This is a genomic window from Chitinophaga sp. YR573 (genome assembly GCF_900110995.1).
Classification (GTDB): domain Bacteria; phylum Bacteroidota; class Bacteroidia; order Chitinophagales; family Chitinophagaceae; genus Chitinophaga.
In genome coordinates this window covers 1409971-1640656 of sequence record NZ_FOJF01000001.1, presented here as the reverse complement: position 1 = coordinate 1640656, position 230686 = coordinate 1409971, and the positions used below count along the sequence as shown (strand labels likewise).

The window sequence follows — 230686 nt, the reverse complement described above, 5'->3', positions numbered from 1 at the left end:
AGAAGCACGTTTCCTGCGCGGACATTATTATTTCGAACTGAAAAAGATGTTCGGTAAAGTGCCCTGGGTAGATGAAACAATGATTGTTGATTACAAACAACCCAACAATGTTGACATCTGGCCAAAGATTGAAGCGGAGTTCCAGTTTGCATCAGACAGTTTACCTGCAACACAATCACAGGTAGGCCGTGCGAACAAATGGGCAGCGATGTGTTACCTGGCTAAAACATATGTATTCGAAGCGAAGTATGCAGAAGCTAAAGTGTTGTTTGATCAGATTACCGTATCTGGTGTGACTTCTAATGGTCTCCCATATGCATTAACGCCTCGTTTTGAAGACAACTTTGATTCTGATACAAAGAATAAATCTGAATCTGTATTTGCTATCCAGATGGTAGCGAATGACGGAACAGGATCTATCTCGAATGCTAATCAGGGAGAGATGCTGAACTTCCCTTATAATAGTCCGTTTGGCTGTTGCGGTTTTTATCAGCCTACACAGGAGCTGGTAAATTCTTACCGTACTACTGCTGCTGGTTTACCTTACCTGGATGATTATAATAGTCATGCAGTGAAGAATGATATGGGTATATTATCTACAGATGCATTTACTCCTGATACTGATCCGGTAGACCCACGTCTCGACTGGACAGTTGGTCGTCGTGGTATTCCTTATCTCGACTGGGGTAATCATCCTGGTCGTGCGTGGGTACGTGATCAGGCTTATGCAGGACCTTATGCACCTAAGAAAAATGTGTACTGGCAGTATAACCAGGATAAGTACAAAGATGCAAACTCCTGGGCACCGGGATCTGCTATCAATATTAATCTGATCCGTTATGCGGATGTACTGTTACTGGCTGCGGAAGCAGAAGCAGGAGCTGCGTCGGGTAGCTTGGACAAAGCAGAAGCTTATGTAAACCAGGTGAGGGTACGTGCAGGTAATGCTCAGACAAAGGTGTACAAATATATCAATGATGCTACTCCGATGGGAGGTTTCTCTTCCACACCAGCAGCTAACTACATAGTGAATCCTTATCCTGCAGGCGATTTTGTTGCACAGGGCAAAGATTACGCGCTGAAGGCGATCCGTTTTGAGCGTAAGCTGGAACTGGCAATGGAAGGACAACGTTACTTCGATATTGTACGCTGGGGTACTGCCAACGCTGCGTTGACAACTTATTTCAGTTATGAATCTCAAATAACTACAGACCTGGCAGGGGCTAAGTTTGTTGCAAACCGCAATGAGCATTATCCTATTCCGCAAAGGCAAATAGATCTTAGCTACAAAAACGGAGCAAAGACCCTTGAGCAAAATGCCGGGTACTAAAGATTTGGTTGAGTGATGAATACCGGATGACGGATTGCGAACGATTTCGTTTGTAATTCGTCATTCCTCGTTATATTTATAGCATGCCTGATTTATATATCATAGCGGGATGCAATGGGGCCGGTAAAACAACTGCCAGTTATACGGTATTACCGGAGATGCTCAATTGTCAGGAGTTTGTGAATGCCGATGGTATTGCTGCGGGGTTGTCTCCTTTTAATCCTGAAAGTGTAGCATTGGAAGCCGGAAGGTTGATGTTGCAAAGGATTGATCATTTGATGGGAGAAGGGGTGGACTTTGCATTTGAAACAACTTTATCGACCAGGAGTTATGTGTCATTTATTAAGAAAGCAAAGGAACATGGGTATAAGATAACGTTACTTTATTTTTGGCTGGATTCTCCAAAACTTGCAGAAGAACGGGTAGCTCAAAGAGTTAAAAGGGGCGGACATAATATTCCTGCTGATATAATCAAACGAAGATATTACAGGGGTATCCACAACCTGATAAATTTATATATTCCTGTTTGCGATAGCTGGTACGTAGTCGATAACAGGAATGCTGTAGAGGTAATTGCCAGGAAAAAGGAGAACCTTGAAAAAATGATAATAAATAACGATATTTGGGTAACGATTTTAAGTCAAAGTGAGTATGATGGAAGATAAAAAAGTATATACCGACGAACGATTTGAAAAGATCTTACAGGGCATAAAAAAGGCCAGGAAGAAGCTGGTGGAAACCAGTGCTGCTAATAATGAAGATCTTGTCATAAGTGATAAAGAAGGTAACGTGAAAAAGATACCTGCGAAAGATTTGTTGCAGGGCCTTGAATAGGATGATATCGTTAAGTTTGTTTCCCCAATAACCTAAGATTCCACTAAAGCATTTCTAACTGCTATATTTTGAAATCACTACTCTTTTTTTCTCTGATTTTCCTCATCGCCTGTAATCCCCGTGAGCCTCACGAAAAGGGAAAAGAACTTGCCACTAAATACTGCGGTAGCTGCCATTTACCGGTGTCTCCGGCATTGCTGGATAAAGATACCTGGACAAAGCACGTACTGCCTGCAATGGCCCCCAAAGTGGGCATTGGAGTATGGCATGGTGACCAGTATTATCCTGCTGCTCAAAAAGGGGCCGTGAATTTTGAAGAATGGACAGAGATAGTAGCATATTATAAAGATTTAGCTCCTGATAAATTATCATCTGTAAATAAACCTTTACAGGAAGATAGCAGCACATTTAGTATAAAATTACCCGTGTGGCTGGAATATAAATCAACAACCGCCACTACTACCATGGTTTCTATTCACGATGGGAAAATTTATTCTTCCAGAGATGAAGCCGCTGCTATGTGGACATGGGATCAACAATTGAACCCTACCCTGGGTATGAAACTGGAATCTGCGGCAGTGGATATGAACTGGATAGCCAATGATACTGTGTTGCTTACCTGTATTGGTAATCTGAGGGCAGTAGATGCTCCCAAAGGAACATTATGGAAATTTGCTCCGGGGGCAAAGGAGAATGAACAGGTACAGACAATAGGATTAGGATTGCCCCGTCCGGTGCAAAGCCTGGCTACTGATTTCAATAAGGATGGGAAGATGGATTACCTGGTCTGCGGATTTGGCCATAACTATGGTGGGTTATATATTTTGCAACAAAAAGCAGACGGGGAGTATGATAAACGCTCCGTGTGGGAAGTCCCGGGTGCTATCCATGCTGTGACAGGGGATTTTAATAACGATGGCTGGCCGGATATCATGGCCCTGTTCGCCTATGCAGATGAAGGCATCTGGCTATTTTTGAATGACCACAAAGGCGGCTTCCAGTCGAAGAATTTACTACGTTTCCCACCGGTGTATGGCTCTACCAGTTTCCAGGTAGTAGACTGGAATAAAGATGGGAAACCGGATATTTTGTATACCGCCGGTGATAACGCAGATTATTCCATGACACTCAAACCTTATCACGGCGTATATATCTACTTAAATGAGGGGGATTTCAAATACAAGCAAAAATATTTCTACCCCATAAACGGCTGCACAAAAGCCATTGCAGCAGATTTTGACAATGACGGGGATTTGGACATTGCCACCATCGCATTCTTCGCAGATTTACAACATCAGCCGGCAGAGAAATTCATCTGGTTTGAGCAAACAAAAGATTTACAATTCACCCCAAAAGCAATTAAAAACCTGGCAAAAGAAGGACGATGGATCTGTATGGATGCAGGAGATTTTGATGGGGACGGATCTCCGGATATTGTACTGGGGAATTACTCCCGGGGGTTCATCATACAGGATAATTTTAAGTCCGACTGGAATATCAGTCAGCCCATTATTTTATTGAAAAATAATACTATTTTTAAACATAGTATTGTTCGCTAATAGGATTTAACGTAAGGGATCACAGTTGTAACAAATAAATTCCTATCTTGCAGTAGAACAACAGGCAAAATCTATGCTGCTAACCGGCGCGTAACCCATTTAGCTATTGTTTTTCCTGAGTAATTAATGAATTCCAAAGCGATATACCTGTAAAGGATATGTTGTTTTATTATAATACTCCTGATTGAACTAATCAGGTTTTAGAATGGCGGAAGGAGAGGCACATTGTGCCTCTCTTTTATTGTACACACCTTCTGTAACAGTTTAGTATTTGTTTAAACCATATTCTGCTAACTTTAGCCCGGAAATAATCAGTAGTGAGATGGACGCTTTATACCACGATGAAAAGAATAAGATAAGCACATTACTATATTCTATCATACAACACAATAGTAATCAACAGGTACAGGAATGGCTGCAACAGCAAAAAAGTAAACTGGAAGAAACAAATGCTACCCAGCGCTTCTATGGCACATTTACCGCTATACCGCGGTTTACCGGAAAAAATATCATTCCTGATACGACAATACCGGAATTTTTCATACATGGTTATACGTTAGACAGGCTCGCACGTATGTGGTGGCTGTTGCAACTTCCCACAGAAAGTAAAGACCAGTATGTACAAACTATAGAAGGCCTCTTTGGGGCCGCAGACATGAATGAGCAGATAGCCCTGTACGGCGCATTGCCATTACTGGCCTGGCCGGAAGAGTGGAGACTGCGTACAGCAGAAGGTATCCGCTCCAATATTGGCCCGGTACTGGAAGCTATCATGTTGCATAATCCTTACCCGGCGGCGTATCTGGAAGAGCCTGCCTGGAACCAGCTGGTGATGAAAGCGATCTTTACAGATAAACCGGTACACCTCATCACAGGACTGGATAAACGCGCAAACAGGAAATTAGCAGATACACTACGGGATTACGCACACGAACGCTGGGCAGCAGGCCGTACTGTAAATCCCCTGTTATGGCGTTTAATAGGCCCGTTCATAGATGAGGTCTCTTTTCCGGATATAGTAAGAGTCTGGCATTCAGAGAATAGCGTAGAAAGAGATGCGGCCACACTGGCCTGTGCTTCCAGTACATATGCTCCTGCACTTGAATTAGTAAAGGAAGAAATATCAACATTAAGCTGGGATTCCGTTGCTGCCCGTATAGCATAAACGTGTATCACACCTTCAATGTATATAATAGAATCGTAAAATTGAATTGACATGTGTTGTAGTCATGAGTTAACAGAAAAAAATTTACAGCCACTTACCGTTAATCCAGCTTTCCTGGAAAGAATTAAAGGTATGCGGTTCTTCGATCCGCATATACATATGACATCGCGTACTACCGACGACTACCAGGCTATGGCTGACGCAGGTATTGCGGCTATTATAGAACCTTCATTCTGGCTGGGACAGCCACGTACAGGTATAGATACCTTCAGGGATTACTTCAACAGTCTGATAGGCTGGGAACGGTTCCGCGCTTCACAATTCGGTATCAAACATTATACTACGATAGGTCTCAATTCAAAAGAAGCCAATAACGAAAAACTGGCGGAAGCAGTGATGGAAATACTGCCGCTCTTCATCTATAAAGAGGGCGTAGTTGGTATCGGTGAAATAGGCTTCGATGATCAGACACCCGCTGAAGAAAAATATTACCGTGCACAGCTGGAACTGGCTAAGGAAGCAGGTTTGCCCGTACAGATCCATACACCACACCGCGATAAAAAGAAAGGTACCCAGCGAAGTATGGACATTGCCATGGAACATGGGCTGGACCCTCGTATGGTGATCGTAGACCATAACAATGAAGAAACCGTACAGGAAGTATTAGACCGTGGTTTCTGGGCCGCATTTACCATTTATCCATTTACCAAAATGGGTAACGAAAGAATGGTAGAAGTAGTAAAGCAATATGGAAGCGAGCGGATTATGATCAATTCTGCTGCCGACTGGGGCATCAGTGATCCCCTGGCGGTGCCTAAAACGGCTGCTCTCATGCACGAAAGTGGTATTGACTTGAATGACATTCATTTGGTAACTTTCCGCAATGCTATATCTGCCTTCGCACAAAGTGGTCAGATCAATGAGTCAGATTTTGAAGCGGTAAAAGAAATAGATCAAAGTCTGAAGTTTAACGGAAGTACCGTGCTGAGAGGTGGTCAGCAACCAAGACGGGATAATCTGTCTAATATTATCAAATAACAGCAATTACGACTTACAACCTATGCACATTGCCGATGATTCCAATGGGATTGGTATCACTGTGCATTACCCGTAGGTCGTAAATGTAGAAAACCCGTATGCCCGGTGAATTATATAATTAGCAAATTGTTAGGATACTTACGTTTAATGCGACCCGCCAATATACTGACTGCAATAGCAGACATACTGGCAGGGATTGCAATTTCCGGTTTCCTGGGATTGGCGGTCGCAAATTACCTTGATCACCTGTTGCCTGTAATATGCCTTTGCCTGGCTACTATGGGGCTTTATGGTGGTGGAGTAGTATTGAATGATGTAATGGATGCAAAGCTGGATAAAATAGAACGTCCCGAACGCCCTATCCCCAGCGGGCTCATTTCCGGCACACAGGCAATTGTACTGGGTAGCTACCTGTTACTGGTAGGGATCCTGGCCGCTTTTACCGTAGGCCGCCTCACCGGTTTCCTGGCGCTTGGCATCACAGCTTCCGCCCTTTTCTATAATAAATGGGGTAAACATCAGTCCTGGGGACCTGTAAACATGGGTTTATGCCGGGGGCTGAACCTGTTAATGGGGATCAGTATTGTTGTACCTGCATTGATCAGTTACTGGTGGATGGGATTGATCCCGGTGCTTTACATCGCCGCTGTTACAACTATCAGCAGGGGTGAGGTGCATGGGGGGAATACACGTACCCTGCGCTTTACAGCAGTCTGTTATGCCATCGTTTACTGTACCATGCTGGTGCTGGCAATTATAAACGGCCATATCTGGGAAGCAATCCCTTTTATCATATTATTCGCATTTATGATCAATTATCCGCTGTTTACCGCTATGAAGGACCCGTCAGGGCCTAATATCGGGAAAGCCGTGAAAGGGGGGATTATCGCCCTGATTGTGATGAATGCCGCCTGGGTAGCCGCTTTTTCTTCCCTGCCACATGCAATGCTGGTACTGATATTGCTGCCCTTTTCTATATTGCTGTCTAAAGCTTTTGCCATTACGTAATCAGGTACGCAATAAGCAGGAAGCCCACGTTGTAGCAATAATTTTGTATTTTACAGGATACAGGTCCAGTTTTTCCAGGTCATATGAATCAACCATCATGCAACAAATTCAACAATCTTTTAGTGTAAATTACTCCTACGGAGTGTTTTTTACCCAACATCTTTTTGCACTTACTAACCCATATCTGAGAGATTTTTTAACCAGTCAGGCTGCTCCCGGTTATACTAAAAAACTACTGGTAATAGCAGATGAAGGTGTAATCAGCAAACATCCTGGTCTTCAGGAACAGATAGGAACATATTGCGCTATTATCAGCGGCTATCAGCTGGCTGCCCCGGTGGTGATTATCCCCGGCGGAGAATCCGTTAAAAACGACGAAGACCTTTTTTATAAACTGGTAGATACCATCGATCAATATGGTATCGACAGACATTCCTTTGTACTTGCTATTGGCGGTGGTGCCGTACTGGATTTGGTAGGATATGCAGCAGCGGTATCCCACAGAGGGGTACGTCATATCCGTATACCCACTACCGTATTGTCGCAAAACGATTCCGGAGTAGGAGTGAAGAATGGTATCAACTACAAAGGAAAGAAGAACTTCCTGGGTACGTTTGCACCACCCGCTGCAGTATTCAACGATTCCCATTTCCTTACTACACTGGATATAGAAGACTGGCGTTCCGGTATTGCAGAAGCGGTGAAAGTAGCGCTCATTAAAGACGCTTCTTTCTTCGAATGGCTGGAAATGAATGCCCAGCCACTGGCAGAAGGCAATCTGCCTGCTATGGAAACGCTGGTATACCGCTGTGCAGAACTGCATATGCAACATATCGGCGGCGCCGGAGATCCGTTTGAAAGCGGCTCTTCCCGTCCTTTAGACTTTGGCCACTGGAGTGCGCACAAGCTGGAACAGCTTACCAATTTCACCCTGCGTCATGGAGAAGCGGTATCTATAGGGATGGCTGTAGACAGCGTTTACGCCTCTTTGTTAGGCATGCTGGATACTACTGCCGCCGCGCGTATTATTCGCCTGTTAGAGTTATTGCAACTGCCTGTATACCATCCCCTGCTGGAAATGCAGGACGGTATGCCTTCTGCTGTTATCAAAGGCTTACAGGAATTCCGGGAACACCTGGGAGGCCGTCTCACTATCTGTCTGCTTAAAGCTATCGGACAGGGAGCAGAAGTACATGAAATGGATGTGGCCCTGCTGAATCAGGCCGTTGAAAACATAAAAAGCAGATATGCAAATAGCTAACAGCCATCTGACCTATTGCACCAACATACATCCCGGAGAAAACTGGGCCGCACATTTTGAACAGCTGCAACAGTTTATCCCTGCGATAAAAGCCAGGGTATCGCCGGAAAAACCTTTTGGCATAGGGCTGCGCTTATCTAATACTGCCAGCCTGGAATTAAGCAAGGAACCCACGTTGAATGCCTTCAAGGCATGGCTGAAAGAGCATGATTGCTACGTATTCACCATGAACGGATTTCCTTACGGAGGTTTCCATCATACAGTAGTAAAAGACGAGGTACATACTCCCGACTGGACCACTCCTGAAAGAGTTGCATATACGATGCGGCTGTTCCGTATCCTGGCAGCTTTGTTGCCGGATGGCGTGGAAGGTGGTATCTCTACTTCCCCTCTTTCATATAAGTTATGGCATGTGCGCTGTGAAACGGAACGAGATGCCATCATGGAAAATGCTACACTGAACATGTTACAGGTAGTGCAGCAACTGGTAGGTATTCACCGTAGTGGCGGGCCTTTCATGCACCTGGATGTAGAGCCGGAACCAGATGGGATGCTGGAGAATTCAGCAGAATATATCCGTTGGTTCTTCGACTACTTACTGCCTGCTGCTATTCCCATGCTGGTAGATAAATTCGGTTTTACGGAAGAAGAAGCCGCGGAAAAAGTAAAAGCACATATCCAGCTATGTTATGATGTTTGTCATTTTGCCTTAGTATATGAATCTCCGGCAGCAGTGCTGGACACCATGCGCCAGTATGGTCTTCGTATAGGTAAGCTGCAGATCAGCGCAGCGCTCAAAGCGATACTGCCGGAAGGCAATATAGAACGTGAGGCTATTGTTGATGCCTTCCGTACATTTAATGAACCTACTTATTTACACCAGGTAATTGCCCGTACAGCTACCGGTTATCTGCATTATCCTGATCTGCCGCAGGCAATTTCAGATGCAGATAATGTTGCTGTGAAAGAATGGCGTTCCCATTTTCATGTTCCGGTATTTATCGACCAGTACGGCCTCTTATCTTCTACACAAACAGACATCAGAGAAGTACTGCAGTTGCAGGTAAAACAACCTTTTACACCGCACCTGGAAATCGAAACATACACCTGGGATGTATTACCCGCTGATCTTAAATTACCGATGGACCAGTCAGTTTCCCGGGAGATGGAATGGGTATTACAACAGTTGGAATTTTGAAGAGGGAATTATAGCTTTGATCACAGTTTTTCTAACAGCATCACTACATGAAAAAAACAGTTGTTATTGATGTGGTAGGACTTTCCTCCTCCCTCATAGGAATGCATACTCCTTTTTTACAGCAGTATGTTAAGCGGAATCATCTTACTACTGTTAAACCAATGGTACCCGCTGTAACCACCGCTGTACAAAGTACTTATATCACGGGGCAATGGCCTGCAGAACATGGTATTGTAGGTAATGGCTGGTACGATCGTGCCGACTGTGAAATAAAGTTCTGGAAGCAGTCTGATAAACTGGTAGAAAGCGCTAAAATATGGGAAAAGGCCCGCAAACTGGATCCTTCTTTTACCTGTTCTAAAATGTTCTGGTGGTACAATATGTATTCCTCTGCGGACTTCTCTGTAACACCACGTCCTCAATATTTATCAGATGGGCGTAAAATGCCGGACTGCTATTCGCATCCTGTTTCTTTGCGTGATCATCTGCAGAAAGAACTGGGTACGTTCCCGTTATTCCAGTTCTGGGGCCCGGGCGCCAGTATCCGCTCTACACAGTGGATTGCGGATGCGTCTATGCTTACCGATGATTTGTATGATCCTACTTTAACATTGATATATCTTCCTCATCTGGATTATTGTTTACAAAAATTCGGACAGGATTTTACGAAGATCAGTAAAGAATTGCATGAGATTGATGGGGTGTGTAAACAACTGGTAGAGTTCTATGAGAAGAAAGATTGTGAAGTGATTTTATTGTCTGAATATGGTATTACTAATGTGAATCGTCCTGTTCACTTAAACCGTATTTTCCGTGAACATGGATTGATTGCCGTGCGTGAGGAGAGGGGGTTGGAAATTCTTGATCCTGGCGCTTCCAAAGCATTTGCAGTAGCAGATCATCAGATAGCACATGTGTATGTGAATGACCCCGCGAGTTATAAAAAGGTGCGTACTATTGTTGAGAATACGCCTGGTGTGCAGTTGGTGCTTGACCGTGAAGGCAAGCGTAAGCATAATATGCATCATTCCCGTAGTGGTGAATTAATTCTTGTAGCGGATGCGGATAGCTGGTTCACTTATTACTACTGGATGGACGATGCGAAAGCGCCTGATTTTGCCCGTCTTGTAGAGATTCATCGTAAACCTGGTTATGATCCTGTTGAGATGTTTATGAACCCGGCAGATCCGCTGATTAAGATGAAAGCGGGCTTTAAGCTGTTAAAGAAGAAGTTGGGCTTCCGTTACCTGATGAACGTTATTCCACTGGATGCTACGCTTATTAAGGGCTCTCACGGGCGTTTGGAAGAGAACCCTGCTTATCAGCCGCTGATGATTACGAATAAGCCGCAGGCAGGTACAGAGATCCAGGCAACGGATGTGTATCATGTGATATGGGATGCATTAACAAAATAGCGTTATAATCTCTAACTAAAACCTCTAAACGCTGTCCGAACCCATAACAATTATCAATAGTATATCTTCTTATTTTAAAACATTCAAAACATAGATTTACTAGGCTTAGTAGGCTATAGGAGCCTCTTACGCCCGCCTGTACAATCTATAACCACAGGTTATCTTCCATAACTTTAAGTGATCCCCTCATTTTTGTCTACCCACTGCTAACACAGTACTTTTGAACTGTCCTCTGAGAGGGATACCTGTAATTTCAACGTTTTGCCGGCAAATCCTGATAATGCCTGCAATAAAACCAACCACCTGAGTATCGCTATTACACCAAGCGTACTTACTCTATTATGATCGGATTACTAGAAAATACGAATTACCTTGCCATTCTTTTTATCGGCCTTATAGTAGGATATTTATCCGGACTTCTGGGGAAAGGTGGAAGCGCCGTAAGTACGCCAGCCTTGCAGATATTTGCCGGAGTAAATCCATTCTTTGCACTGGCATCTCCACTGCCGGCAGCCATCACCAGTACTATTTCTGCAACAACCGTATACAGCAAAGAAAAGTTATTCAACAAGCGCGTTATTATTATGGGCGCATTGTTTGGCATACCCGCCACTGTGGCCGGGGCTTATTTCAGTAAATACCTGCCGGGGAAGACATTAATGATCCTCACCGCAGTATTCATTGTTTCTATTGGAGGAACATTGCTGATATCCTTCCTTAAAAAAGACCACAAGGAAAATGAAGTTGTTTGTAAAACAGAATTTAACAACGGCTTACTGATAGGTGCTGCATTAGGTATCGGCTTATTATCCGGGTTGTTAGCAAACGCAGGGGGCGTATTATTCAGCTCTTTCTTCATTAAGAGGCTCGGTATGCCAATCAAACAGGCGCTGGCCTGTTCTATCGTATTATCTGCCTTATTATCGGTACCAGGCGCGCTCACACACTGGTATCTGGGCCATATAGACTGGAATATAGCATTACTGCTATCGCTTACAGCTATCCCATCTTCTTACCTGGGAGCTAAGACAGCCATCAAAATGAAATCACCTTTATTGGAGAAGATTTTTGCCTGTACGTTGGTAGTGTTTGGGATCTATGATATTATCTACACAATCTGGGGGTAATCAATAGGATGCCTAACGCTGCCAGGCGTTCTGAGTTACAGTTTTACAATTAACAGGAGATGTGTGGTCACACCCGTTCTTTTAAGATCTGTGCCTGTTCTTCCGGAGGCAGTGTACTTACTACCAGGTCGTAGGCATGCTGTAATAATGACTGCAATTCAATCACTGGTAATGTTTCCAGTTGTTTTATCTGGATCCAGTGATAACGTGCAAGATAAGGTGCCGGAACAATCCCTGGCTGTGAAATAAGACGGTGGAAATCTTCCAGACGGCATTTGATAGACACCTGGTGTGGAGGTGTTTTAGACACCATGCAGAATAATTTTTCTCCTACAAAGAAGCGGAGATCATCATCCCACTTTTCCTGCATTGAAACAGCAGGAAATGCAAGGCAGTAATTAAGGGTCATGTCAAACATAATACTGGCAGCTTTTGATGTTAAAAAATTACGTGCATAGTGGAATGTATAAAAGCATCGTTATATGGCTAAGATTTTTGATATGGCGACTTAACCCTAGAGTTCCCTGAAATATTTAGTTCCACTATAAATTTAAGTATCTTTTATCAAAAAGCATGCGTATTTAATTGTTAAATACCGTTAATAGTAGAGGCCAGTGGAAGAGCTGACAAAAGTCACTTTTCCACTGGCCTCCTAAATCGGTTTATCATTTAAATCTCCTCGCCATTTTCTCTTCTAGTACACTTAATGGCACACATCCGTCACTCAGTAACTCATCATGGAAATCTTTGATGTTGAATTTACTCCCCAGTTGTTGAGCGTATTTATTCCGCAATTCGCGGATTTTCATTTCCCCTATTTTATAGGAAAGCGCCTGTGCGGGTATTGCCATATAACGCTCGATCTCAGCGGTAGCTTCCTGCTCGCTTGTCGGCTCATTATCCAGCATGTATTTAATAGCCTGTTCACGGGTCCATCCTTTGCTGTGCAGACCAACATCCACTACCAGGCGGATCGCCCTGTGAATTTCATCGCCCAGGCGACCAACGTACATGTAAGGATTGGTGTATAAGCCCAGTTCCTTGCCTAGGCTCTCACAGTACAACGCATACCCTTCACCATAGGCGCCTATCCAGTTAAACCGGCGGAATTTAGGCAGGGAATCGTTTTCCTGTTGTATAGAGATCTGGAAGTGATGACCGGGAATGGCCTCGTGTAAGAATAAACACTCCATACCGGTATAACCAAACTCTTTTGGGTTGAGGATGGGTACATAGAAAACACCCGGACGGGTGCCGTCTGCACTACCCTGCATATATTCAGCGCTGGCTGAAGCAGCGCGGAAGGCTTCTGTTTGTCTTACCTCAAAGCCTGTCTTGGGCAGATGCCCATACATCTGCTCTACCTTAGGCATTATCTTGTCCTTTATAGCCCTGAAGGAGTCCAGGACCTGACCAGGTGTGCTAAAGATCTTGAACTGTTTATCGGTACGCAGGAAGTTGAAGAAAGCGGGCAGGTCGCCTTTAAAACCGGTACTGGTTTTCACGGTTTCCATTTCTCCCCTGATACGGGCTACTTCTTTTTCGCCAATAGCAAAGATTTCATCCGGGGTAAGAGAGGTGGTTGTCCAGGATCTGATCAGGTAAGCATACCATTCCTTACCGTTAGGCAGGCTATCAAGTCCGCTACTGGTACGTGCTTTGGCAAGGTATTCAGTTTGCAGGAACTGTTTCAGTTTAGCGTAAGAAGGCAATACGTATTGCTCTATGGTCGCTGTGTATTCGTCCTTCAGTTGCACACGGGCATTGCTGTCCAGGTCAGTTGGTAATGTTTTCAGCGGTGAGTAGAACACATTGCCGGTATCTTTTTTAGACAAGTCCGCCATTTGCGGGATCATCTTTACCACCAGTGTCTTTGGCAATACATAACCTGTAGCCATGCCTTTGCGCATATTTACGATGGCGGTGTCTGTCCATTCGGCGAAGGTTTTCATACGATGTATGAACTTTTCATAATCATCTTTGTTCTTAAACGGCTGTGCACCTGTACCAGACCCCAGCTGAGGCAAAGTGAGCGTCATACCCCAGAACTGCTGAAAGGGCATCAGGTTATCCGGAAAGCGGAGGCCTTCTTTACCAACAGACACTTCCCGCAACAGCATCAGGTAGCTGATAAGGTCGTTCGGCGCTAAGGATGCGGTATCAATCCCTTGTAAAGATTGCTGGTAGCGGGTATAGAAACTATCCAGCCGCTGCCGGAAATGTTCACTGATGTCGATCTGCATAAGGCCATCGTATTGATGTTCCCCGTTCACTGTGGCATCCAGCGGAAACAGGAGCATCTTTTCATCATAGTAATGCTGAACGATGTGATGCAGTGAATCTGTACCATTCCCGCTTTGTTTGGCCATGTTGGTACAGGCAGCAAACGAAAGGGTAAACGCCAGTAAGAGAAGGCGGTTTTTAGTTACACTCATGATAATGGATTGATAAATTAAGGTCGTATTAACAGAACTACGACTTGCTAAAAATAAAAAAACACTCCGAAGAATCGGAATGTTTTATATAGAACAGTGAACAATGAAAACTCTTTAGGGGGGCAATAGCCCGGTGATGCTGTAAAAGGCCCGATTCTCACATAAACGTTGACACTCACCCTGTTTTGTCAGGGGGACTCCCTTTACCGGCTCTAAGTTAATTTATTATATAAAGTTAAATTGTTAACCTATCTTAAATTTTTGATCTTAATGCTACGGAATGATACAGTATTACCATGGTCTTGCAGTAAAATGTGTCCTTCTGGCCAAAGCCCGAAGTTATTCCAATTTTTGTATTTACTGATCTCTACCAGATCTTTAAATTCTTTTGAGCCTCTTTCGTACTCTACCATTTTGAATCCATTGAGCCAATGTTCCACATGATTATTAGGATATACAACAATCCGGCCCTTATTCCATTCTCCTATCTTCTTGATAGCCACCTTGTTATCTTTTCTGGCTATCAGGTCATACAAAGATGACAGGGTCCTGTCCCCATCTCTGCCCAGCTTGGCATCCGGATGACGTTCATCGTCCAGTACCTGGTATTCCAGTCCTATTGCAGACTTCCCTTTCGTATCATAATCCTCTTTTACAATATACTTCACCCCGCTGTTAGCGCCTTCTGTGAGTTTAAAGTCGAACTCCAGTTCAAAGGCACCATACTGTTTATCAGTAACGATATCGCCGCCGGAACCTTCCTCATTGCCATCAGACTGGTGGATAGTGAGTTCTCCGTTTTCGATAGCCCAGCCTTTGTTCGGGAACTTATCGGAGTTTACGCGTCTCCATCCGGTGGTCGTTTTACCGTCCCATAACAGCTGGAAGCCGTTCTTGCTTTCCTGGGGAGATACATTATTCGGAATATCGTTCACCACATAGATTTTATCATATGGAGAATATTGACTGGCAGATGGATTTTCTATGATCCTGATATTACGCCAGTGAATAGACTTCCCTTTATCTTCCGGTTTGTAGATCTGATGCACCTGCAGGGCGATAAAACCTTTCGGGGTCATATCATCTATCAGATGGGCACAGGCTACGCCATTTACCCAGGTACGGATTTCAGAGCCTCTGCACTCGATCCGGTACTTGTTCCAGTCTGCTTTTTTGAAAGCAGTCTTAGCCGCAGGGTTCAGTTCCAGCGGATACAACCAGCCACGGCGGGCCTCGTCATATACACCTCCACTCCAGGCACGGTCGCTGGGATCTACTTCCATCTGGTACCCGTGTACCCGGCCATTATTATAATCCGGTGTGCTTTCACTGCGGAACTGTATGCCATAGTTCATTTCAGCATCCAGTTTCAGCTCCAGTTCCAGGATAAAATCTCCATAATCCTTTGTTGTAGCGAGGAAAGAGTTAGGACTTTCAGGTACGGAGGTTCCTACTATTTCATTGTTCTTCGCTTCATAGAGGGCTTTTCCGTTTACTTCCTTCCAGCCATCTAAGTTTTTTCCATTAAAAAGGGGTTGCCATTTCTGTGCCATTGTAAGGCTGCAAATGAGCATGGACCCGCATGCTAATAACGTGTTTTTCATAACAATAGAACTAAGTTACTTTCTAAAAATAAAAAATGGTATCAATTTATTCAAACGATTGCATATATATATGATGAACGGTATTATTTCTTTTTTCTAATTTATGCAATCGTTTGCAATTTATGACGAATCTACTTAACTTGTATCGTTTCCTACCCTGAATATTGTGATAAAACCTTGGGATGTAGCTTTAAAATCAAAGGGGTAGGAGTATTTCCGTTACGAAAAAAAATTTCACGAATGAAAAACACGTTATTAAGGGCGGGTGCCATGCTTCTATGCCTGCTTGTGTCCGGTACACTCATCCGGGCTCAATCATCAATGACAATTAAGGGGAAAGTCACAGCTACTGATGGTACACCGGTTATCGGAGCCAGTATTGCGGTAAAAGGACAAAAAACAGGGACTGCCTCGGATACCTGGGGTAATTACAAACTGGACGCGGACCGTAACAGCGTACTGATTGTTTCTTTTATTGGTTTTCTATCACAGGAAGTGCCTGTCAATGGCCGGGGTGAAATCAATATTCAACTATCCGCAGACCAGAAAAAACTGGATGAAGTAGTGGTAGTCGGATATGGACAACAAAAGAAAAAGGATGTCACCGGCGCCATTTCCTCTATCAGCAGCAAATCCATTATGGAAGTGCCTGTTACCAATGCACAACAGGCCCTGCAGGGAAGAACTCCCGGTATAGAGGTCATCAACAACAGTAACAAACCTGGTGATGAGCCCCGGGTGAGAGTAAGGGGTACACGTTCCTTATCTGCGGGTAATGATCCGCTGTATGTAGTGGACGGGATACCTTTTGCCGGTAACCTCAATGATATTAATCCTCAGGATATTGCTTCCATGGATATCCTTAAAGATGCGTCGGCTACCGCTATCTATGGTTCCCGTGGTGCAAATGGTGTGGTGCTGGTTTCTACCCGTAAAGGTAAAAACGGCAAACCTGTAGTTACCTACAATGGTGTCTATGGTTCTGTACATAACCTGGGCCGTACCGATATGATGGACAGTCAGCAGTACATCGGAATGAAACGCGAAGCTTATCGCACCTCCGGTATATATGACGACAGCAACCCAACTGCTTCCGATGCCAAGATCTTCAACACTACAGAACTGGCGAATATCAAAAAAGGAGTGAACACCGACTGGCAGAGTTTATTGATCAGTCCGGGCTGGCAAACCCGCCATTCACTGGGCGTAAGCGGTGGTACTGAAAAAACAAAGTATGCCATCAGTGGTGGTTATTTTAAAGACCAGGGTGTTTTAAAATTACAGAGCTATGAAAGATATAACCTGCATGTAGCTGTAGACCAGCAGATAGGCAGCCGCATTCATGTAGGTGCTTCTACACTTGCTACCTACAGCATGCGGAAAGGAGCTACCTACAACGGGATGGATGCTGGTTTGAAGATGTTGCCTATCGGCACACCTTACGACTCTACAGGTAAACTGATCACCTATCCTACCGGCGATAATCAGCAGCCAAACCCATTGCTGGATTATGTTCCCGGTAATCGTGTGGAAAATCTCAGTCACCTGAGATTGTTTAATAGTCTGTATGGTGAAGTGACCATCGCTGAAGGTTTGAAATACCGTTTAAACCTTGGTGGAGATATCATGACCAACAACAACGGGCTTTTCCAGGGTAAGAATAATACGAACTTACTGATAGGTGGTGGTGATGCTACCGCCCAGAAATCTAACCAGTTCATATGGGCTTATACGGTAGAGAATGTAGCGACTTACAGCAAAGTATTCAATAAAAAACATTCCCTCAATATAACCGGGTTGTACAGCGTACAACGCCAGCGTGAAGATACCTCCAGCGCTTCTGTAAGAGGTATTCCTGTAGAGTGGCAGCAGTATTATAACCTGGGCCAGGCGGCAAATGTGACTGCCATCGGCAGCCAGTTAGGTACCTGGACCATCCTCTCTTACATGGGGCGTCTGAACTATGGATATGACGATCGTTATCTCATCACTTTAACATTAAGGTCGGATGGTTCTTCCCGTTTTGCACCGGGACATAAATGGGGGTATTTCCCTTCTGTAGCGTTGGGCTGGAACATCACCAACGAACAGTTTATGAAGAACGTGAAATTTGTAGATAACCTGAAGCTGCGTGGTAGTTATGGCAGAATCGGTAACACCGGTATCCCTCCATATGCTACACAGGGATTGCTGGGCCGTGCGCCTTATTCCTTTGGCAATAAAGGTTCTATGGGCTTCAATCCTATCTTGATACGTAACCCTAATCTCACCTGGGAAACAACTGCCTCTACCAATATCGGGATAGATTTCAGTGTGTTGAAAGGAAGACTTACAGGTACTGTAGATGTTTATAAACAAAAGACAACGGACCTGCTGTTACAACGCTTCCTGCCGTACAGTAACGGGTTCGACTATGTACTGGAAAACACCGGTGTTACACAGAATAAAGGTATTGAGATTGGCCTCTCCGCTGTGATCGTTGAAGCGAAAGACTTTAGCTGGACGATGGATGTGAACGCGTTTAAGAATAGTGAAAAGATCCTGGCGTTGGGTGAAGGAAAAAAACAAGATGTGGGTAATGGCTGGTTTGTTGGTTCGCCTACTTATGTATACTATGATTACAAAAAGGTAGGTATCTGGCAAACAGAAGCCGAAGCACAGGTATATAAACAACATATGGGAGAGATCAGGCTGGCAGATTTAAACAACGATAAAAAGCTCGATGATAAAGACAGAAGTATCCTGGGTACTCCTCAACCCAATTGGTCTGGTGGTATGACACAGCGTTTTACTTATAAAAATATTGATCTGTCTGTAGTAGCATTTGCGCGTTTCGGAGGTATGATCAAGAGTGATTTCTATTCTACTTTTAATACGCTGCAGGGACGTTATAATAATCTGGACATACATTACTTTACGCCTTCGAATCCAACCAACGATTTCCCTCGTCCTAATTCTAACCAGGAACGCCCTAACAACTATAATACGTTGAGTTATTTTGATGGTTCTTATTTCAAGATCCGCAATATTACTTTAGGCTATTCAATGCCTAAGCGTATCATGGACCGCTGGAAGATGGATGCATTGCGTTTTTCTGTAGATGTAAAGCAACCGCTGATACTGGCACCTTATCGCCAGAAATATAAAGGTATTGATCCGGAAGATGTGAATACGATAGCGGTGGATGCTCCTGCTACATGGATGCTGCAGTTTGGTATCAATGCTACTTTTTAACCATTAAAAAAAAGACGATGAAAAATATATTTTGGAGCCTGCTATTTTGCTTATGTGTGGGTAGCGGTTGTAATAAAATGCTGGACGAAAAGGTGGTATCTTCTGTAACAGATGATTTCTATAATACGCCTGCTGGTTTCCAGAGCGCTGTGACTGGCGGTTATGCTGGTCTGCGTAGTTTTTACAGTACAGAGCGTGGTATGACGGTATCTGTATTTGGTACGGATACTTATACGAATGGTTCTGATGGTGATTTCAAATTCGCGAACCAGTATACGTCACAGTTAGATGCGCGTTATATACATCTCAGAGATATCTGGAATAATTTTTATCAGTCGATCAATACCTGCAATGCAGTGTCTGACAGGGCTGATCTTGTTCCTGGTTTAGATAGTACCGTGAAACATATTGGTATTGCACAGGCTCGTTTTTGCCGTGCGAATTATTACTTCCTGTTAGTACAGATGTTTGGTAAAGTACCATTGCAGCTGAAGGAAAACAAACAGATCGTTACAGAGTCTCATCGTGATCCTGTGGATGCTGTTTATAATGCGGTGATTGCAGACCTTCGTTATGCTGCGCAGAACTTACCGGTTACACAGTCTGACTGGGGGCGTGCTACTAAACCTGCAGCAGAGCATTTGCTGGCCCGTGTATTCCTTACCAGGGCTTCTTCTGAAGTAGCGGTTACCGGGGATTATGATAGTGCGGCTGTTTATTCTACGCGTGTTATTTCTCAGTATGGTTTTCAGTTATTGCCTGATGTTGGGCAGGTGTGGGCACAGGGAAAAGAGAATAACTTTGAAACGATATGGGCGGTGCAATATACTACTGATGCGCTGTACAACTCCGGTGATAATAATGCCTGCCGGTTTTTCCTGATGCAGTATGATGTGTTGGCGGGTATGAAGCGTGACCTGGCTAATGGTACGCCCTGGAAGCGTTTCCGTCCTACTAAATTTCTGCTGGATACGCTTTATAGTGACAGGGTGAATGATGTGCGTTATGAGAAGTTCTTTACTTCTGTATGGTATGCGAATAATCCTACTGCTAATCTGAAAACAGGAGATACTTCTGTATATATGCCTGGTTACGATGTGCCGGATGCGCTTATCGCCAGTAAGAAGTATATGCTGGTGCCTCCGCGTAATTACACAGAGAAACTCTATCCTTCTTTAAACAAGTTCGCAGATGCGCTGCGTCCGGATAACCAGGCTTCGGGTGTAAGACCTTTTATTGCTTACCGTCTTGCAGAAGACTATCTGATAGCAGCAGAGGCTTACCTGATGACCAACGACAAGACTACTGCTATTGGTTACATGAATACCTTACGTATGCGTGCAGCAAGAACCGGTTCTACAGCTTCAGAAACGACTTCTTACCGCGATGCGATGAAGATTTCCGAAGCCCAGCTCAATATCGACTTTATCCTCGACGAGCGTGGACGTGAACTGGTTGGCGAACAACAGCAATGGTTCGACCTGGTACGTACTCACAAGCTCCTGGAGCGTGTGCGCTTACATAATCCACAGGGTGGTCCCAACATAGAGGCTAAGCATGTATTACGCCCTATTCCACAAGATCAGATCGACAGAACAAGTAACGAGTTCTTACAGAACGACGGTTATTAATTAATAGATTATCCTTATCCCTCATTTACTCCATCAGAAAATCAAATAAAAGAGCCTGTATCCCCGGATACAGGCTCTTTTATTTACAAACCCACTCCTAAAATCTGTAACTTTAATACTCACTCCAAAAACATATTACCCCATGGCACAGAAGAAAATTCTCTTTCTCACAGGCGATTACGCGGAAGATTATGAAACAATGGTCCCATTTCAGATGCTGCAGATGGTAGGACATGTTGTACATGCTGTTTGTCCGGAAAAAGTAGCAGGTGATAAAATAATCACGGCCATTCACGATTTTGAAGGCGATCAGACATATAGCGAAAAGCGGGGGCATTATTTTGTTTTAAATGCCTCTTTTGCGGATGTACATGCAACTTCTTATGATGCACTGATGATTGCAGGAGGGAGAGCCCCGGAGTACCTGCGTTTAAATGCAAAGGTGATTGAGATTGTGAAGCACTTTGCAACTGCCAATAAACCAATTGCAGCTGTTTGTCATGGTATACAGATCCTGACCGCCGCAGACGTAGTAAGAGGGAAAAAACTGACAGCTTATCCTGCTGTAGGACCGGAAGTAACCATTGCCGGAGGGCATTTTGAAGCAGTGAATGTGTATGAAGCAGTTACAGATGGTAACCTGGTAACAGCACCCGCCTGGCCAGCCCATCCTCAATGGATAGCTGCTTTCCTGAAAGTACTGGGAACAAAGATCGAACTATAGCGCTTTTTTGCTATTTTTGGTATAATAATCAGCTTCCTATGAAAAAGACTTATTTATTATCCATCTGCCTGCTTTTTGTGGTGACTGTTACCAATGCTCAGTTGGTAAAAGTTGAAAAGGACGGGAAATTCGGCTTTAGTAATGCTGCGGGGAAGGTGGTAATTCCTGCTAAGTATGACTCTGTGGGTAGTTTCCAGAACGGATATGCGGTGGTACGGCTGAAGCATAAGTTTGGGTATGCTTTTGAGAATGGGCATGTGTCTGCTGTGAAATATGATACTGTATGGGTTAAAGACCCGTTGTATCCCGGAATAGGGCTGAAAGGGAAGAAAGGAGCGATGGATACCAGTGGAAGAGAGTTTGTTCCCCCTCTATATGATGAAGTGGTAAGGGTCAAAGAAGGGTTTGCCACTGTGCAGCTTAATGATAAATATGGAGTAGTTAACCAGAAAGGGAAGGCTGTACTGAAGCCGATTTATGATGTGGTAGGGATTGTGTCTAACGGAAGTACCATTGTATATATGGATGGCAAATGTGGCCGGGCAGATTTGAATAAGGGGACTGTAGTGATGACGGTTTATGAGAAAATAGGGGTCTTTAAGGATGGCTTGGCCTGGGTTCGTCTCAATAAGAAATTTGGTTATATTAATACAAAAGGAGACCTGGTAATACCTGTTACTTATGATAATGCCCGCGACTTTAACGACGGGCTGGCCCCTGTAAGTACAGGGAAAAAATATGGGTTCATTGATAAAATGAACCATTTAGTCATTCCCCTGAAGTACGATAATGCCTTTATCTTCTCAGAAGGCCGTGCCCTGATACAGCTCAATAGCAGAGTAGGTTATGTAGATAAAGAGGGTAATGAATCCTGGACGGAATCTGTTCCGGGAACAATACAGACACTCCGGACTGAAGAGAATAAGTGAGTATTGGTTCTTACTTAAAAAGAAATTCTTTACCTTTGCAGCCAAATTCAAAAGGCCCTGGTGGCTTTATTGTCGTATAAAATAAAGTAATACATAAAACATTATGTCCGGTCAGCTTAAAGAAGTTCGCAACCGTATAAAGTCTACTCAGTCCAATCTGCAGATCACTAAAGCTATGAAAATGGTAAGTGCTGCAAAGCTGCGTCGTGCCCAGGATGCTATCCAGCTCATGCGTCCTTACGCCGTGAAACTGCAGGAAATGTTACAGAATATCGTTTCTAACAGCGAAGGTAGTATTGAACTTGCACTGGCTGCCCAACGCCCGGTAGAGAAGGTACTGATCATCGCGATCACTTCCGACAGGGGATTATGCGGTGCTTACAATTCCAATGTAATTAAGCTGGCAAAACAGGTGATCCGCGAGAAATACGCAGAACAGTTTGCTAAAGGACAGGTAGAGATACTGCCTATCGGTAAAAAAGGCTGGGAACATTTTAGCAAGAGCGGTTACAAACAAAACGAAGCTTACTGGAATCTGTTCAGTCGCCTTGATTTTGAAAATGTTAAGGAAGCTGCAGCAGTAGCCATGGAAGGTTTCACCAAAGGTGACTACGATGCAGTTGAAATCATATACAGCGAGTTCAAAAATGCTGCTACCCAGCGTTTTGTATCTGAACAGTTCCTTCCTATCGCCAAAGTGGAAACACCGGCAGGACAGAAAGAAACCCGTGCAGATTTCATCTTTGAACCTGAGAAGCAAACACTCATCGCTGAATTAATGCCAAAGATCCTGAACACTCAGTTATATAAGGCGATGCTGGATGCAAGTGCTTCCGAACATGGTGCGCGTATGACTGCAATGGATAAGGCAACTGAGAATGCGAACGAATTGTTACGCAATTACAAGATCAGTTACAACCGTGCACGTCAGGCAGCAATTACTACAGAACTCACTGAGATTGTGAGTGGTGCAGCTGCTTTGAATGGTTGATCCAAGTAAGTTATACACATCAAATTAACATCAAAATATTTTGATTTCTTTCTAAGAGTCAAAGGCTGTATTTTCGGCCTTTGACTTTTTTCTTTAAAGGATGCAGGCCGGATATTTCCTGCAAATTGAAAACCGGACAATGGAGATCTCACAGATAATACCGCATGTTGAATCGTTGATATTTGCAGCAGACAGACCACTGCCTACGCTGGAAATTACTGACTTACTAAATAATGCAATGGCCTTCCTGGAAGACAGGGCTACTTTAGACCAGGTGGAAACTGCACTGGAAGCTGTAAGGGAGAAATATTCTTCTGAGTTTTACGCTTTTGAAGTAAGAGAGAGTGGGGGGGGATATCAGTTCCTGACCAAAAAGGATTATTACCAGACAGTGGCTCAGCTGAACGGAGAGAAGTTCCTGAAACGTCTTTCTACTGCTGCGCTGGAAACCCTGGCGATTATTGCTTATAAACAACCTATCTCCAAAGGGGAAATAGAACATATCCGTGGTGTGGCTACTGATTATTCTATCCAGAAGTTGCTGGAGAAGGAGTTGATCGTTATTACCGGTCGTAGCGAACAGTTACCCGGGAAACCTTTGATATATGGTACTTCCAAAGCGTTTATGGATTACTTTGGATTGAATTCTCCTAAGGACCTTCCTAAGCTGAAAGAAGTGTTTGAAGAGGATGTGGCTCCTACATTGATGCTTGATCTTGATGCGAATGGTAATACCATTGATGAACCGTTGAATATGATTGTTTCTGAGACGGGAGAATTGGTAGAACAGATAGAGTTACCGGATGGAGAACAGTTATCTGCTGTGATAGCTGGTGTTGTAAGTGATGAGACTTTGGAGAGACTGGATATTGATGTACCCGGGGGGATTGAACATGTAAGTGTTGAGGATGAAGATGTTGATGATGAACCTGTTGCGGAGGAAGATGCTATTTCTGACGATGTTATAGAAGCTCCTGAAGCGATTGTTGATATTGAGGAAGAGCTAGTTGAAGAGGATATAGTTGAGGAGGAGATAGTTGCTGAAGAAATACCAGAAGTTGTTGTTGCAAGTGTTGATGCTGAAGATGAGGAAAGCGACGAAGAGGAAGAAGATGATGAAGAAAGTGATGATGAGGACGAGGACGAAGAAGACGACGACAGTGAAGAAGAGGATGATAGTGATGAAGAAGATGACGATGAAGAAGAAGGAGATGAGGATGATGAGGACAGTGATGAAGATGATACAGAGGACGATGATAGTGAAGAGGACGAAGAGGACGACGAAAAAGAAAAATAACTTAAAACTCCTGACGATTAACCGTCAGGAGTTTTTTTATGACTATAAGTTTTTAATCACTGAAACAAACAGCTCACTCAGTTTTTTATCAGCAGTACCTGCTACTGCAATGATCTCTTCCAAAGAGACAGCTTTCAGGTTATCAGGATCACATTCATCAGTAATCACTGATATAGCCGCACAGGGCAACTGTAACTGATTCGCTACTATCACTTCAGGTACAGTACTCATCCCCACCATATCAGCCCCGATAAGCCTTAAGAAGCGATATTCAGCTCTTGTCTCCAGATTAGGTCCCATTACAGATACGTATACACCTGTGTGTAAGGTTAAGCCTTTCTCTGCAGCTGAAGTTTGTAACAGGTTGCCAAGGTGCTTATCATAAGGCTGGCTCATATCCGGGAAACGGGTGCCAAAAAAAGATGAATTAAGCCCGCGCAGCGGGTTCTCCGGCTGCAGGTTGATATGATCATCCAGCAATACCATATCGCCTTTTTTAAAGGCCGGATTCATACCTCCGGCAGCATTGCTTAACAACAGTTGCTGAATACCTAATGCTTTCATTACACGTACCGGGAAAGTGATCTCCTGCATGGTATAGCCTTCATAATAATGAAACCTACCCTGCATAGCAATAACTGGCGTATCTCCAATTTTGCCATAGATCAGCTGGCCTTTATGAGATTCCACAGTACTCAGCGGAAAATGAGGGATCTCATTATAAGGAATACTCTTTTCTATTTGTATGTGATGGGTCAGCTGACCTAAACCTGTTCCCAGTACAATACCCACCCTGGCCTGATGGTAGTTGAATCCCCGTAAGTAATTGACAGCAGTGTTAATCTGTGCTTCCAGTTTATGCATCTTTATTTAAGTTGTATAATGTTTATCTCTGATCATTGAAACTACTTATATAGACATTTGAGATTTTTAGGTAGTGACTAAGTTTGATTACATAATCTTCGCGCAGATGTTATTGCTTATAAATACACCTTATCTGACGTGAATATTAGGTGAAGTTAAATTGAAAAACAAATCCTGCACCCATATTCCAAAGCTAAATCAGAGAACTAAACAGTCAGATGCAGTGTATTTATAAGCAATAACATCTGGGAATCACATTCAAACTGAGTCACTATTGATCTTTATTTAACCAAAGCTAAATCAGAGAACTAAACAGTCAGATGCAGTGTATTTATAAGCAATAACATCTGGGAATCACATTCAAACTAAGTCACTATTTAAGTTGTTTAATCTTAATATTTCTCCAGCGTACTTTAATGCCTCCACCAGCATGGATCTGCAAAGCGATCTGTCCTGTTTTCTCTCCAATCTTCGCATCTTTCAGTGTAATCATTTCATGACCATTCAGCCAGGTGGTTACATCATCTCCCTCTACTCTCACTTTCATCGTATTCCATTCTCCCATTTTCAAATACTGTTCTTTCTCTGCCGCAGGCTGGATCAGCCATCCACGTCCGTAAGATTCATAGATACCACCGGTATGTTGTCCGGGAGGAGCTACTTCCGCCTGCCATCCGGCAATTTTAGTACCTTCTATGGAAGAGTGGAAGAATACACCGCTGTTACCATTGGCTTCCTGTTTGAATTCTACGGTAAGCTCGAAGTTCTTGTATTCTTTGTCGGTACCAAGGTATCCGTATTCTTTATCAGGACCGCTTTCACATACGAGTGTACCATTCTCAGCATACCATTTCTCGGTACCATAAATTTTCCATCCGGCCAGGTCTTTACCATTAAATAAAGACTGGGCAAAGGTAGTAGAAGCAAACAGGGCTATAAATGAAATTAAAATGAGTTTCTTCATAATCTGGAGTTTTTTAGACTCAAAAAGTATAAAAAAAAGGCGTCCTATTCAAATAAGACGCCTTTTTAACTATCATGATGCTTTTACCTTGCCACGTTCACCGCACGTTTTTCACGTATAACGGTTACTTTAATCTGACCAGGGTATTGCATTTCTGTCTGAATTTTAGTGGCAATCTCGAAAGAGAGGCGATCTGCATCAGCATCGGTCACCTTATCACTTTCTACGATCACACGCAGCTCACGACCCGCCTGGATAGCATATGCTTTCTCCACACCATCATGTGCAAGTGCCAGGTTTTCAAGGTCTTTGATACGCTGTAAGTAGCTCTGCATGATTTCACGACGGGCACCGGGACGCGCACCACTGATGGCATCACAGGCTTGTATAATCGGAGAGATCACATATTGCATTTCCATTTCATCGTGGTGAGCACCGATGGCATTTACCACCGCAGCATGTTCACCATATTTCTCAGCCAGTTTGGCACCTAACAGTGCATGGCTCAGTTCTGTTTCTTCGTCCGGTACTTTACCGATGTCATGCAGCAGACCTGCACGTTTTGCTAATTTAGGGTTGAGGCCCAGTTCAGCAGCCATCACACCGCAAAGGTTCGCAGTTTCTTTAGAGTGCATTAAGAGGTTCTGACCATAAGAAGAGCGGAAACGCATCTTACCTACCAGGCGAACCAGTTCTTTATGAAGGCCATGGATACCCAGTTCAATCACAGTACGCTCACCGATGTCCATTACCTGTTCTTCCAGTTGCTTCTTCGTTTTTTCTACAACTTCTTCGATACGTGCAGGGTGGATACGGCCATCCTGTACCAGACGCTGCAGGGATAAACGTGCAATTTCACGACGTAATGGATCGAAAGAGGAGAGTACAATTGCTTCAGGGGTATCGTCAACAATCAGGTCAACACCGGTAGCCGCTTCAATAGCGCGGATGTTACGACCTTCACGACCAATGATCTGGCCTTTGATTTCATCGCTTTCCAGGTTAAATACAGTGATGGCATTTTCGATGGTATGTTCTGCCGCTGTACGCTGGATAGACTGTATAATGATCTTTTTGGCTTCTTTGTTTGCTTTCAGCTTCGCATCTTCGATAATCTCCTGGATATGAGACATTGCCTGGTTACGGGCTTCATCTTTCAGGCTTTCAATTAACTGGTTACGAGCTTCGTCTGCAGTGAGGGCCGCTACTTTTTCAAGGCGGCGGATATGTTCTTCCTGGTGTTTTTCCAGTTCTGTACGCTTCACAGCTACTAATTCCATCTGGCGGGTCAGATTCTCCTTAATCGCCTCATTCTCCTGCATTTGTTTCTGCAGGCTCTCTGTCTTCAGTGTTACGCCCTGCTCTTTCTGTTTGATCCTGTTTTCTGCATCGGCCAGCTTCTGGTTGCGCTGCATGGTCTCTTTCTCGTGTTCACTCTTCAGATGAAGAAATTTCTCTTTTGCTTCGAGTAACCTGTCTTTCTTCAGGTTTTCGGCGGTCATCTGTCCTTCTGCTATTATTTTCTGGGCTTGTAATTCTGCATCCGTTATCTTTTGCTGTGTGCTTTTGGCAAAAATCACCTTACCTAACAAAATGCCTATGATCAAAGCCGCCACTGCGGCTATTGTCGTTATTAAAGTAGAATCCATACAAAAAATTTAAACTTGATTTATGTTGCATTCCTGGCCACATTCCCGTTCCGTGGAAAAGGTAGAGGGTTAGAACTTGATTCGCGAAAATACAAAAAGATGTGCGAAATGATGAGATAATGCGCTGAGAAGCAGATTATTTCAGGTGTTCGTCCAGCAATGTTTCCAGGTGTTGTAATTTTTCCTGAAGGAAGGGCGCCATTCCGGCCTGCTCCTTTCCTCCGCTGGTAACAGGATGAGTGGCGTACATAATGAGGGCCATCGCGATATAATCCTGGAGGTCTTTACCCGCATAAGCGGTTTTGAACTCCACGATCTTCTCGTTGACTTCCTTCATGGTGCGACGCACCGCTTCCTCTTCCTCCGGTTTAATCTTAATACGGTAGGACCGGTCGGCCACTATAATATTAATAGGGATGAGATTTTCCATCATGTTGTTCTTGGTTGTAGGCGGCTTTACTAGCTGTTCAGTAAGGCGATGCAGCGGTCAATTTCCCGGATATAGTCATTGATCCTTGTCCGCATCTCCTTCTTAAACTCATCATCATCTTCTTTATTTGATGGAGCCCCCTGTGTATTCCCTGCAATCTTGGTCATTTGCAGTTTATTAGACAGGTGGGCAATGGCATCGTTCTGCGCACTCAGTTCTTCTTCATTTAATCGGATCTGCTCTCTCAGCAATACATTTTCTCCCTGCACCTGTTGTAATTTCCTTACCAGCAATTGCAGTTTATCCTCAATGCGTTGTATGTATTGCTCTAAAGCCATAATAATTATTTCCTTATTTCAGCATTTAGCTGTCCTTCAAATGCTTTTACCAGCTTTTCCATCACGCTATCGATCTCCTTATCCGTAAGGGTCTTTTGTGCGTCCTGGAATGTAAAGCTCACTGCATATGATTTTTTATCTGCGCCAAGCTTCTCACTTTCAAAAACATCAAACAGGTTCAGTTGTTGCAAAAGTGGCGATTTTACCGTTTTAGCGGCAGCCTCTACTGCTACGAACTGTATTTTCCTGTCGAGAATCAGTGCCAGGTCGCGACGTACGGCCGGGAACTTTGGTATTTCTTTGTAGAAGTTATTGCTTTTTTGCAGCAATCCCAACACATTCGTCCAGTTGAAGTCAGCAAACCACACTGGTTGTTTGATATCGAACTGTTTAAGTTTACCGGAAGAGATGGAACCAAGGGTCACAACTGTCTTATTACGGACGGTTATCTGCCACAGGCCATTAGTTTCAGGTTCTTTCCATTGCAGGCCGGTGATACCGAGCAACTGCAACAGGTTCTGTACATATCCTTTCAGGAAGTAGAAGTCGACCGGTTGTGCTTTATGCAGCCAGCTTTCCACAGTTTTCTGTCCGGTTAAATACAGGCATAAGTGAGGCGTTTCCTCATACACGTTCTTCTCGTAAGAAGCATATGTATTGCCGAATTCGAAGAATAACAGGTTGTCGTTCCGCCTGTTAAGGTTATGGGCCACGCTTTCCAGGCCGGTTTCCAGCATGGAAGGGCGCATGACGTCCAGGTCGGCACTGAGGCTGTTAATCATTTTCACCGTATTGGCCAGTACTTCAGGGGAGAAGTACTTACTGTTGGTGATAGAGTTGGTGAATATTTCGTTGAAACCGTTAGCAGCAAGATAGTTAGCTGCTTTTTCACGGACTTTCTCTTTGTCTGGTCTTGCGGCGGCAGCTGGTGTGATCGTTACCTGTGAAGGGATTTCAATATTATCCAGGCCGTCTATACGCATGATTTCTTCCACGATATCAGGAGCTATACTGATATCCGGTTTGCTGTAAGGCACTGCTACTCTGAACTTTTCAGGTGTTTTGAGCAGGAAGGTGAAGCCCAGGCTGGTTAAGATACGTTCTACCTTATCCGCAGGATAGTATTTACCACTCAGCTTTTTGATGTAAGCCCAGGTGGTTTCTACTTCTGCCTGTGCCTTTGGATGAGGATATACGTCTGTGATAGCAGAAGCAGCCTCACCGCCTGCCAGTTCGCAGATCAGTGCCGCTGCACGTTCCAGTACGTATACAGTACCGGACACGTCCACACCTTTTTCGAAGCGGGCAGCTGCGTCGGTACGCAGGCCATGCCTGAAAGAGGTAGGGCGGATACTGGCCGGACTGAAACAGGCGCTTTCCAGGAAGATGTTCTTAGTAGTATCGGTTACGCCGGAGTGAAGGCCACCGAATACACCTGCAAGGGCCATTGGTTCTCCATCGCCGTTACAGATAACAAGATCTGCTGCATCCAGTTTCCTTTCCTTTTCATCCAGTGTTACAAAAGGAGTGTTCTGCGGAAGGTTCTTTACAATGATCTTCCTGCCTTTGATAGCATTGGCATCAAAAGCATGCAGGGGCTGCCCTGTTTCATGCAGGATGAAATTGGTAATGTCTACTATATTGTTGATAGGTCTTACACCTATAGCTAACAGTTTGTTTTTCAGCCAGTCGGGAGAAGGTTTGATCGTTACCCCTGAAATGGTAATACCTGCATAACGAACACAGGCATCTGTATTTTCTATGGTCACGGTGATCGGGAAGGCTTCTTTTGCCTGGGGCAAAGGAGTGATAGCTGGTACTAAAGCCTTGTATTGCAGTGTGTTATCTGCGTTATTCAGGTAAGCACATACGTCTTTCACCACACCGAGGTGGCTCATGGCATCCATGCGGTTAGGCGTTAAGCCTATTTCGAAGATCCAGTCCTGAACAGGGTGAAAGATTTCCCTGGCGGGTGTACCTGGTATTAAAGAAGGATCCAATACTAATATGCCGGCATGACTTCCGCCCAAACCGATCTCATCTTCGGCGCAAATCATACCATGGCTCTCTTCGCCACGGATTTTGGCCTTTTTCATGGTGAGGGGTTCACCGCTGGCGGGGTAGATAGTGACGCCGATAGGGGCAACTACTACTTTCTGTCCTACGGCTACATTGGGGGCTCCACACACGATATTGAGGGGCTCTCCGTTGCCGGTATTGACCGTTGTCAGCTTCAGTTTGTCTGCATTGGGATGTTGTGCGGTGGTCAGCACTTCCCCTATGATAAGCCCTTCCAGGCTACCTTTAACGGATTCAAATTGTTCCAGGCTTTCCACTTCCAGACCTATACGCGTCAGGATAACAGATAGTTCCTCCGGTGATGGTTTTACCGGCAAATAGTCACACAGCCAATTGTACGAAATAGTCATTTGTAAGTTTATAAGTGGCGTAAAGTTAATAAATAAGGACAAAGGGTAAAAAGGAGATTGCATAATGCACAAAAAGAGCACATCCGTCTTCGCCAAATGTTATGTGGAAAATCTTTTTACACAAAGTTTGTGAATATGCTGACCTTTGTCTGGGGATTGGAAATCGATTTAGTGAATAAGTATCCTCCAGTCAGTGGATAACTGACATTTTGCGGGTGGATAACATGTGAAAGTGGTCTTATAAACTATATCAGGAATCAATCTTTAATAAGTGGGAAATTGCGGTTACCTTAGTTTTTCGGCCCTAAAAAGTTTACAATTTGGCAAGGACATCACAATGAAACTGGTACAATAAAATTGTAGAAACTAAGGAATAGCCCATATTATTTCACAACTTTTTTAATAGGCATTAATTATATAAATGGATCTGAATCTAAAGAAAGACCGCAATGTGCGCCGCAAGCCGTCCGTTGACATTTCATCTATGATGTACGGCAAGATACCGCCGCAGGCTAAAGAAATGGAAGAAGCGGTACTGGGTGCAATCATGCTTGAGAAAGGCGCATTCGATTCTGTTATTGAAATATTGAAAGGGGAGTGCTTTTACGTAGAGGCACACCAGAAGATTTATTCGGCAATGACCAAGCTGGCCGGTAAATCTATGCCTATAGATATTCTTACTGTAGTAGAGGAACTCAAATCACTGGGTGAACTTGAAATGGTGGGAGGACCTTATTATATAACGAGACTCACCAATATGGTGGTGTCTTCTGCCAATATCGCGGCACATGCCCGTATTATCCTTCAGAAATTCATCCAGCGTGAGCTGATCCGTATCTCCGGCGAAATCCTCAGTGAATCTTATGAGGATACTGCGGATGTATTCGACCTGCTGGATTCCGCAGAAAGCAAACTTTTTGAAGTAACCAATAATCACCTTCGTAAGAACTACGATAGTATCGATAAGATCCTGGTAAATACCATGAAGAGGATCGAGGACCTTCGTAACAGGGGAGATGATATTACCGGGGTCCCTTCCGGTTTCCCTTCACTGGACAAGGTAACTTATGGCTGGCAATCAACGGATTTGATCATCCTGGCTGCACGTCCTGCGGTGGGTAAGACGGCGTTCGCGCTGAACCTCGCCAGGAATGCTGCTTTGCATCCCCGTTTCCCTAAAGGTGCTGCATTGTTCTCCTTAGAAATGTCATCCGGACAGATCGTTCAACGTATCCTGTCCGCGGAATCTGAGATAAAGCTGGAAAAGATATCCCGTGGTAAGCTGGAAGAGTATGAGATGAAGAAGCTGATGACCCATGGTATCGAACGTCTGGCAAAGGCGCCTATCTTTATAGATGATACACCGGCACTGAATATCTTTGAGTTACGTGCAAAGGCAAGAAGGCTGGTACATAATCATGGTGTAGGGTTGATCATCATCGATTACCTGCAGCTGATGAGTGGTTCTTCTGATGGTAAGGGTAGTAACCGTGAGCAGGAAATCAGTAAGATCTCCAGGGATCTGAAAGGGATGGCGAAGGAATTGGGAGTACCCATTATCGCGCTGTCTCAGTTGAGTCGTGACGTGGAAAAACGTAAAGACGGTAACAAGATGCCACAGTTGAGTGACCTTCGTGAATCCGGTGCTATTGAGCAGGATGCGGACATGGTATTGTTCCTGTACCGTCCTGAGTATTATGAGATCAATACAAATGAGATGGGAGAATCCAATAAAGGTGAGACCCACGTGCGTATAGCGAAACACCGTAATGGTCAGCTGGATACTATCAAGCTACGTGCGGTACTGGAGTTCCAGCGTTTTGAAGACGATGGTAGCCTGGAGAACCCGGCCAGCACCAGCGGTAACTCTTATGCAGGATTCCCAAGTCCTGGTGATGGAGGTAATAATGAAGCTAAGTTCTTTATCCAGAAAGGTTCCAAGATGAACGATATGGAGTTTGAAGAAGACGCTCCTTTTTAAATAATATTTTTAAAAGGTAACAGGGTGTCTCGCTTATAACGGGACACCCTTTATATTTTATGTGGAAGAAGTATCAACAGTTTTACAGAGATAATTTCCGTTTAGCTTATCCCGTAGTGATATCCCAGCTGGGACATACGATGGTTGCCCTCTCAGATACCATTATCATTGGCCATACCGGCGGCGTTCCGCTGGCTGCTGTAGCATTGGGCAGTAGCTTGTTTTCTGTATTTATGGTAATGGGGATTGGTATGTCTTACGGACTTACACCGCTGATTGCACAGGAACATGGACGTGGTAATATTGAAGCCTGCGGCTCTCTGCTGCGGCATAGTCTGTTTATCAATTTAATTTTAGGACTGATATTATCTACTGTTATTATTATCGGTAGTAATTATCTGCACTTACTACATCAGGAACCGGATGTACAGGAACAGGCGCGTCCTTTCCTGCAATTCCTGGGGGCTTCGTTTTTTCCGTTGATGGTGTTCCTTAGCTTTAAGCAGTTTGCTGAAGGGCTGGGATTTACACGTCAGGCAATGAATATCAGTATTATAGGCAATGTGATCAATATCGTGATAGGGATTACGCTGGTATATGGATTTCATTTAGGTGTCGTTGGGGTAGGGATCGCAACGTTTGCCGACAGGCTTTTGATGGGAGTAGCCATGGCCTGGTATGTATTAAAGGGCAACCGTTTTAAAAAGTATATTCATCAGTTTGGACATTGGCATTTATCTGGTGCCGCTATTAAGAAGATCTTAGGGATTGGTGCGCCGGTGGCCTTGCAATATATTTTTGAGATCAGTGCTTTTAGTGGTGCTATTGTTATGGCAGGATGGATAGGGGCGAGAGAACAGGCTGCACACCAGATAGCTATCAACCTGGCTTCCATTACATATATGATGGCCAGTGGGATTTCTGCGGCTGCTGGTATTAAGAGCGGGAACTATTTCGGGGCCAGGCAGTTCAGGGAGCTGCGTATGTCTGCCATTGCCAGTTATCATATGGTATTGATCATGATGAGTACCACTGCGCTGATATTTATGGTATTCTGCCGGCTGCTGCCTTTGATCTATATCAGCGATGTGGCTGTAGTGGAACTGGCGGCGCACCTGATTATCATTGCTGCATTCTTCCAGTTATTTGATGGTACACAGGTATTGGGGCTGGGGATTCTTCGTGGTTTGGGTGATGTGAAGATGCCTACTATTATTACTTTCCTGGCTTACTGGGTACTTGGGTTGCCTGTCGGGTATTTCCTGGGCATCTATTTAAACTTTGGTGTACAGGGGATCTGGTGGGGATTGTTATTAGGGTTGTTGACTGCTTCTATCCTGTTGTTTTTCAGATTCCAGCATAAGACCAGGAAGGCTATTCTTGAAAATGATAATTTTGCAGCAATTTAAAGATATGTTTTACGCAAAAGATATTTCTCCGCAGGCAGATAGTTATACAATGGATGAACCTACTTCCAAGTATTGTATCATGGTGTTACGGCATACTGCCGGGGATGAAGTGTTGCTGACAGATGGCCGTGGGGGGCGTTATACGGCTGTGATTACAGACGATAACAGGAAGAAATGTGTGCTGAAGATTACCTTATATACGTTGATGCCGCCGGTTGCCAGTCCTGTGAGGATAGCGATTTCTTTTACCAAGAATACTTCCCGGATAGAGTGGTTCCTTGAAAAGGCAACGGAGATAGGGGTGCAAATGGTGTTGCCGTTGGTGAGTCAGCGTACGGAGAAGGAAAAATTCAGAGCAGACCGTTTTGAGAATATATTGGTATCAGCTATGCTGCAATCGCAGCAGTATTATTTACCGGAGCTGGCAGCGCCGGTTTCTTTTGATAAGCTGATACAGCAACCGGGGGCGGATCAGTTGTTTATCGCGCATTGTTTACCCGAAGAGAAGGCGCATTTGTGGCAGGCCATGCAGGCAGGGAAAGATAGTCTGATGCTGATAGGGCCAGAAGGCGATTTTACGCCGGAGGAGATAAAGGCAGCACTGGGGCTTGGTTTCAAGCCTGTGTCCCTGGGTAATACCCGGCTGCGTACGGAAACAGCCGGGGTAGTAGCCTGTACTATGATGAATGCGGTGAATGTTATTTAAGTCCTGTGCAGATTTTCTTTACGATAGTAGGACCTTCATATACAAATCCTGTGTATACCTGTACCAGGGAGGCTCCTGCATCTAACTTCTCCTGTGCATCAGCAGCAGTAAAAATCCCTCCTACAGCAATGATAGGGATGTTCCCGTTAGTATGCTGATGGATGTATTTAATCACTTGTGTTGCCCTTTCCTTTACAGGCAGTCCGCTTAATCCACCGGCACCGATAGCGGTTACTTCGTTCTCAGGTGTTTGTAATCCTTCCCGGCTGATAGTCGTATTGGTAGCAACGATACCTGCCAGTTTAGTTTCCTGTATAATTTCTATGATATCATCCAGCTGGCTGTCCGTTAAATCAGGAGCAATCTTCAGCAGGATAGGTTTAGGCTTGGTTTTAAGGGAGTTTAATGTTTGCAGATGATGCAGCAATTGTTTCAGCGGTTCTTTTTCCTGTAATGCGCGGAGATTGGGCGTATTGGGAGAGCTGACATTTACTACGAAATAATCTACCACATCAAATAAGGCATGGAAACATTTCTCATAATCGCTGATGGCTTCCTCATTAGGTGTAATCTTGTTCTTGCCGATGTTACCACCTATGATGATATCTGAGCGACGTTTCTGCAGGCGTTTAGCTGCGGCTACGGCTCCACCGTTATTAAAGCCCATACGGTTGATGAGCGCCTTATCTGCCGGAAGACGGAATAAGCGGGGCTGATCGTTACCTGGTTGAGCCACAGGTGTTACAGTACCTATTTCCACAAAGCCGAATCCCAGACTGGCCAGTTCATCTGTATATTTAGCGTCTTTATCGAAACCCGCTGCCAGTCCTACCGGATTTTTGAATGTAAGTCCCCAGAGTGTTTTTTCCAGGTCTTTACGTGCAGGCATACAATATGTGTGTACCAGTTTTCGTCCCATAGGCAGGCTGTGCAGAACTTGCAGGCCTTTCATTACCTGGTAATGAATATTTTCCGGCGGGAAACGGAATAATAAGTTTCTGAGAAGGTTGTACATGCGGGCACAAATATAATATTTGTAATCGCATTGATCTTTACGCCGGAGTATTATTTTTGTAACTGTTACCATGCTCGACCGCCACACATTAGAAGCCATCTTTAAAGAACATCATGCCCATTGCCTGGCTTTTGCCCTGCATTATACCGGTGATGCACATAACGCCGAAGAGGTAATTCAGCAGGTATTCCTGCGGTTATGGGAGAAACGTGCGACCATTGAGATTACAGGGGGGACCAAATCCTATCTTTTTGCTGCTATCCGTAATACGGCCATTAGTAACTGGCGGAAGGAGACGGTACGTCTGGAAAAGGAGAATGTTGCCGGGACTTTCCGTTTTGCGGATTTGTCCGTCCAATCTCCTGTGTGGGAGCTGGAACGGTTATATCAGCAGGCATTAGACCTACTGCCGGAACGTTGCCGGGAAGTGTTTGTGTTAAGCCGGCAACAGCAGCTGAAGTATTCCGAAATAGCTGAAGTGATGAATATCTCTGTGAAAACGGTGGAGAACCAGATGGGGAAGGCGTTAAAGATCCTGCATAAGGAGTTAAGGGAGTATTTGAATAGTGTGCTGCTGTTTTAAAAGGGTAGGCAAAGTACGCGGTTAATGTAAATTTTTATCCCCGTAGGGGAATCTTCCTTCCACCCGCGTCAGATATATATCGTTTAAACCACACTGACTTGACTATGCTCTATTCTGAAGAAGCATTATATACCCTGCTGTGCAAATATGTGCTTTCCGAAGCGGATGCGGAAGAGCGCCTGTGGGTGGAAGAATGGCTACAGACGGACTCTCGGCATCCACAACTCCTGGCGGCCCTGGAAAAGGTACTGAGGCAGATCCCGTACAAGGAAGATGCAGTAGCTGCAGAAATCGCCTGGCAGCGGTTGAGTGCTAAAATGGAAGGAAACAGCTGGATGGAAGAAACTAACCCGATAGAAGAGCGCCTCCAGATAGAGCCAAAGCGCAATACCTGGTGGATGGCCGCCGCCATATTCGTGCTGGCAGCAGGAGCCGGCTTATGGTGGATAGCTGGAAGGAGTAACAGGTCAGAGACGTTTACCGGGCCGGTAATGGCACAACTGAAGGATGGCTCTACCATAGAACTGGATAGCCTGGCGCAGTTAGAGGTATTACCTGGTTTTGGCAACAGGCAGCGCCTGGTAAAATTAACGGGTAAAGCAGTATTTGATGTAACGCCGGACGCTGTTCATCCGTTTATTGTGAAACTGGGAGAGCGGGAAGTAAAAGTGCTGGGAACAAAATTTACTATAGACTGTACAGATAAGGGGTTTTTACGTGTGCATGTGAACAGCGGCAGGGTGATGGTGAAGGATAACAGGGATAGCGTGGTATTATCCACAGGAATGTTGCTGGAGCATCAGGCAGGGCAATCTGCTAAAGTAGCAGGACATGTGATGAATGCGGAAAAGAAAGAGCTGGTGTTTGCTGACACGCCACTGAGTGAAGTATTACAAACGATCGCTGTAGTATATAATAAAGAAGTAACTGTGGATAGTGTGTTACTGGGTTTACCGGTTACAGCTACTTTTACCGGGGAACCGGTAGAAAATGTACTGTCGGCCATTACATTTATGACCAATACAACAATTATACAGCATGCCTCAGGTATTGAGTTGAAGAAGCATGAAGAATAAACAGTCGTCTATGATGGGAAAAGTACTGCTGTGGATGCTGCTGATAGGCATTCCTGGGCAGGTGTTTGCGTGGGACTGGCACACAAAGGTAACTGTCGCCATACATGAACAGCCTTTACAGGTTGTATGTGAATTGCTTGAACAGCAGTATGGAATTCATTTTTCATATAGCAGGGATATTGTAAACCTGTCGCGCAAAGTAACCGTGACAGCACAGGACAAGCCGCTCAGGGATTTGCTGGATGAGATCTTCTCTCCTTTTGATATTTACTTTGCACGCATAGGCGGGCAGATCGTATTAACCGTGAAAAAAGACCCGCAACGTACAGTCAGCGGATATGTAGAGGATGTACGTACCGGTGAGCGGTTAATAGGGGCTACGGTTTACTCGCCTGTACAGCGGGTAGGAACGACCACTAATCAATATGGATTTTTCAGTCTTACATTGCCGAAGGATACCTGTAGCTTACAGATAACATACATAGGGTATGGTTCTTTCCGGTTACCGGTAACAGGTTTAAATAAGAAGCAGGTCATTGTCTCTTTACAACCCCTGAATAGTTTACAGGAAGTAGTTATTACAGAAACGCAACTGGACAGGCAACCCGGGCAAATGCAGATGAGCAGGATTAATGTGCCGGTGTCTGATATAAAGTCTATGCCCCGTTTATTGGGAGAAGCAGATGTGATGCGCACGATTGCTGCACTGCCCGGAGTATCCGGTGGTATTGAAGGTGGCGGGGCATTGAATGTAAGAGGTGGCAGCCCTGATCAGAATCTTATCCTGCTGGATGGAACACCTGTCTTTAATACTTCTCATCTTCTTGGTATTTTTTCTGTGTTTAATCCTGATATCGTAAAGAGTGCAGATTTTTATAAGGGCGCTTTTCCTGCACGTTATGGTGGACGATTGTCCTCTGTAGTAGATATCTCAACTAAGGACGGAGATATGCAGCATGTACACGGAGAAGCGGCAATAGGGCTGATTGCAGCCAAAGCAATGGTAGAAGGGCCTATCAAAAAAGATAAAACATCTTTTGTTGTCTCTGCCCGCCGTTCGTATACAGATCTCCTGTTGAATAATTCCTATGTTAAAGATGATGATGATGACCAGAGAAAAAATGATGTCAACATTTATTTTTATGATGCGAATGTGAAGCTCAATCATATTTTCTCCGCTAGAGACCGGATTTATATTAGTGTATATAAGGGAGAGGATAAGTTTTCTATGAAAAGAAATGATAATGCAGATAATACCCTTACGCATTTCGACTGGGGCAATACAACTGGTACGTTGCGCTGGAATCATATCTTTAATCCACGTTTGTTTGCCAATGCTACGGTGAATTATTCCCAGTATACTTTTTCTACTTCTTATACTTATGATTATGCTGCTGATAATAGTAGTGATGCTATTCATCTTTATGGGAAATATTATTCAAGGATAAAGGATGCTGTTGTTAAGCTGGACTTTGAATACAGACCGAATCCTGCGCATACGGTGAAATTTGGATTGGGGAGGATCGCACATACTTTTAATCCCGGAGAATCTATTTTAGAAAATTATTCAGGTACACAAACGCCTTTGGATACTTCTTATAATGATGAAGCAACAAGGGGAAAAGAAATGCTGTTGTATGCAGAAGATGAATGGAATATTACTTCTTCGCTACAGGTAAATGCAGGATTACATGTTTCTGGTTTTGTAGTAGATAAAATGTGGTATAATTCTGTGCAGCCAAGACTGGGTATCCGTTACCAGCTGCCACGTCGCTGGACAGTGAAGATGTCCTATACGCATATGAACCAGTACCTGCACCTGTTAACGAACAGCGTTACCAGTTTGCCAACGGATTTATGGGTGCCATCTACCAGCAAGGTGAAGCCCATGTTTTCTAAACAGACAGCTGTTGGTATCTGCAAAACAAGCAGTAATAATATGTTTTCATATTCTGTAGAAGCGTATTACAAGACGATGGATAATGTGATAGAATATAAAGACAATACTTCCCTGTTTAATACATCAGGGAAGAAATGGGATGAGCAGGTAGCGGTAGGGACAGGCCGTAGTTATGGTGGAGAAGTATTGCTGGAAAAGAAAAAAGGAAAGCTGAAAGGATGGATAGGATATACACTGGCATGGTCTGACAGGCAATTTGCCAATGTGAATGACGGACAGGCATTTCCTTATAAATATGATCGCAGGCATGATGTGGAAGTAGTGATTACAAGACAACTGGGTAAACGCTGGGAAGTATCTGCCAGTTGGGAATATACATCAGGGTTACCACTGACTTTACCTACTGCCAGTTATGAAGGGGTGAATGGTTCGTCTCCCTGGGATGCATCTCCCTATGCGCCGATCCTGGACCATATGGGTAAGCGGAATGAGTTCCGCGGCAGGGATCAGCACCGGCTGGACCTGAGTGCTACTTATACAAAGAAGAAAAAGTTATGGGTGAGGAGCTGGACATTCAGTTTATATAATGCCTATAATCAACCGAATCCTTTTTATTATACTGTTGTAACGGACAGGGTTAAACAGGAACGTTATCTCGCAGAGGTGAGTATCCTTCCTATTTTACCAAGTGTTACTTACGCGATAAAATTTTAAAGTTATGCGTTTCGTGTATTCCATCTTGTTAGTATTGATTTTTACTGCATGCCAAAAAGAATCTAAAATTTATATTCCTTATGATGGAGATAAGATTGTATTGAACAGTCTGATTCAACCGGATAGTCTTATTTATATACGGGTAACACAGAGTAAGGAAGTACGGGAGTATGGTAACCTGCAATTTCCTGAACTGAGCAATGCTACAATAACACTGTATGAAAATGGGATAGCGTTACCTACGCCTCAGCGGCAGGTCATTAATGGTTATGGTTATTATGTATCGGCAGGTGTAGCGCAGGAAGGAAAACAGTATAGTATTGGGGTGGAATACAAGGGGCTGGCTTCCGTAAGTGCGGCAGACAGTACACCGGCGCGTCCGGTAATTAAAGATGCACGTGCACAGCGGAGTATCAGCCGGCTGCGTTTTATCTTGAGTGATAATCCGGCTGAAACAAATTATTACAGCATCCGCTTTTTTAATGCAGACAGTGTGAACGGAGCGCTGGTCATTAACAGGACTGATACCCTGAGATGCCGTCTGGACCCTGGGTTTGAAAATAACTTTGTCGATATAATAGGCAATAATTACTATAGTGAGATTATCGTTTCTGATGAGCGGATTAATGGAAAGGAGACTTCATTTGTAATGCAGACACAAAAGCAATTAACAACCTCACATATTGTTTTAGAGGTGAGGGGCTTGACTGAAGGTGCATATAAATATCTCCTGGCCACATATACCCAACGGCAAGATGAAGGTAATCCCGATGTAACTTTTGATCCTGTTAATATCTACTCTAATGTGCAGAATGGCTATGGCATTGTAGCTGGTGTAAATGCAAGAGTGCTGTCGTTTAAGGTGGAATGACAAGCCTACTCTTCTACATAATATTTCGCTATAATTTCATTCAGTTTACATGACAATTTCACACACTCCGCAATAATAGTTGTGTCCAGTTCCGTATATCCCGCCGATTCCAGATGATAGATCTGAGGATAGATAGAAGATATCAGTCTTTTTGTAGCAGTGATCAACCCATCCTGCAGGTTGACCAATCTTTGTTGTTCGCACATCGCATCCTGGTAATAAGGCGATAGCGGGTTCAGTAATTCATCCCAGTCCATGGGCAGTGTTTTTTCAGATGATCAGGTAAAGCATTTATGAATTAACAACCATTGAGAGAGTTTGGTTTAACCTCTGCCTATATTTATATTTCCTTTTGCGTAAAGATTGTCATGAAATTTTCCCGAATTGATAAATAGATTACATTTCTATGACGTAGCTTTGCATTACTCAACTACTCCGCCACACCTGTCAGTCCTTCGTAAGGTATGATCCGCATGCCTTTACGAGATTGCTGATCCATTTATTTACGACAAGTAATAACACCGGAATGTCATAAAGTTCCGTAAGGGAATGCTATTGTGCCAATGCAGCACTTTATGGCCTTTTAGTGTCTGAAATACATTTATCAAGATACTTGCCGGAGCATGGCGGAGTAAAAATGCTTCCGGTGAGCCGATGGCTGGCCCTAACCCCGGGTAAGGTCAGCCATTAATTTTCTCATCTATCAACACTATATTAATAATGAACCGTTATCTGATTATATTATTTTCTTTGCTGTCTTTGAATGTACATGCACAGAAACGTATCGTATCCCTCAATGGGGCTGTAACAGAAATTGTTTGTGCGCTTGGATTTGAAAAAACACTGGTAGGTGTGGATGTTACCAGTACTTATCCCGCTTCCATGCAGCAGGTACCTAAAGTAGGGCATAACCGTAATATCTCTGCTGAGCCGGTACTGGCCTTGCATCCGGACCTTATTCTGGCAACAGATAATTTCATTCAGCCAACTGTCATTGATCAGTTTAAAAATGTAGGTGTAAAGACCGTCCTGTTAAAACAGGAATTTTCTGTAGAAGGCACAAAAAAACTAATTACTGAGATTGCTGCTGCTTTGCAGGTCCCTGCCAAAGGTGTTGCCTTGTGCAAACAACTGGATAAGGAACAGAAAGAGCTGCATATTGCTACTTTGGATAAAAAGGTATTATTTATATACGCCCGAGGAGCCGGTACTATGATGGTGGCGGGTAAAGAAACCCCACTGGATAAAATCATAGGGCTGGCAGGCGCAAAGAATGCGGCTACCGGGTTTAATGATTTTAAGCCGTTGACGCCGGAAGCGCTGGTAACAGCTAATCCTGATGTGATCCTGATGTTTGATGACGGACTGAAAAGTATGGGTGGAGTAGATGGGCTGCTGAAAGTACAGGGCATCCCACAAACGAATGCCGGTAAACAGAAAAAGGTAATAGTGATGGATGGACAGTTGCTGACGGGCTTTGGTCCGAGAGTAATACAGGCTGTAAAGGAATTATCTGAAAAACTGAAGGTAGCAGCGTGATTAAAAGTCTGAGCATTTCCTTTTTAACGATACTACTCATATTAGTAATCCTGATAGCTACGGGTACAGGTGCTATGCATATGTCGCCCTTACAGGTACTGGCCATATTACTGGAACGTACGGGAATTCATCTGCCGGTGGCATATGAAGAGAATATGTCGGGGGTATTATGGATGATACGTTTGCCAAGGGTAATACTGGGCGTATTAATAGGCGCAGGACTGGGAGTAGCAGGAGCCGCTTTTCAGGGGCTTTTTCGTAATCCCCTTGCCGATCCGGGCCTGATAGGTATCAGCTCTGGTGCATCTATGGCTGCGGTGGTCATGATCATTATACAAAATGCTTTGCCCATCTTTCATAGTGTGCCTGCTTTGAATTTCTATGCGTTAAATCTGGCTGCATTCGGAGGCGCTGTTATTACTACACTGTTTATTTTCCGTGTGGCACGTACCGGCGGGCAGGCGGTTGTATCTACGATGCTGCTGGCAGGAATTGCTGTAAGAGCGTTGTGTGAGTCTGTAACAGGACTGATGACATATCTGGCAAATAATGAACAGCTGCGTAGTATTACTTTCTGGTCGCTGGGAAGTCTTGGTGGTGCCAGCTGGCAAACTGTGCTGGGTGTGTTGCCTTTCATCGTTATACCACTGATATTATTACCACGACTGGCACCTGCATTAAACTTATTATCACTGGGAGAAAGGGAAGCGATGCATAGCGGAGTGAAGGTACCGCGTCTTAAAACACAACTGATCGTACTGGCAACGATGGCTGTAGCAGCGGGTGTGGCAGTGGCCGGGATCATTGGGTTTATCGGTTTGATAGTACCGCATATTGTGCGGCAGTTCACCGGACCGGATTACCGGATACTGGTACCAGGCGCTGCATTAGCAGGGGCGGTGTTATTGAGTGTTGCAGATTTATTGTGTCGTACTATTGTAGCGCCGGCAGAATTACCGGTAGGGATTATTACTGCTATCATTGGAGCACCTTTTTTTATATGGCTGATTATTAAAGAGAAGAAAACAATCATTGCATAATGCTGCGTGTAAAGGATATATCACTCATGTTGGGTAAAGCCGGCATCCTGAACAAGGTTTCACTGGAAGCCGGGGCAGGAGAGCTTTGTGTGATCATGGGGGCGAATGGTGCTGGTAAGTCTTCCCTGTTGAAAGTAATAGCGGGAGAGTATGAGCATTACCGCGGGAGTGTAAACATAGCAGGTAATGAATTGAGAAATATGCCGATAGCTGAACAGGCAAGGAAGCGTGCTGTACTTTCCCAGCAGTTCAATTTAAATCAGCCTTTCCCGGTAATAGATGTAGTGAGCATGGGGCGTTTTGTTTATGGCTCACATTTATCTGTACTGGATAAAGAAATTATCACCTGCGCATTAAAGACGATGCAGGTATACAACTTAAAAGACCGTACTTACCCTACTTTATCAGGAGGGCAGAAGCAACGCGTACAAATGGCGCGGGTGCTGGCACAACTGCTGGAAGAGCCGGACATATACGCTGTAAACTACGCAGGGAAAAAGATGTTATTACTGGATGAACCGGTGACAGGAATGGACATCCTTCATCAGCAGTTAGCCCTGCAACTGGCTACTACGCTGGCTGCACAGGGGGTACTGGTAATAGCCGTATTACATGATTTTCAACTGGCAGCTGCATATGCCCAGCGTCTTTTTTTACTGAAAGACGGGAGCTTGTACGCGACTGGTAGTGTAGAAGAAGTTTTTACACCACAACACATAAAACATTGTTTTGGTGTGGATGTTGCAGTTCTGCAACACCCGCACTGTAACTATCCGCTGGTAGTTTCCGCCGCTGCCGCCGGGTTATTTCAATCACCAGCCGTTATGGCAATAAACGAATTGTAAACATGAACGCAACTGCAACGCCAACATTAAAAGAACAATGGATCGCTTTCCGGGAACAAAACCCTAAAACAAGGATACGTGATGCGGCGACTCAGCTAAAGGCGAGTGAAGGAGAACTGGTGGCTGCCTGTACAGGTGCTGCTGTGCAGCATCTGAGAAATGAATTTCCTGCTTTTATACAGCGTATGAAAGAACTGGGAAAAGTGATGGTACTTACACGCAATGAAAATTGTGTGATAGAACGCAAAGGGATCTTTGAAATAATCAATACTGAAAATAAACATGTAGGTACTGTATTGGGTAAAGATATTGACCTGCGTATGTTTTTCTCCCGCTGGAAGTTTGGCTTTGCGGTGAATGATGATGAAGCTACAGGATTTAAAAAATCATGGCAGATATTTGATGCACAGGGGAATGCTGTGATCAAAATATACCCTACAGATCTTACGGATGTTACTGCATGGGATTTACTGGGGAAAGATTTTGCTGCTGCGGAACAACCGGGTAATATTACTGTTAGCCCTGCTGCTGCACCTGCTGTATATACACAGGATGTGGATGCAACTGCTTTCCTGCAGGACTGGTCATCATTACAGGATACACACGACTTCTTCCCTATGCTGATGAAGTATAAAGTATCCCGTGTACACGCGTTGGAAATTGCTGCGGGTAAGTTTGCCCGTCGTGTAGCCAATGATTGTGTGAAAGCAATTCTGGAAGATGCTGCTGCAAGCGGATTAGAGATTATGGTGTTTGTAGGTAATCCCGGCAATATTGAAATTCATACCGGGCCGGTAAATAAGATCCTGGAAATCCCTTCCTGGATTAATGTGATGGACCCTGATTTCAATCTGCATTTAAAAACAGATGCTATCGCACAATGCTGGGTAGTAGAAAAACCTTCTGTGGATGGAGTCGTTACTTCTGTAGAAGTGTTTGATGCAGCAGGAGAAATGATCGTACAGTTTTTTGGAAAGCGTAAACCAGGATCTCCTGAACTGGAAGACTGGCGCACGTTGACAAAGAAATTATAACAAAACCTAATAGGCTCCGTTAGGAGCCTCGTGTTTGTAGTGTACAAATTAAACAACAAAGCACAGACTCCGTTAGGAGTCCCCTAATATTCGCTTTTAGGGGACTCCTCACGGAGTCTATTGTAGAGGATAAAAACGTTTGCTACAAACACGGGGCTCCTAACGGAGCCTATTATGTAGATAAAAATTAAAGGCCCGTTTCCTCAAACGGGCCTTCGTCTACCTTAACCTTAACATGAACTATTAAAGCGACTTTAATTATTTAGTATATACTCTTACCCAGTCGATATAAGTAGTACCTACCTGTATCTTGGAAGTATCGAGGTTCTCGAAGTTATCTCCACCTACAGCAGCGTTCAGCGCTATGCGTTGCAGTTTACCGAACATGCTTTTGATGAATCCACCACCGCCGGTAGCATCGCCGGTGTATTTAGTGTTTACTATTTTACCATCCAGTAAGAACTGCAGGGTATCTTTCTGCCAGATAGATTCGTATACGTGATAGCAGGTAGTCAAATCAACAGTAGAGGTAATAACTGCACCATCTTTAGCAGTGATTTCTTCCGGTTCTCCGGATGTAGCACCATACCAGTAATCGGTAGTGTATACTTTAGGGTATTGGCCCTGTGATTCGAGGATATCTATTTCACCATTGGTAGGCCAGTCATCACCATATGTCCAGAAAGCAGGCCACATACCGTAACCAGCTGCCAGTTTGATACGTGCAGAGAAGCGTACTTTAGGGGTAGTTGTATTTGCAGAGAAATAGGTGTTGCTTTCAAGTCTGCCGGAAGTGTATTTAAACGTCTTCTGAGTAGAATTGTCAGGATCTGTAGCTCCTCTTACGGTTTCTTTTTTAGCAGTCAGTACCAGTTTACCATCTACGATAGTAACGTTGGCCGGTTTGTAGAGTTGTAACTCGTTATTATAGGCACCGCTATTCCATACCTGCCATTTGCTGAGGTCTGATGTAGCGAATTCTTCTCCGAATACTTTTTTATAACCCTGGGCCAGGATGGGAGCATCGGTCTGGTCGTAGTCGCAGATCCCTGTGGCTGATACATTTACTACGGCTTCTGTGAGCGGGGTGGGTTTTTGATCTATTTTATTGTTGTCTTTAGTACAGCTGGTTAAGCTTACTAAAGCGGTTACTGAACAGGTAAGTATGCTTGCGGCAATCGTTTTTCTCATAAAAATTGGTTTTTAGGTTATTGCAGGCTTCCTGTTAAAATGGCCATTTTTTCATATGCCTACCATAAAGACATCTGAAAAAGGTTAAACATTGATGCCTGGGAAAGATTTTTTTAATAATTTTTCTATTGCCCTACAGATAGTACATTTGGTAGGTCTGTTAGCCTTTCACGTTATTTTTTATCAATTATAAAACCCAAACACCATGAAATCCCTCATTCAATTAACCATGCTGATGCTGCTATTACAATTGCGCAGTGTCGGCCAACTCAATGTTTACGGCCCGGTAGCCGACAATTTACAGACCAGTACCTATAACACATTTGGCGTTCCAACATCTAATTACTGGTGGTGCGCTCATGGCATCGATGTATTATTAGACGGATACCTGCGTACCCGGCAGGATATCTATAAAACCCGTATGAAGAATCTATTGCTTGGCACTAAAAGTTTTAACGGAAACACGTATATCAATTATTTTTATGATGATATGGAGTGGATGGGGATTGCCACTATACGTTCCTATCAGGCTACCGGTGATGCAGATTATCTGGCTGTAGCGAATCAGCTATGGGCAGATATTCAGACCGGGTATTCGAACGGAGCGCTTGACTGGAACAAGGGTTGCCCGAATTGTAAGAATACCTGCGCCAATACGCCTGCTGTTATTATGGGGGTACGCATGTACAAAATGACCGGAGTCGCAGCCGATCTGCAAAGGTGTAAAGATATTTACGCTTTTGTAAAGGCTCATCTGGTAGATCCAACTACCGGTGCAGTATGGGATAACTACAATCCCGCCACCGGCGCTCTCGGTGCAGCTGTATTTTCCTATAACGTAGGCACTTATATAGGCGCTGGTCTGGAATTATACGAAGTAACCGGTGATGTTACCTACCTGAATGACGCGGTGAAAAGCGCAGAGTATGTAATGACATCCAGGATCACCAACGGGATGTTCTTCCTGGGTGCCACCGGTATGGGTGACGGCGGATTATTCAACGGGATCTTTGTCCGTTATTTTGCCCTGCTGGCAAGACAAGGGAATATTCCTGCGGATACAAAAGCGCGATATAATGAAGCCATCCGGTTTAATGCAGAGAAGCTGAGAACAAGTGGTATCAGCAGTTCATACCTGGTAGGGCCTAACTGGACAGTTCCTCCCACTACAACAGATTATGCCACACAATTGAGTGGTGTGATGTTAATGGAAACAGCAGCTACACTGGACCAGGCCTTCTTCTATAAAGATATCAACTATGGTGGCTCAGCATGGAGCCTGCCAGCTGGTAGTTATAATACTGCAGCGCTGGTAGCAAAAGGCATTAAGGATAATGATATCACTTCTTATACTATTCCTGCGGGTTACCAGGTTACTTTCTACAAGAATGATAACTTCACAGGTGGCAGTATGGTTGTAACCAGTAACAGCGCCTGGATAGGTGGTGCCTGGAATGACAGTATCTCTTCGCTGATCATTGCCCCTGTTGGAGCAACAGGTACACTGATACAGGCAGAGAATTACAGCAGTATGTCCGGCATTATTACGGAAACTACCACAGATACTGATGGAGGCCAGAATGTGGGCGCTATTGATACGGGTGACTGGATGGCATACAACAGCATTTATTTCCCAACTACGGGCACTTATAAGGTGGAATACCGTGTCTCCAGCTTAAGTGGTGGAGGCAGGTTGTCTCTCGACTTAAATGCAGGCACTACTATTCTCGGATACCTGGATATTCCTTCTACAGGTAACTGGCAGTCCTTTACCACGATCTCTCATAATGTAACTGTTACAGCAGGTACTTATAATCTGGGAGTATATGCGCAAAGCGGTGGCTGGAATATCAACTGGATAAGGATTACACCGGTTGCCAGTGCGGCAAGGGTAGCAGTAGCTCCTGCAAAAACTACGACTGCACTTACATTATATCCAAATCCTGTACATGATGTGTTAAGGATCAAAGCTCCTTTTGATCTGGCAGATGCTAAAATACAGATCGTGGATATGTCAGGTAAAGTAGTGATGCTTACCCGCAGCAATGCAGGTAGTATAGATGTATCACATCTGCCTTCCGGTGTGTATAATCTGGTGATTATACATAATGGACAACAGTTTGTGAAACGTTTTGTTAAATAGCTAAGCTGATCAATAATAAAGGGGGATCATTTCTGTAAGAGATGATTCCCCTTTTTATTTTTCCCAGATAGAAAAATCGTTTTCCTGATTCGCTCATTGCGGAATATTTATTCCCGGTACATTTGATATAGAGACATGCATTGTTTGCTGTCCCCAAAAAAATATTCACTATCCATGAAACCTGTCACCAAAAACCGTCAGTAGTATTGCTGACGGCTTGCGTAGAAGGTTATCAAAAAACAAATTTTATGTGTGCGATAAGAACATTGTGTATTAAAAATGAAGCGCATATCAGTCATTGTACTCATTGTCAAACGATGTATATATGGCATAACAATCTGATGCTGAATTTTACACCGGAAGATTTTGAAGAGTTCAGATATATCCTGAACAGACAGGAATTTCACGACTGCTGCCTGTTATTCCCGGATGGAGAGGAACGTGTTATCGTACATGCTCCCTGCAGAGATATCAGCTTTACCTTTACCCGCGGGCAATTGGAGGACCTTAAAGCCGCGATGGACGAATCTTTCCTGATGAAGGAAGTCTATGAGCTGATTAAATAACTTTTCCCTTTTGCGTAAATCATTTTCCTGATCAGATAAAGCCAATTGCTGATAACATGCTTTCTTTGCATGTACAATTTACTCCGCTAAAACCTGTGTTGTGTAGCAGCTGTTAACTCCGAAACAGTTAGCATAATACAGAAATATCATTATTGCCACAGGCTATGCCAGCCTTTGCTGCCATGCTTTTACAAGCGTAGCGGTGATGTATGCGCATGCATTATACCTACTTATGAAGCTACAAGCTATTGTGCTATTCTTTGCTGTTGCACTTTACAGCCGTGCAGATGCGCAGAAGATGGATTCTGTGTTGTTAAATGATGTTGTGGTAACAGGACAATACAAACCACAGTCGTTAAAAAATTCTGTTTACCAGGTGAGGACTATCACCCGTGAATATATTCAGCAGCGGGGTGCTACCAGCATTCTTGGAGTGCTGGACTATGAGCTGGGTGTACGTTTTGCCAATGACGCCACTTTGGGAGAAACCGATGTGGAGTTAATGGGAATGTCCGGAGCCAGTGTAAAGGTGCTGCTGGACGGTGTGCCGCTGGTAGACAGAGGAAGTACACGTCAGAGTCTTACGCAGATAGATGTAAATACAATAGAGCGTATTGAAATAGTAGAAGGTCCTATGTCTGTTGTATATGGAACAGATGCATTGGCCGGAGTGATAAATATTATTACTAAGAAAAATAACAATAATACGCTTTCTGTATACGCAAGGGTACAGGAAGAATCAGTAGGTAAAGAATATGCTGCGTTTAAAGGAAAAGGACAACACAATGAGAGTGTTGGTCTTAACTGGGGACATAAGGGATTCTTTGCCGGCGCCGGTGTTTCCCGTAATGATTTCGGGGGATGGGCGGATACGCTTACCGGTCGTAAAAAAGCCTGGAAGCCGAAGGATCAGCTTATGACGTACGGGACTTTTGGATATGGCAATCAGCACTTTAAAATATGGTACAGGCTTGATTATCTGAATGAGGATCTGATCAGTAAAGGTGATGTGAATTATGGTAACGGGAAGGCAACGGATCAGCATTATTTTACTGAAAGATATACGCATCAGGCACAGGCGGTATGGGAGCTGAATAAAGATCTGAGTGTAAACGGAACAGCTTCTTATCAACAATATCAGCGTCGTACACGTACTACTATAAAATCTTTTGATACAGGCGCGGAAGTATTATCTACAGATGCAGGAACACAGGATGTTTCTACTTTTAATACATTGTTCTTTCGCGGAACGGCACAGTATACGCTCACACCGGTGTTATCATTTCAACCTGGTATTGAATTTAAAAGAGATGCTTCTACAGGAGAACGTATAGAAGGCACACCGGTTATCAATGATTATTCTGTATTTCTCTCTTCAGAAATAAAACCAACTGAAGGTATTAATATTCGTCCGGGTGTAAGGTTAAATAAGAACTCGCTGTATGATGCTCCACCGGTAATACCTTCTATCAATACAAAGTTTTCTTTGTCTAAAAATGTAGATCTCCGTTTGTCTTATGCGCGTGGTTTCAGGGCGCCTGCATTACGTGAATTATACTTTCATTTCTTTGATGCCAGTCATTCCATTAAAGGGAATCCTGATTTAAAAGCAGAGTACTCCAATAGCTTTACAGGTTCTGTTTCATGGCAGGTTATGCAGAAAAGTAATATACGCATAGGTGTGACGGGTACCGGCTTCTATAATCAGTTTAATAACCGCATTGATATTGCTTATCCGACTAATTCGGATACGGCTACTTATGTGAACATCAGCAAGTTTAAAACAACTGGCGGTACGTTAAGTGGTACGTTGAACTGGAAGAAAATACAGGCTGGACTGGGGTTCTCTTATATAGGCAGGTATAATGCTTTTGCAGAAGATAAGAGTGTTTCATCTCCTGAGTTTGTATGGACACCGGAAGTGAATAGTAATATCACTTATAAGTTTACACGGATTGGCGCTACGTTAAATCTGTCTTATAAATATAATGGTGTAAGACCTGCATATGAACAGGTAACCAATACAGATGGCTCTACTTCTATCCATCTGGCCAATACTTCTGCATTTCATAATGCAGAGCTGACGGCGACTAAAAAGATAACAAAATACATAACGGTTAATGCAGGTGCACGTAACCTGCTTAATACGACGAATGTAAAGAATACCACATTGAATAGTGGCCAGGCTCATAGTGAAGGTAGTTTGTTACCAATGTTTTATGGCCGCTCTTATTTTCTTGGATTGAGTTTTAACTGGAATAAATAATATAAAATGAAATTAAGCAGACTTTTCCTTGTACTTTCTATCGCGGGTATATTTAGTGCGTGTTCTAACAATGATGATGATACTACTGTAGTGATCCCACCTTCTGATGGATCTCAGCTGACGTTGCAGGGCGGCGGTGGCACCGGCGCACCTAATACGGCATATGCAGATATGAGTACAGATAAACAAACCGATGTTGTGCGCACCAGCTGGTCATTAGGTTTTTACAGTGGCTCTGATTACCGTGTTATCCTGAATGGATTTACTTCTATGAGTGCCGTTGCTACAACTAAAACAGATATTACGCAGGTAGGCAGTGCCGATGCAGTGGGTGTTAGTCTGGCTATTGGTCAGGGTGCAGGTACGTTATCTATGATAGATGATGTATTCGGAGATATCACTAAAACGGTGATAGCCGCAGTATCTGCGACTGATGCAGATAATAAAGTTTATCTGATAAAACCAGAAACTGCCAGCGCTACAGATTCAAGTACCTGGTATAAGATTCGTGTTACACGTAGCAGCAACGGGTATACTTTACAATATGCTAAACTGACAGAGACTACCATCAAAACAGCTACAATTGCAAAGGCTTCTGAGTATAACTTTGTTTTCTTCTCTATGGAAAGCGGAGCCAATGTATCAGTAGAACCTAAAAAAGCGGAGTGGGATTTTGCATGGTCTTATGCAGCGTATTATACTGCCACCTTCCCTTATTTCTTCTCAGACTTTGTAGTGATCAATAACTTGGCCGGCGTACAGGCAGCAAGAGTAGATTCTGCGACTGTGAGCTATAGTAATTTTGCAGCATCAGATTTGTCTGCATTAACTTTTGCATCTACCCGTGATGCCATTGGTAGTAAATGGAGAGTTACCAGCGGTACAACTGTAGGGATATTATACAACTATTTCTTTGTGGTAAAAGATCCGGCAGGTAATTACTATAAACTGAAGTTTATTAGTATGGGATTAAATGATGGTGGCAGCAGAGGTTATCCTGTAGTGGAATATAAATTGGTGAAAGCAGCGAGCTGATAATGTAATTATCCTAAGTCGCTAAAAAGCTCCGTTAGGAGCTCCGTGTTTGTAGCAAACATTAATATCCTCTTTAATGACTCCGTAGGAGTCCCCTAAATTACAAATATCAGGGGACTCCTACGGAGTCTGTGTTTTGTTGTTTAACGTGTTTGCTACAAACACGGGGCTCCTAAAGGAGCCTATTATGTTTTGCTACAAATTTCGTTTAGTTCCGTTAGCCTTTTAGTTGCTTCTAATTTACTAATACAAGAATAAATAGTACTCCTATTTTTTCCTTATTGCGTAAATTGTTTTCCCGTTTCGTCATGAGGCTGTCAGCCCGTTGTTATAATTTTACAAAACTACTCCGCCCCATACTGGTAATAACCCATTACCGGATCATCATGCAATAGAACCTATAAACCAAAATGCGAATTAGCAGGTACACGTTTATTATTTTATGTTTCAGTTCCCATATTGTACTGGCCCAATCGGATAGCAGTCATCATTTGCATGGGGTAGAGGTAAGGGCAGTACGCCTGGAAACACTCACAAGCAAAGCCGCTATGCCTGTTACTGTCATCAGCCGGAAAACGCTGGACATGATGGGGAGCCGTCGCCTGGATGAAGTAATGCGTGAGCAAACGGGAATTGCAATTGTGAATGATGTGGCTGCAGGTTCCCGCGCTATCGGTATGCAGATGCAGGGCTTTAGTTCCGATTATATATTGATACTGATTGACGGGCAACCAATGATAGGGCGTAACGCCGGTAACTTCGATCTGTCGAGGATCACTGTATCGGATATAGAACGTATTGAGATTGTGAAAGGCGCTTCTTCCAGCCTGTTTGGGAGTGAGGCTTTGGGTGGAGTGGTGAATATTATTACGCGTCAGCATGTAACGAATGCACAGGGGCAGGCCATTGTGAGATATGGCTCTCAGAATACGCAGGATGTTACGCTGGAAGGTGAAACACCTTTTGCACAAGGGAAAGCATCCGCTTCGCTTTCGGGTAACTTTTATCATACGGATGGGTATAATGTTAATTCATACCTGAGTAAAGGAGCTACGGCACCGCCATATGATAGTTATAGCTTACAGGGGCGTATGCGTTATCGCTTCAGTGATAAAAATATGCTGAACCTTTCGGGGAGATGGGCACTACGTAACTCTGTGAATGAATCTGTATATAGTTCCGGGCAGGTGCAGAACAGTACCCGCGATGTATTACATGAAAGTGATGTGAATGCTGCTGCGGTACTGCAAACATCTTTTAAAAAAGGATGGAGGCTGAATAGTCAGTATTACCTGACACGCTATAGTTCGGGGCAGGATGTGAATACCGGCAAACAGGTGTCTCTCAAAGAAAATGACTTTACACAATATTTCCATCGCCTGGAAGAGCAGGTGATGTTCCTGTTTTCTAACCAGCTTTCTTTTATAGGCGGAGCTGGGGCTAATCTGGAAGTAATGGATGATACGGAGTTTCGCAGCGGAAGTAACATGCGCAGTGAGTATGCCTATTTACAGGGCGACTGGAAACCTGATACTCATTTCAGCACCCGTGCAGGATTAAGATATGATCATCATGATTTTTACGGGGGAAGGATAAACCCCAGTATAGGCATCAGTTATAGTCCACTCCCTCAACTTACTTTTAAAGCGGCTGCAGGTACCGGTTATAAAACACCTGATTTCAAAAAGCGTTATCAGGTGTTTACTAATCCGCAGGCCGGATACACTGTACTGGGAGTAGAAGAAGTATCCGGTAAACTGGCGGAGATGCAGGCCGCAGGATTGATCAGTGAAATAAGACCTGTTGCAAAAGATATCAATGCTAATCTGCAACCAGAGACTTCTCTTTCTTATAATGTGGGTGTTTCTTATCAACCGGTAAAAACAATAAGATTGGATGTGAATGGTTTTTATAATAACCTGCGCAACTTTATCAATACGGTGCAAATAGCCACACGTACTAATTTTCAACCGGTATATTCTTATGTAAATCTTGACAGGTCTTATACTGCAGGACTGGAAGCTGGTGTAGCTGTAAGCCCGTTGCCCGGGCTGGATATCTCCATAGGTTACCAGTTGCTGTATGCAAAGGACAGGGGTATTATGGATTCAATTAAGAATGGTCAGTACCCTTATAATAAAATACGTAACAGTAATACAGGAGAAACACGTGCAGCTGTTGTTAGTGATTATATAGGACTGGAAAACAGGTCGCGGCATATGGGGAACCTGCGCATCTTTTACGAATATACACCATGGGGTATCAGTGCCACTTTCAGGGCTAATTATCGTGGCCGTTCCGGTTATGATGATGCCAATAATAACCGGTTTTTAGATAAGTATGATACGTTCATTGATGGCAACTGTTTACTGTATGCATCTCTGGAAAAGAAATTATGTAATAAACATTTATCTGTACAACTCACTGCCGATAACCTGATGGACTATACGGATATGCTGATGCCCGGACAACCGGGGCGCATTCTGATGGCCGGAATAAAATGGCGGTTCTTTAAAAAATAACTATGTATATCCGAATGATGGCCCTTATACTGTTGTTGTCTTCCTGTAAAAAGGAAGATAACAATATAGCCAAAACAAATTACGAAGATGGCATTAGCACGGTGATCAAAGACCTGGCAGGAGATACGGAAGCATCTGTAGCAGATGGCGTGGAAGGGAAGGAGAGACGTCCTTTTAAAACGTTTTATTTTAAGCTGGGCACTAAGTTGCAATCATGGGACAGCTCTGCTGCCAACAGGAAAAGTAATAGTTGGGACCTTGCTTTTACGGAAGTCTACAATGCGCTGGTATACGTGAATAACGGCAGTGTGGCCGGCCCTGGTTTTGGAGGTCCTGGTAAAGGAACGATCATCGCTATAGATTCTCCTTATTCGGCTGTAACGGTGGCTCCTGATACAGAGAGTAACCTGAACTTTGTAGGATGGGATGGTTATCCTCAGGCTTATAATACAGGCTGGTATTTTTATTCGCTTAGTACCCATCTGGCTATACCTATCAGGAACCGGACTTTTGTTTTACGTACAGCAGAAGGTAAATATGCCAAGCTTGAGCTGATCAATGTATATCAGGGAAACCCTCCTGCTGTAACTGATCTTTACTGGCCGGCGCCTTATTTCACATTCAGGTATTTTGTACAGGAAGATGGTAGTAGAAATCTGAAGACACCTTAAGTAGATTATATGAAAAAGATCAGCATTTTATGCGTGGCCCTGGCCATGCTGGCCGCCGCATGCTCAAAAAGTTCCGATGCGGAACCGGAAAAGGTAACACCTGTAGATACCACTACGATTAATACAGGTGTATTTATGCTATATAACGTTGCCGCAGATACGGCCGCTAATTCTTCTAATGCAGCCAAAGCATTTTATTACAGCCTGGAAGATCAGAAAGTGATTCCTGCGTCGCAGGCACAGACATCCAACTGGGACCTTGCCTTTACCGGCACTTATAACAGCAGTATTTATGCGAATAACGGGAAGGCGCAGTATTCACCTGGATATGGAGGCCCCGGTAAAGGAGGGATTTATATGGAGATGAACAGTGGTATAGATGCTACTTATTACAATGGAGAAGGAAAACCCTTTACCATGATCCCATCACGTAAGTTATTTGATTCCGCCTTTTCCCTGGTGAAAACAGTGAATGAAGAGCTGTTTAAAACGAATGAATCAATTGGACTGGATCACTTCAGTGGTAGTGGAGATGGCTGGGCTTTCTATGATTTTTATGGTCAGCAGTTCCCTGATCAGCCTTATGATTCTGTTACACATGTGTGTTACAATATGCCACGTACACTGGTAGTAAGAACAGCGAAAGGGAATTATGCAAAGGTGATCATCTATAGTATTTATAAAGATGCTCCTGTAATCCCTACCCGTTCTTATAAACCGGGCTTTATTACATTTAAATATGCCATACAAAAAGACGGCACCAAAAATCTGGATATAAAATGAAGATCAAATTAGTAGTGTTACTGCTAATGGCAGTTGCCTGTACAAAAACAGAAACCATCAATCCACCTGCTCTTGCTACCAATCGTGTATTGGAATATAAGGTAACGAATGTATCGGGAGATCCTATCTATGGAGTGATTAATGATGCTGATAAAACCATTACTGCATATGTACCTTATTACTATTATCTCACTTCATTACAGGCAGAAATTAAAGTGTCTGATGGCGCGAGTGTTACTCCTGGTAGTAATTCACTGATTACAGGATTGGATAGCTTATTCTTTGCAGAGAACGTGCAATACAAAGTGACGGCTAAAGATGGTAGTGTGGCATCTTATAAGCTGATAGTGGAAACGCAGCAGCCTGCATTGTCTGTTAATGAAATAACAGAAGACAGCTGGACGACCAGCAGCGTGTCTGATACTTATCCATATGACAGGCCAATGACGTATACGATCAGTGGAAAGAATTTTATTGTCAATAGTAGTTTAACAGTAAAACCGCAGGTAGTATTTATTGGAACAGACGGAAAAGAATATAAACCGGTAGGCACTACGGATTTTAATACCAGCAACGGTGTTGATGGTTCTTTCTCTGTTTATATGCCTTATGCTGCAACAATTCCCGAAGGTACTTATAAGGTAAAAGTGGTGAATTACAGCAGAGCGTTTCTGTTAGAAAAGACCATTCAGATATTATACCCTGTTAACTAAATTCAACCAGAAAAATGCGATTCAATTATACAATAATAGTAGCGTTCATCCTATTCATCAGCGCCTGTAAAAAGGAGAAGGTCAATGCTCCTTACCCTTATAATGAGATGACATCTTTTACAGTAAACGATCATTTGGAAGGGGCGATTAATAACGGGAAAATTATTCTTTACTGGCCTTCATCCGAAGTGTTACCAGATTCTGTTTCACCTGTTATCAGCGTATCCGAAAATGCAACGGTATCACCTGCATCCGGGCAGAAGATTGCGCTGAAAGACAGTGTTACCTATACTGTTACCTCAGAGAGCGGGAGTGTAGTAAAGTATGTATTACATCTTAACATTAACCAGGCAGATATATTGTTGAATGAGAATGCGGATGTGTTGTCATCTCTTGGTGGCACACTTGATTTAGGTAATCTGTACAATGTGATTACAGATACTGCAAAGACCAGTATCTACCTGGTATCTAAAACAGGTATAACAACACGTTTGTCTATAAACGGATTGGGATATGGTGGTTATGCCAACTGGTTACAGGCGGGTATTCCTGAAGAAGGAGTAGATACTGGCTGGTACAAAATAAAGATCAACAGCGGGATACGCAGTATTACCAGCAGCCGGTATTTCGTGTATGTTGCCCCTGGTGTACCGGAATTAATTTTAACGGCTGCATTTACATTGAAACGTGGGGATACGCATACATTCCCCGGGAAGTTTCTGCCTGAGCTTACATTTATAAGGGCACGTTATGCACCGGAGTTCACGTATTATAATCTGGAAATAGTAAGCCGTACTGCCAGTGGCGTAACTGTTCGTATACCGGATACTTATCCGTTAGGCGTGTATAGTAAATTGCAGATTTCCTATGTGGGTACGGATGGATATGACAGCTATACAGATATCCCGCAAAGTTTCACCGTTACAGAATAGACGTTAACCTAAATATGAACGGGTAGCCTGATGTTATTATAAAAGACCGGACAGTTGCATTGTCCGGTCCTGTAAATGATTACAGAAGGACACCTAAAAATCCTAACATTTTAAAAACAGAAAAATGAAAAATTTAAATGCCACCCCTGCAACTGCAGGTAAAAGTACAAAAACCAACCGTATAATTCTGGGTATGGCAGCAGGTGTGCTGGCTGTATTGGCTGTTGCCTGTCAGAAAGAGAATAATGCAGGTTTGCGTCCGGGTAATGAAGTAGCAGTTGTTATCAGCAATCCCGGAGATTCTGCAGCTTTTACTTATGCCAATACCTTTGGAAAGTTGTTCAGAAGTTCAACCAACGAGATTTATACTGTTAAGAATTTCCTGCAGGGGACTGTTAATAATACCGGCAATCCTCCGCACATTGCGAATTCAAAGTATTACTACAGTCTGAGGTCCAATGATGGTACTGATTCTGTGAATGCAGACCTGGTTTTTAGTGGTACAGCGAATGCAGATGTGAGCGTGTATACAGCTTATACACTTTCATTTGCCCGTACCTCTTTTGATTCTATCGCTACAGGATTAGTATCTCCTACCTGGACAAGCATCGCTACTAAAAAGATTGGATTAAACAGTATTGATACTGTTAACTATACTGTGGTAGCAGGATGGTATAATTATAACATTGTAAGGCATGAAGCATTGCCGGTAATTGAACATGGTAAGTTTCTGACGGTAAGGGCAACTACAGCAGGTGGTCGTACCTTTATCATAGAATTGCAGGACCTGTACAGCAACCGTACACCGAATGCTTACAAAACTCCCAGCAACTATCCATATTTACACTTCCGGTACAAAGAAATTTAGTTAATAGCTATCAGCTACCTGAGATTATTATACGGTTAACCACATCAGAAGCCCCGGTATTTACCGGGGTTTTTGTATATTCATATATTCTTAATTTTGTCTATAAAATATTTCCGGTGAAAACTTATGCCTCCCTCATACTGATTGTGCTTCTTGCCTTATCCTGCAAAAAGGATAATAAGCCGGCTACACCTGTATCTCCAGCTGAAGGTACCCGCGAACAACTGACCCTTGATTCCCTTTACCTGTATGCTAAAGAAGTTTACCTCTGGTATGATGCGTTACCGGATTATACTACTTTCAATCCCCGCCAGTATGCAACAGGTGGTGATGTGTTAAGTAACTATAAAAAGGAATTATTCCTGATCACTCAATATAAAATTAACCCTACTACGGGTAGTCCTTATGAGTATTCCGGTTATCCGGGTGTTCCAAAATATTCCTTTATGGAAGAAGGGAATGCTACTGCAGGAGGAAGAAAAGCGACAGTCTCCCTGGCTGATAAAGGTAATGACTTTGGTATTGCACTTACTGCAGCGGCGGATACTGATATCCGTGTCCGCTATGTAAACCCGGCATCTCCGGCAGATCAGGCGGGGCTGGTAAGAGGTGACCGTATACTGAGTATAAACGGCACTACTATTTCTTCCGGTTCATCTTCTTTTGTCAATGCAGCACTTGAAGGATCAACTGTTACGCTGAGTGTGAAGAAGAACAGTGGTAGTACCAGTACTATCACGCTGACGCAAAATGCATATACTACTAATCCGGTGTTTAAACAGGCAGTACTGACCGCCGGTACACAGAAAGTAGGGTATGTAGCGGTAAGCCGGTTTTCTACTCCTACCAGTTTTAATACTGCCCTCACACAGGTGTTTGCGTCGTTTGCAACTGCTGGTGTAACTGCACTGGTAATAGACCTCCGGTACAACGGAGGGGGATATACCTCGGCAGCAGAAGAGCTGGTGAACCTGGTGGCTCCATCTTCACTGAACGGGAAAACGATGTACATAGAATATTTCAATACCTTATTACAGAACGGACAGGCGCCTATCCTGCAACAGCAGATATACCTGGATGCAAATGGTAATACGCAGATGTACAATGGACATATTGCGACCTACGCAGATGTAGATTATTCTGTAGCTAATAATACTTATAAGTTTGCCAAACAGGGTAGTTTACAGACCGTAAAACAGGTGGTATTTATTGTAACAGGTAATACGGCCTCAGCCAGTGAACTGACCATCAACAGCCTGAAACCTTATTTACCGGTGAAACTGGTAGGGCAACAGACCTATGGAAAACCGGTAGGTTTCTTTGGGATTAAGATAGATGAATACACGGTGTATATGTCTAGTTTTTCTATGCAGAATGCCAGTGGAGAAGGGGATTATTTTCATGGTATGACACCGGATTATGTGGCTGCTGATGATGTGACACATGATTTCGGAGATCCTGCAGAAACCAGCCTGGCTTCCGCACTGTCTTATATCAGTGGAAATCCGGGAGGTCGTACTGGCAGCGTCGTAACACCACTGGTACACATGGGACCGTCGTCTTTCAATGGAACGATAGAGAACAGGGTGAAATTCCGTTGATAATTCCCGTTTGCGCAATGATTTTTCCCGATCCGATCTGCTTTTTGGAGTCACAGGGGGTACTTTTGCGTAGCTTCCTTTAGCAAATGCTTGTTACCCCTGATTTTTGACTTCAACAATATAATTCTTAAAAGTGCAAGTCCTTCAAAGTAGTCCCGGGATATAAATCCCGGGACTGCGAAGGCACAATTCCACCGTTATGCAACTTTATTTAAGTAATTTTAGCCGTTAAATTTAGAAATTGGATGATCAGAAAGGTGCAACCTACCCGGAAATGTATACTTGTGGCTGATGATGATGCTGATGACAGAGAGCTGATCAAGGTTGCATTTGAAGAAAGCGGTGCTGAAGCAGAATTGCATTTTGTCGAGAACGGAGAAGAGCTGATGCATTATCTGAACAGGCACGGCAAATATGCGGATGAAGAAAAATACCCCTTTCCCAGTATTATCCTGCTGGATCTTAATATGCCCCGCAAAGATGGCCGTGAGGCATTACGTGAAATCAAAGAGCATATTAATTTTAAAAGGTTGCCCATTATTATCCTTACTACATCTACTGAGGCAAAGGATATCTCCAAATGTTACGAACTGGGTGTGAACAGTTATTCTATTAAACCCGCTAATTTCTCAGATTTAGTCGCATTCACCCACATGCTGCATGCCTACTGGTTCACAGTGGTGCAACTGCCGTAGAGATTATTCCACACGATCAGGACATTTATTCGCCGTAATTTTAATCATCAGTCTGAAAAATTATAATTAAGATGATGATCAAGTATTTAAGGGAGCGTACGGAGACCCTGCACCAGGAACTGGAGCAGATCCTTATTCCCAAAATAAAGCAAACCAATACCCCAGCTGCATATATTAGTCTTCTACAATTGTTTTACGGATACTACTACCCGTTAGAACAGCATATTGCTGCACACCTGGATACCAGTTTCCCCGGAGGCTTTGAACAGCGGCGTAAGGCACCCCTGTTGTTGCAGGATATGGGCGTTATAAACGGATCTCCTGTAGAGCCACCTCCTTTATGTACGGATATTCCTGAAATAACAGATGCCGGGCAGGCCCTGGGGGCTTTATATGTGTTGGAAGTATCTACCCCGGGCGGACAGGAGATCAGCCAGATCCTTACACATAATGTTCCCGATGTTTCCAAAGCACTCACTTTCTTTGAAAGTTACGGGACTAACACACAGGTCATGTGGGACAGTTTCGCACATTATCTGGACGGGTACAATGGTACAGATGTTCAAAAAGCAAGACTGATACAGTCTGCCGCTGATACCTTCCTGACATTCAAATCATGGGCATCAGATGTTAAATAAGGAATGAGTACAGATACTCATATTTTGGTATGAAAATGGTTTAGGTTAAGAAACCATTAATGAAGAAAGTGAATTACATAGTAGCTATTGGGGCCTCGGCCGGGGGATTGGAAGCGATTCATGAATTTTTTGATAATATGCCGGAATACGGCAATCTCTCTTTCGTGATCATACAGCACCTATCCCCTGATTATAAAAGCCTGTTGGTGGAGCTTGTATCCAAGCATACGAATATGAAGGTAAGGGAAGTGGAGAAAGACATGCTGATAGAGAATGATTGCGTATATGTAATTCCCAATAATAAAGAAATCATTGTAGATCAGGGCCGCCTGCAGTTGCAGCAAAAGCCTGTAGAGAAAGCGCCTAATACTGCCATAGATACCTTCTTATTTTCTTTGGCTAAAGATAAAGGCCGTTATGCTATCTGTATTATCCTGTCCGGTACAGGTACGGATGGTACCCGTGGTGCAGGGGCTATTAAGAAAGCCGGTGGGATGGTAATGGTACAGGACCCCGAATCGGCCAAGTTTGATGGCATGCCCAGAAGCGCCATCAATTCAGAAAATATAGATTATGTATTGGCGCCGGAGTTCATGCCCGGGGAAATCTATAACTACATCCAGGATATGCCTGCACAGGTATTTAATGGAAAGATAGATGAAGCATTGTTACCTCAGGTATTCCAGCTGGTAAAAGAAAACAGCGGTCAGGATTTCAATCATTATAAATCTCCTACTATCACCAGGCGCATTGCAAAGCGCATGGCTCAGCTCAATATAAAAAGCCTGGAAGATTACCTGCAATTATTGCAGGAAAATCAGGAAGAGAATAAGTTGCTGGCACAGGATTTCCTGATAGGGGTGACCCGTTTTTTCAGGGATAAAGCGGCGTTTGAAGTGCTGAAGGACCAGGTGCTTGGTAAATTGTTAGAGAGTAAGGAAGAAGGGGCTATCCTCAAAATATGGGTCACTGCCTGTAGTACCGGTGAAGAAGTATATTCTATTGCTATCATGCTGGACCAGGCGCTTCAGAAAAGGAATAAATGGCTGGATATAAAAGTATTTGCCACTGATATTGACAGTAATGCAATCGAATTCGCGTCCAAAGGTTGTTATCCTGGCAGTGTGATGAAAGAGATGGAGCCGGAAATACTTAAAAAATATTTCATTAAGGAAGATAACAAATACCAGATCGTGCCGCGTTTACGCAAACAGATCGTATTTGCCCGTCATAATATTCTGAAAGATCCTCCATTTATAAAAAATGATCTTGTTACCTGCCGTAACATGCTCATTTATTTTGATAATGTATTACAACGTCAGGTATTAACATCCCTTCATTTTGCCATGAATGCGGGAGGGTATTTATTTCTTGGCCCCAGTGAATCTGCTGCTGTTATTCGTGGAGGGCTGGAAGAGATCAGTCCCAAGTGGAAGATTTACAGAAAGAACAATAGTGTAAAGTCTGCTGCGCCAGAGAACCTGTCAAGCCCCCTGGAGTATATCCGGCAGGCGCGTGAAATGAGGGCTAATGGCCTTCCTGAGAAACGGATAGCTACAGAACTGCTGGAAGAATTCAGGGAAGTAATGGCGGATGATTATGGTTATGCCGCGGTATATATAGATAAGAATTACGAGATCCGTGAAGCAATCGGTAACTATAAAAAATACTTATCTCTCCCTGAAAAGAAATTAAACCTGAACCTGTTAAAAATGATCCCTGTGGATCTTTCCATGGTATTGAATATGGCATTACGCCAGGCCTGGAAAACAGAACAGAAGGTGCCGGTAAAAGGGGTGAAGCTGAATACCAAAGATGGAGCGCGGGTAGTGAATATGCTGGTGAAACCAGGGCCGCAGTTTACGCTGATCGTGTTTGGTGAGGAACCGGAAAGGATCATTGCATCGGATCATTACGTGCCCCATACTATTGGCGTGAATGATCATATTTTATTGCTGGAAGCCGAACTGGGGGAAACCAGAACGAATCTGCAGATGGCTATTGAAGGACTGGAAACTTCCAATGAAGAGATGCAGTCCAGCAATGAAGAATTATTATCTGCCAATGAAGAGTTACAGTCCAGCAATGAAGAACTGCAATCTCTCAATGAAGAGCTGCATACGCTGAATACGGAACATCAGCTGAAAATAAAAGAGCTGATAGAGCTGAATGATGATATAGACAACTATTTCCGGAGTACGGATATCGGGCAGATCTTCGTGGATGCCAGGTTACGTATCCGCAAATTCAATCCTGCAGCAGTAAATATGATCAATCTTATTCCTACGGATATTGGTCGTCCTATTAATCATATTTCTACCAATATTCAACAGGATAGCCTTGTTGATGATATCAATGGGGTGATCACGAATAAACATACGGTGGAAAAGGAACGGATGCTGAGTAATGGCAACATGCACCTGATGAAGATCATGCCTTATATCCGTCAGGATAAACAGACAGATGGCGTGGTGATCACCTTTGTGGATATTACGGCTATTAAGGAGCTGGATATGCTGCTGAAAGGCGTATTTAATGCCAGTACCAGTATGATCATGGCTTTTAAAGCGGTTCCCGGTGACTTCAGGTTGCTGACAGCTAATAAAGCAGCAGAGCGGTTGCTGGGCAGGGATGTTATGAAACAGAAGCAGGTGTCCATGTTATCTTTGCCACAATTAACACAGGATGGATTATTTGATAAATATGAACAGGTAGTGGCAAAGGGCCGTATGCTACATACGGAATTTAAAACGGAGCTGGATGGCAGGGATGCCTGGTTTGAACTGACAGCCGTTAGAACACAGGATGGTATAGTGATCACCTGTAATGATCTTACCGAGAAGAAAGATACGGAAGACCGCCTGCGTAAGGCTAACCAGGAGCTGGAATCCAGTAATACGGAGTTGCAGCAATATGCATTTGTAGCTTCTCATGACCTGAAAGAGCCACTGCGGAAGATCCATCTGTTCGGTAATATGCTCAGGGAGCGGTACCAGGAGAACATGGAAGAAAAGGCGATAGATTACCTGGACCGTATCATCGGTTCATCTTCCCGTATGACCAATCTCATTAATGATTTGTTAAAGTTCTCCCGCTTATCGCAGGTAAATTTCTTTGAGCCGGTGAACCTGGAAATAATTATTAAAGAGATCTTATCAGATCTTGAAATTCTTATCCAGGAGAAAAACGCGATTGTAACTGTGAGTCCATTGCCGGTGATAGAAGCAGTGCCAGGGCAGCTAAGACAGGTTTTTCAGAATCTCCTCAGTAATGCATTTAAATTCTCCCGTAAAGATATACAGCCGATGATCAGCATCTCGGCTACCCGTATTCAATACAAACGTTTTGATAGTCCGGCTGATTTAACCGGTCCTTACCTCTGTATAACGATCTCTGACAACGGTATTGGCTTCGATGAGAAATATCTTGATAAAATATTTGTGCTGTTCCAACGTTTACATACGAAGGACAAATTTGAGGGCACGGGCATTGGTCTGGCAGTTACCCGCAAGATCGTAGATAAACACAACGGACTGATTACAGCACATAGCCGTGAAAAGGAAGGGGCCACATTTACGATTATATTACCTGTAAAACAGGAACAGGTAGCAGGGTAATTTTCCTTAATTTTGCGCATTATTTTATATGCCACTTTAAACAATACCGGATTATGATAAGGAGAATGCTCTCAGTATTTATTAGCATTGCTGTTTCTACTGCTGCTTTCGGACAAAGCAAAACTGTAATAGGTATCGCCCCTTTTAGAAGCGGTGCTTCTCAAAATAGTAATAACGTAGTTTCCGTACAGGAAACGGTTGCCGACGTATTTTCCCGCAATAAGCGGCTTACCCTGATAGAGAAGGATAAGATGGCCCAGGTGAAGGCTGATTCCCTGCAAACGACAGAAACGGTGGACCCGCAGTTGCTGGAACAGGCGAAAGCTACAGGGGCTCAGTATGTTATCACCGGCAATGTAGCCAGAGCGGCGGTGGAGATCAAACAAACGAATATTCCTGTTATAGGGGTTACTACGGCCAATGTGGCGGAAATATCCTTTACCATGAGTGTGATAGATGTGGCAAGGGCCGAAGTGGTTGCCACCAGTACTTTTATTGGTAATGGCAGAGGGAAGATTGCTTTTGAAGACGCCCTGAAAGATCTTAAACCCCAGATTGAAAGGTTTATTAAAGACAACTTTAAGGTGACAGTGTCTATTGCGGAGATAGAGGAGAAGAACAGCAATGGTGGTGCAGCTAAGGTGTTAATTGTAGCGGGCAGCCTGCTGGGTGTGAAGGAACTGGACGAGTTCCGGGTCTATGAACTCACAGAACTGACTGTTGACGGCAAGAAGATGACGCGTAAGAAGACGCTGGGCAAAATAGCAGTGGCTAAGGTAGAGGATGAGAATTTCTCTGTTTGCACGGTGCAGGAAGGCGGAATTGAGATTGCCAAGAAGGTGGAAGAAAAGGCAAAGATTAAGTGTGAGATGATTACGGAGTAAGTTAAATAGATTTTAGGGTGCAGGGCTGTATCAGTAATGATACGGCCTTTTTTGTTTGATTTTTACATTTATTAGTTTGATAAATACAGCTGCCTGTATATCCCGGCTATCTACCTTTGCTATATGAATAACAAACAAGTTTGGTACGTTACCGGGGCCTCCAAAGGATTGGGGCTTGCCCTGGTTAAGAAACTGCTATCTGAAGGATACCGGGTAGCTGCTACTTCCCGGAACATTTCTTCTCTGGCTCAGGCGGTGGGTACAGCAGAAAATTTCCTTCCCCTGGAAGTTGATCTTGGTAATGATGCATCTGTAGCTGCTTCCATGAAGGCCACGCATGAGAAATTTGGGAGCATCGATGTGGTGGTGAACAATGCGGGTTATGGTATTGGTGGCGCTGTGGAAGAGTTAAGCCGTAAAGAGGTTGCAGACAGCTTTGATGTGAATGTATTTGCCACTATCACTGTCATGCAGAAGGCGATGCCTTATCTGCGTGCGCAGCGTTCCGGGCATATCATGAACATTGCATCTGTTGCAGCTATAGCCGGTGCTGTTGGATGGGCGGTGTATGCTGCGGCGAAGAATGCGGTGATTGCATTATCTGATGTGATGGCACAGGATGTGAAGTCGTTAGGTATTAAAGTAACGGCTATTGCTCCCGGTGCTTTCCGTACGCAATTCCTTTCGCAGGAGTCACTGGCACTCTCTGAGAACAGGATTGATGACTACGTGGATGTCAGGGCATCACATGCCAGGTACCTGGAGATGGATGGCAAGCAGATTGGTGACCCTGTAAAGGCTGCTGAAGCAATTATTAAGCTCTCATTAATGCCAGAACCGCCGGTATTACTGTTTTTAGGTAGTGATGCTTATACACGTGCTTCCGGTAAACTGAATACAATGGTAGAGCAGCTGGAACAGTGGAAGGATATTTCAGATTCAACTCAGTTGTAAGTATTCCTTAGATGCGTGAATGAAATAGTTCATTCATGCATCTAAGGATTATTTATTTTCTTTCTGCCCAAGTTTACCTTTCCTCGCCATGCTCCGGAATGTTTAGAAATCGGAAGTTTTTAAATGCCGGGACAGCCCCATATCTTCCTTCAAAATATCTTTTTTCTTTATCCGTATCCGGACGCTCTTTTTCACCTTTAATGGCAGGATCGTTTTTAACTACATACACAAAATCAGAAAGCGAATAGATCTCAGTAGATTCCCAATTATTCTTCTCGGAAAAATAAATCTGATCTCTTCTAAGATTACAATAGGACAGCAGATTTGTATCGTGAGTAGCGAAAATTATCTGGGCTTTATTAGGATTTGTTTTATTGTCGAGGAAGAGATTGATAGTATTTAATGTCATAAGTGGATGGACTTTTGCCTCAATTTCATCAATGATCAAAGTTCCTCCATTAACCAATGCCCATAGTATGGGGCCGCTCAAATGAAATGCTTTTTTTGTTCCGGCAGATTCTCTTTCTTCCAGTTTCCATGTCAATAATTCTTTCGTTTTATTATCATTGTCATCATACATGTTATGCCTGGTCCATATTGTAAACATTTCTTTTTCTGCATCAAATGTTTTAGTGGTAATTTCGAGATCAACAATTGATAAATTCAGATTACAGAAGTAATCTTTTATTTTAGATTGATATTCTGAGTTTTGCCATAATTCTACAGTTTGAATTTCTTCATCATCTGTTTGAAGACCATCAACCATGTTAAAATATCTGAACCATTGAAATATCTGCTTTGCTTCATCAACGTTCAGCATATCGCAGGTAGAAAGAAACAGTGCATTATCCCTGGTAGCTTCAATGGCCGCTTCAATTACTTTAGTGGATCCCTGAAAACCAGAAGAAGTATCAATTACATCATCTTTTCTTTGAAACAAACTTACTTCCCTGCCTTGTCCTTTTCGGAATAACCATTCAGCAACAATGGCCATTTGATTAAATTCTAATCCATACCGGTAACGAAAGTCATTTAGAATGAAAGTGATTTCAAAGGAAGTCGGTTTTTCATTCCATCCTTTCTTTAATAAAAATGGATCATAAGGCAATTTTGTAGTGGATGAAGCTCTTGCAGAATGATGTAGTAGTTTATCCAGCAAACCCATTGCCCTAAGCAAATTGCTCTTACCACTTCCATTAGCACCATATAGTGCTACTGCATTTAGGGCCTGGTTTTTCCCCTTTTCCAGTATGTTACTGGGAAAGTCTCTTTGTTTAGCTGCCGGAACCAGGCTTAGTATCTGTTCTTCTCCAATAGACCTGTAGTTCGATATTTTAAATTCTATCAACATATGTTATTTGGAGGTTTTTATTCGAAATTAAGTAAGTTCGGTGAAATATTCAACTATTTTGATAAATAAAATGATCAGGGGGGAATAAGGTAAAAGCGATCAGAGGTACCCCTGATCGCTTTTTATATTGACTGGTTCTGGAATGGGCGGGCTTATATTTTATTCATCACAAATAATCCGTTTCTGAAAGGCATCACAAAGTGCACTAAGATGCCGGTTAATGAATCATACCAGCTATACTCGGTGACTTTCTTATTGTCGCTTTCGCGGGTGGTTTTTACTATATGAGAATAGCGGGTGCTGCCGGGTAAAATATCTTCTCCCATGTATGCTACATTGTGCGGATCTACTCCACCCTTTTCATAGGTGTAGAGGTTTATTGCTGCAGAGAAACCTTCTTTATAAGGTAAAAATCCTAAGAAGTATTGAAACAGATTGGAATCAAAATAACCTGCTTCTATTTTGTGGGTAGTATCTATATAGGTATTGTTCTTGTGTACAACTGCATGTACAGCAAGATCTTTGAACGCAAGGTCCATTTGCATAACGGGAGGATTAGTGACCATGCGCATACGGACGGGAGATAATGTTTTCAGGTCGGCAATGGTAGAGTCATATCTTTCAAAATCACCGGGAAAGTATTGGTGTTGTGACCTGGTCAGTAATCCTTTTACGGTGTCTATGGTAATCACGTCTATAATCATTATCTCCATGACTGTCTTTCCAAGAGAATCGTAAATAATGCCTTTATATGTGTTAGAGCATGATTTCAGCAGGGCATAGTTGATTGTTTTGTCGCCGGGTCTGAGAATTGATTGTGCATATAACAATGGGTAGAATGAAAACCGGAGCATGACGCAAAACAGGATCAGGATGCGGGCAATAGTTCTGTTCATAAGTGTCTGTTTTATGAAATGAAATTGCAATTGTTATCTTCTATAAACAATTGATTTCTATGTATAGTGGTAAGTTTTAAATATTCAGGGGAGAATGTTCAAGATCTCAACCATTGAAAAAAAGAGGATAAGTATTTAAAATGCTGTGAAGGAGGCGTTGATAACCAGTATATTTGAAGATATGATTTCTATCAGCTCTCATATCTCTTTTCCCAAAGTACAATGGATCGTGTGGTCTTTTGTATTGCTGTTGCTCTTTGGGATATATCTACAGAATGATTCTTTCGCAGAAGCAGCTACCTATGCTATTATAACTACGTTGTTTTATGCCATCGTTATTTATGGTAATGCGATGTGGCTTATTCCCCGTTTGTATAAAAAAGAGAAACGAACTGCTTATATATTATTGATCATACTTTTTCTGATAGTGGTGACTATTGGCAGGCTGCAATTACAGAATGCCCTGTACCTTCAGTTCTTTTCAAAGGGGAAGCCTATGCCTACTAAGGATACCAGTTATTACGTGATGTATTATCTGTCCTATTTTCTTTCCAGTATCCTGATCTTCATTTTCAGTATTGCATTTCATCTGTCTATTGAATATTTCCGTGTACGGGAGCAACAACAGCTATTACAAAAAAGAACGGCAGAAGCAGAGCTGAAGCTGTTGAAGTCGCAGGTACAACCACACTTTTTATTCAATACACTGAATAATATTTACTTTGTAGCACAACGGGAATCTCCGGATACTGCCGTGTTGCTGGAAAGGTTGTCTAATATCATGCGGTATTTTGTGGATGAAGGGACAAAAGACCTGATACCGTTAACTACGGAGATTAATTTTATCTATGATTATATTCATCTGGAGAAATTACGGATGCGTCATCCTTTACAGGTACAGTTTGATATTCATGGAGAACCGGATAGCTTACTGATACCACCGATGTTGTTAATTCCTCTGATAGAGAATGTGTTTAAGCATGGGATTGATAAAAGATATGAAAATAATTTCCTGGTGGCAATTATTACTATTAGTGAGGAATCGCTGGATGCTGTTATCTCTAACAGAATTTACAGATCAGAACTGAAAAGTGGTAGCGGGATCATGAACCTTACTTCAAGATTGCAGTTGTTGTATGGGAGTCGTTATATCTTTGAAACAAGTGAGAAAGATGCTTTATTCTATGCTCATTTAAATATTCCATTGTGAATAATATTACCTGTCTTATAGTAGATGATGAACCGAATGCGGTACAATTGCTGGAAGATCATATCCGCAAAGTACCACGACTGGTATTAAAGCAAAAGTGTTATGATGCTTTTGAAGCGCTGACATTTCTGCAATCAGATCAGGCTGATTTATTGTTCCTGGATATACAGATGCCGGGATTGTCGGGGATGGAACTGGCTACTTTTTTAAGCAAAGAACAACGGATCATATTTACGACTGCCTTTGCTAATTATGCACTGGAAGGATATGAATATAATGCGATAGATTATCTGTTAAAGCCCATTACATTTAAACGTTTTGTACAGGCGATCAATAAGGCGGTGTTATCTTTTCCGGCGGTTACACCTGTTGCGCCTGTTGAGCATTTACCTGATTATATTTTTATCAAATCGGGGAAGCAGATTATTAAAATAGCATACATTGATATTTTATTTATTGAGGCACTGAAGGAATATGTGAACATTGTTTTACCTGATGGGAAAGTACTGGCGTATAAAAGGATGAAAGATCTGGAAGAGCAGTTACCGGAGAATTTTATCAGGATACATAATTCTTATATTATCAATATTCAGCATTTAGAGAAGATAGTAGATAATCATGTACTGATTGGTAATATGAAGTTACCGGTTAGTAGTTCCTGCCGTCCGCAGTTGCTGGCGATGATTAACAGGAGACTATTGTAGATAGTGCAGAGATTCGCTCATCCTACGTTCATCCTACGTTCCGAACGTAGGATGAACGTAGGATCACTCTTATCAGACTGTATATCAATTATGTAAACATATAAAAAAGCCGCCCCAAAAATGCATTTGAGACGGCTTACCCTGTTGTATTGTTCCCTATTCTATTTCTTCTTCATCTTTAACAGCATGTTTCACAGACCTGTTTCTTTCTACCCACCAGTACAATGCCGGTATCAATAACGGTGCGAAGACCAGTGTGCTGGTTAAACCACCGATGATAACGGTTGCCAGTGGCCTCTGTACGTCCGAACCAATACCTGAGGAAGTTGCTGCCGGTATCAGACCAGCGATGGCTACGATCAGGATGGAGAGGATGGCGCTCAGCTGTTCTTTGGCACCCAGGAAGATGCTCTGCTGTAGAGAGAGGTCTGGTCTTGCCCTGACCCTGTTAATAGCCGAGACAAGCAGTACTCCTGCCATTACCGATATCCCGAATATGCTCACAAAACCTACACCTGCCGATACGTTAAAATGATATCCCCTGATGAGCAATGCAACGATACCACCTGCCAGTGCAAACAAGATACAACTAATCGTAACGAGGGTTTGAGGCATGTTACGGAATAGGATGAAAAGTACCAGGAAAACCATAACAATTGTAAGTGGTATTGTCATGGATAGCTGTTTGCCCGCACGTTGCAGGTTCTCATACTGACCGCCATACACAATGGAATATCCTTTAGGGATATGCAGCTGTGCATTGATCTTATCGTTTACTTCTGCAACGAAACCGCCCTGGTCACGACCACGGATGTTTGTGCGGACAGTCACCATGCGTTTGCTGTTATAACGGTAGATGTTTGTTTGTCCGCGTACATAGGAGATATCCGCCAGCTCATTCATGGGGATGAGTGCGCCGGTAGCAGAAGGGACCTGGAGATTTTTTACAGATTCGATCGTATTACGTTCGCCGGGCAGATAACGGATGACCAGGTCGTAACGTTTGGTGCCATCGTAAAGAGTAGAGATGGTTTTACCTCCTATGGCAGCTTCAATCATCGCCTGGATGTCTGCCACGTTGATGCCATAACGGGCAGCGTTTTCCCGGTTGATGTTGATGGCTATCTGCTCCTGCGGGCCTTCCTGTTCTATGTTCACGGATTCGGAGCCCTGCATGTGTTTTACAATGTCGGAGATGGTATCAGCTTTCGCCCGCATCATGGTGAGATCATCACCTACAATGGAAATAGCAAGATCCGCCGCACTGCCTGTCACGATTTCCATTACCTGGTCGATGATAGGCTGGCCGGAAGAGAACTTCACGGATGGCATCGCCTTTTCAAGGTCGTGACGGATATTGGTAACGAGTGTCTTTTTAGAGATGGTATCACTCCAGAGTTTATATTCTTTTAACCCAACGAGGATTTCATTACGGTTGGCCGGGAACGGGTCCGTACCATCGTCATTACGTCCTGCCTGTGTGATGACAAAGGAGATCTGCGGATATTTGGCGATTACCTGCCTGATGAGCGGAGAGTAACGCGCGTTTTCCTGGATGGTAATACCCGCCGGGAAGTTACCACGGAGGAAAATAGAGCCTTCATCCAGTTCCGGCAGGAATTCCGTCCCCAGCTTAGCGCCGAACAATACCAGCATGATGACTACACCGAAGCCCACAACAACGGTCATTTTAGGCCGTTTAAGCGTACCTCCCAGCACCTTGCCGTATAACCTGCCCAGGAAGTCAAGCACGACGTTACGGTGCTCTTTCATGGGTTTGTCGGTATTGTTGAACGCCTTCTTAAAGGCGAAGGAGATCAGCACCGGAATTAATGTCAGAGCAGCCAGCATAGAACCGATTACTGCGAATGCCAGGGTAAGGGCCATTGGAGAGAACAGCTTTCCTTCTACACGTGTCATCAGCAGGATGGGCATGTAGGCCAGGATGATGATGGTAACGGAGAAGAATATTTCACGGCCTACTTCCTGTGAAGAGCGAAGCGTGAGGGCGATGATGCCCCGCTTCTTCTCTTCCGGCGGTGCCGTCCGGTACGTTCGTATCAGATGCTCTGCCATTACGCAGGCACCGTCTACAATGATCCCAAAGTCGATGGCGCCGAGAGATAACAGGTTAGCCGGAATACCAGTGAGACGCATGAGTATGAAGGCGAACAGCAGCGAGAATGGAATGGTTAGTGCCACTACCAGCGCACTGCGTAAGCTACCCAGGAAGAAGATGAGAATGATCACTACGATAGACACCCCTTCCAGCAGGGTATGCCCCACAGTTTCCAGGGAGTGGTCTATCAGGAAGCTACGGTCATAAAGAGTGCGGAGATGCACGCCTTTAGGCAGTTCGTCGCGTTCCAGGTCTTTCACTCTTTCTTTCAGGATTTTGAGTACCTCACTGGGGTTTTCGTAACGCCTCAGCAGGATGATCCCTTCCACACCGTTATTAGAGTTCGTTTTGGTCTCGTTGATGGTGTAGCCCATTACACCGCTGGGCGGTGGCGGCGCTACTTCCACAGTAGCCACATCGCGCAGGTATATGGGCATGCCGTTGGCAGCTTTCAGCACGATGTTCTGGATATCCTGTTCTGTTTTTACTGCGCCAAGTCCGCGTACAGCAAAGCCCTGCTCACCGCGGTTGATGATATTACCACCGGTGTTCTGGTTATTCTTCTGTACAGCGTCTATTACATCCTGTATTGTTAAACTGTATTTACGCAGTTTATCAGGAGCAGTGAGGATATGAAATTGTTTGAGTGGACCGCCGAAGGTGGTGATATCTGCAATACCCGGCACCTGTAAGAGATAAGGTTTGATGACCCAGTCCTGCAGGTCTCTGATTTCTGTAGGCGTATAGTTTGGCGGTGCTTCTACTACGTAACGCAGGATTTCCCCTACGGCGGTAGTGAGTGGCGCCAGTTCAGGCGCAACGCCATCCGGCAGTTCTGCGGTAGCGAGTCGTTCATTCACCTGCTGACGGGCGAAGTAATCGTCCGTACCATCGGTGAAGGTAAGCTGTACCACGCTGAGGCCGAAGATGGTGCGACTTCTGCGGTCCAGTACATTGGGGGTGTTCTGCAAAGCCCTTTCAATGGGGATGGTCACCTGTTGTTCTACCTCTTCAGCAGCACGGCCGGGATATTGCGCTACAATGATCACATTGGTATCTGCAATATCCGGATAGGCTTCTATTTTCAGCATGGTAAAACACCAGTAGCCTATGCCCATCAGGCCAAGCCCCATCAGTATAACTACCCACCTGTTCTTTAAAGAGAATATTAATAGGTTGCGAATCATTGCGTGTGTGTTTCAATCAAAATCTAAAATCGTTCTACTTTACTGGTCACTATGAACCCGCTGCTTACCCGCTTACGCAGTTCTTTTAATACGTGCAGCACCTTTTCCTCTTCATCAATGAAGATGATGAGCATAGGCGGTTCATCGAAACTGAACAGGCTATCCGGGCGTTTTACCTGGTGATGTTCACCAAAGCCTATTTGTCCACGGAAGGCGGTAGCCCCTGCTACCTTATGTTTAAGTAAAAACTGTACAATGAATTCATATAAGGGTTGTGATCCGAATACTTCATCTTTATCTATAAATATCTGTGCTTGTAACATGTTGTAGATTTTAATATCCGAAGCTTAAACCTTTCAATTGCATCACACCTCTCACCACTACATTATCTCCATTCTGCAGGCCGCTGTATACAGCGATGCGATCGCCGATCTGCTGACCGGTGCGTACTTCACGCCTCGTAAAAGCGGTGGGGGATGTTTTTACAAACACATAGTTCTGTCCATCTGAAGTAAGCAGGGCATCCCTGTTTACGTTGATGTTTTTACTATCGCCTTTTACATCGAAGGTGACCATGGCAAACATACCTGCGCGGATATCGCTGTTGGGAGTAGCCAGGCGGATACGGATTTTTACCATACGGGTAATGTTGTCTATCACATCGGCAATGCCTTCCACACGACCGGTAAAGGGTGTGTTAGGGAAAGAAGATATAGTGATGGTGCAGGGAGAGCCTTTGCTGACATTACTCAGCTGGTTTTCCGGGATATCACAGATGACATAGGCATTACCGGGAGCAGTAGCACGGAGCACTTCAGGATCGAAGCCCGCTGCTTTAAGGTCGGATTCATGTTCTATCAGCTGTGTTTTTTCGTTGGCCAGGTTAGTCTGTTCTATGGAGAGATTAGACTTCGCTTCCAGGATATCTTTTCCGCTTGCAGCACCGTGATCGTACAGGTCCTGTGTACGGTCCAGTTCTATTTTACGTTGTTTGATATTGACTTCCTGGATATGATTGATGTTTACTTTATGTTGTACTAACTGGGAGTAATCACTTTCCAGGTCGGGGTTATCGAATAATACGATGTTTTGTCCGCCTTCAGAAGAGCGTAATATAGTAGCTGCTACTTTTCCCGGTGCGTGTAAAGTACCGCTGAGGGTAGAGTCGCCTACCGGTTCTGTGATGAAGCTGTTGGCAGAGGCGGTATCCGCGAAGGTGATGACCTGCCCGTTATTTGTAATAGAAGGACCCGGGTCATCTGTTACAGTAGCTTTGTGTTCCTTAGTGCCACATCCCGCCAGCAGGAGGGTAGCGATTAAAAAATAGCGTTGCATATTATAGTTGATTTATAAGGCCGGTGGCGAATAATAATTGTACATAACTCTGGTAGTATGACTGCAGTGCATCATAATACAGCAGGCGGGTATCGTACCAATTGCGCTGGGCATCCAGGAAGTCGATGATGGTAGTACCACCACGCAGGTAGGCATACTTCACGTTGTCCAGGATCTGCTGTGATTGTTGCAGGATACCTTCATACTTTTTGAGATTCTGTTTTTGCAGCTGGTAGGTTTTGTAGGAAGTAGCTACATCTGTCATTACCTGACGGCGGGTAGCGGATAATTCCTGTTCGGCCTGTTGTTCCTGTATATGTGCTTTTTTGATCTCTCCCTGATTGCGGTTAAAGAAAGGGAGGTCTATTGCCCCGTAGAAGCCGATGTAAGGCACCGAGTTTTGCGGGTTATAGATTACTCCCAGCTGAGGTTGAGGTACAGCCATGGCCTGTTGGAATTTGATGTTGCTGCTGCGTTCATCAATATTGCTTTTTGCCAGGACCACGTCTGTACGGTTTTCCATGGTCAGCGTAATGAGGCTGTCCAGGGTCGCAGTAGGTTCTATAGACTGAACCACACTGCTGGTGTCAATGTCTACGCTATCCGTAGTACCAGTGAGCAGTTGTAGGTTTTGTAATTCGTTTTGATAGTCCTGCATGAATACACTCAGTTGCAGGTTGTACTGGTCCAGTAATACGCGGGTCCTGGAGAGGTCCGTTTGTGTGATTACCTGGTTTTTATATCGTAGCTCATTGATTTTTACAAGGGTATCCAGATTGCCTCTGCTATCGTTAAGTAATGCCAGTCGCTTTTTTAACACCCAGCATGTGATCCAGCTATTACCTACCTGCAGGGAAAGGTTCCTTACATTTTCCTGGTAGACATTATTGGCGAGGGTCACGTTCTTATTGGCTGTTTCAATCTTGTATTTTCGTTGGTTGGGCCACTGGATTGGTTTGGTTACCTGGTACCATACCTGCCGGTTGTCTTTAGAGGACCACCGGGTGCCGGGGGCAAACCGATCGGAACTCACCAGTTGCATGGTTTGATTGTTCAGATTGGGATTAGGCCGCAGTTTGGCAGTGATAACATCTGCCTGTGATGCGTCAATATTCATGTATTGCGCTTTTAGCACCGGACTGCTTACTCTGGCAGTATCTATTGCCGCCGCCAGCGTGTAGGTTGTTTGGGCGGTAGCAACATATCGCATACAGGTGAGTATCAATGTTGTTACAGCCAGGAGGATCGTTCGCTTCATGAGATGCTGTTTGTCCGCGGTTTTATTAAATTTCCAACACAAAGGTTAACAATGCTGATTAGCAAGAGAATATGCCAGCATGATTTTAACCAGTTTTTAATTTAAATATTAAACTTCATGATGGGCTGATAGTATAAGTATAAACAAGAATGAGATAGAAATGTTTGATTTATAGCAAGTTGGGTGTTGACGCGACATGGGGAATGTGGCGCTGGCGGCTTAAAAAAATGTGGGGTTTCGGGAGGGAAAAATTGGGTGCAGGGCAAAGCCCTGCAAAACCTCTTCAATTTTTTATGGTAGGAGCGAAGCTCCATCATAATAAAATCAGATAGTTTTATGCTCCATCTGCTGGATAATATTTTCTACTTCTGCTTCTGTAGCTCTTAGTCTTGCCTGGCAAAAAGTAATCAGTTCAGAGGCCCGTTTTACTCTGGCGGCCAGTACATCCACAGATACTGATTCTGTTTCTATTTCCCTGGCTATTTCCTGTAATTCTTTATAGGCTGCTTCATATGTCAGACTCGTTTCCATCGATGATCGTTTTTGATGTGATTGTAGCATGTATGGCGGCATCTGCCAGCCGTACCGTGATTGTGTCTCCTGTTTCAAGTGACGAAGCCCCTGTAACTACCTGTCCGTTGTGATATACCATGGCAAAGCCTTTTTTCAGTAAGGCCGCAGGGCTTAATATCCTTATCACAGTAGCATGGTGCTGTAACTCCTGCTGTTGCTGCTGGAGCAGTTTGCGGGCAAACGCCTGTATATTCTGACGAATATGTATCAATTCCTGTAGGCGGCTGGCGGTTACCTGTCCGGGTTTTGCCAGTAGCTGTCCCGAAAGCTGTGCCATGCCCGAACGCTGTTTTAACAGCAGGTGCCTGGCGGATTGCGGGATGCTTTGCCGGCACTGGCTGAGCCCTTCTTTGTAGACGGAGAGTAAGTCGCGGGAGCGGTTTACAATATGTCCATGCAGGGACGTTAACTGCTGTTGCCGGCCTGATACCATCTGCTGCATGCGAATGATGATATTGCGTTGCTCTTTGAGCAGGGCATCTTCAAAAGAGCGGTTATGGGTGATGATCATTTCCGCTGCCATGGTAGGCGTTTTTACAGAAGTATGCGCCATCAGGTCTGTAATGGTTTCATTGATCTCATGACCAATACCTGCTATAATGGGAATGGGAAAACCTGCTACTGCTTTTCCTATCTCGAATTTTTCAAATAAGAGCAGGTCTGTCTGGGCGCCGCCACCGCGGATAATGACTACCGTATCGTATGTTTTACCGGATGCTCTGATAGCGTCCAGTTGAGCGCATACCTGGGCTACATTTGCTTCTCCCTGTACGGTAGTGAAATAATTATCCATGTAAAAAGTATATCCATGGATGTTATCTTTCAGAGATTTTTTAAAGTCTCCAAAACCTGCAGCAGAAGAAGAGGTTATCACAGCGATGCGCTGAATAACGGATCGTAGTTGTAAGGACTTGTTACGGGTGTGATAGCCGTCTGCTGTTTTGCGGACAATATCTCCGCATTCTGTTACGAGACGCAGCAGGGTAGCCTGTTTCTGTTGTTCCAGTTGCCCTTTTGTGAAGCTGGTATCAATATCCTGTAATGATAATTTTAATCCGTAGAGGGGATGGTATTCTACAGCTACTCTTATCAGTACGTGCAGGTCGTTCCCGAAGCGCTGGCCGGTAGCACGTTCAAATTCTTTGATGCGCAGGGTTCCCTGGCTCCAGGCGTTGGCCTGGATTTTAGCTGTTAACTGATGCGTATGCGGATCTTTTTCTACCAGGTCAAAGAAGTGAAATCCTTTGGCCGGATAATAAGAGTGGCCGGTAATATCTGCTACTACCCAGAAAGATTTTCCGGAGAAGGCATTTTTGATAGTGCCCTGGATAGCCGCTGTTAATTGCGATAATGTTATGTATGGATTTGTATTCACGTACTGCAACAAAGGTACGTTTTATAAGGCATGCACAAAAAAAACGACTGCCTGGATAAGCAATCGTTATATACTTCCACGTTATGAAAACAAATCCATAAAAAGCTGCGGTAGCTACTTCTTATACAGCAGCAAATTATACGATTGCTTACGTAATAAGGTTAATAACTGGTTAAACAATTCGTTAATAAGATTAACTGCCGACCTCGTTCTCCGCATATACTGCTTTTGCTTTTTCATCTCCCTTGCGGATATAAGGTCTTATGATCAGCCTGTTTCCTTTATCGTATGTGAAAAGGTTCCAGATCCAGTTGGTCATTACCAGTACTTTATTGCGGAAGGTAGCGAGGAAGCTGATATGTACAAAGAGCCAGATATACCATGCTATCCTGCCTCCGATCATAATATTCCCCGGAAGGTCTGCTACGGCCTTACCCCGGCCAATGGTGGCCAGTGATCCTTTATCAAAATATTTAAATGGTTTTACGGGTTCATTGTGATGTAATGCCCAGAGGTTTTTGGCTATATATTTCCCCATTTGTATGGCAGGTTGTGCCACACCGGGATGTCCTTTGGGATATTTATCCAATTTCATCATGGCAATATCTCCTATGGCAAAAATATTGTTACTGCCAATGATACGGCAATTAAGGTCTGTTAACAAACGTCCACGTTCAGCCCATTCTGCAGGCAATCCGGGCATTGTTTCTCCGGTTACACCGGCGGACCAGATCACACAAAATGATTTGATAGGTTCCCCGTCTTTGATGGTCACTGTTTCTCCGTCATAATCCTGTACCATTGTTTTTAAGCGGATGTTCACTCCCATCTTTTCAAGGTCTTTTTGTGCCCTGGCGCTGGCTTTGGGAGACATGGGCGGTAGTACCCTGTCCAGTCCTTCCAGCAGGTAAATACGCATTTTATTGAAGTCCAGCCGCGGATAGTCTTTATGAAGAATATATTTTTTGAGTTCTGATAAGGCGCCTGACATCTCCACACCAGTGGGGCCTGCACCTATCAAAACGATATTGAGGAGATGATCTTCTATTGCCGGATTTGCATTCAGGCTGGCCCATTCAAACAGCTGCATGAGCTGACTGCGGAGGTTCAGTGCATCCGGTATACTTTTTAATGAAGAAGCAAATTTCTTCATATTCTCATTGCCGAAATAATTTGTTTTGGCGCCACCGGCGATGATGAGGTAATCATATTTTAATTCCCCTGCGCTGGTATTAATGGTATTAGTCGCAGTGTCTACGGACAATACTTTTAGGGGGGTTAATTCCATAAGGATAAGTATAAGTAAATGTATAAAGTGCTAAAAGTGCACGACTGTAGAGGATTTGAAGAGATTTCACCTTCCGGGTTATAAAAAACGAAACAATTTAATTACTTTAATCCAGTTGAATCCAGCTTGAACTTTAGCAAACCTGTGCTCAAATAACCTTAAAAGACCTATCCAACATTAGATTTTGCCTACTACAAGACTGTAACCTAGCCACTACTGCCCGTTTGGGAGCAGGCTAAGCTGTTTTTGCCTGACTGCCACCCCTGGTATTACTTTCCATGTCTTCACTGATATCTGGTATAGCTCTTTTTAGCCGCGCATTTTCTTCCAAAATCGTCATAATTTGTTGATTATGAATGAGTATAAGTGAGTTCTGCGCATCAATTGTAGCTTGTAATGAACGTATGAGCTGGTCTTTGGTCTCAAGCAGTTGGGAAATGGGGATTTCAGAGATCTTAAGGTTAGTATCTGTACAACTACCTGTACTTTTAGCTGTACTTTTGTCGACTTTTTGGGAATACCCCTTTAGAGCTGTTTCCTGTACATGTTCAGTAAGGTCTTTAGTCATTAAATCATCAATCGCAATGTCGAAATAATTAGAAATAGCAATAATCTTCTCTATATCAGGCTCAGATACCTTAGTTTCATAATTAGACCACGTATTTCGCTTAACCCCAATAGCAGCGGTCATTTGATCCTGTGTCAATCCTTTTTCTTTTCTTAATAATTGAATATTCTGAGCAAAAAAGTTCATCTAGATAGAATTATATTGTCGAATAATTTGTTATTGTCGAATAATTTGGTATTTTTACAATGTTCCCTTGTAAGGAACAAGACAAAAGTACCAAAACTCTGCCTGATTATGAGTAAAAGAGATAATAGAAAAGCCTTTATAGTAAGTGAGATCGCGGATAAACATGGGGTCTCTACAAGGTATGTTTACATGGTACTCGCTGGGGAAAGGGATAATGAGCCGATTTTGAGCGATTATTTAGCCGTCTATCAGTCAACTAACCTACTCCTTGCAGCCGTGAAAAACGCAGTTCCTTTCAACTAACATAAAACCAAAACTATGCACATTCAAACAATTCCTTCAATCGTCCTGGGTAGCATTTTCGTCCTGGTATTCATTTTCAAAATCCTTCCCCTGATCGTTATTCCTGGTATCCGTTCTCTGTTAAATCGTAAAAACTAACTATCAGCCTTGAAACTCATTGATAATATATTATACCTGGAATTTTCCGAATTAGTTATCTGTGGAGTGTCTGAAAACACATTATGGAAAGCTAAAGAAAGGAATAGTAGCAGTTGGCATATGATCAATGATCCTGCTGATAAGCGGCGGGTGCTCATCGGTTACGAAAAGCTCAAAGACGCTTATAAGGAGCTTGTCAAGGCCCGTTTCGGTAACCCTCATGAGTATATCGCTAAGGAGCCAATTCGCAAGATGGTTACTCGTGACCAGGAGGCGGAACGCTTCTTCCTTGCGCACCGGTACGGCGATAATAAGAGCCTTCCGGTTGAGCATGTAAAGAAATATACGACTGCTGCAAGCTGGCTTAACATGCTGGTAAAGGCTAACTCCGATAAAAAGGAGATCAAAAAGCAACTGAACCTGTCTATTGATCAGTTCTATATACACGTTATGGAGATGTTCAAGACAGACGGTGTTGACCTGCCTACCAACTATGCTAAACTGCTGGCAAAGCGACGCGATTACGAGGCAACCGGTTACGGTAGCTTAGTCGATTGGCGGTTCGGTAACAAGAATGCTGCAAAGATCGATGATGAGGTTACAGAGAGCCTGCTACTTGAACTCCTGAGTAATCCTAATCAGTATGATGATGTGTACATCGGCATGAAGTACAACGAATGGGCTATAGCTAATCAACATGAGACAATTACCTCTGCAACAGTGGGTATCTGGCGGCGGAAACTGGAATATCTGATCATTGCAGCCCGTCAAGGTCGTGCGGCTTATTACGATAAGTATAGTGTTCAGGTAAAGGGGTTCCGTCCGACAGCACCCCTCTTAATGGTGGAAAGCGATGATAATTTCCTGGATCTCCTGTTCCTTGATATAGAGGATAAGACGCAACACAAGTACTATCACAAGTACAAAGCCATCGTAGTCACTGATAGCTATAATGATTACGTCCTGGGTTATGCTTATGCGGAGAACATCACAACTGAACTGGTAAGGGCCGCATATCTGAACGCAATGTATCACATTAGGGAGCTTACCGGTAACTGGTACGTACCGCATGAGGTCAAAACCGACCGGTGGGCCTTATCAGAACTGCAACCATTCTATAGCGCGTTTGCGAACTACTACCCTACACCGGTGGGTAGCAAAAAGCGCGGCTACCTGGAACAATTCTTTAGCTCTGCAATATGGGAAAACGCCCTTAAAGCAGGCGCAAATAACTACACAGGTAATAACCTCACCGCAAAGAATCGCGGGGTGAATATTGAAGAATTGGAACTAAGTAAGAAGAATCGTCCGACCCTGGACGAGGGCCGCGTACAGGTTGAAAACTTCTTTCACCGTCTCCGCTTAGAGACTGGTAAAAACGGTAAATCAAAGCAGGATGAATGGTTGGAAGCCTTTGCGGCAACAGCTGAAAGCCGTAAAAAGACCATTACCGACGAACAATTCTTGCTCTATTTTGGCGTGCAACACCGCCCCCGCAATGGTAAGCAAATCAAGATCACTAACGGCGGGGTTGAGCCTCAAATTCAGGGTGTTCAGTACGGATTCACCGTTCCTCCTGCACTGTACTTAACGAATGTCGGGAAGCCTGTATCTATTATATATGACCCTTACGATATGTCCAGGGTATTAGTGACTGACTTTGCCAGCCTGCGGTTCACAGCTACTGCACAACGGTTACAGCCTCGCGCAATGGCTGACTACCAGCCGGGTGACCGCCGCCTGCTGAATGCTATCCTGGCTGAGAAGATGGATGATAACGAAAAGGTTGCAGCAGCTGCGGAAAAGCGTAAAGCAATTCTCCGTAAGAATAATGTAGATCCTGAAAACATGCTACAGGGCGGTGCAATGGTAAAAGAACTCAAACAGGCAGCGGAGTTGGCTTACCATCCTACGATAGTAGACAGAGATAGTTATAATCCTTTAGATCAAATGTAATATGACAAAAGCCTACATGATTAATACTCAAGGTAGCCTTGTATTGGCTATTCCTACAGATAACAACGCGCCGTTACTGTTTCTGGAAGCACTTGCAGGATATCAGGCGCAACACGGTCATTTGATAGTATCTGTCACACATCCTAAAGAGGATGAAACACCTATGTTTTACGTGAAGTTAGGATATGTTCATTCTACTCCTATAGGAACTCACAGTATTAAATATAGGGCTGAAATGTATTGCGGTAAACAACATGGGTTTCAGGAGATACAGATTTCAGAGGATGTGTATACCCGGTTCACCTGCTATATTAACGATAATCTATAAAAAAGCCCCGACCGCGACAACGGTTCAGGGCTATTCAATAACAACTAACATATTAAAGGTATGACAACCGCTCAAAAACAACAAATCCAGCAGCACCTATTGAACTACGTTACAAAGTTCGATAGTCAGGCGAAGGCCGTGGCAACCCTAAAGGGTGTGTCTGAGGCTACCGTTATCAGTATAAAAAACGGTAAATGGGAATCTATCAGCGCGGACATGTGGCGCAATGTGGGTAAGCAGGTGGGTTGGGATAGCCGTCAAAGCAAGCTGGTTGAAACGATGGCTTTCAGTACGCTTGTCTTGTACTTTGATCTGGCAAAGGAGCATGGAGCTACGTTTGCGATTACTGGGGGGGCTGGTTACGGTAAGTCTTTCGGCGGAAAGTGGTATCGTGATAATATGCAGGGTAAGAATGTGTACTACCTGGAATGTGCCTCTTATTGGAATAAAAAGTATTTCCTTATTGAGTTGCTGACTGCGATGGGTATATCTGCAATGGGCATGAACGTCTACGAAATGATGAAAACGATCGTTTCGGCCCTGCGTAAGCAGGACAAACCTCTGATCATTCTCGACGAGATAGATAAGCTCCCTGATCCGGTACTGCTGTTCTTCATCACCTTCTATAACGAGTTAAACGGGCTTTGTGGCATAGTGTGGACTTCAACAGACGCTATTAAGAAGCGCATCAACAACGGCCTTCGCCGTCAATTACCCGGCTACAGTGAGATATACCGCCGCATTGGTCGCAAGTTCATCGATCTGGTTAAAACCGATCTGGAAGAGGTACGCGCTATCTGTGAGGCAAACAACATCACCGATGCGGAAGAGGTACACAGACTATTTAATGAGTATGAAGGGGATATTTCCCGTATAGATCGTGCCTACCTCAGACAGTTGGCTAAGGAGATGTACAAGAAACGTGCTTAATAACCGCTTAAACGCGCTTAAAATGGAACAATCGCAGATCAGTAGTACAAACACTTACAAGGACAAAGCAAATGCCTTAAAGGGGCGTATTTGCGATCTTTTAAAGTGGTCTGAGTTGGAGTATGCTGAATTTCAGTATAACACCGGTATAGAGTTCCTACAATATTATATACCGGACGATCCTTACGGGGCGGATCAGTTGATCTGTTCCAGAATATATTGGGCGTGGTGGAGAAATCAATGGTATCTCCGTGAAATGGCTTTGCCTTTTGAGTTTTTATCCCGGCCTCAATGGCCGCTGTCTGTTATAAGGAGCAAATACATTGATATGCACAACGCACAATCTTTAGTATCGTCCTTATATATAGGTCGCGTAATCCTGGAACAGAGCTACGCTGAAATGATAGGGCGTGTAATTGATGATGCTTTAAAACCTGTTGTATGATAGAGCAATTACCGGGAGCTACGAGAGTAGCGGTTGAAGTTATGTGTCGTCGAATTGAAAGAAAGTTCTATCAGTTCAATAGAACGCGCGTATCAATAATAATTCTCCCTGCATCTGAAACAAAGGCAATGCCGGAAAGCGAAGTTGAAAATTTGATATTGGCGCATATCTATGAAGCATTTAAAGTTAACTGGCCTCAGATTGCAAGCCCCTGTCGGAAGCGGTTCATTGTATCAGCAAGGCATTTATACTTTTTGTTAATGAGGAAATATACCGCTTGGAGTACGTTGCGAATTGGCGGTAAAGTGGGAGTAGATCATACTACTGTCGTCAATGGGGTTAAGCGTATGAAGGATCTTTTAGATGTGAATGATTCTATAATAACACCTGTCGTTGAATCTTTCATCGAAGCATTACCAGCACACATAAAAGCAATAAGATGAAATATCCTGTTATTAAGCTAGTAGTAAAAGGGCATGAAATGCCAGCATTGATACAAATGATGTCCTTAGTAATACAGCCTGCTGGTACATCAGGGGTAGACAGTAAACTGTTAATCTGTCTTATGCAGCACCTTTACTACCGACTTAGCCAAAAGGCTATTATGTACCAGCACGTATACCATATTTCTGTACCGATCCCCGAAGCGATGGCGTTTCAGGAGTATTGGACGGGTGTTCCGATGGGGGACATTATCACCAGTGCATTAGTGAACAGGCTGATTGGTGTGATAGATCAGGCAACCCAAACCGTAAACCTTTAAATTTTATATAATGGAGATTAAACAGCAATCTGCAAAAAGTACAACCTGGATAGACCGTACCGGTATACCGGTTCCGTACAACCGCGTTACTGCTCAGGAAAAGCAGAAAGAAAAGTTTTCTTTTACTCTTGCCACGGAAGCTCTGAAACTGAATAACTCGTTATGTGCCTTCCGGGAAAAGATTGATCAGATGTGTATGGAAGTCTTTGAGATGACCTTAACGGAAAAGCAGATAGAACGCGGCACAAAGGGCAATCACACATGGTACAACTTCGATGGATCGATCAAAATAGAAGTATCGATCGGGGATCGTATTGAGTTTGATACAATCCTTATCGAACAGTGTAAGAACCTGCTGTTAGAGGTCGTACGGGATGGTGTTAGTAAGTCGCACGCATATCTTGAAGGCATCATCCTAGGGGCATTTCAGACCACTACCGGTAAACTCGATACAAAACGTGTAATGAGCTTAAAAACGCATGCAAAGCGTATTCCAGATGAACGCTATCACAAAGCAATGGAGCTGCTTGACGAAAGCATTTGTAGAACGTTCCTTAAGAAATATTTCCGGGTATACCTGCGTAATGAGCACCAGGAGTATGAAGCTATTGCGCTGGATTTCAGCTCTTTTTAAGTTGTTTTTTTGGAGTTTATGTTAGTAAAAAATTCCGGTGCTTTCTAGCACTGGATAATCTAAAGAACACTGGCCGTAGAGGCATATTATTATATACCGCCCACAGGGCATACATGAAAAGAGGTCTGGTTGATGGAATGACGACAGACAGAAGTAAAACAAAACGGCCCTTCGGGCAACCAGGAAGGGCCGTTTACAAACTCAGTTCTTCACCACTATAAATACAGAACATATGATTTTAGACGCTCTCGCGGTACTCAACTACCGCGACCCGCAAACTATTGCCCTTTCGTTCCTGTCCGGGGCTGCTATCCTACGGATAATGTGGATGGGATATACTGAAATCTACAGGGATATGCAACCAGAAAGAACCCGGAAAAAACGGGTTAAAGGGGGTAGAAGATACCCTAAGCAGCGATATAAACCGGGGGGTTTTGCCCCTTTTGATCACTTAAAAACCACTTAAAATGTCAAAGAAAGATAGTTTTCATCCCGTACATAACGTGCATGATGGCCTTTTTAACACCACCAGTGGAACGAAAATCAGTATACAATACCCTACTGCGGAGATGATCCTAATAGAAGATATTGCCGCCGCGCTTTCTAAAATATGCAGGTTTGGCGGGCATGTTAGAAAATTCTACAGTGTAGCGCAGCATTCCTGCTTAGTGGCTTCTCTCCTGGCTACCGCTATAATGCTGGAAGGTCTTTTACATGATGGTAGCGAAGCATATTTAGGAGATGTGATAAAGCCTCTTAAAGTTATGTTGGGAGCGGTTTACGGGAATCTTGAAGGTGGTTTTGAACAGGCTATTCGTACACGTTTTGGACTTAGGTATGGGCCTCATATTCACGATGCCATAAAACGGGCTGATATGTTAGCACTTGAATTAGAGCATGAAGCATTTCAGAAAGGGAATTTCAAACCATTGAAGCGACTTTCCAGTAAGGTCGACCTATCTGATGATTTTACCCGTTGCTGGCCTCCTGATGAAGCATATAATCATTTTATGGTAATGTTCAATATCATCATCGCGCATAGAAATAATAGATAAAACATGGCCAGAATTCTAGGACTCAAACAACTTCACCAGAAACGGTATAAGCTATTAGAGGGAATCCCTGATAACATAAAAGCGGCTTTTGGAGAGCTTACAGCGGCCTTTATCGCAATCATTTGGGGGAAGTCGGGGAATGGAAAAAGTAACTTTCTAATAGAGTTATTATTAGCCCTGATGGAATACGGTAAAGTGTTACATATAAGCCTGGAAGAAGGGCACGAAAAATCTTTTCAAAACCTAATATTCCGCCACCTGGACGTTGATAAGCATACCGGGAAAATTGAATTCGCTGATTATGAAATGACGTTTGAGGCACTGATGGTTAAATTAAAGAAGAAGAAAAGCCCTCAATTTATCGTCATTGATAGTCTCCAATATTGGAAGATAACATTCGATCAGTACAAGATACTTAAAGAGACTTTTCCGAAAAAGACCTTCATTTTTATTTCTCACGCATTGGGTAAAATGCCAAAAGGCGGCACGGCGCAGGATATACAATATGACGCAGGTATTAAAGTGCGAGTGGAGGGGTATATCGCTTTCGTTACCAGCCGCTACGGTGGAGTACAAAACTTTGTTATATGGGAGGATGGTGCAAAAAAGTATTGGGCAAAAAAGTACAAAACAATGTTAACAAAAAAACTCTAACAAATATGGCCGGTTCATTTATGGAGCACGCGTTGTGCCTTGCTGTTATAATTGCCTGTTGTTGGGCAATACGGATGATAGATAAAAATCAACGTTAATCAATTAAAACATATTACAATGAGTAGAATAAATGTCTGTCCTGCATGTAATGCAAATCGGAATGGAGTAAAATCCCGTATAGCTTTCGAACATACCTGTGGGAAAAACAATCCCTCTCCACTTAATAACGATGAAATCGCGCTGTATCAAAAGGAGATAGAAGCGGTTCAATCAGAGTGGCTACCAGCCTCTGTTAATCCCAATGACCCCACGCCTGTACAACTTGATGAATTCAGAAAGGCATGGGAGGAACACCCATTAGGTAGGGTTATATATCCTGATGCCGCTCCTGTTTTTACAGAACTCCCCTATAGAGTATTTAGCGACCCACAAAGAATATACTATAGGCTTAACCGTGCAAAAGAGCTGCTTACCCATGCCATTAAAGAGTATACGTCGTGGTTCCAAACGAAGGCAGCAATTATTGAGTTCTTAAACGACGAAAGAAAGGAATCAGAATGAAAGCGGAGTACTGGATTTCAGTGTTAGAATCGGTATCCTGGCTATTAGAAAAGTACTCATGGATGGATGAAATGATTTTAGGATTACAGCCAGGGGATCAGATAATAATGGTTAGAACGGGGGACAATTACACAGTAACAGGCTGGGAGCAAATAAAGGTTACCTGTGAATTTGTCCGGTTTGATTTTCCATTCATTATAACATCAGTAGGTAGCTTTCATTATTCACGGTTATTAGAAAAAACCGCTAAACAACTAAAACTCTTTTAAATTATGAGAACAGCAATTGAATTAATTACCGCTGAAAGGGAAGAACAGATTGAAAAACATGGCTATACTGTGTCAAAAGATAAGGCCGCATATTCTGGTGAGGAGTTATTGCAAGGAGCATTGCACGCTATAAATCCTGTCTTGTTTTCATTGCCAATTGATTGGGGGAATTGGTTTACTGAAAAAGTAATATCTAAAACTGAGATAGAGCGTTTTACAATCGCTGCTGCATTAATTGCAGCGCACATTGACAAACTAATCGCTATGAAAAAAGATAAACCTCTTACGGAAGAAGAGCTAACGGAAATAGCAGCTACGTCGGATTGTTCCTTTACAGACATAAAAAGACTATACGACTTCGTGCCTGATAATTTAAAGGTAAAGGAGGCATTTCTTAGTATTCTAACAAGCCTCTCAGTAACAGGTATCAGTATCGACTGGTTTATTAGGCATTCCGCCCATTAACTATAAATTCAAATTATTATGGAACGAAATACAGTAACAACCCTGGGAGCATTGAGAAACGGTGATCGTTTCCATTTTCCAAAGCGCGTTGATATTTGGGAAGTCACGGGAAGTACCCGAAATCATACCAGTATCAACTTACCGGGTCTGAATGGGGTATTCACTAACAAGTATGATGACCTAAAGAAATCTTCGACATCTGTAGTATTCATGAGGCATACCCAACCACTACAAGGTGAACAATGTTTGTATAAGGACTTAAAGCCGGGTGACATATTTCATATGACTAATAATATCATAGATGAGTTCCGACGTGGTGCTGATGAAAGGATCGGACATTTCCCTGCTGGTGATAGCGATATCATAATAAATGCTAATGATACCGTTGTATTTGTCAGGAAAGGTATTTTTCTAACCATATAATAACAATAAATATGGAATGCAATCAATGCGGATTAAAGGACGGAGAGATCGCTGAGCTCAAGCAGGCATGGCATGATCAGGCACAAAACCTAATAGCAGTAGAACAGCGATTGAATGAAGCTAAAGTGCTATTGAACCGCGTACTTAACGATGAATTAATCGGTGAGGATGATGCCAGCGGTTTCGGTGATGAAATTGTTACATTTTTAAACACTTAAAGTATGAGACGCTTTTATATTTCATCTGAAAAGTTTACCGGTTCCGGGGAGATTGTATATAATGAAGAGGGGTGCTTGGTATTCTTTGATTTTCGCGGCACGAGTGTTTCACCTGCTGGAATGGTGCAGTTGGTAAAAACGGTTATCCCTGTAAATATCAATTCCCTGGAATTACAGTTCCAGGCATTCCCTGTATTAGTATGTATTGAGGCTGAATTCAGTGTTACTCTTGAGGACTTTAAGCGGGAATACCCGTATGCCCGCAATATGCACATACTGCCTGAAATATGGGATAGGATGAGTAAGACGAATCAGGTGTTAGCCTGGAAGGCAGCACAGGATTACAGGAAGTATTGTGAGCGCAATTCAGGCTGGTACAAACCTAAAATTGCCGCTTCCTGGTTAAAAGCAAAAGAATATCTCAATGATTGGAAAAAATTATAAACATGCCTCACAAATCATATCTCGCAAAAATTCATATCCTGTTCAAAGAAACAAGCCTAAAGGCTCATAAATCGGAAATAGTAAGCAGCTTTTCTGCGGGTCGTACTGATAGTTGCGCATACCTAAAGGATAGTGAAGCCCTTGAACTGATTACTTACCTGGATTCTAAAAAGAACGAAGCGGACACTAATTTTAAAGCGGCCGCAAAGATGAAAAATAAGATCATCGCAATGGCGCATGAATTAGGCTGGAAACAACCAGACGGTAAAATCGATATGTCAGTACTGAATAACTGGTGTTCAAGATACTCATATCTTAAAAAAGAGCTTGACGCATATACTTACAAGGAACTACCGAAACTGTTAACGCAATTTGAAAAGGGGCCATATCTGTCATACATAAAAAAAGTATAATCTGAAAAGCATCAAATTAAAAGCCCGGATATTATATCCGGGCTTTTTTGTTTATATCTTTTTTTTGCATAACTGTAAGCTAGTAGTAATATTGCGCTAATATGATGCGCGGCCACCGTTCGATATTTATCTCCCTTTTCGAAAACGACGTTCAGACAATTCCTTCACCAGCTGAAAGGAAAGGACGTTCGGAAGCCCTCATCCTTAAAAGAAACGAATTACTGATCTGTCGTTACTACTACCTTGTGAAAATTTCTGCACTTCAATATCAATCTGCACTTACAAGGCTGGAAAATGAATTCTTCTTATCAGAACGTACTATCATTGATATCTTAGCAAAGAACCGTGATATTACTAGGCACTTCCTTACTACTAAACCGTCACTCAAATACCTGCGTGATAGATACCCGTCAATGACCTGGAACTAAATCAGGTTAATAATACCAGGGCGTGGCACGGTAGTTCTTACAGGGGCTGCGGAAGTATCCGTATAGCTGATATAGTACTTACTTAATCTAACTCTGATATCATCATCTCTTTTCTCTGTTACATTCACCCTTCGCGACAATCTGCTAAAACCTACTGGTGCCCAACTATGTAATGCGACATACACCTTATTTTCCAATTCGTAATACCGTAGAGCGTTTGCCCGAACATTGGTAGGAGCAATGTTATTACTGTTCGAATACTGCACTAAACCTAATCGGAACTGTATTAACCCTTCCCCGATTTGATGATTACTCCCTGCAACATCTGAATATTTAAATTCGTCGATATCAATCAGCATGCAGGGAAAGGCTACAGCGGGCCGTTTGTCGTAATTTTCCAACTGTCCGAGATCCTGGTCAATATAGCGGATTTCTGGAACCTCGATTTCTATGCGCTGGATGAGACTTTCGAATAAATTTGCGTTTGGTGATAATAACATAACATGTAAGTTTTAACGAACTCCTTTCATTAATTCAGCCTGTAATTTGTTTGACAGCTGCTTTGCTAAGTAGGGACTATCTCCCATAAATTGGCGTTTGGAAATGTTCATGTTAACACGTCGCGTATGGGCCTTAACCGTAGTTTTTCCACCTGCAATCTTACCAAACTTAATGTTTGAGCGTGTTTTAAGCGTTTTCTTACTTACGATTCCTGTTTTATTCACACGTCTATCGAAAGCGTGTACTTTCTGAATTAGACCTAGCCTCATGCCCTCATTATGTGCCCTTGCGTAGGGTACATCCGTACCGATTACCGCTTCCATATTACCGCTTCTAATGACGCGCAAACTGCGTTTAAGACGTGCCCGAAGAACTAGTAAACTACGGTTGTTGTTTTTGACGGGGCCCCATTTTGTAGGGTTCTTCCTTTTTACCCAGGGCTCCACCGAATTACTTATCCAGTTTTGATTTCGAAATCTGTCTAAAAAAAAGTTAAGCGCATCATTCGCCAACATACCAGGAGCATACATTAAGACCCTTTCAAAATGTGCCGCTTTTTCGTCTAATTCAAATCCATTACTCATTTTCAATCAGATTTAAACCGTCCTTCCTTACACTGTCTGGTAGCCCAATATAATAAGGATGTTTCGGAGGGAAAATAACGCCTTGTGCCGCGCAATTTGTCTTAAACATTTCAGGGGTGTCGGGATAAACAATGTCCTGGTCAGGAGTAATACCCCGCGAAGCTGCATACTGTCTAACTAATGATCTACATCGCCAATGTAAAGGTGGATAATTATATAGCCAAAATTGATCACCAACCGGTTTCCTGACACCATTCAGTGACCGACAGTTATATGTAGTTCTACCGTCCAAAATGGCGTCGAATTCAAGGATTGGCAGTACATCCTTATTAGCCTGGATATTTACCCAATTTGAGGCCATTTGTGCGCTTCCTATTGCATGCTCGCGCTCCACATCCAGGTAACGCCCGATATGCGTATCATTGATTTCAAAAGCCGCCTGCCTGAATTCTCTCTTACTTCGCAACTGGCCATCTTCCCCGACTAATGCTTCTGTGAGTGCTTTGAGCTGCTGGTAATTCTTTGCTGCTGAAAACTGGTATACATCACGCTGCAAAGAAAGTAGCATTTCATAATCCGGGGTATCATAAGCGATGGAAGATAAGGTATTACCGAAGCCCTCCTGAACAGCCTTATAGATGGTATCCGCGTACGCTTTTGTGATGACTGGATCTATACTTTCAGGCATCCCCTTTTCAATCCAGATGCTTTCCACCATTCGCGCCAGGTCGTCCGCAAATTTCTCTATGAAAGGCTCGTCTGTCGGTGCGGCTAACTTGAAACTATGATCATCACAGCAGCCGCCATAAAGCGGGTCTAATTCCGCGCATAACTGCATATGACTAATTCCTGGAAGCCCCCTAATAGCTGAAATCAGCTGTTGGGGGCTAGGTCGAAAAAATCTGCCAGCCTTAAGCGCATTTGATGCCATGCGGACAGCTTTATCTTAGGATTCTTTTTATCTGCCTTTTTAGGCTGTTTCCCAGGGCTTGGGGCCGTGGGCGGTGGTGTTGGGTCAGGCGTTGTTGAGGCTTCGATTTTAGCCTTCAATTCATCATAGTTATCGGGCTTCGGAATATTAAATTCCTCATACAGATAATCATCGCTCATTGGCAGTTTTACTACCGTCTTTAGTTTAACTACGATATCTACCTTATCTTTTTTTGGAACCTGTTCAGTTACTTCCTCATGTACAAACTTGCCACCCAGGACAGGGTATCCTAAATTTGCAAGAATAGGCAATACTGTTTCATTCAGATCGGCTAACTCTTCTTCTCTGTCATCAAGATTCAACGCTTCCTCAACACCTGCATGTGTCTGAGATTGTGCATACCCGCTGCTTTTACTACTAGTAGTAGTTTCCGTTTGGCCTAGTATGAGGATGCAAAGTTCCTCATTACAGGCCCTTCTAAGCGAATCGTATAATTCGCTGCTATTAGCCGTGTTAGTGCTTTCGTGTAGTTTGAATTCTACGTCTTTGGGTAAGATTGCATACGAGGCACTACCAGCAGCATCAAGGGCTTGTTCAAGTTGCGCACGAACCGCGGCGTTATAACCGTCATACCGGGCCTCGCGGAAAGGCATTCCAAAAATTTCGGCATATTGTGACCAGTCACCAAAGGCACCGCGTTTATAAATTACGTATTGCGCGGCACTCATTAACAAACCTAAATCATCTGATTCCCCAAATTCACAGGTATACTTATCGAACGGAGAGGTTCTGTAATCAATCCCATCCTGCCCGTATTGTTCCCATACAATTTTACCAATTTTAGGTTTAATATGCTTTCGTGGCACAGAAAAAACCTTTAGCTCTCCGGTTGCTTTTCTGGACAGCTCAACAACTGTTATCCCCCACATAATCTGCTTTAACCGCTCCTTTCTTAAGTCCCTGAAAGCCTTTTTACTGATCAGAGCTTTCATTACCTCATCCTCTTTACCGGACTTGTCTAAGAAAAGAAGTCTGGTTTTAGTGACACCTAATATGCGTTTAGCAATCAGTCTCTTTAATGTACCATCTAATAAGAGGGATTCGTATAAATCATATAATGGAACACGAATAGGATTCAGGGCCTCTGCGTTTTTAATCGCATTTGTCCAGGTGGTAATATCCTGTGTGCTGCGAACCACAGGACGTATTATAAGATTCTGAATAATTAAACCCTCTTCCGCGCTACCCGGTGTTTTAGTTACTTTTGTTTCAGACATTGCAGATTGTTTTAGTAATGACTACCTCTTCTTTGATTACCACCCCATTTAATAAAATTGTTATCACCTACAGGCGGTGCAGGTAAAGGGAGACTAGGATTCGTTTTACCCGACTGTACTTTTTCTAACCATTTAATGGCTTTGTCATAACGATCTGAGCGTAATTCCATTTCTATTGCAACGTTAGCAAGGTTGATGAAATGCCAGATAGCTATATCTTTTATGTACAGCAATAAAACGGGATTTCGATTATCACCGGTTGCTGAAAAAATCGCATCAACATCATAAGCAGTTAAGTAGCCTCTCGCCTCTTCTATAGCAGCGTTTATAGCGTCTTCCGGGATAGTATCATCATCCCTGCTTATTTCGTCCATCACTTCTTTGTAAGCGTGTGTTGATAATTCACTGAGTTCTAAAAACATAATCAATATCTTTTAGTGTTTTTTAGTCGCTTTCCTAATTTCATCTGTTCAGGGATCCATTCGGAAAACTTCTTTTTAATTATCGCGACGGCACCTTCAAATCCATCGGGGCCGTCCATCGTCTTACTGTTAGGGCTAACGCTTTTAAATTGCGCCTCTAATGTTTTCATACCCGGATCTTCCTTTTCATCTTCATTTAGAATAAGATGCCCGTCCCGATTAAGAGGTTCGAGGGTTCCTTCTATGCGGAAAAACTTATCTGGTTTAACTCTGTCATCTCCGCTAACGGAAATGATACCGCCATGTTCTTTTGCCTTCTCGACAATCAGCGGCTTTAGCACTTGTTCATAGAATGGATTTTGCAAACTATTATTCTCTATGCTAGTGTAGGCTTGCGTTTGAGTTCCTACATATTTGTTAGCTGAATATAACCAGTCAATGAAGCGACTATTATTTACAACGTTTACATATGCTTTGTATCCATAGAACGTTACAGCGTCCTTTGAACCGACGATTATAACGGCTTTACAACTCTGTTGTAGCTTTGCTTTTTGGGTAGGTTTGTCTTTATTGGAGGTTGCAGGATCAGCATATATAACGACGAAAGGAAGCGTTGATAACGGCGGACATTTCCCATACCGCATAGATTCGAATACTTGCCCCATTCGGATAGGATTGTTGAAGTATTCTTTCTGTCCGGCATCCCAACTCATTTTACTAAGGATATAGTCAATATCCTCTTCTGAGTTCTTTTCAAGCCACACGGATACTCCTTCCTCATCACGAATATTAATCGTTTCGCAATGGTCTGATATCTTACCCGCCCGAACTACACAGCAATCCTCTGCAATAATATTTCCTAACCAAAGGATTAAATAAGGTTCTGAGATATCAACAGTAGGTAATAATGCTGTTTCAAACCAATCCCATTTTTGCTTAATAATATCCGCGTTTCTACATTCCTGATCCGTGTCAAAATCATCCACAACAATACAATCCGGTCTGATTTCTTCGTTGCTTTTGCCCCTGGGTGATTGCCCCGCACCTAATGCCAGAAAACGAACACCATTCCGGGTAGTAAAATCTCCTTCTGTCCAACTACCTTCTAGTTTTTGTTTTCCGTAATCGTTAATTAAGCGGTCGTTACTATCTAACTGACATTGATACTTCGTAAGAAACAATAAGGCTGCATCATACGTTGAGCTGGTATATACTATAAACTTTAATTTTCCTGTTAAAACAAGGAATAGGATATCAAAAAGGGCCGTTGTGGTCTTAGACAACCCTCTAGCCCAATGACGTGTTTCGTACCAGTGTTTGAACCGTAAAAAGGCATCTATGAGCCTGTTTGAAGCAGTGGTGTGAAATTCAGGGGAAGGATACTTAAAGTATTTTGGGAAATAAAATTTTTTCCACTCCTTCGGGTGCGCTTCTAAATAAGCAACCCTCTTTTTCTTTTCTTCAAGAGATTCATTCAGATCAACCGGTGTGCTTTTTCGTACGCCTTGTCTATATCGTTCCCAATCAATTTGCGCATGCTTATCGTTTGCCATAAGTTAAGTTGTTGACATTAGGAATTCATGCCACAGGTCTACGATCTGTATAGCCTTTTCCTGACCATGAACGGTCTGAATGAAATTGACAAAGAGTTTACCCGCATCAGCTTTGTGAGCGAAGGAAAGCTCTGTTTGCAGCTTCCTTGCGGCATCTGCAAGTTTAGATAATGTATCACCTTCCTTACTATCTGGCACGTTAAAAGGGGGCTTTCTCTTCTCTATCAAGGTTAATTGTGTACTGATCATATTGCGCAACCGCCGCCGTTGTTGCTCAAACCCCATACGCGCCTCGTTCTTATCGTCAATCCAATTTCCCGCTGTTTTCCATTTGCTGATACTTTGTTCACTGATACCAGTGACCTCCGCAATGACTTTTTGCTCGAACCCATTCTCCACAAACAACGTATACGCTAGTTTCCTTTTGCGGTCTACTTCCGCTTTTGTCGGTTTTGTAGTGGCTTTATTCATGACACGAATTTCATTTTATAGGCGTAGGATTTCAAGTCAAAAAACAATGACACGGCAATTAATGTACAGGGGCACAGCATATACTAATGTGTGACGAAACCCTCGTTTGGTAAGGGTTTACGGGAAATGCAAATTTGAAGTCTCAAACACAAAAAAAGCGAATGGGAAAGTTAGATCTGGATTTCGTAATACTTGATGAAAGCGTCGTTGATTATGGTTGCAGATGCCTAATGACAGGTGCTGAGTTGGATGAGTTTAAAGCGAATCCAGTTATGTTGTATCAGCACTTACGTGCAGGAGATCTTACCAGTGCAACGGATGAACACCCAATGTTACCTATTGGAAAATGGTATGATATCAGGACTAATGGCGGTAAGCTATTAGCTAAACCTGACTTTGACGACGATGACACCTTTGCAAAAAAGGTAGAGGGTAAGGTAAAGAAGGGGTACATAAACGCCTGTTCCGCCTGGGTAGATCCAGTATCCTGTAGTGAAGATGAAACGCTTATGATACCTGGACAAATCGGCCCAACGATTACACAATTTAAAATACGTGAAATCTCCATTGTTGACATACCCGGTTGCCGCAATTCACTCGCCATCCGAAATGCTGCGGGGAAATTACTCAAACTGAGTAGCGTGGATTCATCCGCCGCGCCGCAAGTCCTGGAACACTTACGCACGCTTTTACCAATTAAAAATAATTCTGAAATGGATACAAAAATTGTTGCCCTGAAATTGGGCCTGAAAGAAACTGCAACTGAAAGTGAGGTTGCTGAAAAACTTGCATCTGTTTTGACATTGGCGGGTACTGGCTCTAATCTGGTAACAGAGAACGACTCCCTTAAAAAGCAACTGTCTGACCTGAAACTAGCAGCTGATAAAAAGAAAGTTGAAGAGCTGGTAGATGGTGGGATCACTGCAAAAAAGCTGATTGCTGGTGAACGCGAATCGTACATCAAATTAGCAACGGCTGATTTCGAAACTACGAAATCTGTGATTGATGGGAAAACCCCTTATGCCAGTATTGAAAGCCAGTTGGATCAAAAGAATAACGACAATTCTGTGGAACTGCCTGAACTCTTGAAGTTATCCGGTCATGAGTTGTATTTATCCGGCAAACTTGAAAGGCTGAAAGACCTGTCAGCAGATCATTTCAAAGTAAAATACAAAGACGCATTCGGGATAGAGTACAAAGGGAAATAAGCCTACCTGTTCGGGTCTCACCATCTAAAATCAATCTTTTTCAATCACAAATAGGTTATCATGAAATCAGTACCAAAAATATTTTATTCTCTGCTGTTACTTGTAGCAATTTCCGCGGGCGTTTCAATGTCGTTTCAATGCGACTTTATTACAGTGTTAATTGTTGCTGGTTGCCTTTCCTTCGCTGTTTCGTTTCTTCCTATGCCAACCGGCGTACTCCAAGGGGTGATTTTGGAACAATGGGCGGCATACATTATTGAACGTTTTTGGAAGGATAATCAGTTCCTTAAAAGAGCTTACGACGATAGTCAATACGTTATGCTAGGTCGTATTGTTCATATTCCACAGCCAGGAGCCAAACCCGCCGTACAAAAGAATAGAAATGTATTTCCTGCTGTTTCTGTTCGTCGTACAGATGGAGATGTCAACTATTCCCTGGATGAATATTCTACCGATCCTACGCACATTCCAAACATTGACGCTATTCACCTTTCGTATTCTAAACAGGATAGTGTTATGGGGGATCATATGAGCGTTCTTAATGAAACAGTGGCGGATGATATGCTATTGAAGTGGGGCGCAAATGCTCCTGTTGTCAAGACTACCGGTGGCCTAACCGCCGCTACTGTTGCTCCTGTAACAGGACAGGTAGGTAACCGTCTTGGATTTCATCATAAGGATCTCGCAAAACTGATGATCAGGATGAACATGGACAACGTGCCGAAAGACAATCGTCAATGTCTGGTGGATGATAACATGTATGAGTTCTTTTACGACACGTTGTCCGAAAACTCACAACGCGATTTTTCTAAATATGTCGATGCCGCGAATGGAGTGGTTGGACGTATTCACGGATTTGATATCCTTACCCGTAGTGCTGTCCTGGCTTCCGATAATGCAGACGCTATTAAGGCCCTGGGTTCTGCCCTTGGTGCAACTGACAATTTAGGGTCATTGGCATGGCAGAAAAACAGTGCTGCTTTTGCGATCGGGGATACAAAAGTATATCAGAACGCAGATGATGCGCTGTATTACGGAGGTGTTACCAGTACATTGGTAATGGCTGGTGGTCGCGTACGTCGTACCGATGGCTTAGGTATTTACAACCTGGTACAGGGTACACCTGCTCCATAGTTTTCCGCCTGTTCTGAGGGCTTTCGTCCCTTTCATTACTCATTCACTCAATCAGCAAAATGAAAACGATTTTAATAGCTCTTTGCGCCACTATGGCCATCTCGATCAATAGTTATGCACAAGCTCCGAAAAGCGAACGGCTTTTGCTATCCAGTACACTCACTAACGCCGCGACAGTAAACCTTTCTTTCAACGGTATTGGTTCGGGTCTGAAAACTATCCAGGTAGCCGCATTAAAGGTAAGTGGTACGGTTGCAGGTAGTGCATATATACAGGCTACCGTTGATGGCGTTAACTGGCTCTCAGTGACCGATACACTTACATTAACGAATGTGACGACCAATACAAAGGTGTGGACGTTTACAGCTACAAATTACAATAGTTACCGCGCGGTATTTACCGGTTCAGGTTCAATGGCCGCTACTATAACCGCCGCGTTGTTGCGGCGTGCAGATGAGTACTTCCGTTATTAAGCGGCATTTAAGTAACGCTTAAACAGGGTTAAATGAATAATCCCCACAGTGACGGAGCCAGTTGGACAATGTGTTTTCTGACACTTGGAGCAGCTTGGTTTCAGGAGCTCACACAGTCTCGTATACTCTTCATCATCGCTGTAGTATCCGGTGGTACATCCATTTTGTACAACATGGTCAAGATACGGAACGAATGGAAGGGAAAAAGAAACCTCTAAAACGATAAATTATGTTTTGCGATAAACTGCGTAAAAAAATTAAAGCTCTGTTGCGGCAATTTGATAGCTATATCGAAGCAAATGTAGATACAGCATTGAAGGTGACAACATCACTTAAAGCCATTCTTTCCAGCCCTGTTGCGGAAATCTTAACAGCGATCATTCCATCAGATGTGGATGAATTTGTCCGCGCAAAGTTGGTATATGGCCTTGGTGTTGCCATCAACGGTCTTAACATCGTGAGCGAATGCAAGGGTGCTATTACCCTGGAAGATCGCTTAAAATGCTTTGTTGCGGAAATAAAGAAACGCAACCCTGAATTACAGGAAGCATTGTTAGCGAAACTGGCTAGTATACTGGCTCGTACACTGGATGATGAGAAGAAAGCACAACATGTGTATGATCTTTTTGTCCAGGCAAAATACTCAGCTGAGAAATAATGAACGCATCAACCACTATACCGGAAACCCTTGCCGCTGCTACCCTGCGGATTGCTCTCACTCAGGTGGGTGTACAGGAGCAACCAAAGGGTAGCAATTCCGGTGAAAAAGTTAACATGTACTTAGCGAGTGTAGGACTAAAGCCCGGTTATTCCTGGTGCATGGCTTTTGTGTATTGGTGCGCGTCGCAAGCCGCATTGCAATTGGATATTAAAAATCCATTGATAAAAACAGGCGGTGTGTTAAGGCAGTGGAACGAAAATACACTTCGCAAACTGGTTAATCGTTCCTCGTCCGTTTCTCCTGGTGATATATTCATTATGGATACTGGCAAGGGAACCGGTCACACCGGACTGGTAAAATCTATTTCGAGAGGGTTGATAGAGACGGTAGAAGGTAATACAAATGATGATGGTAGCAGAGAAGGCTATGAGGTCTGTATCAGGCATCGATCCATCACCACTATCAAAGGATTCATTCAACTACACTAAAAACTTATTTATGCATAAAGAAATGCTCATGGCCATTGCTGGCCAATATTTTCCAAACTATCCGAAATCTGCATTGCTTTTCATTACAACCGACGAACAGGTGTTTTTCGAAAAGAACAATGCTACAAATCATGGTCGTTTCCTGGGAACGGAAGATGAAATCGAAGAGGTAAAGCGGTCTGAATGGATTGCTTACGCTACGGTACAGGACTTTATTGATACGGACGAAAAAGCTGCTGCTGAAAAGGAAGCTGCTGAAAAAGCTGCTGAAAAAGAAGCTGCTGAAAAGGAAGCTGCTGAAAAGGAAGCTGCTGCTAAAAAAGCTGCTGCTAAAGAAGCTGCTGAAAAGGAAGCTGCTGAAAAAGCTGCTGCCGCTAAAAAAGCTGCTGCTAAAGAAGCTGCTGAAAAGGAAGCTGCTGAAAAAGCTGCTGCCGCTAAAAAAGCTGCTGCTAAAAAGTAGCCGCGTTAATCAATCTTTTTTACAAGTAAATAAAGCACAAGAAAATGGGACGTCCTGGCTTGACTATTAATCTTATGAACGGGGGGCTGAACTTAAAAGCTCCTTCTGTTTTCGGCACGTCTGCTGTAATCATATCATCACCTGTTGCACCTGTTGCGGGCTTCGGTGTTCCTTTTGTCGTGAACACGATCCTGCAAGCAACAGCGGCATTAGGACAGGTTGGTAATGAAGAGGCTTTACAGGCGATTACAGACTATTACTTTGCGGAAGCACCGGAAGGTACGAAGCTGTATGTAATGTGCCTTGCGCAAGCCACCTTATTGGCAACAGCGGCTACCGCTGTTAATGCAGACAAGGTGCTGAATGCAGGGAACGGTGATATACGGCTGTTGTCATTCATCAAATTTCCAGCGGAGGACTACGAGCCGGTTATTACAAACGGGTTCGATGTGGATGTGCATAATGCGGTAGTTGCCGCGCAAACGTTGTGCAATGCCTGGTTAGCAAAGGATAAACCATTCCGGGCGTTTGTAGACGGCTTTGGTTTTGTTGATACTAATACCGCAAAAGACTATGTAGCCGCCTCTGATCGCAATATTAGTATCGTTACAGCGAATATTGACGGCTTTACGCAATTTGCTACTATGTTGGTGATGGGGCGTGAGGCAGGTATTGAACCGCAACAGAATGCAGGCCGTATACTTGACGGTTCGCTTAACATATCTGAAACGGCGGTAGTGAAAATCGGGGCAATCAAGGTAGATGACATGTCCAGCGTTGACCTGGATACACTCTTCAATAAGAGGTATATCACGATTGAAAAGAATGAGGTTGACAGCGGCTATGTAATCACATATGATTCTACGCTGACAGCTCCTACCGACGATTATAACAATCTTCGTTACGGACGCATCTCCGACAACATCACCAGGATCATTAAAGCTACGTATTATACGCAGGTGAAAAATGACGTGAATGTTGATTCAGGTGGTCGTCTATCGGTAATTGTAGAGAAGGCGTTGTCTGATTCTATTGTGCAGAATATCGATAATGAAATCAGGTCGCAACTAAGCCTCAACCCTAATGGCAGTGCAGCAGTTATAGCCTTAGTAAATCCCGCTGCTGATAAGTATGCGGCGTTGTATGCAGCGAATGGTATTAGCAACCCTAATTTCAATATCCTGCAAACAGGAGGCGTATACATTTTTGTGCAATACCGTCCTAAGGGATCTCTTGATTATATCAGTGTATATCAGGGATTCACCACCGCTTAATTTTTTAACCTTTTTAATTTACAACAATGGGTTTTGATTCACGCGAGTATGAATATGCAGACGTTCACGTTTCGATATTGGGCGTTGAGCTTACCGGTCTGCGGGGATTGGTTTATAAGAAAAAGCAGGAGAAAGAGGTGTTGTTTGGCCAGGGTGCAGATGGGAAAGGTATACAGCGCGGAAATAAGAATTATGACGGGACGCTGATGCTATTAAAAAGTGATTATGATATACTCGATGCGGCCGCTGTTGCTGCGGGGTTTGAAGATCTTATAGATGTTCCAGGCAAGTTTATAACAATAACATGTGTCTACCTCAAGCCTGAGGCACTTGCATTAAGTACAGACACGTTGGTACATCTTGAATTCACAGAAGCGGAGGACGGCATGAAGCAAGGTGATAAGTTTAAGGAAATCTCATTGCCGTTCTTATTCTTGCGGAAGGTTAAGGTATAACGCTCTTTTTTTTCAAACACTTTTATTATCATTCATTTCATTCTAAAACATATAATAAAATGGACACACCCACCACAATTGCAAACAATCTTACACTGAGTGGTCAAGTAACGCAGGACGTGATTGATACCTGGAAGGCCAAACACAAGATTGATAAAATATTCACCTATGTTATTGAGGACAAAATCTGTTATCTCCGCCCTGTAGATAGAGATATCTACGGACTTGCTGTGAAGAAAATGGAGAGGGATACCACTAAATTCAACGAAACCGTAATCAATGGAATCTGGCTTGGTGGGGATGAAGATATCCGAAAAGTGAACGGGTATTATTTTGGACTGATTGAATTTGTAGAAGAACTGATGGCTAAAAAAAAGGGGATCTTATCCGAAATATAGAAGAAGCCAGCGGAGAAATGACCCCGGACAATTTTATTAAATATCATGACCGCCTATTGATGTATTATATGGGCTTTACAGAAAAACAACTCAGGAAATTATCTGACAACGATTGGGCGGAAGAAATCGCAATCCTTGCACGTATAAGAACTGAGGAAAAAAGACCGATCATCTTTACTCAGTGATCGGTCTTTTAATTTAAACAGGATATGGGAAACGCATTAGAATTCATTCTTCGACTAAAGAATATGCTTACTCCTGAAATGCGTAATGCTGCTCAGGTAAGTAATGCAACGGCTACTCAGATTCAAAATAATATGAGTAGAGCGAATGGTAGTAGTCGTCAATTCTCCGCGTCCCTGAGTGAATTGAGTGCAAGACTCGCAGCTGTTAATAGGACAAGAGCTACAACCCGTTTAGAGTCTGATTTTAAGGCCGCAACCCGCGAAGCTAAGAATCTACAAAGGGAGATTGACAGAATAAATAATATGGGTAGTAGTGGTGGTGGTATATGGTCTGACATAAAAGGAAAAATTGCCGGGATTGTAACCGTTGGGGCCGCATTGGCATTTGCTACAAGCAGTATCTCTGCTGCAATGGAATTTCAAGTCAAGAACAAATCCTATGAAGTTCTTGCAGGTAGCGCGATCAGAGGACAGGCTCTATCAAGTAAGTTATTAGACCTTAAGCAAAACACAATAATGGGGACGTCTGTGTATCAGAATGCACAGACATTGATGGGGTTCGGCGTTGGGGATAGAGAGGTTATTAAAGACCTCAAAATGATTGGGGATATCTCAATGGGTAACGTTGATCGGATGTCCTCTCTAACACTTGCATTTGCACAAACGAGAGCGGCCGGCAAATTAATGGGGCAGGACTTGTTACAATATGTTAACGCAGGGTTTAACCCTTTGAGTGTTATATCAGAACATTGGAAACAGTTCGGGCTAAAGCATGCCGTCACTGTTGGTCAGTTAAGGGAAATGATGTCCAAAGGGCAAATAACTTCCGCCGCAATAGCCAAAGCTTTTGAAGTTGCTACGTCTGCGGGTGGAAAGTTTTACGGGATGATGGATACCATTGCCGCGACGACGGCCGGTAAATTACAGCTCTTAAAAGGGCATTATGCGGCATTTCAAATACAGGTTGGTCAATCTTTTTTACCGTTGACAAATTCCCTCTTGGATATGGCCTCCGCGTTTATGAAGGCGTTACAAAATGGGAAATCAGTTGGTGATCAGGTCAACCAGCAAATACTTACGATACGAAAATTACAGACAGAATTAACCAACACCAATACCTCTCAGGCAAGGAGGTTGGAGTTAATGAAGCAATTGTCTGACATTAATCCAAACTTGACAAAAGGTATTAATGCAGAGGCAATTGAATATGGTAAGCTGGCTGACAATATAAATAAAGTTATTGTTGCGCTTAATCAAAAGAGAATCGCTTCTACAATTGAATTAGCAGGAGCAGATAAAATAATAAAACTTAATAAAGCCCGGGAAACCAGCGGCGAAACAGTGTCTGATATCATATCATTGCTTGTACAAGCGAACCCCGACATTGCTACCAGGAATGATTTATCGTTAGGACAAAAACAAGTAGCTGTTGAAAAGTACCTGAAAGATAAGATTCGTAGTGGTAAGGGAACGACAGTTGTTCTGCATTCTCAGAATGGTTCCGGTATATCTCCTGTCAGTACCTCCGTTAAAACAACAGAAGAGCAAGTGTTGTTGGATAGAATGAAAGCACTTACAGGAGCGAATAAGACGGCAAACAAAACAATTGAGACGTTGCAACCGGACGTATCTCAAATGCAAAAACAAATAAAAATTGCAACTGATGTATACAATAAGGCTTTTGATTTCGGGAAGACTACGCCCGTTAAGCATGGGAAGCCAGCTAAAGGAGCTATAACAGATAATAGCACTGGTGGCGATGGTATGGGAGGTGATGACGGTGAGTTCTTTACTGATGGAAAGGCAAAGAAGATTAGCCAGGGCGGACAACGATCTGTTATCATTAACATACAAAAACAAATTGAACACCTGGAATTGCATGTGATGAGTAATCAAGATGCTGGCAGAGAAATGGAATCTATCATTCGCGAATCTCTTGTAAGAGTTTTACACTCATTTAACGGCGATACAAATGGCGCACTTTAATATCAAAGAAATTTTCAAACGGGCCTTTGGGTATGAAGCTCCTACGCAAAAACCTGTTATACCGTCCGCTCTTGCAAGGACTGAAAACAGTCTATTGGGACAGCCATTTTATGGCAGTGATAACTTAGGGCGTGAATTTTTTCTACCGGTTTGGTTGGATGGATATTTTATTCCTTTCGCTGTAATGTCTATGAACTGGAAAAAAACATATGTCAGTACCTCCATGCCTGAAAGGGGTGGTTCAGTACATGAGTTGATTAACATTGACGATTATGTTTTTAACATAAAAGGCATATTCGTCAATGAGTTGAATGATTTCCCGGAGCAAGAAATTATTGACCTCCATAATATCTTTAAGAAGAACAAATCAATTACACTTAAGTGTGCTTTAAGTGCGATCGTTTTGAGCGGAGAATTTGATGAAAAGGTAATTATCCGGGATGTGAAATTCCCGGACATGCAAGGTATAGAGCATGCAAAGGCTTTTGAAATATCAGTTGAAAGTGATATGATTTTCGACTTAATAATTGATTAATGTTCGTGCTCAATTCAAATATAACAATAGGGCTATTTAAGAAGGTCAAACCGGTAGAGGTAAAGATCAATAAGAGCCTGTATGAGTACGTAGATCGTGCTGTTATTAAATTGCCTATTACGGCCCGCATAATACGTGCTGGTCAGGTAATAACGGAAAGCGTGGAGACGGCAAAGCAATTTACAGAAGGGGATAAAGTCTCTATTGAATTGGGGTATAATGGTACGTTGAAACCAGAATTTGAAGGGTTTATCAATAGAATAAATTTTACTGATCCGCTTGAAATAGAGGCGGAAGGATATAGTTATCAGTTAAGGAACAAGACATATCAAAGAACGTTTGTAAGGACGGAATTGATCGATGTTTTAAGGTATTTGGTCCAGGGTACGGATATTGTTTTGGATGAAGAACATATCCCCTCTTTTATCCTGGATAAATTGGTTCTTCAACAGCATAGTGGAACGGAGGTATTAGAGTTGATTAAAAAGATTAGTCATAATACGATACAGGCTTATTTCAGAGGAAATATATTGTTTGCCGGTTTAGTATTAACAGATGTTATTACGAGGAAGAATACTACCCCTGATGTTAAGTATCGTTTAGGGTGGAATGTGGTGAAGGATGATAACATGAAGTTAAGACAGGCGAAAAATCAAAATGTAACGGTTCGCTTCCTGGGCCTTGAGAAAACAGGCGGCACACAGATGGCGGAAGCGGAAAGCGAATTCTTTACTGTGGGTAAGGCTAAAAACAAAACGGTAAAAATTGTCGGGGAGGCTGGGTCAGATGGAGAGACAAAGGTGATTAAAACGCATGTGGTGACCGATAAAGAGACTTTGGGTAAGATGGCAAAGGAGATGTTAAGTACACTTAGTTATTCCGGCTATGAGGGTAAAATCACTGCTTTTTTACAGCCGTATTGTCTACCTGGTTATAGAGCAGCTATTGAAGATCTCAAGTACCAGGAACGTAGCGGGACATACTTAATAGTATCTATCGAGGTTACATATGGAGTAAGGGGGGCAAGGCGGATTGTTCAAATTGGTATTAAGTTATGAATACAACAGAACAGGCAAAGGCGCAATTACAGAAGTTTGTTCGAGGGTTGACACCTCATACGATGACGATTGCAACGGTGACGGCTATCAATGCAGATGATACTATATCAATTGAATTTCCAGAAGGGGGAACAGTAGATGATTGCCGGTTGAAAAGCATTGTAAAAGATGGGGATAAAATATTACTGATACCTAAGGTCGATAGTAAAGTTATAGTTGGTAGACTTGATGGCAGTGATGAATTTGTAGTGATTTCGGTACATGAGATTACAGAGGTTGTTGAGATCATTGGAACAACCCGGTACAGTCATAATGATAGTGGTTTTTTGATACAAAAAGGTACTGATACGCTACGAGATGTGTTTGAATTGATTATAGAAGCCGTCATGCAGATAGTAGTAATTCAAGGAAACAACCCTGATCGTATTAAGCTACAGCAAGCATTAATAAAAGCAAAAAATATTTTAAGAAATGGCTCTTGATGCAACTATTTTAGGACAAGATATTTATGCCGCTGCTACTGCAACGAATAACGTTGAGATTGAAGATATAGAAGCAGCGAGACAACAGTTTTGGATTGATGTATCAACTGTTATTATTAATCACTTTATAGCAAATGGTGTGGTGTTGGTGAATGGTGCAGGATTAACAGCGGGGCCTTATCCTGTTTTAGGACAAACAACCGGACAAATTGAATAGTTATGCAGGATTTTATCTTAAATGAAAATATGGATTTGCCGTGGAGCACTGGGATAGCTTTAGGTGAAAGTACCTTGCAACATCAGCAACTGTTACTTGTATGTCAGAAAGGAGATTTTAAGGAGAATCTAGCTGCTTGTGTGGGTATTGGGTTATATCTGAAAGCAGAGGATAATAATGATATGCTATCAAGCATCAAACGCGAATTTGAAAAAGACGGAATGATAGTTTCCTCTATTTCTTTAACAGCAGAAAATATAGAAATCGATGCCAGTTATAAAGCGTCATCAAACACTGATTGACTTTGCGGTGCAATATACAGGGTCTGTAGAGGGTATTATGCAGGTTGCAAGCCTCAATAATATTTCCCCTACGGATGATGCACTCGCAGGGGTTAACCTGCTATATGGGGCTGTAATTGATGTAAAAAATTCGTTCGCTACACTTAAAAATGAAGTAGCTACAGACGGTCGCTTACAGGAAGCGGTAAGCCTTGAAGGTATTGGATATTGGAACATTGGTTTAAATTTTAAAGTAAGCTAATAATGGCCAGAAGTATAAAGGTTATTCAAGATAGTATTAATACAATGCTCGTTTCCGAAATGGCGGCAATCGGAATAGTAATTGATCCGGCTGTATGGAGTGTTACCGATATCCGCCGTTTGATGACGCATATTTTTGCTTCGGAATCATTTGTATTGGAAAGCCTTTTTGATACAACCCGTAGTGATGTTGATGCAATCATCAAAACATTAAAACCGCATCGTTTACAGTGGTATGCGCAAAAGGCGAAATTATACCAGCATGGGTATGCGTTATCCTTTGAGGGTACAGAGTACGATAATACAGGTATCAGCGATGCAGACGTTGCGGCTTCTCAAATAGTTACTTATTCCGCTGTAGTTGAGCAGGAAAATGCGTATGGTCGGGTGTCCCTTCGAATCAAGTTAGCAACGGATAATGGGGATGATTTAGCCGCATTGACCACCCCACAACTTTCAGGAGCAAGCGAATATCTTAACAGGGTGAAAGATGCGGGTGTAAAATTAATTGTTGAAAGCCTCCCAGCGGATTACCTAAAGATGTCATGGGAAATACGTTATGATCCCCTCATCCTGGACGCGCAAGGTGCCCGGTTAGACGGTACTGACAGTGATCCGGTAGGGAATGCCATTCGGGAGTACATTAAAAATCTAGCTACTACACAATTTAATGGGTTATACATTTTAGCCAGCCATGTAGATGCAGTACAGGCCGTTGAGGGGGTGAGAATCCCAACAATTTTGGGAGCACAAACTAAATATGGAAACCGTGATTATGAAAGCGTCAATGTGCTATATAATCCCGATGCAGGATATTTAAGAATTTACGACGATACAGATTTACAAATCACTTATATACCGCAAAGTGGCAGTTAATAACAACATATACATAGTTGATTGGGGGCGTATGGTGAAATGGTTATTACCTCCTGCGTTACGACAGCCTGAACAAATGGCGGGTCTTAATGCATTAGTATCACCGATCAATGATTTACACACTCGCTTAATTTATTATCGTGCGAATGCGATATATCGACTTGGTATTACCTCGCAGGTCGTGCATTTAGAACGCGCGTTGAATGACAGATATGATGTAGTTGAGCGTAGAATATACATCACTGATGGAGTGGAGATGAATGCACTACCTCTTTTTTTAAAGTCGGAAAACAAGCCTGTTAAGTTGTTTAAGAAGAGCGAAGGAATACCAGTAATTCTTTACACAAAGGCCGAAACTTCCATATTCAGTGCTGATTTTATTGTAAACGTACCAGTACTAATAACATTCGACATGGCAGAAATGACGGCATTTGTGAACGGGTACAAATTGGCTTCTAAAACCTTCAAAATTAAGACGCATGAATAAGAAGATTGATTTTTCACAAGCGGGTGGGTTGTATATATATGAGGATACACTTGATTTTTTGCAAACAGCTTACAGTTTGCCAATCGATGCGGTTATATCTGCCATAGGTGATAAGATTATATTGTCAGGGGTCGTTGATCAGGGTGCTAACACATCAGCAGGATGGATAACATATAACGGAGAAGCCCTACCATTTTTAGGGGGTCTAAAAGCTCCTTACATAATCATAGAAAATATTGCAGAAAGTGAACAGTTCGATGATGCACAGCAACGATCCGTATATAGTACCCGTCGCGCAAAATTCGGTAATGTGGTAGGTGTATTAGGTGGCTTTGCTTTTGCAGAACTCAAACCTTTTCCATTTAAAGGCGCGTCAATTAATAGCAGCTTAAACACAATTCAAACGGTGCTTAAGAGCATTATTAATTTCGAGGATGCTGTTATCCTGGATGGCTGCATTGTTAGCAATGTGGTAGGTGCTGACATGGAGGTAAGTGCGGGTATAATAATGTTTTCTGGCAACGTCGTTATTTCTCCTGCATACAATGGGGCTTTTCCGGCTTATTTGAACGAATTAGGTGTATGGTCGACTGATATCCCCGTTACGGGATTATATGTCAAATTTGACCCTTATACAAGCCAGCGTTACAAAGATGTGATGCGTCGATTCAATCATCAATCAGGAGAGATTATAATGTCCAGGGTGTTAAGTGATCGATTTGATGCCGTAACGGGCATTGGAAAGTGGGAATGGTTGGGATTTAAGCTATCATCGTCAATGCGCGGACGTGCACCTGTTGGGTACTGGTTTGGAGCTAACGGAGCTGTTAATTTATATGATGCAGGATATAGGGTGATGGGAACGATAGGCGGGTTTAATACGACCGTGCTTACGGTGGGAAATCTTGCGCCGCATACGCATCCGTGGGATACCCCCGAATCAACCGACGCTCTTGGAGGTACGAATTATGTAGCCAGTTCGAACAGTCCTTCTGGTAGTGGTCGCAATTCACTCCATTCAGCCGTAGGTACAACCGGTGAAGGAGATCCATTTGACAACAGACAACCATTCGAAATAGTAGCTTATATAGAAACAATTTAAACCATCACTTATGGCAATTCAACCAAGGAATACACTAAAAGGGTGGTTTATTACACTAGCAAAACCAGTACAGTCACAGTTTTGGGATTGGATTGATTCATTCAGACATAAGAGTGAAAAGATAGGGGCTGCTGACCTTGACCCGGATTTATTAGAAATAATTAATGCATTACCGCCCGGTAGTACGATTGATCAACTTGTTGAGGATATTGCAAACAAGGCGGATCTCGTAGATGGCATTCTGAAAGAAAGCCAATGGCCTCCCCTGCTTACACCAGACAGTCAGACGTATGCTACTAATGCAGATTATGTCATCATTGCTGGTAGATTGCTTGAAAAGATAGTAGTAATCCCTACGACTGATATCACATTGAGTATAGGTAATTTAATTGGAGAGGATGATATTCAACCGGGCGTTATATTCCCAGGGGGAGAAGCAGCTATTATATACATAGATGCTTATGCAAGTGTAGACCGGCACATTTATTTTACCGGCATTGATTCAGAAACCACCATAAAATTTTATATCAGATGAAGCGGATTATAACAACTACATTATTAGTGATAATTGCGATGGTTGGGTATTCTCAGACGGGTAATTTTTCTCGCGTTACAGTAAGAGATAGTATGTGGCTCAACGGTCATTGGATATCATCCTTTGATTATTATACAAAAGGGCAAAGCGATACAAATTATATCAGAAATCAATTCTCTCTTTTTGATCAATATGATTTTCGGATACAGGGCGTTGGGTGGTTTAAGGAGCCTTTTAATTTTGGTTCTCCGTCCGCTTCTATAAGGATTCAGAGAGGTAGCGACACAACAAATGGTACGTTACAATGGTTCGATGAAAATGGTAACCCGCGCGGATATATGGGTTTGTCATCCAGAAAAAACAATGCGATCGTAATGTACAACCCTTATGGGTCATTACGTTTTTTTGCAGCAGATTCTAATGATATAGCCTTCGGTACGAATGGAGCGGGTGGAAGTCCTGTTAGTACACGATATCACAATGGAAAGTGGTTGTATGGCATATTCAAAGGATCAGGTGTCAAGGATACGGCACGGTATACAATTGAGGTTAATACGCATGATACTGTTAATATTAGGACGGACAACGGCCTTTCGGCTGACGTGTACTATGAAAATGCAGTTACTGTAATGGCTGATTTTACGCTGGATATTACGGCTTCTTTTGTAATAGTAGATGCAACCGGCGCGACTATAACACTTCCCAGGCCAACCCTTGTAAAAGGCCGGCGGATTTTTGTTCGTACAAAAACCGGAGCACAGACACTTACTTTATTCACGCCTCTTGGACAGATTGAGACATCACCGGGTGTATTGGGAAATAACATAACGATTACAGGAATACCCCCGAATAGTTACATATCGGATGGCAGTAATTGGATGATCGCGTACTAAAATAACATACAATGAGAATTGCAAAACTAATATTAGGGTTAATTTTATTTTCTGAGTTCTGTTACGGACAATTACCTACCCGAATCAGAAATGGGTATCAGTTTCCGGACACTGTGAAATTGTCTTCACTCACAAATTCGTCCGACAAATTCTTATCGACCAATCCGCAAGGGTTTATGGGTTTAGTACGTAACCCTGTTTACTCATTTACAACCGAAGGTGCAGCGGTTATCGATTCAGCAAATAATACGGATAACCTGAGAAATGACGGAGCGGCTATTGTAAAGTTGAACGATGGCAGTTATTTGGCCGCGTACAATCATTACGGAGGCTCTGCTAGTGATGCATCTACTGCAACAATCTGGTTAGCTAATTCGAATGATGGTGGTGATACATGGCTAAACAACAGGCTGTTATTTGACACGATTCCAGGCGGAGGAAGTTCGGCGAATAAGTGTTTAATGCCTTCCTTTTACCGTCAAAACAACGGTAACATCATTCTTATATTTTCGAAAAACATATTTCCGATTACTAAGAGCTGGTTGTATAAAAGCGTTAGCACAGACGACGGTGCAACATGGTCAGTTCCCGCACTTATGCATTCGGACAGTTCTTATAAACCTATTGCATTTGATCGAATTATTAAGACGAATACGGGGAGATTGTTACTGCCTTATCCTGTTCTTGTTGCGGGTAATGGGCCATCTACATCATCTATTTACTTCGGTAAGTTCTTCCGGTCGGACGATGATGGTGAAACATGGGACACGCTCTCAAATGCAACTATAGATAATGGCCCCTGGAACGTTACAGAGCCGGGGGTATATCAATTGCCTGACAATAGTATTACGTGCTATTTTAGAACGACGCGAGGGTATATATATTCTGTCAAATCTACTGATGATGGGGCAACATGGAATACCACCCCGGCGAATACGGGCATAGAATCGCAGAACGCATTATCTACTATACGATATTTTCCGGCCCTGAAAATGTTATTGGGAGCAGGTACGGACGTAGACTATGGTAATCCTACTTCGACGACGGCTCGACGGGTTATACAGTTATTTGCTTCATCGGATGAGGGTAAGAACTGGGCGAAAATATTAAAAGTTGATCAGGCAGAATCAGGAAATTTAGTAAACGAACCAACAGTTTTTGTGGATAGCGCAAAGAATAAGATGATCATTGCTTATTCAATTACATACCCCACTTCCAGTAACTACAATTTGGTAACGAAGAACATGCAGCTACCATTTGTCTATAAGCAAACGGATTATTTTCTTAATGTAATTACAGGCCGTAAGAAAATAACTAGCACAGATACGCGGCTGCTTGAATTGTTTAATAAGGATGTTCCTGATAGTGCGGGAATGTGGGCTTTGCAAAACTATTTCAATACTACTACTTCTTTTTCTCCGATAAATAATATCATCACTAATAACCCTGCTTTCGGATATCTTAGCCGTATACAAAGATATGTGAATGGAGGGCTTGCACATTGGTACATTCAGTTGGGAGATAGTAACTTCAACAAGGTTAATGGCGCGCCGTTATTACGAATAGACAACAGTTATGCGAATGCATATAAACTGTATGATAATGGGATTGTTATTCCTCGTGATAGCAGTTTCGGCACCGGTGAAGCGGGGAAATTACGATATAATAATTCCTATGGTGTTGCTGAAATAAATGATGGGACACAGTATTCAAAACTTACAGAGAATATCATACTTGATCTTGATAGTACGAAATTGACAACAGGGGGTACAGTATACAATGATAGTTTGCTATACAATCGCAGCCTAATCATTTGGAGCGACGAATATAATAGATTTTTAAAAAACTCTGAATTTACCCTTCTTCCAGGTGGGGGGTTTACATTATCTGTTCATATTTCAAACACTGGTAGATTAATTGTACAATCTTTCATCCCGCTTGTGAAAAAAGAATATAAATATACGCTGGATTCGATCTCAGGGTATACTGCTATATATTCTTTCAGACGATTATTAGCGCGTTATTCAGGGCCTGTAGTCCGTGTTAGAAATGGTACAACAGGAGCTACAAGAGATATTTATTTCAATGGAGATCGTCTTGATACGATTCGCTTAAAGCTGTTTTTAGGTTCTGCCACCGGTTACGTTGAAAAATGGTACGATCAATCTGGAAACGCATTAGATTGGAATCAAACAACACTTACGGCACAGCCGTCATTAAATGTTGATGCAAACGGTAGGTATTCACTGTACTTCCCTACTACTGCCATTAAGGCTACGATACCCAGCAGTCAAAGTAATTTTAATTATTTACATAATTCGGTTGGTACAGCGTCGGTTGTTAGCAAAGTTGGTAGTGCAAACTCAACAACTTTTGACGGGTTGTTTGGCAATAACCAGGGGACATCAACCACTATAGGCATATATGCCAAATACGATAACCGGTCAGCTTCTAGTAATACGAATGCGATAATAGTACAGGTACAAAGGGGTGTAGGGTCTTCCTTTACCTCATCCTCTACAATTCAAAATGCAGTGACCCTAGGTAGTACATTCATGCTCACAGTTGGATTTGATAATACTAATGCAACAGCTGCAAACCGGCTATCTGTATATATTAACAACGCATCAGTGGTGAATAATAATACATTGACAAATGGGGTAAGCGCATCAGCTGCATCCTTTCCTATGCAGGTTTCGGGCTACGGTAATAACGGTGGTGGTGCGACGGATTGTTATTTCTCTGAGTTGATTTTCTTTAACAAGAATCTTTCTTCGGGAGAAGTATCACAATTGAAGATTAATCAGAACAATTATTTTAACATTTATTGATATGCGCGCATTACTTTCGATAATCATAATACTCTCTTTTTTTGATGCTCATGCTCAAGTTGTGAATACAAATGTACCGCGTCGGACAGACGGTAGGAATATCGTGCAGGATCGGTCGTTATGGATGGATAGGATATGTATTATTCCACGATTCTCAACGGCTCCAAGCCTTAATGGTGGAGTAGATACAGTAGGATACATTTGCTTTAATTCAGGAGATAGCACCCTTAATGTGAGAGGTACTAACGTATGGATCTCTTACCCCTCGAAAACATGGGTTTTAAGCCAAATAGGTGTTTCATCACTTAGTATATATTCAACCAGTAGTTTTCTGACCGGAAATCGTCTATTAACGGGCCGCAATAATTTGTATGGCATTACATTCGATTCGCTTGCCTATTTATTCCAGGCAGTACGTAGTTTAACGAATGATACGAATGCACAAATATCTATAGTCCCAGGGCAAACGGAAGTCGGGTCTTATCGCATTACTGGGTCAAGGTCAAGTACGATCAAAACATCCGTACTTCCGGGAAATTATGCCCTTTCTCTAGCAAATGCTGGCTCTCCTGGTATATACCTTGATAGTGTTAACAATACTGGATTAGGAACGATTGTCCCTACGGAAAGATTACATGTGAATGGGAATGCTAAATTAATCCATATTATAGGCGGCTCTGGCATACCGACAGTGGTGGTAGGTAGTAATGTTATTGGTACTGTTTCGGTGTCAGGATCAGACCTTGCAGGGGTTATTACTTTAATCGTAACGTCTACCTCTTCATTGCCTACCAATGCTGAATTTTTCCAGCTGAATTTTAACACAGCGTTTAGTTCTGCTCCTATTCCTATATACAGTGTTGCTAATGCAACCGCTGCGTTGCTTTCAGGAACTTATATCAAGCTAACAACAACATCTAGTTTTCAAATCGCTACGCAAGGCTCATTAAGCCTCAATGCGGGGACTTACATATTCAATTATCAAGTTATTCAGTAAAGCTAAAAAAGGGGGAAATTCCCCCTCCTTCACCGGGTTTTTCCTGCGTTTAACAGGCATATATTGCATATAATTACGGTTTCCCGTAATTATAAATCATCAGAATTATTCAATTTACCAGCTTAAACTGCTTTATATGAATGAAAAGATTTTCAAACTAACAATTATTGACGAACAAGGTAAAACGTGGAACGATGACTTTGCTACAAAAATACAAACCGAAACAGAGGCTTTGCGCTTTGCACGTAGTATGTTCCCTGATTGCGTTGTTGTTCCTGCCAGGTTTATCAATAAAAAAGGCTGGTTCTGGTTCGGTGTTGCGGTCGGTTTTGCAATTGCATTTTGCCTACTTGCCGTAATTGTGCTTATTTACCTTCCTGTTTTTTTAAATTGACTATTCTCTTACCCCAATGCAAAAGCCGCTCAAATTATTGAGCGGCTTTTTTAGTACTTCTAATATGCATATATTAGAAGTACTAAATTCCAAAACAAATGCAACTGCTGAAATTGATTTTCAAAAACTCCAAATCTATTAAGATACCGTCCTACAAAAAGAAAAACGCACGAATTGAACTTATCGGCCCGTTTAATAATATATTATATAGCATTGATTTTGTTAATTCGGACAGGGCTATTGATATGTTCACACTAGTCCTTAAAGATTGCCCTGATTGCCCTCAAGGGCCTTTTAAATTGATTTATTATAATGTATCAAGTGGTATTGCGATGGCTGAAAGATATCATGAATTAGATCAGATACCGCCTAATGCGGTTAATATCTTTTGTGAGTATGCAGCTGCAACCTTATAAGGAGGGATTGCCACTTTCAATTACCGTTGAAAGTTATCCTTTTCGTTTTTTATTCTTATCCTTTTCGTTTTTGCGCCCTTACTTTCAGCATGCGGAAATGAAAGTCTTTTCTTTTATGGAAAAGATTGCGGAGAGGACCGGCAATAGAATCAGCCTGAAGGCCCGCAGATGCTACCTGGTAGAGCAGGGGTTGAAATGTATGATAGTTATGTTTATCAAACAATACTACCTGGAATTTCTCATCTGATAAGCCGGTTGCGGTATTCAGGCCGCCAAAGCCTGCACCGATAATAACTACCCTGGGCTTTTGTGTATCCGGGATATTCAGCTTGATTTGCCTCATTTCCATAAAACAATGATTTTGTTTGCTATGGAAGGCCCAAAAATCATGCCCCCAGGCGGGGGATGAATAAGATGTATAATGATTTAGATGAATGTGGCTACACAATTGTGCTGAGGAATGTATCCAGGCTTTCTTCCTTCTGTAAGTTTAGTTTTTGCTTTAAACGATAACGTGCCATGCGGATACTTTTAGCTTCTACTGCCAGTCTGCTTGCAATTTCTTTATTGGATAATCCCATCCTGATATAGGCACAGTATTTAAGATCGAGGCGGGTAAGGCTTTCTGCTGCTTTTTCCTGCAGGCGTGTGATAAACTCGGGATGTATATCTGCAAGGTCTGATTTTGCAGATTCAAAGTCTTCATCCATTTTACGGCTATCCGTAATGATGCGGTCCATTTGTCTTAATACCGGATCAGCACTGTTATGGGTAGTGATTTTCTTTTGCAGCGTCTGTAATAATTCATTCTTTTCTTCTACCTGTAAGGCGCCTGCCAGCAGTTCATTCTGCAGGTGCTCCTGTCTTTCCTGCAAGAGTTGTTGTTCCGCTTCTAATCTTGCTGTTGCTTCTGCCTGTAGTTGCAATTGCAGTTCCAGTTGCCGGGCCTTTGTTTCATTTAATAATGATTGTTGTAAAGAAGCTCTCAGGCGGAAATGATAGGCAAGGAAGAGAAAGATTAATGCCAGCAGGGCGGCCGCTGCCAGGCAAATGTAAAAGAAGTTCAGTTGTTTGTTAAAGATGGCACGTTGTTGTAAAAGCGCCAGTTCTTTTTCTTTTTTCTCAGATTCATATTGTGCTTCTAATTTTTTTGCAGTGGCCTGCTGTTGTGCATCAAAAGCCGTTTTATAAAAATCAATGTATTGTTTATAATACTCTAAAGCCTGGGCTTTATCTCCTTTTTTCTCTGCTACTTTTGACAGCGCCTGCATGATACGGGCTTTGGTAATACTGGCGGAAGGGAATCTTTCTATGGCTATTAAACTCATATGGAGTAAGAGTTCTGCCTGATTATAATTACCAGCGACCATGGAATAATCGCTTAACATGCCGTAACAACTGGCAACAATTTCCTGTTGTGTTGTTTCCTTTGCCAATGAAAGGGCTGTGTTGACATATTTGATGGCGCTGTCTTTTTTATCGGGATAAAACTCTGCATAAATATTAGCGGTATTCAATGCTACCAATGCCAGTGTACTACTGATAGCAAAGCGTTCATGTTGTTGCAGGCCTATTCTGAGCGCCTGCCTGTTATAATATAATGCGGAGTCGAGTTGTATGCTTTTAGATTGTTTACGGTATTGTATGAGGAAGTAACTGCCCAGCGACTGATATCCAATACAGATCTCGTCTGGTGTTTGTGCCTGTAGTCCTTTCTGTAAACAGAGGCGTGCGTATTTTAATTCATTCTCCGGATTATTCCAGTCGGCATAAATGCCCGCAATAAAATAATAGGTACCGCATTCGTAATTATATGCTTTTTGTCCATCCAGGTAACGAAGTGCTTCTAACAGGTTTTTCATGGCGCTGTCGGGCTGTTCTTCCATCGCCTGTAACCATCCTTTGCGATACAAGGCAAATCCTTTGGTGGCGTTATTACCGGATTTATCCGCATACCAGATGGCGCTGTCTGCTGCTTTGCGGGCCAGTTGTGTGCTGTCGTTGAGCTCATAGAGCTGTATCAGACAGCCATATATAAAGGAGCGGTATTTGGGATCTTTGATGGTGCTGCTCATGACAAGTGCCTGTTGATCCAATCCTATGGCTGTTTTAAGGTCCTTGTCGCTAGTGATCCTTGCCAATAGTGCGGTGGCCATGATACGGTTCTCTACGGTCGTTTCCTTCCGTGCGAGTACGTCTTTCAGGGAATCTATCAGAATGGACTGTGCTTTCAATAACTGGCATGACAATAGGAGGATGATCCCCAGAATATGGCGTTTACGAATAGTTGGCATCGCACAAAAATAATCAGTTTGCTGATATATTGCGCCTTTCGCCTATCTGTTGTCTCCACATGGCATAATATAACCCCTTTATTATCAGGAGTTCTTCATGGGTACCGGTTTCCACTACCTTCCCTTTTTCCAGCACATAGATGGTATCTGCATGCATGATAGTAGACAGGCGGTGGGCGATGAGGATATTGATCTGTTCACGGCGGGCGGAGATGCTGCGTACTGTATCGGTAATGGCTTCTTCTGTAAGGGAATCCAGTGCAGATGTAGCTTCGTCGAAAATAAGCAGCCTGGGGTGGCGGATGAGCGCCCGGGCAATGGAGATACGTTGTTTTTCTCCCCCTGATAATTTTTCTCCGCCTTCTCCCAGCAGGGTATTTAATCCATGAGGAGAGCGGGCCAGTAACTGGGTACAGGAGGCTTTATCCAGGGCTTCCAGCATTTCAGCATCAGTAGCATCTGCTTTTACGAACAGCAGGTTGTCTTTGATAGTGCCTGCAAAGAGCTGGGTATCCTGGGAGACGAATCCTATCTGCCGCCGCAGCTGGTTATAACGGATTTCACTGGAAGAAACATCATTGAAATAGATTTCACCGGAGACTGGCTGGTATAAGCCCAGCAGCAGTTTTACCAGTGTGGACTTCCCGGAGCCTGAAGGGCCAACAAAGGCCACTGTATCCCCCATGCCTGCGTTGAAGCTGATGCCATCCAGTGCATTTTGGGTAGCCGTCTGGTGCCGGAATACGATGTTGGAAAACCGGATACGGTCCAGGGTACCCAGTTCTGTAGGACTTACAGGCCGTTCTTCTACCGGTTTATGCATTAGCTGGTCGAATAGCAGCAGGGAGCCTTCCGCTTCCCGGTAAAAGAGGATAATACTACCCAACTCCTGCAGGGGGCTAAAAATGGTGGTGGAGATAAACTGCATGGTGATCAGTTCTCCGGTGCTTAGTACTTTATGGAAGATGAGCCATAAGAGGATGAAAAGGATGGATTGTCGGAGCAGGTTGAGGGTAGTACCCTGTAAAAAGGAAAGGGTACGTACCTGTTTCACCTTTTTCATCTCCAGGTCATAAATATTTTTTGTAAATGTGCGCAGGCGGCGTATTTCAGGGAAGGTGAGGCCCAGACTCTTTACCAGCTCTATATTCCTCAGCGATTCTGTAATAGAGCCCGACATTTTGAGGGTTTCTTTATTAATGGCCCGCTGGATCTTTTTCATTTTTCTGCTCAGCATCCCTGTGAGGGTGCCCAGTACCACTACGCCAAAAAAGAATACCGGCACCAATGCCCAGTGTTTATTGATGGCGTACCAGATGAGGAAACCGATGCCAACGGCGGAAGAGAAAAGGATATTAATAAAGGAGTTGATAAAGCGTTCGGTGTCCGTCCGTACTTTTTGCAGGAGGGCCACTGTTTCGCCGCTACGTTGTTCTTCAAATTCCTGGAAGGAGAGGCGTAAGGTTTGTTTGAGGCCGTCATTAAATACCTGCATACCGAAACGCTGAACAATTTTGCGCATGACGAAATCCTGTAAGGACCTGGCCAGCCTTGCGACCATGGCAACGCCTATCGCTACGGCCAGCCAGAAGGACACTCCTTTCACCAGTTCATTTTCCGGACGGCCGTTCGGATGCAGGGCATAGTCATCGATGATTTTCCCAAAGATCATCGGATCTATCATCGTCATTATCTGTCCCATCCCTGCCAGCAATAGCGATAATAGTATCAGCCAGCGGTGGGGATGCATGTAGTTCCAGAAGATCTTCATGCCGCAATGTGCGCAAAAACTACACCATTATCGGTTGTCAGGACGGTTTGTCTGCTGTGTTCCTGATCAGTCCAATGCCGGCAAAGAAGAATACTGCCCCAAGTATGGCAAAGATGATAATTGACTTCACACTCCGGGCTCCGCCGGTGGTGTTCATGAAGTTGACTGCTGACATGATAAGGCCTGCCACGCCTAATAAACTGAGGATGATGCCAAGTATTCGCTTTTCCATTGTAGGTCTTTAACAGGGATAATACAAATCGCATGCCCCCCTTAAATAAGGGATTTGGAAACTATTTTTAAAATAGATGAATAAATATGTTGATTTTATTGAATAGATTAAGTAATTTAGGAACCGTAGCAAATTTTTGTCATATATTAGTAATTATCAATGACTTGCGCAAACGTTTGCATGTTTCATAAAAAGGCGTACATTGTAATACATTTTTCGCATGTTGTGGTATTATATAATCAGCCATTATGTCCACGCCAACTATGAAAACGAAAAGGGGATGGAGCACTCTATACTAACTATACTATTAAACGAACCCTATATATGGAAAGAAGAAATTTTCTAAAACAGGCGATAGTTACAGCGGCAGGTAGTGCGTTGTTGCCTGGGATTACGAAAGCAGGTGCATTTTGGGAGGACACACCGCTTGTTATTGATGGAAAGGGACCAGGGAAAGGATTTACTAATTTATGGACCAAAACAATAGGGGCAGGGCGTGCAAGTGAGGGACTTAGGGCGAACTGGCTGGAACAGTTACAATTCAGTAAAAAACATTGTGGATTTGAGTATGCACGTTTGCATGGAATATTCCATGATGATATGTTTGTCATAAAAAATAACAACGGAACTACGGTATATAACTGGCAGTATGTGGATGAGGTGTATGATAAGATGCTGAAATCGGGTGTAAAACCATTTGTGGAACTCAGTTTCTTTCCAAAAGATATCAGTAGTGGGCAATCTTCACAATTGTGGTGGAAAGCACATGTTACGCCACCGGCAGACTTTGTGAAATGGACAGATCTGGTTACCAATTTTGCCAAACATATAATAGAAAAATTCGGAATAGAAGAAGTAAGCACCTGGTATTTTGAAGTGTGGAATGAACCCGATCAACGTGCTTTCTGGGATGGTACCAAACAGCAATACTTTGAATTATATAAAGCATCAGCGACTGCACTGAAAGCAGTTTCTCCGCGTTTGCGCGTAGGAGGCCCTGCTACAGGCAGTTTTGGCGCAGATGGTAAAGGAGTATGGATAGAGGAGTTCCTGGCATATTGTGCCACTGAGAAACTGCCGGTAGACTTTGTGTCCACACATCCTTATCCTGCAAATGCGGGTCAGCCAAGAGAACTGGATGCTACTTCCAAAGACCTCTTATGGTTGAATGGAGTAGTGCGTAAGAGTCCTTTCCCACAGGCAGAGATCCATTGTACGGAATGGAATTCCAGTGCATCCGTCCATGATGCTATGCATGATGGATTACCCGTAGCGGCATACATTGTGAAAGTAAATGCAGATAGTATAGGATTAGTGGATTCCCTGGCTTATACCTCATTCTCCGACGGGTATGATGAAACAGGCGCAGGTGATGCTTTTCATGGTGGAGTGGGACTGGTAAACAACTTTAATATTCCCAAGCCGTCTTTCCATGCTTACCGCATGTTGCATGCAATGGGGGATGAATTGTTGTATAATAAAGATGGTATTGTTGTTACAAGACATAAGGAGTCTAAAAGGCTATGCGCCATTTTATATAATTTACCGGCTGCAATAAAGAGCGTTCCGATGGGTGCGGCAGAAGCACTTTTTAGTGTAGGTGAGGACAGGGCTTTTAACTTTAAGCTCAGCGGTACACATCCTGATGCACGTTTTAATGTGGAGATCCTGGACCGTGATAACGGAAATGCATTGAAAGCTTTTAAAGATGCAGGTAGTCCGGAATCTCCTGCAAAAGATCAGGCACAGACATTACAACAGATGGCAATGGCCGTGAAAGAAGGACAGATCCTGGCCAGTACAACAGGGATATTACAAGTGGGGATGACATTGAGATCATGGGATGTAGTATTGATAGAGGAAGTGAAATAAAGTATCAGAACCGGGCGACGATAATTGATACCTGAGCCAGGTAAATAAGAGTGGAACTATGATATGACTACCTGTCTGCCCGACAGGTAGCGTAGTTATTTTATAAGCAACGATTCCAGTTATGAAAAGATTAACCCTTCTGCTTGTGAGCCTGCTCACACTGAAAACATTTGCACAACAACCCTTGAAGTTATGGTACCGGCAGCCTGCCGGTAATACGTGGACAGCAGCTTTACCAATAGGTAATGGTCGCCTCGGAGCCATGGTATACGGTAATCCTGCACAGGAATGTATACAACTGAATGAATCCAGTGTATGGACGGGGAGCCCTAACCGTAATGATAACCCGGATGCGCTGGCAGCTTTACCGGAGATAAGAAAACTGATCTTTGCGGGTAAACAGAAAGAGGCCCAGGACCTGGCCACGGAGAAAGTACAAAGCCGTACTTCCAACGGACAGATATTCCAGCCGGTAGGGAGTTTGAACCTGACTTTCCCCGGGCATGAGAAATATGCTGATTACTACAGGGAACTGGATATTGAAAAGGCAGTAGCTACTACTACCTATACGGTAAACGGGGTGCATTATAAGAGAGAAGTATTTGCATCTGTACCTGCACAAACCATCATTGTAAAACTGAGTAGCAGCAAGCCGGGAGCGTTATCTTTTACGGCGTTTTTATCTACCCCCCAAACAAATGCTGCTGTCAGCGCAAAAATTAATGAACTGGTGCTGCATGGCACAACGGCCAGCCATGAAGGCGTAGAAGGAAAAGTACGGTTTCAGGGAATTGCAAAAATTGTCAATACAGGAGGAAACGTAACTACCACTGATACCTCTGTTACTGTCAGCAAGGCCACTACTGCGCTGATCTATATCTCTATCGCATCCAACTATGTAAACTATAAAGATATCAGTGCCGATGAAGCAATAAGGTCATCATCTTATCTCGCTATTGCATTGAAGAAAACATATCCGCAATTATTGCAGGAACATATCAACGCATATCAGCATTATTTTAATCGTGTAAAAATAGATCTGGGTACGTCTGAAGCCGCAGCAGCGCCTACTGATGAACGATTGAAGAAGTTTGCGGATGTAAATGATCCACAGTTTGTATCGCTTTATTTTCAGTATGGCCGTTATCTGCTGATCTCTTGTTCTCAGCCAGGAGGGCAGCCAGCTAATCTGCAGGGGATCTGGAACGCAGAAATAAAACCACCCTGGGACAGTAAATACACGATCAATATTAATACAGAAATGAATTACTGGCCGGCGGAAAAAGATAACCTGCCGGAGATGCATGAGCCATTGATACAAATGGTGAAAGAGTTATCTGTTACGGGGCAGGGTACAGCCCGTACCGTATACGGAGCGCGGGGATGGGTGGCACATCATAACACAGATCTCTGGCGTATTACAGGACCGGTAGATAAGGTTTTTCATGGTATATGGAGTATGGGAGGCGCCTGGCTGAGTCAGCATTTATGGGAGAGATACCTGTATAACGGAGATAAGAAATATTTAGAAGAAGTATATCCTGCTATTAAAGGAGCTGCCCTGTTTTTTGTAGATGATCTGCAGGAAGAGCCTGTGCATAAATGGCTGGTTATAAATCCCGGTACTTCTCCGGAGAATGCTCCTGCTTTCAGGAAGGGTGTTTCCTTTGATGCCGGTACAACAATGGATAATCAGATTGTGTTTGATATGCTGTCCGCTGCTATTAATGCGGCTACTGTGTTACAAAAAGATGTTGCATTGATGGATACAATGAAGGCCATCCGTAAAAGGCTGCCGCCAATGCAGGTAGGAAAGTATGGGCAGTTGCAGGAGTGGATGCAGGACCTGGATGATCCGGAAGATCACCACCGGCATATTTCTCATCTGTATGGATTATTCCCTTCTTCACAGATTTCTCCTTACCGTACCCCTGCATTATACAGCGCCGCCAACACCACTTTATTACAGCGCGGAGATATCTCTACAGGCTGGAGTATGGGCTGGAAGGTAAACTGGTGGGCACGTTTGCTGAATGGGGAACATGCGCTAAAATTAATTACCAATCAGCTGAGCCCTGTAGGCACCAAAGGTGGCGGAGGTACTTACACCAACCTGTTTGATGCACATGCACCATTCCAGATAGATGGAAACTTTGGATGTACATCAGGGATTACGGAGATGCTGATGCAGAGTTATGATGGCGCCATACAGTTATTGCCGGCTTTACCGGCAGCATGGAAAACCGGTAGTATTAAAGGGCTAAGGGCAAGAGGTGGTTTTGAAATTACAGATCTTGAATGGAAAGAGGGAAAGGTAGTGAAAGTAGTGATCAGGGCTAATTTAGATGGCAACTGCCGCTTACGTGTACCTAATGAATTGAAGGGGGCTGCGTTGAAAGCAGCTGCAGGGGATAATACTAACTCTTTCTACCAGACACCTGTGGTAACACAGCCATTGATCGTGGATGCCGCGAAGGTGCAACCGTTTAAATTACCGGAAACATTTTTATATGATGTGGCTGGACAAAAAGGGAAAGAATATACTTTTGTAATAAAGTAACTTAGCGATATGAGAAGAAGTTTTTTAAGTGTGCTTGTGACACTGATCACTATAATTTCCTGTACGGCACAAAATGTTTATGTGTTTGCTTATTTCAAAGGGAATGGGGAAGATGGGCTGCATCTTGCATATAGTAAGGATGGATATAAATGGGCTGCTTTGAAGAATGATCAGTCGTTTCTGACGCCTGTGGTGAGTAAGGATAAGCTGATGCGCGATCCCTGTATTATCAGGGGTGGGGATGGGTTGTTTCATATGGTGTGGACGGTGAGCTGGAATGACAGAGCTATAGGGTATGCCAGTTCCAAAGATCTGATTCACTGGTCGCAGCAGGAGTATGTGCCTGTAATGGAAAAGGAAGCCGGCGCCAGGAATTGCTGGGCACCGGAGATCACGTTTGATCAGAAAACCGGCACATATATGATTTACTGGGCCACGACGATCACGGGTAAATATCCGGAGACTTTATCCGGGAAGGAAAGCAGTTATAATCATCGCCTGTATTATGTAACCACAAAAGACTTCAAAACATATTCTCCTGCGAAGTTGCTGTATGAACCCGGATTTAATGTGATAGATGCTACCATTATGAAAGTGGGTAAGCAATACATGATGGTGATGAAGGATGAGACGGTAGAACCGGTGAAGAAGAACCTACGTCTGGCATACAGTGACGAACTTACAGGTCCTTACAGTAAAGCTGGCATTCCTATTACCGGTAATTACTGGGCAGAGGGACCTACTGCATTACAGCTGGGGAAGGACTGGCTCATCTATTTCGACCGGTATATGGACCATCATTATGGTGCCATTCTGTCGTCTGACAGGCAGAAATGGACCGATGTGTCGGATAAAATCAGTTTGCCGGAGGGAATCCGCCATGGAACGATTTTCACAGTTAGTGATAAGGAATTACAGGCACTGCTTTAGAAAAGTTGGCATGTATAATGCGGCAATGTAGACTGAAAAGTCATTTAAATTCATTGCTTAAATAAATAAAGATGGAAACTAAACAATCACTGACTTACAAACTAGGTGGTCAGTTGGAAATCAATCGTCTTGGTTATGGCGCTATGCAGTTAACCGGAACGGGAGTGTTTGGAGAAGCAGCAGACCGGGAAAATGCGAAAAAAGTATTGCAAAGTGCGGTAGCATCCGGAGTGAATTTCATTGATACAGCAGAAGCCTATGGGCCAAAATTAAATGAGTCCCTGATAGCGGATGCGTTGTATCCATATAAAAAGGGCCTCGTGATTGCTACAAAGGGCGGGTTTAACCGTCCCGGTCCAAACCAGTGGGTACCTAATGGCCATCCTGATTATATCCGGGAGAATATAGAAGGTAGTTTACAGCGTTTAAAAGTAGAGACGATTGATCTGTGGCAATTACACCGGTTTGATCCTAAAGTGCCTGTAGAAGAAACACTGGGACCTGTAGTAGAAGCAGTGAAGGCTGGTAAGATCAGGTATGTAGGTTTATCAGAGGTAAATATTGAACAGATAGAGCGTGCAGAAAAAGTGGTGCCGATTGTTTCTGTACAGAATTTATACAACCTGGGTAACAGGCAATGGGAAGAAATACTGGATTATACGGCTAAACGTAATATCGCATTTATTCCCTGGTTTCCGTTGGCTTCAGGGCCTGATAAATTAGCAGAAAAGATCGACAAAATTGCGGCTAAACATGGCGCTACTACGTCGCAGATTGCATTAGCGTGGTTATTGCAACGTTCTGCCAATATATTGCTGATTCCGGGTACTAAATCAATTGATCATCTGGAAGAAAATTTACAGTCAGCGAGGATTGAATTATCAGAAGAAGAATTTGCAGAGTTGTCTAAATAATTAATGTTTGATGTGTTATAAGGGTTGGTCTTAAAAAGGCCAACCTTTTTTTATGGATAACTACTATGGACTAACGAGAGATAGTTATAAAACATACCTTGGATACGATATCAATTTTTAACCCAACACACTTCCTCATGAAACCATTCTTCTCTGCATTGTTAGTATGCATGTTTTTCTCAATGTCCGGTTTTACAGTTGTAAATTTTCCTGTTAAAAAAGAAACAAAAGTTTCCAGAACTGTTCCCGCATGGCCTGTTACAGGTACTACTGCCAGCTCCGTAGGTGTAGTAAGTTATGCCATTTACGGAAGTGGTAATACGCCTTCTTACATTTATTTTTATCAGGGAAGTACCAGCTACGGTAATTATTACTTTAGTTCAGTTAGTGGCAGCTCTACTTTGTTTGAAGCAAGTGGTATGAACACCTTGTTAAGAATCTCTTATGTAAGGATGGGTATTTATGCCAGCCAGATAGGTTATTCTGTAGATTTTTATGGTATTTCTTCGTTTAATTAGATCTCTAATAAGGCGAAGTTATCTAATGGATACTTCGCCTTATTTTATTGTAAAACACAATAAGTATTGATAATCAATGATCATTATTTATTGGTGAAAAAACAAAAAAAAGCTAGAATGGTATAGATTAAAAGCATAACTTAATGGGGATATATTCTTTTAAACCCAACCCAACCCAGACTCATGAAGCCATTATTTGCCTTTGCATTGTTAGCATGCACGTTTTTCTCAATGTCCGGTTTTACTGTTGTAAAGCCTCCTGCTAAGAAAGCAGTGAAAGTTTCCAGAACTGTTCCCGCATGGCCTGTTACAGGCACCCAGGCAGGTTACGCTTACACAATTTCTGGTAGTGGTAATGTCCCTGCTTATATTAACTTTTCGAAGAATGGTAGCTCGTATGGTCCTTTTACTTTTAGTGGAAGTAATGGTTCATATACTGCCGGTATTCCTATCGGACAAACGCCGAGTCCAACTATTAAGGGTGTAATGATGGGGATTTATTCTAACCAGGAAGGTTATGTGCTTGATTTCTATCCGGATCTTTAGTTGTTATTTGCTGCTCACATGTTTTTTGAAGCCGGTCTGTGAAGACCGGCTTTCTTTGTGTGTGCAGGAGCGAAAATATAACCAGTTATTGCATATGTAGTTTTTTATGTTTACTTTTTTCGTCGATTAGTCCACGTAGTAAATATCCACGAACACTCAACAATTAATCAAACATGTTCTCTTACCCAGTTAGAATAGCATTAATCGCTGCCATCGGTGGTTTCTTATTCGGTTTTGAAACCGCTGTCATATCCGGAGCGGATAAAATAATAGAAAAGTTATGGTCGCTGAGTTCTTTCTGGCATGGCTTTACAGTTGCCTCCAGCCTGATAGGCACTGTACTGGGATCATTGATAGTAGGTACTCCTGCCAGGATTTATGGCCGTAAAAAAGTACTGCTCACTATTGCTGTTATTTACCTGTTATCTGCTATAGGTTGTGCCTCTATTTCCACCTGGCTGCTGTTTGTATTTTTCCGTTTTACCGGAGGTATTGCAGTAGGAGCATCTTCTGTAGTAGGACCTATGTATATCTCTGAAATAGCACCGGCACATTTGCGCGGAAGGCTGGCTGGTTCATTCCAGCTGAATATTGTAGGTGGTATTTTCATTGCTTACCTCACTAACTTCCTGTTTGCCGGACTGGGTGATGATGCCTGGCGCTGGATGCTGGGAGTGATGGTGATCCCTGCCGGGCTGTTCTGGATCTTACTGCGTACCATTCCTGAAAGTCCGCGCTGGCTGATTTTGAATAACAGGGAAGAAGAAGCAATACCTGTGATGCATAAATTGCAGGAGATAGATGTGCCCGGAGCCGTACGTGCTATCCGTGAGTCGGTGAAGAGCCACCAGGAATCGCTGTTTCAGAAAAGATATGCCAAGCCGGTATTGTATGCGGTGTTGCTGGCGATGTTCAACCAGTTGTCTGGTATTAATGCTATTCTCTATTATGCTCCCCGCATTTTTGAAATGGCCGGTTTTGATAAAAGCGCTGCTTACCTGCAACCGGTATATATAGGCGCTGCCAATTTACTGTTTACGCTGCTGGCGATGACGGTGATTGATAAATTTGGCCGTAAAACACTGATGCTCATAGGTTCTGTAGGGATGATCGTATTCCTGGCGCTAACAGCTTATGCATTCAGGGATGCACATAGTGCTAACAGTAATGTGCTGATTTACCTGATTGGTTTCATCGCCTTCTTTGCCTTCTCTCAGGGAGCAGTAATATGGGTGTTTATCTCGGAAATATTCCCTAATTCGGTACGTTCCCAGGGAGGTTCGCTGGGTAGTTTTACCCATTGGATCATGGCGGCCATTATTTCCTGGACATTCCCTGTAATCGTTGAGGGTAGTGCACATGGCGGATTTTACTCTTTTGTGTTTTACAGTGGTATGATGTTGCTGCAACTGCTCTTTATCTGGAAGATAATGCCGGAAACAAAGGGGCGGTCTCTTGAGGAGATCCAGAAAGACCTGGGTATAGAGTAGGGGGATGAATGGTGAGAGGGCCTTTATGAGTGGCAATCCCACTTCATTTAAAAATCCTATTTTTAGGCACAACGTAAAATCAAAACCAACATGACCAAAACATTATTATTTACTATGCTGCTTTCCCCGGCAGTACTGTTTGCCCAGAAAGGTGATTTTGTACTGAAAGGAAAGATTGGTAGTCTGAACGCACCTGCTAAGATATACCTGATGTACCGTGATGGCGGTACACAGATACAGGATTCTTCTGAACTGAAGGATGGAGCATTTGAAATTAAAGGAAAGGTAGAAGGCCCTTCCAATGCGATGCTGATCTTAAAGCATCCGTTACCAGGAATTGATCCAAGACAGCGTGATGCAATGTACTTTTATATAGACAAGGGTACTATTGTATTGAACAGTCCTGATTCCCTGCAGAAAGCCAAATTCAGCGGCTCTCTTATCAATGAGGATAATCAGCGCCTGTCTAAGCAACTGGAGCCTATCACTGCCAGGAATAAGGCCCTGAGTGCAGAATATTATGGAGCAACGGAGGAAGTTCGCCAGTCTGAGGCCTTCCAGAAAAGCCTGGACGAAAAGAGTGAGGCTATCTTTGCTGACGAGAAAGTGATATACCTGGCATTTATCAAAGCAAATCCTAAGTCTTTAATCAGCCTGGATGCTTTACAGCGTTATGGTGGTGGAGTACCGGATAATCTGAAACAGCTGGATTCTATTTTTAATAAGTTGTCTGCTGATGTAAGGAGCAGTAAAAATGGAAAGGAATATGCCACTTTGCTGAGTAACTGGAAGAAAACTGAGATTGGTGTAGAAGCGCCTGCTTTTACCCAGAATGATACAATCGGTAAACCAGTGAACCTGACAGACTTCAGGGGTAAATATGTATTGGTGGATTTCTGGGCTTCCTGGTGTGGTCCCTGCCGTGCAGAAAACCCGAATGTAGTGGCTGCGTTTAATAAGTATAAGGCTAAGCCGTTTACTATATTGAGTGTGTCCCTGGATCAGCCTACTGGTCATGATGCCTGGCTGAAAGCCATTAACAAGGACGGCCTTACCTGGACGCATGTTTCTGACCTGAAGTTCTGGGATAATGCAGTAGCCAAGTTATATGGCATAAGATCTGTTCCGCAGAACTTCCTGCTGGACCCACAGGGTAAGATAGTAGCCAAGAACCTGAGAGGAGAAGCGCTGGACAAAAAACTGGCGGAGTTGTTGCCTAACTAAGAAACTAATACTATATTCACTTTATATAAAAAGCCGTTTCCTTTGGGAAGCGGCTTTTTTAAATCACATCTGTATGGAAAAAGTATTTATAGAGGATAAGGACATCAGCTGGGAATTCCCTGATCCGGGAATCCGGCGTAAGGTAATGGCGCATAATGATCAGTTGATGCTGGTAAAGGTAGATTTTGAGCAGGGAGCGGTAGGAACGTTGCATCACCATTATCATACCCAGATCTCCCATGTGGAAAGTGGTGTTTTTGAAGTGGAAATTGACGGGCAGAAGAAAATACTGCGGGCCGGGGATGCATTTTATGTACCGTCGGACCTGGTACATGGGGTAGTTTGCCTGGAAGCAGGGGTATTGATAGATGTGTTTAATCCCAGCCGGAAAGATTTCGTAAATTTATAGTATTCACATCTTTACAACCTAAAACGCAACATTATGTTATCACAAAGAATGCAAGAAGCTTTAAACGTACAGGTGGTCATGGAAGCGCAATCGTCTCAGGCTTACCTGGCAATGGGTAGTTGGGCGGATATTCAACCTGGTTTAAAAGGAGTTACGAAATTTTTCTTCAAACATAGTGATGAGGAAAGGATGCATATGTTGAAACTGATCCATTATATAAATGAAAGGGGAGGTTTTGCCATAGTACCTGCTTTAAAACAACCTGTTTTGACGTTTGTGTCTTTAAAACAGGCTTTTGAGGAATTGTTTGCGCATGAGGTAAAGGTGAGTGAGGGGATTAATGAGTTGGTGGACATGTCTTTGCAGGAGAAGGATTATGCCACCCATAATTTTCTGCAATGGTATGTAAATGAGCAGATTGAGGAAGAGAGACTGGCCCGTGAGTGTAATGATAAGCTGGAGTTGATAGGGGATGATAAGAGTGGTTTGTATCTTTTTGACAGGGATATCATGACGATGGAGAATGAGTATGAAAGGAGATAATTAGAAAAGTAAATAGAAATAAAAAAGGAGAAAGGACGATTTGTTGAATTTCAACAGGTCGTCCTTTCTCCTTTTTTTATCGGTTTATATATCCTTTTTGCCTTGATTAACGTAGATAATATATATTATAAATAATTAATCCAGAAACATTTATTATTTTTATTTGACATATACTTTTATTACATTGCCCTCTGAAATATAATGAAAATTTAGAATGCAAAAAGAGGTTAATATAAATGATCTATGGGAGCGCATCACAGTTGATAGCGACTCTAAATCATTTGAGGTTTTATTCCATGAATTAAACCCCAGACTCATCAAGTTTTGCACACTGTACGTTCATTATCAACAAGTTGCAGAGGAGATTGTATCTGATGTATTTGTGAAATGCTGGATGGACAGGGCACAGATGAAGGAAGTTCTGAAGCCTGAAACATATCTTTTTATTGCAGTTAAGAACCACGCTCTGAACTATAATAAGCGCTTTTCCAGCATGCAAATCGTCAATATTGACGATCATCCGGGAGGGTCACAGCTTATAAATAGCAGTTCTCCGGAAATGGAACTGGAGAAAAAGGAGTTGTTTTTCCAAATGGATCAGGCCATTGCGTCCTTACCGAAACAGTGCGGTATTATTTTCCGCCTGGTGAAAGAGAACGGCATGAAATACAAGGAAGTAGGTGAAATTTTGGGTATTTCCCACCGCACAGTACATACTCAGATGTTACGTGCCATGAAAAAGATGACGAAAGCCATGGATCCCTATCTGACAAAGGCCGGGAACAAGGCTCCAGACAATATAATTACCACATTGCTTATATTAATAATATTTATGAGTAATTAGGTTGCCGATGTATATGTTAAAATTTTTTTTAAAGCTTGTACGCATAACGCCTCTTAAAAGTTGTCCTATATACAAAGGGTTATTCCATCGGACAATGAGCGAACGTTTTTTTGAAATTGTTATTAAGGACCTGGCAGGTGATATTTCACCGCAAGAAGACCAGGAACTGCAACATATCATGAGTGAGGATACTGTCTCCGCACGACAGTATGAGCTGTTCCGCATGTACTGGGCCCAGAATCATCATGATTATATTGATGGCAGGCAGTTATTTGAGAATGTGCAATCACGTATCAATGAGCTGGAAAAGGAAGCGGGTATTTCAGAAATGAAGCCGCTTATGCAGCCGGTTCGCAATATAAGAAGGTTGGGCTGGATCACAGGAGTTGCGGCAACAGTGGCACTATTGATTACTGCAGGCGGGTATTTCTATAGCCATAGAAATACATTGGTGGCCAAATCTACAGTAAAGGGAGAGAAATCAACTTTTATCATGGAGGATGGCACCAGGGTTACATTGAATGCGGACAGTAAGCTGGAATATGCTGCTAATTTTCCGGAGAAGAGCCGTGAGGTATATTTAACGGGAGAGGCATTCTTTGATGTGCATTCGGATGCAAACAAGCCGTTTATTATTCATACGGCGAACATGAATGTGAAAGTATTGGGGACAGCATTTAATATAAAATCATATCCTGATGAAGCGTCTACAGAAGCTACGCTGCTAAGGGGATCCATAGAGGTGACAGTACCAAGCAATCCTTCTGAAAGGATTTTGCTGAAGCCATCCCAAAAGTTAGTTATTCATAATGCTGCGAGTCATGATTCAACCAAAACCAGATCGGTTGCAGTTAAAAATATATATCCGGCATTAACTACCCTGACTTATTTCCAGCAGCGTGATACGATGATCATGGAAACATCGTGGCTGCAAAACAAACTGGTGTTCCAGGACGAAGATTTTGAGAGTCTGGCAAAGAGGATGGAACGGTGGTACAATATCAGCATTCGCTTCAGTAAAACAGGTTCCAGGCAGTTAAGATTTACAGGTATCCTGGAGGGCGAAACCATTGCAGAAGCATTACATGCGCTGCACATGACCGAGAATTTCAATTACAGAATAGAAGATTCGACGATAGTTATATACTAAGACGGAAGAGAACGTAATTAATCAGTAAAAAATATCCTTTCATAATTCAATCGTGAAAGGTGAGATGAAGATCCTATGACGATGCCTATGTATTCCTATGTATTCGCCTATTCATTTCACCAGAAACAAAGTATTAACGTTTAAAATTTTGTCTATGGGAGAAAAATGCGACTACTGACAGCACGGGGGTTACCGTAATAATCACCGAGAAAAGATGCCTTATACCAGAAATAGTTTAATCACCTTTAACATCTAAGTTATGAATTTTATCCTACGCCCTAAGGGCGTAAAGATCCCTTACGGGCTCCTAAAGCCATTGCTAATTATGAAATTGACTTTCGGGTTCATTCTTTGTATGAGCCTGTCTGTTAGTGCTAATGTTTCCTCTGAAACCAAAATCACATTAAATCTCCGTTCCGCAGAATTTAAACAGGTACTCTCTGTAATAGAAAGCCAGAGCGATTACCGTTTTATGTTCAGCAACAGGAATATTCCAAGTAACAATAAACTGGATATTTCTGTAAAAGATGCACAGATTTCTACGGTGATGGATATGATCCTGGACAATTCCGGGTATACTTACCAGGAGCTGGCTAATAACCTGATCGTGATCATGCCAAAAGGTGCAAGACTGAGCTCTGTTAAAATAACAGGTAAGGTGCTGGACCAGACGGGTGAAACACTGATTGGTGCTTCAGTAAAGATCAAAGGAACTTCTGAAGGTGTAACTACCGATGAAAACGGTGCGTTCACTATCAATGTTCCTGATGATGCAGTGCTGATCATATCATATGTAGGTTTTAAAACACAGGAAATTCCTGTTGCCGGTAAAACTACATTGAATGTTACCATGCAGCCGAATGAGAAGATGATGAATGAGATCGTTGTAACGGCGCTGGGTATTAAAAGAGAGCAAAAAGCACTCGGATATGCAGTTAGTACTATCACATCTGAACAGATTAACGCTTCTGGTAACACCAACTTTGCCTCTGCCTTATATGGTAAGGCAGCTGGTGTTAAGATCACCACCGCTCCCGGTGGTGCTACCAGTGCTGTGAATATTCAGATTCGTGGTGTTAACTCTTTGAACTATAATACACAGCCACTGTATGTAGTGGATGGTGTACAGATCAGGAATAATAATGAGACAGGCGGTGCTGGTGGTAACACAGGCGACTACTGGTCTGATTCCCGTATTCGTGGTAATGGTATCCTGGATATTAACCCTACAGATATTGAAAATCTGACGGTATTGAAAGGAGCCAGTGCAACGGCTTTATACGGATCAGATGCATCCAGTGGGGTTGTTGTAATCACTACTAAGAAAGGTGTTAAAGGAAGAGGACTTGGCGTTGACGTAAACTACTCAGCTACTGCGGAAAGGATTGCTTTCGCTCCCCAGTACCAGAATGTTTATGGCCCGGGTTATGACAGAGGAAGTAACGTTGCAAATGGTGCAAGGGCAGATGGTTGGATACCTGTTGGAACTGATGGCACCGTTCGCCCTTATTTCCGTTCTTATGGCCAGTTTGGCCCGAAAATGGATGGTCAGATGGTTCCTTGGTGGGATGGCTCAATGCATCCTTATTCACCACAGCCTGATAACTATAAACAAATGTTCCAGAAGGGATACAATTCAAATTTGAATGTATCCCTTTCGAATATGAACGAGAAGGCGAATTACCGTTTCTCTTATACCCGTAGTGATTACAAAGGTGTACAGATTGGTGGTGGCCAGAAACGTAATACATTTAACCTGAACAGTACGATCAAATTACACAGTAAGATCAGCCTGGATGTTGTGGGTGGTTATGTGAATACAACCATTACAAACAGGCCTATGGTTATGGGTCGTATTTTTGACGCGTTCGATGGTTTTTATAGCAGGGCAGAAGATATGGCGGTAGTATTTGATAAATACAAAACTTCCCAGGGGTACAAGTGGGTGCCTTACAACAATACACAGCTGAATCCTGATGAAGCACTGTCTTATAATGTGAGACCAGAACTGCTTAACTTTCTCTGGAAACAGTTACGTAATACTGAGACGGAAGCACAGGACCGTTTGTTGTCCAGTGTGACCCTTAATATTGATGTTGCTAAAGGTCTGAAGTTCCGTACCAGGGTTGGTAATGACTTCACCAGTATGAATACAGAAGCTAAAGAATACAATGAATATCCTGTAGCGTTCAATACTACACAAAGTACTGGTCGTTACGGTGTTGTGAAAGGACGTTACAGCATTGTATATGGTGATATATTATTAACTTATGCGAGTGATCCTGTTAAAAACTTTACTTACTCTGTTAGTGGTGGTTACCAGGGACGTAAAGAAAACTTCAGTGATCAGTCTTCAAGTACTACTGGTGGTTTGGTTACTGCAAACTGGTTCAGTATCAATAACTCTTACCAAACACAAACAACCTCTGAAAAACGTAGTGGTTTGTTGAAATATGCTTACCTGGGTATTATGAACTTAGGCTACAAGGATTTCTTATTCCTTGAAGCAACTGCCCGTCAGGAGTATTCTTCTACATTACCTCCTGCTAACAATGGTTATTTCTACCCTTCAGCGAATGCGAGCTTTGTATTTACAGAAGCTTTCCATCTGCCAAGGTTCATTAACTATGGTAAGGTGCGTGCTTCTTATGGTTTGGTGGGTAATGCTCCTCCTCCATTCGAGTCTAACGTAACTTATACACAAAGACCTCTGCCAACTACTACAGGTTCTGTACCTGTACTGATTTCACAGAGTGGTTATGGTAATGAAAATCTGAAATCTGAAAGAAAGACAGAAACCGAGTTTGGATTTGAAACAAAGATGTTTAACAGTGCAATTGGAGTGGATGTTTCTTATTATAACAGCGTCGTAACTGACCTGTTAATGCGTTTGGATGTTGCCGCAAGTAACGGTGCAAATACCAGGATCACGAACGTGGGCCGTTTACATAGTAAGGGGCTTGAGGTTGCTTTCACTGCTACCCCGGTATCCCGTAAAGTTAAATGGAATACACGTCTGAACTTTGCTATGAATACTTCTTCTGTAGAAGAACTGGCACCAGGAGTAAACCGTATCCTGTTTGCCGGTTTCGATTCTCAATCAGCAATGGTTGTAGCTGAAAAAGGCCAGCCTATCGGTAACATTTATATCTATCCTCATCTGCAGGATGCTAAAGGAAACGATATAATCAGCTCTGATGGTGTAAGGCAGGTAGATAAGAGCAAGTATATCAAAGCAGGTAATATATTGCCTAAGGTTGTCGGCGGGTTCTCCAATACTGTTTCTTACAGGAACCTGTTTATAGATTTCATGCTGGATTACCGTTTTGGTGGTATGATCGTTTCTCCTCCACAGAAATATGCAACAAGTGCAGGTATGTACACGAGCACAATGAAGTACAGAGACGAAGCTAACGGTGGTCTGCCTTATTATGTAGATGCGAGTGGAACTTCTGTAAGACTCCCAAGTCATAACAGTCCTTCTCCAAACGGACCAGTATATCATGATGGTGTAATTGCTGATGGTGTGAAATCAGATGGTACCAAGAATGACAAGATCATTCAGGCTGCTGAATACTATCTGAACACTTATGACGCAAGTGATAATGGTGATCCGACCGCTTTCCTTTACAAGAACAATTATATAAAACTGAGAGAACTTGTGTTGGGCTACAATGTTTCTAAAACATTTGCCAACAAACTGCATTTCCAGAACCTTCGTGTTTCTCTGATCGGAAGGAACCTGCTGTATGTTTACAGAACAATGAAGAACCTTGATCCGGAAGCTCCTTTGGGTGGCAGCTGGTTCAAACAGGGTATTGACCAAGGTTCATCCGGCGCTACACGTAGCTTTGGTTTTAGTGTGAATGCAAGTTTCTAATTTTTAAAATTGATCGGCACAAACAGTTATTTATGAAAAAGACATTAAGAAATATAAGTTGCTTTATGATGCTGGCAGTTGCTCTGGCCGGGTGTTCAAAAAGCCAACTGGCAGATAAATATAACGACCCTGACAAAACCACCAATCCTTCTATCGAGAAGTTATTTTCCGGTATGATGGATAATAACAGGGTGCGTCCACAGTACTGGGATATACGTACAATAGCTTTTGTACATACAGGAGTTTACAGTGGGGTGAGTACTCCTGTTAATGATATTAAGGTATATCAGGGTAACCTGAGTTACCAGGGACAGCGCTGGAATGACTACTACGTTCCGAATAACTTTACCAATAACCAGGGAGATGTAAACTCCGGTTCTGGCCCTATGGCAGAGTACCGCACTATTATGCGTTTATATATGGAAACGCCTATAGACTCCCGTTTAAATGTGCAGGTATTTACAGTAGCTGCGAAAACGTTGCTGCTGGACCAGACTTCACAGATGATAGATTTGTTTGGAGACATTCCTTATACTGAAGCAGGATCTCTGGACGTTTCCAATACTATCTCTAATGCAGCATTCCAGGACCAGAAAGCATTGTATGATACTATCATAAATGGCCTGAAGGATTGTGCGGACTACTTTGCAGGTACTTCCCTGAATACAAATGCTGCAGCTTCTTTCTCTGTGCAGGATTTTGCTTTGCATGGCAGTCTTGATAAATGGCGGAGATATGCTAATTCACTGAGATTACGTTTACTGATGCGTACCTCATTTGTGGATGAAGCCACTGCAAAATCTGCTGTACAGGAGATGTTTGCTACTCCACTCCAGTATCCGCTGATAGATGGTAATAACGTTGGAGATAATTACAGTCCAACTAATACCGATGTAATGATTATGCAGCCTACTGTATATACAGATAACCTGTCTAGCGCATTCAATGATTTGCAGACACCAATGGCAGCACCTGATTATATGCTGAATGTTGCAATGGCACCTGCAAATGATCCAAGGATACCTTTAATGTTTGATAAATATGGAAGAATAATAAACAATGTTTTTGTTCCAAATAAAACATACAGGGCTATGCCAGGTGATTGGGGTAGTTCTACCCAGTTAGACAGTTTATCCTATTTTTCTACCTATGATTCTACTACCTTCCGTTTTAACTCTAAGTTACCGGGTATCATGATGAGTGCTGCTGAAGTAAACTTCCTGAAAGCAGAAGCAGTAGAACGCTGGGGTATTACCGGACCAGGATCATTAACCGCTGCTCAGTACTATGAATTAGGTGTTCGTCAGGCAATTGCATTCATGTACTATTTATACTCTACGAATTCAAATAAATATGAGGCATTGAATCAACCTTCTACCGCGACGGTTGATGCTTTTATGGCTCAGCCAACGATTGCTTACACCGGCACTTCCCAGGAGAAACTGGAGAAGATATGGGTACAGAAGTGGCTCCACTTTAATATCCTGCAGGCTACTCAGGCATGGTCTGAGACAAGAAGAACGGATTATCCAAAATTCCCGAGAGTGTTTGTTTCTACATTGGCAGGGTTTGAAAATGCTCCAACCCGTTTCAGGTATCCTCTTAGCGAAACTGCTTATAACACCAGTTATAAAGATGTTCAGGCAAAAGATACCCGTGACGCTAAAATATTCTGGGACGTACCACAGCCTTGATAAGGTGATTAAAGGCTATAAGGCAGGATTTATAATTTAGATGGGAACAAGGCCACAAAGATAACAATGCAAGACATTGTTATCTTTGTGGCCTTGTCTATTTATTGATTATGAAGAACGTATTATTGTCATGCATGCTGGTAGGGAGTTCCCTGGTCTCCTACGCACAAGTTGATCTGGTAAAAGAGGAATTTCTGATGCAGCACCCGCCTGTACCCGCGGCACATGCGTCTACTATTACAGAACTGCCCGGCGGGCAACTGCTGGCCTCCTGGTTTGGGGGCAGCCGTGAAAGCGCCCCGGATGTATGTATCTATACTTCTGTGTTTGCAAAAGGGAAATGGTCTGCCCCGGTTATAGCGGCTACAGGGATAGTAGATGAGAAAACCCGCTATGCTGCCTGGAACCCGGTACTGATTACCACCAGGGCGCATAAACTGCTACTGTTCTATAAAGTAGGCCCCAATCCCAGAGAATGGTGGGGACTGATGAAATACAGTACCGACAAAGGCCGTACCTGGTCTAAAGAAGAGAAATTACCCGAAGGGATCTTAGGCCCTATCAAGAATAAGCCGGTGCAGCTGGCCAATGGTACCATTTTACATCCTTCCAGTACCGAAAGCAAAGACGAAAAACAATGGCATATACATGTGGAACTGTCAGACAGTACCGGACATAACTGGAGAAGTATTCCCATTAACTGCGATACCTTTGGCGTGATCCAGCCTTCTGCATTGTTCCATCCGGGTGGTCGCCTGCAACTGTTGTGCAGGAGCCGGCAGAACGTAATTGTACAGACATTCTCTGATGATAACGGGGAAACCTGGTCTCCATTAACCAGGCAGACTATCATGAATCCTAATTCAGGGATTGATGCTGTTACTACCAAAAGCGGGTTGCAGGTATTAATTTATAACCCTGCGAAAATGGGAGCCGACTGGTCTGATGGACGTAATGAATTACGTGTAGCTGTTTCTAAAGACGGAGAGAACTGGCATGATGTATATGAACTGGAAAAACAACCTAAAGGGGAGTTCAGTTATCCGGCCGTTATACAGACAAAAGACGGACTGCTGCATATTACTTATACTTATAACAGGCAGAATATTAAACACGTAGTGTTGAAATTAAAAAAGATGTAAATATGCCAGAAGTATGGATGCGGGGCCCCGTTGCTGATGTCCCCGCTTTATTACAACCAGTTGCACATGCTTTATTACAGGCACAGGAAGAAATACATGCATTAGTCTCAGGCTTTCCTGATGAATTGCTGTGGCAGCAACCTGCTGGTGTAGCTGCTGTAGGTTTTCACCTGCAACATATTACCGGTGTACTGGACCGCATGTATACGTATGCTGCCGGGCAGGCTTTATCTGAAGCACAGCTGGCATATTTATCTGCAGAAGGAAAACCTGCCGGAGATCTGATCTCATTGTTAACTGCATTTGATACAAGACTGCAGACATTTGTTGATCAACTAAAAAATATTGACGAAAGTAATCTGACAGCTGCAAGAACAGTAGGCCGTAAACAACTGCCAACAACCCTGATAGGGCTGCTTTTTCATGCAGCAGAACATACGATGCGGCATACCGGTCAGTTACATGTAACCGTTCGCGTTATACAGCACTTATTCTAAAATTTATTCGTCAAATAATGATAGCTGGTTATTGGGTTTCTCCGTCGGTATTATTTCATTAAAATTAGATAGAGAGATCCCCAGTAAACGGATCTTTTTATCTTCCGGGTAAGTAGCTACCAGTAATTGTTTTGCAGTTTCTGTAATAATATCAAGAGCGTTAACAGGGTAGGGGAAAGACTGGTTACGGGTAATCTGCCGGAAGTCGCTGTATTTTATTTTAAGTGTGATCGTTCTGCCTTTTAATCCATATTTCTGTAAACGTTCATGTACCGTTTTTGCAATTTTGTCTAACTCAGGATTCATCTCTTCTATCGTTGTGAGATCATAGGCAAAGGTATCTTCTGCACCCAGGGATTTGGTTTCGCGGTGGGGTTGTACCTCACGGTTATCAATCCCTCTTACTATCTTATAATAAAATCCACCTGCTTTTCCGAAGTGCTGGCGTAAATCATTTTCGGAGAGTTTTTTCAGATCGGCACCTGTATGCAGCCCCATCTTTTTCATTTTATCTGCTGTTACTCTTCCTACGCCAAAGAATTTCTCTACCGGTAATTTTTCCATAAACTCTTCTATAGAAGAAGGGCCGATGAATGTAAGTCCGTCCGGTTTATTGAGATCGGAGGCTATTTTAGCGACGAATTTATTAATAGAGACACCGGCGGATGCGGTTAACTGCAGTTCTTCTTTGATAGCTTGTTTAATGAGCCGGGCAATTTCAATGGCGGAGCCTATCTGTTGTTTATCTTCGGTAACATCCAGGAATGCCTCATCTAATGAGAGGGGTTCTATGAGGTCTGTATAGCGACTGAATATTTCACGGATTTTACGGGAAGATTCTTTGTAGGCATCGAAGCGTGGGCGGATAAAGATAACGTCCGGACAGAGCTGCTGTGCGCGTTTTGATGGCATGGCAGACCGGATACCGAATTTGCGCGCTTCATAACTGGCGGTAGCCACAACACCGCCTCTGCCTTCAGGAGATCCACCTACTACGATGGCTTTACCACGGTATTCAGGATTATCGCGCTGCTCAACGGATGCGTAGAACGCATCCATATCAATATGGATGATTTTACGTTGTTTGTTATTTTCTTCATTTTCCATGGCATGCAGGTAATACAAAGATATCTTAACCTGCTGATAAAGTTCAGGACTGACTTATGAGTCAGTCCTGGTAATTATGTATGAGGTTATGCCTGATAGACAGAGCTGTCTTCATCTGCGCTAGGTCCATAACTTCCGGGAATGGGAACGTCCAGAAGTCTCAGGAAAACGCCTAGCTGTGCCCTGTGATGCACTGTCTGGCAGTAGGCCATACGGATGGTTTCACCCTTTGTGGATTCGCTGATGATGAAGTCGCCATTACGTAATACCCAGGGTTCGTCCAGTTGTGAGATGGCCGCTTTTTCCAGTTCGGCTTTTCCTTCAGCGAGGGATTTTTCGAATAATTCGAGTACAGCGCTGGTATCCTTAATACCTGCGGGTTTATAATCCATTTTTGAGAAATCAAGTTCTTCTGTAGTGAGCGCCATACTTACCCAACCCGGGAGTTCTGCAATATGATTGGATAGCTGCATGATGGTCATGCTTTTGGGATGAGGTTGCCAGTCGTATTTGTCGTTGGGGATACGGGAAAGCATTTTACGGGTAGTGTCTGCTTCCTGTTCAAGTTCTGCTAACAATGATTTGATGATATCCATGGTGGTATGTTTTTGTATACAGCAAAGAAACTAAGGGCAAGTGACAACAGTATGTCAGTAGGATTTAAAAAAATGATAACGGAAAAGTTATTGCTGCTCCGCCTGTATTTTCTTATACTTACACATAAATGATTATTACATGAAAAGATGGATGTTTCTGATGGCTTGTTTTGCTTTACTGGTATATACTGCAGAGGCGCAGCAATTTACCGTGGGTACTTACAATATGCGCTATGATAATAAGGATGATGAAAAAGAAGGCAATGGCTGGAAAGAACGTTATCCGGTAATTGCGGGTATGGTCCGTTTTCATGGGTTTGATATTTTTGGAACACAGGAAGGACTGCAAAATATGCTGGAAGATATCAAAGGCAGCTTACCCGGATTTACATATATAGGTGTGGGGCGTGATGATGGAAAAGACGCAGGTGAACATTCTGCTATCTTTTACAATACTGAAAAGTTTAAGCTGCTGGAGAACGGGAATTTCTGGTTATCTGCTATTACAGACAGGCCTAATAAAGGCTGGGATGCAGTGTTGCCAAGGATCTGTTCTTGGGGTAAATTTCAGGAGATTAAAACGGGATTTACATTTTATTTCTTTAATCTGCATATGGACCATGTAGGCGTAAAAGCCCGTGCTGAAAGCGCTAAGCTGGTATTAGCAAAAGTAAAGGCAATGGCAGGGGATATACCTACTATTTTAACCGGCGACTTTAACGTAGATCAGCATAATGAATCTTATGCATTGATCAATAACTCCGGTTTATTGAAAGATGCATATGAAACAACTGCTTTCAGATACGCTACAAATGGTACATTTAACTCCTTCAACGCGAACGGTAAAACAGATGGCCGTATAGATCATATCTTTTTAACCAATCAGTTTAAGGTAGAGAAATATGGCATATTAACAGATACCTACCGTAATAAAGCAGTAGCTACAGAAAAATATACTGCCCGCGAACCTTCTGATCACTTTCCTGTAATGATTGTTGTAGATTATAAACAATAAAGAGTGCTGACTTTTCTTCATGCAAAGCCTGCTGTAGTAACGTACAGCAGGCTTTTTGGCATAAAGTCATGCAGTATCAATACTCACATCTGTAAATATTTGTGCCGAAATAATAGTTGTAACATCATTTTGCGGAGTATTGATATACATATAGTTAGCACACAATCATATTATTATTATATATAATCGCCCTGAAATATAGATTTCCGGAAACTCATTTGTACATATATTGTTTATATCTTGAATATATTAGAAGAACAATTGCGTTTTTACTTATACCTATGATACACTTACAAGACAACACTTTTTTAACAGCTATTATTGGATTGTTATTTTCTTTGATTGTTTTTCTCCTGACCAGTTATTTTTTTACAAAGCGGGATAAAACAGACTATCGTAAGAAGATAGAAACAGCTAACAATGAAATGTTATATTCTATCAGACCACTGTTAGTTGAGAAGAAAGTGCCTTCAAAAGACATCCTGGTTGCTGTACGTTTTTCTACAGCAAAGAAGTATGGAGTTGAGCAACATGATCTGTACGATGAGTTTTCGCTTACCAGCGATTTGATCAATGAAACAATAGCCAATGTTTTCTTAACGTCTGATGAAAAGCTTGAATTCTGCAATTTATTGCAGGCAATCAAGTAAGAGAACTGTTACAAAGTAATTTACAATGAAGCCTTCTGAGCAATGTCTTGGAAGGCTTTTCTTATTTAGTCTGTCAGCTTTGTTTTCATCATGATATTCATGAAAGCAGTAGCTGCCTGTTTAGCCAGTGGATGTGCGCAGTTCATCATAATTACATAGGCTCTTTTCTCTGTACTGTCTATCAGTGCGTAGGTGAAAAAAGTACCTGCAGAACCTGTGTGAAAGGATACTGTTTTTTCTCCTATCAGTCCATTACTCCATCCCATGGAGTAATCTTTAATACCAAAGTGAAGGAACTTATAGGTGTCTGATTTCAGCTCATTATCCTGTCCTAATAATCCGTTCAGGTGCAGCTGTATAAATTTGGCATAATCTGTTACGGGCATACTAAGGTCTGCACCTGGTTGGATGAAGCTTATTTTATAAGGATTATCAGGAGTTAATGCTTTGATCCTGTTATCTTCTATCCAGTGCCCGTATGGTTGTGTGGTATCATGATTTGAATTAGGCCATCCGAATTTGAATTGCATGCCTAACTGATCTCCGATGATGTCTGTTACCAGTGCTTCCCATGATTTTCCACTTACTTTTTCCAGCATACTGGCCGCGAGTGTATAATCTGCATTGGAATAGTGGTATGACCCTATAGGGCCCAAAGGGTTGCTCCTGAGAATATGCTGTGCGAACTCTTTTCTCTGCTGTTCTTTTTCTCCTTCAAAAACAGGAAGGATGGCAAATTCTGATCCTTCTGTATAAGCAGGAATGCCTGCCTGATGAGATAGCAGATTTTGCAGGGTGATATCTTCGTAAGCCTGATTGGACATGGATAACCAGGTAGGGAAGATGTCGAAGAAACGGGTATCCCAGTTAATCTTTTTTTCTTCTACAAGGATGGCTGCTATAAAAGAAGTGATGGCTTTTGTGTTGGAGCCAAGATGGAAGTAGTCGCGGATATTGGACTGTGTTCTTGTATTGGGATCATCTATCCTGTGGTGGCCGCTTGTATGTAGTTCGAGGATACTGGTAGGACCAATGATAGCGTAACTCATTTCGGGGATGCCATTTTTTATCCTGATACTATCTGCTACTCTCGTCAGTATCTGGGCATGGGTAGTGTTCATTACATAGCCCGCCATGACCAATAACCACCATTTTTTCATAGATAAGGGTATAATCGTTTTTCTAATAGGAATAACTGTCCATCACGTAGTTAGGAACGACCAGTATAAAGATCTGGCCTGTAGACAAATATAATTAAATAAGGATATATTAACCGTTATATTCTGCTAATCTTTGTAAAAGGGGGAGGAATGCTTCTATTAATACCAGTTCCTCGGCAGAGAACAGGTGATCCATGGCTTTTACCAGCCATTCTTCTTTTATACGCCGGGTTTCGTACAGGTGTTGTGTACCTTTTTCTGTGAGGGAGATAACCAGTTTTCGGCGGTCTGTTTCATCGGGAACGCGGTCTACACAACCAGCTTCTGCCAGTCGGTTCACAATCTGGGAGATAGCCTGGGCAGAGATCCTTTCCATTTCGGCCAGTTCTGAAGGCAGCAGTTTACCATGCTGGTCCAGCAGGCCCATGGTAAGGAGTTCTGCATTGGAAAAGTCTGATAAGATGTTTTGCTTTCGTAGCTGCCGGATAAGGCGAGTGACAGTGCTTCGTAGCGAGGCTGCTACCTCATAAGTATTTGTGGACATAATAGATTTAGACAATATTAGCAAAGTTACTTTACATTTATTTAACTATTCAAGTTAATTTTCTCCCTGTCTATTAAGTGCAAAAGTCTTAATTTTGTAAAGTTACTTTACTAATTTACTTTAATGCAATGTCAATCTTTCGTTCACTTAAACATTATAACTTTCGCTTACACTTCATAGGACAATCCATCTCTCTTATCGGCACCTGGATGCAAAGAGTTGCTATCAGCTGGTTGGTGTACCGGCTTACAGGATCCGCTTTATTACTTGGCTTAGTGACCTTTCTTAGTTTAATTCCCTCTCTTGTATTGGCTCCTTTTGCCGGTAGTTTTATAGACAGGCATAACAAATTCCGGGTGGTTAAGATTACCCAGATAGCGCTGATGGTACAGGCAGGAGCGTTGGCGGCCATGGTATGGCTGAACCTCTATGATATTACCCTGATTGCTATTCTCAGCCTTATACAGGGGGTAATCAGTGCTTTTGATACAACAGCCAGGCAGTCGTTAATGGTAGACCTGGTAGATGATCATGATGATCTTCCTAACGCTATTGCCCTTAATTCATCTGTTTTTAATGCAGCCCGGCTGGTAGGCCCTGCTTTGGCCGGGATTATATTGAGTTCTTTTGGAGAAGACGTTTGTTTCCTGATTAACTTCTTAAGTTTTATCGCTGTAATATGCTGTCTGATGATGATGAAGCTGAATATCAGCGTGGTGGCAAAATCTGAAGAGAATATCTGGATAGATCTGCGCAAAGGATATGATTATCTGAAAGAATCTCCTGATTTACTTTCCCTGATACTGGTATTAGGAGCATCCAGTTTAATGGTGATACCTTTCACAACGATGCTGCCTGTATTTGCCAAGGATGTTTTTCATGGAGATGCTACTACTTTCAGCTGGTTTGAAAGTGCTGCCGGTTTTGGTGCATTGATTGGCGCTGTGTATATGGCAATGCTCAGACCGGGTAAAGATCTGAATACGCTTACGATTATTTCAGGAACTATTTTCGCTGTTTCACTGATAGCGTTATCCATATCCTCTACTTTATTCCTGGCGTTGGTATCTACTGCTGTTACAGGTATTGGGCTGATGGTGCAGAACTCTGCCATTAATACTTACATACAGATGCATGCGTCTTCAGAAATGCGTGCAAGAGCATTGAGTTATTACATTATGGCTTACCAGGGTATATTACCTATAGGTAGTTTACTGATAGGTTTTCTGGCGCATTACATGGGTGTAAATATGGTGGTGTTCGGGGAAGGTATTGCCGGTATCCTGATAGTCTTTGCTTTTATGGTGTATCAGAAACATATTCATCATAACAGCTGGAAGAGATATTTAATCATTCCGGTAAGGCGCAAGTACTTCCGCTAGTATTTCATTAATAGTTGCGATGGGCAGGTCTTTGGAAGGATCAAGCAACAGTATTTTCATTTTTGCCCTTTTTTCTGAAAGGAGATCAGGATGATGAATCCTTTTTCCTTCCACTATCCCCAGATAAGGTTGTTTGAATTTCTTATGTACCCAGAGGTAACAGCACATCTTTCCCTTATAACAGTAAATTGGCATACCGTATTTCCATGTTTCTGCAAGATGTACATCCTGTTTAAGGATATAATCTCTTAAAAACAGTAAGCAGCCTTTTATTGGCTCATCTTTCTCTAAGAAGTAGTTATCTATGGGGCGAAGCATATGCGGCAATTTAAGTCCAATTTTAACTTTACAATAATTATTCTTTCCTTGAGTACTCACTGCAGGTATACTTCATAAATTGGGGTTCATAAAACCCATCTATAATGAGACCCACTAAAAAAATCCTATTAGCGCTGTGTGCAGCAGCCATTTTTGCATCGTGTAAAAAAGAGGCCATCACCCCCCCTGTTAATGAGCAAATAACAAGGAAAGCCACTTCAGAATTAACAACCACTTTATCTGAAACCTTCGAGTCCGGCACTAAAACGGCCTATGCTTCTGCCAGCGTAACCCTCGGCAGCGGTAGCTGGACACTGGACGACGCGTTAATCGGCAATCTCTCTACAGACCTTAAGAACGGCACTCAATCTGCCAGAATCCGTAACACCGGTACACTCAACATGAACTTTGATGCTACCGGCGGTGCTACTACTATCACCATTTCTCATGGTGTATTTGGTAGTGATGGCAGCAGTACCTGGCAGTTATGGATCTCTACTAACAGCGGGTCTTCGTATACCCAGGTTGGTAGTACGGTTACTTCATCTGCTACTTCTCTGTCAACCGCTACTTTTACAGTAGCTGTAACCGGCAGTTATCGTTTATCCATCCGTAAGATCAGCGGTGGTACCAACAGGATCAACATTGATGATATCACGGTTACCACAGGTACCGGCACCGGCGGTGGTGGTGGCGGTACAACAGGTGATAACAGTAACCTGCTGATGGGGAACCCCAGCAATGCAACCACTTCTGTTGTACTCATTACTAATTATCTGATGGACAAAACGTACTACACTTCTTCTTACAACAGTACACGTGGTACTCCTAACTGGGTTAGCTGGCACATTAATTCTTCTGATATTGGCAGTACTGACCGTCAGGATGATTTCCGTGCAGATGTTACATTGCCTTCCGGCTGGTATGAAGTAGGAGCTACTTCTTATTCCGGTTCAGGATTCGACAGGGGGCATAATTGCCCGTCCGGCGACCGTACTGCTTCTGTGACTGCTAACAGTTCTACTTTCCTGATGGATAACATGATTCCGCAGGCGCCGGTGAATAATCAGCAAACCTGGGCGAATATGGAAAATTATGTAAGAACACTGGTATCTGCCGGTAATGAGGTATATGTTGTGATGGGAAGTTATGGTACAGGTGGCACAGGCTCCAGTGGCTCTGCCAATACTATTGACGGCGGGCATGTAACAGTACCGGCTCATATCTGGAAAGTAGTAGTGGTGATTCCGAATGGTAATGGCGATTTAGCCCGTATAACTACCTCTACCCGTGTAATAGCGGTGAACACCCCTAACATTAATACAACGAATAGTGACTGGAAAACTTATCGTACTTCAGTAGATGCTATAGAAACGGCTACTGGTTATGATATTTTGTCTGCATTACCAACAAGTGTGCAGTCAGTTGTAGAAGCTACTGTTGATAATCAGTAATTAATGACGGTACCGGCGGTGCTGCATAAATCGCCGGTACTGATTTATCTTACCAGGGTTAAAACGCCCTGTTGTTTCGTGTCTTGCTTTTTGTTATCCAGGTAGGTCACTGCCCAGAGGTAAGTGTTGGCAGGCGCCTGTAAACTGCCTTGTGTACCGTCCCATCCTTTGGTAGGGTCATGGCTTTCAAATACGAGATGTCCCCACCGATCGTATATCAGCATATGAAATTCGGAGATATCGTCCTGTATCTTTACCCGGAATACATCATTCAATCCATCTCCGTTAGGGCTAAATGCTGAAGGGACAAATATGGAACAATAGCGCCATTCCTTTTTTACGGTAATGATCCCTTCTACATAATCTCCGTTGCTATCTGTAATCCGGCAATTGTACTTAGCTGCTTCCAGGTGTTTTATGACACTGTCCGACTGTTCAATATACCCGGGAATACTGTAGGTGTAGGGAGGTTGGCCCCCGCTTACGGACATAATTATCTGCCCGTCCTTTGATTCACTGCACCGGATGTTGACTGAAGCAAGGTTTACGAGCATGAGGGGGATCGTATCTTCAAGATCTTTGACAAATGACTGGTCGATACGACTAATTTTCTGGGCATCACTGGCCTGATGGATAATAGTTAAACAGCTGAATACCAACAGTGAGAGAAAACTCAGTCTGACATTTGTTAGATCAATAAATCGGGCACAATTGAAATGGTTCAATGGCACCAGGCTGGTTTTTCTCTTCATAAGTTCACGGGTTTCAATAAAAATCGGTTCGATTCAGCTAACCCATAGCTGCGGACAAAACCAGACAAATATATAACACTTCAACAAGTGATATTATTATTTAATATCAATAATTATTATATGGGTGGTAGCGATTTTCTGTGTAATGGGTTCACAATCATTTATTAGTATATCCGGGTTATTTTATTATTACTCTACTCAGTAGTAAAAAGCTGGCCGTTTAAGGGCCAGCTTTTCGTTTTAATTCAGTGGGGGCATCATATGTGTGCTGATACCGATCCTGTTCCATGCATTGATTGAAATGGTGGCCATAATCACCAGTGCGGTATATTTTTCGCCTAACAGTTCAATTGCTTTATTATATGTTTCACTCGCTACATGATGTTGTATGAGTGTGGTTTCTTCTGCTAATGCCAGTATAGCTCGTTCTTCTTCTGTAAAGAAGGGTGTTTCTCGCCATGCGTTGAGTGCATAAATGCGTTGTTCTGTTTCGCCTGCTTTACGGGCCTCTTTGGTATGCATATCGATACAGAAAGCACATCCATTGATCTGCGATGCTCTTATTTTAATCAGGTCTTTATGGGTGCCTGTTAATTCGCTTTTGGAGAGAAAAGCTTCTAATGGATATAAGGCTTTATAGCCATCTGGGATTACTTCGTTTAGTTTCATTCTGGTGTCCATATCATTGAATTTTAAACAAAGTTCTATGGAAGCGGAGGAAAAAATCTTAATCATGATTAAGAAAATTTATATTTACTCATCAGATGGAAAAATTACATACGATAAATAGACTATCCGCGCTTCGACAGAAAGATAAATTCTCTGCCCCGGAATGGGAAAAGAGAGGGCTGAGTCCTTCAGGAGCAGAATGCTGTCTGCAACTGGATATGCAGTTTAATGATACCCTGGATGCTTTAATAACAGCCGTTGAGAACGATGCTTCTTCCAGGCAGCTGAAGTCATTATTGTCTCAGCATTTATCCGCATTCGATAGGTCGGAATACGATACAGAAGAAAGAGAGTTTATTGCTGATACTTTTCACAAGCTCTCTACGATTGTTGATGTGGATCTTAAATATGCGCTTAACAGTTGGATGTACGGTATTATATTAGGTACGCTGATAAAGATTAGTACGCTGTTTAAGCGTCCCAGGAAAGTGATAGAAACATTGTCTCAGGAATGCAGTAATTGTAAAACGGCATTGGATACTTTTATCCTGGAGAGGGGAGAGGAGATTCCTGATTTATGCTGGGATATTATTCAGTGTGATAGTTGTAATGAATTTAATTTACTCAACAAGGGACCGCATATACGACAACTGAGATTTGGTAATTACAGATGGATGGAACAGTTGAGTAAAGATGAGTTTAATGAAGAGCAGGCGATCGTGAGATTAGAGCAGATTAAATACTTCCGCAAAAAATAAATTTTGAATATTAAATCTTTCGCTTACCTTCGCGCCCTTATTGCGAGGTAGAGCAGAGGTAGCTCGTCGGGCTCATAACCCGAAGGTCAGAGGTTCGAATCCCCTCCTCGCTACTAAAATAAACAAGGCATCCGCTAGCTGGCAGATGCCTTGTTTATTTTTATCACTTTCTGAAATGCTGTTCAATTGTGGGATTCGCATAACACTTCGTTTACTTTGTCAGTCCCTTAAATTAAAGTGGCCACTACCTGTCAATCCCAGGACAGTTCAAATGTAATATCAGTTGTCATTTTAACGATGCGCTCAGGATCGCTCGGGCGGGTAACACCTGGAATAGTTAAAATGATCTGAGATAAGCGTTCCATTTCCTGCAGATGATCTGGCTCATTACCATACCATTTTTGGCGAAAGGAAAACCAATGTTCATTTGTATGCCTTCCCATGACTTCACCAAAAGCAATACTCAATAATCCGAGAAACGTACGCAGGTTGGGCGCTACAATTTGAGCGCGATCACCAGGGTCAATGCACACAATAGGAGATTCTTCGTTTTCAAGGTCAGGTGCAGTAAGAAAGCCAAAATGAACCAGATCTCCACCCGTAAAAGCAAAAGCCATCACGTTTTTTGGCGTGCCGCTGCCACCAAAACAAGTATTATAACCATCATATTTTGCATCAAGCCAGGGAAGTATAAACCAAAGTTTGGCAAACGCATGAGAGGGTAAGTCTGAGGCCGTTTCATAAGCTCTTTTTGCCAATTCAACAAGTGTTGGCCCTGGAGTAAATCCGAGACGTTCCTCCATTTCTTTTATTGTTAGCATAATTTGCTTTTTGTTGATTAGATTAGGTGATGATCCGCTTTTGTCAATACGAGTGTTGCTTGCATAGGCCCATCTGCTTATTGATTTAATTTATAAAAGTCCTGGTTGTTGACGGGCTTGATCAAGCTCATCTTCGATATTTATATTCTTACTTAAGACTTCATTGTTATAAGATGAACAGCAAATGTCAAACTTGTATTCAACACTTGTATAAAACGCACTACTACAAATGATATACATGTATTAATATCAATACATTCAACTCTTACAGATCATCTACGGTTTGGTTTTTTTAAATGAATTTCAATAAGTTCAAAACCTGTCCGCTTGCCCCGACTTAACATTTTGAACTATTTCTTTGGATCAAGTGAAATTCCAGGGATATTGTGAAAATCATTTAGCCTTGGTCGAATAATTGTCATATAGCAATAAGGGAACTAATGCTTGTGATTGGTTATTAGGTAATTATAAAATCGGTGTCACAAATACACCAGATTGTCACCACTTTCCCTCAAAGAAAAAAATTATGAGCTTCGCATTTATTTTTTCTGTAAACAATATGATAGTATCTTTGTTCTTAACCTAGAAGTTAAGTAATTTTGAGAGTTCTATTTCAGTTAATAGAGGATTTATCCAATGGAAAGGTTTCATTTTATACTGTCAAATTAGGAAATTCTGAATTGACAGAATTTGAGCTATTTGATGAAAAGGATTTCTCTAGTCATGAAAAAGAACTTGAATTATTATATCTAGCTATTGATGAAATGTCCCATAGAGGGGCGAAAAAATACTATTTCAATAATGAAGGACCGGCAGAATATATGCCAGTGGTATCTGCAAGTATCAAACAAGAAAATAACGAAGATTTCGGAGTGAGGCTTTATTGTATTTGGCTTTCTCAATCTGTGGTAATATTAATGAATGGTGGGATAAAGACTAAACTTAAGCCAGAAGATTGTCCCAATGTAAGTGTACATTTTAGCCGGGCTTTAAAGATCGCCCGTTTGATTTATAAAGAGATAGAAATACAAGGTTTGAACTTAAACAATTCAGAGTTAGAAGACCTAGAATTAGATTTATGAAATTGGAAAATTTTAAAAAGATTATAAAAGAAGCTTCCCTCGAATCTCGTGAAGAGATTAGGCTTGCTCTTGACATTCAGGACCGTTTACATGAGTTACTAGAACTCAAATTTGATGGTAAACAAAAGCGCCTTGCTGAGAAGATGGGAGTAAGTGAAGCTATTGTCTCAAAATGGTTTTCTGGAGTTCAGAATTTTACTATATCCACAATTGCCAAACTATCTATTGCATTTGAGGCAGATATTATTGGAGTAATAACTAATTCTGATTGTCACATAAACTATGAAAAGGTAACTGTGGCACGTCATAAAGAGGTTAAACATATTGAGGTGAATGAGCAAGGCCAAATGGCAGAAGTTTTTGTATCCGTTAAGATCGATAATGATAATCTAAAAGGGAAAAAAGGGTTACAAACTGAAATTGGAGCATGAGCGACAGAATATTCAATATAGAAAATGTATCGTTGGATGATATAAAAATCACCAAAGCATCACTAGAGAATAGAATGATTTCTAATATTCATGTGGATATTAAATCATTGGAAATTAGTTATGGCTTTGAAGGTGCGATAAATACAGATCATAAGCTAGTCAAGGTGACTTTTTGGTGTAATATTGAATCCTCAAACAAAGAAGAGGGTGAATCAGTTCTTAATGGACACTACAATATTGATTTTTTATATAAGGTCCAAGATTTAGAAAATTGGACTTATAGGTCTGAAGGCCAAACCTTTATTCAAGCAGACGCTTTGGTACCATTAGCTAATATAAGCTATTCTACGGCAAGAGGAATTATATATAATCGTTGCTTAGGAACACTGCTCGACAAATTTATTTTGCCAATTTTGCCCACACATGAATTGTATGATTTTTTTCCTGGTAACACCCCTTAAGCTTTTCTAGTATACAATTTCAAGCCCATAGACAGATGGGCTTTTTTGTTGTCATTACAATTCGCATTCTGCCGATTTTTCACTCCAAAGGTTTCCCCCAAAAAGGATGACTGTATTCATGTTTTGTAAAAACAAAGGCAACCTTTATAATTTCAAAAGGTAGCCTTTACTTTTGCAAGAAAACGATGTAAACGCCTATTGTAAAGGGAATACCCAAAACGTCAGACTGGGCAAACCATGGAAAACCACTAAAATTTATACATTATCTCATAATATTCTTTCGCCATCCTTGCTGATTCGAAAGCAGGTACTACATCAGTGGCTGCTTTTTTGAGGATTTTCAGCCATTGCTGCTGATCTTTGTAATACATGGGAAGAATTACTTTTTCCAGCGTATCCATGAGCTGACTATTTTCATTTTCCGGTTGTATAATGAAGCAGTTTACTTTGTCTTTCGCAAATTCAGGTACCCATCCGTCAGGGATAGAGAAATTAATACTGCCATTCATGGCGGCGGTCATACCGCTGGTGCCGGAGGCTTCCCTGTACATCTGAGGATTGTTTAACCATACATCAGAGCCTTTTTTAAGTAAGGCTGAAAGACTCAGTTCATAACCTGTCAGAACTGCGCAATTGGGAAGCGGAGCTGCCTTTGTGATGATCTGGTTAAAGAGATCGTTCCCGCTGGTATCTTCCGGATAAGGTTTTCCCGCCCAGATGATCTGGATAGGATATACGGTGTTGCTCATTAAACTGATGAAGCGGTTCCAGTCCTGCATAATGAGGTCTGCACGTTTATAACCGGCAAAACGCCTGGCCCATACGATGGTGAGTACATTTTCACTAAACAGTTTTCCGCATTGATCCGCTACAACTTTGAACAGTTGTTTCTTCAGTTCTTTTTTTCTTACTGTGATACCTTCATCATCATTAGCCGTAATAGCATTATCCAGTACCTCATCTTTCCAGTAAGTCTTATTCTGTGCGTTGGTGATAGAAGTGATCTCACAAACGCCAGGGTTATTGCCCCACATTTTTCTTGCAACCTCTCCATGTATTTTAGATACGCCATTCGCCTTGCGTGAGAATTTAAGCGCTGCCAGTGTATAGTTGAAGCGATCTCCATCTATGCCCAGCAAGTGTTTTACTTCATGATCCTGCATGTGATAGAAGAAGGACATGCCTTTTAACAGTCCGAAGTCGTGTTCTTCGTTGCCTGCCATTTCGGGTGTATGTGTGGTAAAGATCACTCTCTTCTTTACTTCTTCCAGGCTTTTGTGTTTAGCATACAGGTAGAAGTTCAGTGAAACAGAATGTCCTTCATTCATGTGGTATACATCTGGTGTCATGGATAACAGGTCCAGTAATGTAGCGCCGCCTGTACCCAGTACAATACTTTGTGCAATACGGGTAGCTTCGTTAGGATCGTATAGCCTGTGCGTGATAGTACGGGCGAGGTAATCGTTCTCCGGAATATCAGTGCTTAATAAGAAGAGGGGAGCGGAGTTGAATGTTTCCGGGCGTAACAGGTATACTTTAATGTGTACAGGTGAATCGTGAATGCTTATCTGGAAGATAATACCTGTATCCTGTAAGAAAGAATAATCTTTTTGTACGAACACCGGTTTCATCTGGGCGTTGGTATCTCTGCCCTGATCGTAGTATCCAAACTTCCAGAGCATACCAATGCCTACCATGTTTTGTTTTAACTCATATGCGCTGCGCAGGTGTGAACCAGCGAGGAATCCAAGTCCTCCGCTATAAATTTTCAGGGCTTGGTCTATTGCGAATTCCATAGAGAAATAAGCGACGGAAGTAGTATACTGGCTGGCGGGTTCATATCCGAAGATCTCTTTCCTGTTGATCATGATTTCTGAGTGATTTTTTTCTTATGTTCCTTACCCCATGCAATCATTGCAAGGATAACGGGGCCAAATGATTTACAGTAATCGGTAGATTCATATTCTACCAGAACAGGCGTTTCGTCATACACTGTTCTGGTGATGAGTTTATTCATCTCAAGATCCTTCAGTTCCCGGGAGAGCATCCTGGTGGTAATACCCGGAATACTCCTTTCTATCTCTCGGAAACGCTTGTTACCATTACAGATGGAATTGATAATGGGTAATCTCCATTTACCTCCTATCACGTAAATGGTATCCTGTAACGCCTGTACTTCTTCTTGCTGATTTCTAATCATAACTGGTATACTCTGTTATACTGGTTACAAAGTTATACCATTCTCTCTATACCTTTGTGCTGTCTTAAAACAAAAATCATGTCAAAAGTAATTTTTATAACGGGCACAAGCAGTGGCCTGGGGAAACTGACTGCCAAATATTTTGCAGAACAGGGCTGGAATGTAGCAGCTACCATGCGTACTCCGGAAAAAGAAACAGAACTCACGAAGTATGATAACATTAAAATAATTAAGCAGGATGTTACCGATGTGGAACAGACAAAAAACGCCGTTTCCGAAGCAATAAACACCTTTGGTCGCATAGATGTAGTGGTAAACAATGCCGGAATGGGCACTTACGGGGCTTTAGAGCTGGCGAAAGAGGCTGATATCGACTGGCAGTTTGCTGTGAATACACGTGGACCTATTAATGTTATCCGTGCGTTTTTACCCCATTTCAGGGAGAATGGTGGTGGTATGTTTATTAATATCAGCTCGTTTATGGGTGTTACCACGGCTGTACCGCTGGGATCATTGTATAATATGTCCAAATTTGCGCTGGAAGGATTAACAGAAGGGCTTTATTATGAGTTAAAACCGCTGAATATCTCTCTTAGATTGATAGAGCAGGGCGGTTCTACCGGAAATAACTTTGGAGATAATATTACCTGGAATAAAAACACTGCAATAACGGCCTATGATGAGCTTACGGGTAAGTTAAAGGCGCTTATGGGAAGTACTGATGAGAGTCTCAGGGATGATCCGATGGTTATTGTGAATGTGATTGCTGATCTGGCAACAGGAAAGAGTAATCAATTCCGTACAGTAATTGGGCAGATGGGGAATAATTTAATGGCGTTGAGGAATTCAGTGCCTATTGAGGAGTACCTGGAGAAGATATCGGCTAATTTCAGTTAAGAGCACTTATAAAGCTGCTGGTTTTTAAGAAAGGTATTGTTGTAAGTGAATAATATCTAAAATTCACTACTTTCATATTCAGAATTGTTCGAATAAATGAAATATACCTGCCTCTTACTGCCTCTTTTCCTTGCTACAGTGTGCTTTGCACAGGATGACTTAAAAATGAAAAACGTTAGCGATACTATTCTTTCGCAGAATCGTACGCTTGAAATGCCGGACCCTTTTGATGCTACCAAAGCATTGTTGAAACTCTTCCCGGGGAAATATGCGAATCTGTCAGATGGTAAGTATATCAATGATATGATTAACTGGGAATGCAAGAACTGTGTAGCAAAACCTTATACAGATGTAAACGAAGACAGTAATTCTGCTTTTCCGTTTGAAGATGGAGTAGCTACACGTCTGATCAATATTATGAGTTATAGCGACTCTTCCGGTACAAGATATAAAGTCATTAGTTTTAATCATTCAGTATTTGATGCCGATGGTGCGCAAACATCCCGCTTTACCGGTGGGTTGCTGGGATTAGCGAAGTTTGTGTTGATAAAAGATAAATGGGTGCTGAAATTCTTTCAGCCAGCTGTTGGGGCTTACGGCGCGTTCTCACAATGTCCTAAGCCGACGGCTTTATTAATAGGGCAGGACCAGTACGCATTTATGTTAAAACATAGTAATGGGGGAGGTGGTGGCCCGTTTGATGGGGCGTTTTTCCTGATTGCAGGTGCTAATGGCGCTTATCAGCAGGTGCTGGCTGCTTATGGTATTGAACGTACGGAAGGAGGCGAAGAAGAAGGATCTGTCTGGACGGGAGAATATAGCGTCCCGCCCAGTGATAAGAAGTTTTTCCGGGATATCGTCATTACTATAAAAGGAACGTACAGGTCTACAGATGTAGAAAGTTTGCCGGCAGAAGTAACTGCATTGATAAAGGGAAAGAAACAAGGTAAATTCATAGCTGAAGAACGGTATGTATATAAAGGAGGCAGTAAAGGATATGTGTTGCAAGGACCTGTTAAAGCATCATTGGCAGATTAAAGTGCTATTGCCTGACTAACAACTCCTCTTCCTCCAGACATCTGCCCAAAGAAGAACTGTAAACTGATCATCATATAACGCTGCAACGCATTCACCTGTTTTGTTTCTATATAGGTGGTCGTTGCAGTACGTGAGATGTTCCTGTTATTATTGAAAATATCGTTTACACTGAACTTCAGTACCAACTGTTCTTTTTTAAGGAATTTACAGGCAGCTGCACTATTACAGATAAAAACCTCAGGAAGACGGGAATTATTAGTGTAATTCATATCTCCAGAGATCTCTACTCTTTTCACAGGCGTTAATAACCAGTCCAAACGAACAGATTTAGCGGTATAAGTAATGTCGTCAATACCTGGCAGGGAATAATTGGTTTTATTCAATTCTATATTATAAGAAGGAGATAATGTAAACAGCTTTTTGAAATCTATAGAGCAGTAGATATTTGCCCTGCTCTTCCATTCTACAGAAACGTTTTTTTGCCTTAACACAAATCCTATGTTATTAGTTCTTCCTTCACCAATACCTATATTAGTGCTGATAGTCCAGTTATTTAACTGTTTCCGTATACTGAAATTACCACTCACATTAAACATCCAGGCGCCACTCACATTCTGATAAGTACTGGTTTGTCTTCCAATAGAATCATAATACTGGTCGCTCACAATCTGGTTACGAAAGAAGGAAGCATTACCCATTGCATTTAAACTGATCGCATTGACAGGGTTATAATAAAATACATTGGTAAAGATGTTTTGCGTAAAAGAACTTTTAAGTCCGGGATTACCTTTCTTTATAAATAAAGGATTGGAATTATCTTCTACTGATGATAACTGTTCTGCAGAAGGAGCGGAAGAAGAAACTGAATAACCGGCAAACAAATGACCACTCTTACTGAAATTATAATTAAACTGAAGATTAGGAGAGAACTGCTGCTGATGAATATTAATAACAGAATCTTTTAAACGGTTTTGCTGTTGTGTAAAGCGCATACCTGAATTGAGCGCAATGCTCATACGATCATTTTTCCAGGCAAATTGAAGAGACGGGGCATGAGCAAAACTATAACTCTTACTACTCCCGGATAATGTACTATCATTCCTTACATCTCTGAGCTGATCATTATATACCGCATCCAATGTATAATCCAATGCTGCTACAAAGCCTTTTCCTATATCAGCAGATAAATTAAAAGTAAAGTTATTATTGAGATTATTTTCGCGTACGTGTACATATTGATTACTTGAATCATGCTGACTGATCACACTAAAATTATGTTGATCCTCGTCTTTATTATTTAACCCAAACCGCCAGGATGTATTGAGATTAACTTTTTTATTGCGACTTGTTTTATTGAATGAGAGATCACTGCCTATGTTCAGGTTATTACCATGCGTATCCATCTGAGAGGATAATGTATTCAGGACTTTACCATCCGCAGTAGTTGATATTTCATTAATGGTAGTAGCATTGTTTATTTTCCCTATACCAAATGATGGCCTGAAATTCCATACAGTAAGCGTGTCTTTTTCATAGGTAATACCTGCATATAACTGATGCTGATCGGAACGGTTTTGAGTCCTGTTATTGCTATTGTTAGTAAAGCTGTTACCCGGTATCAGATTAAGACGTGATGTCTGCTGTTCACTGGTGTTTGTTATTCCGTTATAGCTATAACTAAGATCAGAAGAACGGCCCATATTTAAATTAATACTTCCTGTTTGTCTTGTGGATAGTCCTCCACCTCCACCGCCTGAACCCGGGCCAGCCATTATCACCCTGGCTCCGGATCCGCCATCCACATTTGATACAGCTCCCATTACGCTGATCCGGGTAGGTTGTTGAAAAGAGTTGATCATCCCGTCTACATTGTATCTGTCGCGGGTACCAGCACCTGCAGTCATATTTGCTATTATACCGGTATTCTTATTTTTCTTTAAGGTAAGGTTGATGGTCACATCTTCGGAAGGAGGCTTCACTGATAAAGAACGTTGTTGTGCGATAGTCTTTGTTGGAGCTACTTCTACTTTATCTATGATATCGGCAGGAAGGTATTTAGTGGTAGCATCTTTATTATCTCCAAAGAAATTCCTCCCATCTACCTGGATCTTGTTAACGGTTTTACCGTTCACGGTAATATTACCATCTTTATCTATCACCACTCCTGGTAATTTTTTTAAAAGATCACTTACTACTGCATTGGGAGACAACTTAAATAATGTAGCATCAAATACAAGGGTATCATGACGTATTGAAAAAGGCGCTTTGGATGCTTTTACTTCAATACTCTTGAGATGGACGGTATCTGAAACTTTTTCCTGTGCATATGCAGCACAGGAAAAAGTTATCAGTAAGAGGAATATTATTTTCAATTGACTGGTATTTGAATCACCCGGATATAATTCGAGTTGTTTAAGTATTTCACAGCAGTCTGTTGTAAACTTTCTACGGTGATTTTCTGTTGTCTGTCTTTTATATCCGGTAATTGTAAATCTTCCTGGTTCATCAGAGAAGATGAAATATAGCTTAACCAGAAACCATTGTCTTTTAAAGCTCTTTCAATACCGGATTTATATCCTGCTTTATATTTTGTGATATCATCTTCCACAGGCCCTTCTGTTTTCAATTTCATGATCTCGCTGTTAACACTAAGAATCAATGATTCAACATTACGGGGATCACAGATGAAATTGATCATGAAGATGTATTCTCCGGAAGGAAGTTTACGTGTGCTGGCATTTACGTTCACATTATATACACCTGCTTCCTGTTCGCGTAAACGCTCTGTAAGCCGTATGGTTAATACACCTGCCAGGGCTTTCATCTGGTCGGATGTTGCCATGTCGTATTTAAACGTTCCGCTAAATGCCAGTGATACAATAGCCTGTGGTTCTTTACCTGCTACTACTTTACGGGATATTCTTCCCTGTGGATAATCAAGCTGTAAATCTTTGAATGTTTCTTTTTTATACAGTGAAGGTAATGCCCCCAGATACTTTTCTAACAGTGGTTTAATGGTAGCCGTATCAAAATTACCTACAAAGGTAAAAGTGAAATTGCTGGCGTCACTGAATCTGCTTTTATAAATGGCCATGGCCTGATCTGCATCTAATGCATTCAGCTGTTCCAGCGGCATTTGTACTTTACGGAAATGATAATTGCCTAATACAGCAGAGAGTGTATCTCCATATATTTTCCTGGGAGAATTATTATTAGATGAATAGGACAAACGAGCCTGTTCTATCATGTTATTAAATACTACAGGATCTTTACGCGGACTGGTAAAATACAGGTATACCATTTGCAGTGCAGTTTCCAGATCTTCTGTAGAAGCTCCACCAGAAATACCTTCAGATAGTTCTCCTATAAAAGGCACGACAGAAATGTTTTTACCTGTCAGCATTTTGCGTAATTCCTGCTGAGACATATCAGCTACCCCACTGGCAGAAGCCAGCGAAGATGCAATACTGCCTGCATAAAAATCAGCATCGCTTACCAGTGATAATCCACCCGGACTGAATCCCTGAAATGAAACCTGGTCTTTCTTGAATGTAGTGGGTTTCAGTAATACCCTCATGCCATTGCTTAACACGAGATCTGTTATGCTCAGTTCTTTTATAAAAGTTGTGCTGGTAATAGTACCTGGTACCGGTGCTTTGTCCAGTAAGGCTGTTCTGTTAATTGTTTTATCTACATAAGCGGTTAACGGTGCAGCCTCCACTTCTTTTAACCAGGTAGCAACAGTAGCTTCTGAAGGTAATGAGTCTTTCTGTTTATCGTTTGTTGTAATGACGATATCACGGTTAATATCACTGAAATATTGAGGAATGCCTTTTACAGTTAATGTATCCGTTACAGACTTGTACAATGCATATTCGTAGGCCACTCCCGGGCTACCTGTTTCGTGCAGGAAATGCTCCACATATTCCCGTACATAAGATTCGGAAGGTGTTTTTTCACGCTCTTTGTAATTCAGCTCCATACTACTCATGAAGCTGATTTTCGCTCTTTGTAACTCTGTTTCTGTAAAACCGTATTGCTGTACACGTACCAGTTCTGTCCAATAGGCTTTGATGCCTTTCTCGGTTTGCGCTGGTTTTAAGACCACCTGACCGCTGAAAGCATCCAGATTGGCCATCATCTGACCCACACTGCCCCCTGCGCTTAAGAAAGGCGCAGCCGCTAACTGTGCCTGCTCATTAAGACGGTTACTGATCATCACATTGAACAATGTTCTTATCAGGCTTTCGCTGAACTGCTCCCTGGTTTTCATTTCCAGAGCGGGGCGTTTCATGGTTACCTGAAAACGTGTGGTCACCAGCTCAGGATCGGTGAGCGTAAGGAACTGATTTTTGCCGGTAAGCGGAATAGTCACATGTTTCCTCTCCCGTGGATGGGCGGGTACACGAAGATCGGAGAACATGGACTTAATTGTTTTTTCCACCTGCTGTACATTTACATCTCCTACAATGATCAATGCCTGCTGATCCGGACGGTACCAGTCATGGTAGAATTCACGCAGCTGTTCATGTTTAAAGTTGCGGAGCACTTCTTCTGTGCCTATAGGCAAACGGTCTGCGTATAAAGACTGATTCACAGCCAACGGCATTGTCTTGGCCTGTATACGTTGAGAAGCGCCTAACCTCTGACGTTTCTCTTCCAGGATAACTCCTCTTTCATTATCTATTTCCTCATCGCTAAGGGTAACGCTTTGTGCCCAGTCGCGCATTACCTGTATGGCATTGCGGAAAACGGTTTTATCTTCAGTAGATACCGGTAATTGAAATACTGTTTCATCAAAACCTGTGTAGGCATTGAGATCTGCGCCGAAGCGCACACCTGCCTTTTGTAAATAATCTACCAGTTCATTCTTTGGATAATGGGCGGTACCATTAAACGCCATATGTTCCAGGAAGTGTGCTAACCCCCGCTGTTCATCCGTTTCCAGTATAGAACCTACCTTATTCACGAGGTACATGACGGCTCTTTGTTCGGGAGTATTATTCTTCCTGATATAGTAGGTGAATCCGTTTGGCAATTTGCCCACTGTGACCTCAGGGTCCAGTGGAATTACCTGTGCATTGGCTACACCAGACAATAGCATCGCCAATGTTGCTATGCTGCAACAAAATTTTATCATAATAAATAGTTGTTTTGAAAGATGATTATGGCATCCACCAGATCTTACTGGTAAATATGTCTATTGTTCCCTGTGCCAATAGATTCTCTTTATTCTGTACTAATTCCTGCACAGGATAAGGAGCTCTTACCGGCATTGTGTTACCCACTCTGCCCGGATCATAAGACAATGGAATTGCCGGGAATGCTCCATTACGACGATAGTCTACCCATGCTTCAAATGGTTCGATACCATTAAAGGCCATATATTTCTGATACATCAGGAGTTTATATTTATCTGTAGCAGCAGCCCAGTTAACCTTTGCGTTAGTTACTTCGGATGTATACCAGTTGTCAAAAGCAGCGTCAGATAATGCCAGATTAGTACTGTTACCGCCCACATTTAACCAGCGGAAAGATTCTCTCACAGCGTTCTTATAAGCAGTTTCAGGATCTCCTGTCATCCAGCCTCTCTGGATGGCTTCAGCCTGCAGGAAAAGGCTTTCGATGCTGGTCATGATCCAGCAGTCCATATCATATCCTTTTACAAGACCGGTAGATACAGGAGAAACAGCGGTGCGGTAAGTTCTTACCCCACCTGCCTGAGATACGTATTCAGTACGCTGATAAGGATATATTGCTTCATCGACAGGCAGTCCGTATTCATTACCTCTGTATTGCTGATCACCAGGCTGGGTAAACGGTTCGGCAGCACCTGAAGGCAATGGTACACGTGCGGGGCCATAAAAGAATCCAAGACGCGGGTCATTGTTTTCTTTCAGCATGTTCATGGCTGTTACGTTTGCAGATGCAATTTCCCAGTTGCTAACAAATGAGCTACCTATGCCAACACCAAAACGGGGGTAAACATCATACGCAGAATATTTTGCGTAATATTTTGATGGTTTATCTACAGTGTATCCCGGGTTCATGTCAGCATCTTCTCCACTGGTCAGAAAGCCTGAACCCTGTGCCATGATTTTGGCCAGTTCTGCTTTGATATAAGTCTCTCTGTCTGCTCTGCATGCCTGGTGCATGAGCATACGTAATTTCAGTGTGTTGATAAATCTGTACCACTTGTCTTTGTTACCATGGAACATGATATCTGCTACACTTATGTGAAGTGCTTTATCCTGTTGGGCATCGTGAATAAGTATGATGGCAGAGTCCAGCTGTTTCATCAGGTCTTCATAAATGAACTGACCATTATCATAACGTGGTTTCCTGATTGCTATATTGCCCGCATCCTGATAGGGCATATTGTTGTTGTTGTCTACTGCACGGCTCCATTGTAATGCTTTTAACACTTTGGCAATACCTGAATAATAAGGCTGACTGTGTTGCTGTGCATTTTTTTCAAAGAGAAAGATCGTTACATCCGGAGTAGAGTTGCCAAACTGAGTATTATCCATCATATAATAAGTCAGGTAAGGCTGTCCTGCAGGATATTCTGCATAAGCCCAGTACCCCATCCATTGTGATATCATATCATCATTCACTACCGACATACTGTTGATCAGCATATTTGGTAACATGAGGTCTGGTGTAGCATTCGTTTCAGTCAGCTGAAGCGGATTATAATTGATATCGATCCAGCCTTTTTTGCAACTTGTTGCTGCAAAAAAGCAAAGGATGATGGCTATAATTTTATATCTTTTAAACATCGTAGTAGGATTATTATTTAGAAACTCACTGTAGTGATAAAACCATATTGTGCAACACCGGGAACGGTAGAAACGCCGCCGGCAGAACCTGTAAGGTTATCCGGAATAGTTCTGTAACCTCTGTCACCAGGCCCTTTAATCAACTGCGGATCACCATAGATATTATCTTTTGAATAGAAATTGAATACATTCCTGCCGTATATACTCAGGTTAATCTTCTTGATCGTTTTAGTTTTAAAGAAACGTTCATAACCGATCACTACCTCTCTTATTTTAAAGAAGTTTGCTTTAGTAAGATAGTTGACAGAAGAGTTTGTATAGTGACTGTATAATTCCTGATTTGCATTTTTCGTATATACATCTGTATTAGGAACGTATTTACCTGTACCATCATCATACGAAGAATTAGGGAAGATAAAAGGCTTACGGTCGTTGTAGGTTGTATATACACTCATACCCTGCATAATATCGTACTGGCCAAGTTCTGAATAATGCATAGCACCGGTATTAAATTCCCCGAGTACTGCCAGTGAAAATCCTTTATATGAAAAGTTGAGATTCATACCACCGGTGTATTTAGGAAGTGTTCTGCCCGCATACATTTCCTTATCCATATCTGTGTCGGGCATACCGGTTGTTTTATTCACAACCACTCTTCCATTCGGATCTCTTTTAAAGTCGTATATCTGGTATTCAAAGGCACGCTGTCCTGTACGGGCAACAATACCATAGTTACTGCCATAGTAGGCTGTTTTCAGCGGGAATACACCATCGTAAGCATCACTGATAGATATTACCTTATTATCATTCATTGCCAGTCTTATATCAGCACTGAATACAAATCCGCTTTTTGTCTGGATGATGGGCGCGAATTTCAAATCTGCTTCCCATCCATAGTTTTTCATTATACCCAGGTTGTCTATTGTACTACCACCGCTTAACCATGGAATTTTCACTTTCATGATCACCCCGTTATTGCGCTGTGTGTAATAAGTAAAATCCAGTGAAGCGCGGTTTTTCCATAAACTAACAGAGGCTCCATACTCCTGACTGAGGATCTTTTCCGGTTTAAGGGAAGGATTGGGATTGCCATCTATGTACATATAACTAAGTACTCCCTGATCTGTTGTACCAGGATAAGGGAAGCTGTTGCTATATGCCAGTGATAATGTACGTTCTGACTGATACGGTTCGATATTCATGTTCGCCGTAGTATTCACTGCTGCACGTACCTGCAGACGTGTTAACCATCTGTATTGTTTCAGGGAAGGGATCACTTCGTTTAATATCACGGATGTATTACCGCCGATATAGAGGTCCTTTCCACGGCCAACTCTTGCACGTTTGGAATCCCAGTCGTTGCGTGCCATCAGTTCCAGGAACACCCTGTCTTTATACCCGATACCTGAAGTACCGAAGAAAGAATAATTACGGGTGAGCAAAGATTCTTCACTACCATATGGTATATCACGTGAGAAACTGAGGTTGTATACAGGAACAATTGGATTACCGGAACCTGACAGCAACTTGTAGTAATTCTCTTTTACAGAGCTTCCGATAGTTGTACGGAAGTTGAAGTTACCAGCATGGTTCAGCGCTGTTATCAACAGGTCGTTATTCAATGTATTGTTAGTACGGGTTTGTTCCTGCAGGCTTGCCAGTTGATCCCTGTAACGGTTTGATCCCCCATATAATTTAGCAAAGTCTGAAAAGTTAACGGGTGCGGTTGTCGCTTTTTGATAAATACCGTCATATACTACACTGGGCTTGTCCGTTATTGTTAACCATGGGAAAGGTTTTGCTGTTAGTACAAGTCCGGCTACTATTGCATTATCAGTGGACCTTTTCCTATAAATATCAGCTCTCTGGTAAGGACTCATTACATCATTATCCGACCAGTAGTGATTATTATCAGCCCATTCATTATTATTATAATCTTTATAGCTCAGTAAAGGAATATAGGTAGGTGTACTGAGAATATTATCAAATGTTGGTCCTTTTACAGCACTGGTGCGGGAGTAATTCAGATTGATCTGAACACTGAATTTTCCCATCCTTCTGCCACCACTGAAAAAGATATTGGTAGCATCCTGTTTATCACCGGGGACCAGGCCAGTCTGGTTTACTTCATTTAAGCCTAAATAGAAATCAGAGTTAGCATCTGATTGTGATACGGAGAGATTATTCTGTATAGTACGGGCTACATGGAAAAAACGTCTGGCATCTTTCTTATCGGAATAAGTAACCTGCTGAAAATCTCCATTTTCATCTGCTCTTCCTATAGGTACCATTTTGCCGTCATAAGCTGGTCCCCATCCGTTTACGTCTGTGGCGCTGAATACACCGTTACCATTGGCATCTGTGAGCCCGGTACCTGTACCAAACCTGCGTTGTTTGCTTTTATCATTGCGGAAGTCAAGGCGCTGGAAGCTGATGCTGTTGCGGAAATTGATAACAGGTTTTCCTTTCTGCCCTTTTTTAGTCGTGATGATGATGACCCCATTCACACCTTCCGGTCCGTATAAGGCGGTACCATTCGCTCCTTTCAATACGGTTACGTTTTCTATATCAGCAGGATTGATGTTATTGATAAAGTCCATAATCAGACTGGCAGAAGCCTGGTCAGAACCAAATGAAAGCGGTGTGCCATTGAGGATAAACAGTGGCTGATTATTACTGGAAGCTCCAAAAGAGCGGATCCCACGGATCAGGACCCGCATCTGTGGATTCATGTCAGCGCTCTGAGTAGCGATGTTTAAGCCGGATACTTTACCTGCAAGACCCGTCAGCAGGTTCCCGGAGTTGGCACGGTTAATATCTTCACCACTCACTTTAGCCACACTATATCCTATTTCTTTGGAACTCTTTTCTATACCAAATGCGGTTACCACTGTTTCATCCAGTTTGGTCACAGATGGATGCATCATGATGGTAAGGAAAGGTTGATTAGGGATGATTTTTATCTCCTGAGTTTCATATTGTAAAGACGTGATGATGAGTACATTTCCCGGAGTGACGTTCAATCTGAAATTACCACCGGCATCAGAAATCACGCCGGTACCTTGTCCTTTTATTTTTATGGTAGCAGAGGCAATGGGTTCATTGTTTACGGCATTCAATACTTTGCCGCTTACTTCTGTCTGGATCTTCGGGCTGTAGTAAACGAGGATAGGTTTTGCCGAGAGTGCGATCACCTTATCCGTAATCTTATACATCAGCGGCTGATCTTTGAACATGGCATCCAGGAATTCGGATAATGGCATGTTCTCGGCCTGTACGGTAACAGGCTTTCCTTCTTTCAATAATTCGCTGTTGTAGAAAACGACATAACCGGTTTGCTGTTCAATAGCAGCAAAGATCTTTTTAAGAGATAATTCTTTACCTGAAAGTGTAATACTTTGCGAAACGCCGGACGCATGCACACTTAAAAAAGTAACGGTCAGCAGTAGAAAAGTGAGCCTCATTACGAACAAGATTTTGGTAATGTAACGATGCCTCCACCAGGGCAGGTGGCCACAGTAAGCATTTTTTTGCATAAATTGCGTTTGGTTTGGTTGATAATAAAATTCTCGTAGTTGAAATTTAATTTGAGTCCGAACTAATAGCCGGAAGTGCTTCGAACCACTTCCGGTTTTCGTTTTTTTAATGATGGTTGGTTCTCTATTTTGGCTGTATAATTAATTTTCCCCCTTTGTCAAGTCTGAAATGAATATCTGCATCTTCCAGGATCTTGAGTAATTGTGTAAGACTTATATTACGTAAGATCTTACCTCCGAAAACAACATCAGGCACATCCTGTTCATATACTACATCGATGTCATACCATCTGGACAGCTGACGCATCACTTCTTTCAGATGTTGTCCTTCAAAATTGAAAATCCCGTTGCGCCAGGCCATTACAGCACTTGTATCTACCGTGTTCAGTACGCGTACTGTTCCGTCCTGTAAAATGCCCTGCTGGCCGGGAGATAGTAATATGGTATTGAATTTAATACGCCCTTCCAGCAAGGTAGACCGGATGGCATTTTCATCAGTATATGCATTTACATTAAAATGCGTCCCTAATACGTCTATGTAATTGTCCTGCTTATTAATCTTTAACCTGAATGGTTTTCTCTCGTCTTTTGCTACTTCAAAATAGGCTTCCCCGCTTACTTCTACCAGTCTTACATCACCTTTAAATGCAGTAGGATAGGTGAGGGAAGAGGCTGCGTTCAGCCATACCCTGGTCCCGTCAGGTAATACTACCTGGAACTGTCCACCGCGCGGAGTGGTAAGTATATTCATACCTATGTCGTCTGTACCGGCATAGTTTAATTGTCCGTGTACCTGTTGTATCCCCTGTTGTATTTGCTTTTTTGACGCGCTATCCAGTGTAATCACTGATCCGTCTGCCAGTTTCAGTACAGCTTTTTTGCTGCCGGGGGCTACATCGTATTTCTCTGCCAGTTGCGGATGAGAAACAGGACGTTGCTTTAAAATAATACCGATACCTGTAACAACCAGCAAAACTGCCGCCGCTGCCCACCAGACGCGCATGCTGCGTACCTTTTGTGGCCCATAGATGAAGGCATCCTTTCCGTATTCCGACTGGTCCACTGCTGCCATTGATGCAAGCATCTCATCCAGCCGGGCTGTATTGGCTTCATCCAATAGCATAATACGCCACTGCCGGAATTCTTCCGGCGTCATCGTATCATCGATATACTTTTGAAACAAGATCTTAAAATCCTCGTCAGAAATGTACATACTCATAAGACGAAATATAAAAGGGGGGGTAATGCATCCTAATTAAAAAAAAATGGCGTCAGGTATAAAATGACTACCAATGCGATGTCTGGATAATGCTCTTCCAGGTATTTACGAATAATTGCCAGTGCCCGAACAAGGTGACTTTTAGAAGTAATAGGTGAAATATTCATGCGTTGTGCTATTTCCATATGGGTGAGTCCCTGGAAACGGCTGAGCGTGAATGCTGTTTTTAATTGTGGTGATAGCTGGTCTACTGCCTGTCTGATAGCGCCTTCCAGTTGTTTCAATGCAAGATTTTCTTCTGCAGAAGGAGTGAGGTCGCTGAAGAAGTTGACCATATACTCCTCATTGGAAGGGGCAGCTACCTTTTTACGCAGGTAGTCCAGCGCCATATTCCTGGAGATGGTGTTCAGCCATGGTCTGAATTGCTGAATATCAGAGAGTAGTTCCCGTTTTACCCATACCCTTACGAAGATTTCCTGGGTAAGGTCCTGTGCTAGTTCAGGCGATTTCATTAAACGGAGTGCCAGTCCATACACATGTCTGGCATAGTGATCATGCAATATTTTAAACGCTTCCTGGCTGGAGCCGGCTATGCGTTGAAGCAACTCCTTCTCATTTTCTAGCTGATGCATTCCATTTTGGTCGATCATGTAAAGCTAATAAAAAAGCCGCCAGGTTTTGGCGGCTTTTCTACAACTAGAAAATATATCGTAATCCCAGCTGGAGTTGCCATCTGGATGGCAGGTCCGGGCTGGTCGTGAATGTATTTTTCTGAGAAGGGTCGAACTGGTAGATGGTTTTGCCTGTGCCGTCTTTACCTGCATAAGTAAGGGGCTGGTAGTAACCGGTAGTACTGGCATACTTACGTAATCCCCATTTGCTGCTGATCAGGTTACCCAGGTTCACCACATCCAGGCTTACCTGTATGGTATTACCACTGCTTTTGAATTTGAAGTCCTGCAGGATGCGAAGGTCCAGTTGACTAAACCATGGGGTTACCCCTGCATATTTGCCAGTATACTGTCCGCGGTGTTTGCTCAGGTATTTATCCTGTCCAATGAAGGCTTCCAGTGCTGCACCCTGTGCTGCTGCATCCTTTACATTTCCTTCCACATCTGTTAAAGTGGCGAAGTTCATCTGGCCGATTTCTGCCTTGGTAGGTACATACATCAGGTCATTTGCAGCAGAACCATCATTATTCAGGTCTCCGCCATATATATAAGAGAAGCGGTTGCCGCTGGTCCAGTTGCTGAAAAAGGAGATGGTAGTAGCGTATTTACCACTGCCATATTCAAATTTCTTGATACCTGCCAGTACAATGCGGTGGGTATTACCATACAGGGAAGTAGATTCCACTGCTTTATTGGCATTGCCAATTACAGGGTTACGGTCGAAAGCATCCCCTGAAATTTCTGCGGAGATAGAACTGGCATCTTTAGCAATGAGATAGTTATATCCCAGCATCAGGAAGTAACCTTTTTTAAATGTTTGCTGGGCCTGGAAAGAGGTGTTGAATGAATAGCCTGTTTTTGTGTTAGTGAACACATAGGTGGATGTGTTGCCTTTATCGCCTGCCAGGTATACGCTACGGTTATCACCGGTACCGGAATTCAATACACCGGTAGGGGTACCTAATCCGTAATCACGCACCATCATTGAGTTTACATCTTTGGAATAAGCCACATCTGCTGTTAAGATGGTCCCTGTTGGCAGTTTGTAATCCAGACCGATATTTGAACGCCATATCTGAGGCCATTTGAAGTTATGTGCTGTTACGTTGTAATAACCGGTGAAAGGATTACCGATAGCATTACCCAGCCATACGAAAGGGAAACGGCCGGTAAATAAACCGGTACCACCTCTCAGTTGCACTGTTTTATCTCCATTTATATCCCAGTTAAAACCTAAACGGGGAGATACGAGGATCTTGCCGCTGGGCATACGGGTATTGTCTATTGTTTGTCCGGGGCCGTTCTTTACAGAGTTTCCGTTTTCATCGTATAACGTTAGGTTATCTGAATTGGGAACGGTAGGAGAGCCTGTTACATAAGTACCGGCGAAGGTACCATCTGCATTTACGTTAGGGCTTTTATAACTGGCTTTGCCCGGGTAATAGAGTGCTTTATCAAAGCGAACCCCATAAGTCAGTTTAAAGTTGCTGGCAGGGGTCCATTCGTCCTGTGCATATGCCGAAGCCTGACCAACAGTGAGGTAATACCAGGTCCACTGGTCTGCCGCCGCACGGTTTTTATCATAGGCCACAGTAGCACTGTAAGAACCGGCCGCTGCATTGGTGAGGAAGGTATTGATATCTACAGGAGTAAACACATCAAATCCGAAGCCGGTAAGGTTAAAGGAGTTACCGAATTTGAATTGTTCATAGGAAGCACCTATGGTGAGTGTATGTTTAGGCAGCACGATATTGAAGTTATCTGTTAACTGCAAAGCGTCCTGGTTCAGTACGTTATTAATGGAGAACGGTTCGTAACCGGCTACTATATAAGGTGTATTGTATTTAGTGATATTAAGCACCGGGAAAGGGGTAGAGAAAGGATTACGCTTATCTCTGAAAGAGGTATATACTGCCCTTAGCTTATTTGAATAGGTGCTATTGAAGTTGGATTTGAGTTCCAGTCCGAATGAATTGAGTTTATTCACCATTTGATAACCGGAATTCCTGAATTGCAGGGTAATGGCATCCGGTCCGCGACGGTTAATAGCATTGGGATGCGCTGGTTTATCCTGTTTGGCATCCAGCCCGTTATACGTGAAGGAGAGGGTATGTTTATCACTGATGATCCAGTCTAGTTTACCCAACCATTTATAGTTGCTGCGTTTGAGTTCATAATTCTGATAAGGGCCGGTTACATAACCGTATTCATCCAGCAGCACTTTGCTTACAGCGTCCAGGTCAGACTGGAGAACGCGGGAAGTAGTTACATCCCCTGCATTGGAACTGTTCCTGGCTACATAAGCGCTGGCCCCGTCTTTCCGTTGTTCTGATTCGAAGTTGACGAAGTAGAACAGTTTATTCTTTTTGATGGCGCCCCCTAATGAAAATCCCCCCTGGAAATGATCGAGGGTGGGTACGGTGAGTTTCTGGCCATCTACTTTATTCCCGGAAATGGCATCATTGCGATAGAAGGCATATACTGTTCCGGAGAATTTGTTGCTACCACTTTTGGTAACGGTGTTTATACCTGCACCGGTAAAGCCAGACTGAGTTACATCATAAGGAGCGATGTTAATCTGGATCTGGTCAATAGCGTCCAGGGAAATAGGTTGAGCGTTTGTTTGTCCGCCGGGAGTAGGGGCATCCAGTCCGAATGGGTTGTTGAATACCGCTCCATCCAGGGAGAAGTTGTTATACTGCCCGTTTCTGCCTGCAAAGGAGATCCCGTTATAGGTAGGGGAAGCCGAGGGCGTCAGACGAAGGTAATCATCCGCAGAGCGGGAAATAGTGGGTAGTTGCCGGATTTGAGTAGCACTGATATTGGTAGAGGCGCCGGTGCGCTGGTCATTAAAAATGGTAGAGCGTCCGCTGATAACTACCTCATTGAGCTTACCAGCTGCTTCATTCAGGCGCAGGTCCAGGGCGGTATTTTGCCCCAGGTTGAGGTATACGTCGGAGGCGGTGAGTGTGGCGAAGCCGGTGAAAGAAACGGTAACGGTATAAGGGCCACCTACGCGAAGGTTGGGTACCAGGAAGCTACCATCAGACTTGGTAACCAATCCTTTATTAATACCGGCATCGTTAAAGGCTACTCTCACTGTAGCTCCCGGAAGTGCTTGTCCTGCCTGATTTTTTACAATACCGCTAAGGGTGGCAGTCGTTACCTGGGCCTGGGTTTTTGCGAAAAGGAAGCAATAGACCAGAAAACACAAGACTATCTTGTTTAGATTCAGATTTGGTTGATGCATCTTTATATAATTGGTGATTAATGGCGACACTTGAACTACAGGTGGTCAATCGTAACAACATATACAAGATACTTAATTTTTTCAACCAGATTTAACAAAAAAACAACATAGAGAGTATTTTAATATATTGGCTTACCGTTGTAAAAGGGGCTTTAATCTTTCCTGCTGCTGGTTGCGTTTAAGTGAAAATATCTTGTGTTCTCTTTCCTTCTGATAGGTGTATTGAATGAGGAAATCAACTTTAGATATTAAAAGCTTTTTATCTGCAATGATATCTATCTCTTCTAAAAGAAGATCTATAAACAGGTCCAGTGATCTGTAATCTATATTGTTATCTTCTATAAACTTTCCCAGTTGATCTGCACTCAGACTATCAAAGAACACTTTGTCCCTGAACTTTGTTCCGTGAAAAACGGTAGCGATAATCTCCAGTGCTTTTACCGGATTTTCGTTCTTCAGGTCCAGGACAGCCCTCAGCGTTCGGCCAAATTCTTCCACCATATCTAACATGTAATCTCTTGGCATAATGAGTGTATTTATTCTGATAGAACAGGTCTTAAACGGCTTCTGAACAGATTTATCTTACGCTTATCCTTCGCTTTTAAGCGAAGGATAAGCGTAAGATAAATCTGTTCAGAAGCCGTCCATAAGCTTTTAAAGTACTGTTACGAATGTAGTCTATTATTCATAATACCGGATAATCTGTATAACCATTTGCCCCTGGAGTATAAGCTGTTGCAAAATCCGGTGTATTTAATGCGGCATTATCTGCAATACGTTTGTCCAGATCAGGGTTGGCGAGAAAAGCCCTTCCAAAGGCAATCAGATCAGCGAAGCCATTGTTTAAGGTTTGTTCTGCCGTGGCAGGAGTAAGGCCATTACAAAGTATAATAGTGCCTTTAAATGCAACACGTATTCCATCAAGTGTTTTTTGAGGAATCTTTGCAGATACGCCAATGTGGATGTAGGCGATGCCTATTTTATCCATTTCCTGTGCCAGATAAATATAAGTCTGGTGTACATCCTCTTCTGCATAAACTTGTAAATCTCCCAATGTATTAAACGGAGAAAAGCGGATACCTACTTTATCTTTACCAATAGCAGCTGCAACACCTTTTGCCATTTCAATCGCTATGACAGCACGTTTCTCTATACTGCCGCCATATTCATCAGTACGGTTATTGACATTAGGATTTAAGAACTGTTCTATCAGGTAGCCATTGGCGCCATGCAGTTCTATACCATCAAAACCTGCTTCAATAGCGTTTTTAGCAGCGGTGATATGTTGTTTGATCACTTCCTTTACACCTGCGGTTGTTAAGGCTACGGGTGTGGAATGGTCCTGCATCCCTTTAGTATCTGTAAAGATCTGCCCTGCGGCTTTCATAGCAGAAGGGCCTACCAGTTCCACTCCTTCAGGCAGGTTGTCTTTATGGCCTATTCGCCCTGTATGCATCAACTGTACGAAGATTTTGCTGTTGCCTCTATGCACTGCGGATGTTATTTTTTTCCAGCCATTGATCTGTTCCTGAGAGAAGACACCTGGAATGCGTGGATAACCTAATCCTTCCGCAGCAGGGGCGGTACCTTCTGTTATAATAAGTCCTGCGCCTGTGCGTTGACCATAATATTCGGCCATTAATTCATTAGGAATGTTGTCGGTAGCTCTGCTACGTGTCATAGGAGCCATTACCAGGTGATTCTTGAGTCCGAGTTTTGCGTATGGGGCAAGTATCTTGTTCATAATTTTTAATTTTATGATACAAATCTCCAACAATGTATAAGGAGAAAATAGCCTGGATTAACTGAAAAATAGTCCTATTTGCCGGAAGCGTATTTTTTAGGTTTTACGCCAATATGTTTTTCAAATAAGCGGCTGAAATGGCTCAGGTTAGAAAAACCAAGCTGATAGCCGACTTCAGAAACAGAATAGCCTGCCTGTTTTAATTTAAATGCAGCTTCTTCCATTCTCGCTTTCTGGAAATAGTTGTAAATACTGTTTCCAAATACTTGTTTGAATAAATCACGCATTTTAGTTTCACTCATGCCGGCCATCCTGGCAAGGTCTTCTAAACGGGGAGGATTGCTAAGGTCTGATAATACGGCTGCTCTTACAACGAATAACTTTTCTATATCTGCTTTGTGAACAGGTTGTTGTTGCCGCTTTAACAGCTTTTCAAATAACAGGTATAGTAACTCCTGTACCCGGATCTTATAATAAAAGGTGCTTAAATTGATTTCTTCTTTCGTATCGGCTAACTGATGTAATAACTTTCCCATGTCCTGACTCAGACTTTCATAAAACAGGAATTCAGGGGAACCGCTTGTTACCATTTGTATCACGTTATTCGGCTTACCGGTACTTAACAGGGAACTCAGGAGTGATGCCCTGATACCGACTACAGTAAAGTTGATTTCTTTGTTAGCAGGGAAACGGGTTTCCGAGTCAAGTATGCTGGAAGTGATCTGTACGGCGGCATCCGTATTTTTAGAAAACTGAATTTGTGCATGGCCGTCAATGGATAATTTAGCCAGATCTTCATTACAATGAAAGAGAATGGTAATGATGTCATGATTATCAGCAGGCGCTATACATTTAAGTACAAACTCTTCTTTAAATGTATATTGATGCAGGAGTAGTTTAAATTCCGGTCCCAGGTCAATTTTCCGGATGCTGCCTTCTCCTAAAGAACCAGGGATTATGAGTTTTTCCCCATCAAAAGGAATATTAAACTTCTCTGCAAAGCTGCTTAGAAAGTTAAAATCATAATTGGCGACAAATTCAAATAACATATGGAGCTAAATATAGGTAATTTCCTTTATTACATACCAATGGTACATTTATTACTGTAGGCTAGCCTAATTTGATTTATAATCATATGGTACCAGTTCCGCTATTTTTTCCCATCCCCAGTATCCGCTAAAAATCATTGCCATAGGATCTTCGCACAATCCTTCTTTACTGAAAATACAATAGGGTTTTTGAAACCGTATCATTGATTCCTGGTAGCGGGGTCTTCTGCCCTGTAATTTTGCATATCCTGCTTCTTCCTCTTCTTTGGTATAAGTTACCAGCAGAAAATGATCGAAGTGCAGGATGTATTTTTCGGGTATAGAATCCGACTGACTGATTAACTCTGACGGTTTCAATTGTGTGGGCATTCTATAGTTGGCGTAAGTATCATCTTCTGCATAAGCATCTCTGCTTAGCATGATCTTCGCCTCAGATGCAGTAGAGTCCTTTATATATCCTGTTACTCTTTTCTTCCTGATAATCTCATTCATCGTAAATCCTTCCTCTTGTGTATCTCCCTGGATCAGCGTACGGAAGAAGTGCAGAGAGGAACCTTTGTAGGCTTTATCCCGGTTCTCCATCCATAGCTTTTTCTGTGCTTTCTTTTTAGTGGGCAGGTTTTCGTAAAACGCGTATCCGTAGTAAGAAATGAAGTTGTGTTTCTCTGAGTTCGTATATTGTTTCAGCAGAAATCTTACCCGGTATCCCAGCGCTTTGTTTTCTATGATGAGATAATCATCGGTGGTTGCTTCTAATGCATCATCCGTTTTATTATATCCTATATCCAGGATTTCATCATTCATTAGTTTACAGAGTTTGGAATTGAGGCTTTTCCCAATGAATGTTTCTTTGAACTTCTTAATATATGCTTCTCTGTTAGGATCCCGTTTTACTTCGAATGCTTTTAAGACAGTCGCCTTAGGTTTCATCGTGATTTTGATGCTGATATTATCATTGATCACTTCCACATCATTAGAGATCGTTTCATACCCAACATAAGAAGCGATGAGCTGATATTTACCGGCGGCTACATCTTTAATAGTGAAAGTACCGTTTTCAGCAGTAGTGGCCCCTTTCATTGTATTGTTGATAAATACATTAGCAAACCCTAATGGTTTGCCATCGGCTTCTGAGACTACAGTGCCCGTAATCTTCACCTGAGAGTATGCCAGTAACGTTAAAGTTAAGTTAATACATATCAACAAAATCCTCCTCATAAGCGAAATAACGCGCTTATTTCCCCATAGATACCATTTATTCTGTGTATACCCTGTTTCCATCTGTTGATGTTCTCTTTTATTCGATCTTTATATCTTTAATTGAAGAGATTAAAAGTATAGTTTAATACCCGGATTATGGAATCAATCAGACAGGCAGTATTCATGTTGCCTCCCAATGTACATTTACTGGATATTACGGGTCCTGCTCATATATTCTATGAGGCGGCCTGTTATGGTGCTTCCGTGAAATTACTTTTCAGCAGTATTTTTGCTGGTGAGTCTGATGGGACCAGCAGTGCCATGTTGTCTTTTGCACATTTGGTCCCTTTTGATCAGTTGGATTTAAACGAAGGGGATATTGTGTTTGTGCCCGGATTGGATGCTTTATTATTGTTAGATGATGTTTTCTTACAGTCTTCTCATGCATTTCAGCAATGGCTGGTAAAACAATATGAAAAAGGTATCATTGTCTGTTCCGTATGTACCGGCGCTTTTTTATTGGCGGAAGCGGGGCTGCTGGATGGGCGTAACTGCACTACTCACTGGAAATACACAGAACGTTTTAGCCAGCGGTATCCCAAAGCCCGGTTGCAGGTAAACCGTTTATTTGTACAGGAAGATCATCTTTATACAAGTGCCGGGGTATCTGCCGGTATAGACCTGGCATTACATATTGTTGAACAGTTATGGGGAGCACATATGGCTGCCCAGGTGGCCAAGGAAGTCGTGATCTATTTCCGTCGTACGCAGGATGATCCTCAGCTAAGTGTATTTACTCAATATCGTAATCACCTGGAACACCGTATACATTGTGTGCAGGACCGTTTGATGCGGTCCTTACAGGAAAAGCTGAGCATCGAACTATTAGCCAATGAGGTGAATATGAGCCCACGTAATCTGACAAGGCTTTTTAAGAAGACTACCAATTTAACGATTGGCGCTTATCTTGATAAATTACGCGCAGCGCGAGCCGCACAACTGGTAAAAGAAGGACAAACATTACATGCTGCTGCGAATCAATGCGGCTTAAGAAGCACGAATCAACTCAGGCGGTTAATGAAGAAATAATGTCCTTATTCTGCACATACTTGTCCTTTTTGTCATAATGTATTAACAGTAGCTTTACATCAAAAGAAAATGAATAAAATCATCTGCACCGTATTTCTTTTCATCACCATGACATTAAACCTGATGGCACAAGGCACTAAATACTATTGCCCTCCCTGCGGCAATGATTGTGATAAGATAGTATTTACCGCACCCGGTAAATGTCCTCATTGTAAAATGGACCTTGTAGAGGAAAGTGTTATTGCCAAAAGAATGAAAGTATTATTCTATCTGCAGGATGGAGTAGAAGTATTGGATTTTGCGGGGCCGCTAGAGGTTTTTAGCTATGCCGGATTTGATATAGCCATTGTATCTAAAACAAAGAACCAGATTATCTCTCAGGGGATTCTTAAAATTACACCTGATTACAGTATAGCAGATGCTCCGGCAGCTGATATCATTGCCTTTTTTGGCGGTAATGCAGGTACTGCCTCTAATGATCCGGAAGTAATCAGCTGGTTGAAGAAGCAGGCTAATCTATCCTACTATTTTTCTGTTTGTACAGGTGCTTTTATTTTAGGTAAAGCAGGTTTCCTGGATGGTTTAACAGTCACTACTTTTCATGAGAGTATAGAAAACTTAAAGAAGGACGTGCCCAAGGCCAACGTATTGTCTGATGTACGGTTTGTAGATAATGGCAAAGTAATAACAACGGCAGGGATATCGGCTGGCATTGATGGGGCTTTGCACCTGGTAGCTAAGATCAGGGGAGAGGCTGCAGCTAAACAGGTAGCTAAATACATGGAATATGATAAATGGGTTCCCGGAGAGGGGATGATCATTACTGCAAAGTAAGTATACATGATAAAGGCGCGATTATCGCGCCTTTATCATGTATTAAAGTTTAAAACTTATACGCAAAACTTGCGGCAAAATTTCTTGGCTTTTGAGGATTCACAGACCAGTATCCGATATAGTATACAGCGTTGTTAATGTTATTTACATTAAATGTAATTCTGCACTTACCTGAATTATAGAATACACTTCCATTGATAAGCGTGTAACTGGGCAGATAGAAAACACCGGTAGCACTGTTATCGATCACTTTGTATTTACCGGCATAGTTTCCGCCTATGCCCAAACCAAAGTTCTTTATCTTTCCTGTGGTAAATTTATACGTTGCCCATAAGTTGGCGAGATCCTGCGGGCCTTGTCCACCCGGAGCTCTACCTGGTTCTGTATAGAAATCGCCTTCAACTCCTTCTATATTTTTTATGTCATTGTGACTATAACCTGCAATCAGATTTAAGTTAGGCAGGGGGTGTGCATTCATATCCAGTTCAAAACCTTTACTCCTTACTTTTCCACCCTGCGTATAATCATTTACATTACCGACAACACCCACTACTCTGTCTGCTACTTTGATATCATACACAGAGAGGGTAGCCTGTAATTTATCTGAAAATAAATTAGTTTTTACACCAAACTCAAGCTGATTTGCATGTTCAGGTTTAAATGATTTTAAGCGTGGATTGGTACCATCTGCATCTGCTATCTGTCTTGGTGCTACATTAATAAATCCGTTCATGTAGTTGGCAAAGACAGATACTTTATCCAGGACGGGCTGATAAACAAGTCCGAATTTAGGAGATAATGCTACCTGGTGGAATTGATCATCAGATGCACTTTTTTCTCCTTTAGAATCAAAATAATCTGCTCTTAAACTAACCATTGCCATCAGTCTGCGTGTAATATTTACCACATCAGAAGCGTAGATACTATAGGAGCTGTTGGTAACATTACTGTTGCTTACACCTGTACCGGCTAACAGATTATTTACAGAGGCCTTTGTTAAATATACGGGTGCCAGGGTATCTCCGGAAAAAGGATCTACATAATTTACATCACCCTGTGGTGTTACACTTCTGCCAAAACCCCAGCCTGAGCCATTATCAATCACATTCCTGTTGAAGAAATCCAGCCCTATCAACACGCGGTTTCTTATTTTACCTATTTTGAAATCGCCATTGAAGTTTTGCTGAATATCTGTAGTATTGATTGTTTGTTGTTCGTTATGGAAATATTGACTGAAATAATTATCTCCTGATACATCATCCCATATATAAGTATAAATACCGTCTGACTTCACCGTTCCACGGGAAATAACGGTTTGGGAAGTCCATTGATCGGATATCTTGTATAACATCTGTCCCTGTAAATTATACCTTGGATTTTTTATCGTCAGGTCATTACTGGTAAAGGATAGATTATTATTGAGATTGAGTTCTTTGATCGTTTTAAAATCCAACGGACTAAACCTGTCTGAATTAAAGAATACAGGGGGAACGGCTCTTTCTTCCTGCAGTATTTCTACCATAACATTAAATGAAAGCCTGTCGTTCACTTCATAGGCCAGTGTTGGTGCAATGAAAAATGATTTCTTAAATCCTGCATCCTGGAAACTGTTTTCAGAATGATAGGCTGTATTGATACGTAATGCGATCTTCTCTGTTTTACTGAGGGGCGTGTTAATATCTGCAGTCACTCTGTTCAGGCCAAAACTTCCGAAGTTGTAGGCTATCTCACCCTCTGTACTGTTATAATGAGGCTTTTTTGTGATGGTATTGATAATACCACCATAGCTGTAAAAGCTACCCCCGAATAAGGTCCCTGAAGGGCCTTTGATCACCTGGATCTCCTCTATGTTTGAAGGGTCAAGGTTACCGCTGGTGATACCGGGTAAACCATTGTACATAGTAGGTTGTGCATCAAAACCTCTTAATGCGAAATAAGAAGCACCATCGCCGGCCCTTCCTGTAGATTCCCATGTGCGGGTAATGCCCGGAACATTTCTCATGGCATCATCATAACTGGTAATCACCTGTTGCTTTAAGATCTCTGCGGAGACAGAACTATATACCTGTGGGTTTTCAAGATCTTTAAGAGGTATCCTGGCAACCGATTTGGTTTCTTTCTTTACATTTTTCTGTGATACAATTACTTCCTGTAACTGTGCAGAATTTTCTTTCAGTATAAAATCGACCTGCAGGTTTTGTCCTTCTGCTATGGAGATAGCTTTCTCCTGAGAGGCTGCAGCTACTGCAGATACTTTTAATACCCAGTTACCTGGTTTTACATATTTGATAGTGTATTCACCTTTCTCGTTAGTGATATCACCCCATTTAGAGTTTTCTATTCTTATTGTGACATTCACAGCTGGATTACCATCGCTTGTAGTTACTGTCCCTTTGACACTGTTCTGGGCAAATACCGTTGTAATAGAAAATACTAAAGTGATTAAGAGTAGAAGTCTTTTCGTCATTATAATTTTGTTAATAGAAATGCAAAGTTGACGTGACGAAAAGGGAACAGTTTGCGCAATCGGGAATTTTTTCGGGTAAATGACTTTGTTATGACAGAAAAGGGCTTATTTTATTAAAGGCCAGCCCTTCTCCCATTCAAGGGTATCTATTATCAATTTTGATTTACCATTATCAGTAGCATCGTAACCGTGGAAAATGAGGTAATCTATGTTATCAAATGTATAGGTAGCACTATGTCCTACACCGTACCAGTTCTTATCTCCCTGTAAAAGTATAGAACCTCCTCCATGAGCCATATCTACGCCCTTCTTATCAAGATAAGGCCCCTTTACATTTTTTGAACGTCCTATCATCATTTTGTAAGTGCTGTTCACGCCTTTACAGCAGTAATCAATAGAAGTAAACAGGTAATAATAATCTCCTTTTTTAAAGATGAAGGGGGCTTCAATAGCATTATCTCCTGCTTTATTTCTGCTTGCGATAGTAGGAAGGTTATCAGTGCTTTCTGCAATACTCATCCTGTCTGTTTTCAGCTGTATAATTTTTATCCCATCCCAGAATGAACCGAAAACAAGAAAGGGATGTCCTTTTTTATCCGTAATCAGATTAGGATCTATTGCATTCCAGTTTGTTTTTCCGGGAAAGGACTGGATAATCTTTCCATGATCCGTCCATTTATAATTGGCAGTATCCTCAGGATTTAATGTTTTGTTGGTAGCAAGACCTATACACGATGTGTTCTTACCAAAAGCAGATACTGAATAATATAAATAATATAGGCCGTTATAGTAGCTGATATCGGGAGCCCATATATGTCCTTTGAACCCGGGGACAGCTGTTAAGGCCCATTGGGGTGGGGTGTTAAATATAGGGTTTCCCTTTTTCCAGCTTTTCAGATCTTTTGAGGACCAGGAGCTGATACCCTGGCCGGTACAGAACAGGTACCAGGTATCGCCTTGTTTAGCCATTACAGGGTCATGTACAGGAATACGGGGTTCTTGCGCGAATGTCCTGTTTGCCGTCAATAGTATAAAACAATATAAGTAAAGGCGAAGCATCATAGCTCCAATTTATTCTTTTTAGTAAATACTTTTTGTATTTTACTCTTAATGAGAACCATCTTTTATTTACTGGCAGCTATTATTGTTGTTGGCTGTCATCAACCGGCAGAAACTACTTTATCCGTAAAAAGCATGCAGGAGGATCTTTCTATCCTCTGGAAGTCTATTAAGGAAATGCATCCGGCTTATGGTATGTATACACCTGTGGATAGTTTACAGAAAGTGTATGAGGAGACGGCCAGGTCTATCAATAAACCTATGTCCGAAACTGATTTTATCAGTCATGTTTATCCTTTGCTGAGTCATCTGCGTTGCGGGCATACACAGTTCAGGCATTCTGCCGGGTATAAAAATACGAAAGAGCCTCATTTGCCTTTTGAAGTGTTGGTACGGGACCATCATGCCTGGGTTACTACCCATCAGACAAAAGAGCTTAATACCGGTGATGAAATAGTAAGTATGAATAATACTCCTGTTGCAGAGATCATTAATCACGGATATGATTTGTATGCAGGAGATGGGTATAATGAAACTTTTAAAGAATTATTTCTAAGTGAATATGATGGGTTTGAAGATGTCTGTAATAAGTATTATCACTGGGCGCCCCCTTATCATATCAGCATTCGTACAAAGGATGGTAGTTTGAAAAATATTCAGATTGATAGTTCTGATAATAGTACATCATCTGTAACACAGGCTGATAATGATACAAGCTGGATTGAGGCCGCTGATTTACCACTTCGATTCTTAAAGAACTCATCTACTGCATGGATTGAAGTGAAGAGTTATCAGTATAATGATACGATTGTATTTAAAGACGTATTTAAGCAGATACATACAAAAGGGATTAAAACCCTGATCGTTGATCTGCGGCATAATACAGGTGGTGATATCAGGATAGCAGCTAAGTTATTGTCTTACCTGGCGGATTCGGCCTTTCATATTATCAGCGATATAAAGTCAAGGATACCGAATCCTGCAATAAACCATTTTGAGAAGTATTTTGATACTTCCCGGACAGCCAGTTTTAATGAAGGGTTTAGTCCTGGTGATAAGGAAGGCAATTATTATCATATAAACTTTAAGCCCATTTTAGGAGATTTGCTTAATATTATCGCCATTGACAGCATAGATCATTTTAATGGGAAGCTATTCGTTTTAATTGATGGTGCTACTTTTTCCGCAGGGGCACATTCGGCTACAGCCATTAAAGCGCAATGTAAAAGCGCCACCTTTATCGGAAGGGAAACTGCCGGGGGAGAAGATGGTTGCAGCGGAGGTACTATTCAGCATTTAACATTACCTAATACCGGGGTTGTTGTGGAATTCCCCTGGATGCGTTTTGTTTCGGTGGCCAAACATCCGGTATTCGGGCATGGTGTGATGCCGGATTATACAGTGGTGTATAGTGCAGCAGATATTGTGAATAAAACAGATCTTGATATAAAGAAGGTATTGAGCCTGATCCATTAAATCAGCTTAGTTAATAGTATAAAACTTATAGAATATTTCTTATATTTATACTACTAACGCTTTTATACCTACATAATGAGCTTTTTCAAAAAGATTTTCAGCAAACAGGTCCTGGAAATTAGTAATCAACCAGGAGGTAAAACGCTTGCCAGGTGTATTGTTGAGTTTCAGCAGGACCTGAACCTGATAGAGTGGGACAGTTTAAAAGATGTTGAATATGCCATGTGGTTTCCCTCTGATGAGGATGCTACATTTACAGGTTCACCTGTCACCGAAAAATGGACGCAGGTCTATAGTATTACAAAAGACTACTGGAGTTATATCGCCGCCAATCTATTGGATACATTAGGGGTGATAGAGAAGGGGATGTTCAGAACGGATCTGCCGGAAGACCTTCAGGCATACGCTTTTGTTACAAAAGGGGGAGAACAGGTCATTCTTTCAATATCAAAGGAAAAGGGGATCAGATTACATTTCGCAGCCACTACTTCTCTCGATTCCCGTTTACATATCCTCAGTAAATTTATCCTGTATTGTAAAGCCTGGAAAGACATGGTTGGATTAACCAATGAAAAACCTGATGAAGATCCAGGTTTTGCCGGTTGGTGGAATTTGCTGAAGAAAACATCAGAAGATGTTGAAAAGAACGAACCACTAACGGGTGTTGGCCAGATTGTAAAGTAAGGACTCAGATGAAGCTACTTTCCGAATCAGAATTGATCTGGTCTTCAATCGTTGCAAATTCAAAAATGAATCGCGAGCGTAATGCCAGCGGAATAAACAGTTACGAACAGGAATTCAAATTTAAACCCGAAGTTTTTCTTAAAACATATATTGAGAAATATGGTCAGGTCAAGTGGCTCGACTTATGTTGCGGACAGGGAAAAGCACTTATCCAGGCTGCTACGTACCTCTCAGAAATGAACTTGCAGGATCATGCGATACTAAAAGGATTTGACCTGATAGATACTTTCCTGAATATACCACCAGCTGTTAAATGCCTTGATTTTGAAGTTAAATCAGTTGTTGACTGGTCGTCAGAAGATAAGTATGATTTAATCACCTGTGTACACGGCATTCATTATGTAGGAGATAAGCTAAAAGTACTTCAACTCGCTTTCGATTCATTAAATCCGGAAGGGATTTTTATAGCTAATCTTGATCTGAATAATATCGAGATCTCCGGGTGTAAAACAGAGAACTATCTAAAAACGATCTTCAAAAATAAAGGGATAGAATATAACCCGCGAACAAGAATCCTCAAATGTACCGGACCCAGGAACATACATTTTGACGTTTATTACAAAGGCGCCAGTGATGAGGCAGGCCCCAATTACACCGGACAGGAAGCTGTCACTTCATTTTATGATAAAATAACTGACTAATCCAGGATCCACCTGTTCCACGGGGTGAGGTGTACCGGGTAACATTGCCATCTGTGCGTCAGGAAGGGTTTTATATATAGTCACCGTTTCTTCCAGCGTAACCATCTTATCCCTATCGCCCAGCATGATCAAAGAGGGGATCTTTATTTCTTTGTAATCTTCCGGTTTAAGGGGATTATCTCTGCCCATTTCTATCAGCATATCTGCTGTCCGTTGCAGGACATCTTTCCAGTTATTGGGTGCATGCATTTTTTCAAGGGTAGCCGCAAATGCCGGTACTTTGGCAACGATGGCAGCAGCATCCAGCATTTTGATTTCTTTTGAGGCAGTTGCTTCGTCCCAATGAAATTTGGTACCAAGAGTAATGATCCTGTTGATAAACTCCGGGTTATACTTAGCAAGATACATGGCCACATATCCTCCCATACTATAACCGAAAATAGTTAACTGCTGTAGGTTATTCTCCTGTATATAACTCAACACTGCAGCTGAAAAAAGCTGTATGGAAAACGGTTTGTCTGGCAGTTCTTTTCCGCCATGACCGGGGAAATCGAAAAGATGTACTTCATAGTGTACAGATAGTTTTTCTGCAATAGCTTTTAGCTGAGAAGAGGCCCCAATGGCACCGTGGAGTATTAATAGAGATGATTTTGTCATACATGGAAAGTAACACTGCTAATATGAAAAAGTTCAATAGATATATTTGAATATATTTATGGTATCTAATAAAGCCCTTTTTATGCTTAAAATCAAATGGATTGGTCTTACAATCATTTTATCCAGTCTGTTGTGTTCATTCAAAGATGCACCCAATAACCATCCAAGGATAGTCAATATCGTCAATTTTATAAGATTATTAGAGCCACGTGATAAGAATATTACGGAAGATGTTTTATACCAGACAGTAGTGAGTCAGGTTGTGATGATGAAGAAATATCATCTCGGCGGAACTTTCCTGTTACAGTATGATGCCCTCATTGATCCCCGTTATCAAAAGCTGTTAAAGGGCCTTTCCCGGGATTCTTTTGAAATAGGTGGATGGTGGGAAATTCCGCAACCACTCGTGGAAAAAGCAGGACTTAAATGGAGAGGCGCTTATCCCTGGGACTGGCATGCTAATATAGGTTTCTCTACCGGGTATACACCTAAAGAAAGGGAGCAACTGGTAGATGTTTACATGGCAGATTTTAAAAAGATCTTTGGATATTATCCTAAGTCAGTAGGCTCCTGGTTTATTGATGCGCATACATTAAGGTATATGTATGAGAAATATGGTATAGTAGCATCCTGTAACTGTAAGGATCAATATGGAACAGATGGATATACTTTGTGGGGTGGTTACTGGAACCAGGCATATTATCCCAGTAAGATCAATTCATATATGCCTGCTCAACATGAAACGGAACAGATTCCTGTGCCTATTTTCAGAATGTTGGGAAGTGATCCCGTTCGCCAATATGATGATCAGCTTGGGTCGGTAAGGCAGGGTGTTATAACACTGGAACCGGTATATCCTCATGCCGGCGGAGACTCTACCTGGATAAACTGGTTTTTCAGGGAGTTAGTGGAAGGGGCATCCATGGATTTTGCCTATACGCAGGCAGGACAGGAAAATTCCTTCACCTGGGATGCGATGTCAAAAGGATTAGGCATACAATTTCCATTGATTGAAAAACTGAGAGATGAGAAAAAGATAAAGGTGGAGACATTAGCGGAATCAGGAGAGTGGTTCCGGAGTCATTATAAAGTTACGCCTGCTACTGCTGTTACAATCAATAATGATTTACCAGGTAGTAATCGTGAAACAGTATGGTTTAACAGCCGGTTTTACAGAGCGAATCTTTTATGGGAAGACAGCACTTTAAGATTCAGGGATATTCATCTTTTTGATGAGAAATTCCCCTCTGTGTATGAAACCCAGCCTGCTACTTCCAATGAGTGTAGTTTCTTTACATTGCCTATTGTTGACGGATATCTGTGGAGTGTTCAAAATAAACTCGCAGGATTACGGTTTAAGGCGACTAAAAACGGACAGACAATATTACTCAAAGGTAAAAACCCGGTTATTAGTGATGCAACACCTGGGAAATTGCATATCTCCTGGCCTCTGGAATCGTTTGATGGAACACTTGAAATGGAGCTGGGTGAACAGCAGATTAAAATTACGATAGCGGGTAATAAAACTATTAACTGGTATCTGGAACTGGATACGGCCGGGAATGCTAAACTGCCTTTTAAAAAGATAGGATCAAAACAACTGGATGCACAATTTGAAGGAATGGATTATGTTTTATCCGCAGAGAAAGGCTCATTTTCTGTACCTCAGAACGGATCCGTTTTCCGCCTTTCTCCTGTAATGAATGCCTTAGTGCTGAAATTATAGTGTAAGTATAGGCGCACATTTTTCTTTGCAGAAAACCCTTCTAACATAGATTTGTAAATGCAATCCAGCGAAATATTTAAGAAAGCCGTTACTATTCAGGCTTCAGCCTCCGAAGTATGGGAAACATTGACCAATCCGGTACTAATGAGGAAATGGATGTTCGAAACAGAACTAGAGATCATTACAGACTGGAAAGCCGGAAGCCCGATAATTATTCGTGGTGATTTGCATGGGATAGATTTTGAGACTAACGGGACTGTTTTAGCATTTGAGCAGGGAACGAAATTGCAGTACAATCATCTAAGTTCATTGTCAAAACTTTCAGATGATCCGGAGAATTATTCCATCATTGAATTTATATTATCGCCAATAGAAAACCAGACAATCCTTACGCTAACGTTGAGTAATTTTCCTACAGAAGAAATATACAGACATTTAGCTTTTTACTGGAATGTTACTTTAGAAATATTGAAGAAGCAGATAGAGAAATAAGATAACCAGAGGATGTATCAAAAATAAAAATAGGGCCTGAGGATCGCTTAAACGACTATCCATCTCCATCAGGTATCCGAATGAAAACCAGGCTGTCTCAAAAGTATTTGTAGACACTAAAAGGCTCCGTTAGGAGCCCCGTGTTTGTAGCAATAATTTATCTTCTACATAATAGACTCCGTTAGGAGTCCCCTGATACCAGCAAATTTAGGGGACTCCTAACGGAGTCTGTGTTTGTTGTTTTATTTGTTTTCTACAAACACGGGGCTCCTAACGGAGCCTTTTATGTTTTGTTGCGTATACTTATATAATAGTATTGAGAACACCCCCATCTGCGCGAAGCGCAGCACCATTGGTAGCTATTGACAGCGGACTGGAAAGATATACTGCCAGCGTAGCAATTTCAGCAGGATCAATAAAGCGTTGTAATAATGAAGTGGGATTTAACGCTGTCATCAGGTCCTTTTTCACCTGTTCAACAGGCTGTTTCTGTGCTGCTGAAATTTGCTCAACTGCACCCGCTACACCTTCGGAGTAGGTTGGCCCGCCTAAGATAGTATTTACGGTAACTGCTGTGTTTTTAGTAAGCTGCGCAAGACCACGACTGATAGACAGCATAGCAGTTTTAGTCATACCATAATGGATCATGTGTTCGGGGATATTGATACCGGATTCACTGCTGATGAAAATTATTCTCCCCTGGTTATTTGCCAGCATTTTAGGCAATAAAGACCTGGACAGCCGGATACCGCTTAATACATTTATCTCAAAGAATCTTGTCCATTCTTCATCGGGGATATCCGTGAATGGTTTGAGATCAAATATGCCTACGTTGTTTATTAAAATATCGATATCAGGGAGTTCCGCTAATAACTTATTTACCTCTTCCACATTGGCGAAATCTGCCACTATTCCTGAAATTTCCGCTGCTGGTATTTCCTGCTTTAGTTTTTCTACAGCAAGATCTATTCTTTCCTGTGTTCTTCCATTGATGATAACTTTTGCACCTTCAATAAGTAATAGTCTGGCAATAGCAAAGCCAATACCCTGTGTTGATCCGCTAACAAAGGCAGTCTTTGCTCTCAATTGTAAATCCATAAGAGTTTTTTATTTTTGTGTTGATTACTACAAAATTGGATAAAAAAATTAGCTGATGATTTCCAGCTGCATGTCAATCTGTTTAATGAGCTGTTTGTGATCTGGATACATACGTCTTAAAACATTTAAACCACCCCAGAATGTAATCAGGTAACGGCCTAAAACTACCGGGTCTGTCTGGTTTTTTAATGTCCCTTTTTTCTGTGCTTTCTCAATGGCGGCAGTAAACATCTGCTCTACTTCCATTAAGATCGTTACAGCTTCTTTTTCGAGGTCTTCATCAAGAGATGCCATTTCTACAACGGTGTTAACGATGATGCAACCTTGCAAATGGGTTTGCCTGTCGTCTTTTGAGATACTACGGAAAAAGTCTTTGATCAGGTCTATGGGAGCATTGCTCTTATTCAGTTCTTCTTTAAACTGGTTAAATGCTTCCCTGCGTTGGAGGATTGCCTTTCTGAATAGTTCCTTTTTCCCGCCTTTAAAGGCGTTGTAAAAGCTACCGCTACCAATCCCCATGGCGCTGAGAATATCTTCTAAAGAGGTGGCTGTAAAGCCTTTAGTCCAAAAGACTTTCTGTGCTTTCTCCAAAACATCCTTATCGTCGTATATGGTTGGTCTGCCTCTCATGTATTTTGTATTGATCATTACAAAAATAGATAAATTTTATAAAAGACTTAGGTTATTTCAATGAAAATATATTACTTTAGTTTGTCATGTATGTGACAGGGACAACCTATACCCAAAATATCTTCTATTTCATTTAAAATCAATCTACATGTTTAAAACACCTTTTTCGTTTGAGGGACGTATCAGAAGGACCGAATACGGCATTTCTGTGATTATTTATGCAATCTTTGTAATTATCCTCAATGTTTTACCATCAGCGATGGCATCAGGGGGCGCCTCTGCAGGTATATTCGGCATTATATTTCTTATCCTGTTAATACCTATGCTCTGGTTGCTGTATGCTCAGGGAGCTAAAAGATGCCATGATGTAGGTAAAAGCGGTTGGTGGCAGATCATTCCGTTTTATGTTTTTGTGCTGTTGTTTCAGGATGGTGTTGAAGGATCGAATGAATATGGTCCGAATCCGAAATCTGATTCTGCAGAAGATATAATTGATTCCATAGGGAAAGAGTAATAATAAGAGGGTGTCAAAAAGATTTGACACCCTCTTTATGTCTTTAAAGGTATTAACACTGTTGATAGTTTTAGAAAATCTTTATAGATCTTTTATATACGCCGTTCGTGATGCTGACCGTTGCCTCCCATTGCCCTTCGACCCTGAGGGGACTGCATTCGTGGATATGCCTGATGCTGTGCCATTAAAGGGTGCATTCGTGCCTGTGGGTATTGCATATGATTTTGCTGGTGCTGAGCCATTGCTGGACTAGCATGATTACTCAATCCTCCATGAGGCATTCCGTTTACATTGGCATGGCTGTTACTAGCTCTGTTCATGGCTGTGATAGCCGGGCGCCCATGATTTACCGATGTATATTCTCTGTGAGCGACCTGCTCATGTGATCGTTGGTCCGCAGTAGGCTGAATGTGATGCTCATTCATCGCTACACGTTCTTCCGGACGAGGCCGCACGTTTATGCCACCAGGGCCATTAAAACTGGTGCGGTTCACAACAGTTGTACGGTTAATAACGGTATTATTTATATAGGTATTATGAACAACAGTGCGGTTAACATTTACAACAGCGGTGTTGTACCTAAAGGTTCCGCCACGCCATTCGCCGCCGTAAAATCCTGTACCTATATAACCGCCGCCATAGTTGACGCCGCCATAAAATCCGATGTGATGCGCCCAATAACCATTATGAAAAGCGTATACACCACCTTCGTACCCCCAATAGCCAGGTGTCCATAATAATCCGGGTTGTGGTGGAGCTACCCAAACGCCAGGTACCCAATAATAGCCATCAACACCATAGGCCCAATAACCAGGAGTCCATAAATAACCATCGACCGGGCATTCAGGTTGTGTATAGACCGGCAAAGGTGGAGGTGCAATGTGTACAGACAGGCCAATGCCTACACTAACTTGTGAATAGGCTTTAGTAAAACCTACATTCATCATTAAGATGATCGCGAATAATTTAATGCTCTTTTTCATGATCCTGTATTAAAACGATTCAATAATATGACTGTTTTAACAGGAAGAAGTTTTGATGACTACGCTATAAAAACTGACATTTAACATACATTTAAGAGGTTGATTTATATCTACTTTACAAATGCACTCACCGCATGTACAAATTTATCATTCTTCTCATAATACAATACATGTCCGCCATCTATCAACACAGTCTGCTGTTTGGGGAAATGAAATAGTTTATAATGATCCGGCCCTACCGCATGGTCCTTTAATCCTGAAATAACGAGTACAGGTACTTGTAGGCTTGCTGTTTCTTTCGTGTAATCAGCACTATATGCTGGTATACTGAATGCTACTTTTGCAAATCCAAAATCACCAGGGTTTGTTTTATCAATGCTATCCAGTTTTTCAACAGTACTTTTATTCTCTGATAACATTTTATAGTCAAGTTTCTGCGCTGCAATTTCCTTTCTGGCAGCCATAAAAGAAGACATGAATGCAGTATCATTGACAGGTAGATTTTTACCAATCAATGTACTTATATAATGGATCTGTGTGATTAATGAATTTTTCAAACTCAATGTAACATCCAGCATGATAAGTCCTTTCACATGATCCTTATATTTCTGCGCATATTTAAATGCCAGAATACCACCAAACGAATGGGCCATCAGGTAAACTTTATCAGATCCGGTAATAGAGCGGATGTTTTCAATATCTTCTATCATCCTGTCCATACTATAATCGCCGTTGTGTGCATCCTGAGATCGTCCACATCCCCGCTGATCATAATAATACATGGTCAGATTCTTCTCCAGTTCACTGCCTCCCATGGCTTCAAATGTTTTACTCCATGCGCCGGGTCCCCCATGTATATAAATACAAGGCGTTCCTTTTCCGGATATTCTCAGATAAAGGGCAACACTGTCAGAGGTAAAGAAAGTTTTTTGCTGACAATAGCTATTCAGGAAGGTACAGCAGGATAAAAATAATAACAGGAAGGGACTTCTTCTGATCATAAGAGGGTTTGATTTTTAATGAGTTAATTATCTCCGGGAATCAATGAATTTTGTTGCGTGGGAAAATTTCTTACTTTTGCAACCGTAAACCAAATACACATTCTTCAATGTAAGATATAATTTCTTTCAGGAAAATAAACAGGGCCGGCACAGCGGGCTCCGTAATTATTCACTCTTCAAAGAAAGAAGTTATGCTTATTCTTCAAGGTATCACCTACCTGCATCCCAACAGGGATTTACTGTTTACTGATATTAATCTCAGCATTAACAAACAAGATAAAATTGCATTAATAGGCAATAATGGTGCAGGGAAATCTACCCTTCTAAAAATATTAACAGGAAACTTACATCCTTCACACGGACTTGTGAAAACGGATTCAAAGCCTTATTACATACCACAGATTTTCGGTCAGTTTAATGATTACAGTGTTGCTCAGGCCCTTCAGATTGCAGATAAACTAACTGCATTAAAGGAAATTCTGGATGGTAATGTAACAGATGAAAACCTGACATTACTGGATGATGACTGGGCGATTGAAGAACGTTGTAAAGAAGCCTTTGCCCATTGGAAACTAAATGAATCAGACCTGACCCAACAAATGGCAACCCTTAGTGGTGGTCAGAAAACGAAAGTTTTTCTTGCGGGAATCCATATACATCAACCTGATATAGTTTTATTGGATGAACCAAGTAATCATTTAGATACATTCAGCAGAAACATGCTGTATGATTATATAAACTCAACTACAAATACTTTAGTAGTAGTGAGTCACGACAGAACATTGCTGAATCTTTTGAATACTGTTTATGAACTCAGTAAACGTGGTATCACCATCTATGGTGGTAATTATGATTTCTATGCAGAACAGAAAATAATTGAAAGTGAGACTTTGAATCAGGACCTGAAGAGCAAAGAAAAAGCATTGCGTAAAGCAAAAGAAACTGAAAAAGAATCTTTGGAACGACAACAAAAACTGGATGCCCGCGGAAAGAAGAAACAGGAAAAGGCAGGACTTCCTACTATTTCAATGAATACACTCAGAAACAATGCGGAGAAAAGTACTTCCCGTTTGAAAGGAGTTCATGATGAAAAAGTAACTTCTATTGCTGACGAGCTGAATCAATTAAGGAAAGAGCTACCGGATATGGATAAGATGAAGATGGATTTTGATAATTCCGCTCTTCATAATGGGAAAATACTAGTCACCGCAAAGGACGTGAATGTTGGATATAATGATCAGTTACTCTGGAAACAGGGGCTGGATTTTCAGATCAGGAGTGGGGAACGTATTGTTGTTAAAGGATTGAATGGTTCAGGTAAAACAACACTGATTAAAATGATGCTGGGCGAACTTCAACCCCGATCAGGAACTATTGAAAGAGCTGTTGTTAAAGCCGTTTATATCGACCAGGACTATTCATTAATTGATAATACACGCAGCGTTTACGAACAGGCGCAACAGTTTAATTCCGGTGCGTTACAGGAACATGAAATCAAGATTCGCCTGAACCGGTTCCTGTTTACAAAAGAGTATTGGGATAAGCTATGTGAAACCCTTAGCGGTGGAGAGAAAATGCGATTGATACTTTGTTGCTTAACGATCAGTAATCAGGCTCCGGATATCATTGTGTTGGATGAGCCTACAAACAACCTGGATATTCAAAACATAGAAATCCTGACAGCTGCCATTAACCAATATAAGGGAACGCTAGTGGTAGTATCTCATGATGAATATTTCCTGAAACAGATACAGGTGAATGGTTTAATTTCTTTAATCGTGTAATTAATTACTTCTTAACTTAGCATTCATCTAAAACTATAGCCATACTAATGAGGATAGAAAAAGTTACCCTGACTGATATCCCTGAATTGACTGACTTAATTAACAGCGCATATAAAGGAGGGGATTCAAATGAAGGATGGACATCTGAAGGTCATCTTGTTGAAGGAACAAGAGCGAATGAACAAATGATCATAAAGTATCTGGATAACAAAGATGTAACGATCCTTAAGTTAACAGATGAGACAAATAAAATAATTGGTTCAGTATACCTTGAAACTAAAGGGGCCAAACTGTATCTGGGTATGTTAAGTGTATCACCTTCTGTTCAGAATAAGGGAGTAGGCAGAATTTTATTGGAAGAAGGAGAAAATTTTGCGAAACAACATCATTGTACTGCGATCACTATCACAGTAATCAGTGTGAGGACTGAACTGATTAACTGGTATGAACGCCGCGGATTTATCAGGTCGGGTAAATTGGTACCCTTTCCGACTAATGCTGGTAATCCTAAAGAGCCATTGGAACTGATAGAAATGGAGAAAGCTATTTAATTCTCACACAGAAGTTACCTTTTACTTATAAATGTTTTTGATTAAATTTGGCTCAAACGCAAGGGGTTGGCCAATAACGGCATTTCAGATACTAATCAGCTTTATAATGATCCGAATATCATATCACGCTTTTCGCAGGGTGATGATGCTGCATTCCGTATAATATTTAATGAACAGTTACGCCCCCTTTGTTACTTTGCCCATAAGCTGATAGGCCAGAAAGAAGAGGCCGAAGATATCGTCAGTACTGCATTTGCGAGCTTATGGGAACGCAGACAGCAATTCTCCCATTTCAATGCTATAAAATCATTCTTATATATTGCTGTACGCAATCACTGCTATGATTTACTGAAACACCGTAATGTGGTAAACAAAGCAGAAGATGTGCTTATATCTACCGGTACTACACCGGATATTGCTGTTGATGCCCGTCTGCTGCAAACCGAATTATTACAGATTATCCTCGGGGAACTGAACAATCTTCCGGAACGTTCCCGTCAGATCCTGGAATGGAGTTTCTTAGAAGAAAAGAAAACTTCCGAGATAGCGGAGCTGCTTTCTTTGTCGGAAGCCCATGTCCGGATGGAAAAATCAAGGGCATTGTTTCAATTACGTAAACTATTGAATGATAAACAGTTATTGGAAGTTGTATTACTCCTTCTGGCTATCCTGAAAAAATAATTTAAAATTTCTGTTGCGCTTTCCTGCCTTGATCGTTTTAATACATATATGCAACCAACTTCTGAAATCTCTCCTTTATTAGTTCGTATTTTATATAAATGCTGGTCAGGAGCCGTATTAAACTCCGACGAGCAGCAGGCCCTTAATGAGTGGCTGGCTGCGACTCCACAGAACAAGGTTGTGTATGATGAGATCGTGTCTGGTCAGTGGCCGGTATCGGATCTTCAGTATTATAATAGTATTTCATATAATGATAACTGGGACAGGGTTCAACAGAAGATAGCAGGGAAAGAAAGGCCAGTTAAACGGCTTCGCTTCTGGTGGGCTGCTGCAGCTGTCATTTTAATGCTGCTGGGTGGTGTATGGTTCTGGAAACAACAGACCCAACTGAAACCTGAAAAAGCAGTACAGCTGGCAGATATAGCCCCAGGTACCCAGGGAGCCATACTGACGCTTGGAGATGGCTCTACAGTGGTACTCGATAGCCTCCGGAATGGTGAGGTGGCAAATCAGCAGGGAGTAAAGGCCGTTCTTTTGAATGGTAAGCTGTTATATGAGAACAATGGAAGTGCCAATACCATTGTATATAATTCAATGACAACACCCAGAGGCCGGCAATTCCACCTGGTGTTACCGGATGGCTCTCAGGTATGGCTGAATGCACAAAGCTCTATTCGTTATCCTACTGCCTTTACAGGGAAGGATAGAAGGGTGGATATCAGCGGTGAGGTCTATTTTGAAGTAAAGAAAGATGAACAGAAGCCCTTTTTCGTGAATGTTCCGGGCAGAGCAGAAATAGCCGTATTAGGTACAGATTTTAATATAAAGGCATACACCGAAGAACCATATTTGAATACAACGCTCGTAAACGGAGCCGTAAAAGTAGTAGCAAAGGGGCAAAGCACGATACTAAGGCCCGGATATACAGCGCAGATAGGGGAACAGGGAAACATCAAAGTAGTGTCTGCTGATACAGAACAGGTACTGGCCTGGAAAAACGGTGCATTTTATTTTGATGGCGCCACTTTACAGGAAGTGATGCGTGAACTGTCCAGATGGTATGATATTGAAGTAGTATACGAACCAGGAGTACCGGATACCCGTTTCGGCGGGAAAATAAGCAGGGATGTGAATCTTGCCGGTTTATTAAGAGGTCTTCAGGCCACCGGCGTACATTATAGAATTGAACAGGGACGAAAATTAGTGGTCTATAAATAATAGTTATCAATCAAAACCGGGAATGCCAATGATACTTACCTGGTAATCTGAAATCAAAAACCAACCATAAAAACAAAACCGAAAGTGGTGGAACACTTTCGGTGGCGTATGGTATTAGTCAAAATTCGCTGCAACACTCATTTTAACAACCAAACAATGCAATTTATGCAAAAAAATGCTGATTGGTCCGGGATCTTCGTGCACCTGCTACAAAGACCAAAGGACAGAACAGGTCCCTATTCAAATTTATATCGGGCAATGAAATTAACAGTGATCTTGCTGACCGTAGCTTTTTTGAATGTTCAGGCTGCCGGTTTTTCTCAAAATGTAACACTTTCAGGAAAAAACCTTTCCCTGAAGAAGGTCTTTGGTGCTATCGAAGAGCAAACAGGGTACATGGTATTCTATAACCAGGATGTACTGACGAATGCCAAACCGGTGTCTGTATCTGTAAAGGATATGTCACTGACATCCTTCCTGGATGTTGTGCTGGCAGATCTTCCCGTATCATATATTATTGAAGGGAAAACTATTTACCTGTCACAGCAGAAAACAGCTGTTCAACCCCCATCATTACCACCTCCGGGAGAGATCACCGGTACTGTAAGAAGTACTTCCGGAGAGTTACTGGCTGGTGTATCCATTAAGCTGAAACGAACCAATACAGGTACTATCACCTCTCAGAAGGGAACATTTACACTGAGTGACATTGTCCAGGGAGATATCGTACAATTATCTATAGTGGGATATATGCCCGTTGAAATAGTGATTCAAAGCACAGGTGAAGGATTGACTGCTGCCATTGTTAAGAGCAGGCAACAGAATGCTTCACTGAAAGTCTTCAAAGGTGAGAACTTTAATATTGCTATTACCATGGTGCCGGTTGTGAGCAACCTGTCAGAGGTAATAGTCAACAAAGGATATTATACAGAGAGCCAGCGCCTGTCTACCGGTAGTGTGTCCAGTGTGGATGCTAAAACGATCGAAAAACAGCCGGTTACGAATGTATTGCAGGCGCTCCAGGGGCGTGTTCCCGGTTTAAGTATTGTGCAGAACAATGGTTTCCCTGGTTCCAGCTTTAATGTACAGGTAAGAGGGATCAATTCCATGCTGAGAACCTCTACACCGCTTTATATAGTAGATGGAGTACCATTCCTGTCTGAAGCTATCAATTTACAGACAGGTACTGAAATTATTGGCGCCAATGGTTCTACCAGTCCGCTAAACAGTATCAGTCCGGCAGACATTGAACGTATCGAAGTACTGAAAGACGGGGATGCTACCGCGATCTACGGCTCACGTGGTGCTAATGGTGTGATACTGATCACCACAAAAAAAGGCAAACCGGGAAAAACCAGGTTTGACCTGAACGTGAACACAGGAGCTTCGCATATCCCTAAAACAGTACCGGAACTGAATACACAGGAATACCTGGCGATACGCAAACTGGGCTTCAAAAATACCGGTGCCACACAAACGGCTACCAATGCGCCGGACCTGGTACTCTGGGACCAGAACGCTTATACCGATTTTCAGAAACTGCTGATAGGAAATACAGCTAAATCCACAGATGTCAATGCAAGTGTATCAGGTGGAGATCTGAGAACAAACTTCCTGATCAGTGGTACCTATCATAATGAAACAACTGTATACTTCCTGGATAAATCCTACAAAAGAGGATCAGCCAATTTCAGTTTGAATCACAACACAGCAGACCAGAAACTGGGTATCAACTTTTCAGCGATGTATAGCGCTGATAACAACAGGTTGTCTGTAGAAGACCTGACTGCCCGCGCATATCAGACTTCCCCAAACTATCCTTTATATAACCCTGATGGAAGTCTGTATTGGAACGGTTTTCTGGTGCAGAACCCGATAGCTGTTATGATGCGTACCAACCGTAACAAAACATCCAATCTGAACAGCAATCTGAATATTCGTTACAGACCTGTTACAGGGCTTGAATTTAAGATCATGGGAGGATTTGGCCGCGCAGACATGGATCAGGCACAGTTGATCCCTCGTGCTTCACAGGATATGTCAGTGGCTACTAATACTTCAAGGGCCATATTTGCTTACAGTTATACCAACAACTATATAGTAGAACCGCAGGTGAGTTATGTGAGAGGTGTAGGTCTGGGTACAATATCTGCGCTTGTTGGTGGCTCCTGGCAATACAGGAAATCCAGACAGCCTTATTATACATTGGCATCGGACTTTATTTCTGATGAATTCCTGGAAAATCTGGGATCAGCAGCAACGGTTTCAACAAGGTCCAGCTCTGCAGATTATAAGTTCGCCTCCATACTGGCAAGATTGAACTACACTTACAAAGACCGCTATGTACTGAATGGTATTTTCAGAAGGGATGGTTCTTCCAGGTTCGGGCCCAGCAACCGCTTTGGTAACTTCGGTTCCATCGGTGCTGCATGGATCTTCACTGATGAACCTTTCATGGCCGGTCAACAGAAATGGTTAAGCAGCGGAAAACTGCGTGGCAGCTATGGAGTTACCGGAAGTGATAACATCGGTAACTATGGTTATCTGGATACTTATTCATCTACCTCCTATAACTATAATGGTTCTACGGGATTGGTTCCTTCACGTATCGCTAACAGTAACTACAAATGGGAACAGACGATAAAGCAGGAGATAGCGCTGGAACTTGGATTCTTAAAGAACAGGATACGGTTCACACCTTCTTACTATAACAATAATACGGGTAATCAGCTGATCAGCTATACCATCAGCTCTCAGGCAGGTTTCAGCAGCTACCAGGCAAATCTGCCGGCTAAGGTGCAGAACAGCGGCTGGGAATTTACATTGAACACTATCAACATTATACATAAGAACTTTACCTGGACCAGCAACCTGAACGTTTCGATGAACCGTAACAAGCTGAAATCCTTCCCAAATATCGAAAAGAGTTCTTACTACACGAGCTATGTTGTAGGTAACCCTATTTCCAGCATCTATGTTTACAAATATGGAGGTTATGACAGTACCACCGGTCTGCCTAAAGTAGTGGATCTGGATAAGAGCGGGACCATTTCTTACGGGTTATATGATAAAAAACTGGGTGACCGGTACTTTTATGGTACCAGCTTCCCGAAATATTTTGGTGGCTTTAGTAACTCATTTACCTACAAACATTTTTCACTGGACGTGATGCTCCAGTTCGTAAAACAAACCGGCAGAGACCTGCTGGCCTCTGGTTCATATCCTCCGGGATATATCTACAATGTATCTAAATCATCACTGGCTAAATACCTGGCTGATGGCCCTGCGGATGAACGTCATGTACTGTCTGGTTATAACAGCAGCGTAGGCAACTATTTCAGCTCTGATGCCATGATGGTGGATGCATCATTCATTCGTCTGAAAAGCGTTGCTTTCTCATACGATCTGCCTGCTCAGATAGCACTGAAAATGAAAATGAATGCAGCGAAGCTGTATATACAGGGACAAAATCTTTTTACGATCACTTCGTATAAAGGATTTGATCCTGAGTCGCAGGGAATGTCCCTGCCTCCGTTACGTACCTTATCTGCTGGCTTAAAAATTTCTTTCTAATGAGACGAATAGCACTTATCAATATATTACTCATAGCAGGTTTGACTGGCTGTGAAAAGCTGATAGAAATCCCTGCTCCTGTTACAGAGATGTCCAGCTCATTGGTGTTCAGTTCAAAACAGACAGCGCTGGCCGCATTATCCGGAGCTATGAGCAGTACCACCGGCTCTCTGACGATGTCATTATATCTTACAACAAATACTTCGCTGGCAGCTGATGACATGCAATTTATAGCTAACACCAACTATGAGGAATTAGAGAAGAATACTTATCTGCCGTTGTCCAGCACTAGTGCAGTCAACAACATCAATTCAATGTGGGTAGATCTGTATGCCGGTATTTACAGGTTTAACAGTCTGCTGGCAGGAGTAGAAACCAGTACAGCTCTTTCTGATTCACTGAAAATTCAGATGACTGCAAACGCAAAATTTATGCGTGGCCTCTGTTATTTCTACCTGGTAAATCTGTATAAAGATGTACCCCTGATCTTAACAACAGATGTAAGTCAGACTGCACTGGCACCTAAAGACTCTGCCAGCAAAATATACAGTCAGATCATTACAGACCTGACACAGGCCCGTGATGTATTGCCCGACAATTATTCATCTGTGGCCGGTACAAGGACGGTCATTACCAAATGGGCAGCCAGTGCATTGCTGGCAAGAGTATACCTGTATACCGGACAATGGAGCCTTGCAGAGCAGGAAGCCTCTAAAGTGATAGATGGCAGTGGTTCATTGTTCGTAATGAAAAGCACAGCTACTATCGGTGATATCTTTGTAAGAGCTAACAGCGAAGCCATTTTACAGTTTGGTTCATACCTTTCGGCAATAACCGGTTATACTTATGAAGGCCTGAGCTTTGCCAGTACCTATACCCAGTATTCACTGCGGTCTGATCTTCTCAACAGCTTTGCGGCAAATGATGTACGACGTACAAAATGGGTACGAGATACTACCTATCTGGGTACAATCAATAATCAACCCTATAAATTCAAGGTGACTACCAATGCTAACGGTACCGGACGTATGGAAGCACCTACTGTTCTCCGACTGGCAGAACAATACCTGATCCGTGCGGAAGCAAGGGTACAATTACAGCGTGCAGTGGAAGGACGTGACGATATGAATGTGGTACGTGTACGTGCCGGAGTAGATGCGAGTACATCCACAGATGCTGCTGCTATTGCACTGGAAATAGAAGAAGAGAACAGACATGAATTCTTCTGTGAAAATGGCCATCGCTGGTTCGACCTTCGGAGAACCGGCAGGATCAATACTGTGCTGGGTGCGCTTAAACCAACATGGCAATCACGTGCGGCTTATTTCCCGCTGCCACAAACTGCTATTAACGCCAATCCTAACCTGATACAAAATCCTGACTACCAGTAGTTCTGGTACCCGGAATACATTCATTTGTATTCCGGGTATTCCTTTCATTTACTGCAACACATTATTATGTGATGCCAGAGAACCTGTTTGAATTAATCTGTTTATGAATACAAGTATTGTAAAAATTGAGAACCTTTCGCACAGGTACAGTAAGGCCTGGGCTATAAAGGATATCAACCTGGATATCAGGCAAAAGGGGATTACTGGTTTTCTGGGTTCCAATGGAGCCGGCAAATCTACCACTATGAACATTTTATGCGGTGTGTTAAATCAAACGCAGGGAAATGTATTGATAGATGGCATTGATCTGCGCACACGACCATTGGAAGCTAAAAAACTGATTGGGTTCCTGCCTCAGAATGCACCATTATACCTGGACCTTACAGTAGATGAGTATTTACGTCACTGTGCCTATATGCGACTTATTCCTAAGAATAAGATCCGCTCGTCTATGGAAGAAGCGAAAGAGAGATGTGGTGTTGCCCATTTCAGTAACAGGCTGCTCAAGAACCTCTCTGGTGGATACAAGCAGAGAGTGGGGATAGCGCAGGCCATCATTCACAAACCTAAACTGGTAGTACTGGATGAGCCTACGAATGGCCTTGATCCTAACCAGATCACAGAGGTGAGAAGTCTCATTAAAGAAATAGGAGAGGACCGCTCTGTTATCTTCTCTTCCCATATTCTTTCAGAAGTACAGGCAACCTGTGATACTATCAAAATGATAGAACAGGGAGTAGTTGTTTTTAGTGGAACTGTAGATGATTTCAACAATTATATCGAGCCGGACTCTATGGTATTGTATCTGAAAAATCCACCGGCAGAAGCTGAATTGCTGGCTATTGAAGGGGTTACGCAGGTGAAAGTACTGACCAGCACCAAGATCAGGGTTAGTTTTAATTCCTCTCCGGACATCGCTGAAAAGATGATCGAATACAGCGTAAACAGGGGCTGGAAGATGCAGGAGATCCATCTGGAAAGAAGTTCTCTGGAAGAAATATTTGCACGATTATCCAATAAGATTACAATGTAGTTTAGTTAAGCTCCATTTTTTGTAACAAAACATAATAGGCTCCGTTAGGAGCCCCGTGTTTGTAGCAACACATTAAACAATAAACACAGACTCCGTAGGAGTCCCCTATTATTCGCGAGTTAGGGGACTCCTACGGAGTCAATTAAAGAGGATATAAATATTTTCTACAAACACGAAGCTCCTAACGGAGCTTAACTGAACGACATTGAATAAGATTAAATAAATTTTTTAAGATGAAAATTGCTTTCAGAATAGCCCGGTTAGAACTCAGCAATCTGTTTTACTCTCCTGTTGCCTGGGTGGTGCTGGTCATATTTATGATACAATCCGGCTGGGAATTCAGTCATCTGATAGAACGGATGGAACGCTCCCAGCAAATGGGAATGGGTTCTTCCGGCATGACAGGGACTCTTTTTTCCGGGTATGTTGGTGTATTCACAAAAATGAAGGAGTACCTGTATTTGTATATCCCTTTATTGACGATGGGGCTGATCAGCCGGGAAACTGGTAGTGGCTCTATCAAACTTGTATATTCTTCTCCTGTAAAAGTGAGCGCTGTGGTGTGGGGGAAATACCTGGCAATGGTAGCGTATTGCGTGTTACTGATGCTTTGCCTGGTACTGCTGGAAATCATCGCAGGAGTTATTATTAAAGATGCGGACCTGTCTTTTATTAGTTCCGGTATCATCGGACTGTTTTTGCAGATTTGCGCTTATTCGGCTATTGGTCTGTTTATGTCTTCACTCACCACTTACCAGGTAGTGGCGGCTATCAGTACACTGGCTTTACTGGCGGGTTTGAATTATGTAGGCAATTTATGGCAGGACATTGATTTTGTAAGGGACCTTACTTATTTTCTGTCAATATCCGGAAGGGTGGATGAGTTTATAGAGGGGCTCATCACCAGCAAAGATGTGTTCTATTTCGTTATCGTTATCTGCATGTTTGTTGGGCTTACAATTCTGAAACTTAAAGGTGACAGAGAGTCTAAATCTCCGGCATTGAAATCGGCGCGTTATACCGCCCTTATCGCCCTGGCACTGCTGACCGGATATATTACTGCCCGTCCTCAGCTGACCGTTTACAAAGATATGACGGCCAACAAAAGACGTACACTCACCCCAAATACGCAGGAGATCGTGCGTAAGCTGAAAGATCCGCTGACGGTGACTACTTATGTAAACTTACTGGACCAGAACTATTATTCCGGATTGCCGTCTTCCAGGAATACAGACTTAGCCCGGTATGACCAATATTTCCGTTTTAAGCATGATATAGATGTGAAGTATGTTTACTATTACGATACTGCGTTTAACAATGTTGAATTGTTCATGCGTAATAAAGGATTACCCGTAAAAGAAGTAGCCCGCAAAATGACGGCTTCCATGAAGCTGGATTTCAAAGATTTCCTCTCTCCTGCGGAGATCCGTAAAATAATCGACCTGAGCAGTGAGCAGAATAGAGTGGTGCGTATTTTACAATACGGTAATAAAACTGCTTATCTCCGGATGTATGATGATATCATGCGTCAACCCAGTGAGAAAGAGTTTGCTGCTGCGTTGAAACGCCTGGCTGTAATACCACCCAAAGCTATATTCCTGAAAGGTCATAATGAAAGGAGTATACGTAGAATGGGTGACAATGATATAAAATTGCCTACTACAGAAATTACTTTCCGTAGTTCTTTGGTAAATCAGGGATTTGATGTGGATGAGTTATCTCTTGAGGATGCAGATCTTCCCGCTGATGTAGCAGTATTAGTAATCGCTGATCCCGGTACTCCTTATTCATCTGTAGAAATGAATAAGATAAAAAATTATCTCGATGCAGGAGGTAATCTGCTTATTGCCGGAGAACCAAAGCGCAGGGATATCATCAAGCCTTTACTCGACCTGATAGGCGTGAAACTGGATGCTGGTGTGATACTACAGAAAAGTGAGGATTTTGCGCCATCCCTGTTCCATGCACCACTTACTCCGGAAGGAATGCAATTGCTGGGTGCCAGACCATCTCCGCGTCTTATGGCAGGAATGGTTTTTCCAGGTGTAGCAACACTTTCATGGGATTCTTCGAATGCATTTAAAGTAACGCCTCTCATTGTTGCCAATACGCTTAATTCAATCCGCAGAACTGCCCAGATAGATGATAGTCTGCGTTCAGTAGAATTCAGCGATGTCTTACATGATGAGAAGGGTGCATTCCCGGTAGTGATAGGGCTTACCAGAAATATAAATAAGAAAGAACAGAGGATCCTGGTATCCGGAGATGCTGATTTTATGAGCAATGCAGAATTACTGAGAAGCAATATTCAGACAGGTAATTTTACTTTTATGATGGAGTTATTCAGATGGTTTTCGTTTGATGATTTTCCTGTTGATACATACAGGGAACCTTCTACCGATAATGCAATTCTGACAAATGCCAATGGTGTTTCTATGATGACGTGGTTCCTGTTAGTGGTGCTGCCTGGTATAACAGTAATCGCTGTTGCAATTATGCTTTTAAGAAGGAAAAGAAGATAAAATATGAAGATGCTTAAAAGATACCTGTCGGCCACTTTGCTGTTATGCGCACATGTGGCTTTGGGGCAGGATAAACAGAAGTTGATTGCGTTGGACCCCGGAGTAAAAACGGGCAAACTGGCCAATGGCATGCAATATTACATTAAGAGGAATACAGAGCCTTCAGGACGTGTGGTAATGTATCTTGCCAATAAAGTCGGTTCAATACTGGAAACGGATAATCAGCGTGGGCTGGCACATTTCATGGAACACATGAATTTCAATGGCACCACTCATTTCCCTAAAAACGAACTGGTAAATTATCTGCAGAAGTCAGGTGTGCGTTTCGGTGCAGACCTGAATGCCTATACAACTTTTGATGAGACTATCTTCCAGCTGCCGCTGCCATCAGACGATAGCTTATTGCTGGGGAAGGGATTACAGATCATGCGTGACTGGGCAAAAGGAGCATTACTGGAAGGTACTGAGATCGATAAAGAAAGGGGAGTCATCCTGGAAGAAAAGCGTTTGAGAACAGGGGTAGAGCAACGTATTCAGGATCAGACGATGCCTTTGATACTGAATCATTCCCGTTATGCAGAACGTGTACCTATCGGAACAGATGAAGTACTGAATCATTTCAGCTATAAAGAAATCAGGACGTTTTACGAAGACTGGTATCGTCCGGATTTACAGGCGCTCATCATTGTGGGAGATATTGATGAAGCAAAAATGGAAAGAGAGATTAAGCGTTTGTTCTCTGATCTGAAAAGTCCGGCAAAGATCCGTAAACGTGAACAATATACGGTCCCGCTGAAAGGAGAAAATCATTTCCTTGCTATTACTGATAACGAGATGACGAGTACATACCTGCGGGTATTGCATAAGTTCCCGGTTCAGGAAGTACGTACAGAGGATGATTACCGCAAGGAACTGATCCATAGCTTTTACAGTCGCATGATGAATGCAAGACTGGCTGAGGCCGTACGTGTGGCTGATCCTGCTTATATCAATGCAGGTAATGGGTTTGAAGATTTGTATGGTTGTCTGGACGCATTTACAGTGAATATTACTTTGAAACCCGGAGAGATTGAAAGAGGTGTAAAAGCTGTATACACAGAAATGGAAAAAGTAAAACGTTTTGGTTTTACTGATGCAGAACTGAAGAGGACCACGGAGAGTTATCTGAAAGGTATGGATGCCCTTTACCTGGAGAAAAATAAAAAGAAATCTCAATCCTATGCAGACCAGTACCTCAATTATTTCCTGGGTAAATCACCTGCGCCGGGCATTGAATATTATCACAATGCCGCAGCACGTATAGTACCTGCTATCAAATTGGAAGAGATCAATAATGTTATCAGGGAATATCAGCGTGATACCAACCGGGATATTTTTGTTGTGTCATCTTCTTCGCAACTTCCATCTGAAACAACCGTATTGTCATGGATTTCCGCAGTGCAAAACGGGGAGGTCGCTGCTTACAAGGAAGATCTGGGCAAGGGGGCTTTAACAGCGCAGTTGCCGGCCGCTGGTCGCATTATTAAGAAAACGGAGGACCAGCAGCTGGGTACTACAACGCTGGTATTAAGTAATGGTGTAACTGTTGTACTTAAGCCAACAACATTTAAGAATAACGAGATACAGCTATATGCATATAGTCCGGGTGGTACATCACTTTATTCAGATGCTGATTATGAATCAGCCAGTAATGCAACGGCGCTTGTGCGTTCCAGTGGATTAGGAACTTATAATGCTGTACAGCTGAGAAATTATCTGTCGGGTAAAAATGTGCAGATCGCTCCTTATATATCAGAAAGGTATGAAGGTATCAGTGGTGTAAGTGGGAAAGAGGATCTGCCACAGGCTTTTGAACTGATCTATGCTTACTTTACAAGTCCCCGTTTGGATCCGGACTTTTTTAATGCCAGCATTGCACAGGCACGTTCTAATGTGGTGACCAGGCGTAGTAATCCTGCCAATGTTTTTATTGATACTGTCAACACTTTATTATATGGGAACAATATCCGTAAAACGGCAGCTACAGTAGAAAGAATAAATACTATCAATGCAGATAGAGCATTAGCGATCTATAAAGAGCGTTTTGCAGATGCTTCCGATTTTGTATTTACTATTGTAGGCAGCTTTACAGTAGAAGAAATGGAGCCATTGCTGCTTAAATACCTGTCAGTCCTGCCTGCGAACGGACGTAAGGAAACGGCACGGGACCTGGGGTTGTATCCTCCTGATAAAGGCTTCTCAGCGGTTATCAAAAAGGGAAAAGAAGACAAGGCAACTGTTGCAATGGCATATGTAGGACAATACAATTATTCTCAGCAGGAGAACCTGTTGATGGATGCTTTATCAGAATGCCTTCATATAAGATTGCTGGAAAGACTGAGAGAGGAAGAGGGAGGTGTATATACTGTTAGTGTAACGCCTGCTACTTATAAATATCCTGTGAATCGCTATTCTCTGAATATTAGTTTCACTACTTCTCCTCAGCAAAGAGAAAAACTGGTAGCCGCTGTAAAAGATGAATTAAGGAAGATAAAAGAAAGTGGTCCTTCAAAAGAGAATGTCGAAAAGTTCATTGCTGAACAACAACGGACAATAGAACTGAAGCTGAAAGATAATGGCTTCTGGCTGGACAGGATCGTTTATGAAAACAGGGAAGGGGAAGATATTACAGGGTTATTGCATTATAATGATGTGCTGAAGCAGGTAACACCGGAAAAGATAAAAGAGATGGCTGCTAAATATTTTGATGAAGGGAAGTCGTTTGTGTTTGTACTGGAGAAGGCCTCCGATTAAAATGGAGCATGGGGGTGTATCTAAAATAACTGATACACCTTCAATATGTTTACTGTAAAACATAATGCATTTCGCAAAACATAATAGGCTCCGTCAGGAGCCCCGTGTTTGTAGCAAATGTTTATATTCTCTTCAATTGACTCCGTAGGAGTCCCCTGATATTCGCTAATTAGGGGACTCCTACGGAGTCTGCATTTTGTTGGTTAACATGTTTTCTACAAACACGGGGCTCCTGACGGAGCCTTTTAATGTCTTACTAGAACACACCTTCTTATTTATTTGGTATTCTTTCTTTATTTTAATCTTTCCATTTGTTAATTTCCTCTTCCGGTAATCCGCAGTCTTTTAAGACAATGGTAAAGTCTTTAGCTTCCACATCCCAGTCAGTGGAATAAGCCATGAAATTTTTTGTAATGGGAATCTCATTATTCAATTTATTATTATTCAGTATCCACGCTGTTTTTCTGGCCATGGCAATCGCCAGATCATAATCTTCCAATATATTTACTTCGTTCATAAAAGCCCAGAGTAAGCGTTCAAATGACCGGCCTTCCACCAGCGTTCGTTCGTTATCAAAATAAAACAGTTCTGTTACTCTGTCTTCACCTTGTAGCTTCTCAATATCCTCCTGTTGTTGCTGAGAAAAAATACCTATCACCGGACTGAAAGTACCGATTGACTGGAAATCAATTTCTAATATCCCCATTGGTGTTGTCATCTCCACCGTTTTCAGTGTGGCTATAATTTCTGTAGCTATTAGCTGGGAAACCTGATCAGACAACTGCTGTAAGGTAATATTAGTGGGTGTTTTTACATAACTGTATAGTACACTGTTGTCGCTGGAAGTATCCAGTATTTCATCCAGTTCTCCGGCGTCATTATAATTATATTTCTTCTGTAATTGATATTCACCTGATGCCGGAGCGATGTACAAACAGTCAGCAGTGCTGATCCTGTTATCTGTGTAATGATATAATTCAAAACAGCAAAAAAGAGAATATTCATTTTTGAGTAGATTATTCATGATCTCAGTTTTGGTTGTTCCATGTAATTCAGGATCTATTGTTCCATTGATCCTTATTGACTGGAAACTGATTTTTTCATCCCCTTTATATATAATACGCTGAATGCAGGAAGGGGAGGCTGTTGTAACATCATACTCTATATATTCGATTAGTGAGTCTGTATAAGTATAATAGCCTTTTTTAGACACTTTATCCTGGCGCTGGTATTCAAAATAACAGGGTCTGTTGAATTGATCCAGTCCATAAATGAAATTATATCCAGGAAGTCTTTCTGTTGAAAGGATCCTTAATTCATCAAATTGATCTTTGTTATAATCTCCTAATTCAAATCTGATAGTTGGAGCATAGACCGTTTTTACAGCCTGGGGCAGTATATTTTCTTCATCATAAGCAGATAACCATCTGTCAATTATATCCTGTTTTAACTGAGATAAAGTCATTTAATAAATATATGAAAAAGAAGTTATCTCAGGAATAGAAAATCAGGCTATCAAAAGTATTTGTAGATACTAAAAAGGCTCCGTTAGGAGCCCCGTGTTTGTAGCAAAACATAATACATAACAAACACAGACTCCGTTAGGAGTCCCCTATATATGAGTTAGTAGGGGACTCCTAACGGAGTCAAATTGAATTGATTAATACGTTTGCTACAAACACGGGGCTCCTAACGGAGCCTATTATGTTTTGCCGTAAACATATCGAGGGCGTATTAGTTACTTTTGACAGCCTGAATAGCCAAATATTTTTATCCTGCTTCTTTAATGCCAGAATTTGCTTCTGGTATTATGCCGTCTGAATTTTCTCACTGCCTCTAAGTTTCTGAGTAGTACGTTTGGTGCTGCTGTTGGTGGTGCCTTTGCCTGTTCATAAGCACCTACAGATTTAAATGCCATTACCATATCATAATCCATTCCTACCTGTCCTGCATCGAAAGGTACATTACCAGCATTATCCCTAAACCATAACTTCCATTCCGGACTACCAGGAGTAAACACAATTAAGCTGTCTGATGTTGGGAATGGAGCCGGTAACAGGAATGATTTAAATGTATCCTGTGCAGGGCTATGGCAACTCATACAGGAAGATAAAGCCAGGTTTTTATACGGCTGTTTTGTAACAATATCATAAGCTACCTGCGCTACAGCACCATCATTTGGTCCGCTTAATCTTCCTCCCCAACCTAATGTTTCTTTACTATATGCCGGTGCCTGGGCATTAATTACTGTTTCATACAGTTTTTGATCCGGATGAAGGGTGCTGTTAACGTCCGGATCATTACCCCACATGGCGCCTAATGGAACCATTTTATCCCACATATTACCCGGAGCATCCATGTCATATACAAAAGTGGAGTATACCCATCCGGTTTTCGGAGATGTTTTACTATCCTTTACAATAACGTCCATCTGGAAAAAACTGACTTTACGCATCTGATAGCCTCTTTTCGGATTCTCCATTGTAGGGATGGTATCATACACATAAAAGGTTTGTGCGTCTTTCAGTACGGGCCAGTATGGAGCATTAACATTTGAAAAGGCAAATTTTACGATAACACTGCCTTCTGTGAACTGTGCCGCATCATTCAACAGGTTCACTTTTTGTCCTGTTTTTCCCCAGATCTGCCCTACAGTGTAACCTGCTGTTGAATCATATAAAACCAGGGCATATCCGGCTTCATCTTCTTTCAACGTTTTAAACATATTAGCCGGATTTCCGTTGCCTAAGTAAGTTCCCAGTATGGCTTCTCTTTGTGATCCCAGCCAGGGTTCCTGGAACCAGCCATATTTAGCAGCAGTCCATCCTTTATTGTTAGTGAAAAAAGGCAATACATTCGGGGCCACATAGCTTTTTAATGAATCCATGTAAGCAAATACATTTGATGCAGAAATAGGCTGACCATTTAATGCCTGCTGCCAGGGAGGATTTACAACAGGAGTAACACTTGCTGGATAATCGTGACTGAGTACAAAAAGAGAATCAGGATATTGCTCTTTTGATGGTACAGAATCCCGGTGGTTTTGGAATGCACCGTAGTCCTCTGTTAGAACAGAATCAATTTCGGGGCCGTGGCCTTTGGGGGGAGGGTTATTGCCGCAATTATATGCAACAATTGTTATGACAAATAGGGTAATAAAGGCAGTTAAAAGGCTTGGTTTGTTCTTCATGGTATTTTGAATTTTGCCATTTCTTACAAACCAGCGAACATTTTTGTTCGTTATAAGGCAATAATGAATATAATGAACAGGATTACGCCTTCAGGAAATCCCCGTCAATGATCATCAGTTTTACTCCATTTGCAGATACAGAGCGGTGAGAACTCAGTTCATCCGAAACAACGTAGGTCATTCCCTTGGCCAGGATGGCGCTTTCGCCATTTTGTAATTCACTTATGAATTCCCCCTCTAAACAATGTACGATATGCCCTTTCTTGCACCAATGGTCGGCAATATACCCCGGTGAATATTCCACTATCCGGATTCTTAACCCCGGAAATTGAAGTGTTTGCCAGTAAGCTGTGCCCGTTTCACCTGCATGTACTGTTTTGGGGATTTCAGACCAATCGATTGTTTGAAAAGGAATACTTATACTCATAGCGTGTTTATGGGTTTTAAAACTTATTATAAAGATATAATATCCGGGATATCATCTATCCTGATAATAAATAAGATTATACTTATATTTATGAATACAGGTAAATACATCGTTATGCAAAATGAAGTTAACAGACGGAAATTCATCACCAATATTACAAAAGGGGTTGGGTCCGCAGTCATATTATCATCTCCATTGGTAAGTTTTGCCTCCGGCTTTCTGAGAACGCCTGTTACTGTGGGGGAGGTCATGGATCTGTTTAAGAAAGAGGTGTCTCATGAAATGGGAACAGACACGGTAGATACGTTAAAGGCCGGTAATAGGGATATTGTAGTAACCGGTATTGTAACAACGATGTTTGCTACTATAGAAGTGATCAGAAAAACCATTGCGCTGGGAGCAAACTTTATCATTGCTCATGAACCTACTTTTTATAATCACCGGGATGAAACCCAATGGCTGGAGAATGATGAGGTATATCGTTATAAAGCAGATTTGCTAAAGCAGCATAATATTGCCGTATGGCGTAATCATGATTACATTCACAGCGCAAAGCTGGATGGTGTAATGGAAGGAGTGGCAGATCAGCTGGAATGGAAAAAATATCAGGAAGAGAATCAGGTGATTTATAATTTACCTGCTATTACGCTTAAAGCAATGATCAGTCACCTGAAATCAAAATTGCATATTCAGACAGTACGTTATATTGGAAACCTGGATCAATTGTGTAAAAAGATCCTGTTATTGCCTGGTGCTGCTGGTGGCACAACACAAATTAAAAAGATCAGTACCATGAAACCAGATGTACTGGTGTGTGGAGAAATATCCGAATGGGAAACCGCGGAATATGTGAGGGATGCCCGCGCCAAAGGACAGCAATTATCATTAGTGGTGTTGGGGCATATTGCCAGTGAAGAACCCGGATCTGTATTTATGGCGCAATGGCTTAAAGAGAAATTCCCACAGATTAAAACATCACATATACCGGCTGGTAATTCCTTATCCTTTCTATAATTCAGTCAATTCTTTCGAAGGGAACAAGATTTTGTTCTTTCAATTTCGCTAACAAAAGATCTGCGTATCTGTGTGCACGATATTCTTTAACAGTCTTAGGAATTTTTAAGTACAAGTCCCAACGTTTTTCCCATTCTTCAAACTCTTCGTCTTCCTTCCTGGGCTGTTCAACGACTTCTGAATAATGTACATGATGTCCGAATTCATGTAATAATGTTCGGTACAGCTGAGTGTTCCTGACATTATTAATTTCGAGTCTTGTAATATAACATCGTTTATCAGCTATGAATGGGTGGCCATCTGCCTTCAAACGTTCTAACTCGGCTTGCGCTTCAATTGAAAGATTTTTCTCCCAACGGATATTTTTACTATAGTCTGCAGCTTCGAGAATAATTGCAGGATAAAAGTCATTTTCAAACTCATAAGAGTATATTGCTCTTCCCCAAACCGGAGATATAATTTCTTCTTTTCTTTTAGGCTGTCTGAATACTATGAATTTTACAAGTCCATAATCAGCAGGAGGGATATGTTTGATCATGTTTTCAACATCCTTCACTGAACAGGCATGCTGACTTGAAGACCGCGTTCCTTCAATTATAAAAGTGAATGCATGACCATTTATAACCTTCTCTGCTTTTTCATAATTGTCCAGACGCTCATGGAAGCTTTTGGCAACAAGACAGGGGGAGGGAATAGTAAGTTTATTGTTTTTCCCATAACCTTGTTTCGAGGTCCCGATATTTCTATTTCTTCTAGTGGGATTTCGCATTTACAATGGAATTGAATTCAGATTATTTATATTTCATATGTATGAATATGAACCCTTTTCAATATGTAAATGTAAAATTATTTCTCTCATCAAAAGAATATTACAGCCTATTTCTCCTTTACTTTATTGGAAAAATCAAGTTGTAAATCATTCAGTAAGGAATCATACCCGGCTTTATCCATAAACGCAGCAGGATTGTATTTGTCGCCGGGTTTATGTTTTGTATGAAGTCCGAACTGGCTGGAATGGGAAGCCAGCCATATATCGAAGGTTAATTTCTTCATTTCACGCAGGGTATATGCATAATCGCTGGCAATTTCAGGGTATGCAGGTATTTCCGAAAACTTTTTCTCTGTAACAATGGTGGGCATGTTAGCTATCAATACACGATAAGATCTTTGCTCATCCTTCACATCAAACAGAAAACTACAGGAGCCTTTTGTATGACCAGGATGATGAAGCATTACCAATCGTGCCTCTCCCAGTTTTATAGTATCTCCGTTATTCAGTAGCCGGTCGATCTTAACAGGTTCATAATAATTACTAAGGGCGTAATCAGACCTTCCACCATCTGCCACCACCGATGAATCTCCTCTGTCAACCATCATTTTGGCACCGGTAAGGCGCTGAATAGTAGCCATTCCGCTTATATGGTCGTTATGTGCCTGTGTAGTCAATAGTATACGGATATCAGCAGGATTGAAGCCTAAAGTTTTAATGTTTTTATTGATCATATCAACTGAAGCAGCAAGCCCTGTATTAATAAGGATATTCCCTGCCGATGTGGTGATCAGATAACAGGCCAGATCATAGGTGCCAACATAATACAGATTACCGGCTATCCGGAATGGCTGATAAGGGGCAGACCATTCCGGATGTGGATCTTTAGGCGCTGATATCGTTTGAGCATTTGCGAAATGACCGGCAAACAATATAATAGCTATCAGGATTATACTTTTTTTAAACATGGGTACAAATCTAATAATTAAATGATCTTATTAACTCCTGGAATTTTCACCAGTATCTTACCCAGCAAGATAGCACTTATAACACCCAGTGGCGCCACAATCAGCAATTTCAATGAGGAATCTACATGCCAGTTAGCCAGCAGTAATGATAACACAACTAAAGGCAGTGGATGAAAGATATAAATAGCAAATGCTTCTCTTGATAACAGGGTAGAAGGGCCATTCCATTTGTATTTGAAGATGCCCGTCATAGCAATGATAATAGAAACCCCGGTTACCTGTTCCCAGATACTGTACATAAAGGAAAGCATATTCCATCCACCTGAAAAATTCTCAATGGGGCTGTGTGAGATAATTCTGAGGACGAACATAGTAGGGAAACCTATAATGACCATCAACCAGGCGATCCGTCTGAAATTCTTTGCAGTATTATACTGTAATTGTTCGGCCCAGTTATTACGCCTTGCTATAATACCGATGGTAAACAATGCAATATACTGAGGGAAATGCCCGAACTGAAAACCTACAGGATGTAATACCCAGCCTACCGGAAATACTAATCTTACAAGGAAACTGATTAAGCCAAGGACCACTGCAAATAACAATATCCGTTTTGTTCCCGGTAACGAACTATCACCTGTTTTTACATTTCTCAATGCTATAAACAAAAACGTAAATACTAAAAGCGCTGCAACAAACCATAACACACCAAATTCTATCCAGTTATCATAGCCTTGCAGGTATTGCAGATAACTGATGGGATGATGCTGATGATACACGAGAAAACTCATGAATGGTGATAACAGCAGGGAATAAAATACAAGTGGTATTCCGAATCTTATTAACCTGTCCTGTATAAATTTCTTCGTTCCTTTTCGTTGTAAAGAAGGTTCTGTGAAATAAGCAGATAGTAAAAAGAAGAACCCCATGAAGAAAGACTGATTCGTTGACACGAAAACCGTCATTGCAATCAATGCACCTTCAATGCTGGTAGGTTGTTTGAAATACCATCCTCCGGGTGCACCATAACAAACGCAGGCATGGTGAAGGATGACGAGGATGGTAAGGACTACTTTAATATGATCGAGGTAATTTGTACGGGAGGTTTGCATAGCAGTATTTTATTGAATGTGAAATTACAGTTCTTCCAATATCTATGCTGTATATTTTGACAACAGGACAATAATCCGGGATCAATGATCATCTCCGTAAAAGAAAAATGGGATTTCCCGGTTGTAAACCAGAAAATCCCATTCGTTAAAAATTATCACTAATTACTGCTGCTCAGTATTTCATGTAGTTTAATATCAAGATCCTTTCCCCGAAGGTTTTTTGCAATGATCCTCCCTTCTTTATCCAGCAGGAAATTCTGTGGGATGCTTTGTATCGCATATAATCTGGCCACAACATTCCCCCAAAAGTTCAGGTCTGATAAATGTGTCCAGCCACCCAGTCCATCATCGTGGATGGCTTTTAGCCATTTGGCTTTGGCGTCCGGTGCATCCAGCGAAACGCTGATAACAGTAAAATTCTGGTCCTTGTATTTGTTAAAGGCACTCACAACAACAGGGTTTTCATGCCTGCAGGGTTTACACCAGCTTGCCCAGAAATCGAGCAGTACATACTTGCCCTTAAAATCATGGAGTGACACATTATTACCGGATGTATCTGCTTCAGTGAAATCAGGGGCCATCTCCCCAACAGCCGTTTTTTTAATATTCAGTAGCAGCTGATAATAAGCCGCTACTGATTTTTGGGCCTTTAATGTGTCGGACAAATAATCATAAACAGGTAGTACGCGTACCGGATCAGGTAACACACCTGCGTATTCTTTCAGGGCATCAAAGCTTACAAGACTGCCAGGATGTGTTTTAATGAATTGCTCAAAGACATCATCACGTTGCTGATACAAAACTGTCCTGTTGCCTTCTTCATCGGGTGTGGCTATTTTATTGTTAACAGGCTTTAATACCGCTCGCAGGTCATTAAGGTCCGTATTCAGGGGCGTACCGCTGATCCGGATATTCTTAACAGAATCAAGACTTTTTATAGTGATCACGCCAGGCTCCACATAAAAGTGAAACAGGTGATCATCAGGGATCTCATTCATGCCCTGCTCTTTGATATATACAGTACCCAGCACCGGTTCCTCTATGTTCCCGCTAAAACTGAATTCCCCTTTTTCAGTCAGTACGGAATCACGGACAAAGTTATCTCCTGATCTATAGAAAAGATAAACTTTTGCTGGTTGCGCTATCTCTCCTTTGACAGTAAATTGTTGTGCTGTTGCAAACGCTGGTAATATTGTGATTATACAAGCTAGTATCTTATTCATATGATCAATAATTGGAAGGATTTGGTGTGAGTGCAGGATTATTGGCCAGCTCCGTAGCCGGAATAGGTAGCAGCTCAGACGTGCTTTTCCATGTATCGGGTTTTTCAGCAGTCATTACCGCATTCACACGCCCGGTACGTACCAGATCGATCCAGCGGTGACCATAGCCTTCCCCAAACAACTCTACCCGGCGTTCCTGTTCTATGGCCAGCAACACGTCATTTTTAGTGGTGACACCGATCCCTGTAAGTCCTGCCCTTGCCCTGATGGCATTGATATCATCTACAGCACCCTGCAGGTTCTCCTGTTGCGCCCTTGCTTCTGCCCTGATCAGGTATTGCTCCGCCAGCCGAAGCAGCATATAATCCTCTATTGCGGCAGAACTGGTAGGAGTGCTGGTAGCTTTATACTTATAATCATAGTTAAAGGTGGTGCCTGAAAGAGTAGCGGTGCCAACCCATGTTGTCAGGCGGGCATCACCTGTTTCAAATGCATTGTACAGTTCCGGACGCATCTGCGACATGGTTAATAAAGAAGAATTGGCAGTGGGTACATTTATGCCGGCAAAGATGGTATAGTTATCGTAAGCACCACCGGCAGTATTGATCTGCCAGATGGCTTCTTTGCTGCCTCTTAGAAAAACCTTGTTCAGGTCCGGCTCCAGTGTAAAATCTGATGAGTTGATTAAAACACTGGCTTTGGCTTCTGCATTCGCCCATTGCTGCTGGTACAGATATACCCTGGCCAATAGTGCGGTAGCCATCCATTTATTAAACCGTCCGTTTCTTACTGAACCAACAGGCAATACCGCTTCGGCTTCTCTCAGGTCTGTGGCTATAGCTTCCAGCACAGTAGCTTTGGGAGTACGGGCCATCCTGGCGGTAACTGTTACATCCGTTGTTTTGATCAGCGGTACATCGCCGAAATAAGAGGTCAGATAAAGATGGCAAAAGGCCCTGAAGATTTTTGCTTCAGAGATATATATAGCTTTTAAGCTGTCTGATACAGGACTACCTGGTACTTTTTCTATAATACCATTCGCCTGGTAAATCACCTGGTAGAATATTGTCCAGATATTCTCCAGATCATTATTAGCAGCCGGTATGCTGTTATTCATAAAGCCATCATAGTTGTCAAGGCCATATGTGAATTCATCTGCATTAATGCCCATCAGGAAATCTCCCTGGTAAGTAAGAAAGTTAGCGGGTTTTAAAGCATAGGTATAGAGACCGTTTACAGCTGCCAGGGTATTGGTGGCATTGTCAAAAACAGCTTCGGATGTAATCTGATCTTTTGGCTGATCTATTTCAAGATATTTTCGGCAACCGCTCAGTGTATACAGCGCGGCCATCATCAATATGATACGTTTAATATTTTGCATAAGCTTTGCTTTAAAAAGTTAGTTTAAGACCGGCTGTCAATGTCTTCAATACAGGTGTTGCATTCTTTACTTCCGGATCAAGTCCTTTATACGGACTTATTGTGAACAGGTTTTGTCCCTGCACATAGATGAGGATATTTTGCGCTCTTATTTTTTGTATCAGCTTAACGGGCAGCTGATAGGAAAAAGACAGCGTTTTCAGCCTGATATAGGAGGCATCCGAATAAGCAGCATTGGATGCATACAACCTGTTCAGATATGCTGACCCTATCGGCGAAGAAGCGCTGGTAGTTAACCCGGGACGACTGGCACCTGGATTGGTGGGTGTCCAGTAATCTTCAGTCAGGAAAGTGGGTAGATTCACCTTGTAACCTACCGGAAAGTAATATGCCCTCAAAGCATTAAAACCATCTTGTTTGGCGAATTGCAGAAACAGGTCGAGGCTGAAGTTTTTATAGCTGAAAGTATTGCCCATCCCTCCATAAAACTTAGGATCTAAAGAGCCTATGTTCACATAATCGTTAGAGGAAGTGAGGCTGCCATCTTTGTTACGGTCTTCAAACTGAGGTATACCGGTTGAATCTGAAATACCTGTATAATGATAACCCCTGAACAGATTTAAGGACTGTCCCACTGTATAATAGGATGCATAGGCTGATGAAGCCAGACCAGGGAATTTCACCAGCGCATTTTTCGGAATGGTAATATTGAAAGTGGTCTGCCAGCGGAAGTTTTTGGTAGAAACGTTAGTCGTACTCAGCTCAAATTCCCAGCTGGTGTTTTGTACCAGCGCAGGCATATTGGCCTGATAATAAGGAAATCCGCTTTGTGCCGGCAGAGGGGTCTGTACCAGTTGATTGTCCGAACGGCTGCGGTAAAAGGTGGATGTAAATAAGATACGGTCTTTCAGGAAGCCTAATTCCAGCGCCAGTTCCAACTTCTTATTGGTTTCCCAGCGATATAGCGGATTAGCAATATTGTTGGCATATAAACCCAGGTTACCATTATAAGCCTGTTGATTGCTGGTGTATGTTTCAAGGTATCTGTAATCATTGATCTGGTCATTACCACTAATACCATAACTACCTCTCAGCTTACCAAAACTTAAGATCGGGGCCAGTTGTTCCACCATCTTCTCTCCGGAGAAGATCCAGGCGCCACCTGCTGACCAGAAATTACCAAACCGTTTACCGGGACCAAAACGTGAAGAGCCATCCCTTCTGAATGAAGCATTGAGGATATATTTATCCTCCCAGCGGAAATTCATCCTTCCAAATCCGGAGATATATTTATACTGTGAGCTGGTAAGCGTTGTACTCGTAATAGTACCCGCAGCGGTAATACTTTCTATCAGGTCATCGCTGGTAAAATTGATCCCTGTGATGGAATTACTCTGGGAAGAGCTTGACTGTACAGTACCACCGGCCATTGCATTCAGTACCCCTTTACTGATCTTCCTGGTATAATCCAACTGAGGTTCTACAATATAGGTTTGCACACTGCTGTTACCAAAAGTGGCGGAGCTTTTAGTGGAAGAGAAAGACAGCGGATTGAAAGCAGTAGTGGGAGCTACCACCTGCTGTCTCATATGCATCTTGGTGTATCCCATATTCACCCTGGCAATCAATTCTGGTGTGAGGGCATATCTCAATGAAGCATTTGTTATAAAGTTATCTGTCGCTGTCTTACCTACTTTATTCAGGTAAGACCAGGGGTTTGTAAGTGGCGCCGTTGTATTGGTCGTTACCCAATAGAGTTTGCCGGTAGGGTCGTAATGCGGGAAATTTGGTGGTGCATAAATAGCCAGGTAAGGGTCCGATGCCAGTGTTTTATTATTATCATTCGTGTAGGTAACGGATGTATTTACATTGAATCGTTTATCTGTAGAGTTATGATCAAGATTGATATGACCGTCTACTCTGTTATAATAATTATCTCCGTAAATGACAGCTCCTTCATGATGATAACCGGTACTGAGCAGATAGCGGGTGTTTTCATTGCCTCCGGATAAGGAAGTTTTTACATTGGTCATGGGAGCGGTATTACCCAATATCAGCTTCGGGAAATTGGTATAAGCGTTCTGGTCCCATAACAGAAGGTCCTGTGCATTGCTTGTAGTGGGTGTGATATTATCGGCCACAAAGGCTTTTTTCCGGATAGCAATATATTCCTGCGTATCCATGAATTTCGGCAGCCGTGTAGTAACGCTGGCGCCGGAATATACATTTACATCAAACTTTGTTTTGCCTGCCTTTCCTTTTTTCGTGGTGATCAATACTACACCGTTAGATCCGCGGGAACCATAAATGGCGGTAGCATCAGCATCTTTTAAAACGGTAACGCTTTCCACATCCAGCGGATTGATGCCATTCAGTGGGCTTATAGCACCGGCAGCGGTGGTAACATTGCTGATGGAAGTAGCAGGGATGGGAATACCGTCTATGATGTACAGCGGGTTGGAAAGCGCGGAAATAGAGTTATTGCCCCTTATCTGCATGGTGATGCCGGAACCGGGAATACCACTGGCACTGGTAACCAGCACACCGGGCATGCGGCCCTGTAAAGCGGCCAGTATATTGGTAACAGGCTGCTTCTCTATGTCTGCGCTTTTTACGGTGCTTAAACCGCCTGTATTGAAGCGTTGGATGGTAGTACCATATGCTATCACCTGCACTTCGTCCAGCTTGCTTTGCGCCTGTTTCAGCACGGCAGTTACTTTCACTGTATTGCCTGTTACATCAATGTTGGTGATGTATTTTTCATATCCTACAAAAGAGACCTCTATCCTGTATTTCCCATTTGCCAGGGCCGGGAGTGTAAACACGCCATTTTCATTGGCAGCAGCGGATTTGTTCCGGCCAATGATCCTGATGGTGGCATTTTGAAGGGGCTGACCGTTTTCATTGAGTACTACTCCATTCACATCGTGAATGGTATCTGCCAGTGCTATTGGCACAATGAAAAGGGGCTTACGTGAGATGAAAACGGTTTTTGGTGAGATAGTATAAGTAAGTGGCTGATCTTTTAACAGAATATCCAGGAGATCTTTCAAAGGCATATTGCGTACGGAAAAAGAAACGGGCTGTGTATTATCCAGCGCGCCTTTGTTATAAAAAAACACATAACCGGTTTGCTCCTTGATCTCTGCAAATACCTTCTTTAAGGGGATTTCCCTGCCCGATAAGGTAATCGTCTGAGAAAAGACACTGGCTGAAACATGCGTAAAACACACGAACAGGAAAAAAGCAGTTACTCGCATGACACGCAGTATTTGGTTGACACAGCCACGCCGCCACGGGCGCGGCAAAAGCAAAACATCGAATTTTTGCATAAATTGCAGTAGTTTGGTTGATTAATTAATTGACATTCACATTGCTCAATAAAGATCTGCCTGACAATACAGCCGGAAGTGGGTCCAAGCACCTCCGGCTTCTTTTTTAATGGTTGATCCTCTATTATTGTTTTAATACTACCAGCCGTTTCCCGGCTTCAATCCTGAACCGTACACCTGTTTTCTGCAGGCCGTCCAGTACCTGTGATAAATTCATGTCCCTGCTCATTTCCCCTTCGAAATACATATCCGGTACATTTTGTTCATATACGATCTGCAAGTCGTACCAGCGCGCCAGTTGCTGCATCACTTCCCGTAAGCTGGCATCCTCAAAATTGAATAGCCCGTTCTTCCAGGCCATTACTTTAGCTATGTTGGCGTTGTTGATGGTTTTAATGCTGTTGTTAGCTGCCTGTGCCTGCTGGCCGGGTTTCAGTACTACCTTATTATTTACGCGTACAGCGCCTTCCAGAAGGGTGGTATTGATGCTGCTTTCATCCGGGTAAGCATCTACATTGAAATGTGTACCTAACACTTCCACTTCCCCCTGTTCCCCGATCTTTACCTTAAAAGGCTGACGTGGGTCTTTTACTACTTCGAAATAAGCCTCTCCGCTGATCTCCACCCTTCTCTCCCCGCCTGTAAAGGTGGTCGGATAACGCAGGCTGGAAGCCGCATTCAGCCATACCATAGTGCCATCAGGCAGCCGCACCTGGAATTGTCCCCCCCGCGGTGTGGTCAATGTATTATAGCTGATGGCAGTGCTTTGCGCATCGTATACCAGTTGTCCGCCGGTTTGCCGTATTCCCTGCCGGATCAACCGGTTGGCGCTGTCCAGCGTAACTGTAGAACCGTCGCCCAGGGTCAGAATGGCCTTATTGCCACCAGGTGTTATGTCCTGTGGTGGCTGGGCAGGGTGGCTGGTGTTTAACGACCTTAGTACAAAAGTGCCTGTAGCCAGTAAAAGCAGTACGGAAGCTGCAATCCAACCCCACCTCCGCAGGAAAGTAACGCGGAGGGGAGTGGGAGTCATAGGGCGAATAATTGATTGTTCACTGTTCGCTGTTTTGTCCATCTGCAAAATAGCAGAGAGCCTCCTTTCCCGGTCTTTTAGGGACGGCACATTATCAGGTGCTGTATTATCTAAAAAGTGTTGTAATAATTCGGGCAGCACCTCATTATCGGGGTGTTGTTCCAGATAAGCGGCCAGCTCATTTTCTTCTGCCGCGGTGCTTTTCTTCTCCAACCACTGATCAAGTAAATATTTCAGGTGCTCGTTGTTCATAATAGTAGTTATAATGCCCCTACAGTATATAAGAGCGAAAAAAGAGTCCGGCTGTCTATTGGTACACGAAATTTTTTTTTAACGGAGAAAGATGGAGATCAATAATAGCATATAACCGGCTTCCAGGAGCTGTTCACGGATATACCTGACGGCAGCCACAATGGTATTCCGGACTGTGCTGGCTGAAATACCCATGATCGTTGCTATTTCGCCGGATGACAACCCGCTGTCACGGTGCAGCTGGTAGATCTTCCGTCGTTGCTCCGGCATTTTGGCAATGATCCGGGCAATTAATATGGACATATCTTTCCAGACCAGGCTGTCCTCAATGTCATTTATTACGAAGTCTTCCTGTTCACGCTCCGCTAAAACCTTACGATGCAATAAATGCTGCTTTAGCCAGCGATGGGAGAGGTTAGCGGCTATACGATGGATATAGGCCCGCGGAAACTTAATGTTGGGCAGGTTATCACGATGTAGCCATAATTGGAGAAAGGTTTCCTGGAGTAATTCTTCTGCTACAACATCTGAGCGGGTAAGCTTTAACAGGAAAGTGAACAACATAGTATCATAACGGAAATAAAGTTCCCGGAATGCAATCTCATCCCCTTCTGCTATCCGCAAAAGCAGTTCTTGTTCACTCTGTAACTCCATGTAAGCCAGTTGATTAGCTGATCAGTTTTCCTGTGATAAGCCTAAATGGCTGATAGATAACAAGATAAAAAGAATAAATTATATTTTTATAGAGGGGGGTGAAAAATCACTACTTTATTTTATCATCATGTAAAAATAGTTACTCCGTTCTTAAACTTTTTACGGGGTTCCTGACTGCCGCTTTAATAGCCTGTGTACTTACTGTTAGCAGGGCAATAACAATTGCAAGTATCCCTGCAGCGGCAAAGATCCACCAATTGATATCAACGCGGTATTCATATTTTTGCAACCAGTTTTTCATTAACCAGAAGGCGAGAGGAGAAGCTATCAGGGAACCGGACAGCACCAGCCATACAAACTCTTTGGAGAGCAAGGCCCAGATGCTGGCAGTTGATGCGCCCAATATTTTACGGATGCCTATTTCTTTGGTCCTGCGCTCAGCCATAAATATTGCAAGACCAAATAACCCCAAACAGGAAATGAAAATGGATAGACCTGCAAAAATGCCGGCTAATTTACTCACCTGATTTTCCATAGTGAACTTGTTGGCAAATTCGTCATCTACAAAGCTGTATTCAAATGGAAAAGCAGGATTGTATTGGTCAAAAACCGGTTGAATGGCGGATAAAGCTTTTTTCAGATCGGAAGTTGATTTTAAGCGTAGGAAAATGTTGTTAGCAACATGACCATTGAAAAGGATAGCCAAAGGATAAACAGGTTTGAATGGATCATCTATCAATACATTCTCTACTATTCCAACAATTGTTACTACTCTTGAGCCGGATCTTATTGTTTTTCCAATAGGATCTTTGTAACCAATAATTTTTAAAGCCTCTTCATTCAGGATGACAGCATTTGAATCGGTTCTGTAATCTATTGAAAAAGGACGTCCCTGCTTAAATTTTAAACCTACTGTTTTTTCAAAATCCCAGTCGGCCATTATTGCATCCAATGCAATATCTGCGTTAGGGTCCTTTCCTTCCCATGAGAAATCACTCCAGCGGTTGTAAATCCGGGTCATAGGTTGTGAGGATTTTGTTACCGACTCAAAGTAACCACTATTTAGAAGATCCTGTTTTAATGCAGCATAGTTTTTAATAAGGTCATCGCTGGCAGTAATAGAAATCAGATTATCCGGATTATAACCAATAGAACGGTTTTTTGCATGATTGATCTGTTGAAAAACAATGACGGTACAGATGATTAACCCAATAGAAATGACAAACTGGGAAACGACCAATACTTTACGAAAAGTAGCGGCACTTTTGCCTTGTCTGAATATACCTTTTAATGTCCTGACAGGTAAAAATGAAGAGAGGTATAATGCAGGATAACTACCCGCTATAAGTCCAGTGAGAATACAAACAAGGAATACGAAGACCAGCAAATAAATATTGCTGAAATCGAACCTGATATTTTCAAATCCCAGGTCTTTTAAAAGCGGCAATAACAGTTGTATTATTCCTATGGATAGCAGAAAGGCGAGAAAAGTCGTCAGCATAGACTCAGTTAAAAACTGGGCAATAAGCTGTATACGCAGTGAACCTATGGCTTTCCGTACGCCTATTTCCTTTGACCGTTTTTCAGAATGAGCGGTCGAAAGATTCATAAAATTAATACATGCAATAAGCAATACAAAAATGCCTACGATGAAGAATAGCCTCACATATTCTATTTTGCCTCCTACATTTATCCAGTCTTTATAATCATTGTACAAATGCCATTGGCTTAGAGGCTGCAGGAACAGTATTTGATTTTTGAGACGATTATCTTTTTGTTCGGAAAGGGGGCCTATCTTTTTTGAGAGGTTTTCCATGGAAGCTCCTGGTTGTAGCTCCACCATAGTCATCAAAAAATTATTACTCCAATCCGTTTTGTTATTTCTTATCCAATCAGAATGTGCTATTATAGATTGATAGGGAGCTAAAAATTCAAAATCTAATGTTGAGTTTTTAGGAACATCTTTTATCAGGGCAGTAACCCGAACATTATACAGGTTATCTATTTTTATTATTTTCCCGATTGGGTTCTCTGTACCGAATAAAGTGGTTGCCAGTGATTCCGTGAGTACGATGGAATTGGGATCTGTTAAGGCTGTTGCCGCGTTACCTTTTATGAAAGGGAATGAAAACATCTCCAGAAAATCAGGGTCAACATATCTTCCCTTTTTGTTGAATTTGTTATTACCAATTACCAGGCTGTAGTTGCTATTCCAGGTAAGTCTCGTGGCTCTTTTTACTTCGGGGTAGTTGTTTTTCAGTTCGTCATACAAAGGAAGTGGAGTAGATTCCTGGGTATTCCTGTTATTATTAAACAGCGTATGCTTTCTCACCAGCGCTATACGATCCCCGTTTTTATGAAATAAGTCAAAACTTGTTTCATACTGGATCCATAGGCCGATAAGCATGGTGAAAGCCATACCTATAGCCAACCCGAAGATATTGATAAACGAAAGGCCCTTGTTTATCCAAAGATTACGCCATGCGATTTTGAAGTAATTTCTAAACATGATGCAGTGATATCCCAAAAGAAATACCGGATTTATATATAATTGTAAATCAGTAATTTAGTTTAAATCTAATTAACGAAACTGTCCGGTTTTGATACAATAAATGTTCATTAGTGAACCTTTTGGTATTCGAACCAATTGTCGGCAATATTGTTGTAGTTAGCATACATTAAAAAACACTGTATTATGAGTAAATTCATTGTTACAAAAAGCGCAAACGGAGAATACCGTTTTAAGCTCAATGCTGGTAATGGGGAAACGATTCTTACCAGTGAAGGTTATTCAGCTAAGCCCGGCTGTATGAACGGTATTGATTCTGTAAAAAGCAATGCGCCACATGAAGAACGGTATGAAAAGAAGACATCCACTAATGACAAATTTTATTTTAACCTGAAAGCTACAAACGGACAGGTTATCGGGACGAGTCAAATGTATGCGGCTAGTGCCGGTAGGGATAATGGTATTGCGTCTGTAAAGACGAATGCCCCTGTTGCAACTATAGATGATCAGACGATCTAAAGAATTTCTCATCCGGGATATCGAAAATTGAATCTCTTTAATCTGATAGGATAACCGGGGGCATATGATCCGCTCCCGGTTATCTTTTTTACAATCTTTCGGAATGATACTTTTCCGATGATAGAAAATTCCAGGTTATCATTTATCCAATGGAGTAATTCTGCAATTAACAGGCACCAGGGAAGTTGCCGTTGCTGTTGCACTTGCTGAGATCAGGAAATTATCAAAGGACATGTTAGCGGAATGCACGCGAATACCAGCTTTACCACTTATGAACGGAGCAGGATCTGTATAGTCGATGACTGGCGTGGTCATGTCATTCAGATAGATCTTTATATTAGCACCGTTCAGTACAGCTCTGAGTTTATATGACTGTCCGGCAGTAAGCGCTTGTGTCTTGTAGGAAAGGGTGGTCCAGTTGTAGTTCTGTTTACCGAATACAATACCACCTGTTTCAATACCTGCATAATAACCCTGTAAGTAATCAGAACTAACAACATTAGAGATGCCCAATTCCCCTGCGGCCGGGTTACGCACACGAAAGATCAGTCCTCCGTTTCCACCTGAAGGACATAGCACATCAGCTTCTACAGTATAATCTGTCCAGCCGACATCTCCCATTGCTTTTTTGCCCAAACCATTAATAGTGGCTCTGCCAGATGAGATGGAGAAATCTCCGTTGCTATAATTCCATAAACCTGAGAAGCTGCCGGAATCGAAGTTATCTGAACCACCGGGAGCAGTAGTAGTACCCGATTCAAATTTCAGTGTGGAGAAGTCAAATTCACCCTCTACAGTCTCTAAACGAATGGTGTGATTACCAGCAGGAAGATTTAAGTTCTTTAAGACAGCTGTACGCCATACAGACCAGTTTGTTGTTGTAGGTATAGAAACGATGCCGGAAACATCTGCCCCATCGCAGTAAATACGTACTTTACAGGAAGTGTAAGTAGTGGCATATCTCAGGCCAAGATGATATGGGCCTGTTGATTGTACATTTACATTGTACTGATACCATTCACCGGTTTGATTCCAGCCAATATTCTCTCCACCTTCTTCGGTATCTCGTATATCCACATTCTCTGACCGGTATTTACCGCCGGCGTTTCCGCCTGTAAGATCATGATATCCGACACCTTCACCACCTTCATTGTAATGGACTGCCGGGATGGTGCCGGGGATAGGTTTATAAAAACTAAATACTCCGCTTCCATTTACTCTGTTGCTGAAAGCAGTGTATCCAAAATCAGCATGATCATTATAGGTAGTTACACCGATTTTACCACCTGCAGTAATGTTGGCAGTACGGGTAGATTTCAGCATACCATCTACATAGATTTTGAAGGTGGTTCCTTCTTTTTCCACCCGTATTACATGCCATTTCAGGTAATCCCATCCGGCAGGCAGCGGAATGGAATTTACGCCTATAGATGCACCGTTTACTTTAATATCTGTTTCGAGTGTATTACTGAAACTGCTAATCAATGCTGAGCCAAAAGTAT

At 42.4% G+C, this 230686-nt stretch carries 208 protein-coding genes and 1 tRNA gene (2 of these 209 running past the window's edge); 135 read left to right on the top strand and 74 right to left on the bottom strand.

Going from position 1 to position 230686, the window contains the following annotated elements:
• The 11 genes from BMW86_RS06940 to BMW86_RS06890 all read left to right on the top strand — a co-directional run.
• Positions 1-1330: the 3' portion of a RagB/SusD family nutrient uptake outer membrane protein gene (locus BMW86_RS06940; RefSeq protein ID WP_089780260.1), read on the top strand. It extends 467 nt beyond the left edge of the window; the window shows 1330 of its 1797 coding nt (coding positions 468-1797); its start codon lies beyond the left edge, outside the window; the stop codon is at positions 1328-1330.
• Between the two features lie 83 nt (positions 1331-1413).
• The gene (locus BMW86_RS06935) at positions 1414-1995 is read left to right on the top strand and encodes a zeta toxin family protein (RefSeq protein WP_089780257.1); all 582 of its coding nucleotides are present in this window, start codon (positions 1414-1416) and stop codon (positions 1993-1995) included.
• Positions 1982-2164 carry a hypothetical protein gene (locus BMW86_RS06930; RefSeq protein WP_255372863.1) on the top strand — a complete coding sequence of 61 codons (183 nt, stop codon included), beginning with the start codon at positions 1982-1984 and terminating at the stop codon, positions 2162-2164. Before BMW86_RS06935 ends, BMW86_RS06930 begins: the two co-directional genes overlap by 14 nt.
• A gap of 68 nt (positions 2165-2232) precedes the next feature.
• A complete protein-coding gene (locus tag BMW86_RS06925; RefSeq protein WP_218149124.1) occupies positions 2233-3723 on the top strand; it encodes an FG-GAP-like repeat-containing protein in 1491 nt (496 codons plus the stop codon).
• Between the two features lie 322 nt (positions 3724-4045).
• Positions 4046-4888 (top strand): EboA domain-containing protein, encoded by an 843-nt coding sequence (locus BMW86_RS06920; protein ID WP_089780252.1) that lies wholly within the window; start codon positions 4046-4048, stop codon positions 4886-4888.
• Between the two features lie 51 nt (positions 4889-4939).
• Positions 4940-5926 carry a TatD family hydrolase gene (locus BMW86_RS06915; RefSeq protein WP_089780250.1) on the top strand — a complete coding sequence of 329 codons (987 nt, stop codon included), beginning with the start codon at positions 4940-4942 and terminating at the stop codon, positions 5924-5926.
• 147 nt (positions 5927-6073) lie between these two features.
• Positions 6074-6934, top strand: coding sequence for a UbiA-like protein EboC (gene eboC / locus BMW86_RS06910; RefSeq protein ID WP_089780248.1), 861 nt, complete (start codon positions 6074-6076; stop codon positions 6932-6934).
• 97 nt (positions 6935-7031) lie between these two features.
• Entirely contained in the window at positions 7032-8195 is a 1164-nt protein-coding gene (locus BMW86_RS06905) for a 3-dehydroquinate synthase (RefSeq protein ID WP_089780246.1), read from the top strand.
• Positions 8182-9393 carry a metabolite traffic protein EboE gene (eboE, locus tag BMW86_RS06900; RefSeq protein ID WP_089780244.1) on the top strand — a complete coding sequence of 404 codons (1212 nt, stop codon included), beginning with the start codon at positions 8182-8184 and terminating at the stop codon, positions 9391-9393. Before BMW86_RS06905 ends, eboE begins: the two co-directional genes overlap by 14 nt.
• A 47-nt stretch (positions 9394-9440) precedes the next feature.
• A complete protein-coding gene (locus BMW86_RS06895) occupies positions 9441-10808 on the top strand; it encodes an alkaline phosphatase family protein (RefSeq protein WP_089780242.1) in 1368 nt (455 codons plus the stop codon).
• 341 nt (positions 10809-11149) lie between these two features.
• Entirely contained in the window at positions 11150-11935 is a 786-nt protein-coding gene (locus BMW86_RS06890; protein ID WP_089780240.1) for a sulfite exporter TauE/SafE family protein, read from the top strand.
• A 67-nt stretch (positions 11936-12002) separates the two neighbouring features.
• On the opposite strand, the gene BMW86_RS06885 is transcribed toward BMW86_RS06890, so the two are convergent.
• The 3 genes from BMW86_RS06885 to BMW86_RS06875 all read right to left on the bottom strand — a co-directional run bounded on the left by BMW86_RS06885 (position 12003) and on the right by BMW86_RS06875 (position 15974).
• The gene (locus BMW86_RS06885) at positions 12003-12344 is read right to left on the bottom strand and encodes an MmcQ/YjbR family DNA-binding protein (RefSeq protein WP_177189177.1); all 342 of its coding nucleotides are present in this window, start codon (positions 12342-12344) and stop codon (positions 12003-12005) included.
• A 256-nt stretch (positions 12345-12600) separates the two neighbouring features.
• Complete coding sequence (locus BMW86_RS06880; RefSeq protein WP_089780235.1) at positions 12601-14370, bottom strand: DUF885 domain-containing protein; 1770 nt, start codon at positions 14368-14370, stop codon at positions 12601-12603.
• Positions 14371-14618: 248 nt separating this feature from the next.
• Complete coding sequence (locus BMW86_RS06875) at positions 14619-15974, bottom strand: 3-keto-disaccharide hydrolase (protein WP_177189176.1); 1356 nt, start codon at positions 15972-15974, stop codon at positions 14619-14621.
• 240 nt (positions 15975-16214) lie between these two features.
• Here BMW86_RS06875 and BMW86_RS06870 point away from each other — a divergent pair, with 240 nt between their 5' ends.
• From BMW86_RS06870 to scpB, 6 genes are all read left to right on the top strand, one after another.
• A complete protein-coding gene (locus BMW86_RS06870; RefSeq protein WP_089780231.1) occupies positions 16215-19208 on the top strand; it encodes a SusC/RagA family TonB-linked outer membrane protein in 2994 nt (997 codons plus the stop codon).
• Between the two features lie 17 nt (positions 19209-19225).
• Positions 19226-20839, top strand: a complete 1614-nt coding sequence (locus tag BMW86_RS06865) for a RagB/SusD family nutrient uptake outer membrane protein (RefSeq protein WP_089780229.1) — start codon at positions 19226-19228, stop codon at positions 20837-20839.
• Positions 20840-20981: 142 nt separating this feature from the next.
• Positions 20982-21563 (top strand): DJ-1/PfpI family protein, encoded by a 582-nt coding sequence (locus BMW86_RS06860; RefSeq protein ID WP_089780227.1) that lies wholly within the window; start codon positions 20982-20984, stop codon positions 21561-21563.
• A 38-nt stretch (positions 21564-21601) separates the two neighbouring features.
• Complete coding sequence (locus BMW86_RS06855; protein WP_177189175.1) at positions 21602-22492, top strand: WG repeat-containing protein; 891 nt, start codon at positions 21602-21604, stop codon at positions 22490-22492.
• Between the two features lie 103 nt (positions 22493-22595).
• Positions 22596-23483, top strand: a complete 888-nt coding sequence (atpG, locus tag BMW86_RS06850; protein ID WP_089780223.1) for an ATP synthase F1 subunit gamma — start codon at positions 22596-22598, stop codon at positions 23481-23483.
• Positions 23484-23622: 139 nt separating this feature from the next.
• Complete coding sequence (scpB, locus tag BMW86_RS06845) at positions 23623-24780, top strand: SMC-Scp complex subunit ScpB (RefSeq protein WP_089783587.1); 1158 nt, start codon at positions 23623-23625, stop codon at positions 24778-24780.
• 42 nt (positions 24781-24822) lie between these two features.
• Here scpB and BMW86_RS06840 read toward each other — a convergent pair whose 3' ends face one another.
• The 6 genes from BMW86_RS06840 to pheT all read right to left on the bottom strand — a co-directional run bounded on the left by BMW86_RS06840 (position 24823) and on the right by pheT (position 31454).
• Positions 24823-25644 (bottom strand): purine-nucleoside phosphorylase, encoded by an 822-nt coding sequence (locus BMW86_RS06840; RefSeq protein WP_089780221.1) that lies wholly within the window; start codon positions 25642-25644, stop codon positions 24823-24825.
• 373 nt (positions 25645-26017) lie between these two features.
• A complete protein-coding gene (locus BMW86_RS06835; RefSeq protein ID WP_089780218.1) occupies positions 26018-26608 on the bottom strand; it encodes a 3-keto-disaccharide hydrolase in 591 nt (196 codons plus the stop codon).
• 83 nt (positions 26609-26691) lie between these two features.
• Positions 26692-28257 carry a ribonuclease Y gene (gene rny / locus BMW86_RS06830; RefSeq protein ID WP_089780216.1) on the bottom strand — a complete coding sequence of 522 codons (1566 nt, stop codon included), beginning with the start codon at positions 28255-28257 and terminating at the stop codon, positions 26692-26694.
• A 136-nt stretch (positions 28258-28393) separates the two neighbouring features.
• Positions 28394-28690 carry a cell division protein ZapA gene (locus tag BMW86_RS06825; RefSeq protein ID WP_255372862.1) on the bottom strand — a complete coding sequence of 99 codons (297 nt, stop codon included), beginning with the start codon at positions 28688-28690 and terminating at the stop codon, positions 28394-28396.
• Positions 28691-28716: 26 nt separating this feature from the next.
• Positions 28717-29025 carry a hypothetical protein gene (locus BMW86_RS06820; protein WP_089780214.1) on the bottom strand — a complete coding sequence of 103 codons (309 nt, stop codon included), beginning with the start codon at positions 29023-29025 and terminating at the stop codon, positions 28717-28719.
• Between the two features lie 5 nt (positions 29026-29030).
• Positions 29031-31454: a phenylalanine--tRNA ligase subunit beta gene (gene pheT / locus BMW86_RS06815; protein WP_089780212.1), complete on the bottom strand. Its 2424-nt coding sequence runs from the start codon at positions 31452-31454 to the stop codon at positions 29031-29033.
• A 421-nt stretch (positions 31455-31875) separates the two neighbouring features.
• On the opposite strand from pheT, the gene dnaB reads away from it, so the two are divergent.
• From dnaB to BMW86_RS06800, 3 genes are read left to right on the top strand one after another with little or no spacing between them, the layout of a single operon-like run.
• Positions 31876-33435 (top strand): replicative DNA helicase, encoded by a 1560-nt coding sequence (gene dnaB, locus BMW86_RS06810; protein ID WP_089780210.1) that lies wholly within the window; start codon positions 31876-31878, stop codon positions 33433-33435.
• Between the two features lie 59 nt (positions 33436-33494).
• Positions 33495-34844 carry an MATE family efflux transporter gene (locus BMW86_RS06805; protein ID WP_089780208.1) on the top strand — a complete coding sequence of 450 codons (1350 nt, stop codon included), beginning with the start codon at positions 33495-33497 and terminating at the stop codon, positions 34842-34844.
• A gap of 4 nt (positions 34845-34848) precedes the next feature.
• Positions 34849-35550 carry an RsmE family RNA methyltransferase gene (locus tag BMW86_RS06800; RefSeq protein ID WP_089783585.1) on the top strand — a complete coding sequence of 234 codons (702 nt, stop codon included), beginning with the start codon at positions 34849-34851 and terminating at the stop codon, positions 35548-35550.
• Here the strand turns inward: BMW86_RS06800 and BMW86_RS06795 are convergent.
• Positions 35543-36565: a quinone-dependent dihydroorotate dehydrogenase gene (locus BMW86_RS06795; RefSeq protein WP_089780206.1), complete on the bottom strand. Its 1023-nt coding sequence runs from the start codon at positions 36563-36565 to the stop codon at positions 35543-35545. The two genes, BMW86_RS06800 and BMW86_RS06795, sit on opposite strands and share 8 nt — an antisense overlap.
• A 70-nt stretch (positions 36566-36635) precedes the next feature.
• On the opposite strand from BMW86_RS06795, the gene BMW86_RS06790 reads away from it, so the two are divergent.
• From BMW86_RS06790 to BMW86_RS06775, 4 genes are all read left to right on the top strand, one after another.
• The gene (locus BMW86_RS06790) at positions 36636-37148 is read left to right on the top strand and encodes an RNA polymerase sigma-70 factor (protein ID WP_089780204.1); all 513 of its coding nucleotides are present in this window, start codon (positions 36636-36638) and stop codon (positions 37146-37148) included.
• Positions 37149-37252: 104 nt separating this feature from the next.
• Positions 37253-38224, top strand: coding sequence for a FecR domain-containing protein (locus BMW86_RS06785; RefSeq protein WP_089780202.1), 972 nt, complete (start codon positions 37253-37255; stop codon positions 38222-38224).
• 10 nt (positions 38225-38234) lie between these two features.
• Positions 38235-40838 (top strand): TonB-dependent receptor, encoded by a 2604-nt coding sequence (locus BMW86_RS06780; RefSeq protein WP_177189174.1) that lies wholly within the window; start codon positions 38235-38237, stop codon positions 40836-40838.
• Positions 40839-40842: 4 nt separating this feature from the next.
• Entirely contained in the window at positions 40843-41709 is an 867-nt protein-coding gene (locus tag BMW86_RS06775) for a DUF4249 domain-containing protein (RefSeq protein ID WP_089780198.1), read from the top strand.
• Positions 41710-41714: 5 nt separating this feature from the next.
• Here BMW86_RS06775 and BMW86_RS06770 read toward each other — a convergent pair whose 3' ends face one another.
• Positions 41715-41966: a hypothetical protein gene (locus tag BMW86_RS06770; protein WP_089780196.1), complete on the bottom strand. Its 252-nt coding sequence runs from the start codon at positions 41964-41966 to the stop codon at positions 41715-41717.
• 463 nt (positions 41967-42429) lie between these two features.
• On the opposite strand from BMW86_RS06770, the gene BMW86_RS06765 reads away from it, so the two are divergent.
• The 4 genes from BMW86_RS06765 to BMW86_RS06750 are packed head-to-tail and all read left to right on the top strand — an operon-like array spanning position 42430 to position 46167.
• The gene (locus tag BMW86_RS06765) at positions 42430-43248 is read left to right on the top strand and encodes a heme/hemin ABC transporter substrate-binding protein (RefSeq protein WP_089780194.1); all 819 of its coding nucleotides are present in this window, start codon (positions 42430-42432) and stop codon (positions 43246-43248) included.
• Positions 43245-44288, top strand: coding sequence for a FecCD family ABC transporter permease (locus BMW86_RS06760; RefSeq protein ID WP_089780192.1), 1044 nt, complete (start codon positions 43245-43247; stop codon positions 44286-44288). The genes BMW86_RS06765 and BMW86_RS06760 overlap by 4 nt, the downstream gene beginning before the upstream one ends.
• Positions 44288-45133 carry a heme ABC transporter ATP-binding protein gene (locus BMW86_RS06755; RefSeq protein ID WP_089780190.1) on the top strand — a complete coding sequence of 282 codons (846 nt, stop codon included), beginning with the start codon at positions 44288-44290 and terminating at the stop codon, positions 45131-45133. The genes BMW86_RS06760 and BMW86_RS06755 overlap by 1 nt, the downstream gene beginning before the upstream one ends.
• Positions 45134-45135: 2 nt before the next feature.
• Positions 45136-46167 carry a hemin-degrading factor gene (locus BMW86_RS06750; protein ID WP_089780188.1) on the top strand — a complete coding sequence of 344 codons (1032 nt, stop codon included), beginning with the start codon at positions 45136-45138 and terminating at the stop codon, positions 46165-46167.
• Positions 46168-46425: 258 nt separating this feature from the next.
• Here BMW86_RS06750 and BMW86_RS06745 read toward each other — a convergent pair whose 3' ends face one another.
• Positions 46426-47358 carry a glycoside hydrolase family 16 protein gene (locus BMW86_RS06745; RefSeq protein WP_089780186.1) on the bottom strand — a complete coding sequence of 311 codons (933 nt, stop codon included), beginning with the start codon at positions 47356-47358 and terminating at the stop codon, positions 46426-46428.
• Positions 47359-47563: 205 nt separating this feature from the next.
• Here BMW86_RS06745 and BMW86_RS06740 point away from each other — a divergent pair, with 205 nt between their 5' ends.
• The 16 genes from BMW86_RS06740 to BMW86_RS06665 all read left to right on the top strand — a co-directional run bounded on the left by BMW86_RS06740 (position 47564) and on the right by BMW86_RS06665 (position 68246).
• Entirely contained in the window at positions 47564-49501 is a 1938-nt protein-coding gene (locus tag BMW86_RS06740) for a glycoside hydrolase family 76 protein (protein ID WP_089780184.1), read from the top strand.
• A gap of 248 nt (positions 49502-49749) precedes the next feature.
• Positions 49750-50067, top strand: coding sequence for a DUF6686 family protein (locus tag BMW86_RS06735; RefSeq protein ID WP_218149122.1), 318 nt, complete (start codon positions 49750-49752; stop codon positions 50065-50067).
• Positions 50068-50299: 232 nt separating this feature from the next.
• Positions 50300-52333, top strand: a complete 2034-nt coding sequence (locus BMW86_RS06730) for a TonB-dependent receptor plug domain-containing protein (protein WP_089783584.1) — start codon at positions 50300-50302, stop codon at positions 52331-52333.
• A 6-nt stretch (positions 52334-52339) separates the two neighbouring features.
• Positions 52340-53368 (top strand): HmuY family protein, encoded by a 1029-nt coding sequence (locus BMW86_RS06725; protein WP_089780179.1) that lies wholly within the window; start codon positions 52340-52342, stop codon positions 53366-53368.
• A 410-nt stretch (positions 53369-53778) separates the two neighbouring features.
• Positions 53779-55890, top strand: a complete 2112-nt coding sequence (locus BMW86_RS06720) for a TonB-dependent receptor plug domain-containing protein (RefSeq protein WP_089780178.1) — start codon at positions 53779-53781, stop codon at positions 55888-55890.
• A gap of 2 nt (positions 55891-55892) precedes the next feature.
• Positions 55893-56561 carry an HmuY family protein gene (locus tag BMW86_RS06715; protein WP_089780176.1) on the top strand — a complete coding sequence of 223 codons (669 nt, stop codon included), beginning with the start codon at positions 55893-55895 and terminating at the stop codon, positions 56559-56561.
• Positions 56562-56570: 9 nt separating this feature from the next.
• On the top strand, positions 56571-57344 hold the full coding sequence (locus BMW86_RS06710; RefSeq protein WP_089780174.1) for an HmuY family protein: 774 nt from the start codon (positions 56571-56573) through the stop codon (positions 57342-57344).
• Positions 57341-58057, top strand: coding sequence for a hypothetical protein (locus BMW86_RS06705; RefSeq protein ID WP_089780172.1), 717 nt, complete (start codon positions 57341-57343; stop codon positions 58055-58057). The genes BMW86_RS06710 and BMW86_RS06705 overlap by 4 nt, the downstream gene beginning before the upstream one ends.
• A gap of 14 nt (positions 58058-58071) precedes the next feature.
• Entirely contained in the window at positions 58072-58989 is a 918-nt protein-coding gene (locus tag BMW86_RS06700; protein ID WP_089780170.1) for a hypothetical protein, read from the top strand.
• Positions 58990-59113: 124 nt separating this feature from the next.
• A complete protein-coding gene (locus tag BMW86_RS06695; RefSeq protein WP_089780168.1) occupies positions 59114-59857 on the top strand; it encodes a hypothetical protein in 744 nt (247 codons plus the stop codon).
• A 116-nt stretch (positions 59858-59973) separates the two neighbouring features.
• A complete protein-coding gene (locus BMW86_RS06690) occupies positions 59974-61458 on the top strand; it encodes a S41 family peptidase (protein WP_089780166.1) in 1485 nt (494 codons plus the stop codon).
• A gap of 245 nt (positions 61459-61703) precedes the next feature.
• Entirely contained in the window at positions 61704-62153 is a 450-nt protein-coding gene (locus BMW86_RS06685; RefSeq protein WP_089780164.1) for a response regulator, read from the top strand.
• Between the two features lie 71 nt (positions 62154-62224).
• Positions 62225-62791 (top strand): biliverdin-producing heme oxygenase, encoded by a 567-nt coding sequence (locus tag BMW86_RS06680; protein WP_089780162.1) that lies wholly within the window; start codon positions 62225-62227, stop codon positions 62789-62791.
• A gap of 59 nt (positions 62792-62850) precedes the next feature.
• The gene (locus BMW86_RS06675) at positions 62851-66408 is read left to right on the top strand and encodes a CheR family methyltransferase (RefSeq protein WP_089780160.1); all 3558 of its coding nucleotides are present in this window, start codon (positions 62851-62853) and stop codon (positions 66406-66408) included.
• Between the two features lie 53 nt (positions 66409-66461).
• Positions 66462-67292 carry a hypothetical protein gene (locus tag BMW86_RS06670; protein WP_143056512.1) on the top strand — a complete coding sequence of 277 codons (831 nt, stop codon included), beginning with the start codon at positions 66462-66464 and terminating at the stop codon, positions 67290-67292.
• A gap of 123 nt (positions 67293-67415) precedes the next feature.
• On the top strand, positions 67416-68246 hold the full coding sequence (locus BMW86_RS06665; protein WP_089780155.1) for an SDR family NAD(P)-dependent oxidoreductase: 831 nt from the start codon (positions 67416-67418) through the stop codon (positions 68244-68246).
• A gap of 73 nt (positions 68247-68319) precedes the next feature.
• On the opposite strand, the gene BMW86_RS06660 is transcribed toward BMW86_RS06665, so the two are convergent.
• Together BMW86_RS06660 and BMW86_RS06655 are read right to left on the bottom strand one after the other, a co-directional pair.
• Complete coding sequence (locus tag BMW86_RS06660; RefSeq protein ID WP_089780153.1) at positions 68320-69597, bottom strand: AAA family ATPase; 1278 nt, start codon at positions 69595-69597, stop codon at positions 68320-68322.
• A gap of 152 nt (positions 69598-69749) precedes the next feature.
• On the bottom strand, positions 69750-70493 hold the full coding sequence (locus BMW86_RS06655; RefSeq protein ID WP_089780151.1) for a DUF3108 domain-containing protein: 744 nt from the start codon (positions 70491-70493) through the stop codon (positions 69750-69752).
• Positions 70494-70674: 181 nt separating this feature from the next.
• On the opposite strand from BMW86_RS06655, the gene BMW86_RS06650 reads away from it, so the two are divergent.
• Positions 70675-71703, top strand: coding sequence for a sensor histidine kinase (locus BMW86_RS06650; protein ID WP_143056511.1), 1029 nt, complete (start codon positions 70675-70677; stop codon positions 71701-71703).
• Positions 71700-72407 carry a LytR/AlgR family response regulator transcription factor gene (locus tag BMW86_RS06645; RefSeq protein ID WP_089780147.1) on the top strand — a complete coding sequence of 236 codons (708 nt, stop codon included), beginning with the start codon at positions 71700-71702 and terminating at the stop codon, positions 72405-72407. Before BMW86_RS06650 ends, BMW86_RS06645 begins: the two co-directional genes overlap by 4 nt.
• 156 nt (positions 72408-72563) lie before the next feature.
• On the opposite strand, the gene BMW86_RS06640 is transcribed toward BMW86_RS06645, so the two are convergent.
• The 8 genes from BMW86_RS06640 to BMW86_RS06605 all read right to left on the bottom strand — a co-directional run bounded on the left by BMW86_RS06640 (position 72564) and on the right by BMW86_RS06605 (position 82296).
• Positions 72564-75713 carry an efflux RND transporter permease subunit gene (locus BMW86_RS06640; protein ID WP_089780144.1) on the bottom strand — a complete coding sequence of 1050 codons (3150 nt, stop codon included), beginning with the start codon at positions 75711-75713 and terminating at the stop codon, positions 72564-72566.
• A gap of 23 nt (positions 75714-75736) precedes the next feature.
• Positions 75737-76036, bottom strand: coding sequence for a DUF190 domain-containing protein (locus tag BMW86_RS06635; protein WP_089780142.1), 300 nt, complete (start codon positions 76034-76036; stop codon positions 75737-75739).
• A gap of 10 nt (positions 76037-76046) precedes the next feature.
• Positions 76047-77048 carry an efflux RND transporter periplasmic adaptor subunit gene (locus tag BMW86_RS06630; RefSeq protein ID WP_089780139.1) on the bottom strand — a complete coding sequence of 334 codons (1002 nt, stop codon included), beginning with the start codon at positions 77046-77048 and terminating at the stop codon, positions 76047-76049.
• Position 77049: 1 nt separating this feature from the next.
• Positions 77050-78306: a TolC family protein gene (locus BMW86_RS06625; RefSeq protein WP_089780137.1), complete on the bottom strand. Its 1257-nt coding sequence runs from the start codon at positions 78304-78306 to the stop codon at positions 77050-77052.
• Positions 78307-78630: 324 nt separating this feature from the next.
• Positions 78631-78837: an exodeoxyribonuclease VII small subunit gene (gene xseB / locus BMW86_RS06620; RefSeq protein ID WP_089780135.1), complete on the bottom strand. Its 207-nt coding sequence runs from the start codon at positions 78835-78837 to the stop codon at positions 78631-78633.
• Positions 78815-80254, bottom strand: a complete 1440-nt coding sequence (gene xseA / locus BMW86_RS06615; RefSeq protein ID WP_089783583.1) for an exodeoxyribonuclease VII large subunit — start codon at positions 80252-80254, stop codon at positions 78815-78817. Before xseA ends, xseB begins: the two co-directional genes overlap by 23 nt.
• A 193-nt stretch (positions 80255-80447) precedes the next feature.
• On the bottom strand, positions 80448-81542 hold the full coding sequence (locus tag BMW86_RS06610) for an NAD(P)/FAD-dependent oxidoreductase (RefSeq protein WP_089780133.1): 1095 nt from the start codon (positions 81540-81542) through the stop codon (positions 80448-80450).
• Between the two features lie 235 nt (positions 81543-81777).
• Positions 81778-82296 (bottom strand): helix-turn-helix domain-containing protein, encoded by a 519-nt coding sequence (locus tag BMW86_RS06605; protein WP_089780131.1) that lies wholly within the window; start codon positions 82294-82296, stop codon positions 81778-81780.
• Positions 82297-82404: 108 nt separating this feature from the next.
• On the opposite strand from BMW86_RS06605, the gene BMW86_RS06600 reads away from it, so the two are divergent.
• The 18 genes from BMW86_RS06600 (at position 82405) to BMW86_RS06510 (ending at position 92723) form a co-directional block, all read left to right on the top strand.
• Positions 82405-82599: a hypothetical protein gene (locus BMW86_RS06600; RefSeq protein ID WP_089780129.1), complete on the top strand. Its 195-nt coding sequence runs from the start codon at positions 82405-82407 to the stop codon at positions 82597-82599.
• Between the two features lie 15 nt (positions 82600-82614).
• Positions 82615-82737, top strand: a complete 123-nt coding sequence (locus BMW86_RS33145) for a hypothetical protein (protein WP_255372861.1) — start codon at positions 82615-82617, stop codon at positions 82735-82737.
• 9 nt (positions 82738-82746) lie between these two features.
• Positions 82747-84693: a hypothetical protein gene (locus tag BMW86_RS06595; RefSeq protein WP_089780127.1), complete on the top strand. Its 1947-nt coding sequence runs from the start codon at positions 82747-82749 to the stop codon at positions 84691-84693.
• Between the two features lie 16 nt (positions 84694-84709).
• A complete protein-coding gene (locus BMW86_RS06590) occupies positions 84710-85021 on the top strand; it encodes a hypothetical protein (protein ID WP_143056510.1) in 312 nt (103 codons plus the stop codon).
• A gap of 60 nt (positions 85022-85081) precedes the next feature.
• Positions 85082-85951 (top strand): AAA family ATPase, encoded by an 870-nt coding sequence (locus BMW86_RS06585; RefSeq protein ID WP_089780123.1) that lies wholly within the window; start codon positions 85082-85084, stop codon positions 85949-85951.
• A gap of 22 nt (positions 85952-85973) precedes the next feature.
• Positions 85974-86396, top strand: coding sequence for a hypothetical protein (locus BMW86_RS06580; protein WP_089780121.1), 423 nt, complete (start codon positions 85974-85976; stop codon positions 86394-86396).
• Positions 86393-86839: a helix-turn-helix domain-containing protein gene (locus BMW86_RS06575; RefSeq protein ID WP_089780120.1), complete on the top strand. Its 447-nt coding sequence runs from the start codon at positions 86393-86395 to the stop codon at positions 86837-86839. The genes BMW86_RS06580 and BMW86_RS06575 overlap by 4 nt, the downstream gene beginning before the upstream one ends.
• Positions 86836-87159: a hypothetical protein gene (locus tag BMW86_RS06570; protein ID WP_089780118.1), complete on the top strand. Its 324-nt coding sequence runs from the start codon at positions 86836-86838 to the stop codon at positions 87157-87159. Before BMW86_RS06575 ends, BMW86_RS06570 begins: the two co-directional genes overlap by 4 nt.
• Positions 87160-87169: 10 nt before the next feature.
• Complete coding sequence (locus BMW86_RS06565; protein ID WP_089780116.1) at positions 87170-87793, top strand: DUF3164 family protein; 624 nt, start codon at positions 87170-87172, stop codon at positions 87791-87793.
• A 467-nt stretch (positions 87794-88260) separates the two neighbouring features.
• Complete coding sequence (locus tag BMW86_RS06555; protein WP_089780112.1) at positions 88261-88848, top strand: hypothetical protein; 588 nt, start codon at positions 88261-88263, stop codon at positions 88846-88848.
• A 3-nt stretch (positions 88849-88851) separates the two neighbouring features.
• Positions 88852-89502 (top strand): DNA repair protein RadA family protein, encoded by a 651-nt coding sequence (locus tag BMW86_RS06550; protein WP_089780110.1) that lies wholly within the window; start codon positions 88852-88854, stop codon positions 89500-89502.
• A gap of 117 nt (positions 89503-89619) precedes the next feature.
• A complete protein-coding gene (locus BMW86_RS06545; RefSeq protein WP_089780108.1) occupies positions 89620-90063 on the top strand; it encodes a hypothetical protein in 444 nt (147 codons plus the stop codon).
• 272 nt (positions 90064-90335) lie between these two features.
• Positions 90336-90797 carry a hypothetical protein gene (locus BMW86_RS06535; RefSeq protein ID WP_089780104.1) on the top strand — a complete coding sequence of 154 codons (462 nt, stop codon included), beginning with the start codon at positions 90336-90338 and terminating at the stop codon, positions 90795-90797.
• Between the two features lie 18 nt (positions 90798-90815).
• A complete protein-coding gene (locus BMW86_RS06530) occupies positions 90816-91220 on the top strand; it encodes a hypothetical protein (RefSeq protein WP_089780103.1) in 405 nt (134 codons plus the stop codon).
• Positions 91221-91231: 11 nt separating this feature from the next.
• Entirely contained in the window at positions 91232-91438 is a 207-nt protein-coding gene (locus BMW86_RS06525; RefSeq protein ID WP_089780101.1) for a hypothetical protein, read from the top strand.
• A gap of 3 nt (positions 91439-91441) precedes the next feature.
• Positions 91442-91882 carry a hypothetical protein gene (locus BMW86_RS06520; protein WP_089780099.1) on the top strand — a complete coding sequence of 147 codons (441 nt, stop codon included), beginning with the start codon at positions 91442-91444 and terminating at the stop codon, positions 91880-91882.
• A gap of 2 nt (positions 91883-91884) precedes the next feature.
• A complete protein-coding gene (locus BMW86_RS06515) occupies positions 91885-92295 on the top strand; it encodes a hypothetical protein (protein WP_143056509.1) in 411 nt (136 codons plus the stop codon).
• Between the two features lie 101 nt (positions 92296-92396).
• Entirely contained in the window at positions 92397-92723 is a 327-nt protein-coding gene (locus BMW86_RS06510) for a hypothetical protein (RefSeq protein ID WP_089780095.1), read from the top strand.
• Here BMW86_RS06510 and BMW86_RS06505 read toward each other — a convergent pair.
• Genes BMW86_RS06505 through BMW86_RS06475 form a run of 7 tightly spaced genes read right to left on the bottom strand, consistent with a single transcriptional unit; the run spans position 92720 to position 98462 of the window.
• Positions 92720-93223, bottom strand: a complete 504-nt coding sequence (locus BMW86_RS06505) for a hypothetical protein (RefSeq protein ID WP_089780093.1) — start codon at positions 93221-93223, stop codon at positions 92720-92722. The two genes, BMW86_RS06510 and BMW86_RS06505, sit on opposite strands and share 4 nt — an antisense overlap.
• Positions 93224-93235: 12 nt before the next feature.
• Positions 93236-93808: a phage virion morphogenesis family protein gene (locus tag BMW86_RS06500; protein WP_089780092.1), complete on the bottom strand. Its 573-nt coding sequence runs from the start codon at positions 93806-93808 to the stop codon at positions 93236-93238.
• Positions 93801-94739, bottom strand: a complete 939-nt coding sequence (locus BMW86_RS06495; RefSeq protein ID WP_089780091.1) for a phage head morphogenesis protein — start codon at positions 94737-94739, stop codon at positions 93801-93803. Before BMW86_RS06495 ends, BMW86_RS06500 begins: the two co-directional genes overlap by 8 nt.
• Positions 94682-96016: a phage portal protein family protein gene (locus tag BMW86_RS06490; protein WP_089780090.1), complete on the bottom strand. Its 1335-nt coding sequence runs from the start codon at positions 96014-96016 to the stop codon at positions 94682-94684. Before BMW86_RS06490 ends, BMW86_RS06495 begins: the two co-directional genes overlap by 58 nt.
• Before the next feature lie 11 nt (positions 96017-96027).
• Positions 96028-96438, bottom strand: coding sequence for a phage protein Gp36 family protein (locus BMW86_RS06485; RefSeq protein ID WP_089780089.1), 411 nt, complete (start codon positions 96436-96438; stop codon positions 96028-96030).
• Between the two features lie 2 nt (positions 96439-96440).
• Positions 96441-97991, bottom strand: a complete 1551-nt coding sequence (locus tag BMW86_RS06480; protein WP_089780088.1) for a hypothetical protein — start codon at positions 97989-97991, stop codon at positions 96441-96443.
• Between the two features lie 3 nt (positions 97992-97994).
• Complete coding sequence (locus BMW86_RS06475) at positions 97995-98462, bottom strand: terminase gpP N-terminus-related DNA-binding protein (RefSeq protein WP_089780087.1); 468 nt, start codon at positions 98460-98462, stop codon at positions 97995-97997.
• 161 nt (positions 98463-98623) lie between these two features.
• On the opposite strand from BMW86_RS06475, the gene BMW86_RS06470 reads away from it, so the two are divergent.
• From BMW86_RS06470 to BMW86_RS06350, 25 genes are all read left to right on the top strand, one after another.
• Positions 98624-99670, top strand: coding sequence for a hypothetical protein (locus tag BMW86_RS06470; RefSeq protein ID WP_143056508.1), 1047 nt, complete (start codon positions 98624-98626; stop codon positions 99668-99670).
• A 60-nt stretch (positions 99671-99730) separates the two neighbouring features.
• The gene (locus BMW86_RS06465; protein WP_143056507.1) at positions 99731-100804 is read left to right on the top strand and encodes a hypothetical protein; all 1074 of its coding nucleotides are present in this window, start codon (positions 99731-99733) and stop codon (positions 100802-100804) included.
• Between the two features lie 59 nt (positions 100805-100863).
• Entirely contained in the window at positions 100864-101277 is a 414-nt protein-coding gene (locus BMW86_RS06460; protein ID WP_143056506.1) for a hypothetical protein, read from the top strand.
• 229 nt (positions 101278-101506) lie between these two features.
• Positions 101507-101935: a hypothetical protein gene (locus BMW86_RS06455; RefSeq protein WP_089780083.1), complete on the top strand. Its 429-nt coding sequence runs from the start codon at positions 101507-101509 to the stop codon at positions 101933-101935.
• Positions 101935-102426, top strand: coding sequence for a CHAP domain-containing protein (locus tag BMW86_RS06450; RefSeq protein ID WP_089780082.1), 492 nt, complete (start codon positions 101935-101937; stop codon positions 102424-102426). Before BMW86_RS06455 ends, BMW86_RS06450 begins: the two co-directional genes overlap by 1 nt.
• Positions 102427-102436: 10 nt before the next feature.
• A complete protein-coding gene (locus BMW86_RS32745) occupies positions 102437-102886 on the top strand; it encodes a hypothetical protein (RefSeq protein WP_177189173.1) in 450 nt (149 codons plus the stop codon).
• Positions 102887-102930: 44 nt separating this feature from the next.
• The gene (locus BMW86_RS06440; protein WP_089780080.1) at positions 102931-104160 is read left to right on the top strand and encodes a DUF2586 family protein; all 1230 of its coding nucleotides are present in this window, start codon (positions 102931-102933) and stop codon (positions 104158-104160) included.
• Between the two features lie 26 nt (positions 104161-104186).
• Positions 104187-104615 (top strand): hypothetical protein, encoded by a 429-nt coding sequence (locus BMW86_RS06435; protein ID WP_089780078.1) that lies wholly within the window; start codon positions 104187-104189, stop codon positions 104613-104615.
• A 59-nt stretch (positions 104616-104674) separates the two neighbouring features.
• The gene (locus tag BMW86_RS06430) at positions 104675-105013 is read left to right on the top strand and encodes a hypothetical protein (RefSeq protein WP_089780076.1); all 339 of its coding nucleotides are present in this window, start codon (positions 104675-104677) and stop codon (positions 105011-105013) included.
• Between the two features lie 209 nt (positions 105014-105222).
• A complete protein-coding gene (locus tag BMW86_RS06425; RefSeq protein ID WP_089780074.1) occupies positions 105223-107184 on the top strand; it encodes a tape measure protein in 1962 nt (653 codons plus the stop codon).
• Complete coding sequence (locus BMW86_RS06420) at positions 107171-107719, top strand: DUF6046 domain-containing protein (protein WP_089780072.1); 549 nt, start codon at positions 107171-107173, stop codon at positions 107717-107719. The genes BMW86_RS06425 and BMW86_RS06420 overlap by 14 nt, the downstream gene beginning before the upstream one ends.
• The gene (locus tag BMW86_RS06415) at positions 107719-108777 is read left to right on the top strand and encodes a hypothetical protein (protein WP_089780070.1); all 1059 of its coding nucleotides are present in this window, start codon (positions 107719-107721) and stop codon (positions 108775-108777) included. Before BMW86_RS06420 ends, BMW86_RS06415 begins: the two co-directional genes overlap by 1 nt.
• A complete protein-coding gene (locus BMW86_RS06410) occupies positions 108774-109259 on the top strand; it encodes a hypothetical protein (protein ID WP_089780068.1) in 486 nt (161 codons plus the stop codon). Before BMW86_RS06415 ends, BMW86_RS06410 begins: the two co-directional genes overlap by 4 nt.
• A complete protein-coding gene (locus BMW86_RS06405) occupies positions 109249-109476 on the top strand; it encodes a hypothetical protein (protein WP_089780066.1) in 228 nt (75 codons plus the stop codon). Before BMW86_RS06410 ends, BMW86_RS06405 begins: the two co-directional genes overlap by 11 nt.
• A gap of 2 nt (positions 109477-109478) precedes the next feature.
• Positions 109479-109778, top strand: a complete 300-nt coding sequence (locus BMW86_RS06400; protein WP_089780064.1) for a hypothetical protein — start codon at positions 109479-109481, stop codon at positions 109776-109778.
• Positions 109744-110019, top strand: coding sequence for a hypothetical protein (locus tag BMW86_RS06395; protein ID WP_143056505.1), 276 nt, complete (start codon positions 109744-109746; stop codon positions 110017-110019). The genes BMW86_RS06400 and BMW86_RS06395 overlap by 35 nt, the downstream gene beginning before the upstream one ends.
• 2 nt (positions 110020-110021) lie before the next feature.
• A complete protein-coding gene (locus BMW86_RS06390) occupies positions 110022-110894 on the top strand; it encodes a hypothetical protein (protein WP_089780059.1) in 873 nt (290 codons plus the stop codon).
• The gene (locus BMW86_RS06385) at positions 110884-111381 is read left to right on the top strand and encodes a hypothetical protein (protein ID WP_089780057.1); all 498 of its coding nucleotides are present in this window, start codon (positions 110884-110886) and stop codon (positions 111379-111381) included. The genes BMW86_RS06390 and BMW86_RS06385 overlap by 11 nt, the downstream gene beginning before the upstream one ends.
• Positions 111374-112483 (top strand): hypothetical protein, encoded by a 1110-nt coding sequence (locus BMW86_RS06380; protein WP_089780055.1) that lies wholly within the window; start codon positions 111374-111376, stop codon positions 112481-112483. The genes BMW86_RS06385 and BMW86_RS06380 overlap by 8 nt, the downstream gene beginning before the upstream one ends.
• A gap of 10 nt (positions 112484-112493) precedes the next feature.
• Positions 112494-113018: a hypothetical protein gene (locus tag BMW86_RS06375; RefSeq protein WP_089780052.1), complete on the top strand. Its 525-nt coding sequence runs from the start codon at positions 112494-112496 to the stop codon at positions 113016-113018.
• Entirely contained in the window at positions 113015-113911 is an 897-nt protein-coding gene (locus BMW86_RS06370) for a hypothetical protein (protein ID WP_089780050.1), read from the top strand. Before BMW86_RS06375 ends, BMW86_RS06370 begins: the two co-directional genes overlap by 4 nt.
• Before the next feature lie 176 nt (positions 113912-114087).
• Positions 114088-116742, top strand: a complete 2655-nt coding sequence (locus BMW86_RS06365; protein ID WP_177189172.1) for a sialidase family protein — start codon at positions 114088-114090, stop codon at positions 116740-116742.
• A gap of 1 nt (position 116743) precedes the next feature.
• Positions 116744-117739, top strand: coding sequence for a hypothetical protein (locus BMW86_RS06360; RefSeq protein WP_089780046.1), 996 nt, complete (start codon positions 116744-116746; stop codon positions 117737-117739).
• A 136-nt stretch (positions 117740-117875) separates the two neighbouring features.
• Positions 117876-118133 carry a hypothetical protein gene (locus BMW86_RS06355; RefSeq protein ID WP_089780044.1) on the top strand — a complete coding sequence of 86 codons (258 nt, stop codon included), beginning with the start codon at positions 117876-117878 and terminating at the stop codon, positions 118131-118133.
• A 98-nt stretch (positions 118134-118231) separates the two neighbouring features.
• Entirely contained in the window at positions 118232-118549 is a 318-nt protein-coding gene (locus BMW86_RS06350; protein WP_089780042.1) for a hypothetical protein, read from the top strand.
• Positions 118550-118604: 55 nt separating this feature from the next.
• Here BMW86_RS06350 and BMW86_RS06345 read toward each other — a convergent pair whose 3' ends face one another.
• From BMW86_RS06345 to BMW86_RS06330, 4 genes are all read right to left on the bottom strand, one after another.
• The gene (locus BMW86_RS06345; protein ID WP_089780040.1) at positions 118605-118898 is read right to left on the bottom strand and encodes an FAD-dependent oxidoreductase; all 294 of its coding nucleotides are present in this window, start codon (positions 118896-118898) and stop codon (positions 118605-118607) included.
• 91 nt (positions 118899-118989) lie between these two features.
• A complete protein-coding gene (locus BMW86_RS06340) occupies positions 118990-120843 on the bottom strand; it encodes a LuxR C-terminal-related transcriptional regulator (RefSeq protein ID WP_143056503.1) in 1854 nt (617 codons plus the stop codon).
• Between the two features lie 13 nt (positions 120844-120856).
• Positions 120857-122614 (bottom strand): ABC transporter ATP-binding protein, encoded by a 1758-nt coding sequence (locus tag BMW86_RS06335; protein WP_089780036.1) that lies wholly within the window; start codon positions 122612-122614, stop codon positions 120857-120859.
• 37 nt (positions 122615-122651) lie between these two features.
• Positions 122652-122846 carry a hypothetical protein gene (locus BMW86_RS06330; RefSeq protein ID WP_089780034.1) on the bottom strand — a complete coding sequence of 65 codons (195 nt, stop codon included), beginning with the start codon at positions 122844-122846 and terminating at the stop codon, positions 122652-122654.
• A 324-nt stretch (positions 122847-123170) separates the two neighbouring features.
• Between BMW86_RS06330 and BMW86_RS06325 the strand changes: the two genes are divergently transcribed.
• The 16 genes from BMW86_RS06325 to BMW86_RS06250 all read left to right on the top strand — a co-directional run bounded on the left by BMW86_RS06325 (position 123171) and on the right by BMW86_RS06250 (position 143059).
• A complete protein-coding gene (locus BMW86_RS06325) occupies positions 123171-124718 on the top strand; it encodes a GH39 family glycosyl hydrolase (RefSeq protein ID WP_089780032.1) in 1548 nt (515 codons plus the stop codon).
• 121 nt (positions 124719-124839) lie between these two features.
• Positions 124840-127278, top strand: a complete 2439-nt coding sequence (locus tag BMW86_RS06320) for a glycoside hydrolase family 95 protein (protein ID WP_089780030.1) — start codon at positions 124840-124842, stop codon at positions 127276-127278.
• A gap of 9 nt (positions 127279-127287) precedes the next feature.
• Complete coding sequence (locus tag BMW86_RS06315) at positions 127288-128208, top strand: glycoside hydrolase family 43 protein (protein WP_089780028.1); 921 nt, start codon at positions 127288-127290, stop codon at positions 128206-128208.
• A gap of 71 nt (positions 128209-128279) precedes the next feature.
• Positions 128280-129122 carry an aldo/keto reductase gene (locus BMW86_RS06310; protein ID WP_089780027.1) on the top strand — a complete coding sequence of 281 codons (843 nt, stop codon included), beginning with the start codon at positions 128280-128282 and terminating at the stop codon, positions 129120-129122.
• Between the two features lie 137 nt (positions 129123-129259).
• Entirely contained in the window at positions 129260-129640 is a 381-nt protein-coding gene (locus BMW86_RS06305; protein WP_143056502.1) for a hypothetical protein, read from the top strand.
• A gap of 183 nt (positions 129641-129823) precedes the next feature.
• Positions 129824-130186, top strand: a complete 363-nt coding sequence (locus BMW86_RS06300) for a hypothetical protein (protein WP_143056501.1) — start codon at positions 129824-129826, stop codon at positions 130184-130186.
• 173 nt (positions 130187-130359) lie between these two features.
• On the top strand, positions 130360-131676 hold the full coding sequence (locus BMW86_RS06295) for a sugar porter family MFS transporter (protein ID WP_089780020.1): 1317 nt from the start codon (positions 130360-130362) through the stop codon (positions 131674-131676).
• 90 nt (positions 131677-131766) lie between these two features.
• Positions 131767-132900 (top strand): TlpA disulfide reductase family protein, encoded by a 1134-nt coding sequence (locus BMW86_RS06290; protein WP_089780019.1) that lies wholly within the window; start codon positions 131767-131769, stop codon positions 132898-132900.
• Between the two features lie 73 nt (positions 132901-132973).
• A complete protein-coding gene (locus BMW86_RS06285; RefSeq protein WP_089780017.1) occupies positions 132974-133309 on the top strand; it encodes a cupin domain-containing protein in 336 nt (111 codons plus the stop codon).
• Between the two features lie 48 nt (positions 133310-133357).
• The gene (locus BMW86_RS06280; RefSeq protein WP_255372860.1) at positions 133358-133852 is read left to right on the top strand and encodes a ferritin; all 495 of its coding nucleotides are present in this window, start codon (positions 133358-133360) and stop codon (positions 133850-133852) included.
• A 214-nt stretch (positions 133853-134066) separates the two neighbouring features.
• Positions 134067-134696, top strand: a complete 630-nt coding sequence (locus BMW86_RS06275) for an RNA polymerase sigma-70 factor (protein ID WP_089780012.1) — start codon at positions 134067-134069, stop codon at positions 134694-134696.
• Positions 134697-134790: 94 nt separating this feature from the next.
• A complete protein-coding gene (locus BMW86_RS06270; RefSeq protein WP_177189171.1) occupies positions 134791-135846 on the top strand; it encodes a FecR family protein in 1056 nt (351 codons plus the stop codon).
• 325 nt (positions 135847-136171) lie between these two features.
• On the top strand, positions 136172-139726 hold the full coding sequence (locus BMW86_RS06265) for a SusC/RagA family TonB-linked outer membrane protein (RefSeq protein WP_089780008.1): 3555 nt from the start codon (positions 136172-136174) through the stop codon (positions 139724-139726).
• Positions 139727-139758: 32 nt separating this feature from the next.
• Entirely contained in the window at positions 139759-141420 is a 1662-nt protein-coding gene (locus BMW86_RS06260) for a SusD/RagB family nutrient-binding outer membrane lipoprotein (protein WP_089780006.1), read from the top strand.
• Positions 141421-141530: 110 nt separating this feature from the next.
• Entirely contained in the window at positions 141531-142562 is a 1032-nt protein-coding gene (locus BMW86_RS06255; protein ID WP_089783582.1) for a sialidase family protein, read from the top strand.
• A gap of 2 nt (positions 142563-142564) precedes the next feature.
• Complete coding sequence (locus BMW86_RS06250; RefSeq protein ID WP_089780004.1) at positions 142565-143059, top strand: DinB family protein; 495 nt, start codon at positions 142565-142567, stop codon at positions 143057-143059.
• Positions 143060-143062: 3 nt separating this feature from the next.
• Here the strand turns inward: BMW86_RS06250 and dinB are convergent, their stop codons facing one another.
• Positions 143063-144166: a DNA polymerase IV gene (dinB, locus tag BMW86_RS06245; protein ID WP_089783581.1), complete on the bottom strand. Its 1104-nt coding sequence runs from the start codon at positions 144164-144166 to the stop codon at positions 143063-143065.
• Positions 144167-144252: 86 nt separating this feature from the next.
• Positions 144253-144762, bottom strand: a complete 510-nt coding sequence (locus BMW86_RS06240) for a DinB family protein (protein ID WP_089780002.1) — start codon at positions 144760-144762, stop codon at positions 144253-144255.
• A gap of 139 nt (positions 144763-144901) precedes the next feature.
• Between BMW86_RS06240 and BMW86_RS06235 the strand changes: the two genes are divergently transcribed.
• Both BMW86_RS06235 and BMW86_RS06230 read left to right on the top strand, forming a co-directional pair.
• A complete protein-coding gene (locus BMW86_RS06235; protein WP_089780000.1) occupies positions 144902-145777 on the top strand; it encodes an endonuclease/exonuclease/phosphatase family protein in 876 nt (291 codons plus the stop codon).
• Between the two features lie 281 nt (positions 145778-146058).
• The gene (locus BMW86_RS06230; protein WP_089779998.1) at positions 146059-146427 is read left to right on the top strand and encodes a hypothetical protein; all 369 of its coding nucleotides are present in this window, start codon (positions 146059-146061) and stop codon (positions 146425-146427) included.
• A 65-nt stretch (positions 146428-146492) separates the two neighbouring features.
• On the opposite strand, the gene BMW86_RS06225 is transcribed toward BMW86_RS06230, so the two are convergent.
• A complete protein-coding gene (locus tag BMW86_RS06225; protein WP_089779996.1) occupies positions 146493-147587 on the bottom strand; it encodes a serine hydrolase domain-containing protein in 1095 nt (364 codons plus the stop codon).
• A gap of 109 nt (positions 147588-147696) precedes the next feature.
• Positions 147697-148131, bottom strand: a complete 435-nt coding sequence (locus BMW86_RS06220) for a MarR family winged helix-turn-helix transcriptional regulator (RefSeq protein WP_089779994.1) — start codon at positions 148129-148131, stop codon at positions 147697-147699.
• 128 nt (positions 148132-148259) lie between these two features.
• Between BMW86_RS06220 and BMW86_RS06215 the strand changes: the two genes are divergently transcribed.
• Positions 148260-149513, top strand: coding sequence for an MFS transporter (locus BMW86_RS06215; protein WP_089779992.1), 1254 nt, complete (start codon positions 148260-148262; stop codon positions 149511-149513).
• Here BMW86_RS06215 and BMW86_RS06210 read toward each other — a convergent pair.
• Positions 149478-149831 (bottom strand): DUF1801 domain-containing protein, encoded by a 354-nt coding sequence (locus tag BMW86_RS06210; RefSeq protein ID WP_089779990.1) that lies wholly within the window; start codon positions 149829-149831, stop codon positions 149478-149480. The two genes, BMW86_RS06215 and BMW86_RS06210, sit on opposite strands and share 36 nt — an antisense overlap.
• Positions 149832-149935: 104 nt before the next feature.
• Here BMW86_RS06210 and BMW86_RS06205 point away from each other — a divergent pair, with 104 nt between their 5' ends.
• Positions 149936-151285: a DNA/RNA non-specific endonuclease gene (locus BMW86_RS06205; RefSeq protein WP_089779988.1), complete on the top strand. Its 1350-nt coding sequence runs from the start codon at positions 149936-149938 to the stop codon at positions 151283-151285.
• Between the two features lie 44 nt (positions 151286-151329).
• Here the strand turns inward: BMW86_RS06205 and BMW86_RS32990 are convergent, their stop codons facing one another.
• Positions 151330-152037, bottom strand: a complete 708-nt coding sequence (locus tag BMW86_RS32990; protein WP_089779986.1) for a T9SS type B sorting domain-containing protein — start codon at positions 152035-152037, stop codon at positions 151330-151332.
• Between the two features lie 240 nt (positions 152038-152277).
• Entirely contained in the window at positions 152278-152718 is a 441-nt protein-coding gene (locus tag BMW86_RS06195; RefSeq protein WP_089783580.1) for a carboxymuconolactone decarboxylase family protein, read from the bottom strand.
• Positions 152719-152801: 83 nt separating this feature from the next.
• Here BMW86_RS06195 and BMW86_RS06190 point away from each other — a divergent pair, with 83 nt between their 5' ends.
• Both BMW86_RS06190 and BMW86_RS06185 read left to right on the top strand, forming a co-directional pair.
• Positions 152802-153464 carry a DUF4844 domain-containing protein gene (locus tag BMW86_RS06190; RefSeq protein ID WP_089779984.1) on the top strand — a complete coding sequence of 221 codons (663 nt, stop codon included), beginning with the start codon at positions 152802-152804 and terminating at the stop codon, positions 153462-153464.
• Between the two features lie 41 nt (positions 153465-153505).
• Positions 153506-153577, top strand: a tRNA-Met gene (locus tag BMW86_RS06185).
• A 138-nt stretch (positions 153578-153715) separates the two neighbouring features.
• Here BMW86_RS06185 and BMW86_RS06180 read toward each other — a convergent pair.
• The gene (locus BMW86_RS06180) at positions 153716-154285 is read right to left on the bottom strand and encodes a hypothetical protein (RefSeq protein ID WP_089779982.1); all 570 of its coding nucleotides are present in this window, start codon (positions 154283-154285) and stop codon (positions 153716-153718) included.
• Between the two features lie 599 nt (positions 154286-154884).
• Here BMW86_RS06180 and BMW86_RS06175 point away from each other — a divergent pair.
• The 3 genes from BMW86_RS06175 to BMW86_RS06165 are packed head-to-tail and all read left to right on the top strand — an operon-like array spanning position 154885 to position 156259.
• On the top strand, positions 154885-155367 hold the full coding sequence (locus tag BMW86_RS06175) for a hypothetical protein (RefSeq protein ID WP_089779980.1): 483 nt from the start codon (positions 154885-154887) through the stop codon (positions 155365-155367).
• A complete protein-coding gene (locus BMW86_RS06170) occupies positions 155364-155798 on the top strand; it encodes a helix-turn-helix domain-containing protein (RefSeq protein ID WP_089779974.1) in 435 nt (144 codons plus the stop codon). The genes BMW86_RS06175 and BMW86_RS06170 overlap by 4 nt, the downstream gene beginning before the upstream one ends.
• Complete coding sequence (locus BMW86_RS06165; RefSeq protein ID WP_089779972.1) at positions 155795-156259, top strand: hypothetical protein; 465 nt, start codon at positions 155795-155797, stop codon at positions 156257-156259. Before BMW86_RS06170 ends, BMW86_RS06165 begins: the two co-directional genes overlap by 4 nt.
• 248 nt (positions 156260-156507) lie before the next feature.
• On the opposite strand, the gene glgP is transcribed toward BMW86_RS06165, so the two are convergent.
• A complete protein-coding gene (glgP, locus tag BMW86_RS06160; RefSeq protein ID WP_089779970.1) occupies positions 156508-158127 on the bottom strand; it encodes an alpha-glucan family phosphorylase in 1620 nt (539 codons plus the stop codon).
• Positions 158124-158459, bottom strand: a complete 336-nt coding sequence (locus BMW86_RS06155) for a winged helix-turn-helix transcriptional regulator (RefSeq protein ID WP_089779968.1) — start codon at positions 158457-158459, stop codon at positions 158124-158126. Before BMW86_RS06155 ends, glgP begins: the two co-directional genes overlap by 4 nt.
• A gap of 78 nt (positions 158460-158537) precedes the next feature.
• On the opposite strand from BMW86_RS06155, the gene BMW86_RS06150 reads away from it, so the two are divergent.
• Both BMW86_RS06150 and BMW86_RS06145 read left to right on the top strand, forming a co-directional pair.
• Positions 158538-159356, top strand: coding sequence for an SDR family oxidoreductase (locus BMW86_RS06150; RefSeq protein WP_089779967.1), 819 nt, complete (start codon positions 158538-158540; stop codon positions 159354-159356).
• 165 nt (positions 159357-159521) lie between these two features.
• Entirely contained in the window at positions 159522-160394 is an 873-nt protein-coding gene (locus tag BMW86_RS06145; RefSeq protein WP_143056500.1) for a hypothetical protein, read from the top strand.
• On the opposite strand, the gene BMW86_RS06140 is transcribed toward BMW86_RS06145, so the two are convergent.
• From BMW86_RS06140 to BMW86_RS06090, 11 genes are all read right to left on the bottom strand, one after another.
• Entirely contained in the window at positions 160391-162766 is a 2376-nt protein-coding gene (locus tag BMW86_RS06140; RefSeq protein WP_089779963.1) for an outer membrane beta-barrel protein, read from the bottom strand. The genes BMW86_RS06145 and BMW86_RS06140 overlap by 4 nt on opposite strands.
• Positions 162763-165534 (bottom strand): M16 family metallopeptidase, encoded by a 2772-nt coding sequence (locus BMW86_RS06135; RefSeq protein WP_089779962.1) that lies wholly within the window; start codon positions 165532-165534, stop codon positions 162763-162765. Before BMW86_RS06135 ends, BMW86_RS06140 begins: the two co-directional genes overlap by 4 nt.
• 25 nt (positions 165535-165559) lie before the next feature.
• Positions 165560-167176 carry a SusD/RagB family nutrient-binding outer membrane lipoprotein gene (locus BMW86_RS06130; RefSeq protein ID WP_089779961.1) on the bottom strand — a complete coding sequence of 539 codons (1617 nt, stop codon included), beginning with the start codon at positions 167174-167176 and terminating at the stop codon, positions 165560-165562.
• Positions 167177-167193: 17 nt separating this feature from the next.
• Positions 167194-170712 (bottom strand): SusC/RagA family TonB-linked outer membrane protein, encoded by a 3519-nt coding sequence (locus tag BMW86_RS06125; protein ID WP_089779960.1) that lies wholly within the window; start codon positions 170710-170712, stop codon positions 167194-167196.
• A 124-nt stretch (positions 170713-170836) separates the two neighbouring features.
• On the bottom strand, positions 170837-171931 hold the full coding sequence (locus BMW86_RS06120; RefSeq protein ID WP_089779958.1) for a FecR family protein: 1095 nt from the start codon (positions 171929-171931) through the stop codon (positions 170837-170839).
• Positions 171932-171963: 32 nt separating this feature from the next.
• Positions 171964-172563, bottom strand: a complete 600-nt coding sequence (locus tag BMW86_RS06115; RefSeq protein WP_177189170.1) for an RNA polymerase sigma factor — start codon at positions 172561-172563, stop codon at positions 171964-171966.
• A gap of 64 nt (positions 172564-172627) precedes the next feature.
• Positions 172628-175852 (bottom strand): TonB-dependent receptor, encoded by a 3225-nt coding sequence (locus BMW86_RS06110; RefSeq protein ID WP_089779954.1) that lies wholly within the window; start codon positions 175850-175852, stop codon positions 172628-172630.
• Positions 175853-175984: 132 nt separating this feature from the next.
• Positions 175985-176377 carry a hypothetical protein gene (locus tag BMW86_RS06105; RefSeq protein ID WP_143056499.1) on the bottom strand — a complete coding sequence of 131 codons (393 nt, stop codon included), beginning with the start codon at positions 176375-176377 and terminating at the stop codon, positions 175985-175987.
• Between the two features lie 160 nt (positions 176378-176537).
• Positions 176538-177596: an alkene reductase gene (locus BMW86_RS06100; RefSeq protein WP_089779949.1), complete on the bottom strand. Its 1059-nt coding sequence runs from the start codon at positions 177594-177596 to the stop codon at positions 176538-176540.
• Positions 177597-177670: 74 nt separating this feature from the next.
• The gene (locus BMW86_RS06095) at positions 177671-178645 is read right to left on the bottom strand and encodes a helix-turn-helix transcriptional regulator (RefSeq protein WP_089779947.1); all 975 of its coding nucleotides are present in this window, start codon (positions 178643-178645) and stop codon (positions 177671-177673) included.
• 66 nt (positions 178646-178711) lie between these two features.
• On the bottom strand, positions 178712-179863 hold the full coding sequence (locus BMW86_RS06090) for a carboxypeptidase-like regulatory domain-containing protein (protein WP_177189169.1): 1152 nt from the start codon (positions 179861-179863) through the stop codon (positions 178712-178714).
• 138 nt (positions 179864-180001) lie between these two features.
• Between BMW86_RS06090 and BMW86_RS06085 the strand changes: the two genes are divergently transcribed.
• Both BMW86_RS06085 and BMW86_RS06080 read left to right on the top strand, forming a co-directional pair.
• Positions 180002-180934, top strand: a complete 933-nt coding sequence (locus BMW86_RS06085) for a GlxA family transcriptional regulator (protein ID WP_089779943.1) — start codon at positions 180002-180004, stop codon at positions 180932-180934.
• Between the two features lie 69 nt (positions 180935-181003).
• A complete protein-coding gene (locus BMW86_RS06080; RefSeq protein ID WP_089779941.1) occupies positions 181004-181768 on the top strand; it encodes a DJ-1/PfpI family protein in 765 nt (254 codons plus the stop codon).
• Positions 181769-181817: 49 nt separating this feature from the next.
• On the opposite strand, the gene BMW86_RS06075 is transcribed toward BMW86_RS06080, so the two are convergent.
• Both BMW86_RS06075 and BMW86_RS06070 read right to left on the bottom strand, forming a co-directional pair.
• Positions 181818-184235, bottom strand: a complete 2418-nt coding sequence (locus BMW86_RS06075; RefSeq protein ID WP_089779939.1) for a TonB-dependent receptor — start codon at positions 184233-184235, stop codon at positions 181818-181820.
• A 105-nt stretch (positions 184236-184340) separates the two neighbouring features.
• Positions 184341-185297, bottom strand: a complete 957-nt coding sequence (locus BMW86_RS06070) for a family 43 glycosylhydrolase (RefSeq protein ID WP_255372859.1) — start codon at positions 185295-185297, stop codon at positions 184341-184343.
• Positions 185298-185345: 48 nt separating this feature from the next.
• Between BMW86_RS06070 and BMW86_RS06065 the strand changes: the two genes are divergently transcribed.
• The 3 genes from BMW86_RS06065 to BMW86_RS06055 all read left to right on the top strand — a co-directional run bounded on the left by BMW86_RS06065 (position 185346) and on the right by BMW86_RS06055 (position 188155).
• Positions 185346-186770 (top strand): S41 family peptidase, encoded by a 1425-nt coding sequence (locus BMW86_RS06065; RefSeq protein WP_089779937.1) that lies wholly within the window; start codon positions 185346-185348, stop codon positions 186768-186770.
• 75 nt (positions 186771-186845) lie between these two features.
• Entirely contained in the window at positions 186846-187454 is a 609-nt protein-coding gene (locus tag BMW86_RS06060; RefSeq protein ID WP_089779935.1) for a hypothetical protein, read from the top strand.
• A 65-nt stretch (positions 187455-187519) separates the two neighbouring features.
• Positions 187520-188155: a methyltransferase domain-containing protein gene (locus tag BMW86_RS06055; protein WP_255372858.1), complete on the top strand. Its 636-nt coding sequence runs from the start codon at positions 187520-187522 to the stop codon at positions 188153-188155.
• Here the strand turns inward: BMW86_RS06055 and BMW86_RS06050 are convergent.
• Positions 188129-188812, bottom strand: a complete 684-nt coding sequence (locus tag BMW86_RS06050; RefSeq protein ID WP_089779932.1) for an alpha/beta fold hydrolase — start codon at positions 188810-188812, stop codon at positions 188129-188131. The genes BMW86_RS06055 and BMW86_RS06050 overlap by 27 nt on opposite strands.
• 82 nt (positions 188813-188894) lie before the next feature.
• On the opposite strand from BMW86_RS06050, the gene BMW86_RS06045 reads away from it, so the two are divergent.
• Together BMW86_RS06045 and BMW86_RS06040 are read left to right on the top strand one after the other, a co-directional pair.
• A complete protein-coding gene (locus BMW86_RS06045) occupies positions 188895-190538 on the top strand; it encodes a hypothetical protein (RefSeq protein ID WP_089783578.1) in 1644 nt (547 codons plus the stop codon).
• A 57-nt stretch (positions 190539-190595) separates the two neighbouring features.
• Entirely contained in the window at positions 190596-191030 is a 435-nt protein-coding gene (locus BMW86_RS06040; protein WP_089779930.1) for an SRPBCC family protein, read from the top strand.
• A 303-nt stretch (positions 191031-191333) separates the two neighbouring features.
• On the opposite strand, the gene BMW86_RS06035 is transcribed toward BMW86_RS06040, so the two are convergent.
• Both BMW86_RS06035 and BMW86_RS06030 read right to left on the bottom strand, forming a co-directional pair.
• The gene (locus tag BMW86_RS06035) at positions 191334-192128 is read right to left on the bottom strand and encodes an SDR family NAD(P)-dependent oxidoreductase (protein ID WP_089779928.1); all 795 of its coding nucleotides are present in this window, start codon (positions 192126-192128) and stop codon (positions 191334-191336) included.
• Between the two features lie 48 nt (positions 192129-192176).
• Positions 192177-192758 (bottom strand): TetR/AcrR family transcriptional regulator, encoded by a 582-nt coding sequence (locus BMW86_RS06030; RefSeq protein ID WP_089779926.1) that lies wholly within the window; start codon positions 192756-192758, stop codon positions 192177-192179.
• Between the two features lie 148 nt (positions 192759-192906).
• Here BMW86_RS06030 and BMW86_RS06025 point away from each other — a divergent pair, with 148 nt between their 5' ends.
• Entirely contained in the window at positions 192907-193272 is a 366-nt protein-coding gene (locus tag BMW86_RS06025) for a DUF805 domain-containing protein (RefSeq protein ID WP_089779924.1), read from the top strand.
• A 92-nt stretch (positions 193273-193364) separates the two neighbouring features.
• On the opposite strand, the gene BMW86_RS06020 is transcribed toward BMW86_RS06025, so the two are convergent.
• Complete coding sequence (locus BMW86_RS06020; RefSeq protein ID WP_218149121.1) at positions 193365-194255, bottom strand: YXWGXW repeat-containing protein; 891 nt, start codon at positions 194253-194255, stop codon at positions 193365-193367.
• A 110-nt stretch (positions 194256-194365) separates the two neighbouring features.
• On the bottom strand, positions 194366-195256 hold the full coding sequence (locus BMW86_RS06015; RefSeq protein WP_089779922.1) for an alpha/beta fold hydrolase: 891 nt from the start codon (positions 195254-195256) through the stop codon (positions 194366-194368).
• Positions 195257-195447: 191 nt separating this feature from the next.
• Between BMW86_RS06015 and abc-f the strand changes: the two genes are divergently transcribed.
• From abc-f to BMW86_RS05970, 9 genes are all read left to right on the top strand, one after another.
• Positions 195448-197040: a ribosomal protection-like ABC-F family protein gene (gene abc-f, locus BMW86_RS06010; RefSeq protein WP_089779919.1), complete on the top strand. Its 1593-nt coding sequence runs from the start codon at positions 195448-195450 to the stop codon at positions 197038-197040.
• A gap of 47 nt (positions 197041-197087) precedes the next feature.
• The gene (locus tag BMW86_RS06005; RefSeq protein ID WP_089779917.1) at positions 197088-197591 is read left to right on the top strand and encodes a GNAT family N-acetyltransferase; all 504 of its coding nucleotides are present in this window, start codon (positions 197088-197090) and stop codon (positions 197589-197591) included.
• 66 nt (positions 197592-197657) lie between these two features.
• A complete protein-coding gene (locus BMW86_RS06000; RefSeq protein ID WP_177189168.1) occupies positions 197658-198272 on the top strand; it encodes an RNA polymerase sigma factor in 615 nt (204 codons plus the stop codon).
• Between the two features lie 48 nt (positions 198273-198320).
• Positions 198321-199490, top strand: a complete 1170-nt coding sequence (locus tag BMW86_RS05995; protein ID WP_089779913.1) for a FecR domain-containing protein — start codon at positions 198321-198323, stop codon at positions 199488-199490.
• A 258-nt stretch (positions 199491-199748) separates the two neighbouring features.
• Complete coding sequence (locus tag BMW86_RS05990) at positions 199749-203063, top strand: SusC/RagA family TonB-linked outer membrane protein (protein ID WP_177189167.1); 3315 nt, start codon at positions 199749-199751, stop codon at positions 203061-203063.
• Positions 203063-204454, top strand: a complete 1392-nt coding sequence (locus BMW86_RS05985) for a RagB/SusD family nutrient uptake outer membrane protein (protein ID WP_089779909.1) — start codon at positions 203063-203065, stop codon at positions 204452-204454. The genes BMW86_RS05990 and BMW86_RS05985 overlap by 1 nt, the downstream gene beginning before the upstream one ends.
• Positions 204455-204557: 103 nt before the next feature.
• A complete protein-coding gene (locus BMW86_RS05980; RefSeq protein ID WP_089779907.1) occupies positions 204558-205487 on the top strand; it encodes an ABC transporter ATP-binding protein in 930 nt (309 codons plus the stop codon).
• A 233-nt stretch (positions 205488-205720) separates the two neighbouring features.
• Complete coding sequence (locus BMW86_RS05975) at positions 205721-208009, top strand: DUF4350 domain-containing protein (RefSeq protein WP_089779905.1); 2289 nt, start codon at positions 205721-205723, stop codon at positions 208007-208009.
• Between the two features lie 3 nt (positions 208010-208012).
• Complete coding sequence (locus BMW86_RS05970; protein WP_089779903.1) at positions 208013-210802, top strand: M16 family metallopeptidase; 2790 nt, start codon at positions 208013-208015, stop codon at positions 210800-210802.
• A 298-nt stretch (positions 210803-211100) separates the two neighbouring features.
• Here the strand turns inward: BMW86_RS05970 and BMW86_RS05965 are convergent, their stop codons facing one another.
• The 3 genes from BMW86_RS05965 to BMW86_RS05955 all read right to left on the bottom strand — a co-directional run bounded on the left by BMW86_RS05965 (position 211101) and on the right by BMW86_RS05955 (position 214419).
• On the bottom strand, positions 211101-212267 hold the full coding sequence (locus BMW86_RS05965) for a hypothetical protein (protein ID WP_089779901.1): 1167 nt from the start codon (positions 212265-212267) through the stop codon (positions 211101-211103).
• A 318-nt stretch (positions 212268-212585) separates the two neighbouring features.
• Positions 212586-213992 (bottom strand): hypothetical protein, encoded by a 1407-nt coding sequence (locus BMW86_RS05960; protein ID WP_089779899.1) that lies wholly within the window; start codon positions 213990-213992, stop codon positions 212586-212588.
• An 82-nt stretch (positions 213993-214074) separates the two neighbouring features.
• Positions 214075-214419, bottom strand: coding sequence for a DHCW motif cupin fold protein (locus BMW86_RS05955; RefSeq protein ID WP_089779898.1), 345 nt, complete (start codon positions 214417-214419; stop codon positions 214075-214077).
• 114 nt (positions 214420-214533) lie between these two features.
• Between BMW86_RS05955 and BMW86_RS05950 the strand changes: the two genes are divergently transcribed.
• Complete coding sequence (locus tag BMW86_RS05950; protein WP_089783576.1) at positions 214534-215433, top strand: Nif3-like dinuclear metal center hexameric protein; 900 nt, start codon at positions 214534-214536, stop codon at positions 215431-215433.
• 1 nt (position 215434) lies between these two features.
• On the opposite strand, the gene BMW86_RS05945 is transcribed toward BMW86_RS05950, so the two are convergent.
• From BMW86_RS05945 to BMW86_RS05905, 9 genes are all read right to left on the bottom strand, one after another.
• Positions 215435-216202, bottom strand: a complete 768-nt coding sequence (locus BMW86_RS05945; protein WP_089779896.1) for a hypothetical protein — start codon at positions 216200-216202, stop codon at positions 215435-215437.
• 107 nt (positions 216203-216309) lie between these two features.
• Positions 216310-217170: a subclass B3 metallo-beta-lactamase gene (bla, locus tag BMW86_RS05940; RefSeq protein ID WP_089779894.1), complete on the bottom strand. Its 861-nt coding sequence runs from the start codon at positions 217168-217170 to the stop codon at positions 216310-216312.
• A 17-nt stretch (positions 217171-217187) separates the two neighbouring features.
• Entirely contained in the window at positions 217188-218282 is a 1095-nt protein-coding gene (locus BMW86_RS05935) for an acyltransferase family protein (protein ID WP_089779892.1), read from the bottom strand.
• Positions 218283-218440: 158 nt separating this feature from the next.
• A complete protein-coding gene (locus tag BMW86_RS05930; protein ID WP_089779890.1) occupies positions 218441-219505 on the bottom strand; it encodes a TlpA disulfide reductase family protein in 1065 nt (354 codons plus the stop codon).
• A 4-nt stretch (positions 219506-219509) separates the two neighbouring features.
• A complete protein-coding gene (locus tag BMW86_RS05925; RefSeq protein WP_089779888.1) occupies positions 219510-220886 on the bottom strand; it encodes a RagB/SusD family nutrient uptake outer membrane protein in 1377 nt (458 codons plus the stop codon).
• 10 nt (positions 220887-220896) lie between these two features.
• Complete coding sequence (locus tag BMW86_RS05920) at positions 220897-224145, bottom strand: SusC/RagA family TonB-linked outer membrane protein (RefSeq protein ID WP_177189166.1); 3249 nt, start codon at positions 224143-224145, stop codon at positions 220897-220899.
• 196 nt (positions 224146-224341) lie between these two features.
• Positions 224342-225502 carry a FecR family protein gene (locus BMW86_RS05915; RefSeq protein ID WP_089779883.1) on the bottom strand — a complete coding sequence of 387 codons (1161 nt, stop codon included), beginning with the start codon at positions 225500-225502 and terminating at the stop codon, positions 224342-224344.
• A gap of 78 nt (positions 225503-225580) precedes the next feature.
• Positions 225581-226156: an RNA polymerase sigma factor gene (locus BMW86_RS05910; protein ID WP_089779881.1), complete on the bottom strand. Its 576-nt coding sequence runs from the start codon at positions 226154-226156 to the stop codon at positions 225581-225583.
• A gap of 139 nt (positions 226157-226295) precedes the next feature.
• Positions 226296-228665 carry an ABC transporter permease gene (locus tag BMW86_RS05905; RefSeq protein WP_089779879.1) on the bottom strand — a complete coding sequence of 790 codons (2370 nt, stop codon included), beginning with the start codon at positions 228663-228665 and terminating at the stop codon, positions 226296-226298.
• Positions 228666-228851: 186 nt separating this feature from the next.
• Between BMW86_RS05905 and BMW86_RS05900 the strand changes: the two genes are divergently transcribed.
• Positions 228852-229184: a YegP family protein gene (locus BMW86_RS05900; RefSeq protein ID WP_089779877.1), complete on the top strand. Its 333-nt coding sequence runs from the start codon at positions 228852-228854 to the stop codon at positions 229182-229184.
• Between the two features lie 138 nt (positions 229185-229322).
• Here the strand turns inward: BMW86_RS05900 and BMW86_RS05895 are convergent, their stop codons facing one another.
• Positions 229323-230686 carry the 3' portion of a family 43 glycosylhydrolase gene (locus tag BMW86_RS05895; RefSeq protein WP_089779875.1) on the bottom strand. It continues 1168 nt past the right edge of the window, so 1364 of the gene's 2532 nt are visible here — the last part of the coding sequence; its start codon lies beyond the right edge, outside the window — the gene reads right to left on this strand; it ends in the stop codon at positions 229323-229325.

Excerpts from the sequence above, each read along its gene's own strand:
- BMW86_RS06935 (WP_089780257.1), top strand. The coding sequence starts at position 1,414 with ATGCCTGATTTATATATCATAGCGGGATGCAATGGGGCCGGTAAAACA.
- BMW86_RS06930 (WP_255372863.1), top strand. The coding sequence starts at position 1,982 with ATGATGGAAGATAAAAAAGTATATACCGACGAACGATTTGAAAAGATC.
- BMW86_RS06920 (WP_089780252.1), top strand. The coding sequence starts at position 4,046 with ATGGACGCTTTATACCACGATGAAAAGAATAAGATAAGCACATTACTA.
- BMW86_RS06915 (WP_089780250.1), top strand. The coding sequence starts at position 4,940 with ATGTGTTGTAGTCATGAGTTAACAGAAAAAAATTTACAGCCACTTACC.
- eboC (WP_089780248.1), top strand. The coding sequence starts at position 6,074 with ATGCGACCCGCCAATATACTGACTGCAATAGCAGACATACTGGCAGGG.
- BMW86_RS06905 (WP_089780246.1), top strand. The coding sequence starts at position 7,032 with ATGCAACAAATTCAACAATCTTTTAGTGTAAATTACTCCTACGGAGTG.
- eboE (WP_089780244.1), top strand. The coding sequence starts at position 8,182 with ATGCAAATAGCTAACAGCCATCTGACCTATTGCACCAACATACATCCC.
- BMW86_RS06895 (WP_089780242.1), top strand. The coding sequence starts at position 9,441 with ATGAAAAAAACAGTTGTTATTGATGTGGTAGGACTTTCCTCCTCCCTC.
- BMW86_RS06890 (WP_089780240.1), top strand. The coding sequence starts at position 11,150 with ATGATCGGATTACTAGAAAATACGAATTACCTTGCCATTCTTTTTATC.
- BMW86_RS06885 (WP_177189177.1), bottom strand. The coding sequence starts at position 12,344 with ATGACCCTTAATTACTGCCTTGCATTTCCTGCTGTTTCAATGCAGGAA.
- BMW86_RS06880 (WP_089780235.1), bottom strand. The coding sequence starts at position 14,370 with ATGAGTGTAACTAAAAACCGCCTTCTCTTACTGGCGTTTACCCTTTCG.
- BMW86_RS06875 (WP_177189176.1), bottom strand. The coding sequence starts at position 15,974 with ATGAAAAACACGTTATTAGCATGCGGGTCCATGCTCATTTGCAGCCTT.
- BMW86_RS06870 (WP_089780231.1), top strand. The coding sequence starts at position 16,215 with ATGAAAAACACGTTATTAAGGGCGGGTGCCATGCTTCTATGCCTGCTT.
- BMW86_RS06865 (WP_089780229.1), top strand. The coding sequence starts at position 19,226 with ATGAAAAATATATTTTGGAGCCTGCTATTTTGCTTATGTGTGGGTAGC.
- BMW86_RS06860 (WP_089780227.1), top strand. The coding sequence starts at position 20,982 with ATGGCACAGAAGAAAATTCTCTTTCTCACAGGCGATTACGCGGAAGAT.
- BMW86_RS06855 (WP_177189175.1), top strand. The coding sequence starts at position 21,602 with ATGAAAAAGACTTATTTATTATCCATCTGCCTGCTTTTTGTGGTGACT.
- atpG (WP_089780223.1), top strand. The coding sequence starts at position 22,596 with ATGTCCGGTCAGCTTAAAGAAGTTCGCAACCGTATAAAGTCTACTCAG.
- scpB (WP_089783587.1), top strand. The coding sequence starts at position 23,623 with ATGGAGATCTCACAGATAATACCGCATGTTGAATCGTTGATATTTGCA.
- BMW86_RS06840 (WP_089780221.1), bottom strand. The coding sequence starts at position 25,644 with ATGCATAAACTGGAAGCACAGATTAACACTGCTGTCAATTACTTACGG.
- BMW86_RS06835 (WP_089780218.1), bottom strand. The coding sequence starts at position 26,608 with ATGAAGAAACTCATTTTAATTTCATTTATAGCCCTGTTTGCTTCTACT.
- rny (WP_089780216.1), bottom strand. The coding sequence starts at position 28,257 with ATGGATTCTACTTTAATAACGACAATAGCCGCAGTGGCGGCTTTGATC.
- BMW86_RS06825 (WP_255372862.1), bottom strand. The coding sequence starts at position 28,690 with ATGATGGAAAATCTCATCCCTATTAATATTATAGTGGCCGACCGGTCC.
- BMW86_RS06820 (WP_089780214.1), bottom strand. The coding sequence starts at position 29,025 with ATGGCTTTAGAGCAATACATACAACGCATTGAGGATAAACTGCAATTG.
- pheT (WP_089780212.1), bottom strand. The coding sequence starts at position 31,454 with ATGACTATTTCGTACAATTGGCTGTGTGACTATTTGCCGGTAAAACCA.
- dnaB (WP_089780210.1), top strand. The coding sequence starts at position 31,876 with ATGGATCTGAATCTAAAGAAAGACCGCAATGTGCGCCGCAAGCCGTCC.
- BMW86_RS06805 (WP_089780208.1), top strand. The coding sequence starts at position 33,495 with ATGTGGAAGAAGTATCAACAGTTTTACAGAGATAATTTCCGTTTAGCT.
- BMW86_RS06800 (WP_089783585.1), top strand. The coding sequence starts at position 34,849 with ATGTTTTACGCAAAAGATATTTCTCCGCAGGCAGATAGTTATACAATG.
- BMW86_RS06795 (WP_089780206.1), bottom strand. The coding sequence starts at position 36,565 with ATGTACAACCTTCTCAGAAACTTATTATTCCGTTTCCCGCCGGAAAAT.
- BMW86_RS06790 (WP_089780204.1), top strand. The coding sequence starts at position 36,636 with ATGCTCGACCGCCACACATTAGAAGCCATCTTTAAAGAACATCATGCC.
- BMW86_RS06785 (WP_089780202.1), top strand. The coding sequence starts at position 37,253 with ATGCTCTATTCTGAAGAAGCATTATATACCCTGCTGTGCAAATATGTG.
- BMW86_RS06780 (WP_177189174.1), top strand. The coding sequence starts at position 38,235 with ATGATGGGAAAAGTACTGCTGTGGATGCTGCTGATAGGCATTCCTGGG.
- BMW86_RS06775 (WP_089780198.1), top strand. The coding sequence starts at position 40,843 with ATGCGTTTCGTGTATTCCATCTTGTTAGTATTGATTTTTACTGCATGC.
- BMW86_RS06770 (WP_089780196.1), bottom strand. The coding sequence starts at position 41,966 with ATGGACTGGGATGAATTACTGAACCCGCTATCGCCTTATTACCAGGAT.
- BMW86_RS06765 (WP_089780194.1), top strand. The coding sequence starts at position 42,430 with ATGAACCGTTATCTGATTATATTATTTTCTTTGCTGTCTTTGAATGTA.
- BMW86_RS06755 (WP_089780190.1), top strand. The coding sequence starts at position 44,288 with ATGCTGCGTGTAAAGGATATATCACTCATGTTGGGTAAAGCCGGCATC.
- BMW86_RS06750 (WP_089780188.1), top strand. The coding sequence starts at position 45,136 with ATGAACGCAACTGCAACGCCAACATTAAAAGAACAATGGATCGCTTTC.
- BMW86_RS06745 (WP_089780186.1), bottom strand. The coding sequence starts at position 47,358 with ATGAGAAAAACGATTGCCGCAAGCATACTTACCTGTTCAGTAACCGCT.
- BMW86_RS06740 (WP_089780184.1), top strand. The coding sequence starts at position 47,564 with ATGAAATCCCTCATTCAATTAACCATGCTGATGCTGCTATTACAATTG.
- BMW86_RS06735 (WP_218149122.1), top strand. The coding sequence starts at position 49,750 with ATGTGTGCGATAAGAACATTGTGTATTAAAAATGAAGCGCATATCAGT.
- BMW86_RS06730 (WP_089783584.1), top strand. The coding sequence starts at position 50,300 with ATGAAGCTACAAGCTATTGTGCTATTCTTTGCTGTTGCACTTTACAGC.
- BMW86_RS06725 (WP_089780179.1), top strand. The coding sequence starts at position 52,340 with ATGAAATTAAGCAGACTTTTCCTTGTACTTTCTATCGCGGGTATATTT.
- BMW86_RS06720 (WP_089780178.1), top strand. The coding sequence starts at position 53,779 with ATGCGAATTAGCAGGTACACGTTTATTATTTTATGTTTCAGTTCCCAT.
- BMW86_RS06715 (WP_089780176.1), top strand. The coding sequence starts at position 55,893 with ATGTATATCCGAATGATGGCCCTTATACTGTTGTTGTCTTCCTGTAAA.
- BMW86_RS06710 (WP_089780174.1), top strand. The coding sequence starts at position 56,571 with ATGAAAAAGATCAGCATTTTATGCGTGGCCCTGGCCATGCTGGCCGCC.
- BMW86_RS06705 (WP_089780172.1), top strand. The coding sequence starts at position 57,341 with ATGAAGATCAAATTAGTAGTGTTACTGCTAATGGCAGTTGCCTGTACA.
- BMW86_RS06700 (WP_089780170.1), top strand. The coding sequence starts at position 58,072 with ATGCGATTCAATTATACAATAATAGTAGCGTTCATCCTATTCATCAGC.
- BMW86_RS06695 (WP_089780168.1), top strand. The coding sequence starts at position 59,114 with ATGAAAAATTTAAATGCCACCCCTGCAACTGCAGGTAAAAGTACAAAA.
- BMW86_RS06685 (WP_089780164.1), top strand. The coding sequence starts at position 61,704 with ATGATCAGAAAGGTGCAACCTACCCGGAAATGTATACTTGTGGCTGAT.
- BMW86_RS06680 (WP_089780162.1), top strand. The coding sequence starts at position 62,225 with ATGATGATCAAGTATTTAAGGGAGCGTACGGAGACCCTGCACCAGGAA.
- BMW86_RS06675 (WP_089780160.1), top strand. The coding sequence starts at position 62,851 with ATGAAGAAAGTGAATTACATAGTAGCTATTGGGGCCTCGGCCGGGGGA.
- BMW86_RS06670 (WP_143056512.1), top strand. The coding sequence starts at position 66,462 with ATGATAAGGAGAATGCTCTCAGTATTTATTAGCATTGCTGTTTCTACT.
- BMW86_RS06665 (WP_089780155.1), top strand. The coding sequence starts at position 67,416 with ATGAATAACAAACAAGTTTGGTACGTTACCGGGGCCTCCAAAGGATTG.
- BMW86_RS06660 (WP_089780153.1), bottom strand. The coding sequence starts at position 69,597 with ATGTTGATAGAATTTAAAATATCGAACTACAGGTCTATTGGAGAAGAA.
- BMW86_RS06655 (WP_089780151.1), bottom strand. The coding sequence starts at position 70,493 with ATGAACAGAACTATTGCCCGCATCCTGATCCTGTTTTGCGTCATGCTC.
- BMW86_RS06650 (WP_143056511.1), top strand. The coding sequence starts at position 70,675 with ATGATTTCTATCAGCTCTCATATCTCTTTTCCCAAAGTACAATGGATC.
- BMW86_RS06640 (WP_089780144.1), bottom strand. The coding sequence starts at position 75,713 with ATGATTCGCAACCTATTAATATTCTCTTTAAAGAACAGGTGGGTAGTT.
- BMW86_RS06635 (WP_089780142.1), bottom strand. The coding sequence starts at position 76,036 with ATGTTACAAGCACAGATATTTATAGATAAAGATGAAGTATTCGGATCA.
- BMW86_RS06630 (WP_089780139.1), bottom strand. The coding sequence starts at position 77,048 with ATGCAACGCTATTTTTTAATCGCTACCCTCCTGCTGGCGGGATGTGGC.
- BMW86_RS06625 (WP_089780137.1), bottom strand. The coding sequence starts at position 78,306 with ATGAAGCGAACGATCCTCCTGGCTGTAACAACATTGATACTCACCTGT.
- xseB (WP_089780135.1), bottom strand. The coding sequence starts at position 78,837 with ATGGAAACGAGTCTGACATATGAAGCAGCCTATAAAGAATTACAGGAA.
- BMW86_RS06610 (WP_089780133.1), bottom strand. The coding sequence starts at position 81,542 with ATGGAATTAACCCCCCTAAAAGTATTGTCCGTAGACACTGCGACTAAT.
- BMW86_RS06605 (WP_089780131.1), bottom strand. The coding sequence starts at position 82,296 with ATGAACTTTTTTGCTCAGAATATTCAATTATTAAGAAAAGAAAAAGGA.
- BMW86_RS06600 (WP_089780129.1), top strand. The coding sequence starts at position 82,405 with ATGAGTAAAAGAGATAATAGAAAAGCCTTTATAGTAAGTGAGATCGCG.
- BMW86_RS33145 (WP_255372861.1), top strand. The coding sequence starts at position 82,615 with ATGCACATTCAAACAATTCCTTCAATCGTCCTGGGTAGCATTTTCGTC.
- BMW86_RS06590 (WP_143056510.1), top strand. The coding sequence starts at position 84,710 with ATGATTAATACTCAAGGTAGCCTTGTATTGGCTATTCCTACAGATAAC.
- BMW86_RS06585 (WP_089780123.1), top strand. The coding sequence starts at position 85,082 with ATGACAACCGCTCAAAAACAACAAATCCAGCAGCACCTATTGAACTAC.
- BMW86_RS06580 (WP_089780121.1), top strand. The coding sequence starts at position 85,974 with ATGGAACAATCGCAGATCAGTAGTACAAACACTTACAAGGACAAAGCA.
- BMW86_RS06575 (WP_089780120.1), top strand. The coding sequence starts at position 86,393 with ATGATAGAGCAATTACCGGGAGCTACGAGAGTAGCGGTTGAAGTTATG.
- BMW86_RS06570 (WP_089780118.1), top strand. The coding sequence starts at position 86,836 with ATGAAATATCCTGTTATTAAGCTAGTAGTAAAAGGGCATGAAATGCCA.
- BMW86_RS06565 (WP_089780116.1), top strand. The coding sequence starts at position 87,170 with ATGGAGATTAAACAGCAATCTGCAAAAAGTACAACCTGGATAGACCGT.
- BMW86_RS06555 (WP_089780112.1), top strand. The coding sequence starts at position 88,261 with ATGTCAAAGAAAGATAGTTTTCATCCCGTACATAACGTGCATGATGGC.
- BMW86_RS06550 (WP_089780110.1), top strand. The coding sequence starts at position 88,852 with ATGGCCAGAATTCTAGGACTCAAACAACTTCACCAGAAACGGTATAAG.
- BMW86_RS06545 (WP_089780108.1), top strand. The coding sequence starts at position 89,620 with ATGAGTAGAATAAATGTCTGTCCTGCATGTAATGCAAATCGGAATGGA.
- BMW86_RS06535 (WP_089780104.1), top strand. The coding sequence starts at position 90,336 with ATGAGAACAGCAATTGAATTAATTACCGCTGAAAGGGAAGAACAGATT.
- BMW86_RS06530 (WP_089780103.1), top strand. The coding sequence starts at position 90,816 with ATGGAACGAAATACAGTAACAACCCTGGGAGCATTGAGAAACGGTGAT.
- BMW86_RS06525 (WP_089780101.1), top strand. The coding sequence starts at position 91,232 with ATGGAATGCAATCAATGCGGATTAAAGGACGGAGAGATCGCTGAGCTC.
- BMW86_RS06520 (WP_089780099.1), top strand. The coding sequence starts at position 91,442 with ATGAGACGCTTTTATATTTCATCTGAAAAGTTTACCGGTTCCGGGGAG.
- BMW86_RS06515 (WP_143056509.1), top strand. The coding sequence starts at position 91,885 with ATGCCTCACAAATCATATCTCGCAAAAATTCATATCCTGTTCAAAGAA.
- BMW86_RS06510 (WP_089780095.1), top strand. The coding sequence starts at position 92,397 with ATGATGCGCGGCCACCGTTCGATATTTATCTCCCTTTTCGAAAACGAC.
- BMW86_RS06505 (WP_089780093.1), bottom strand. The coding sequence starts at position 93,223 with ATGTTATTATCACCAAACGCAAATTTATTCGAAAGTCTCATCCAGCGC.
- BMW86_RS06500 (WP_089780092.1), bottom strand. The coding sequence starts at position 93,808 with ATGAGTAATGGATTTGAATTAGACGAAAAAGCGGCACATTTTGAAAGG.
- BMW86_RS06495 (WP_089780091.1), bottom strand. The coding sequence starts at position 94,739 with ATGGCATCAAATGCGCTTAAGGCTGGCAGATTTTTTCGACCTAGCCCC.
- BMW86_RS06490 (WP_089780090.1), bottom strand. The coding sequence starts at position 96,016 with ATGTCTGAAACAAAAGTAACTAAAACACCGGGTAGCGCGGAAGAGGGT.
- BMW86_RS06485 (WP_089780089.1), bottom strand. The coding sequence starts at position 96,438 with ATGTTTTTAGAACTCAGTGAATTATCAACACACGCTTACAAAGAAGTG.
- BMW86_RS06480 (WP_089780088.1), bottom strand. The coding sequence starts at position 97,991 with ATGGCAAACGATAAGCATGCGCAAATTGATTGGGAACGATATAGACAA.
- BMW86_RS06475 (WP_089780087.1), bottom strand. The coding sequence starts at position 98,462 with ATGAATAAAGCCACTACAAAACCGACAAAAGCGGAAGTAGACCGCAAA.
- BMW86_RS06470 (WP_143056508.1), top strand. The coding sequence starts at position 98,624 with ATGGGAAAGTTAGATCTGGATTTCGTAATACTTGATGAAAGCGTCGTT.
- BMW86_RS06465 (WP_143056507.1), top strand. The coding sequence starts at position 99,731 with ATGAAATCAGTACCAAAAATATTTTATTCTCTGCTGTTACTTGTAGCA.
- BMW86_RS06460 (WP_143056506.1), top strand. The coding sequence starts at position 100,864 with ATGAAAACGATTTTAATAGCTCTTTGCGCCACTATGGCCATCTCGATC.
- BMW86_RS06455 (WP_089780083.1), top strand. The coding sequence starts at position 101,507 with ATGTTTTGCGATAAACTGCGTAAAAAAATTAAAGCTCTGTTGCGGCAA.
- BMW86_RS06450 (WP_089780082.1), top strand. The coding sequence starts at position 101,935 with ATGAACGCATCAACCACTATACCGGAAACCCTTGCCGCTGCTACCCTG.
- BMW86_RS32745 (WP_177189173.1), top strand. The coding sequence starts at position 102,437 with ATGCATAAAGAAATGCTCATGGCCATTGCTGGCCAATATTTTCCAAAC.
- BMW86_RS06440 (WP_089780080.1), top strand. The coding sequence starts at position 102,931 with ATGGGACGTCCTGGCTTGACTATTAATCTTATGAACGGGGGGCTGAAC.
- BMW86_RS06435 (WP_089780078.1), top strand. The coding sequence starts at position 104,187 with ATGGGTTTTGATTCACGCGAGTATGAATATGCAGACGTTCACGTTTCG.
- BMW86_RS06430 (WP_089780076.1), top strand. The coding sequence starts at position 104,675 with ATGGACACACCCACCACAATTGCAAACAATCTTACACTGAGTGGTCAA.
- BMW86_RS06425 (WP_089780074.1), top strand. The coding sequence starts at position 105,223 with ATGGGAAACGCATTAGAATTCATTCTTCGACTAAAGAATATGCTTACT.
- BMW86_RS06420 (WP_089780072.1), top strand. The coding sequence starts at position 107,171 with ATGGCGCACTTTAATATCAAAGAAATTTTCAAACGGGCCTTTGGGTAT.
- BMW86_RS06415 (WP_089780070.1), top strand. The coding sequence starts at position 107,719 with ATGTTCGTGCTCAATTCAAATATAACAATAGGGCTATTTAAGAAGGTC.
- BMW86_RS06410 (WP_089780068.1), top strand. The coding sequence starts at position 108,774 with ATGAATACAACAGAACAGGCAAAGGCGCAATTACAGAAGTTTGTTCGA.
- BMW86_RS06405 (WP_089780066.1), top strand. The coding sequence starts at position 109,249 with ATGGCTCTTGATGCAACTATTTTAGGACAAGATATTTATGCCGCTGCT.
- BMW86_RS06400 (WP_089780064.1), top strand. The coding sequence starts at position 109,479 with ATGCAGGATTTTATCTTAAATGAAAATATGGATTTGCCGTGGAGCACT.
- BMW86_RS06395 (WP_143056505.1), top strand. The coding sequence starts at position 109,744 with ATGCCAGTTATAAAGCGTCATCAAACACTGATTGACTTTGCGGTGCAA.
- BMW86_RS06390 (WP_089780059.1), top strand. The coding sequence starts at position 110,022 with ATGGCCAGAAGTATAAAGGTTATTCAAGATAGTATTAATACAATGCTC.
- BMW86_RS06380 (WP_089780055.1), top strand. The coding sequence starts at position 111,374 with ATGAATAAGAAGATTGATTTTTCACAAGCGGGTGGGTTGTATATATAT.
- BMW86_RS06375 (WP_089780052.1), top strand. The coding sequence starts at position 112,494 with ATGGCAATTCAACCAAGGAATACACTAAAAGGGTGGTTTATTACACTA.
- BMW86_RS06370 (WP_089780050.1), top strand. The coding sequence starts at position 113,015 with ATGAAGCGGATTATAACAACTACATTATTAGTGATAATTGCGATGGTT.
- BMW86_RS06365 (WP_177189172.1), top strand. The coding sequence starts at position 114,088 with ATGGGTTTAGTACGTAACCCTGTTTACTCATTTACAACCGAAGGTGCA.
- BMW86_RS06360 (WP_089780046.1), top strand. The coding sequence starts at position 116,744 with ATGCGCGCATTACTTTCGATAATCATAATACTCTCTTTTTTTGATGCT.
- BMW86_RS06355 (WP_089780044.1), top strand. The coding sequence starts at position 117,876 with ATGAATGAAAAGATTTTCAAACTAACAATTATTGACGAACAAGGTAAA.
- BMW86_RS06350 (WP_089780042.1), top strand. The coding sequence starts at position 118,232 with ATGCAACTGCTGAAATTGATTTTCAAAAACTCCAAATCTATTAAGATA.
- BMW86_RS06345 (WP_089780040.1), bottom strand. The coding sequence starts at position 118,898 with ATGGAAATGAGGCAAATCAAGCTGAATATCCCGGATACACAAAAGCCC.
- BMW86_RS06340 (WP_143056503.1), bottom strand. The coding sequence starts at position 120,843 with ATGCCAACTATTCGTAAACGCCATATTCTGGGGATCATCCTCCTATTG.
- BMW86_RS06335 (WP_089780036.1), bottom strand. The coding sequence starts at position 122,614 with ATGAAGATCTTCTGGAACTACATGCATCCCCACCGCTGGCTGATACTA.
- BMW86_RS06330 (WP_089780034.1), bottom strand. The coding sequence starts at position 122,846 with ATGGAAAAGCGAATACTTGGCATCATCCTCAGTTTATTAGGCGTGGCA.
- BMW86_RS06325 (WP_089780032.1), top strand. The coding sequence starts at position 123,171 with ATGGAAAGAAGAAATTTTCTAAAACAGGCGATAGTTACAGCGGCAGGT.
- BMW86_RS06320 (WP_089780030.1), top strand. The coding sequence starts at position 124,840 with ATGAAAAGATTAACCCTTCTGCTTGTGAGCCTGCTCACACTGAAAACA.
- BMW86_RS06315 (WP_089780028.1), top strand. The coding sequence starts at position 127,288 with ATGAGAAGAAGTTTTTTAAGTGTGCTTGTGACACTGATCACTATAATT.
- BMW86_RS06310 (WP_089780027.1), top strand. The coding sequence starts at position 128,280 with ATGGAAACTAAACAATCACTGACTTACAAACTAGGTGGTCAGTTGGAA.
- BMW86_RS06305 (WP_143056502.1), top strand. The coding sequence starts at position 129,260 with ATGAAACCATTCTTCTCTGCATTGTTAGTATGCATGTTTTTCTCAATG.
- BMW86_RS06300 (WP_143056501.1), top strand. The coding sequence starts at position 129,824 with ATGAAGCCATTATTTGCCTTTGCATTGTTAGCATGCACGTTTTTCTCA.
- BMW86_RS06295 (WP_089780020.1), top strand. The coding sequence starts at position 130,360 with ATGTTCTCTTACCCAGTTAGAATAGCATTAATCGCTGCCATCGGTGGT.
- BMW86_RS06290 (WP_089780019.1), top strand. The coding sequence starts at position 131,767 with ATGACCAAAACATTATTATTTACTATGCTGCTTTCCCCGGCAGTACTG.
- BMW86_RS06285 (WP_089780017.1), top strand. The coding sequence starts at position 132,974 with ATGGAAAAAGTATTTATAGAGGATAAGGACATCAGCTGGGAATTCCCT.
- BMW86_RS06280 (WP_255372860.1), top strand. The coding sequence starts at position 133,358 with ATGCAAGAAGCTTTAAACGTACAGGTGGTCATGGAAGCGCAATCGTCT.
- BMW86_RS06275 (WP_089780012.1), top strand. The coding sequence starts at position 134,067 with ATGCAAAAAGAGGTTAATATAAATGATCTATGGGAGCGCATCACAGTT.
- BMW86_RS06270 (WP_177189171.1), top strand. The coding sequence starts at position 134,791 with ATGAGCGAACGTTTTTTTGAAATTGTTATTAAGGACCTGGCAGGTGAT.
- BMW86_RS06265 (WP_089780008.1), top strand. The coding sequence starts at position 136,172 with ATGAAATTGACTTTCGGGTTCATTCTTTGTATGAGCCTGTCTGTTAGT.
- BMW86_RS06260 (WP_089780006.1), top strand. The coding sequence starts at position 139,759 with ATGAAAAAGACATTAAGAAATATAAGTTGCTTTATGATGCTGGCAGTT.
- BMW86_RS06255 (WP_089783582.1), top strand. The coding sequence starts at position 141,531 with ATGAAGAACGTATTATTGTCATGCATGCTGGTAGGGAGTTCCCTGGTC.
- BMW86_RS06250 (WP_089780004.1), top strand. The coding sequence starts at position 142,565 with ATGCCAGAAGTATGGATGCGGGGCCCCGTTGCTGATGTCCCCGCTTTA.
- dinB (WP_089783581.1), bottom strand. The coding sequence starts at position 144,166 with ATGGAAAATGAAGAAAATAACAAACAACGTAAAATCATCCATATTGAT.
- BMW86_RS06240 (WP_089780002.1), bottom strand. The coding sequence starts at position 144,762 with ATGGATATCATCAAATCATTGTTAGCAGAACTTGAACAGGAAGCAGAC.
- BMW86_RS06235 (WP_089780000.1), top strand. The coding sequence starts at position 144,902 with ATGAAAAGATGGATGTTTCTGATGGCTTGTTTTGCTTTACTGGTATAT.
- BMW86_RS06230 (WP_089779998.1), top strand. The coding sequence starts at position 146,059 with ATGATACACTTACAAGACAACACTTTTTTAACAGCTATTATTGGATTG.
- BMW86_RS06225 (WP_089779996.1), bottom strand. The coding sequence starts at position 147,587 with ATGAAAAAATGGTGGTTATTGGTCATGGCGGGCTATGTAATGAACACT.
- BMW86_RS06220 (WP_089779994.1), bottom strand. The coding sequence starts at position 148,131 with ATGTCCACAAATACTTATGAGGTAGCAGCCTCGCTACGAAGCACTGTC.
- BMW86_RS06215 (WP_089779992.1), top strand. The coding sequence starts at position 148,260 with ATGTCAATCTTTCGTTCACTTAAACATTATAACTTTCGCTTACACTTC.
- BMW86_RS06210 (WP_089779990.1), bottom strand. The coding sequence starts at position 149,831 with ATGCTTCGCCCCATAGATAACTACTTCTTAGAGAAAGATGAGCCAATA.
- BMW86_RS06205 (WP_089779988.1), top strand. The coding sequence starts at position 149,936 with ATGAGACCCACTAAAAAAATCCTATTAGCGCTGTGTGCAGCAGCCATT.
- BMW86_RS32990 (WP_089779986.1), bottom strand. The coding sequence starts at position 152,037 with ATGAAGAGAAAAACCAGCCTGGTGCCATTGAACCATTTCAATTGTGCC.
- BMW86_RS06195 (WP_089783580.1), bottom strand. The coding sequence starts at position 152,718 with ATGGACACCAGAATGAAACTAAACGAAGTAATCCCAGATGGCTATAAA.
- BMW86_RS06190 (WP_089779984.1), top strand. The coding sequence starts at position 152,802 with ATGGAAAAATTACATACGATAAATAGACTATCCGCGCTTCGACAGAAA.
- BMW86_RS06180 (WP_089779982.1), bottom strand. The coding sequence starts at position 154,285 with ATGCTAACAATAAAAGAAATGGAGGAACGTCTCGGATTTACTCCAGGG.
- BMW86_RS06170 (WP_089779974.1), top strand. The coding sequence starts at position 155,364 with ATGAAATTGGAAAATTTTAAAAAGATTATAAAAGAAGCTTCCCTCGAA.
- BMW86_RS06165 (WP_089779972.1), top strand. The coding sequence starts at position 155,795 with ATGAGCGACAGAATATTCAATATAGAAAATGTATCGTTGGATGATATA.
- glgP (WP_089779970.1), bottom strand. The coding sequence starts at position 158,127 with ATGATCAACAGGAAAGAGATCTTCGGATATGAACCCGCCAGCCAGTAT.
- BMW86_RS06155 (WP_089779968.1), bottom strand. The coding sequence starts at position 158,459 with ATGATTAGAAATCAGCAAGAAGAAGTACAGGCGTTACAGGATACCATT.
- BMW86_RS06150 (WP_089779967.1), top strand. The coding sequence starts at position 158,538 with ATGTCAAAAGTAATTTTTATAACGGGCACAAGCAGTGGCCTGGGGAAA.
- BMW86_RS06145 (WP_143056500.1), top strand. The coding sequence starts at position 159,522 with ATGAAAAACGTTAGCGATACTATTCTTTCGCAGAATCGTACGCTTGAA.
- BMW86_RS06135 (WP_089779962.1), bottom strand. The coding sequence starts at position 165,534 with ATGATAAAATTTTGTTGCAGCATAGCAACATTGGCGATGCTATTGTCT.
- BMW86_RS06130 (WP_089779961.1), bottom strand. The coding sequence starts at position 167,176 with ATGTTTAAAAGATATAAAATTATAGCCATCATCCTTTGCTTTTTTGCA.
- BMW86_RS06125 (WP_089779960.1), bottom strand. The coding sequence starts at position 170,712 with ATGCAAAAAAATGCTTACTGTGGCCACCTGCCCTGGTGGAGGCATCGT.
- BMW86_RS06120 (WP_089779958.1), bottom strand. The coding sequence starts at position 171,931 with ATGAGTATGTACATTTCTGACGAGGATTTTAAGATCTTGTTTCAAAAG.
- BMW86_RS06115 (WP_177189170.1), bottom strand. The coding sequence starts at position 172,563 with ATGCATCAGCTAGAAAATGAGAAGGAGTTGCTTCAACGCATAGCCGGC.
- BMW86_RS06110 (WP_089779954.1), bottom strand. The coding sequence starts at position 175,852 with ATGCATCAACCAAATCTGAATCTAAACAAGATAGTCTTGTGTTTTCTG.
- BMW86_RS06105 (WP_143056499.1), bottom strand. The coding sequence starts at position 176,377 with ATGCCAAGAGATTACATGTTAGATATGGTGGAAGAATTTGGCCGAACG.
- BMW86_RS06100 (WP_089779949.1), bottom strand. The coding sequence starts at position 177,596 with ATGAACAAGATACTTGCCCCATACGCAAAACTCGGACTCAAGAATCAC.
- BMW86_RS06095 (WP_089779947.1), bottom strand. The coding sequence starts at position 178,645 with ATGTTATTTGAATTTGTCGCCAATTATGATTTTAACTTTCTAAGCAGC.
- BMW86_RS06090 (WP_177189169.1), bottom strand. The coding sequence starts at position 179,863 with ATGAGGAGGATTTTGTTGATATGTATTAACTTAACTTTAACGTTACTG.
- BMW86_RS06085 (WP_089779943.1), top strand. The coding sequence starts at position 180,002 with ATGGAATCAATCAGACAGGCAGTATTCATGTTGCCTCCCAATGTACAT.
- BMW86_RS06080 (WP_089779941.1), top strand. The coding sequence starts at position 181,004 with ATGAATAAAATCATCTGCACCGTATTTCTTTTCATCACCATGACATTA.
- BMW86_RS06075 (WP_089779939.1), bottom strand. The coding sequence starts at position 184,235 with ATGACGAAAAGACTTCTACTCTTAATCACTTTAGTATTTTCTATTACA.
- BMW86_RS06070 (WP_255372859.1), bottom strand. The coding sequence starts at position 185,297 with ATGATGCTTCGCCTTTACTTATATTGTTTTATACTATTGACGGCAAAC.
- BMW86_RS06065 (WP_089779937.1), top strand. The coding sequence starts at position 185,346 with ATGAGAACCATCTTTTATTTACTGGCAGCTATTATTGTTGTTGGCTGT.
- BMW86_RS06060 (WP_089779935.1), top strand. The coding sequence starts at position 186,846 with ATGAGCTTTTTCAAAAAGATTTTCAGCAAACAGGTCCTGGAAATTAGT.
- BMW86_RS06055 (WP_255372858.1), top strand. The coding sequence starts at position 187,520 with ATGAATCGCGAGCGTAATGCCAGCGGAATAAACAGTTACGAACAGGAA.
- BMW86_RS06050 (WP_089779932.1), bottom strand. The coding sequence starts at position 188,812 with ATGACAAAATCATCTCTATTAATACTCCACGGTGCCATTGGGGCCTCT.
- BMW86_RS06045 (WP_089783578.1), top strand. The coding sequence starts at position 188,895 with ATGCTTAAAATCAAATGGATTGGTCTTACAATCATTTTATCCAGTCTG.
- BMW86_RS06040 (WP_089779930.1), top strand. The coding sequence starts at position 190,596 with ATGCAATCCAGCGAAATATTTAAGAAAGCCGTTACTATTCAGGCTTCA.
- BMW86_RS06035 (WP_089779928.1), bottom strand. The coding sequence starts at position 192,128 with ATGGATTTACAATTGAGAGCAAAGACTGCCTTTGTTAGCGGATCAACA.
- BMW86_RS06030 (WP_089779926.1), bottom strand. The coding sequence starts at position 192,758 with ATGAGAGGCAGACCAACCATATACGACGATAAGGATGTTTTGGAGAAA.
- BMW86_RS06025 (WP_089779924.1), top strand. The coding sequence starts at position 192,907 with ATGTTTAAAACACCTTTTTCGTTTGAGGGACGTATCAGAAGGACCGAA.
- BMW86_RS06020 (WP_218149121.1), bottom strand. The coding sequence starts at position 194,255 with ATGAAAAAGAGCATTAAATTATTCGCGATCATCTTAATGATGAATGTA.
- BMW86_RS06015 (WP_089779922.1), bottom strand. The coding sequence starts at position 195,256 with ATGATCAGAAGAAGTCCCTTCCTGTTATTATTTTTATCCTGCTGTACC.
- abc-f (WP_089779919.1), top strand. The coding sequence starts at position 195,448 with ATGCTTATTCTTCAAGGTATCACCTACCTGCATCCCAACAGGGATTTA.
- BMW86_RS06005 (WP_089779917.1), top strand. The coding sequence starts at position 197,088 with ATGAGGATAGAAAAAGTTACCCTGACTGATATCCCTGAATTGACTGAC.
- BMW86_RS05995 (WP_089779913.1), top strand. The coding sequence starts at position 198,321 with ATGCAACCAACTTCTGAAATCTCTCCTTTATTAGTTCGTATTTTATAT.
- BMW86_RS05990 (WP_177189167.1), top strand. The coding sequence starts at position 199,749 with ATGAAATTAACAGTGATCTTGCTGACCGTAGCTTTTTTGAATGTTCAG.
- BMW86_RS05985 (WP_089779909.1), top strand. The coding sequence starts at position 203,063 with ATGAGACGAATAGCACTTATCAATATATTACTCATAGCAGGTTTGACT.
- BMW86_RS05980 (WP_089779907.1), top strand. The coding sequence starts at position 204,558 with ATGAATACAAGTATTGTAAAAATTGAGAACCTTTCGCACAGGTACAGT.
- BMW86_RS05975 (WP_089779905.1), top strand. The coding sequence starts at position 205,721 with ATGAAAATTGCTTTCAGAATAGCCCGGTTAGAACTCAGCAATCTGTTT.
- BMW86_RS05970 (WP_089779903.1), top strand. The coding sequence starts at position 208,013 with ATGAAGATGCTTAAAAGATACCTGTCGGCCACTTTGCTGTTATGCGCA.
- BMW86_RS05965 (WP_089779901.1), bottom strand. The coding sequence starts at position 212,267 with ATGACTTTATCTCAGTTAAAACAGGATATAATTGACAGATGGTTATCT.
- BMW86_RS05960 (WP_089779899.1), bottom strand. The coding sequence starts at position 213,992 with ATGAAGAACAAACCAAGCCTTTTAACTGCCTTTATTACCCTATTTGTC.
- BMW86_RS05955 (WP_089779898.1), bottom strand. The coding sequence starts at position 214,419 with ATGAGTATAAGTATTCCTTTTCAAACAATCGATTGGTCTGAAATCCCC.
- BMW86_RS05950 (WP_089783576.1), top strand. The coding sequence starts at position 214,534 with ATGCAAAATGAAGTTAACAGACGGAAATTCATCACCAATATTACAAAA.
- BMW86_RS05945 (WP_089779896.1), bottom strand. The coding sequence starts at position 216,202 with ATGCGAAATCCCACTAGAAGAAATAGAAATATCGGGACCTCGAAACAA.
- bla (WP_089779894.1), bottom strand. The coding sequence starts at position 217,170 with ATGTTTAAAAAAAGTATAATCCTGATAGCTATTATATTGTTTGCCGGT.
- BMW86_RS05935 (WP_089779892.1), bottom strand. The coding sequence starts at position 218,282 with ATGCAAACCTCCCGTACAAATTACCTCGATCATATTAAAGTAGTCCTT.
- BMW86_RS05930 (WP_089779890.1), bottom strand. The coding sequence starts at position 219,505 with ATGAATAAGATACTAGCTTGTATAATCACAATATTACCAGCGTTTGCA.
- BMW86_RS05925 (WP_089779888.1), bottom strand. The coding sequence starts at position 220,886 with ATGCAAAATATTAAACGTATCATATTGATGATGGCCGCGCTGTATACA.
- BMW86_RS05920 (WP_177189166.1), bottom strand. The coding sequence starts at position 224,145 with ATGCGAGTAACTGCTTTTTTCCTGTTCGTGTGTTTTACGCATGTTTCA.
- BMW86_RS05915 (WP_089779883.1), bottom strand. The coding sequence starts at position 225,502 with ATGAACAACGAGCACCTGAAATATTTACTTGATCAGTGGTTGGAGAAG.
- BMW86_RS05910 (WP_089779881.1), bottom strand. The coding sequence starts at position 226,156 with ATGGAGTTACAGAGTGAACAAGAACTGCTTTTGCGGATAGCAGAAGGG.
- BMW86_RS05905 (WP_089779879.1), bottom strand. The coding sequence starts at position 228,665 with ATGTTTAGAAATTACTTCAAAATCGCATGGCGTAATCTTTGGATAAAC.
- BMW86_RS05900 (WP_089779877.1), top strand. The coding sequence starts at position 228,852 with ATGAGTAAATTCATTGTTACAAAAAGCGCAAACGGAGAATACCGTTTT.